Consider the following 230,686-nt stretch of genomic DNA (forward strand, 5'->3'; position numbering starts at 1 on the left):
CTGCGTTTTTCTCTTCGGGTTAAATTGATTGTCATTATTGTTACCTTTTTTTATTGTTGGTTTATCATAACAATGACCTTATAAAATTGGTACTAATTAGTGTAGCCTATCCATTTTAATCCTTATACCGAAAAAGAAGCATTACTACGCATCGATCAGTATGGAAAAGAATTGGTAGAAAAACGTCATGTTAAGCTTGATGGTTATCTATTTGATGATGGTTGGGATAACTTAAAAGGTAACTGGGGATTTGGCAGCAATTTTCCTGACGAATTTAATAAACTAAAAAGTGCTTCAGAAAAATATCATGCTGCATTGGGTATATGGTTGTCACCATGGGGTGGCTATAACAAACCACGAGATACTCGTGTTAAAAATGCATCTGAATTTGGTTATGAAACAATGGATGGCAAATTGGCACTATCAGGGCCTAAATATTATGCTAATTTTCATAAACGTATTATTGAGTTAATTAATCAGCAAAATATCAGTATGTTTAAACTTGATGGCACAGGTAATGCTGATAAGGTTATTGCAGGTAGTGAATTCACCAGTGATTTTGATGCTGCTATACATCTCATTAAAGATATGCGCAGTGCTAATCCTAACTTGTATGTCAATCTAACAACAGGTACACAAGCCACACCATCTTGGTTGTTTTATGCTGATTCCATCTGGCGGGGAGGAGATGATGTTAACTACTATGGTCCAGGTACAAAAGTTCAGCAATGGTTGACTTATCGTGATGCGGAAACCTATCGTTCAATTATTATGAAAGGTCCTTTATTTCCATTAAATTCGTTAATGTTACATGGCATTGTCTATGCTAAACAGGCCAAACATCTACAAAAAGAGAGCGACACTGATTTTGCTGATCAAGTCTGGAGTTATTTTGCAACGGGTACTCAACTGCAAGAAATGTATATAACGCCTGAATTACTTTCAACTACAAATTGGGATACTTTGGCTAAAGCAGCGATCTGGGCGCGTGATAATCAACATGTATTATTTGATACACATTGGATTGGACAAGATCCTACCAAATTAGCTGTTTATGGTTGGGCAGGTTGGTCAAGTGATAAATCAATTATTACGTTACGTAATCCGTCTGATAAACAGCAAGTTTACTATCTTGATTTACAAAATGATTTAGAACTACCTACTAATGCCGTTCAACATTTTCAAATCAATATTGATTATATGAGCCAATCTCATGCAGATAAACCAGCCACAATTGACAAAACTGCAATGATAACATTAGCGCCATTTGAGACAGTGATCATGTCTTTAACGCCTCAGTAATCATAAAACACCTTATCTTACTTTGTTAAGGTAAGGTGTTATCTTTGAGCGATTAAATAGAGTATTAATTAAACTTGAAAAATTAGTAATTAAACAATAATAGATACATTAGATTATCAACAATCGTTAATAACCAATTTATATACATCGACAACCTAGAAAAATCCTACAACAATTTGATTACAGCCAACAAAGAGTGAACAGCCATTTATATTCTATAAAAAGGTTTGGCTAGTAAACAAAGTAAATAAAAATTCACAATTTGCCTATTAAATTAGCAGATTATTCAGTTATCTTTAATCAGACAAGTTAACGTCGGCTTTTCTTCTGGCAAGGTAGATAGCTTTATGATTATCATTAGCCCAAGTAATAAGAGCATTCATGGGTTTTAAAAATGATTGCCCTAAATCGGACAAAGCATATTCAACACGGGGAGGGGCTTCGGCATAGATGGTTCGAATAATATAGCCATCTTTTTCGAGTTTTTTTAATGTTCGCGAAAGCATTTGCCGAGAAATATCATTAATTTCTTTATGCAAGACACTAAAACGTATTGTTCGGTTTTCAAGGGTTTTTAAAATTAATAAGCTCCATTGGTCACCGATTCTATCAAGCACATCACGAATCGGGCAGGGATGATCAAATTGGATCGACGTATCATCAAATAGTTTGGTCATTTTAACTCTATTTTCTAGTAATAATTAGATAAGTCACACCGATGTGACCTAGTTACATTCAGGTTACTTATTGTTTTAGTTCAATTTTATTGTTAACATTTAATAAGTCTACATTATAGACTAATACAAATTGATTGCACAGATTTTTGAGTTTAATTGACTATTTAGGAGTGGATATGAGTATATTAAAAAACAGTATTGTAGCAATATCATTATTATTTATAACAACTGGTGCAATTGCCAATGAAAAACCAACTCGTGATATTGCCCAAGAAGAAAAGAATAAAACATTGGTCGTTAATTTTTATAATGATTTCTTTAATAACCATCAAATTAACGAAGCGTTAAACATTCTTACTGAAGATTATAAACAGCATAATCCATATGTACCGGATGGTCGAGCACCGTTTATTACCTACTTTTCCGCATTTTTTAAAGAACATCCTCAATCCAGTGCGCAAATTGTTCGTACTGCTGTAGATGGAGATCTTGTTTGGCTTCATGTTCACTCTAAAGAAAATGAAAAAGATCTGGGTAAAGCGGTACTGGATATATTTCGAGTCAAAGACGGTAAAATTGTTGAACACTGGGATATCATTCAAAATGTGCCAGCAACTGCTGCAAATTCTAATACCATGTTTTAATGAGTATTCGCCTTTAACCAATATTATTTTAAAAGATAGGATATGGTAATTAATACGGCGTCTTAGCAAATGTCTAATTTAAATAAAAGCACTTAATGAGTGCTTTTATTTATTATTCTTTCAATATTTAATTGTTTCAACTACCTCAATTTTCACTGCTCAACATTTTTAGCGTATACAGATAATACAATTTATTGGCTGGATTTATAAAAACATTATCCCTACTCATGTTGAAATAACAATAGTGAAAGCCTCTATATTTTTCTTTTCATTTTCTACTAAACCCAATATACTTGCCAACCTATTAATTGATAATAATTATCATTATTAATTGCGTGGTTGATATTCAATAATTATCTATCACTTAATATATTGATTAATATTATGGAAGGAATCAGATATGAAACATAAAAAGACAGGCCTATTATTACTCTTTATGAGTTGCTCTCTCCACGCTGAATCATTGATAGGTGAAAACCTCACATCTGATAAGGATGATAAGCAACAAAAAGTCGCCGATAAATCTAACTCACCGAATTCAGTGAAAAATAACGCTCAAAATGATGATATCGATGATGTTATAACCGTTATTGCTCGGTCGGATTCTCAAGATGAACTGAAAAAGATTAACAGTGTTATTGCTGGTCGTTCTACATTATCTTCAAGACTAATTGAACAAAAACAAGCCGACAATGTGGCAGAATTACTCAATACATTACCCGGGGTCAGTTCTGCGGGATCAGTAAGACCAGGCGGGCAAACTTTAAATATATGGGGATTTGGCAAAGTTGAAGATGTCAAAATTATTGTTGATGGTGCGCAAAAAGGCTTTCAAAAGTATCAACAAGGTTCAGTGTTTGTTGAACCTGAATTATTAAAACAAGTGGAAGTTAATAAGGGTCCACACGATGTAAAGTTTGGTAATGGTGGCTTTGGTGGTGTGGTTAAAATGGAAACGAAAGATGCGATAGATTTGCTCGATCCTGACCAATATGTTGGTGCTTTGATGAAATACGGTTTCCATTCTAATAATCATCAAAATATGGTGACGAGTGCCGTTTATGGACGAACGCAAGATGATATGTTTGATGGGCTGGTTTATTACACCAATCGCAATAGTGGTAATTTTAAGCGACCAGACGGCTCCAGATTTGTCTTTTCAGAAGATGATATGGATACTTATATGGCTAAGTTAAATTTTAGACCCAATGAAGAACATACGTTTACTGTTTCAGGTGTTCGTTCTAAACGTGATTCATGGCAACCATGGGCAGCTAAATATGTCGAAAAAATGACGCCCCCAACAGCTGCTCAAATTAAAAAATATGGTTATAAAGCTGCGTGGTTAAGAAAGTTAGTCAAACGCGATCAAACCGATGAATCAGCCCAATTTAAATGGAATTATCAACCAACTTATAACCCATTTATTAATTTTACTTTGCATACCACTTATTCTAAAACCAAACAGCATGATACCCGTCCGAGTAAATATAATCCCGTTTCATCTTTGGGTACTATGGGTAATGAAAGTTGGGTTAGCTATACGGATAAAACCGTTGAACTTGAAAATATCAGTATTTTTTCTACCGGACCGATTGATAATGCTTTAAAAATCGGTGCGCAAGTGCATTTACACGATCGTGATACACTGATGTATTATAAGGCTTATGAAAAGAAACCTAACTATAATAATGGTTATTTTCAACCCGCTTATATGCCATCAGGTAAACAACAGAATTATAGTTTTTATATCCAAAATGAGCTTTCTATTGATACTTTTGTTCTAACACCATCACTTCGTTATGATTATGTTCGTAATCATGGTAAGCAAAATTATGCTTCAGCCTACAATGACCCAGATCCACGTTTTGGTCATGACTATTCTCCCGTGAATTATTCTGGTTGGACACCAAGATTTGGAGCCTATTGGCAGACAACACAAAATATCGGATTTTTTAGTGACATTAGTTACGCGTGGCAAGCACCGACAATAGATGAAACCTATGAAGTGCAATTTACCCCTAAAAATGGTGGTTCAGGTAAAATCAGTGCCACAAGCCGTAATTTAAAAAAAGAGCGTAACTTGTCAATTCGGGCAGGTAATATTCTCGATTTCAGTAATATATTATTAGAAAATGATAAATTACAAATCAGAAATACGTTATTCAGACAGCAAGTTAAAGACGAAATTTTCATTACGCGTGGCTTCAATGGTTCAATTTGTGGACCTGGTAACTCATGTCCGCTTGGTCAATCTAATTATCATAATGTTCCGGGTAAACTTGTGATACAAGGTTTTGAATTAGAAGCTTTCTATGATAGCCGATATTGGTTTGCCAGTGCCACTTACTCTATCCAAAAAGGGGAACGTGATTCAACACCGCAGGCAATATGGATGCATAACAAAACCTATGTGCCAACGATTGCTCCGCGCACGGCAACTTTAACCACTGGTTTTAAAATACCTGAATGGAATGTTCGGGCAGGTTGGAATGCTCAATTTGTGAGAAAACAAGATCGCACAGGCCTTGAAGATAGAAATCATGATGGTATTAAAGATCTGGGTGCTTATGGTTTAGGGCGTTCGTCAGGCTATTCAATTCACAATTTATTTGCAACATGGCAACCAACATTTTTACCGAAAGCGGAAGTTAAGTTAGCTGTTGATAATCTATTTAATAAAGATTATAGACTCTATTTAGGTGAAAATACCTATGGATTAGCGCGTAACTTTAAAGCCAGTTTTTCATATCGATTCTAGTGTGTATATTCAAATTCTGCTAAATAATGGGCAGAATTTGAAAATTGCAATTCATTTTATTGCTATCTCATTATGCTTTTAAAAATTTTGTACTCCTTTAAAAAAGGAATGTTTAATTATGGATACGATTTATTTTAATCTTTGAGATAGCAGAAGTTTGACTTTTTTTGCACTTAAAAAAAGCTGCAATCTGATGACTCATTTTTTTAGTTATCTTGATGTGATCAAAGAAGTATCGAATTAAAACGAAGTTAAGCAATAAAATTGGGTAATTTATTTTTTTATGTCACAATGGGATGAATTGATGCAGTTTATCTTCAAAAATCTTTTTTATAAAATGCATGAAATAAGCCATATAAAAGTGTTTATTCATTAACTATTTTATAAAAACAGGATTTTTATATCGTAAAATCGATTTAACTCAAGTCAAATTATCTGCCAACTAAAAAATATCAAGAGGAAAAAGTAAATGACTCAATCAAGACACACAAAAGGTCTGGAAAATATCGAATCATTATATGGTGAAATGGGAGCCAATGGTTTAAAAAATAACGCAAAATTAGCGCCGAAATTCGAAGAATATATTTGTGATTTTGCTTATGGTGATATTTATAGTCGTCAAAGTTTATCCTTATTACAAAAACAGATTGTCACCATATCTTCGCTTATTACTCAAGGTTGTGTGCCAAAAGAGTTAAAAATGCATATTCATGGTGGCTTAAATGCTGGATTAACGGAGGAACAAATTTTAGATATTTGTGTTCATTGCTCACCTTATGTAGGCTTTCCTCGTGTTACTAATGCATTAGAAATTGCCCACCAAGCTTTTGAAGAAAAAAAAACGAAATAAACCATTCAAAACAGCACACATTAATTTTAATATCACACGTCAATGTGAATGAAATACCATAAAAATTCCATAAAAATAGTTTTTATGGCATCCACAAGGATAATGATTAATAAATAATCCTAACGATTTCCTGATGAGTTAAAGTAAAACATAGCGTTTGGATTGTTTAATCCATATAACTAAAAACAGAGTTCGGCCTAAACTAAATAAAATATAAGAAAACCATAATCCATTATTTCCAAAGACGGGCACGGCAAAGTATTGTGCTATAAACCAAACTAACAACGCCAATAGCATTGAGTCGCGTATAGATGAGGTGTAGCTAATACCTGAAAATACGCCATAATAGATTAATCCTCCAGCTGCAACAATAGGGAATACCATTAACCAAGATTGATACTGAAGCGATAGGGTAATAATTTCAATTTGATTCGTTAATAGGTTTATAATTGCAGTATCAAAGGCTAACCAAATTGCAATCAAAATTATCGGGCAAATAATGCAAGCTTGTAGTGACCATCGTAAAGTTTGATTATAAAGTTGAATATTTTTAGTTCCTTTAGCTCGACCACTAAAGACGCTTGAAGCATTAGCAAAACCGTCAAATAGGTAAGCCATCATGTAATGAATCTGAAATAAAACGGCATTGGCGGCTAATACTTCGGTATTGAATGTTGAACCAATCGAAATAAAGTGGTTAGTTACCGTTAATAAACAGATGGTGCGAATCATTAAATTAGTATTAACTAAAATGACCCCTTTTAATGATTGCCATGACAAAATAGATTTTACATCTATTTTTTGCTTAGTTTTGGGTAAGAACTGGTAGATAAACCAAATACCGACCAAAGTACAACATATTTGAGCAATCAACGTTGCAAAAGCCACTCCTTGAATGTCCCAATGCATCCACCAAACAAAAAGCATCGCCATTATAATATTTAGTAGATTGATAAAGACTTGTAAAAACAGCACGGCTTTTACTTTGCATATCCCCATTAACCAACCAACTAGGACATAATTAATCAGAACAAAAGGAGCCCCCCAAATTAATATCGAAAAATAGAGATCCGCATAATGCTGTACATCTTGATTAGGTTGAATGATGTGCATTGAGGCACTAAAAATTAACTTTTGAAAAATAATAAATATCAAACCTAAAAAGATAGCAATAAATAAAGGTCTGATAAGAGAAGATCTTAATAATAAACAATCATCCAAAGCTTGTGCAGCAAAACCAGTAGTACTGACTCTTAAAAATCCAAATAACCAATAAATGGTATTAAATATTACTGTCCCTATTGCAATACCAGCAATAAAGGCAGGATTAGGCAAATGACCAACTAAAGCCGTATCGACCACACCAAGTAAAGGGGTGGTAATAGTTGAGAGAATAAACGGAATAACTAATTTAAGATAATCTTTAAACTGATAATGATGATTCGTAGTTGATGAATGGGTCATTTTTTAAAAACCTAAAATTGATTCAAGTAACTGTTTAGAATAAGGATTTTTAACTTGACTTAATTGTTCTATTTTATCAATGTATTCAACGATTTCACCTTTATAAAAAAAGGCAATTTTATCACAAAGGTAAGTAATTGTGGTTAGATCATGCGTAATAAAAATACTGGTTAAATTTAGCTGTTTTCGCAAATCAGCAAGTAGTTCTAAAATTTGGGTTTGGACTGAAATGTCTAATGAGCTCACTGCTTCATCAAATAAAATAAATTGAGGAGAGCAGGCTATTGCTCTTGCTATGCAGACGCGTTGCAATTGACCGCCACTCATTTCGTGTGGAAGCCGCTCATAAAAAGAGCTATCTAATCCTACTTGTTCTAATAAAACATTGATACGCTGCTTTCGATCATTTTTAGCTAACTTTTCATAAATATCAAGCGGTTCAGCAATAATCTGTGCAGCAGTAAAATAGGGGTTAACAGACGCATTATAATCTTGAAATACCGCACTGATATTTTTACGCATGGCTGATTTTTTCCATGCGCGTGTACTAATATCTTGTCCATTAAAATAGATTTTGCCACTGTCAGGTTTTTCTAAGCCTAAAATTAGCTTTCCTAATGTACTTTTACCACTACCACTCTCACCAATAATGCCGAGACACTCACCTTGTTTTAAATCGAACGATACCCCTTTAATAACCGCCGTTTTTTTATGGCGAAACAAACCTTGGTTGGGTTGTAGAAAAGATTTTTTAACGTTAGTAACTTGTAATAACGGTGGCATTAATTTGTCTCCAATATTAAATTTGGATGATTGGCATAAGTAACCGCATTAAATTTATTTAATAATTGTTTGCGAGTATCGATTAGATAGCGAGTATATTCATGTTTAGGATGATAAAAAATCTGATCACGACTGCCCGATTCAACAATCTTTCCTTTATTCATCACAATAATCTCATCGGCAATATGATGAATAACACCTAGATCGTGAGAAATAAAAATCATGGTCGTTTTGGCTTTGATCTTTTCAAGCATTTTTAAAATATAAAACTGACTAATTGAATCTAATGCCGTTGTGGGTTCATCGGCAATAATCAGTTCAGGCTCTAGCATTAACGCCATACCGATCATTATGCGCTGTAACATGCCACCACTTAACTGATGCGGGTACTTTTTATAAATCTCTTTGGGTTTTTCGAGCCCTATATTTTCAATCATCGCTATCGTTTTAGCAATAGCATCGTTTTTGTTAATAATGAGATGCGCTTGCAGGGTTTCGACCACTTGCTTACCAATGCAATAAAGTGGATCAAAAGCACTCATTGGGTGTTGTAAAATTATCGAAATGACACTACCACGCATTTGATTCAACGTCTTTTTATTCTGTTTTAATAGATCGAACGCTAAATTAGCATTTTGAGGTTTAAACAGGATTTGCCCAGTCACGCTAAAGTAGGATTCTAATAAGCCGATGATCGCTTTACATGTCAAACTTTTGCCACTGCCACTTTCCCCAACAATGCCTAAGCATTGATGATGATTGACCGTAAACGATATATCATCGAGTAGCTTATTCCCCTTATTAAGGGAAACGGTCAGTTGTTTTACGGTTAACAATGGGCTACTCATGCAGTTTTTTCCTTTGGATCTAAAATATCTCGTAAACAATCACCCAACATATTAAATGCTGCCACAACGATTAAAATGGCTATACCCGGGAAGACCATTTGCATCGGGTGCTGCGTCATTACATTTTTTGCCTCACTTAACATTAATCCCCATTCAGCGGTAGGAGCTTGGACGCCTAATCCTATAAAAGATAAAGCTGAGATATTTAAGATTACCCAACCCGTATCTAACGTTGCTAATACAACCAGTTCTGACAGTATATTAGGCAATAAATGACGACAAATGATAAAGGAATGCGGTGCGCCAATGGCTCGTGAAAAAAGAATATAATTTTTTCGACTGTACTTGATCACTGAACTACGAATCATGCGACTGTACCAAGCCCATTTAACGACAATATTAGCAATAATGACGTTTTCAATACCTACGCCTAATACCCCAACAATCGCCAAAATCATCACTTGGCTTGGAAATGAGAGCATAATGTCGCAAAGACGCATTATACATTCGTCAAGTTTACCTCGCCGATAACCAGAAATAAGGCCGATAACACTACCAACGATTATTGTAATGATCATAGTTAACAGCGATAAGAATAGGGTTGAGCGAATACCGTACAGGAGTCGTGAAAAAATATCACGACCAAGATGATCACATCCAAGCCAATGGTCACTCGATATTGCAGCATATTTACGGACAATGCGAACTTTATTGGGATCAAACGGTGCAATATAAGGGGCTAATATGCCTAAAATAATCATTGTGGTGATGATAAACATGCAAATTAACGCCGTTTTATTGTTAATCAGTTTCTTAGTTAGATTCATATGGCACCACCATTATCACGTAATCGTGGATCTAGCCATTGATGAATAACATCTACAATAAAATTACACACTACAAATAAAATAGCCATAATTAATATATAAGCTTGAATGACCGGATAATCGCGATTCATAATAGCTGCGATACATAAACGACCCAATCCCGGCCAAGAAAATATATATTCAACAACAAAAGAGCCAGCGATTAATTGCGGAATGGTCATGCCTAAGGCGGTGATGGTGGTGTGCAGTGAATTAACAAGCACATGTTTAAGTATAATCGTTTTTTCTTTCAAACCTCGACAGCGAGCATAAAAGACCGAATAATTATGCATGTTTTCTAACATATTATTACGAATAAAACGGATATATGTTGAGATATAAACAAACGATAAAGTTAAGGTTGGTAGAATCAGATTTTGCCATGTTCCATAACCATTGGTGGGCAATAAATCTAAATAATTGGCAAACAGCCAAATAAAGAGTAAACCTAACCAATAACTCGGCATTGCCGTGCCAAGAAAAATAATAATACGAACAATATGATCGAAAGCTGAATTAGCAAAAATTGCACATAATACGCCTAAAATTAGACTGATGATGAGTGTAAATGCAAATGATGACATTGCTAAAATTAAGGTCGGTATTAAGCTGCGAATTATCTCATCCCAAACCAGTCTGTCTCGATGAATAAAAGAACGACCAAAATCAAGATGTAAAACATCATAGAGCCAAATAAAATATCGTTCAAAAAAAGGTTTATTTAATCCAAGTTCTTGACGCATACTTTCAATAGCATCTGGGGTTGGCATGATTTCGTTTAAACGTAATGCAACTTCAGCAGGATCAGAAGGAGCGAGATTGATAAGCAAAAAAGCGATAAAAGAGATACCGAATAATATCGGTATCATCATCGTTAAACGTTTAATAATATAATTTAACATTATTGGTCAATAATATTAGTCTTTTAAAAATACATTTTCTCAAATGGAATATCAAATTGAGAAGGGGCGAACTCAATTCCTTTTAAAGATTTAACCGCAATCGCACGATTACGCTCATAAGTCAGCGGAATATAAACCGCTTCATTATGTAAAGTTTCTAACACATAACGGAATAGATCTTGTCGCTCTTTTTCATCCGTTGAAATTAATGCTTTACTGATACTTGCATCAATTTGTGATTTTTCTTTTAAACCTTGTTGTGCCATGTAATCACCATATACAGGTAATTTCATCCCTGATAAAAATGATTGTGGATCATATGGCGTACCCCATGAGATATCAAACACCATATCAAAATCACCGGCTTTTTGGCGATCACGATAACCTTGTTCTTCTTCACCATGTATATTAAGTTTTAATCCGACTTGCTCAAATTCATCTTGCATATATTGGGCAATCGTTTTTTGAGATGCGGTATTACTGTCGTAATATAAGGTAATTTCAAAAGGTTTACCGTCTTTTTGACGATAATCTTGACCTTTAACTTTCACCCAACCGGCTTTATCAAGTAGAGTTTCGGCTAGTTTAGTGTCATATACATAAGGTTTTAAACCAAGATTTGCATAAGGAATATTAGTTGCCATTAATGTATCAGCAGGCGCTTCACTGTTATTGAAAATACCCTCTGAGATATCTTTTTTACTGATGATATGTTCAATTGCTTGGCGCACATTCACATCGCTAAGTTGGCTTCGGGTCGTATTCATTAGAACAATTCGGCTTGAAACCGGTTTAGACATTAAGGTTTGAAACTTATCCATGGTAGAAAAACGTTCAAACGAATCAGCATCAACCATATTTTTACCATAAATCAGATCGATTTCGCCTTTTTCCAATGCCATTAGTCGGCTTTGATTATCTGCGATAACTTTCATAGTCACTTTTTTTAGGATTGGTTTTGTTCCCCAATAAGTTGGATTTGCGTTAAATACTGCATATTGATCTTTCTTATGATCACCTAAAACATACGGGCCGGTACCAATGTAGGACTTGACACCATTTTTAGTTTCACCGTCGATCATAGAGTTAGGTGAAATAAAACGCATTGGACGCGTTACAGCAATTTCAATCATAAAAGGGTAGTAAGGCTCGGAAAGATTTACTTGTAAGGTATAATCATCTACCGCTTTCACTTCAGTAATTAAGCGCACCATTTCTAACCAAGTGTGACGGACTTTATTTGATAACACTGCATCCCAGTTTAGTTTTGCACTGTGCGCATCAAATTTTGCGCCATCGCTGAATGTAACGTCTTTTCTGAGTTTGAATGTGTATGTTTTACCGTCGTTGGTGATTGTCCAGCTTTCTGCAAGCCAAGGAGAAAAAGTACCATCTTCGTTATAGTGAACTAATGATTCATACAACATATTTTGCGCCCACATTTCACCTGAGTATAAATGCGGATTTAAATCACGGATATCACGAAAATTGGCGAAAGTAATATCATCTTTAGCAAAACAGTTAAGACTAAAGCTGCTTAAAATTAGAATGATGAGTATTTTTTTTAAATGAGGGAAATTAAAAGACATACCTATTCCATGAAATAATTATTGTCAGGGGAGGCGGATGATACAACAAATGAGAATGATAATCAATATCATTTAAGCGGGATGATTTAAAAACAGACAGAATGCGTGTATTTATATTCAATTAACAAATAATACCACATTTTATGGGGTTAATCTTACTAAATATTAACATTTATTAATACTCACGTTGAAAAGGTAAAATAATAAAACAATTATTATCAAATTACTTTATAATGCCTATGATTATTCATCTTTCGTTTATTTTAGGAATCAATACATGTCATTTGACTCTCTTGGCTTAGATGCCGAGATTTTAAAAGCAATCCACGAACAAAACTACACCGAACCCACACCCATTCAACAACAAGCTATCCCCGTTATTTTATCGGGTAAAGATTTAATGGCCAGTGCTCAAACAGGTACAGGCAAGACAGCTGGCTTTGGCTTACCCATTTTGCAGAAGTTAGTTGAACAGCAAGCAAAGGCAAGCAATCAGTCACAACCTCAAAAAGGTAAACGTCGATTATATGCTTTGATCTTAGCCCCAACACGCGAATTGGCTGCTCAAATTGGCGAAAATATTCGTGACTACAGCCGGTATTTACCGATTCGGTCTTTAGTCGTGTTCGGTGGCGTAAGCATTAATCCTCAAATGATGAAACTACGCGGAGGGGTCGATATTTTAATTGCAACTCCGGGTCGTTTACTTGATTTGGTGCATCAAAACGCAGTGGATCTGTCGTCGGTTAAAGTGTTAGTATTGGATGAAGCCGATCGTATGTTAGATATGGGTTTTATTCATGATATTCGGCGTGTGATTGCTAAATTACCTAAAAAACGTCAAAATTTAATGTTTTCGGCGACTTTTTCAGATGAGATAAAAGCGTTAGCGCAAACCATTTTAAACTCACCTGAATCTGTTGCTGTGGCAAAAACGAATAGTGCATCAGAACAAATTACTCAGTATGTGCATCGGGTAGATAAGCGTCGTAAACGTGAGTTGCTCTCTTATTTAATTGGTAAAAACCAATGGCAACAGGTATTGATTTTTACCAGAACCAAATATGGAGCTAACCATCTTGCTGAACAGCTAACCAAAGATGGCATTAAAGCTTCAGCGATTCATGGCAATAAAAGCCAAGGCGCTAGAACTAAAGCTTTAGCGGATTTTAAAAATGGTCAAATTAGAGCGTTGGTGGCAACTGATATTGCGGCTAGAGGTTTAGATATTGAACTATTGCCTTACGTTGTCAATTATGAACTACCACAAGTGGCAGAAGATTATGTGCATCGTATTGGTAGAACAGGGCGAGCACAAAATCAAGGGCAGGCGATATCTTTAGTTTGTATTGATGAACTTGCTCAATTAAAATCAATTGAAAAATTGATTAAAAAATCGATTCCAGAAATTTTTACTCCGGGATTCGAAGTTGATCCTAGAATTAAAGCGGAGCCTGTAAAAAAAGCGACAGCAAAGCGTGCTCCAGCAAAAAGAAGACGTGTTGATAAAACGCGAACTTCTAAAAATAACCAGAATAGTATGAAGCAATCTAGTCATCATACATATTCTAAAACGAACTAAATTATCTACAGTAGAAGGATATTATTATGGCTAAGGTTAATCGCAGTCGTCGTTTAAGAAAAAAATTACATATTGAAGAATTTAAAGAGTTAGGTTTCACGGTAAGTTGGTCATTTGACGAAGGGACCAGTGAAGAAACCATTGATAATGTCGTTGATCAATTTATTATTGAAGCAATACAAGCAAATGGTTTGGCCTATGAAGGAAGTGGTTATTTAAGCTGGAAAGGCATCGTCTGTACTCAAAAATTGGGTAATTGTACTGAAGAAAATCGTGATGTTGTCACTAAATGGCTTGAAAGTCACGGCTTGAAAAATGTCAAAACCAGCGAATTAATTGATATTTGGTGGGATGAATTAGATTTCTAATTTCTAAATATTAAATAAAAATAGCCACCAATGTGGCTATTTTTTTATTAAAGATATCTTTGCGTTACTCAATTCCTTGACTACGCAAGTAATCCTCATAATTACCTGTATAATCAATCACTTTTTCTGGGGTGATTTCGACAATCCGAGTAGCAAGTGAGCTAACAAATTCACGGTCATGTGATACAAAAAATAGCGTTCCTTGATAAAGCTCTAATGCCATATTCAATGATTCAATCGACTCCATATCCAAATGGTTAGTCGGTTCATCCATCACAATAATATTTGGATGTTGCATCATTAATTTACCAAATAGCATACGTCCTTTTTCACCACCAGAGAGGACATTAACTTGTTTTTTAATGTCATCTTGTGAAAATAATAAGCGACCTAAAATACTGCGTACGGCTTGCTCATCATCGGTTGGCTGTTTCCATTGACTCATCCAATCAAACACAGTTAGATTTTGTTCAAATTCATATTCGTGATCTTGGGCATAATAACCAATATTGGCATTTTCAGACCATTTAATATCACCTTGTTCTGGCGTTAGTTCGCCCATTAATGTTTTTAATAATGTTGTTTTACCAATACCGTTAGTTCCTAAAATAGCCACTTTTTCGCCAACTTCGACCATTAAATTTAGATTTTTAAATAGCGGTCCGTTATCAAATCCTTTAGTTAAGTTTTCAACAACTAGAGCATTACGGAATAATTTTTTGTCCTGCTCAAAACGAATAAATGGATTTTGTCGGCTTGATGCTTTAACTTCTTCAAGTTTAATTTTCTCAATTTGTCTTGCCCGAGAAGTCGCTTGTTTGGATTTTGATGCATTCGCACTAAAACGACTGACAAAAGATTGCAACTCACTAATTTGAGCTTTTTTCTTGGCATTATCGGCTAATAAACGTTCTCTGGCTTGTGTGGATGCAGTCATATAGTCATCGTAGTTACCTGGATAGATTCGAAGCTCGCCATAATCCATATCCGCCATATGAGTACAGACCATATTTAAAAAGTGTCTGTCATGCGAAATGATGATCATGGTGCTTTCGCGTTCATTTAAGGTATCTTCCAACCAACGAATGGTATCAATATCCAAGTTATTGGTCGGTTCATCTAATAATAAGATATCCGGATTAGAAAACAGAGCTTGGGCTAAAAGTACTCGCAATTTCCAGCCGGGCGCGATTTCACTCATTAATCCATAATGTTGCTCAATTGGAATACCGACTCCCAGCAATAATTCACCCGCACGCGCTTCAGCACTGTAACCATCCATTTCGGCATATTGAGTTTCTAAATCGGCGACTTTAAAACCATCCTCTTCGCTCATTTCTGGAAGTCCATAAATGCGATCACGTTCTTGCTTGATTTCCCATAATTCAGTATGTCCCATAATCACAGTATCAAGAACAGTATATTCTTCAAAAGCAAATTGGTCTTGGCGTAATTTACCTAATCTCTCATGTGGATCTAATGCAACATTTCCTGATGTTGGTATTAAATCACCACCAAGAATCTTCATAAAAGTTGATTTGCCACTTCCATTGGCGCCAATTAATCCATAACGATTACCATTGCCAAATTTAACAGATATGTTTTCAAATAAAGGTTTACTGCCAAATTGCATCGTGATGTTATTTGTACTTAACACTAAACTTTTCTCTCGCTTTAAATACATTTTGCTTTAAAGATATCTATCTCTTTAAGCAAAATAGTTGAAATGTAATTTGGCGCACATTATGCCATAAAATGCCTTTTTTGAGGATCTTTCATTTTTTAACTGTATCAGTTATCCGTTAGGCGATTATGTTTTAAGGTAGGATTTATTGATATTACAAATTATTAATATCTATATTAAAAAAATAATGAATAAATAGATGGATAGAGTAATTAACCCTTTTAACCATTGTAATCAATTTATATTTCAAAAGGTTTACAACTGATAGATGAATTGTTACGATGCGTGCCTATTTATTACTATTTAACTCATTTTATTATGTTTTATCTTATCTTTGTGACTTTGGTCTGGTCATTCTCGTTTAGTTTTATAGCGGTCTATTTAAGTGGACAGGTTGATACTTGGTTTGCGGTTGTAATGCGTGTTTTACTTGCCTTTATTACTTTTCTGCCTTTTTTACGTTTTAGAAACATTCAACTAAACACGATGTTACTTTTAATGGGCGTTGGGGCTTGTCAATTAGGTATCATGTACTTTTTTTATTATAACTCTTTCCAATATATTTCAGTGCCTGAAGTGTTGCTGTTTACTATTTTTACACCGATTTACGTCACGGTTATTTATGATTTATTGCAACATCATCCGTTACGGTTGAGTTATCTTTTTACTGCCATTATAGCCGTAATCGGAGCGGCTATTATTCGTTATGACCATATTAGTACAAATTTTATCATTGGATTTTTATTAATTCAGGGAGCCAATATCGTTTTTGCTTTAGGGCAGGTTGGTTATAAAAGAATTATGGAAGTTACCTCATTACCACAACATCAAGCTTTTGCATGGGTCTATTTAGGTGCAGTCATTGTCGCAGCAATTGGTTGGCTATTATTCGGTGATGCATCCAAATTACCAACTACTAATGTACAATGGGGTATTATTATTTGGCTTGGCGTAATTGCATCGGGATTATGTTATTTTTTATGGAATTATGGTGCGACTAAAGTCGATTCTGGAACATTAGCAATTATGAATAATGTGGTCATTCCGACTGGCATTATTGTTAATGTAGTGATTTGGCATCAGTCACTTGATTGGGGGCGTTTTATATTAGGTAGTGTAGTCATTATTTTAGCATTAATCCTACACTACAAAATTAAAAATCGTTCTTCTAACTAAGGTAAATGGGTCATGATGGATAATATCAATGGTGTTGTCACAGATGATAATGCCGTTGATATTAGTAAACTTGATGCAATAGGACCTTGCAATACCTCAAATTGTCTTGCCATCATATAACAATTGATGGCAATAGATACCGAACTTAATAATACGACAACTTGTAACTCTAAAGTCGGTAATCCTAACAGTTTGCCAACTATATAGGTTACAATCGGTAAAATCGCTAATTTTAAAATACAGATCGAACCCGTAATTAGAAACTGGTCGCGGATTTTATACTCCGCAAGTCCCATACCTAATACAATAAGTGATAAAGGTGCGGTCATATCACTGACCATTTTCGTTGACTGATTAATAAAATTGGGTATTGGTAAACCGATATAATTGACGGCAATTCCTGTGAAAATACCAATAATAATCGGGTTTTTTGAGACATTTTTTAGTGCCTTTATAAAGCTACGCCCCGAGAGTTTACCCATTTGTACAAACTCAATTGATACGGTTGCTAACGTCCACAATATTAATGCATTAAATATAACAATGATGGCGACAATGGGAATAGCTTGATCGCCGAGTAACATTTTTATAATTGGGATACCAACAAAGACAGTATTGGTGTAGATGCCTCCCATTGCAAATAAAGTGCTTTGAGAACCATTTAATTTGAATATTTTCGATGCAATTAAGCAACCAAAAGCAAATACGATAAACGAACCACCAAAAAATACCAATAACAGTTTGATATCAATTTCTGACTGCTCAGAAAAGTGACTCATTATCTGAAATAGCATTATTGGAAATGCAATATAAAAGGTAAATTTAGTTAAACTATCCGTGACCGTTTTTTGCCATCGACCTAACTTTACAGCTAAAAATCCAAGCAATATTAAAATAAATAAGGGCAGAGTAGATAAAAACTGTGCCCATAATGTTATCAAAAAATTCATAAAGATTATGTTATTGGTGATTACGAATAAAGTACCAATCTAATTCAGTTGACCGTTTCGAGTCAAATTGATAACCAGAAAGATTAAAATCTTTAATATCATTACTCTTATCAATGCCATTTTTTATAATATAACGGCTCATAAGTCCACGCGCTTTTTTGGCGTAAAAGCTAATAACTTTATATTCGCCTTTGCTTTGATCTAAAAAAATGGGCTGAATAATTGTCGCTTTCAACTGTTTAGTTTTAATGGCTTTAAAATATTCATTTGACGCTAAATTGATTAAGGTCGGATGAGTGGATTTGCTGAGTTCTTTATTGAGATGATCGGTTAGATGATCGCCCCAAAATTGATAAAGATTACTGTTATTGCCATTTTTTAAACGTATGCCCATTTCTAAACGGTAAGGTTGTATTAGGTCAAGCGGTCTTAATACACCATACAGTCCAGACAGTATTCGTAAATGTGATTGAGCAAATTGAAGATCATTATCATTAAAATCTTCTACATTAAGCCCCTCATAAACATCCCCTTTAAAAGCTAATATCGCTTGTCTTGCATTATTTAAATTAAAATCAGAATGCCAATTTTGGAAACGTTCATGATTTATCTCAGCTAATTTAGGACTGATGGACATCAGTTTAGCCAAATCATCAACCGTTAATTTTTTACAATCTGTGATGAGTTTTTCTGAATACGAAATAAATTGTGGCAAAGTATGTTTTTTAGTTATTAATGGGCTTTGATAATCAAGCGTTTTAGACGGAGAAATAATCGTTAGCATAAGCGATTGCCTATTGTAATTTGCATAGTTTGGGGTTATTTTACACCTAATCAACCAAAAGAGGAGTGATAAAATGAATCCAACCAAAAAAGATATACATGATATTCGTTCTTGGGCTAGTGTTCGTGAAACTTCTATTGAGATTGCCGAAGCTATTTTTGAATTAGCTAATGATGATGAAAAACTAGCAGAACAGATTTGGGAAGAAGGAAGCGATGAAGTATTAAAACTCGCTTTTGCTAAAACCAAAGCCGATAAGCTCTTTTGGGGTGAGCAAACTATCGAACGTAAAAACGTTTGATTTATGACATAAATCACGATTTTAAATAAATTTTTGTTATTTACAGGATGTTTAAGTTATATGAAAATAATAAAATTAATGATTATATTTATTATTATTACACCATTATCTGTTTTTGCTGATTCAAAATACGCTAATTTAAATCAATATGAATTACGGCTTTATTGCAGTAATAATACTCTTTCAGAAGCAGAACTGACTGAATGTTTAGAAAAAATTTTTTATACCAGTCAAGCTGAGTTAGATAAATCGCAGCAGAATTTTTTTAATGCACTTTCAAATTGGGATGAAGACAAAGAGTATATCGTAATTGCAAAAAATAAACTTAAAAAAGCTAATAAAGAATTTATTAAATATCGTGATTTACAGTGTGACTTTGCTTATTCGTTAGGGGGCGGAGCAATTGGTAATGCTCTAAATATGTATAAATTCTCTTGTCTAGCCGAACTAAATTTTCAACGAGCAAAACAACTTGATCTATATCGGTCTAATTGATGGTAACTGTTATAGAATTTTTTTTACTTATTGTATCTAAATAAAGTTAGGTATTGTTATTCTCAGTATGTAATAAGACATCCAACAACAGATTGATATAGTTATGAAATTAACTTTTTTAGGAACAAGCGCAGGTTTACCAACCGCTGAGCGGAATGTAAGTAGTATTATGCTCGATCTCCGACAAGAGAGAGGGCGATTATGGCTTTTTGATTGTGGTGAGGCAACTCAAATGCAAATGCAGAAAGCAAAATTTAGCTTAGCCAAATTAGAGATAATTTTTATAACACATTTACATGGTGATCATCTGTTTGGTTTACCGGGTGTTTTAACTACACGTTCATTAATCCAAAATCAATCAGAACTAACTTTGGTTGGCCCCAAAGGTATCAAACAATTTATTCAAACTGTGATTGATATTAGTTATTCTTGGCTAACTTATCCTTTAAACATTATTGAACTTGAGCAAGATGGTTTAGTATTTGAAGATACTAAATTTCGGGTTGAAGCCAAATTATTAGCGCATCGAGTACCTTGTTTTGGTTATCGTGTTATGGAAAAGGATTTGCCACCTGTCTTAGATATCGACAAATTACAGCAAGATAATATTAATGCTGGTTCACATTATGCCTATTTAAAAGAAGGCAAAACAGTAACACTAGCCGATGGTCGTGTCATCGATGGTCGTAATTATCTTGGTGATTTTAAACAAGGGAAAAAATTGGCTATTTTAGGCGATACAATACTTTGTGATGCTTCAATTGAATTAGCTAAAGATGTTGATGTACTTGTCCATGAAGCAACGCAAGAAGATGCATTAGAACAAAAAGCAATTGAGCGAGGTCATTCTACTACTGTTCATGCGGCGATGATTGCTAAACAAGCCAATGTTAAAAGATTGATTATGACGCATATAAGCCCTCGATATTCCCTTAATGACAATGCCAAATTAGTTAATGAGGCTAAGAACATTTTTAACCATACTGAAATCGCAACTGATTTTGCCACCTTCCAAATATAGAAAATATGCCGACATTATTGTCTAGTTTGCTGATATTTCAGTCAGCAATAAAATTTTGCAAGAAAAGCTAATTGAGCCTAAAAATTATAGATATTTGTAAAAAATATTCAGGAGTCTATACCGTTTCATTTTTTATTCAGAATAAAATCATCAAATGCCAATTACATTAGAAAAAATTAATAAATATGCCGTATATTTATTAATTTTTTAGTCATAGTAGATTTATTTAGTAATAAGCATGAATGAACTTTAATGACCTATTTTAAATTAGCATTCCTAATTTTTTCATCCAATTCACATAATCATCTGCACTTTTATCGATATCTTTTTGTGTAATTTTATCTGGATAATCTGGCTCATTATTTGCGCCATAAATTGCAAAAATGGGCTGATAATCAGCCTGAACGTAATTTATTGTTAATTCAAAAGGGCTGAGAATTTGCTCAAGTGTATATTTATAATGTCCGGTTTTAGAATAGTCCGCTTTCTTTATACCTGCCGAAACCGCTAAACCTACTTTTTTACTTCTTAATTTATCGCCCATGGCACCAAATGCCCATCCATAGGTGAAAACTTCATCCAACCATTGTTTTAATAATGGTGGACAATTAAACCAATATATCGGAAATTGAATTACTAAATTTTGATGATTTTCAATTAAGTTTTGTTCGAAACTAGAGTCTATTTTAAAAAAGGGATAGTAAGAATATAAATCATGTATGGTTACTTGTTCATAATACTGATTTAATCTATTAATCCAACATCGGTTAACACTTGAAGAGGCTAAGTGAGGATGAGCAACAATCACTAAAGTGCGTTTCATTGTAAAATATTCCTTCTATATTATTATCAATAATTAAGTCATACTAATATTAATACGATTAATTTTAAAGTACGGTAATTACCGTTATGTACTATCTTTATGGAAAGTGTCAACATGGAAAATCATCATTGTGCCGAAGAGCATTTTGAGAATAGTGGATTTAATTACACACTCTCAATGATTCGAGGTAAGTATAAGATTGTGATTCTTTATTGGTTAAACGAGAATCAGCCAACAATGCGATTTAATCAACTTAAACGAAGCATTAATAATATTTCTTTTAAAACACTGAGTAATACCCTAAAAGAGATGGAAAAAGATAAATTAATTTTTAGAAAAGAATATCCGCAAATTCCGCCTAAAGTGGAATATGGGTTATTAGAAAGAGGTAAATCTTTAGTTCCTATTTTAGATATGCTTTGCCAATGGGGAAATAATCATAAAGATGACCCATTATCATAATCTGAAAAAACTTTATTCGCCGACATGGTCGGCGTATTTATATGACTAAAGACAGAAATCTTTAATTAAATTTTCAATAGTTAATTTTGTTGGTTTTATAAAATCCATCGAAATAAATTCGTCAGGTTGATGAGCTTGTTCAATCGATCCTGGTCCTAAAACAATGGTTGGAGCAATTTGATTTAAATAGGGGGCTTCAGTACTGTAATTAACGGTTTGTGCTTGATGACCGACTAATTTTTCTATGTGTTGTAATGCTGGATGATCTTTTTTACACTCATAGCCTGGAATTGGTGAGACTTCATATTCTACTGCTATACGATTAGGGTATTTCTCCATCACAGGTTGCAATGCTTCACATAATGCATTATAGAGCGAATCAACATCATTATCTGGTAATACCCGTATATCAATAATTAATTCACAACAGCCGCATATACGGTTTGCTGCATCGCCTCCATGAATTACACCTAAATTTAGAGTCGGGTAGGGCACACTAAAGCCTTCATTATGATATTGTTCTTTAAATTTTTGTTTAAGGAGTAATAAACGTTCAATGACTAAATGCATAATTTCGATAGCGTTAATACCTTTGTCTGGATCGCTTGAGTGACCAGATTTACCAATAACTTTAATTGAGTTAGATAAAAATCCTTTGTGAGCACGGATAGGGATTAATGAGGTGGGTTCTCCAATGATGGTACAATCGGGTTGTAATTGTGTTTGTCGGGCAAAAAACGATGCGCCCGCCATTGAAGTTTCTTCATCGGCAGTGGCAAGTACATAGATTGGTTTAGTCAGTTTTTTTAGGTCTATATCTCGTAATGCATCTAAAATAAAAGCAAAAAATCCTTTCATATCAGCAGTACCAAGTCCATATAAATTGTTATTTTCTTCGGTTAATTTGAAAGGATCTTTTGTCCATTGTCCTTCATCAAAAGGGACAGTGTCACTATGGCCACTAAGTAATAATCCACCTTGTGTGCTATTTTCATCATTGGTATACGTTGCTAGCATATTGTATTTATCGCGAGTATTCGGAACGGGTTGTATATCGATAGTAAAACCCAAATCCGAAAACCACGATGCTAATTTTTCGATGAGAATTTTATTGGAGTAATCTAATTTTTCATTAGTAACATTGCTAATTGTTGGGGTTGAGATAAGTTCATTATATAGTGTTAAAAAAGATGGAAGAGCCATAGAAATCACCTTAAAAAAATAGTCAATATGTCCTTTTACAAGGTGATAAGAATAGCACTTAGATGATTATTTGCATATCAGGGTATTTAAAATAATAATTTAAATTCAAATTTTTAACATTTCTTGCTGTTAACTATTGTGTTTATTTTATTTATAAAGAACTTTTGTTATTATTTAAACCATATGGATAAAGTTTACAAAAATTTATTATTCATTTAGTCTTTATAAAAATTAATTATATTCAAACAAGGCATTATTCATGAAAAATATTAGCAAGAAATGGATCATTATCGCGTTTATCGTTGTCGTGCTTGGTTTTGTTTTGTGGCAACAATTCAAAACCGATGGTTATGGACCCGATTTCATTAGTGGTAATGGGCGTATAGAAGCAACCGAAATCAACATATCTACCAAACTCGCAGGTAGAATTGAAAAAATTAATGTTGATGAAGGTGAATTTGTCACAGCAGGTCAGCCTCTGGTTATCATGCAAACTGATACTTTGCAAGCTAAGTTAAATGAAGCCCAAGCACAACATCGACAAGCAATGAGTAATGAAGCTACATCAAAAGCTCAAGTTGCCTTAAAAATGAGTGATAAAGTAGCTGCATTAGCAGGCGTTACTCAAAAAGAAAGTGATTTAGATATTGCGAATAAACATTTACAAAGAACGGCTACACTTTATCAAAAAGGTGCCATTTCAGTTCAACAATTTGATGATGATACCGCTAAAGTCAATAGCGCAAAAGCCGCTTTAGATTCCGCTAAATCCCAAGTAGCGGCTGCCGATGCAGCAATTGAAGCTGCGCAAGCAGGAGTTGAAAGTGCTCAATCAGAAATAAACGTTGCTCTAGCAAATATTAGACAAATTCAAGCTGATATCGATGACAGTACTTTGACTGCACCTGTTGATGGACGTATTCAATATCGTATCGCTCAACTTGGTGAAGTCTTACCTTCTGGCGGTAAAGTTTTGAACTTGGTCAATTTATCAGATGTGTATTTAACATTCTTTTTACCTGAAACCATTGTAGGTAAAGTCGCTATTGGTGATGAAGTTCGATTAGTTCTTGATGCTTTACCTGAAAAAGCCATTTCTGCCAAAATTTCATTTGTTTCAAGTGTTGCACAATTTACGCCTAAAACTGTAGAAACAAAAGATGAACGTCAAAAATTGATGTTTAGAGTAAGAGCGCAATTAAGCCCAGAACTTTTAAGATGTTATATTACCTACGTTAAAACAGGTCTTCCCGGTGTTGCTTGGGTAAGACTTGATCCTAATACGGAGTGGCCTTCAGAGTTATCTGATGTTGCAAAATGCCAAACAAAATAATTGGAGATAGCAAATGTCAGAATCGGATAAAAAGGATTTAGCTTTACTTGCTGAAGGTAAAACCCTTGATGATGCTGTAGTAAATGTTAGTAATGTAACCTTAAAATATAAAAAGACTTGTGCACTCAATGATATCAGTATTGCAATCCCACCAAGATGTATGGTGGGATTGATTGGACCTGATGGGGTAGGTAAATCCAGTCTATTATCATTGATTTCAGGGGCACATGTTATTCAAGAAGGATTAGTGTACGTTCTCGATGGTGATATGAAAGATAAATCGCATCGAAAAAACGTTTGTACACGCATTGCTTATATGCCACAAGGATTAGGTAAAAATCTCTATCCTACACTTTCAGTTGAAGAAAATTTACAATTTTTTGCTCGCCTATTTGGTAATGACGCAGCGGAAAGACGACGCCGTATTGATGAATTAACTAAAAGCACGGGTTTATATCCCTTTTTATCCAGACCAGCGGGTCGCCTTTCAGGTGGTATGAAACAAAAGGTCAGCTTATGTTCTGCTCTGATTCATGACCCTGATTTACTTATTCTTGATGAACCGACTACGGGAGTTGATCCTCTTTCTCGCGCGCAATTTTGGCAATTAATCAATAAAATTCGTGAACAACGACCGCAAATGAGTGTGATTGTCGCAACGGCTTATATGGATGAAGCGCAAAACTTTGATTGGTTGGTTGCAATGTATGGCGGTAAAATTCTTGAAACAGGCACTCCACAAGCATTATTAGCCAAAACGGGTAAAAATAATTTAGATGATGCCTTTATTCAGTTAATGCCAGAAGATGCTAGGGAAGGTTATGAAGCCGTCGAAATCCCCCCATTAGCCATAAATCAAGATTTACAAGTTGCAATCGAAGCTAAAGACTTAACCAAACAATTTGGCGATTTTATTGCAGTTGATCATGTTAATTTTTCAATTAAACAAGGTGAGATATTTGGCTTTTTAGGATCAAATGGTTGTGGTAAATCAACAACCATGAAGATGTTAACTGGATTATTACCGATATCATCAGGCGAAGCGTGGTTATTTGGTAAACCTGTCGATGCCAGTGATATCAATGTTAGACGCCATTTAGGTTATATGTCTCAGGCATTTTCGCTTTATAGTGAATTAACTGTTGAACAAAATCTCATTTTACATGCACGCCTATTTGGTATTGAAGAAAGCAAAATACCAGCAAGAGTTAATGAATTACTTAAACGTTTTGGTTTAGAAAATGACGTAAAAAGTTTGCCGGAAAGTCTACCTTTAGGTGTTAAGCAAAGGCTTTCTTTATCGGTTGCGGTGGTTCATAATCCTGAAATTCTTATTCTGGATGAACCTACCTCTGGGGTCGATCCTATTGCTCGTGATGACTTTTGGCGTTTGATTATTGAACTATCCCGAAAGGATAAAGTAACCGTATTTATTACCACTCACTTTATGAATGAAGCTGCTCGTTGCGATAGAATTTCATTAATGCATGCAGGTAAAGTATTAGCCAGTGATACACCTGATAATATTATTCATTCTAAAAATGCGAACACTCTGGAAGAAGCGTTTATCCGTTATTTAGTTGATGCAGGGGCAGATGATACAAATATGGATGAAAAGGAGAGTGAAACATCCAAAACTGTAACGAATGAACCCGTTAAGGTAACCCAAGATACCCATCATCTACAAGGATTTAGCTTGACTCGTATGATTGGTTGTTTGTGGCGTGAAACATTAGAGTTATCACGTGATCCTTTGCGTGCTTTATTAGCCTTTTTAGGTTCAGCAATCTTAATGTTGGTTATGGGATACGGTATCACCATGGATGTACAGGATTTAAGATTTGCGGTGTTAGATCGTGACCAAAGTATTACCAGTCAAAATTACATTCTTAATCTTTCAGGATCTAAGCGCTATTTTATCGAAAAATCGCCAATTCTTGATTATGATGACATGGATCAAAGGATGAAAAGTAATGAAATCTCTTTAGCTATCGAGATACCGCCTAATTTTGGACGAGATATACAACGTGGAGATCCAGTTAATATCGGAATTTGGATTGATGGTGCTATGCCGTCTAGAGCAGATACGGTTAAAGGATATGTGCAAGGTATGCATCTTGCTTGGTTAAGTGAAAAAATAAAAACAACAACTGGAACAGAATCTAGCGCATTAGCAAACATTGAAACTCGATATCGGTATAATCCTGATGTTAAAAGTTTACAGGCAATGGTTCCGGCTGTAATTCCAATTCTATTATTAATGATTCCATCTATGTTAGCAGCGTTATCCGTTGTTCGTGAAAAAGAGATGGGATCAATCATCAATTTATATGTTACTCCTGTTACAAGAACAGAGTTTTTATTAGGTAAGCAAGTTCCTTATATTGTTATTTCGATGCTTAGCTTCTTATTACTCCTGATTATGGCTATCACCATATTTGATGTGCCGATAAAAGGAAGCTTCCTGACTTTATGTTTAGCTGGATTAGCTTATTGTGTTATTGCAACAGGGTTTGGATTGCTTGCCTCGACAGTGACACGCAGTCAAGTTGCAGTTATATTTTTAACCACGGTTGGTACGATGTTACCCGCAATACAATTCTCAGGATTACTTAATCCAGTAGCATCTTTAGAGGGTATTGGGCGATATATTGGTGAGGTGTATCCAACAAGTCATATGCTTGTTATTGCGCGAGGTGTTTTCAATAAAGCATTAGGACTTTTTGACTTACATAACTCAATATTTGTATTACTTATTACCATTCCGATTATACTTGGTGCAAGTATATTTCTCCTCAAGAAACAAGAAGGATAGATATTATGCAAGGTTTTATTAATATTTATCGCTTAGGTATTAAAGAATTATGGGGATTAATTCGTGATCCAATCATGTTATGTTTAATCGCCTACTGTTTTACAATTGATATTTATTCTGCTGCAACAGCAACTTCTGATTCGCTTCATCATGCTTCGATAGCAGTGGTTGATGAAGATGACTCGCCTTTATCAAGGCAAATTATTGCGGCATTTTATCCACCAATGTTTAATAAACCCGTTAAATTACATTCAATGGATGTTGTCGATCGTGGAATGGATACAGACACTTATACCTTTGCATTAAATATACCGCCTAATTTTCAACGCGATGTCTTAAATAATCAAAGCCCTGAAATTCAACTTAATGTTGATGCGACGCGAATGGGGCAGGCGTTTGTTGGAAATGGCTATATTACTCAAATCGTGAATAACGAAATAACAAAATATTTCAATCAAATAGATAAACCAACCAGTTTACCGGTTAACATTGAAGTTCATACAGCATTTAATCCAAATTTAACCCGCTCTTGGTTTGGTTCGGTTGTTGAAATTATTAACATTGTTACTACTTTGTCGATTATTTTGACAGGTGCTGCTTTAATGAAAGAACGTGAACACGGCACTATCGATCACTTACTTTCAATGCCAGTTACACCATTTCAAATTATGATCTCAAAAGTTTGGTCTATGGGTCTTGTCGTTCTGGTTTCAACATGGGGAGCTCTTTTAGTGGTTGTTCAAGGTTGGCTTAATGTACCAATTGAGGGATCGATTACTCTATTTTTGATTGGTGCCGCTCTGCACTTATTCGTGACAACGTCACTTGGTATCTTTATGGCTACCGTCGCTAAATCAACAGCACAGTTTGCGATGTTATTCATTTTAATTCTTCTGCCGTTACAGATGCTTTCTGGTGGCAGTACGCCACGTGAAAGTATGCCTGAAGTGGTTCAAAATATTATGTTGTTTGCACCTACCACTCACTTTGTTGAATTAGGGCAAGCCATTTTATATCGTGGTGCCGGTTTAAGTGTAGTTTGGACTTCCTATGCTTGGCTTCTAGCCATTGGTTGTGTGTTCTTTCTCATTGCCCTTAAACGTTTCCGTAGTTCAATTGTCAATATGGGATCATAAGATCCCATATCTTCATAATATGACAAAATGATTTATTTTGTCTCTTTTTGACTTGTTATTCTTTTTCATCACTATTATTGCAATAGACACATTTTTTTATGCATACAAAAGGTATCTATACAGAATAAGATATTCGGTAATATTAAATCAGTACATCTAATTTATAACCATAATAAGATCTGTCATTGATTTCATAATTAGAAAAAAATTATAATAAATTAATAAGTTATTTCAAAATGACTCAAGTGGTTTACATAACAAAACGTACAATATCTTTAATAAAAAATCTAAATATAATTTTTTAGAACTAGGCAATAGTATTCAATATAAATAGATCATTTGAGTCTATTTCAAAAAACAATGAATCATGATTTTGAATAAAAATGTTACTTATCTGTATAAATTAGAAATAAAAAGGTACAATATTTGTATCCTCTCAAATAGATAGATATGTATATTTTCTTATTAATTATCAATTAGTAAGCATTAAGAAATCGTGCAAATCTCATCATGTCATGCGACTTGTAAATCTCAATCTTAAGGTTATGTAAACAAATTGAAAGATTTTGTTAATAAAATGAATTTAATTGTTATTTTTTTTACAAAATTACTTGTTATAATTTAGCACATATCGCAAATGAGGTTGGGTATTAAATCATACCAACATTGTAGTTTGGGATAGGCTATTTATAGAAATACTGTCATTTTATGGATATTTTGATAGTGTAAAAAAATCAGTATTAATCCTTTTAATTCTAAAAGGAATTAGAACTAAAAGGAATTAGTTATAAAGGGAAATAGTTCTAAGGAAAAAATATCTGATTTAATTGGTATCAAAGTAAAGGTCATTTTGGCTTATTACCCATGGAAGACTGGTATCACTAAAAGCCTTTGCAATTTTGCCATGGAAGGCATTATTGCAAACTCCAACCTAGTTTTTTAACGTTTATTAATTCTTTTTGTGCAAATCCGAACTCCACTGATACTATCTAACTTTGATACTAATTGTTTTTAAGATAAATAATTATAATTCTACATAAATAGGGTAATTTGTTGATAACTGATTTGCAGTAATCTATTTGTGTTTAAAAATTTATCTTAAAAAAATACTGATATTTTAAAATGATAAAAACTTTTACTTGGACTAACTTTATCCAACAAATATTGGATATTAAAAAAAATCCCAATTAAATGAGATTTTTATATTAAAAAACGATTAATTTCGTTTGGTATTTTTTAACTCTTTTGGTGATAATCCAAAATAAGCTCTAAATCGTTGAGAAAATCGAGCGGTAGATGAATAACCAACCATTGTGGCAATGTGTTCTGTTGAAAGACTCGATGTTTGTAATAAGTGAAGCGCACGTCCCATTAACACTTTTTCTTTTATTTTTTGGATATTTTCCCCTTCAAACTTTAATTTGCGATATAACGTCGCTTTACTCATGCAAATTTCTTTACTTACGTCATCTATTGTAATTTTTTTATTGTCGTTTCTTTTAAATATTTCGATAACTTTTAGGGTTGTTTCTTTTTGGCTAGGGAGGTAAGCTAAATTTGGATATCCCGAACTAACTAATAAATTGATGATCTCTTTTCTTCGGTTTTCTATTATATCTTCTGTTGCCCAATCTAAACATTCAATAAGCTGAGATATGCATTTGTATAAAGCGTTATTAGCTTTACCAAATGTGTATGTTTCAGATTTATTAGTATTATTATTTATTATATTATTATCAAAATCAGAAAATTCAAATTCAACGAGTACCGCAAAATAATTGGTATTGGCAGGAATATTTCGCATATTCATTGTTTGTACATCAGTAAAAAAAACAAAATTACCTACATTACATGCGACTTTGGTTTCATTACCAACGATTTTACATCCATTTAATACAACAACCAGCAGTGGTTTTAATATAGGTATATTAGAGAGATCTTGTTGTAGCTTTGATTTATAAGTTGAAACACACTTTTTATGATTCAATGTAGTACTTAACGTTTTGAGTCTTTCTATTTCTAATTCTGTATCTTTCATCCTAATCAATCCGTTTTTATGTTATGGTCAATTATTGAGGATATTCAATATCCATCGCTAGAATCAATGTTACCCTTGAGCTTATTATATATAATAATGATTACTATTTTTAGTTATTTATTTCACTAATGGTAATTCATTCCAATGAGTTGTATAACGTTTGCTTAATAATTGACGTTTTATTTGCCAAGGCGCAGACTTTTGTATTCCTCCTAATTGGATCGTATTTTTACCCATTTTTTGATTAATGCTATCAATTGTTTTCATAAGTTTGTCGTTTTTATGCAGCGATGGATTTGTTAAAGGTGTAGTGAAAAAGTCTGGTTGTGAATGGCTGTTTTTAATTTTTAGGTCCAATAACATTATCCCTGATTTCATAAATAAAACATCTTGCTTATATATTGCCAGCAAACCTTTTTGTGCTGCGTGAATAATTAATCGTGAGTCATCTGTTGGAAAAGAGAGTGGTACTACGATTGATGGGTGATATTGATTTGAATTGTCACAAAAGCGATTCGTTTTTAAAAAGACTAGAATAGCGCTAGCGACAGATTGTTGTTGTCTAAGCTTTTCAGTTGCACGGCTTGCATGCAGACGAATCGCTTCTTGTAAATCAAATAGTGTACTCGTTAAACGACCAAAACTACGTGATATCATGATATTTTTCTTCGGAGTGGATAGGTCATCTAACTCAATACAGTTAATACCTTGTAATTCTAATACGGTTCGTTCTAGCGTTACCGAAAAGTTCTTTCTAATATATTTTAGATTAGCTTGACGCAGATCCCATGCAGTATGAATATTGATTCTATTTAGTTTGTTTGCGATATGTCGACCTACGCCCCAAATATTATTAATTGAAAAAGTTTCTAATATATTTTTTAGTGATTTTTCATCTGTGGGTAAACAATAAACATTTTGATAAATGGCTTGTTTTTTGGCTATATGATTAGCTAACTTTGCCAATGTTCGCGTTGGAGCAATACCGATACTAACAGGAATACCCGTATCTCGTTTTACAACATTTTTTATTTTTAAACAATGTGCTGTTATATCTGTAAATCCATCTAGTTGAATAAAAGCTTCATCAATAGAATAAAGCTCAATACTCGGGGTATGGTTTTGTACAGTATCAAAGACCCGCTGACTCATATCACCATAAAGTTCATAATTTGAACTTAGCAAAATTATTTGTTTACGAATTTTAGATGGGATCTGATAAGCCGGCATCCCCATAGGTACTAATGGTTTTAATTCATTTGAACGTGCAATAACACAGCCATCATTATTGGATAAGATCCCAATTGGTTTTCCTTCTAATTTAGGATTAAAAACGCGTTCACACGAAGCATAGAAATTATTGCAATCAATTAGACCGATCATACATGTGCTCTTTTTCGTAATGAATGGATGGTATGTATAACAATCCCCCAAATATGAACATCTTTCCCCACTAAGGGAATTGGCGGATAAAGAGAATTACCTGACAATAAATGATGCTGGTTATCGAATATTCCAAGACATTTGCATGTTAACTCACCATCAACAGCGGCAACTACAATATCACCGATTTTAGGCTCCAAAGAACGATCAACAACTAACAAATCACCACTAAAAATACCATAATCGATCATAGAATCGCCCACGGCTTTAATATAATAGGTTGCGCTAGGATGCTTTACTAAATGTTCAGTCAAATTAAGTTTCGTTTCCAAATAATCATCTGCAGGGGATGGAAATCCAGCTCTTACTGGCGTATCAATTAAAGTTAAATAATTTTTATCGGCAGTATTAACCATGCCAAGTATAATACAATTATTACGCAAGTACGTTCTCCTTAAAATTAACATATAAATCTACTTCATTGTGTTATGGACATAAAGTTATAGACATATTAAAAAACGAATATGTGTATAAATATACAGTATAAAATAGCTGATACAAAAATTTTTGACTGTAAAAAAATAGAAATTGAGCAAAAAAACGCAATTGATATTAAGCAACAGCTAACATTTTTGGGCTTTCCAATTCTTGTGGAATTAAAAATAGTAGGGCAAAGATAAGCAATTTTTAACTTAAAAATAGTCCAAATGACATTATTGATTTTGTCATGCCATATAAATCGCTTACATTGTATTAATTATTCATTGATAGTTTAAAAACATAATTCACTATCTGTTATGTTAATTATTTATCTTGATAATATAAAGATAAGTAATTACATGTTGTTGTCATTCTTTTATATAAACAAATTAAATCAGTTTTTTAACTATAAAATTAGTAGCTTTTTATTGTTAATAAAGTGTTATAAAAAGCAGCAAAACAAAAGAGTTAATGGTCAAATTAACTTTTACCATAATTTAACACGCGTTTTCTCTGTGATCTTATTTATTGATTTTTATGAAATAAAACTTCGCCATTTAGTGGCGTCAAAGCAAAATTGAATGATTTTTTATTCTTTTTAAGATAGGTTGCAGACCTTGCTTAACACAAGTTAAAAAAGAATAAGTATAATACCGCGCAATTTACAGAATTTTCCATTTGATATAACAAAGGTTGACATATTAACAATGTATTCAGTTAAGCTTACATCATGTAAAACAACATTAAGCAATATAGAATTTCAAAAAACAAACATGCATTTTTACATGTAATAAATACATTCAACTTTGTTATCCGCTTTAGCTCGGTCTAAAAAAAATCTAATCAAAAGTTACCGAACAATTACCGAATTTGTATTTCAAGTAATATTATTTTAGGAGTTTTAAAAAAATGAATCTAATCTGGTCTGCAGTTGGACAAGTTGTAAGTTCTTGTCTTCCGGTTTTTTTACTTATTTTTCTTGGTTGGTTGTGTGTACAGCAAGGAATATTTACGAAAGATTCTAAAAAATTATTATCTGGACTTGTATCTAACTTTGTATTCCCAGCATTACTATTTGTGCATACATCACACGCTAAACCATCGCAAATATTCAATGGTATTTGGATGATTGCCTTTTTCTGCACGATGTCATTTTTATGGATCGTTTGTTTCTTAGTGAATAAATACGTTCTACATAAAGATCTCAAATCAACAGCCATGAGTTCAATGTTATGCTGCTTCCCAAATATGGGTGGAATGGGGGTTCCGTTCTTAACGTTAATGTTAGGCGCCTCATCTACAATTTCTGTTGCAGTCGCTAACTTTGTTGTGGCATTGTCATTAATTCCTATGACTATTTTTCTATTAGAATTATGTGACACCAAAATATCAGGTGGTAAAGTAACGGGTGCAATGGTTTTTAGTGCAGTAAAAAGTTCACTGATGAAACCAATGTTCTTAGGTGTTATTCTTGGTTTAGTGGTGAGTGTGACTGATGGTACGACTTGGATGCCACACTTTATATTTAACACTTTCGATATCATGTCTAATGCTTGTAACTTCATTTCGTTAATTGCGGTAGGTGTGGGTATCTATGGTGTTAAATTAAAAATGTCAAAACCACTTATGATCAACGTAGTTTTGAAAAGCTTCTTTACACCAGTTGTTGCGTTAATTGCTGTACATCTATTTGGTATCACAGGAATGGAAGCAGAAGAGTTAGTTTTCTTACTTGCAATGCCAACGGCATCAACAGCGGTTATTTTAGCTTATAACTGGAATGTTGAACAAGAACATGCATCAAGCATTTTCTTTGCTTCAACCGTTTTATCAATCTTTATTTTACCAACATTATTACTCATCATGGAATATACCATTCCAGGTGTGCAATAAGCATTTATAATCGATCCGAACCGCCTCATTTAGCTCGCCTAAATGGGGCTTTTTCATTAGTTTTATTTTTTATTATCATGTTTTCAATATCAATAAAAATTGCCATTCCTTAGTTTTCTTTGTGTTTTTATTTATGTTTTAACTTATTAATTAAAAATAAAATCCATCTGAAAGTAATCAGAATTTTTTATCTTTTTATAATTAAAACTAAAAGAACAACACCAAATAACAAAACATCAATATCATCATTTTATTATTTAAAATTACGAAATAATTGTCTAACTATAAATGGATGAAGAATAGAAACTGGCATCATATATAATTTTCCCCAAAAGTTATGATTATTAACTGAAGCAATAAGATACATTATATTAGTCTTCTCCGTATTATTAGTAATCCGTAAGCATAGACAAACATCAAGATGCGAGTCTTTTACCTGTAATATGAGTTTATCTTCAGTCTGTTCAATAATCGTAAAAAAATGGAGGGTATTTGAAGTTTCAAGATTGTGACGGGGTGGCTCAGGCTTATTAAATCCATGAACAGGTTTAATTCCAACTAATCTAACTAAAAAATCTCTTATTTTAAATAGAAACTCTAACCATTTAGGCTGATAAGATGTCATTATCTTATAAGCATCAAGCGCCGTAATATTTTTTGCTATGGCTATTGTTTGATAATCTAAATAATCTATTTTTTCGCCAACTAAGGTAATATCGTTAGGCAAAACAGCTAATATTTGTTGAATATGCTTTTTTTTCATTTTTCTATATTGGATACGTTAATTTAAATTTATAGCAAAATAACTCAAGTTAAACAGTAAGTTAATTTAAGAAAAATGCCTAATATGGATTATGTAATATTGTTATTATGGCACTATACCGTTACTTTTACTAGCAATGATAAATATCTTTCATTGAATTACTTCTATCCAAAAAATGCGTTTTTTTCTTAATTTTGTTAATAATAACGTTAAACCGTAAATGAACAAAAAAGACTCGTTTCCACAATTTTCTTAAACTCAGTAGCTATTTATTAACATGATTTATGAGTATAAATTAAATTTTAGGCATTTTATCTAATTAAATGGTATAGACTCCTGAATATTTTTTACAAAATTAATTTTAAATTATTAATATAATTAAATTATTTTGAATAATTTCAACTCGATTATTTAATCACACTAAAATCTTATTTATAGCCTTATCGGTAATTCTAAAAAGCATATTTTTTGGGTAATTGTGCAGTCCATTATTTTGTTTAAAAAGTTTCAGGTCATGGTTATGTTTCAGTAAAAATGATTTTTTAGATATAAATCTTAATAAAATTCAGTGAAAAATTATCCAATAAAAAATGAGCAAAATCCAAATGCTTTTAATCCTCTGTTGATCATGTTTAAGTGACAAATTTTTAATGATATTTTATTTTATTTATTAATAATATCAGTAAGTTATCTATCTAAATTAAATTTATAAAATTTTTTAAAAAATGTTGCAAATTACATAAAACAGTGTATTTTATATCAGTTTTGGATTGTTTTTAACGTAACTTCATAAAAATATTTAACTAATAATGGTAAATCATTAAAATAATCAATTTTTTAGTAAAAAATAATATTAAATAAATATTAATAATAAATAGTTTAATAAAACAAAGTTTTATTTGCAGCGCACATGAAATATATCGAGGATAGCATGGATAGAGGATTAACCAATCTGGTAAATCAATTGGATAATGGTTTAAGTCGTGGTTTAAAGCATGGTTTGGTTAATGGAGCTGGTCACAATCGCTATACGTTAAATATTGATGGTTTGTCTGCTGAGATTTCAATTTTACAGGTTGAAGGCAATGAGCAACTTAACCAGCCTTGGCATTACATGATTACTTTCACCAGCTCGGATAAACAACTTTCTGTTGAGTCATTTCTTAATCAAAATGCCCGTTTGAGTTTTAATCCTGCTAATTCTAGCCGTTTAAGCGACTTTGCAACTCAAGGAGTTAATGCACTTAATTCCTTAACTTCGGCTAATCCTTTAAATGCATTAAAACAGTCTGAGCCATTAAAACAGTTAGATAAGCTTAAACAATCCAATTCACTTAATTCTTTAACCCAGTTTAATCCGCTGAATCCGTTAAATTCACTATTATCTCAGGGTGGCTCACGCACTCTTTATGGTGTGATAACCCAGTTCAGTCAATTATCAGTCAGTAACGATGAAGCTCGTTATCAGGTTGTCTTATCCTCGCAATTAGCGAAACTGGCATTAAGTCATAACTGTGCTATTTTTCAGAATCAAAGTGTTATCAGTGTGGTTGAAGAGGTCTTGCGAGGTCATGGTTATACAGGAATTGATTATCGTTTAGCACTTAAAGAGCAGTACCCTGAACGTGAATTTATCACCCAGTGGCAGGAGAGTGACCTTGAATTTATTCAAAGATTGCTTGCTGATGTGGGGGTCTATTTCCGGTTTGAAACGCATGGTGAACACAATTGTGATGTGATGGTCATCAGTGATTATGAGCAAGGTTATCAGCAGGTGGCTGATATTGTGTACAAACAACCGAGTGGTACACTGGATAATGGCGTTGAAAGTGTCTGGGATATAACCTTACACAGTCAGATGGTGGAAGCTTCGGTACAAGTACAAGATTATAACTACCGCGATGCAGAGGCGAATTTACTCGGTGAAGTTAACAGCCAACAGAAAGATAACACCACTTATGGTACCGATTACCGTTATGATGAGCACTATAAAGGGTTAAATACCAATGGTTACAGCAATAATGGAATTGATAGTGACACCAACAATAATAATGATGACGATAATGATGAAAACAGTGGTGATATCGATACCGACGACGGTAACGGCAATAATAACGATAATAGCAGTGATATTAGCACTCATTCTGGTAATGCGAGTAATGGTGTTGAAAGTGGTGAATGGTATGCTCGCATTCGCCATGAACACGCCATTAGCCGTCAAATTGTTATCCGGGGTAAAAGTAATCAGGCCAATTTAGCTCCGGGTCAACATATCCGCATCAAAGGCAGTACGATTGCCGGAATAGATGAGGGGGTAATGATATTAACGGTGCAAGGTCAGGGAAACCGCAGTGAGGCTTATGAACTGAGTTTTACCGCTATTCCTTACCAGCCATTAAAACCTTACCGCCCGGAGCCGATTCCTTTCCCAACCATTGATGGCACGTTACCGGCACGGGTAACCAGTCCGGATAATGACACCTATGGTTATATTGATATACAAGGGCGTTATCGGGTTAAATTTAACTTTGATTTAAAAGAGTGGCGAAACGGTGAAGAGAGCTTATGGTTAAGACTGGCTAAACCATATGCAGGCAGTACCTATGGTTTTCACTTTCCACTGATTGATGGCACAGAAGTTGCGGTAGCGTTTACTAACGGTAATCCGGACCGACCTTATATCGCGCATGCGATGCATGACAGTCAACACCCTGACCATGTGACCACCATAAACAAACACCGAAATGTAATTCGTACCCCTGCTAACAACAAACTGCGGATGGATGATAAGCGGGGACAAGAGCACATCAAGTTAGCGACCGAATACGGTAAAACCCAGCTTAACATCGGGCATTTAGTTGACCAAAACAAAGAGCAGCGTGGTGAGGGATTTGAACTGCGCACCGATGAGTGGGGAGCGATTGCTGCCAATAAAGGCTTATACCTGACCAGTCAGACCGAGCCTAAGGCACAGGGTAAACAGCTTGATATGCAAGGTGCCATTACTCAGCTTGAAAATGCGTTATCAATTGCTAAAGCACTACAAAATGCAGCAACTGCCTCTGAAGCCCATGGTGCGGATACCGACAGTCAAGAACAACTTAAAGCGACATTAACCCAATTAGCCCAAAGTGGTATTCTTGCTTATGCACAAGAGGGCATCGCTTTAACCAGTCCTGAAAACATCCAATTGTCAACTTCAAATAGCGTTTCAATGACCAGTGAAAACCAAACTGACATTAATGCGTTAAAAAACATAACCGTCTCATCCGGTGAATCCATCGGTCTATTTGCCCATAAATCAGGAATGAAAGTCTTTGCTAACCAAGGTGATGTTAACGTTCAGGCGCAAAATGCCAACCTGAATATGGCCGCCAAGCAAGATATTAAAATAGACAGTGTCGATGGAAAATTAACGGTCACCGCAAGTGAAGATCTGAAGTTAATGTGTGGTGGTTCATACATCAAAATCAGTAGTGCTGGGATTGAATTGGGTACCGCTGATAATGTTTATATAAAAAGTAATGCATTACAGAAAATGGGACCAGCATCACTGTTTTTACCAAATACAGATCTTCCATTAAGCGTTGTTGAAATTGCAAAAGACTTGCCATATCAATTAAATCTTAAAATAGCCGATATTCCTGGTAGTATGGGAATAAATTATCCTAATACCTCATGGAGAATTGTTTCAGCCAACAGTTCAGATGATGCCCTAATGACAGATGATATTCTTTGTGAAGGAAAAACCTCTCAAGCAGGTGAATTATTGTTAACGGCTGAAGAGTCAAAATTATTATTAGTCCAATATAATAAACGCCCGGGATATTTATGGATCGTCAATAACAATATAGCTTATCAATTGCAATTTTCGAATCTAGAGGAAAGTAATAGTTTAAAAGCCAAGATTCAGGCTGCTCGAGCGATGGGTTATCATTTAAACACAATAAAAGAACAAAATCGTTTTTTGAAAGCTGTAGAAAATGATTCATTCATTAAGAAAAATCAGTTGGTTGATTCAATAAAAAAATAGTGGTACATAAATGAAGGAACACAATAAAACACAAGTAATACTTGATAAAAATAAAGAGCAAGAATACACATCAACTGTAACAGATGATATTTGGCTTTATGATATTAATGAGCAAAATAATAGAAACAATTTTGCAGAACCTATACATAACAACAGTGTAAAAAGTTATGTACAATCTTATGACTATTTTCAAGATTTACTCACTGCCATGAGAAGTGCTGAAAAAGAGATCTATATTACTGGTTGGCAAGTGAATTGGGATGCAATGTTAACTCCAGATTTACGACTTGTTGATATATTACTTGAAGTGACGCAAGGTAACGAAAATTTAAAAATTTTTATTTTACCTTGGGACGATTGTTCACCAGTAGAAACATATGATAATGAAGCTAAAATAGTATTGAGAAATTATATTAATGAATATATAGGGCGTGAAGCTATAGCTGTCAGATTACATAGTTCGAGCAATGATGAGCCTGGCTATAGTCTGGCAACTAAAAAATTTTTTTCTCATCATCAAAAATGTGTCATTATCGATAGAAAAATAGCATTTGTTGGAGGTATAGATTTGGCTTATGGTCGTTACAGTCATGGTTATAAATTAGATCCTAATGCTGATGAACGAAAAGTGGCAAATCGTTATAATCCTTGCATAGAGCCGATGGATAAACCCAAAAAAGAAATAACTTTATCTTTTAAAGTTAAAAATAGAAAATCATTAAAAAATAATAAAAAATATCAGAATGAAGTTTTTGTTGAAAAACGTTTGCAACGCCAAGAAAGCTCATTAGCTGATAATCAACCGATTATGCCATGGCAAGATATTCAAGTTAAAATTGAAGGAAAAGCGGTATTTGATCTGGTGACAAATTTTGTTTTACGATGGAATCAAGCTGATTATTCAAATGGTGAAACACGACCAAGATATAAGGACAATTATATAAATGACAGTAATAATGTAGTTAGCTTTGAATGCATTAGTCGTCGTTTATTTTTACCAACACAAGAAGAGTATGATGCTTTAGTAGATAAGGGAAATATAAGTGTTCAAATATTGAGAAGTGCATCTAGTAAAATGCGTGGAAAAGAAAAGAGTAACGTTTTTGCGTCTGATAGAAAAAAACTACAAAAAAATATTAAGGAAAATTTAGAAACTGTATCCGAACCTCAAAGTGATATCTACCGAATTATGCTTAAATTAATCAAGAAAGCAAAACGATTTATTTATATTGAAAACCAATTTTTCGTATCAGATTATGGGAATCCTGAACGAGTTCCCAGTGGTAAACTTTCTAAACCAGCAAATACTGAAAGTGGAATAATACCAAATGTGACAAGAAGTTTTTCAAATACAGGTAAAGATTTACCTGAAAATAAAATAGTAAAAGAATTGAGTGATAAAATAGCAAATGTTATTTTTGCATTAAAACAAGAACCATTTCATATTTATATTACATTACCAGTCCATCCTGAAGGGGTATTAAATGACGGATCTACGATGGCGATGATTCATCAAACAATGCAAACTATTTCATTTGGAAGTGACAGTTTGCTTAATCGAATTCGAAAACATTTATGGGTTTATCAGCAGCTAATTAAAGATGAAGTACCACGTAAAGAGTGGGGTAAAATGCGTTCGGCTTATTACGATAAAATTGGTAATAATTATCAAACTATTCCATTAGAAGAGTGCGATAAATATGTAACCTTGCTTAACTTGCGAAGTTGGACTCAACTAGGCGATCGTACCGTGACCGAGCAAATCTATGTGCATAGTAAACTTACTATAGTTGATGACCTTTATGTTTTAGTAGGGAGTGCCAATATTAATGACCGTAGTTTATTGGGCGGACGAGATTCAGAACTGGCCGCATTAATTGTTGATAATGATACAAAAATTGTAACTTGTTCTGAGCGAGGCATAAAGATACCCGTTAGAGCCTTTGCCTATCAATTACGCAAACAAATTTGGCAGGGTTTATATGGTGAAGGTTTAGAACAAGCTATTGAAGTACCTGAACTGGCTAGTAGCGTAAAAGCCATTCAATCAAGAGCCAAATCAAATACAGCAATTTATGAGTCAGTTTTTCCATTTATCCCAAGAAATTATTTACAAAAGTTTTATAAAGCTGAGGAAGATTTAGATACCTATGCATCGATTTGGCCTGCATTAGATTATGATAAATTGGAAGAGTATAAAAATATAAAATTGAAAGAAGAAAAAAGTGGTAAAGGAAAGCACAATTTATATAGAACGAACAAAGAACGTCATGAAAGTAATAAATATTTTTTAAACGATCAGGCAGAAGATAGAGATATCAAAAAATTATTAGAAAAAGATTATTTTAACGAAGAATTATTAATGCCTTTTAATGAAATTTTTTGGCAAAATTATAATATTAATGAAGAACAAAAATTAAAAGACATTAAAGGGTATATTACATTGGTACCTATACATTGGACTAAAGGAGAAAATAATGCTATTCCTTTTCATATTAGGCTGTTAACTTAGGGGGGGAACTATGAAAAAAATAATTTCTACTTTTATTTTTCTGAATTTTAGTTTTTGTACGCACGCAGTAAGTTTAAATTATAAAACCGAATGCATTGGTTCATATTCTATTGATCTACCCGATAATATCGAGGTTGCATTGTATCCTACCAATGAATATTTTAAACCTAAAACTAGATATCCAATATATTTTTCAGATGGTAAGTGGGCTATTTTATCAACTTTCAATTATAATCATAATAACTTGTCAATTACTGCGAATTGGACTGATACTGAATTTATTAACGTTAAAAAAAAGATGCAGAATTCTATTCAAAAAGTTAAGAAAGAAAACCCTGAAATTTTAGCAGAATTATGGAATAAAAAAGATAATTTTGGCTTTTATGCTACAGTCGCTTCTCGTGTAATTTTTGCTGAAAATAATAAAATTTATTCTTTCTATTCTGATGAACATTATCAAGGTAAAAAAAGAGATTTTGATTTTTATGAACAAAACGCTAAAGCAATTATAAATGGTTTTTCAACACGCAACTTATTTGAAGTACCGCAAATGGCGGGAAAATGCTTTCCTTACAGTTTTGTGGCAGGTGATGATTCAAGTACCCCTATTAATCTTACAGTCTCATTTCGTTTAAATGAACATCCCGATATTGTAATTTCTTTTACAGAAAATACTCGTTCATTTACCAATTCATTGAATAATCATGCCAAAGATGAATTTAATGACTTTTGGAACAATAATTATGATATTAATAATTACAATATAGAAAATATAAAATTATTAGGTTTTCCAAAATATAAAAAAATTAGAATGGATGGTCGGCAAGGCGTAGCAGGATTGGTTGAGATAAAATATCAAGATAAGTCACCATCTGATTATGGATATTATAGTGTGGTTGATGACGATTCAAGAAATACAGAAAGTAGTAAGAAAAATCACCCATGGTTAATATTATCAGTAATCGGTAATCAGAGCGAATCCAAAGGCAAAACTCCGCTGACGAAAGATGAGATATATGAACTAGCAAAAAAAATTGAAGCCTCAATTAAACGAAGAGCAACAGAGCAATGATTGATCATTTAAAAGGATTAGGAAATTTGTCTTCTTCGAAATTGATTAGAAGTGATATAACAAGATTTATACTATTCACAACCTGTATGGTTATCAGCAGTATTACGCAGGCAGCTGATTTAACATTTAAAACAGAATGCATGGGATCTTATACGATTGATCTACCCGATAATATTGAGGTTGCTCTTTATCCGGTTGAGCGTTATTTACAGCCAGGTTCAAAGTTTCCAAATTATTTTTTAGATGGCAAATGGGCTATTCTTTCTATTTTTGAATATAACAACAATAGAATATATATTACCGATGGTCATATTAACAAAAAAGGAATGAAAAAAGCTGTTGACAAATTAATCAATGATGCTGATGGTAGATTGAAAACTAATTTTCAATATAAAATTAATAATATTAACGATAATGATAAATTAATTGGTTATTATAGTGATTATGTTAGCAATCTATCTTTTATAGCCCATGAGCGAATTTATACATTCTATTCAAATGAAAATCATCAAGGAGAGGAAAAAGATTTTGCATTTTACAAACAAAATGCCGAATCGATTATCAATAATTTTAGAACTCGAGAACTGTTTGAAGTGCCTAAAGAAGCCGGGAAATGTATACCCTATGGTTTTGTTGCTGGTAATGATAAAACGATGCCAATTAATATGACGGTCTCTTTCCGTTTAAATGAACATCCCGATATTGTAATTTCATTTTCAGAGAGTACTTGGTCATTTACTAATTCATTGAGTTTTACCAGCAAAGATGAAATCAATCTGTTTTGGAATACGAATTATGATATTAATAATGATAACATTAAAAATATCAAATTATTAGGGTTTCCGTTTAAGTATCGAGATATTAAGATGGATGGACGAAAAGGATTAGCAAGCTTCGTGGAAATACGTTATAAAGATAAAGCTCCGTCTGATTACGGTTACTATAGTATTGTCGAATATGATCCAGTAATTAAACAAAGTTCAAAAAATTACCCATGGTTAATTATGTCAGTAATCGGCAAACAGAGCGAATCCAAAGGTAAAACTCCGCTAACGAAAGATGAGATATATGAACTAGCAAAAAAAATTGAAGCCTCAATTAAACGAAGAGCAACAGAGCAATGATTGATCATTTAAAAGGATTAGGAAATTTGGCTTCTTTGAAATTAATTAGAAGTGATATAACAAAATTTATACTATTCACAACCTGTATGGCTATCAGCAGTATTACGCAGGCTGCTGATTTAACATTTAAAACCGAATGTATTGGATCTTATTCTATTGATCTTCCAGATAATATAGAAATCGCTCTTTTTCCCATTGAGCGTTATTTACAACCTAGATCAGATTATCCAAACTATTTTTTAGATGGTAAATGGGCTATTCTTTCTACGTTTAATTATAATAATAATAATATAGATATTGCTGATGGTAAATTTAACAAAAAAATTCTACAAAACATTGTTAATCAATTAAATAGCGATTATGATGAACGATTGAAATCTAAACGTCAGTATGAAATTAAAAATATAAATAATAACAATAAATTAATTGGTTATTATAGTGATTATGCTAGTAATCTAGCTTTAATAGCCAATGAACGAATTTATACATTCTATTCGAATGAACGTTACCAAGGTGAGGAAAAAGATTTTACATTTTACAAACAAAATGCCGAATCCATTATCAATAATTTTAGAACTCGAGAACTGTTTGAAGTGCCTAAAGGAGCAGGAAAATGTATACCCTATGGTTTTGTTGCTGGTAATGATAAAACGGTGCCAATTAATATGACGGTCTCTTTTCGCTTAAATGAACATCCCGATATTGTAATCTCATTTTCAGAGAGTACTTGGTCATTTACTAATTCATTAAGCTTTAGCAGCAAAGATGAAATCAATCTGTTTTGGAATACAAATTATGATATTAATAATGATAACATTAAAAATATCAAATTATTAGGTTTTCCCTTTAAGTATCGAGATATTAAGATGGATGGACGAAAAGGATTAGCAAGCTTCGTGGAAATACGTTATAAAGATAACGCTCCGTCTGATTACGGTTACTATAGTATTGTCGAATATGATCCAGTAGTTAAACAAAGTTCAAAAAATTACCCATGGTTAATTATGTCAGTCATCGGCAAACAGAGCGAATCCAAAGGCAAAACTCCGCTGACGAAAGATGAGATATATGAACTAGCAAAAAAAATTGAAGCCTCAATTAAACGAAGAGCAACAGAACAATGATTGATCATTTAAAAGGATTAGGAAATTTGGCTTCTTTGAAATTAATTAGAAGTGATATAACAAGATTTATACTATTCACAACCTGTATGGCTATCAGTAGTATTACGCAGGCAGATGATTTGTCGTTTAAAACCGAATGCATTGGTTCATATTCTATTGATCTACCCGATAATATCGAGGTTGCATTATTCCCTACCAATAAGTTTCTGGAACCTAAAACAAGATTTCCAGTCTACTTTTCTGATGGTAAGTGGGCTATTTTATCAACTTTTAATTATAATCATAATAACTTGTCAATTACTGCGAATTGGACTGATACTGAATTAGTTAAAGTAAAAAAAATGATGCAGACTACTAATCAAAAAATAAAAAAAGATAACCCTGAAGATTTAGTAGAATTGTGGAATAAAAAAGATAATTTTGGCTTTTATGCAAAAGCTGCTTCGCGTGTAACTTTTACTGAAAATAATAAAATTTATTCTTTTTATTCAGATGAACACTATCAAGGTAAAAAAAGAGATTTTGATTTTTATAAACAAAACGCTACAGCTATTATAAATGGTTTTTCAACACGTAATTTATTTGAAGTACCGCAAATAGCGGGAAAATGCCTTCCCTACAGTTTTGTTGCAGGTGATGATTCAAGTACCCCCATTAATCTTACAGTCTCATTTCGTTTAAATGAACATCCCGATATAGTAATTTCTTTTACAGAAAATACTCGTTCATTTACCAATTCATTGAATAATGATGCCAAAGATGAATTTAATGACTTTTGGAACAATAATTATGATATTAATAATTACAATATTAAAAATATAAAATTATTAGGGTTTCCAAAGTATAAAAAAATTAGAATGGATGGTCGGCAAGGTATAGCAGGATTGGTTGAGATAAAATATCAGGATAAGTCACCATCTGATTATGGATATTATAGTGTGGTTGATGACGATTCAAGAAATACAGAAAGTAGTAAAAAAAATCACCCATGGTTAATTATGTCAGTCATCGGTAAACAGAGCGAATCCAAAGGCAAAACTCCGCTGACGAAAGATGAGATATATGAACTAGCAAAAAAAATTGAAGCCTCAATTAAACGAAGAGCAACAGAGCAATGATGATTTAGTTAATGTTTAGGTTTATTTGAATTTATAAATAGAGGTTTTTAAAGATTAAGTATTCTTAATAAATAGTATTTCAATTTACAAAAGCTGAATACTTAAAACTATAAATTAGTTAATGCATTATGATTAAAAATAGCTTATAAAGTAGAAGCTAAAATGTAACTACCAATATTAATTAGAATTTTAAATGAAATTTATAAGAAGTTTATATCAAGATTTTAAGTGAAAATTATATATCTAGTAAACTAGTAAAACGATAAATTGAAAGTGTTATAACTTAAAGAATATAAAACGTTTTGAATTATTCAATTAAAAGTGTTCTAACAAAGGAATTTTTCAAAACAGGGATTATTATAATAAAAAAGATAGCACTAATTGTCTTAATGTGAGTAACAATGTTTATAAAAATACCCATTTAACAGCAAATTAAAAAGCTTTATTAATATAAAAGATTTTTTAACCACCTATAGTTTATACAGATTTTTAAAAGAGTAACATAATAATACTTATAAATAGATTAATAATTATCAATGATATTATGTAAAGAGTTTCAAATATTTCTTATTAATAACAAAAATAGCAATGATAGCCATTAAAGCGCTAAAGAATGCGGCAAGATAGTTAAAATATTCTGCTAGTGTCATAGAGAGAAGAACCAATAATTTCAGAAAGTAGCAAAGTACTTTGAAATACGGCGTAATCAGTAGCTGTTTGTTTGCTTTGTTTAGCATAAATCATGGTAAAGGTATAGATACTAACCACGGTAATTAATATCGATAATAAAAACTGCATAGGTAGTAGCTAACTTTAACGATAACCTATTTTATCCAGCCAATAATTTTCCACTAAAGGTGCTCATAGAAACTTAACCATCAATGTATTCTTGCTAGGGGAATTATTGCAATTACAGCCAGTGATATGCCTGCATCAAGCAATAAAATAGGATGAGCATCAAACGCTAAAACAACAGGAATGTCTTGAATAATATAGAGTTTGTAAATTATAAATAGAAAATAAGGTCGGCGATTATTGCTAGTATTTTGGTTATTAATAAAGCATTTCTATAAATCTTTTATTTTTTAATAAATCTATAAAAAAGGGCATTTACTGCTAAAAAAATTATATGAAATAGTAGCTTTATTTTATTGTAAATGCAAATGACATTTGTTATCGTTTATGGATTATGAAGGAGCATATATGCATTCAGATGAAATATTAAGAAATTATAGATCTGAAAATCATATCGATGGTTCTAGCTATATAGAGCTTCAGCCTGGCTTATCTGTGAGTGTGGTAACAGCAGAACATTTAAATGCAGTAGATGTTTGTAAAAAATTTTCTAGCTGTAATAATTATTTATGTTTTAATTGCCAATTACAGGGTAAATTACATATGCAAATTAAAGATCGACACTTTCGCACTCATAAAGGTGACTTGATCTTTGGTTTTACTGGTGGTGAAAGCTTTTGCTTACAGCATTCTGATGATTTTTGTAATGTGGAAGTCATGGTAATGCCAAAATTATTAGAAGTATTGCTAGGCGATATTGATTTTCAATTTTCATGTTTAGATCATAATATGAATTTTTTTTTACACCATCATAAATTAAAAGCTAATAATAATGTGCTATCTTCAGCAAGGCAACTGTACCATTTAATACAAAACACCGATTGTAAAGTTACTAATAGATTATTGTTGTATGCTTATGTTTTAGAATATTTAAATTGGTATTTTCACTCTTTTAATAGTTGTCTTGGAAAACAAGAATTTACCCAAAGAGAATATAAACAAATCAATGTTGCACATGATTATTTGTTAAAAGATTTAAGTAGTCCTCCAACAATTGATTGGTTGGCAAAAAAAGTAGGAATGAATCAAAATAAGTTAAAAAAAGGCTTTAAAAAGGTATTTGGTAAAAGTATTTATGCCTATTTTTTAGCCGAGCGTATGAATAAAGCTAAGCAGTTATTAGTGACTAATAGCGTAACTGAAACAGCGATTATAATGGGTTATAGCAATATTAGCCATTTTAGCTCCGCTTTTCGTAAGCAGTTTGGGGTATTACCAAAAGAAGTACGCCGACAAAATGCTTATACAATTAATAAATGTGAATAGTTCAGCTACTATTGACTTTATTTGATGTTTGTTTATCGATTATTGACTAAATAAACATTGCATTTCAATAGTGCCTGTTAGTAATTTATTTTTTTGTGATGATCGTTGTCAAATGCTCTGCACGAGTTAAACCGACAATTGTTTGTTCAGCCATAGTGACAGAATAGATACTTTCTAACCATCTATTTTTTGATTTATTACTGTTTTCAAACACGGTTACAGTTTTTACTAAAATACTTTTATTAAAAATTAACTCTAAGGTGACAGGGTAACCTTTAGCCAGTAAAATACTTAGTCAATTAATCGCTGATAGTCTAGAACCGCCTACGTAAAAAAAACATCATTTTAAAGTTCTCTATTACCGTCACGACCAATCCAATAAACATATTGAACATCGGTTAAAGAAAATGGTCATTTGTAACTCTATCCATCACAGTGAGTGAACTTGTAATAAAGATAATCTTACTAAAAGTCTTTAATAATAATGTTTACCATTGCTGTAAGGTTGAATATTCTATCAGTTCAGCAAAGGTGATATTATAGCCACAGATTTACGCCATTGACTAACCAAATGCATAATATGTAATGAGTCGAGTCCACTTTCAATGAGGTTATCCGTGTCTTTAATTTCACCTGTTACATGTGGTAATAATTTCTTTATTTGATCATAAATTTCGTCATAACTAATATCCGTTACTGATAGAGACATAATTATGGCTCCATCCCTGCCACTGATTATTATCCTCTAACCACTAAATAGCGTGATATACAACTAAGCTTTTCGATGGTTTCTTCTAGTTCTCGTTCAGGTGATGATTGATCAATAATGCCAGCACCTGCTTGCAACCAAACTTGTCCGTTTTGTTGATAAAGACTTCGTAATACAAGAGCTGCATCTAAACTACCATTGCTATCAACAATCATTACGCTACCACTATAAGCCCCGCGTTTGTTTGCCTCATGATGTCGAATGGCGGCTAAAGCTTCACGTTTGGGTATACCAGATGCAGTTACAGCAGGAAAGAGTGATTTAAAAGCATGCCAAGCAGTTAAATTAGGTTTTAATTTACCTGTAACACGTGACGCTAGATGTTGTACTGTGCCACGTTTGGAAACTGTCATAAATTGTGGAATAACAACGGTGTGTTTTTCGCAAACACGTTCTAATTCTTCAAAAGCAAGTTTTACAGATACGGCATGTTCGGCAATTTCTTTAGTATCATTAATTAACTCGTCATAAAGTTTTGCTGACTGTTCTGGATCATCTTGTTTTAAGGCTCTAGTGCCAGCTAAAGGTTGGGTGCTTACTATGCGTTCTTTATTAACTTCTAATACTGTTTCTGGGCTAAAACCAATTAGTTTTAGATCATTAAAATTAAGTACAAAAGAGCGAGCAGGGGTATTATGTTTGCGACCAAGTTGATAGCTGGCCACAAGATCAATATCAGCCGGAATCGGAACTCTTCGGGATAAAATAATCTTTTGGTATTGACCTGCTTTAATTTCATTAACTGCGATTGCTACTTTTTCTTTATAAAGTTCAGCATTAGTTGAACGAATGATCGCTTCGTTTTCTTTGAACGTATTATTAATTTTTGGAACGGTATGATTAAGTTGATCTAACTTTGTTACAACAGTATGCAGTTGTTGTAAGCCTTCCTCAGTTATACTTCTAAGTAATGCTTGGTTATGAGTAAATCTAACTTCTTGGCTAGGAATAAATAGCTGTAATAATGTTTCATCATTATTACTTATATAATCTGGATCGTGGAAGATATGAGCTAATTCAAATTTACTAGCACCATAAGCACGCCAATCGGCAATGGATAAAGAAGCTAATGCCGCATTAATATTGTCTATAATCTCAGCTTGGTCCCAATACTGTTGTTGTTGGTTATAACAAATGATCGCTTTGTCCGCAGACACAGTAAGTTGTGCAATATTACCTAAACCAACTGACCATTCACCATTATGCTCATAGACCGCATATTGTTCATTTAGTTTATTGTTAATCAAAGCAACAGCAAGATCTAATGGCTGATTATTAATGCTAATTAATTGTTCAAAATAAGTTTGTTGTTGGTTATTTTTCATTTATTGTTCACCTATAATAGATAAGCAGCGTTTGTCAATTTTTCCTACAGAGGTTAATGGCCATTTAGTCTAGTGTTCTAATTGATCAGGCAATTTGTAAAAAACTATACCTTGTTGTTCAAGAAAATTTCTAACATCACTTAAAGTTATTTGTTTATTAGAGGAAATAATGAAAGCACAATTAATCTCTTCTAACCGACTATCTTTAACGGGTACTACGGCATAGTTTTCGATAGAAAGGGGCTCAATAAGCTTTTGTTCTTCTATACTCCAAGTTGCTGTTTCAGAATTTGTCATTGCATTAACCTTTTTTAGTAAGTCATAATTTAATTAAACTTCCATTTGATTATGCTAATTAATATATTTATAAATAAGAATGATTATCATTCATAAGTTAAACGTTTAATTTAAAAACTTCTCCCCTTATCGGTTAAAAATAACCCTATCAGATTTATTTTTTTAGAATTTTTCTAATTTTTATAGTTAACTATTTATTTTTTAACAAATAAAAAATCATGAGATGATTTAATAAATAAGAAATTTTTTTCAACAGGATAATGTTGAAAAGTTATTGCGCTAAACTTTAATTGAGAGTTAAAAAAAATTTATAAAATTTAGGGTGTTTAAATGTCAAAAATAAGTGAATTATGGAATAAAGGACAATTACCAACTAAAGACGGTGTTTATCTTGCAAATGGAGAATCGTTTTCTTTTTTTGCAAACTTCTACCCTAATATTTTTATAAAAAAAGGAGAGTCATTTAATCTTGTTGATTTTTTATATCAAAATCCTGACGATATAACAAATATAGATATTTTTAAGAAAGTTGAAATACAGATAGGAGGAACATGCTTGTTGGGTGAGGGAAGTTTTGGTTCAGAAGGGTTTATTGCCTATATAGCAGCTGATGAAAAGCTAAATTGGGTGAAATATTTTGAAAAATCTAATCCTTTTATAAATGCGATCGAATTATCAGGTCAATTGCTTGAGGTAGAATCTAGCGCTAATTATAAAGTAATCTTAGATTTAGAAAATCCTGTTAATATTAAATCGTCATATAATAATGAGTAAATTACCTATTAAAATATATAAATTTCAATGTATTATTTGAGGCTTAACACTTAACAGTATTATTAACCTTTTCGGGTGAAATATCTAAATAAAGACGGCTTACCCTACCATAATAATTTCTATTACGACCTCTTAATGGTATGCTGAAAAAATTGACGGATGAAGCTTGTAGACTTGTCTAAGTGTACTCATATCTGCTATCGAGTAAACCGATACAGGAAATTGAACCTATCTCGATCCAATAAAATCTGAGGTATTAAAAAAACAATAGTTAGACGGAGAAATAGGGCAGCAATACAATACTTTTAAGTATCATGAACCTGATATAGATCGCTTTACTCAGCCAAATACAATAGGTTTGAATTCTCTAAAAAACATTAAAATGTCTTAAATAAAAAAGCTGGTATACGGAATAATTAAACATGAATAAATTTGATAAAGAAATGCAATTCCTTATAAAAAAAGAAGGTCTAGACGATTTTTCAGTCTTTTTTTCTGATTACGAAACTTTTGAGGAAATTCCATTATTTTCAAGGTTCAAACATATTTCATTTTTATCATCTCTTTCATTTAATGAAAAAAATAAGATTTTGATAAAAAAATGTCTTGAATTAATCAATACATGTAAATTGAAAGTTAAAGATTATATTGACGATAAAAATATAAATAACTATTTTATCTGTGTGAGTTTAACTGATTGGGAAGATTATGAGGAGATAAATTGTTTAACTCCAAATATATACATATCTAGAAAGAAAAATTGGTTATTGTCGCTCTTAAAACTGAAACATTCTCAAACTATAGAAGAAAACCTCATAAGAGAATATCTATTTTCAATTAAAGAATTTGATTATACAGTACTCATTTCAAAAGATTTTGAAGCATATAAAAGAGTGTATATTGTACATAAATCTATTATTAATGAAGATATAGAATTAAATTAGAAATCCAATAAATAAAATCAAATTTGTAATCCAATAATAAAAAGAAATTTTGCATTTGAAGAGTTAGAACAAAATAGAGATATGATTGAAAGCGAAATTGATTATTTAGTTAATTAAAAATAATTTTATGATTTCAACTAAAAATACAGCAACAACTATAATTATATATCTTAATGGAGATGTTAAAACAAGCTGACCTATATTGAACAACTGGGATTAACTGGTTGTAATATAAAACCAGTAAAAAATTTGAAGATGACTTTATTCGATACAAAGGTCTCTTTGAAAATTACTTAGGCGAAAATGACCAAAATAGTAAATAATGCGGAAACTGAACTTTTAAAGGATATTGTCATGTTGCAAAGCGGTCGGAAGATTTAGGTTTATCATGTTTCACTAAGGCATCAGATAAAGCCATGGACAATCTCCTCAAACAACAAAACAGAAAAAAGGAGATTCTAATTATAAGGAGATAGAACTAAAAAACAGTAAAAAATGCAATGTATCGTTGGATGTACCATTTACGAGTGGATTATAATACAACTCAGTACTCTTTAATGGAGTACAAAACAAGGCTTACTGACTGATTTTAAAATAAAAAAAGTCGATAAATATTTGATTATAAAAGACTATGAAACGTGAATTGGAGCGGGAAACGAGGTTCGAACTCGCGACCTCAACCTTGGCAAGGTTGCGCTCTACCAACTGAGCTATTCCCGCAAAAGAAGTGTTTTAAATGGTGCCCGGGGCGAGACTTGAACTCGCACGGCCAAAAAGGCCGAGGGATTTTAAATCCCTTGTGTCTACCGATTTCACCACCCGGGCTCAAAACTAATTATCAAAAAGTAATTCGCTTTGGATGCTGTGCATTTTACCTATCTCAGTTTTTCAGTCAATAGAAATTTTAAATAAATCGATTGATTGCTTAATGTTTAACTTGATAATGGCTTAAAGATATTCTTTTGCTGACTTAAAGTAGATTTGTGTAATTTTATTGAGTCAAAGTTAAACAATAAAATTACACTTTTAAAATTTAGAAGAAGAGGTATTATTCTTCCTCTAAAAGATCCGTATGTGCTATCCATAAATATTGGATCATGGAAAATATGGTTAAAATTGTAGCAAGTAATAAAGTGACTAAGCCTGCATAAATAACAATGTCACAAGGACGCCAAAGTAACCAAGTTAATGCAGTCATTTGAGCAATGGTTTTGATTTTGCCAATGGACGACACGGCAACATTACTACGTTTGCCAATTTCAGCCATCCATTCACGTAAAGCGGAGATTATAATTTCACGTGAGACAATTATTATTGCTGGAACAGAGATCCACCATGCTTGGTAATATTGAGTAATTAATACTAGTGCAATTGTCACCATAATTTTATCAGCAACTGGATCCAAAAAAGCCCCAAACTTAGTAGTTTGTCCTAAACGGCGAGCAAGATAGCCATCAAAAATATCCGTTATTGCTGCGATTAAAAAAATTAACGCTGAAAAAAAACCAGACCATTCGTGGGGTAGAAGATAAAATGCTAACACCAAAAAAGGAATTAGAATAACTCGAAATAGGGTTAAAAATGTTGGTAGGTTGATTTTCATGTGAAATAAGCTCTTTTTTTTATCTTATTAATCAAAGTATTAGTGATAATAAAAAAATAGTGTTCTTTTAACACTTATGTTGCCTGAAATGTGTTATTTTTTCAATGCGTTATTGTTGTAAATTTAGATAAATTTTTTCAGCTAACGGTTTAGAAATACCTTGTACTTGGGCTATTTCATCAATACTGGCATTTTTTAACTCTCTTAATCCACCAAAATGATTTAAAAGTGCTTTTCGTCTTTTTGCGCCCACGCCATCAATATGTTCTAATGCACTATCCGTAAGTTGTTTTGTCCCTTTTTTACGTTGCCCTACAATAGCATGATCATGAGACGCATTACGTATTTGTTGAATAAGCAATAGAGCAGGGGAGCGATCATCAAGATAATGACCTGTCCCATGTGCTTCAAAAAATAGTGTTTCTAGACCTTCTTTTCTTTCTGCACCTTTTGCCACACCGATTAAAATTGGATGATTTTTATTCCAATTTACATCTAATTGTTCAAATACTTGTAATGCTTGGTTAAGTTGCCCTTTACCACCATCAATGAAGATAATATCAGGAACTTTTTCATCAGGTAGATCTTTTTTATTGTAACGACGTGTCAATACTTGATCCATCGCAGCATAATCATCACCTGGAGTTATGCCCGTTATATTATAGCGACGAAATTCAGATTTGACTGGACCATTTTCATCAAATACCACACAAGACGCTATTGTATTTTTACCCATAAAGTGACTGATATCAAAGCATTCCATACGATTAATTTTATCAATCCCTAAAAATGCCTTAAGTGCATCATAGCGTTGTTTTATGGTTGAATTTTCTAATAACTTATTTTTGACTGCTGTTTGTGCATTAACAGTAGCAATATTAAGTAATTTTAGATTATCGCCTTTAGGTTCATCAACTAATTTAACTTGATGCTCTGCAATGATAGATAAAGTTTCTTCCATTGCTTGTTTATCTGATAATGAAAAATTTAATAAAATCTTTTGAGGAATATTTCTATTTTGATTACCTTGCAGATAAAATTGACCTAAAAAGGTTTCAATAACTTCTTCGAGCTCAGTATTTGATGGCACTTTAGGAAAGTAGGAGCGGTGACCAAAAGTTTGCCCATTGCGGATAAACAAAACATAAATACAAGCTAAGCCCGACTCATAATGGAATCCAATGACATCAAGATTATCATTATTATTATATATAGCTTGTTTTTCATTAATATGTTTTATGGCTTGTAACTGATCACGTAATGCTGCGGCTTTTTCAAAGTTAAGCTCGCTACTTGCTTTATGCATATCTTCAGTTATTTTTTGGATAATCTGCTCTGATCGTCCAGACAAAAATAATCTAACATAATTAACTTGTTCATTATAATCTTCATCGCTAACTAATCCTGGTACGCATGGACCTAAACAACGTTTAATTTGGTATTGCAAACATGGACGAGTACGATTGCGATAAGTACTATCCAAACATTGTCTAATCGGAAAGGTTTTTTGTAGTAGGGCTAAAATCTGTTTAACTGCATATCCACTTGGATAAGGACCAAAAAACTCATCTTTTTTTCGATTAATTGCGCCACGATAAAGTGATAACTGTGGATGACGTTCTTTACTAAGCTTTATAAATGGATAGCTCTTATCATCTTTTAATAATACATTATAACGAGGCTGATATTTTTTGATGTAAGTCTGTTCAAGTAGTAAAGCTTCAGTTTCGGTGTTGGTAATAGTAAATTCAACATGATGAATATGGCTGACTAGCCTATCTGTTTTAAGCGTTTTTTTACTACTGTTGAAATAGCTTTTTAATCGGTTATTGAGATCTTTGGCTTTTCCCACATAAATAATGGTCTGTTTATCATTGAACATTTGATAAATACCTGGTTTATGTGGGACTGTTTTTAAAAATGATGCTGAATCGAATTGGCTCATATTAGTTTTCAAAAGTGAGGGCTTTTTTCTCTATTAACCTCATAATGGTGCTTAAAAGCCCATTTATCAAGAGGTAGACTAGCCCTGCAACCACAAAAATTGAAAAATCATAATAATCTCCATTTAATTGATTACTATATCCCATAATATCCATAACAGGAATCATTGAAGCTAAAGCCGTACCTTTTACTACAAAAACCACTTCATTAGAATAAGTCGAAAGTGCTCGTTTTAGTGCATATGGCATGACAATTTTTAATGTTTGTCTTTTATTCATACCTAAAGCCTCACATGCTTGCCATTGACCTTGTGGTACGGATTTTAAAGCGCCATAAAATATTTGCGTAGTATAGGCTGCACTATTAAGTGTTAATGCAAGATAAGCACAGAACCAAGGAGAAGAGATAATCTCATAAAATGTCGGTACTTTGTTTAAAACATCGCCAAATTGTGATGGTCCATAGTAGATTAAAAATAGCTGAACTAATAGCGGTGAACCGGTAAATATAATAATATAAGTGCGTATAATTTTAGTTATCACACTAGAATTTAGCGATAATAAGCAAGATAAAACAACAGCCAATAGACCTGCTGAAATAATGCCTAAAATACCTAAACTTAAGGTATCAGGAAGTCCTTGTAAAATGACTTTAAGATAGTAAATAAAATTATCAAACATAACGTGACCTTACAAACTATTGGCTGATTTTGGTTGTTCAAAATAGGTTGAACGCTTTTCGATTCGTGTAATAACCTTTTGACTTAAAATAGAGATAATTAAATAAATAATCATCGCAATGAAATACCATAGAAAAGGTTGATTAGTTCGAGCAATTATGGTTTTTGTTTGCATCATCAAATCATCAATAGCGATTGCCGAAACTAACGCGGTATCTTTTAATAGTATTAGCCATTGATTACTCAATCCAGGTAAGGCATGACGCCACATTTGTGGCATGATAATTCGAAAGAACGTTCGTGATTTGCTTAATCCAAGTACTTGTGCAGCTTGTTTTTGACCGTTTGAAATTGCTTTAAAAGCACCGCGTAATGTTTGAGATGCATAAACCGCATAAAGTAATGAAAGGGCAGTTACACCACATAAAAATGGATCGGGTTTTGTGTTTGCTATGTCGATTTGCAATGTAAAGGAGGTAAATCCAAGCGAAATTGCTATTCCATCATCTAATGATATCAATAACAAAGGTAGCCCTGTATAAATTGCTACCACAATTAATAATTCGGGTAGGGCGCGGATAGTCAAATTAAATAAGGACATTAACCATGCAACGGGTTTGAAAGGTGCAGATTCTAACAGTGTAAAAATAAAAGCAAATATCATGCCTACAATTAATGATACAAAAGCTAATGATAATGTGATTGACGTTGCTTGCGCTAATGGCAAGATATATCCGTCCATCGAAGATAGAATCCAGTTTGTTCCGTTGGATAGAAAGTCTGACATAAAAAAACCGTATTTAAATTAAAAAAATAAACTCGCCGCAATGTATGCGGCGAGATCATAAATCAAGTTAAGAATTAAATTTTAACGACTAGTTATTAAACCATTTTTTATAAATAGCGTCTAATTCTCCATTTGCTTTTAGCTTATCGATTGCTTGGTTAAATTTTTCACGAAGCTCATCATTACCTTTACGTAAAGCAATACCTAAACCTTCACCAAAAAATTCATGATCAGTGATTTTATCACCTAATGGTACGATTTCGGCATCTTTACCTAACCAGTCACCGGCTACGAATGAGCTTGAAACAATAGCATCAATACGTTTAGCTTTTAAATCAAGAAATGCAAATTGATAACTATCGTAACTAACCGGTTTCACATCCGGAAATTTTTCATTCAAATATTTTAAATAAGTCGTACCTTTTTGAATACCGACGCGTTTACCTTTAAGTTGATCTAAACTTGTTAGGGAGTCTTTTAATGTGATGAATTGAATTGAACTATCATCATAATAAATTTTTGTAAAATCAACTTGTTTTTGTCTTTCAGCTGTTACATCTATACCTGCAATTGCAGCATCGATTCTACGAGTTTTTAAACTGGGAATTAAACCATCAAATGATTGATTAACGATTTTGCAAGAAACTTTCATTTCGTCACAAATTTTGTTAATCATATCAATATCAAAACCGACAATTTCATTTTTATCATTAGTAAATTCAAAAGGCGCGTAAGTTGCTTCGGTACCGATGATAAGGTTTTCTGCTGCTTGTGCAACAAATGCTGTTCCCGCTAATAAAACAGCTAATAATGTTTTCTTCATATTTTCACCCAATTATATTATTTAATGTGATAAATAAGCTTTAAATTCTTTAGTTTTAGGATGAGCAAAGCATTCTAATTGCCCTTGCTCAATAATTTTACCGTGTTCCATATAAATCACTTGCGAAGCAACTTTACGAGCAAAATCAACTTCATGTGTGACAATAATTTGTGTAATCCCTGTTTGTGATAATTCATTAATGATTTCTGCTATTTGCGATGTTATAGCTGGATCTAAAGCCGCTGTTGGCTCATCAAATAATAAAATTTGAGGTTCCATCATTAATGCTCTTGCTATAGCCACACGTTGTTGTTGTCCACCTGAAAGGTGAAGAGGGTAACGGTGTGCCATATCATCTATCCGTAAACGTTTTAAAATTGACATTGCTTTGTCACTGGCTTCTTTTTTAGACATTTTTAATACTTGACAAGGAGCTTCAATTAGATTTTCAAGTACAGTTAAATGTGGCCATAAATTATAATTTTGAAAAACCATACCAACATTTTTTCGAAGCAGTCGAATTGTTGATTCACTGATTTTTTTTGAAAAATCAAAATGTGAGTCAGCAATAGTCATTTCGCCAGACGTTGGAATTTCAAGTAAATTAAATACTTTTAATAAAGAGCTCTTTCCTGCACCACTTTGACCAAGTAAAACAATAGTTTCACCAAGTGGATAACATAATGAAACATCATTTAATGCCTGATGAGAACCATAAAAGCAATTGATATGGTTTAGTTCAATATTCATTCTTCGTTTTCTTAAATTTAAATTGACTAAATATTACTTTTTTTTGCATAAAAATGCAATCTAATTTATTAGACAATCGCTTTCTGTCTATTTTTTTACTGAAACGTACCCATAACCTGAAACTTTTTTACAAAAAATCACTCATTATTAGATATGATTGGAATGACAGGACCAAGATATTTTGGTTCTTTAATAAGGATATAAAGGTCAATAAAGGCACTGACACGAGCGAACATTTCACGGATACGCACTAATTTCATACTTTTAGGCGATGGCACAGCAAAGCATTGTGCTTGGATTCCTTGTGCAATAGCTATAAAAATTGCACGTTCGCAATGAAACTCTTGAGTGATAATTGTGAAATCATTCGCATCAAAAACTTTATTAGCGCGAACAATTGAATCTAACGTTCTGAAACCTGCGTAATCAAGAACTATCGCTTTTCTAGGAATGCCAGCCTTGATTAAATCTTTTTGCATAGTGATTGGTTCATTATAGCTTAATAGAGCATTATCTCCGCTCAGTAAAAGATAATCGACTTTACCTTTCCAATAAAGGTCGATTGCTCCATCAATACGATTTCGATAAAAACCATTTAATCCGCCACCTCGAACATATTTGGATGTGCCAAGTACTACACCAACTGCACGATATGGAAGATTGTTCTCATCGTGATAGATATAAGGTGCTGTTTTATAGCTGATCCAATAGTCAAGAATAAGAATCGCCGATATTGTAATCAAGCACAAACCAATGAAACAAGCTATAAGCTTTTTTAAATTCATGCTAAAACCAATCAAAAATAAATACCATTATTGGAAATAAAAAAGGTGCTGTCAATGATGTCATAATACCACATAAAACAAGCGACAAGGAACTGTAAGCTCCTTCGTTATAATCAACCTCAATGCAACGGGCAGTTCCAACCGCATGTGAAACAGCTCCAATAGAAAGTCCTCTAGCCGAAGCCGATTTTATTTTAACAAGATTTAATATTTGATGCCCAAAAATTCCGCCTAATGTGCCGACTAATATTACACATAATGCAGCTATAGAAGGCACACCACCTTGATCGGCAGCAATGGTTACCGCAATAGCGGTAGTAACTGATTTAGGTAAAACAGATGCTGCAATGGCATTATTGCCACCCAACCAAAAAGCTATGCAAACGCCAGTTATCATTGATGCAATCGAAGCAGTAAAGGTAATAAATATGATTGATTTCCAACGTGCTTTAATTTGAGGAATAAGTTCGTATAAAGGATAGGCAAGGGCTACAACCGAATAAGGCAATAAATCATTAATAATTTGTACATTTGCTACATATTGTGCATAACTGGTTTTAGTTATTAATAAAATTGGAATTAAAACAATAACCGATATGACTAATGGATTAAATAAAGGACTATTTAATTTAAATGAAATTTTACGAATAATGAGAAACACACAAAGTGTGAGTGGTAGCATCCATATCATGGCTGCTTCTCCTGATTTTTTGATAAAATTGTTCTTTTTTGGGGCATTGTTTTTTGGAAATTTTCGGTTAGATAAGCGGTAAAAATTAACACAATGAGCGATCCACCTACACTACTAAAGATAATAGGGATCCAATTTTCTAATAAAAGTGAATAGTTATCCATTATGCCCATAGCAGCAGGAATAAAAAGAACCGTCATATAACGCATAAATAGATTACAGCTATTTTTGATCCAACAAGTTGGGATAAGCTGGAAAGCAAGTAAGAAAAATAGAAGTAACAAACCAATAATACTGCCAGGAATCATTATCGGTATTATTTTTGAGATTATATTTCCCACCCATAAACAGAGAGTTAAAATAATCAATCCTCGACCATAGCTGAACAGCGTATAATATAAAGAATAGAGTCGATGTTTTATCGTTGCATGTTTGGCTAAAAAATGTTTCATAATATTATATTATTAAATATATTAAACTTTATGATGATTATTTATATCTGCGGCTTCAATGATATAAATAAATTTGATCCTATCATACGCCCGTCAAATTCAATTATCCAACTAAATAATGACAATAGTTATAAAGTTGTTTAATTATTGTTAATTTTTCAGGTTGTTGAATATACGTTTCAGCTAATAGTTCTAGATTCAATAAATAATCTTGTATTTTGGGTATATTAAGTTTATCTCGACAATGATTGAACCAAACAGCCTGCTCTCGTTCCGTTAATGCTTGAGGATAGTTTCGAGCTTTATATCTAAAAAATAGGGTAGCTAAACGAGGATCATCAAATGTTAAAGATAGGCTATCTAATAGTTGAGTGGGTGTTGTTCGAATCGTTTCACAGCGCAATTTATCTTGATTATTCAAAAAACCTTGGTAAATTTGAGCATCAACATCTGAATTAATTGGATAATTATTATCAATATTAAACAATTCTTGCATCTTATTTTGCAGCAAATTTTGATTTTCTTGTAGTTTTTGTAGTTTAATTAAACATTGCTCTACATCAAGCCCAAATCGTTTTGCATTTTCAGGTAACAAGGTTTTTAATGGAGCAACTATAGGGCATTTATTGGTATGAATTAATTTTAAAGGAATTCGCGATTCTCCTAACTCTAGATCTTCTGTTTTTGTATACAGTTTCTCTTTGATTTGTTCAACGGACAAATCAATAAGGAGGTCAATATCACCCGCTAAATCACATATAACAGCTGCATTATTTTGTATTGGATGCCAAATTATTGGAGCAACCACTGATAAATTACCTCGATGACTACCTAGCATGCCCGATACATGAACGATAGGTGTCATATTGACAACATCAATAAGTTCAGCAACTTTGTTTTTATTACGTAATAAGAAAAAATAATTAAATAATTTGGGTTGTTTTTCTTTTACTAGTTTAGCCATAGCAATAGTTGCATAAACATCGGACATAGCATCGTGGGCATGTTCATGCTTAATATTATTTGCTTGCGTCAGATGCTCCAAACGAAAACTAGGAAGACCATTATCATTGATGGGCCAATTGATACCATCAGGTCTTAATGCATAACAAGCTCTAACAACATCAAGAAGATCCCACCTAGAATTACCGTACTGCCAACTATAGGAATAGGGATCATAAAAATTACGATATAAAATATTACGAGTGACCTCATCATCAAATCGGATATTGTTATATCCTAAAATACATGTATTAGGTTCACTAAAAGCTTGATAGATTTGTTTAGTAAATTCAGCTTCACAAATGCCGTTTTGATTGGCTTTCTGAGGAGTAATTCCAGTAATAAGTACAGCCTCAGGATTTGGCAAATAATCTTGAGCAATTTGACAATAAATAACTAAAGGATCTTCAATGATGTTAAAATCACCGTCAGTTCGAACTCCTGCAAACTGTGCTGGGCGATCTAAAGCAGGGTTTATACCAAAAGTTTCATAATCATGAAAGTAAAAAGTTGGCTGATTTAAGTCGTTTTTCATTATTCTTTTGGGCTCTTAATTATTATTTTATTTCTTGATTTTTAACTGTTTTATTGTTCATTTATTTATTTGCAATTGTGAACATACAAAATATATAGTTATGCTTTTAATTGTGTACAAAATGTAGAAAATTAAAATGATGTCTAATGATTCAAAGCAAATAGCACTATCAAATAAATCTTATCCTAGTTTTCCAGAAATTACTACTTGATGGTTCAAGTGTAAGGATATCATAAAAAGGGAGTATTGCCTTTTAATTTCGGTATAGAGCAATACTTGAGATTTAATTTTAATCCATGAATGATATTTATCATTAATTGTAATAGCTAACGATGCAATATATTTAAAAATTCTACAAATATCTGCGTTTAATAAAGTTCTCAAAAATGGTAACATCTAATTTTTAAACTTACTTTTTATATTGCGATAGACCTAGTTATGGTTGGGCTATTTCCATTTTTGTGATAGCAAAAAGCAATTATGGTCTTTATGTCGGATTTAAAGTCCAATACGTTATGATATCAAAAGGTAAATTTTATGATATTAGATATAATTAATAAACAGGATATATCATATTGTTATAGCAAATTTTATAATGTTAACATGAGATTTATTTTAACTTTTAAATGCACTACTAATTAACTAAATCTTTAAATCATGGTTTTTCTAGTTCATATACATTAAATGTTATAACTTTTTTTTAAATTAGTAACTTGGCATTAATCAAATAAAGTTTTTTGTGACGTTGTAACTTTAAATTAAAAGTACAATACTATTATAAATAATATTATCTATAATAGTAGTTAATTATAAATCATTAATTTTTATTTAAAAATTAAGATATTTGTTGTCCTCTATCTCTTTTAAAAACGATGTTAAATGATGTTTCCATAAATTGGCGGTCATTGTGGTACTATGCCCACTGGTTTTGATACTAGCTGGTATTAATACATATTTAACATGAGGAATGTTTTTTATCGCTTTTTCCATTAAACCTGTAGTAGGAGGGTTTCTTTCATCATCTTCTGAATTTATTGCTAATATATGAGCTTTTATTTTAATCAAGTCTTTAGTTGGATCGAAGTTTCTTGCTGCATCCCATTGAAATAAAAAATCATTAGTATCCATTGTAATGCGCTCTTTTAATGTACTAGCTAATAATTCTTCTGTTTTTGCAGTATTATAGGCTTTGTTTTGCCAAGCAATATCGCCTCCATTGGTTGCTATATTATAATAATTATAAACGGTTTGGAATTTTTCTGGTTGTTTGTCATAGAATCCATTTTTCCAATCAGGATCGTCTTTAATAGCATTAATAACCATTTTTCTCATTATCCAATTTCGGCTTGACATAGGGGCAGGGGTTGCAGCCATTGGTACTGCAGCAGTCATAAAATCTGGATACATTGTAACCCAATTCCAAGTATTCATCCCTCCCATGGAATTACCTATAATTAACTCTAAATGATCGATGCCTAATCCATTTTTCACTAATTGGTATTGAGCATTAACCATATCGGTATAATCATAATGTGGAAAGTCACCTTTCATACCATCTGACGGTTTCGAAGATTGACCTGTACCAATAGCATCAGGAAGGATAATAAAGTATTTTTCTGCATCTAGTGGCATTCCTTTGTCAAATAAAGCATGACCAAAACTATCATTTAACATTGATGCTCCATTACCAGTAGTACCGTGTAATACTAATACGGGCTTATTTTTCGGATTGCCAAGAGTAATATAGTGTATTGATAGATTTGACATTGTACTCCCATCATTAAATTTGAAGTTATTAACAATGAAATTGGCTTCATTTTTATTATTAAAATCGAGACAATACCCTAAAGAAGGAATTATTAATAAAATAACAATGCATAGTTTTTTCTTAAAGTTGACCATAATTTTTTTACCTATATTCACTATTTATCCCTTTAATTTAACTTTACTAGGTTAAAATCGAAAATAAATACTTTGTTTATTGTGATTTATATCTCAATATTTCATTAAAATTAACATTAAGAATTAATTATCAAATTTTCTAAAAAAAATCATTATTCAAAAGATCATTCTAATAATGAAACAGATAAAAATATGTAATTGATTATCAGGATGTGAATAAGCAAATAGTAATATCTAATTTAAAAACGAATATTTAATTTAAGTAAAAATAAAAAAGGGAATGAATTAATATCATTCCCTTTTTATTTAATTATGAACAATAGACAATTTTTACTCTTTTGGGGCACTCTCAATTAAATCAGCCAACTTTTCAAGAGTGATTCTGAGAGGTTTAGGCATAGTTTCTGATTCAATTGAATCCATTAAGTTTTTAACATATAGACCGAGCTCAGTATCTCCTTCAACAATTAATCGACGTTGAAAAAAGAGTGTATCAGGGTCTTGTCTTCTAGTTGCAATCATTATTAAATCATTAGCATTGCCAATGAAGCTTACATCAGCAATTTCTTCACGACTGACAACTAATTTATTTTCTATTAGGCTAACAAACCATATTAATTGTAGATCTGTAACTTCAATTTTAAGCCAGCGATTTTCTAAAAAATCAAGATCACCATCTTCAAGTGAATGTTTAAATTGTAATTGTAACAATTGTTCAATAACTTGTTTTTTTAAATTAAAAGGAATACAGCGTAAAGTAATTCCCAATACTTGAGGCGCTTTATCAACAAATGTTGAATGTATTTTTCCTAATAAATTATGCTGGCTTTCTATCATTTAAACATCTCCAGAGATCATTTTCTCATAAATATCTAAATCAGTGTTTAGATGCTCAAAAGTTTCTTCACTTACTTCATTACGAATTTTCATTTGTAATAGTGCAGTACGTTCTGCACCAATTGCAACTAAACGCATACGTCTTTCTAGGTTCTCAGCTTCAAGTGCTTTTTGTTCTAAATCTTTGAGACCTGTCCTACGTCTTAATGAACCGATAACACGCGAGCCAACTTCGTGAATTATTTCTTGATCCAAACCTGCTTCAGAAGTTTCTTGTAGTAAGTTGTTCTGCATTTTTTCCAGACTAATAATAGCTTCTTCTGCCATTTGTCCTTTCACTGTTAAAATTTCATTGTCTTGTTTTGAATTATCTAAAATTACACTACCTCGTAATAAAATAGGTAATATAACTACTGCAACAATCAATGAAATTAAGATAATTCCTGTAGCAATAAAGACAAGTTGATACCGGCCTGCAATGGTCATTGGGATAGATAATACACCAGCTAATGTTATTGCTCCTCGGACACCAGCAAAAGTTGAAATTAATAAATCACGATTTGTATATGCTCTAAATGCTAGAGGTCGTTTTGTTCCAAAAGGCATGGTTGGCATGTGTTTCATAGCCCATAGCCAAGCAAATCTTGTTCCCATTAATACGATAAAAACAAATAAAACAATCAAGCATAATTGCCATAGCTCAATTGATGCATCTGTTTGATTTTCAGCGAAAGTATTATTCAAAATGCTAGGTAACTGAATACCCAAAAGAACAAAAACAAATCCGTTGAATACAAAAGTTAACATTGACCATGCACTATCTGATTGTAAACGTGTTGTCAAAGGTGCATTACGCATCATACCTGAATGATTAACGGTCATACCTGCACTTACAGCAGCTAAAATACCTGAACAATGGCATTCTTCAGCAATAATATAAGCGGCAAATGGTAGTAAGAATAATAATACGATTTGAATTGCTGGGTCATTATTAGTAAGTTGATTTATTTTACGTAAAACCCTAGCATATAACCAAGTAAATAAAACGCCAACCGCTAAACCACCGACAGCAACAACAAAGAAAGATATACTGATTTGTAATAAATCAAATTCAAGTAGTCCTGTCGCAATTGCAATTGCAAACTTTAACGAAACAAGACCCGAAGCATCATTCATCAATGCTTCACCTTCAATGATTTCCATCTTTTCCTTTTCTATACGGCCTTTACCAACAATTCCACTCAAGGCAACAGCATCGGTAGGAGATAAGACTGCTGCAAGAGCTAAAGCTGCTGCCAATTGGACATTTGGTAACATCCAGTGAAGAATGTAACCTAAAGCGATAATTGAGATAACCACCAATACAAGCGCCAATCCAACAATTTCTCTGAAATTATATACGAAATCTTTTACAGAGGTTTTTCGTCCATCAGCAAATAGTAAAGGTGGAATAAATAAAACAAGAAATAGTTCTGGATCGAATCTTACATAAACACCAAAAGCGGCCAGTACGCAGCCTAATAATATTTGCATTAGCGGTAATGGTATTTGAATTGGCAGCATTTTAACAACGACACCAGAAAGTGATACAATTAATACGAGAAGTAAAATTATTGAAAAAAGTTCCATAGCTTGTCTTTTATTTATCCTATAATCCTATTGTTATCGTTTGATTATATCGGATTTTTATCTTAATTTCAGGTTAAATTTCATAAAATTACTTAATTTTTATTCACACACTATTATTAAACAAAAAAACAACAATCTAATTAAAGGTTTTGCATGGAAAATTGGCAAAGAGCATTTGTTTTGCACACACGTACTCAAACTGAAAGCAGCTTATTAGTTGATCTATTCATTGAAAGTGGTGGTAAAATAACCGTTTTAGCTAAGGGAGCTCGACGAAAAAATTCTTCTTTGAAAGGGTTATTACAACCTTTTACCCCTTTAATAGTACAATATTCTGGTAAAGGTAATATAAAAATATTACGTCAAGTTGAAGCTATGTCACTCACTTTACCATTAGTTTCAGTTTCATTATATAGCGCTTTTTATTTAAATGAATTATTACATCGGGTATTAATTGCAGATACTGAGATGCCAACACTTTTTGATGATTATTTAAAAAGTTTACAACAATTGGCACAACAAGCTCCTGCTGAGAATGTACTACGTACTTTTGAACTATCATTATTAGAAAATATGGGTTATTACGTTGATTTTTTTCATTGTAGCGCGACAGGAGATAATATTGTTGAATCAATGTATTATCAATATCAATCCGAAAAGGGATTTATCGGTAGTTTATTAAGAAATAGTACCAGTTTCACTGGTGAACAAGTATTGGCTTTAGGAAATCGTGATTTTAGCACTGTTGATACACTAAAAGCAGCTAAACGCTTTACTCGAATGGCTTTAAAACCTTATGTTGGTTCAAAACCTTTTAAAAGTAGGGAGTTATTTTTGAAAATTTAGACATTTTAATCAAATTTTTTGTTAAATAAAGATTATTATTTCGCTCAATATAGTGACAACGTCACATTTAAATAAATGTAATTATTTTATTTGCATTTCTGTTTAACATAATCAAAAGCCAAATCAAGTTCCACTTGAAGCTCGAATGACTAACTCTACAGTACGAATTGGTAATGTTGGGTTATAAACTCATTGAATCAAAGTTTTAACTGCAATTAGGGCGATACTAGCCAAAGATTGCTTATATCTCAAAAGAAATGTTAAAGGATAATAGGCATAATCCGCGTCATCAAAACTGATTGTAAATAATTTTGTTTTGGATTGATTCTTTGATTTAACGAAATTAATTGCATTGCCGTAAAGTGTGTTACCACAAACAACGTGTTTGATATTTAATTTTGACAAATAATTTATAACTTTTTCATCATTTTGTGGAATTTGAATTATCTAATTTTTAGTAATTCCCACATCAAATTAGAGCTACTGACTCGAATAATTGATATTGGCGCTAATGCTGAAATCTATTAAATTATCGATGAGTTTTGTGCAAATGGTATAGCCATTATTATGATAGGATCAACTATTAGAATTATTAATTTAAACTTGTAGTAACAATGGTAGTCATTTAATTACCAAAAGTGAGCAAGATTATCGTCCAGCAGAAAAAATCACAGGGATTGATACTGTTAGTGCTGGCGATTCATTTATGGCAATTAGTAGTGTGTTAGATTTGAAAGGTAAAGCATTACAGGAAATTAATATTAAAGCAAATCGTATCGCTTCTTACGTCTGTACCCCAAATGGTTCAATACCAGTTATACCTGAAACATATTTAGCAGAATTATAATTTTTTATAAGCCTAGCTGATTAGTAAAAAAATTAAAGCTAGGTAATTTAACTTACAATATTATAGTGTTACATAATTCTTGTCTAATATTCATAAATACCATTAATAAATTGATTTTGAGCTTTTTAAGTTCATGAAATCATCATAGATGATTAAATCGATAAAAATCTAATTTTAAATCAAGCTTAATCCTATTTAAAAACCTTGTAATAAGTGATAGTATATTCCGCTTATTTATGTACGCATGTGCGCTTTCGTGTGGCGCACCACTGTTATAAGGATTTATTATGCCAATTATTACTCTTCCTGACGGAAGTCAACGTCAATTTGATAAACCAGTTACTGTTCTAGAAGTTGCTCAAAGTATTGGAGCAGGGCTTGCTAAGGCTTGTATTGCTGGGCGTGTAAATGGTCAACGTAAAGATGCTTGTGATGTAATTGAAGAGGATGCAACATTAGCTATCATTACTGCCAAAGATGAAGATGGTTTAGAAATTATTCGCCATTCTTGTGCTCATTTATTAGGTCATGCTATTAAACAATTATGGCCTGACACGCAAATGGCAATTGGTCCAACTATTGACAATGGTTTCTACTATGATATTGATTTAGAACATTCTTTAACTCAGGAAGATCTTGATGCTTTAGAAAAACGCATGCACGAATTAGCAAAAAAAGATTATGAAGTAAAAAAAGAAGTTGTGAGTTGGGAACGTGCAAGAGAAGTATTTTGGGATCGTCGTGAACCGTATAAAATTGCTATTTTAGACGAAAATATTCCTAAAGATTCAACACCGGCACTCTATCATCATGAAGAATATATTGATATGTGCCGAGGACCACATGTTCCTAATATGCGTTTTTGTCATCATTTCAAATTACAAAAAATTGCAGGTGCTTATTGGCGTGGTAATAGTGATAATAAAATGTTACAACGTATTTATGGCACGGCTTGGGCGGATAAAAAACAGCTTGATAGTTATTTACAATTTTTAGAAGAAGCTGCTAAACGTGATCACCGTAAAATTGGTAAACAACTAGATCTTTATCATATGCAAGAAGAAGCACCCGGTATGGTATTTTGGCATAATGATGGTTGGATTATATTTCGTGAACTAGAAGTTTTTGTTCGTACTAAACTAAAAGAATACAATTATCAAGAAGTAAAAGGTCCATTTATGATGGATCGCGTATTGTGGGAAAAAACAGGTCATTGGGGTAACTATAAAGAGTTAATGTTTGTTACTTCGTCTGAAAATCGTGAATATTGTATTAAACCAATGAACTGCCCGGGTCATGTACAAATTTTTAATCAAGGTCTAAAATCTTATCGTGATTTACCTTTACGTATGGCTGAGTTTGGTAGTTGTCATCGTAACGAACCGTCAGGTTCATTACATGGTTTAATGCGTGTTCGAGGCTTTACCCAAGATGATGCGCATATATTCTGCACTGAAGAGCAAATTCGAGGTGAAGTAAACAGCTGTATTAAAATGGTTTATGATACTTACAGCACATTTGGTTTTAAAGATATTACCGTTAAATTATCCACTCGCCCAGAAAAACGTATTGGTAAAGATGAAACATGGGATTTAGCTGAAAAAGATTTAGCTGAATGTTTAACTGAAAATGGTATTGAATTCGAATATTTACCAGGCGAAGGCGCATTTTATGGACCAAAAATTGAATTTACTTTACATGATTGTTTAGGACGAGCATGGCAATGTGGTACAGTACAACTTGATTTCATGTTACCTGAACGTTTAGATGCGACATATGTAGGTGAAGATAACGAACGCCATACACCAGTTATGATCCATAGAGCAATTTTAGGTTCAATGGAACGCTTTATGGGAATTTTAACCGAAGATTGTGCTGGATTCTTCCCTACATGGCTTGCTCCTTTGCAAGTTGCAGTAATAAATATTACCGATAATCAAGCTGAATATGCCAAACAATTAACCGAGCAATTGCAAAAAGTTGGAATTAGAGCAAAAGCAGACTTGAGAAATGAGAAAATTGGGTTTAAAATTCGAGAGCATACTCTAAAACGTGTTCCGTATATGTTTGTTTGTGGAGACAAAGAAATGCAATCAGGAACAATTTCAGTTCGAACTCGTCAAGGTAAAGATCTTGGTAGCTTTGAAGTGAAACATGTTATAGAATTGTTGCTTAACGAAATTCATAGTCGTTCATTAGAACAAATGAATTAACGATAAATTAATTTGGAGGAATGAGATATTAAAGTCAGTAAACGTATTCAGTCAACACGCGCGCATAAGATCAATGATGAGATTACTGCTCGTGAGGTGAGGTTAACCGGCGTCGATGGTGAACAGCTCGGTATAGTAAGCTTAGAAGAAGCTTTAAAACAAGCGGAAGAAGCAACTTTAGATTTAGTCGAAATAAGCCCTAATGCAGAGCCACCTGTTTGTCGAATTATGGATTATGGCAAGTTCCTCTATGAAAAGAGTAAAGCAACAAAAGAACAGAAGAAGAAGCAAAAGGTTGTTCAGGTTAAGGAAATTAAATTCCGACCTGGTACAGATGAAGGCGACTATCAGGTAAAACTCCGCAGCCTGATTCGCTTTCTAGAAGATGGCGATAAAGCTAAAGTCACGTTGCGTTTTCGTGGACGTGAAATGGCTCACCAACAGTTAGGTACTGAGATGCTTGATCGCATTAAAGAAGACTTAGCTGATTTGGCGGTTATTGAATCTTATCCAACTAAGATTGAAGGTCGTCAAATGATAATGGTGCTAGCGCCGAAGAAGAAGTAATGGTTTTGCAAGTTAATCTTTAGTTTTCTAAAAATTACACCATTATTTTATTTTTATTAACAATGCGAAGTGGAAATTAATAAAATGCCTAAAATTAAAACTGTAAGAGGCGCAGCAAAGCGCTTTAAAAAAACAGCTTCTGGTGGCTTTAAGCATAAACAAGCTAACAAGAGTCATATCCTAACCAAAAAATCAACTAAGCGTAAACGTCATTTACGTGGTTTGACTACTGTGTCAAAAGGCGATTTAGGTTTAGTTACTGCGTGTGTTCCATACGCTTAATTTATTGGTTAATTAATTAGAGGATATAGTTTATGGCTCGTGTTAAACGTGGTGTTATTGCTCGTGCACGTCACAAGAAAATTTTAAAACAAGCAAAAGGTTATTATGGAGCTCGATCACGTGTTTATCGTGTTGCTTTCCAAGCAGTAATCAAAGCTGGACAATATGCTTACCGTGACCGTCGTCAGCGTAAACGTCAATTCCGTCAATTATGGATTGTTCGTATTAATGCTGCTGCTCGTCAATGCGGTCTTTCTTATAGCCGTTTTATCAATGGATTAAAGAAAGCTTCAATTGAAATCGATCGTAAGATCCTTGCTGATATTGCTGTATTTGACAAAAATGCATTTGCTGCATTAGTTGAAAAAGCAAAAGCTGCATTATAATAGCTTTATAAAAGCCGAGTTATCTCGGCTTTTATCATTTTATTGACAATATTATTTAAGAGTAAAGTAATTATGAAATTAGTTGTTTTTCGTTTCTTTTTTAGCTTCATTAAAAATTTTCATTCGTGAGGCAATGGAAAAACGAAAAATAATTATAAAAGCCTCAGGAGAGGCTTTTTTTATGTAATGAACAATAAGCAGGAGAATTTTATGTCTCAATTAGTTGAACTGGTAAGTAATGCCAAATCCGCTATTGAAAATGCTAACGACATTAATGCGATCGAACAGATCAGAGTGGAATATTTTGGTAAGAAAGGCTACTTTACATTGCAGATGGCTTCTTTACGTGATGTTCCTGCCGAAGAACGCCCAGCAGTCGGCCAAAAAATCAATGATGCAAAACAAGAAGTTGTTGAAATATTAAATCAAAAACGCAATCTTTTAGAGCGTCAAGCCCTAGATGCAAAACTTGCAAATGAGATGATTGATATTACCTTACCAGGTAAATCTCTTGAGTTAGGGGGATTACATCCAGTAACAAAAACAATTAATCGCTTAGTTGATTTTTTTGGGGAACTAGGCTTTGTGGTTGAAACTGGACCAGAAATAGAAGATGATTATCATAACTTTGATGCACTAAATATTCCTGCTCATCATCCTGCTCGAGCTGATCATGATACATTCTGGTTTGATGCGAAACGTTTATTGCGTACCCAAACTTCAACAGTTCAAATTCGAACTATGGAAAATCAAAAACCGCCAATCAGAATCATCGCTCCAGGAAGAACTTACCGTAATGACTATGATCAGACTCATACTCCGATGTTCCATCAAATGGAAGGATTATTAGTTGATAAAGACATCAGCTTCAGCCATTTGAAAGGTTTATTACATGATTTTCTTCATTGCTTTTTTGAAGATAATATGGAAATAAGATTTAGACCTGGCTACTTTCCATTTACAGAACCTTCAGCAGAAGTTGACATTAAAGCTAAAAATGGTAAATGGCTAGAAGTATTGGGATGTGGAATGGTTCACCCTAATGTATTACGTAATGTTGGTATTGATCCTGAAATTTATAGCGGTTTTGCCTTTGGTATGGGAATAGAAAGATTGACAATGTTACGTTACGGTGTCACTGATTTACGTTCTTTCTTTGAAAACGACTTACGTTTTTTAAAGCAATTTAATTAATTCTGGAGATGAAAACATGAAATTTAGTGAAAGTTGGCTACGTGAATGGATCAATCCAGAAATTAGTAGCGAAATGCTAGCCGATCAATTAACAATGGCTGGTTTAGAAGTTGATAATGTGGAAAAGGTTGCAGGGGATTTTACTGGTGTTGTGATAGGAAAAGTTGTTGAGTGTAAACAACATCCTAATGCAGACAAACTTCGTGTAACTAAAGTGGACATAGGTAAAGATGAATTACTTGATATTGTGTGTGGTGCACCAAATTGCCGACAAGGTTTAATGGTTGCTTGCGCTACTGTTGGGGCAGTTTTACCTGGTGATTTTAAAATTAAATCAGCAAAACTACGCGGTGAGCCTTCAGAAGGAATGCTATGCTCTTATTCAGAATTAGGTATTACTGATGATCATAATGGTATTATTGAATTACCTGATAATGCGCCTTTGGGAAAAGATATTCGAGAATATTTAAATCTTAACGATGTTATGATTGATATAAGTGTTACACCTAATCGTGCTGATTGTTTTGGTATTGTTGGTGTGGCTAGAGATATATCAGCCGTTAATAATATTCCAATGAAAGAAATTAAAATAGCAAATGTACCAGCAACAATTTCTGATACCTTATCAATCCAAATAGATGCTCCAAAAGCAGCTCCTCGTTACTTAGGAAGAGTGATTAAAAATATCAATATCAATGCGATGACACCATTATGGATGAGAGAAAAGTTGCGCCGAGGAGGCATTCGTTCTGTTGATGCTGTCGTTGATATTACTAACTATGTATTACTTGAACTTGGTCATCCAATGCATGCGTTCGATTTAAACCAAATTGAAAAAGGCATTATTGTTCGTTATGCTCACCAAGACGAAGAAATGACATTACTTAATGGTAATGAAGTTAAATTGAATGATAAAACATTAGTTATTGCTGATCATAATAAAGTTTTAGCAATTGCCGGTATTATGGGCGGTGAAAAATCAAGTGTAACACAATCAACTACAGATATTTTTCTTGAGTCAGCTTTTTTTGCTCCATTAGCAATTACAGGTAAAGCTCGAGAATATGGTCTACATACAGAGGCTTCTCACCGCTATGAGCGTGGTGTCGATCCTGCATTACAGTTTGTTGCAATGGAAAGAGCGACACAATTATTAGTTGATATTTGTGGCGGGGAGGTTGGGCCTGTTATTGAAGTTATAAATCAAAGTGAATTACCCTCACAAGCAACAATAAAGTTACACCGTAACAAAATTGATCGAATTATAGGTTATTTCATTGAAGCACAAAAAATTACGGATATATTGGTTCGACTTGGTTGTGAAGTAGAATATAAAGGCGACATTTGGATCGTTAAATCACCTAGCTGGCGTTTTGACTTACAAATTGAAGAAGATTTGGTTGAAGAAGTTGCCCGCATTTACGGATATAACAATATTCCGAATGCAAATATGAAAATTGAATCGATAATGCAGCCAAAACCAGAAAGTATTATATCATTACGCCGAATAAAAGACTTATTGGTTGATCATGGTTATCAAGAAGCCGTGACATATAGTTTTGTTGATCCTAAAATTCAGCATATTCTTCATCCGAATGAACCTGCAATCACTTTACCAAATCCAATTTCCAGTGAAATGTCTGTAATGCGCTTATCATTGTGGTCAGGATTATTAGATGCGGTGCTCTATAATCAAAATCGACAACAATCCCGTTTACGATTATTTGAAACGGGTTTACGTTTTATACCAGATGAAAAATGTGAGTTTGGTGTTCGTCAAGAATTCATGCTTTCTGGAGTTATTACGGGTAATTTATACGAAGATCATTGGCAATTACCTAAAAAGAGCATTGATTTTTATGATCTAAAAGGGGATCTTGAAGCCATTTTCTCACTGTTAGGTTGTGATGGAAAAGTCCAGTTTAATAGAGCAGAATTATCAGCTTTACATCCAGGACAAAGTGCAGTAATCAATTTAAATGATGAGGTTATCGGTTATTTTGGTGTTTTACATCCAGAAATCGAAAAAAAATTATCTTTAAATAGTAAAACGCTTGTTTTTGAAATAAATTTAGCTAAAATTAACTTTAAAAAGGTGCCTGTTGCTCAAGACCTTTCAAAATATCCGTCAAACAAACGAGATATAGCGATTATTGTTTCAAATACAATTCCAGCAGCAGAAATTATTTCAGTGTGTAAGCAAGCTGGAGGAGAGCAACTTGTTAAAGTTAATCTTTTTGATGTCTATCAAGGAGATAACATTAAAGAAGATCAAAAAAGCCTTGCTATCAGTTTGATTTTACAAGACAAATCACGTACACTTGAAGAAGAAGATATAGCAAACATTGTAAGCAAGTGTGTCACTGCTTTACAAAATCATTTTAAAGCCCTATTAAGAGAATAATAACTATGACATTAACTAAAGCTGATATTGCAGATCGTCTTGCCGAAAAATTTAATATTGATCGTCAAGAAGCTAAAGTCCTTGTTGAACTTTTTTTTGAAGAGATTCGAGTGGCTTTAGAAAAAGGGGAACCGGTAAAATTATCTGGATTTGGTAATTTTGCTATACGTGATAAAAATTCGCGCCCAGGTCGTAATCCAAAAACTGGTGAAAGTGTGGATATCTCCGCTCGTCGAGTTGTTACATTCAGACCAGGTATTAAATTCAGAGAACGAGTAGAAAAGAATTTAGCACTATAATTTACAATGTAGGATTAAATTCTATACTCTTATTACAATCGCCTTTCTTTAAAATTAAGATTAAAGAAAGGTCGATTGGGTAGTATTGGATAAAATAATAATTGAAATAATTTTATAATTAAAGCATAATATAACCTTTCCTATGGAGGCACTATGGGTCCTCTTGCAACATTTTTTTGCTCATCAGGTCAGGTCCGGAAGGAAGCAGCCAAAGTAAAAAATATGTGTGTGAGATGTGGCTGATAGAGTCTCCACCACAAAATACTTTTAGTCTAAGATTATCTGTTTTATAATAAAAATAAGAAAAATAAGAAATGATGTATAAGGAAATTTATTTTGAAACTACCATCCCTTCTTCCCATAACGCTAGTCATGATTTTAAGCGGTTGTTCGGTTTTACCTCATTCTGGACCAAGTTTTTCTTCAATAAAAGATATAAATAAAAATAATCTCAGCCAAGATGCAATCTATAGTAAAGTTAATTTAGTCGATCTCAATAATTCAATTAATTTTACTAAAGATGCTAACTCATCTAAGAGTCCTATAAAATTTATCAATGAAACAACAAATCAAATTCAAAAAGTCGATAAAATTGGGAAAGGGGATAGTCTAAAAATCTCAATTATTGAAACTCCACCAGCAATATTATTTACAGGATCAAGTGATACAGGAGCTCCTAGAACTGGATTAACTGATTTGCCAATAGTGACAGTTAATTCAAAAGGCCTTATTTCTTTACCATTTGTTGGAATTTTAGAAGTTGATAACAAAACCCCTTCGCAAGTACAAAATGAGATAATGGAAAAACTATCTGGTATTGCCAATAGACCCCAAATTATAATTACGGTTTTAGAGAAAAGATCGTCAACAGTAACTGTTATTGGGGACAAGTTTAGTGGAAAATTGACCCTTACCGCTAAGGGTGAGCAATTATTAGATGCTGTTGCCATGTTAGGTGGTAATATGTATGATATTAAAGATACATTAATACAACTCACTCGAAATAAAAAAAATAGCCAAATTCCACTAAGTTTAGTTTTATCAAATCCTCAATTTAATGTTCACCTTCAACAAAATGATGTTATTACTTTAATTAATAAACCAAGTTCTTTTATTTCAATGGGAGCTACAGGGGCAACCAGAGAAGTACGATTTGAAGCTATAGGAATTGATTTATCTCAAGCACTAGGTCGTATTGGAGGTCTAAATGACAATAAAGCAAATGCAAAAGGCGTGTTTGTATTTAGATATCAAGATAACCAATTATCCAATAACAATAAAGAAACTATTCCAACAGTTTATCAAATTGACTTGACTAATCCTAACTCATTTTTCATTATGAAAAATTTCCAAATTCAAAATAATGATATTGTTTATGTTGCATCTGCACCTATTATTGAACTACAGAAATTCTTATATGCGGTGTTTTCACCAGGTGTAGGGATGATTAATCAAGTTAGCCAAATAACAGAATAATTTATTAATCGATAGGCTTGATACTATTATGTCTTTATTCATAAAGTTTAAAAAAAAATGGTTACTGCATTTACTTGTAACATTACCGACTTTATTGTCAATAATATATTTTGGATTGATAGCAGAAAATATTTATACATCCGAAGCAACCTATATTATACGGTCATCTGATACCCAATCATCATTGGGAGGGTTGGGGAGTATTTTTTCAAAAGTTGGTCTTTCTCGTTCTAATGATGATTCATATGTTGTTCTCTCATATATAAAGTCTAGAGATGCATTGTCTTCTATTGAACAATTGTTACCCATTAAACAATGGTATACTCAAAAAGGTGATGTCATAGCTCGTTTTAATGGATTCAACTTTGAATTTATGGATAAAAATGAATATTTTTATCGTTACATGAGTAACATGATAAATGTCAACTTTGATATTTCTACCGGTATTGCTACGATTAAAGTCAATGCATTTGATATGCAAGATGCTTTTGATATTAATGAAAATTTATTAAAAAAAGCTGAAGGATTTGTTAATCAAATAAATTTGCGTGCTAAACAAGACCTTATAACTGCATCTTTAGCTGAGCTAAAAGATGCTGAACTACAAATGAAAAAAGAAGCTCAAGCACTCGCTGACTTCCAAAAAAATAAAAATAAAGATGCTAATCTGGCTGAATATCAACAAATTCTCATAAATAATACTGTTGCAAAACAGCAATTTGAAGCAGCTACATTATCTTTACGTAATGCTCAAGTGGAGATAACGAAGAAACAGCTTTATTTAGAACGTATAGAGCAGCCTAGTGTTTCTGATGTCTCATTTAAACCTTCACGTATCTATAATATTATCGCAACTTTTGTCATATGCCTGATTATATATGGAATATTTAATTTGATGTTAGCGGGGATTAGGGAGCATAAAGATTGATGAATGAATTAATTTCTAGAACTCAATTTTTACGCTCACTTATTATACAAATTAATGTGATAAAAGCTTTAATATTACGTGAGATCATTACTCGCTATGGTCGTAATAATATTGGTTTTTTATGGTTGTTTGTTGAGCCCATGTCATTAACATTATTAATAAGCCTGATATGGTACTTTTTTAAAGTTGACGTTGTTTCTAATCTTAACATCATTGCGTTTGTGCTGACAGGTTATCCAATAGTTATGATGTGGCGTAATAGCTCTTCTCGAGCTAAGGGTGCTGTTAAAGCCAATCAAGCTTTACTATATCACCATAATATACGTATTTTGGACGTTGTGTATGCGCGTATTTTTCTTGAAATGATTGGTGCAAGTGCAGCTCAAATCTTTGTGATGATAATTTTCATTTTTTTGGGATTAATATCCATACCGAACGATCCATTTTATATGCTATGTGCTTGGGGGCTAATGTGTTGGTTTTCTCTAGGACTTGGATTGATCATTTTTGTTTTATCAGCCAAATTTGAATCTTTTGATAAAATATGGGGAACACTAAGTTTTATCATGATCCCTTTTTCTGGTGCATTTTTTTGGGTTGACACTTTTCCTAACGAAATTCAAGGGTTATTACTTTTTCTACCTCCTGTACATGGAACTGAAATGTTCCGTTTTGGATATTTTGGTTCATCTGTCATCACTCATGAAAGTATAAGCTATCTAATTTTATGTAATGTGGTTCTACTTTTCATTGGATTGGCTATGGTTAAAATATACGAAAACAATATAATTGAGGAAGGATAATGATTATAGTCGACAATGTATCCAAAAAATACGCTACACGAAAAGGGTATAAAACTGTTTTAAATAATATTAGTTTTACTTTACATCGAGGTGAAAAACTCGGAATTCTGGGTCGCAATGGGGCAGGTAAATCAACATTAATAAGACTTATAAGTGAAATAGAAAAACCAACATCAGGTACTATCAAACGCAGTATGTCCATTTCTTGGCCATTAGCTTTTACTGGTGCTTTTCAGGGTAGTTTGACTGGTATGGATAATTTACGGTTTATATGTAGAATTTACCAGACTGAAATAAAAAAAACGAAGGAATATGTAGAAGATTTTGCCGAATTAGGAGATTATTTATATGAACCTATTAAAAAATATTCTTCAGGCATGAGGGCTCGTTTAGCTTTTGCATTATCTTTGTCAATAGAATTTGATTGTTATCTAATTGATGAGGTTATCGCTGTAGGTGATTCAAGATTTACTCAAAAATGCAAAAACGAATTATTTGAAAATAAAAAAGATCGTTCTTTAATATTGGTGTCACATAATATGAATGCTATCAAAAGTTATTGTGATAAAGCAATGGTTTTAGAGGAAGGGCTATTACATCAATTTGAAACTATAGACGAAGCTTATCAATATCACAATAAGCAATAACGTTTAACTTAAAAGTCATTCGCTTTCTTATGCAAAAAGTTGCTGTTTTTTCGAAAAAAATCATCAAAATTAAAAACATTAATCATTTTTTTCCTGATTTAATTTTTACAGATAAGAAAAATAAAAAACAAGCTAATGCAATTGCTGGATGGGGACTTCGCCCAACTACAAAAAAAGCAAGAAAATATGCAACACAAAATAAACTGCCGTTTATTTCGCTTGAAGATGGTTTTTTACGTTCTGTGGGTTTGGGATTAGAGGGGTATTCTCCATTATCACTTATAGCTGATAGTACAGGTATTTATTATGATGCTCGTTTTCCCTCAGAATTAGAAAAATTGATAAAAGATAAAAGCCGTCTAGTTCTCCATTTAGATTATGCAATACAAGCAATAAAATTAATAACTGACAATGAATTAACAAAATACAATCACGCGCCAAACTTTACAGGTTTCAGTAATGAACATCATCTTCAAAATGAGAAAGTTTTAGTAATTGATCAAACTGTTGGTGATATGTCTGTCAAATATGGTGATGCAGATCAACAAACTTTTCTTGAAATGTTAGATAGAGCATTACAGGAAAATCCTACCGCAACCATATATGTTAAAACACATACAGATGTTATTAATGGTTATAAAGAAGGTTTTTTAACAAGTAATTTAAATAAAGATTCAATAGTTTTACTCAGCGAGGATATTAATCCTATTTCATTGTTAAAACAAATTGATAAAGTTTATGTAGTCACATCTCATATGGGATTTGAAGCTCTTTTATTAGGTAAAGAAGTTATTACCTTCGGATTACCATGGTATGCTGGATGGGGAGTGACAGACGATCGACATAAAAATATAAAAAGTTTAAAAAATAATGAAAGAAGAACAGAGGCGACTATTACCGAATTATTTGTAGCAAGTTATATCCTATATTGCCAATATATAAATCCATATACAGGTAAAAAAGGAACAATATTCGACGTTATTAATTATCTCACTAAAATTAAAAAATTAAATAATAAACTTCGTGGTTCAGTTAAATTAGTTGGATTTTCATTCTGGAAAAAACACGTATTACTGCCATATTTAAATCTTCCTTCAGTCAAAATTCATTTTTATTCTATTAATAAGTTTAGAAAGATTGAAAATGACAACAAATTAAATCATGATGTCAAATCCCAAAAAATATTAATCTGGGGACAAGGTAAAAAAAGTATTATTCCAATTATTCAGAACGAAAAATTTTGTATTATGCGTATAGAGGATGGCTTTATTCGATCAATAGGATTAGGCTCTAATTTAGTAATGCCATATTCCTTAGTGATAGATGGGTTAGGTATATATTTTAATTCTCAAAAAATTAGCGAATTAGAGTCATTATTAGCGACTAGAGTGGTGACAAAACAAGAGCAAGAAAAAGCTAAATCATTACAAAAATTGATAATTGAAACAAAAATAAGCAAATATAATGTTGGTAATGAAAAGAATATTAAACCTAATCATGAAAAAAGAAAAATAATATTAATACCTGGTCAAGTTGAAGACGATGCGTCGATAATATTTGGATCACCTATAATCAAAACCAATTTGGAACTGGTTCAAATGGTTAGAAAAAAAAATCAAGACGCTTATATTATTTATAAACCTCATCCTGATGTTTTAAGTGGTAATAGAATAGGGGAGATAAATAAAACGGAATTAAAAAAATATGTGAATGATATTATTGAATTTGCTGATATTATTCATTGCATTGAGCAGGTTGATGAAATTCATACAATTACATCATTAGCAGGTTTCGAAGCATTAATCCGTCATAAAAAAGTTGTTTGCTATGGTCAACCATTTTATTCAGGTTGGGGATTAACTACAGATTTATATCCTAATTCTCTTAGGCGTCGAATTTTATCATTAGATGAGTTAATTTATATTGTGATGTATGAATATTCGATATATATTCATCCTAAATCTCTAGATTTCACAGATCCAGAAACATTGGTTAAATATTTAAATAATGAAAAATTAGAAAAGACACGACTAATTAACCAATTTTGGTTAAAAAAGCAACTTCAAAAAATAAAGCACATCCTCCATCTTATTGTTAAAATAAAGTTTAGTAAAAATTGATTAAATAAGTCTGAAAACGTTATGAATGTTATAATATAATTTACTATGTGAAATTTTATCTAATTATTTTAAAAAATAGAGAAATTATTACCATTTACTAACATCTTTTACTCAAACATGCAATTTGCTCAAAAATAATTCTAATAAATTTTACAAAAATTTAATATTAGCTTATCATAATAGTAAATTAATAATAAATATTATTGTGTTTTATTACATTAATTATTATTGAAACTAAACCTTAGAATAAAGTTATATTTATAATCATAAATTAATAAATTATATGCAAGTTTTTGGTTTCATAAATGGATTTATAAAGGAACTAGATTAATAAATTATATACTTGTATTTATAACAAATAATATGTTTTTTTATGCGAAATAATTTATTATGTGAATTATGGAATGAGTCATTATTTATATGAGTTAGTTCAAACGAAAGAAAATATTCTTTTGTTACAAGGACCTGTTGGTCCATTTTTTAAAAATGTTGCAAAATGGTTACAAAATCAAGGATGTAAAGTTTATAAGATTAATTTAAATGGAGGCGATGAGTTTTTCTTTCCGCGGAATAGTATGTCTTTTTATGAACCGATTGCCAAATTTCATCAATTTTTAGTCGATTATATTGAAAAATATAATATTAATGCAATTGTTGTTTTTGGTGATTGTCGAGCTTACCACAAAATAGCTAAATTAGTAGTTAATTCCAACCCAAGTTTATCATTTTGGGTTTTTGAAGAAGGCTATTTAAGACCACATTATATTACGTTTGAAAAAAATGGTGTGAATGGCTTTTCTCTAATTCCTAAAAATTACGATTTTTATCAAAATATTCAAATTACCTCTTTTAAGAAAAACAAAGAAAAATCACATTTTTATACGATGGTTTACTATACTTGTGTTTATTATATTTTAATGTTTTTAAAAAGACGGCAATACCCAAATTATATACATCACAGAAAAAACTCACTAACTTTTTATGCTTTTCATTGGAGCTTAGCATTAATAAGAAAATTTAAGTCAAGACTAATATTGCCAAGATTAACAAAAAAAGTGGTTAATGACGAATATAATCCATTTTATATTTTTCCATTGCAATGTGATCAAGATTTTCAAATACAAGTTCACAGTTACTACCATTCAATGAGATCATATATTTTTAGGGTTATTCGATCCTTCTCTATGTTTGCTGATGATAAAAGTTATCTACTTATTAAGCATCACCCAATGGATGAAGGTTTTAATAACTATAGAAAATTGATTAAAAAATTAGCTGAACGATATGGTGTTAGTAAAAGAATAATATATATGCATGGTATTCCTATGCCTGTTTTGTTAAGGAAAGCCAAAGGATTAGTTACAGTTAACAGTACTTGTGGACTTTCAGCGCTTATCCATGGATTACCAGTTAAGGTATTAGGTAATGCTCATTATGATATAAAAGGACTAACTTTTCAAAAAGGGCTCCATTATTTCTGGAAAGAAGGGCAAAAACCTGATGCTGAATTGTTTGAACGTTATCGAACTTATTTATGTAGTAAATCCCAGATAAAGGGATCAGTTTATTATACTGATTTTGAGTTGAACATTAATTAATTTCTTTCGAAAATATTAGCGAGAAAACTAGAATGGAAAATATAAATATAATTGGTAATTATTCGGACCATAATGGAAATTTGGTTTTCGCGCCTAAAAATTTACATAATGTTACAGTGAATTTTGTTGGCGGAAACAATAAATTAATCATTGCTGATACAAGTAAAATTCGTAATATTAATTTTGATTTTCCATCACATAATGCAGTTATTATGATTGGTGAAAATGGAAACTTATCAGGGCAAATAAGAGCTGGTTATTGTTGTAATATTAACATTGGCGATAATGTAACTTGTACTAATAAAATATATATAACATCAGCAGAAAAAACGAAAATTGTAGTTGGAGATGACTGCATGTTCGCAACAGGTAATCAAATTCGTTCGGATGATGCTCATGCAATTTATGATGTTAATACAGGAGATCGAGTAAATAAATCAAAAGATATCATTATAGGTGAGCATGTATGGTTTGCTTTTAATTCTGTCGTTTTATCTGGTAGTCAAATAGGTGAAGGTTCTGTAATTGGTTTTGCCAGCGTTGTAAAAGGAAGATATCCAAACAATTGTGTAATTGTTGGATCTCCTGCTAGGACCACTAAAAAAGATATTGCTTGGGAACGGCAAAATATCATGTTAACTGAGCCCTGGATTAGAACACATGCTAGTCAAATAAAAGCGCAAAAGCATTATTGGAATAAGACAATTAAAAATAAGCCAATATATGTAGGCCAAGGAGTATTTCATAATATCTATAAACTCTCACCTATAAAAGACTCTATTGATGAAAAAAAATGTCATCATTATGTTGAATTGTATAACATTTTATTAAAAAACAATAAACTCTATTTAACAGGTATCGCTGCTATTATTGGCATCCCTTGCCCTGATTATACTCCTTGTATAAAAAACTTCTTATTATTTAGTAAAGAGAATTCATGTTATCAAAAACAGTTAGCAAAATTTTCAGATCCAAATATTAGTCGGAAATTATTTAATGGAGATTATATTAGTTATGATAAAGCTGGAATGTTTACATTTAAAAATGAAGGTTTATTAATTGATGATATTCCTGATGGTATTTATAAATTAGGGGTGAAGTCAACCTTTAACGAATTGGAATATTACAGTGATCTAAAAATTGAAAATTTGAAAGAGTCAGTTTTTCAAGATTCAGAAATTATTTTAAAGTTATATTGTGTTAAACACTCTGTTTATTTTGAGAAAGTAAGTAAAAAATTAAAATAAGTTTTGTATTATGAGTAAATGTTAATTTGATAGTATGAGTAAATTCAATAAATTTGTAAGAAATCCTGGTATTTTTCTTAGGGACTATTTTATAAATAAATATCCTTTATCATTTGATGAACAAGGTCACAATGTTATTAATGAAAATATATTAATCACGGATGATTTTAGGTTATATAATATTTATGAAAATCAATGTTCAGAAACTATTGATGTGGTTATTACATGGGTTAATAATAATGATCCCAATTGGATTAAAAAGCTAAATTATTATAAAGCTCATAGTAAAAGTGATATTAATCATTTATCCATTGATAATTCAAGATTTGAAAATCATGGTGAACTATACTATGTAATAAAAAGTATTGAATCTCACATACCTTGGGTAAACTCAATATATTTAGTTACAGATGAACAAATTCCAGAATTTCCTTTGTCCAATAAAGTTAAAATAATTGATCACAAGCAAATAATAAATCATAAATATCTTCCCACATTTAACTCTCATGTTATTGAAGCACATTTACATAATATTCCTAGATTGTCTGAAAATTTTATTTACTTTAATGATGATGTGTTTATTGCCAGAAAACTACCTAAAACACATTTTTTAAGTGGCAATAATTTGTCATCTTTGTTTTTAAATAAAAAAAATTTGGATCAAATGATTCAGAAAGGTATTAATACTCCAACTTTATCTGCTAGTTTAAATTGTCGTAATTTACTATTAAAAAAATATAATAAAAAAATAAATAATCCATTAGCTCATACTTATGTTCCATTAAAGAAATCATATTTCGAGTTAGCTTGGACATTGTTTACAAATGAAATTAATGGATTTCTTCCCAATCGATTTAGATATGAAAATGATCTCAATTTAGCGACATTCCTAGTTCCTTGGATGATGTATTTAGAAGGTAAATCCAAATTGTCACGTGATATTTGTTACTATTTCAATGTACGTTCATCAACAGCTAAAACTAATTATACTTTCCTTAGTAATAGATATGAGTCATTGCCTCATTCTTTTTGTGCAAATGATTTTTCAGCAAAAAATATTAATGAAAAAAACTACAAAGATAATTTAATAAAGTTTTTGAGTAGATTTTATATTTAAATAAATAATAACAGATTAAAATTATTTCTTTAATCGGCTAACTTCATGAATTATAGGGTCTTAAAAGATTATGTCAATAATAAAAAAATGGAATAAATTAAAAAAGAATCCTAAGCTTTTTTTCTCAGATATGTATGTAAAAAGGCAAAATTATATTTTAAAGCATGCCCCATCAATAAAATACAAAACAGGACAAGAATTCTCTGTAGTATCAGCAGTTTATGGCGTAGAGAGATATTTAAATGATTATTTTGAAAGTTTAGTCAATCAAACTATTGGATTTGAGGATCATATTCATTTAATTTTAGTCGATGATGATTCTAAAGATAATTCTGCACAGCTCATTAAAAAATGGATAAAAAAATATCCAAATAATATTACTTATATTCATAAAGAAAATGGTGGACAAGCATCTGCACGTAATTTCGGTATGGATTATGTAAAAACTAAATGGGTAAGTTTCATGGATCCTGATGACTTTGTCAGTTTAGATTATTTTGAAGAAATTGCAAAAGTGTTGGATAAAAATCCTGAAGATATAGGAATGGTTAGTTGCAATTTCATTTTTTATAATGAAAATGTTGATCAATACAGTGATACACATCCACTAAAATATCGTTTTGCAAATGGAGTAAAATATAACTCTAATTTTGAGTTTGGAAAAAATATCGTGATGTCCGTTAATTCAGGAGTATTTCTTACACAAGTAATTCTTGAAAACGATTTATTTTTTGACACTAGATTGAAACCTTCATTTGAAGATGCACGTTTTGCTTCAGAATACATATACTATGTTAAAGCACTAAAAGTAGCTTTTTTACCTTCCGCTAAATATTATTATAGAAAAAGAGATGACAATTCTTCAACCTTAGATACATCTTGGAATGATAAACGTAAATTTTTAGATGCTTTAGAACGCGGTCCAATATTTGTTTTGGAATTTTATAAGGAAAGATTAGAACAAATACCAGAATTTATTCAACGACAAGCTTTATATGATTTCGCTTGGATTTGTAAACGTTTAATCAATAATCCAAATCCTTTAAATATCCTCAGTGAAGATGAAAAAATTAGGTTTTATGAAAATGCCAAAAAGGTTTTATCTTATATAGATAAAGAAGTAATTTTGAGTTTTGATTTAGCAGGTATTTGGTTCTTATTCAAAGTAGGAATACTAGGATTTTTTAAAGGTATAACGGATATAAGTCAGATCGCCTATATAGAAAGATATGATCAAGCTAAAAAAGAAATACTAATCTCGTATCATAGTTATAATGATAGTAATATTGCAATACTGTTTGATAATAATGATACAATTCCAAAGTATCAAAAAAAGAAAAAACACACATTTGGTGATAGATATTTTGTAACAACATATAAACTATGGGTTCAGTTACCAGAAAACTTCAATAAATTTGAAATTAAATTTAATGGTGTTCATTCAAAAATTTTCATCAAAGGAACTTTTTTTTATACTGGGGTTTCTTATGAAAAAATGATAGAAAATTTAGCAAAGTTCGTTCAAACAAACAGAAGAGATCATTGGATTTTAATGGACAGAGATTCTGCAGCTGACGATAATGCAGAGCACTTATATCGCTATATAAGATCTGCACATCCAGAGCGAGATATTTACTATGTATTATCTAACAAATCTCATGATTGGAATCGTTTGAAAAAAGATAATTTTAATTTATTAAACTTTGGCTCCTTTGAACATAAAAAATTATTAAGAACGGCATCAAAAGTAGTGAGTAGTCATATTGATAAATATGTTAATGATTATTTTCCTGACGGATCAATGTTAAATCAACAATTTGTATTTTTACAACACGGTGTGATTAAAGACGATTTATCAAATTGGATTAATACCAAGAAAAATGTAAGTATAATGCTTACGAGTACAGAACCGGAGTTCAATTCAATTGCATTTGACGATAAATATTTTTTAACAAATAAAGAAGTAAAATTAACAGGTTTACCAAGGCATGATGCATTATTTTTTCAAAAAGACAAATTTGCATCAGATAAAAAAACGATCTTAATAATGCCTACATGGCGTGATTCTATTTTACCTAAAGCAAAAACAGATCGTTCAGAGCGCGATAAAAATCCTGATTTTATGTTAACTGATTATGCTGTACATTGGAAAAGTTTCATACATAGCGAAGAGTTAAAAAAAATAACGAATGATGGAATAAAAGTTATTTTTGCACTACATAAAAATATAGAACCATACTTGGACGAATTTAATATACCCTCATATATAGAACAATGGCGTTCTGAAAACTGTAGCATTCAAGAATTATTTTTGAAATCAACACTTCTTATCACAGACTATTCATCTATTGCCTTCGAAATGGCATATATTGAAAAACAAATTATATACTATCAATTTGATGAACATGAATTTTTTTCAGGGAAACATACTTTTTCTAAAGGTTATTTTGATTATAGAAAACATGCTTTTGGTCCTGTTGTTACGACAGAAGAAGATTTGACTAATGCTTTAAAAGAAATTGTTAAAAATGATTTTGCTATTCAAGAACCGTATTTTTCAAGAATTAAAAATGTTTACCCTTACAGGGATGGCAAATGCTGTGAAAGGACTTTTCAAGCTATTGAAGATTTAGATAAACCTAATGAAGCGCTTGAGGAAGTAAATTTTACAATACTAGCTGATTTTCTGTTAAGGGCGTATGAAGAACTTAATTGGCCAATAGCTATAGAGCGTGCTAAACGATTATTATCCTTTGATAAAACTCAAGAAGATATAGCACAACTTATTTTAGCAGAAGCATGTTACTATCAGAGAAAACCTTCAATATTTCCTGTTGATATTAATAATATTAAAAATGATAAAGTGAAGGCATTTCTTTTTATGGGATTAGAACAATGGGAGAATGCTTATGTTAGTTGGAGTAAAGTAAAGGAAAATTCAAGCTCTAAATTCTTTTATCAGTTAATTTGTTGTCAGTATTTAACTAATAATGATTATGTTGTTAAAGTTCAAAATGAATTTTTGCAACACTCAAAATATGATAAAGAAACGTCATTATTAATTAATGCATTAATATCAGCATCTAATGAAAATTGGAATGATGCTATAGAACAATTAAATATTCTACTTAAAAGTAATGTAAAAGATAATTTTTTGAAAAGATTTTTTCCTGAATTAATTCTGGCAGATGTATATAGGAAAAATAATGAACCTGATAAATGTCAAACACAGTTAGTTAATTTTGAAAAACACAAAACGGACAATTTTGAATTCGAATTACAGAAAATTAAATTATCTCTAATGAAAGAAGATTATTCTAATGTGCTCTCTCATTTAAAGAAAACATTTAATAATAACTATATGATAATTCCTGTTTCAGCTTTGAATCTTTACATTAAAGCACTAGATATGTCTGCAAATTGGGATGAAATCATAGCTTGCTCTAAAGTTTTATTGAAGAAAGAAGGATATTGGAAAATTCTTGCACAACAAATGTTAGCAGAGGCTGGTTATCGAAAATATCAAATATCTCTGTTTTTTAATAATGTAAAAGTCCGGATTGAAGATATTAAAGATAATAAAACCAAAGCATTTATTTTAATGACTCAAGAAAAATGGGAAGAAGCGTTTCAATATTGGGAAAAAATCAATGATAAAAAAGTGATAGATCTTTTTTATCAATTAACGTGTTGCTACTATATCCCCAATTCGCTCCATACAGCTAAAATTAATTTTGATTTTTTAGAAAAAGGATTATTTGAACAAAATGAATTAGATATATTAAATGGGCTCGTGAAAATGACACAACAAAATTGGGGTGGGGCTATTATGCAGCTTAATCCTTTAATAAATTCTAGTACATCTGTATATTTTTTGAAAAAATATATACCACAATTAATTTTAGCTGATATTTTTCGTAACATAGGGCAATTTGAAAAATCAAATGAGTTATTAGACGATTTCGAAAAACACACTCCTAATAATGTAGAATGCCATATACAAATGGCAAAACTGTCCCTTGCTCAGAAAAATTATCAAAAAGTAGTTAATTTATTAAATAAGATATTTGATAATAAGTACCAGTTGATGCCGCCGTCAGTTTTATCTTGTTACATTAAAGGATTAACAATGTTTGTAAGTAATGAAATGGCAAATTTAGATAAAATTATTAAATTTTCTGAGAAAAAATGATATTTTATTCAATTGACAACCTTTTTATCAATATAGAGGTTGTCAATAAATAACAAGATAACTTATCCGTTAATTAAAGTTTTTTAATGAGTTAACTTTTTCATTAAAGCATCGAACAACATGCATTTCCATTCCTACAAGTTGTTTGACTGTTAATGGTTTTTCCATGCAGAAAATCTCAAATCCCTCTATTTTGGATGCATAATCAAGCCATAAATTTCTATATAAATATATATGACTTCCGTTATTAAAAATAGACCATTTGATTATATTTTTTTCAAGTTTTTTCCAAGGTTTAAATTTTGTAATAAAATGGATATTTTTAGTATCAAACTCAAAATTATCATCACTTTCTCGTGTGGATAGAACTCGATGATTATAAGTTTCTGGAATTTTCTTGAATTTTCCTTTTGTACTTTCAATGACTAATGCAAAAGCAATTTGTTCTAATAATTTTGCATTAGGAGACTCTCTTTTAAGTAATTGGTAAACTTCAGATAGTTTTTCGAAAAAATTTTGTTCAGTATAAATTTTATTATTAAAACCAAGAAATCCTACATTCATGTAATCAATACTTTGTCCTGAAATTATATTTTCATCTATGAGTTTTTTAATGGTTTCTTTTTCAATATTTTCTTTTTCTAAATCTACTTTATTAGACCACCCGGAAAAAAAAACATCACAAGGTTCTATTTCATCTAATATATATTTACCAACACAAAGAATATCATAATCAACTTTATAGGAATAAGTATAACCTAATTCACCAAGATAAATAGGTAATGCATAATTATAAAAAATATCAATAGGCCAATGATTTTCAATCATAGTCGAAAATTTTTCTTCAATACCAAATTTGCTTAATTCCTTAGTATCAACAAAATTTATCGAATATTTATTTAATGTTTGTTGCATAGATGGTGTCAATTTACTACCATCAAAACACATAAACAGATCAAATATACCTTCATTGTGTTCATTAATACTTTCCAAAGCAACGAGCGCGGGAAAATAAATATTCTCATCGCCCGCAATAAATACCGCCTGTTTTTTCATGTTTTTCCCTAAATAATTATTTAAAAATCCCTTAACAAGGAAAAGTCTAAAAATAGAACTACATATTATAGTATAAATTTAATTATATAAAATATTTTCACTATTAAAGTACCATAGGTTAGTATTTTAATTATTGCAATAATTAGGTCAAATTAATCTACATAACTTATATGTTTTAGATTAAATTCTCGTTTCATTTTATATACAAGTATTATCTTTTAATAAATATATTAATATTTAAACGCTTTATTAATGATGTTAGTTAACAGAGTAATGTGGAGTATCGCGAGTAAAAAAGAATTATATTTATCCTGCTGCTAATAATGTTTTCATTATAATTGCCGTTAATAAAGTGCTAGGTAACATAAATATATATAAACAGGATGTTATCTAGATAGTTATACTAAAACAAATGAATAGTATGGGTATAATTTTACTCAAACTATGCTTTCCTGAAAATTCTTGACAAGAATTACTAAATTAATTATAACATTCGATTCTTACTCGTGAGCTAATCATTTTAAGTTGTATTTTTAAAAAGAGTCATTAATGCTACATCAACAAAGCACCAATAATAAATTAGAACTTCTTAGCCCAGCCAAAAATATCGAAATTGCTAAACAAGCCATTTTACATGGTGCAGATGCTGTATATATTGGCGGACCAAATTTTGGCGCTAGACATAATGCCGGTAATTCGGTTGGCGATATTGCACAATTAGTTGAATTTGCTCATCAATATTATGCAAAAATTTTTGTTACATTAAATACTATACTTCATGATAATGAATTGGAATCAGCAAGGAATCTGATTTGGCAATTGTATGATGCTGGTATCGATGCTTTAATTGTCCAAGACATGGGCATATTGAATATGGATATTCCACCAATTGATTTACACGCTAGTACTCAAATGGATATTCGGACACCTGAAAAAGCAAAATTCCTTTCTGATGTTGGTTTTTCTCAAATTGTGTTAGCTCGAGAACTTAATTTAACTGAAATTGCTAATATTAATCAGAATACTGATGCAAACATTGAGTTTTTTATACATGGTGCACTGTGCGTAGCTTTTTCTGGCCAATGTTATATATCTCATGCTCAAACTGGACGAAGTGCTAATCGAGGAGATTGCTCACAAGCGTGTAGATTACCTTATACTTTAAAAGATGATAAAGGTCGAATTGTTGCTTATGAAAAACATTTATTATCTATGAAAGATAATAATCAATCGGACAATCTAATTGGGTTAGTTCAAGCAGGGGTAAGATCATTTAAAATAGAAGGGCGATATAAAGATCTGAGTTATGTCAAAAATATAACAGCATTTTATCGGCAAAAATTGGATAAAATTTTAGATGAATCATCTGATTTAGTTCCTGCTTCTAGCGGTCGAGTTGAACACTTTTTTACACCTGACCCTAATCGAACATTTCATAGAGGAAGTACAGATTATTTTATTCATGGTAGAAAGCCAAATATTGGTGCTTTTGATTCCCCAAAATTTATTGGTTTACAAATTGGCGAAATAACTAAAGTTACATCTAAAACTTTAGATATTAAATCCAAAAGCACATTAAATAATGGTGATGGAATTAATGTATTAATTAAACGTGATATTTTTGGATTTAGAGCGGACAAAGTCGAAAAAATATCACGAGATCATTACCGCATTTACCCTAATGAAATACCTAAACAGCTTTATTCTATTAAATTGCCACATGTTGTTAATCGAAATTTAGATCATGTATGGCAACAAAATTTACTAAAAGATTCGAGTAAACGATGCATTGGTGTTTTATTCGAACTCCGAAATAGTACTGATGGTATTAGCTTAATAGCAATAAGTGAAGAGGGTATTAGTGTTGAATTAGCACTCAAAGGAAATTTTGAACCTGCTACTCAGCCAGATAAGATTCTTAAAAATATTCAAGAAAATATATCTAAACTAGGAAATACAATCTACTATCTTTTAGATCTCAAAATAAATTTATCAGAAGTTTATTTTATTCCTAATAGCCAACTCAATCAGTTAAGACGAGAAGTTATTGATAAACTCACTATAGAAAGATTAACAAATTATAAGCGCAATATACGAAAACCAGAAATAAGCCCAACGCCAATGTATCCAGAAACACAATTGAGTTTTTTAGCTAATGTTTATAATCAAAAAGCTCGAGAATTCTATAGTCTACACGGTGTTGAATTAATTGAAAGTGCTTATGAAGCCCACGAAGTCAAAGATGACGCTCCATTAATGATAACTAAACATTGCTTAAGATTTGCTTTTAATTTATGTCCAAAGCAAGCTAAAGGTATACAAGGTGTTAAAACTAAAGTAACACCCATGAAATTAGTGCAAAATAATAATGAAGAATTATTACTGAAGTTTAATTGCAAAGCTTGTGAAATGCAAATTTGGGGAAAAATAAAAAAACATATATTAAAAATGCCATTACCTGGTAGTGATATTATTTTAATGGTCAAAAGTTAAAATTCTATTATAAAAAGAGAATTTTTAATATAAGGCTCATTATTTAATGAGCCTTATATTATACAGATTATAATTAATAGTGACTTATAAAAGTCAAAAATAACGATTAAGTTCAAAATAAAAGAAGAGAAGAAAAGAGGACTAAATGATATTGGCCGGTACTTAAATACATTGCAATAAGTTATATTTAACATAATATACATTATGCGAACCGATATAAATTTACAAGCAGAGCGCTAAATCACAATGCTAACTGAAAAATTTGTGACATCTTGTACCTGCTCGGGATTGGACAATCAGACACTTTGACTTATCGAATTTCACGAACAGTCTATGAAGAAAAAAATTAAAAGTTAATGTTATTGATAATTAGTTATAAAAATATATCTCAAAAATAAATAAAGCATCTACTTTCGCTTTTTGTTTTGGCTTCGTAACCAGTAATTTAATTTAATAAAATAGAAGTTACGTTATCATACATTTAGCCACTACAAAAATTATTTACCGATAAAAATAAGATCATTTACTAATTTTTCATTATTGTAAGTTATATCATGAAGCCTTTTTTTGTATATTTCACAAAGATCATAAATAAAAATTTCTTTAACTTTTACATTATCAAAATCACTTAATTCTTTGCTTTCACCTTTAGTTATTATCCATACCTGCTAATTGAATAGTTTTAGGTGTAATTCCACCATCAATTTTTTTTGTATTAAAGGTTAAAAAGGTTAATTGAGCTTTTTGGCATAATTTATTAATATAGTTTTCAATTTGCTCTTCTTTAAATGATTCAAAATTTCCTTGTAAAGTGCAGTCATGCATTACAGCTAAATTTTCTATTGTAAAAAAAACCATCAGCCTTGCCTGCTTGATTAATTCGATCAAATTGAAATGTTTTATTAGCTCCAATGGCTTTTAATAAAATAAAGACTGAATCTTCAAATTCTGAAGGATCATTAATTAATTTTATTTTGTTGATTGAATCAATTAGATAAGATTTATATTCTTCAACGCCTATTTTATTTACAATTGCGTTACTGTCATTAATGCTGTCAGCATCTGATGCATAAAGCTAGATTACGCAAAATAGGAATTGATATAGCACAGCGTTTTAATTTATCTAAATTCAGTCCTATGACTGTTCGTGAAATTCGATAAGTCAAAGTGTCTGATTGTCCAATCCCGAGCAGGTACAAGATGTCACAAATTTTTCAGTTAGCATTGTGATTTAGCGCTCTGCTTGTAAATTTATATCGGTTCGCATAATGTATATTATGTTAAATATAACTTATTGCAATGTATTTAAGTACCGGCCAATATCATTTAGTCCTCTTTTCTTCTCTTCTTTTATTTTGAACTTAATTGTTATTCTTGACTTTTATCAATTATTATATAAGATATAAATTATATCGGTTTAGTGTAGTTTTATATGAAATATAAAGTTTTTTTGTATTTCTATAAAGATATTAGATTATTTTTGTAAATAAAAAAATAATGTCTAACTACTCTTTGTTTTTTATTATAGAATACATTGTTCTTGTCAACTAATGGATTAACATTTTCGGAAAGATGCAAACTAAATATAAGTCATTACGATCAAAAAGCTATTCTGTTCCATGTGAATTGTGCAGTACTGGATCACTATGTATCCCAATGTTACTCAATAATACCCTACATACAGTGTTAGATCGTAAAAAGTCTTATATAAAAGATGAGATCTTAATTCACGAAAACACTTCTTTCACAAAATTATTCATCATCCATTCAGGCGCATTAAAAACCTATGTTACTACTTCAAATGGTAATGAACAAATCAATGGTTTTTATCTACCAGGTGATATTGTTGGGTTAGACTCCATTTCAACAAGGGTTTATAACTATACTGTTAAAGCGTTAAATAATGTTTCTATATGCGAACTCCGCTATGATGAATTAATGGAATTAGTTGATACAAATAAAACTACAAGAGATATGATTTTAAAATTATTAAGTAATGATATCTATAATTTTCAAAAGTTAGTTTTATGTTATTCACAAAAAAAGGCTGATGAACGTCTAGCCTATTTTATTTATTCTCTTTATAAACGTTATGAAAAACGTGGTCATACTTCATTGAATATAAAGTTATCTATGAGTAGAACCGATATCGCTAATTATCTAGGATTAACCATTGAAACTGTTAGTCGAATTTTAACTAAATTTCAAGAGCTTGATATTTTATCCGTGAAAGGAAAGTATATTTTCATCAAAAATTTAAACGCTTTAATTGTTTTGGGAAAGTAATTTATTTCATGATAAAATGTTAACTAAGTTAATTCTAAGGTTAATCAAATATGATAAGTTTAAAGAAAACTCTTATTGTAGCGACTATCGCTGCGAGTCCAATTAGCTCATTTGCAGCTCAACAATTAAATGAAGAACAAGCTAAAGACCTTCAATCTTTTAAACAAATTACTGTTCGTGGTGCTTTTTATACCGATAATGATTATGTCATGGCTATGTCAAAAGCAGCTGATAAAGAAGGTGCTTCAGCATTCTATATAACTACTACTAATATCAGTCCATCGAATGATACATTGCGTATCGTTTACGCTAAATTATATAAGTCAGATGCACCAAAGGCTGTTGAAGCAGCTGAGAACTTTCGTAAATTTGAAGGTATATTTGAATATCCAAAATCTAAGGCGATTCGTTTAGAACCTTTTAATATTGTGCGTATACGTGGATACTTTCCTAGTGAAATTGATTTAAATCAAGCTGTTGCAAAAGAAGCTTTAACAAAAGGTGCCTACGCTTTTTATATTGATTCTCGTTCTGAATTAGGCAGCAATATCCAAGTCGCAGCTTACTTGTTTAAAAAAGATGCTCCAGAGCGTAAACTTCAACCTGAAAACGCCATTCCTTATGATTCTGAAGCTGGCCAACTTGCACTTGCACAAGGTGGTGAAGCTGCGATGCAAGTTGAAAAACCTGGTTATTATTCACCATCAGCATTTAATGAAAAATTTTATGCAGACAAATTTAATAATAAAGTAAAAGTAATAGATCAATCTACCACGAGGACAACACAAACAAAAATAACTGAAACTGCTTCAACTGATGTTGCTCCTGCAGTTGCAACCGAACCACAACGCTTAACACGTTACACTGTAACGCTTCCTGACGGAAGAAAAATTCAAGAATTGAATGATGCTACAGCCGCAAAAATGGTTGCTTTTGATACTATTAAATTCCGAGGATATTATGTAACTGATCATGAAATTTCTTATCAAGCAGGTAAAAGAGCGATTGAAAATGGAGCTAAATATTATCATATTGCTCGAGTAGCTCATGATACCAAAGGACCTAATATCACTGTATTTGTAGATCTTTATAAGTAGCATTTTTGAAGATGGGCGTATTCCACGCCCTACTTCCTCTTTTATTTTCTTCTTATTATTTCATATTCTAATTTTCAAATCTAAAATGATCATCCTAATATTTATAATTCAGATTTTACAAGTTCGATCTGCTGTTTAACTCGTTTAGGTGAAATTGGATAAGGGGTTCCTAATTGCTGAGCAAATAGATTGACTCTTAACTCTTGAATCATCCAACGTATATTAATGACACTATCTTTAGATCTAACAATTTGTGGCAAGCTATTAACCCATTTTTCATATTGATTTTCAACTTCCTCAATAATATTCATCGATTGTCTATCTTTCGTTACATTACCCATAAGTTTTTCAATTCTTTTTTCAATTGCTAGTAAATAACGATAAACATCAGCAAGTCGTTTATAACCTGAATCAGCAACAAAACCTTTATAAACTAAATTACTAAGTTGCTTTTTTATGTCTGATAGCGCAAAAGCTAATGATAGATCAACTCGACCTTTTAATTTTTTGTTAATGTTATAATGTAAAGTCAAAATACTTTCTACCTGTTTAGCAATATCTATAACCGTTTCATTGATATTTGTTTTGGTATAATCAAGTAATTTTTGATATTGATCTTGATTTTGAATATTTTGATTATATTTATCTATTAATTCATCAACTGCACAAGCAATACAATCATCAATCAACATTAATACAGTACCAAAAGAATTAAAATAAAGTCCTAATTTGGATTTATTCGGTAATTTTTCATGTAAATATTTGATAGGTGAAGGAATATTCAGCATCAATAAACGTCTAAGCCCCAATTTATTTAATTTTTGTTGTTCCTCTTGATTATCAACTAATTCAATACTGACTGAATTTTGATGATCGATGAGTGCAGGATAAGCTTTAACTGTATAATTTTTCTGTTTTTCTTCATAAGTTGTAGGTAATGTACCAAAATTCCAATCAGTTATATTACTTTGCTCAATGGATACTACTTTTTTTGTAGTTAAAGTGGATAAAGCTTTTTGAACTTCATTTTTTAACTGTTCTTTCAATAAGACTAAATCTTTGCCTGATGCAATTTCTTCATTATTACTATTAATAATGCTAAATGTCATTTTTAAATAATCGGGAACCTGATCTAGTTGCCAATCTTCAGATGTGATTTTTACTCCAGTCATTTTGCGAAATTCATTTTCTAAACTTTCAAGAATTGGTTGGTCTGTTGTTCTTATTCTCTCTAAAAATGCTTCTGCATAATTCGGTGCAGGAACAAGATTACGACGTAATGACTTTGGTAATGATTTAATTAAGGCAATAATTAAATCTTTCCTGAATCCAGGAACTTGCCAATCAAATCCTCTATTTTTTATTTGATTTAACAAATCAATAGGGATTTTAATTGTGACGCCGTCACGATTATGACCAATATCAAATTGATACTCTAATGCTAATTTAAAATTATCTTGATACCAAAAATCAGGGAAGTCACTTAGATTAACCAGCTGTGCTGATTGTTTGATCAGCATATCCTTTTTAATATTAAGATAATCAGGTTGAGATTTTTGCTTTTGTTTCCACCAATTATCAAAATGTTTTGTAGAAATAACTGAATCGTCAATACGTTTATCATAGAATTCGTAAAGCTCATCGTCGTCAATTAAAATATCTTGGCGACGAGATTTATGTTCAAGATCTTCAACTTCCTTGATTAATTTTTGATTTTGTTTATAAAATTTGTGATTAGTTAACCAATCACCTTCAACTAATGCGTGCCTGATAAATAAAGAACGACTTAAAACTGGATCAATTTTACTGTAATTAACTATACGACTAGCAACAATTGGTAAACCAAATAATGTTACTTTTTCGTTGGCTATTGTGGTGCCCTGCTTTTTAGACCATCTTGGCTCACTATAACTGTATTTAATCAAATGTTGGGCTATAGGCTCGATCCATTCTGATTCAATTTTAGCTGCAGTTCTCCCCCATAATCGACTTGTTTCGACCAGTTCGCTAACAATACACCATTTCGGCTGACTTTTAAAAAGTGCTGAATTTGGAAAAATTGCAAACTTAATATTTCGAGCACCGATATATTCACGTTTTTCAATTTCTTTCATACCTATATGAGATAACAATCCACTCAATAAAGAAGTATGTAAGGAAATATAATCTGCAGCTTTACTGTTTATTGGAAAAGCTAATTGTTTGATGGTCTGTCTAATTTGCGTATAGACATCTTGCCATTCCCTGATACGAAGATAATTTAAAAATTCTTTTTGACATAATCGTCTAAATTGATTTCCTGATAAAAGATCTTGCTGTTCTTGGATGTAATTCCACAAATTAATTAAAGATAAAAAGTCTGATTCTTTATCAGCAAAACGGCGATGTTTTTCATCAGAAGCTTGTTGTTTATCAAATGGCCTTTCTCTTGGGTCTTGGATAGACAAGGCTGCTGTAATTATCATTATTTCTTTTGTACAACCTGATCGCCTTGCTTCTACTAACATTCTGGCCAATCTTGGATCAATAGGCAATTGAGCTAAAATTTTACCTGTTGCAGTTAAATGATACTGATGATGCTTAATGTATATTGCACCAAGCTCTTCTAATAATCGAATACCATCACGAATATATCGGGAATCTGGAGCTTCGACAAATGGAAAAGCAGCGATATTACCTAATCCTAATGAAGTCATTTGTAAAATTACCGAAGCTAAATTAGTTCGTAATATTTCGGGATCAGTAAATTCTGGTCGTGATAAAAAATCATTTTCATCATATAAACGAATACATATACCATCCGAGGTACGACCACAACGACCTTTTCGTTGATTAGCCGAAGCTTGAGAGATCGGTTCAATTGGTAATCGCTGGACTTTTGTTCGATAGCTATAACGACTAATTCTGGCTAAACCAGGATCGATTACATATTTAATTCCTGGTACAGTTAATGATGTTTCTGCGACATTAGTTGCAAGAATAATTCGACGTTTGGAATGGGATTGGAATATGCGATTTTGTTCTGTTACAGATAATCTAGCATATAATGGTAAAATATCGGTATGGCGTAATTCTAATTTATTAAGTATATCGGCTACATCACGAATTTCCCGTTCACCAGTTAAAAATATTAATATGTCACCAAAGCTTTCTGCTGATAGTTCCTCAATAGCATCAAGAATAGGTTGAAAATCGTTATTTGTATCATCTTCTTCATTGAAAATGGGTGGACGGTATCTCACTTCAACAGGATAAGTTCGTCCAGAAACTTCAATTATTGGCGCTTGATTAAAGTGATTAGAAAATCGTTCCACATCAATGGTTGCTGATGTAATTATTACTTTCAAATCTGGACGTTTAGGTAATAATTGCTTTAGATAACCTAAAATAAAGTCAATATTTAAACTACGTTCATGAGCTTCATCAATAATAATAGTGTCATATTGTAGCAACAATTTATCTTTTTGGATTTCAGCAAGTAATATACCATCAGTCATTAATTTTATTAATGTTGTTTCACTCACATGATCTGAAAATCTAACTTTATAACCAACTAACTGCCCTATTTCTGTTTTTAATTCTTCCGCAATACGATTTGCAACAGAACGAGCTGCTAATCGTCTTGGTTGCGTATGACCAATATATCCTTTAATCCCTAAACCTAGCTCTAAACAAATCTTCGGAATTTGTGTCGTTTTACCAGACCCCGTTTCACCTGCAATAATGACAACTTGATGGTTTTTTATAGCATCATAAATCGCCTGTTTTTTTTCAGATACAGGTAAATTGTCAGGATAATGAATTTTATTTGGTAACGACAATACTCGGGCTTGGTAATGCTGGTTAGCTGCTTGTATAGCCAAATTAATATCATTCTCAAGATGATTTTTTTTAGCCAGTTTTATTATTTTATGTTTATCTAAGAAAGTCGTTGATTTTAAATCTTTTAGTTGCTGTTGAGATAACATAGAGAGTAAAATGCTCTGTTAATAATCTAAATTGTGCTCAATTATAGCAAATTAAACTTTTTATTAGGAGTTTAAATGAAAAAAACGATTTTTATTTTACCTTTAATTGCTACAGCTTTCACCATTTCTGGTTGTAATAAATCAAACAATGTCAAAGATACCGATCTTATGCATCACCACTTTGTGCTAGTAAAGGCTAATGGACAAAAAATCGCATCTGATAAGTATGCTGAATTAGAATTCGGTGAAAATATGACAATAACAGGAAAAATGTGCAATTTATTTTCTGGAAAAGTTGCATTAAACGATAATGTTATTAAAGGAGCAGGTTTAGCTATGACCAAAATGGCTTGTCCTGATAGAGAACTGGGTGAATTAGATGCAGTTATTGAAGACTTAATTGTTAAAGGTGCAAAGATTGAATTAACAAAGGATCAATTAATTCTAAAGAATGAAGATAACGAACTTACTTATAAACTTAAAGAGTTAATGTGATTGAAACGTATGCATTTCCTCAAACATTTTGACAAATATTTATATTATTAAAATGTTTTTTAGTGGCTAATTGAGACAATTTCATTACAAAAAGCTTTATTTTAAATGTAGTTAAGAATATAATGGCTCCAGTTTTGTAGATGTCCAAGCTTTAATGAAAATGACTAATTCTTCAAATATTTTATTTAAGTTATGTAACTATTTTGTAGTTACTCATCTCTCTATATACCAATCTAATCAATCATCAGACATTGATTTTTTTTGCGAAAAAAGATTATTTGAATTTTAAACATTAACTTTAACAACTAGTAGAAAATATTATGAAAAAGACAAAAATAGTTTGTACCATAGGTCCTAAATCTGAATCAAAAGAGATGCTAGCCAAATTATTAAACGCAGGAATGAACGTTATGCGTTTAAATTTTTCTCATGGTGATTATGAAGAGCATGGTAATCGAATAAAGAATTTACGAGAAGTAATGCAAGAAACTGGCTTAAAAGCTGCAATCATGCTAGATACCAAAGGTCCTGAAATTCGTACTATTAAGTTAGAAGGCGGAAGTGACGTTTCATTGGTAGCTGGTCAAACTTTCACGTTCACCACTGATAAGAATGTCGTTGGTAATTCTGAGCGAGTTGCTGTTACCTATGATGGTTTTGCGCATGATCTAAAACCAGGCAATCGCGTGCTAGTTGATGATGGCTTAATTGCCATGGATGTTAAAGAAATTAAAGGTAATGAAGTTATCTGTACAGTTTTAAATAATGGTGATTTGGGAGAAAATAAAGGTATTAACTTACCAGGTGTTTCAATTAAATTACCAGCTCTAGCTGAAAAAGATAAAAATGATCTTATCTTTGGTTGTGAACAAGGCGTTGACTTTATTGCGGCTTCATTTATTCGTAAACGTTCAGATGTTGAAGATATCCGCGCTCACTTAAAAACTCATGGTGGTGAAGATATCAAAATTATTTCTAAAATTGAAAACCAAGAAGGTTTAGATAATTTTGACGAAATATTAGAAGCATCAGATGGTATTATGGTTGCTCGTGGTGATTTAGGTGTTGAAATTGCGGTTGAAGAAGTTATCTTTGCTCAAAAAATGATGATTAAAAAATGTAATCGAGCATCAAAACCAGTTATTACTGCAACACAAATGCTTGATTCAATGATAAAAAATCCTCGCCCTACTCGTGCTGAAGCGGGTGATGTAGCTAACGCAATCATTGATGGAACTGATGCAGTGATGTTATCAGGCGAAAGTGCTAAAGGTAAATACCCACTTGAAACGGTGAATGTAATGGCTACTATTTGTAAACGTACAGATAGCACTATTCCTGCTTCATTGGAACTTACCGCTAAAGAAGAAAAATTACGAATTACAGCAGCAGTTTGTTGTGGTGCAGTTGAAATTGCAGAACGACTCAATGTTCCATTGATTGTTGTTGCAACTCGCAGTGGCAAATCTGCACGTGAAGTACGTCATTATTTCCCTAAAGCGCGTATTTTAGCACTATCATCATGTCAAAAAACTGTTAACCAATTAGCTTTATCTAAAGGTGTTGAGCCTATTTTAATTGATGCAATTAACTCTACTGATGATTTTTACCGTTTAGGTAAAGAAATGGCAGTTAAACATTGCGGTTTAAATCAAGGTGATACAATTGTGATGGTATCTGGAGCATTAGTTCCAAGTGGAACCACCAACACAACTTCAGTTCATAGAATTTAATTAATTCTAATATCGTTAATTAAATATAAAAAGCTAGCTATGTGCTAGCTTTTTTTTTTACTTAAGTTATCCTGTAAATATACAGTATTAATAAATTGTAAGAGATAAAAATGCTATCAGAAAAAGTATACTTTCCAAAAGAACTAAGTTGGTTGTCTTTTAATCAGCGCGTTCTACAAGAAGCCGCTGATAAAAGTAATCCGCTTATTGAGCGTATTCGATTTTTAGGAATATACTCCAGTAATCTTGATGAATTTTATAAAGTACAATTTGCTAATTTAAAAAAATATGTTTTGATTGAACAAGAACAATCTCAAGGTTCATCAAATTCAAAACAACTTTTACGCCAAGTTAATCAAAAAGTTATTCAATTAGAACTTCAGTTTGATCAGCTTTATAATGAATTATTACTTGAAATGGCCAGAAATCAGATTTTTTTGATTAATGAAAGGCAGTTATCTTCTTATCAAGAAAATTGGATAAAAAATTATTACAAAAATAATCTAAGACAGTATATTACCCCTATCCTACTTGATAGTCATACGGAATTGATTCAATTTTTAAAAGACGATCATGCCTATTTGGCTGTTGAAATAATTTGTGAAACGAGCATCAGTTATGCACTACTCGAACTACCAACCGACAATGTTTCACGATTCGTTTTACTTCCTTCTGAAGTGTCGACAAAAAATAAATCAATTATATTTCTAGATAATATTTTACGTTATTGTCTCCCTGAAATATTCAAAGTTTTTTTTGATGCATTAGAGCTAAATGCTTATTCAATCAATATAAATCGCGATGCTGAATATGAATTAAATACCGAATTAGATAGTTTGCTTGAACTGATGTCTCAAGGATTAAAACAACGATTAACAGCTCAACCAGTTCGATTTACCTATCAAAAGGATATGCCAAGAGCATTATTTGAATTGCTTATTAACAAATTAAGATTAACTGAACAAGATGCCATGCCTGGAGGAAGATATCCTAATTTTAAAGATTTGGTTAAATTTCCAGATCTAGGTATTAAAAATTTGATGAATAAACATGTGCCTAATCTTGTTTATAATAGATTCAAACAATTCAGAAATTCTTTTGCAGCAATCAAAGATCGTGATGTCCTACTATATTATCCTTATTATTCATTTGGTCATGTATTAGAAATTATGCGACAGGCCTCTTTCGATCCTGCCGTGACCCACATAAGAATGAATATTTATCGTGTCGCAAAAGATTCTCGCTTTATTCATGCCGCTATAAATGCAGCCAATAATGGAAAAAAAGTAACGGTTGTAGTTGAATTACAAGCTCGTTTTGATGAAGAAGCAAATATAAAATGGGCCAAAAGATTGATCAGTAGTGGTATTAAAGTTATCTATTCACAACCAAAATTAAAAATCCATGCCAAGTTATTTTTAATTGACCGCAAGGAAAATGATGAAATTGTCCGTTATGCTCATATTGGTTCAGGTAATTTTAATGAAAGAACTGCCCGAATTTATACCGATTTTTCATTATTAACAGCAGATCCCGCTATAACTGATGAAGTAAAAAAAGTTTTCAATTTTATTGAAAATCCATTTAAACCAGTATCTTTCAATTATTTGCTGGTTTCTCCTCAAAACACACGATTACGATTTCATGAGTTTATTGAACGAGAAATAGCAAATGCTAAAGTAGGAAAATCTGCAGGTATTTATCTAAAACTCAATGCGATAACCGATAAAGAAATGATTGATGCACTTTATCGGGCATCATGTGCAGGAGTGAAAATTAGAATGATTGTTCGAGGGACTTGCGTATTAGTTCCTCAAATACCTCATTTAAGTGAAAATATCTTTGTGACCAGTATTGTTGATCAATATTTAGAACATGCTCGTGTTTATATTTTTGAAAATGATGGAAAAAAAGATACCTATATTTCTTCAGCAGATTGGATGCCTAGAAATCTTGATAATCGTATTGAAGTTGGCGTTAAAATTTTTGACCCTATTTTAAGATCGACGATTCATGATATTTTTAATATCCAATGTAATGACAATGTTAAAGCCAGAATTATTGATAAAGATAATACTAATAATTATGTATTAAGAGGTAATAAGAAGAAAATTAGAGCACAACATGCTATCTATGATTATTTAAAACAATTAGAAACAATTGTATAAGGAATTAGGAAATGACTAAATTAAATGAATATGCTGTGATTGATCTTGGGTCAAATAGTTTTCATATGGTCATTGCTCGTTGTATAAATGGTACTTCACAAATTATTTATAAAAATAAAAAACATATTCATTTAGCTACTGGATTAAATGAAAATAATGAGTTAAGTGAATCAAGTATCAAACGTGGCGTAGAATGCCTTGCTTTGTTTGCTGAGCGATTAAAAGATTTTCCCATTGAAAATGTAAGGATTGTCGCAACACACACATTACGTATTGCCAAAAACAAACAGATATTTTTGACTCAAGCGGCTAAAGTAATACCTTATCCTATTGAAATTATTTCTGGGCAAGAGGAAGCTCGCTTAATTTATCTGGGAACGATGACAACCGAATCGACCAATATAACTAATACAAATTTTGTTATAGATATAGGTGGAGGATCGACTGAGATAGCAATAGGTAAAGGGAATAATCTTAAACCGTACATCGTTGCGAGTAGACCAATGGGATGTGTCACTTATACAAAGCAGTTTTTTTCCCAAAAAAAGATCGATAAAATATCTTTCCAACGAGCTAAACTTGCCGCGGCACAACAAATAGAAAGCATTATTAATACCATAAAAAAACAGAATATTAGTATTGCTTTTGGTACATCAGGTACAATCAAATCCATTTACAAAATACTGTTGGATTTGGGCGTCAGTGATGGAATCATAACTCAAAAACGGTTAGATGATCTAATCAATTATATTCTAGAATTTCACTCTTTCTATGATATTCAATACCCATCCCTTTCCGATGAAAGAAAAGATGTTTTTGTCAGTGGTCTTGCTATATTTAGTGGTGTTTTTGATGCATTAGATTTACAAGCTTTACGATATTGTCCTGGTGCCCTACGTGAAGGCGTATTATATGAGCTCATTGATGGTCCCAATTATCGAGATATTAGAGAAACGACAGCTGAGTCCCTTTCTCAACATTATAATATAGACGAACGGCATGCAAAACAGGTTGTTAAAACAACCAAATATTTATATTCACAGTGGAAGAGACAGTCTCCTATAACTATTCCGATGCATTTGGAGTCAATATTATACTGGGCAGCACAATTACACGAAGTAGGATTAAAAATCAATTTTTCTTCTATACATAAACATTCAAGTTATATTTTACAAAACAGTAATCTTCCAGGATTTAATGAAGAACAACAACTTCTTTTATCTTCTCTTGTTCGTTATCATAGAAAATCAATAAATATTGATAATTTGCCATATTTTAGTCTTTTTGAATATAAGCATATCATATCATTATTACAGATATTAAGATTATCAATATTAATCAATAATCAGCGTAATAATGATCTGAATTTAAATGCTTTTCGTTTGAAATTAATTGATGACAAATTAACAAATATTACTTTAGAGATAGATGCAACATTCATCGAAAATAATAAACTTATTCTACTTGATTTAGAGCAAGAGCAAAAATATTGGAAAACAGTAGATGATTGGAAGTTATCAATTGTAATATATTGAATAAATTTTATTAATATGTTTTTACCGCTAGTTAAACTAGCCGTAAAAACATTTCTTGAGTAAAAAAATTACTTTATCGACCTAACCCTATCATTTTCCACCATAATAACCCAATGGTGAAAACAATAATTAAATTCACAACACTACATACAAAACCAACTTTCCACCATGTTTTTACCGGTACAAATCCTTCAGCGAATAATAGTGGGTTCCTAGCGTTGGCAAATTGTGTAATTGAACCAAAATAATTTGTACAAATGACTAATGCAAAAATAGCTATCATTTGCGGTACACCGAGTGCGATTGCTACAGATAAAAATACAGGGAACAAAGCTGCAATATGAGCATTACCGCTGGCAAAAAAGTAGTGTAAATAAACGTAAACGGTACACAATATAATAATAACAAGCATCCAACTACTCTCACCTAAATGCCCTTCTATTGCATTACCTATAGTATTACCTAACCACTTAGTTACACCAAGTTTGTTTACTTGTCCTGCCATCATAAGTAAGGCTGCAAACCAAATTAAAGTATCCCAAGCAGCTTTTTCTCCTTTAATATCATCCCAACTCAATACGCCTGTTAAAATTAATAAAGTTAAGCCAATAAAAGCTGTAGTAGTTGAGTCAATATCCAATTTATTACCAAAAATCCAAAATACCAAAAGTAGTATCACTGTACTTCCCATTATAATTTCTTTACCAGTAACGGGCCCCATTTTTTTAAGTTCTTCTGTCGCTAATTTTGGTGCTTCAGGTGTTTTTTTAAGTTCTGGATTGGTCAAAAAATAGATAACTAACGGAATGATAATGAAAGAAGCTAAACAAGGAGCAATAGCAGCAATAAACCATTGACCCCAACCTAATGTTATGCCAAGCGAAGATGTTACTAATTTAGCCGCCAGTAGATTTCCAGTGAATGCCGTTAAAAACATTGCCGATGTAATATCATTGATATGACTGATCGTTAGCATCAAAAAAGTTCCAATGCGGTTTCGTGAATCATCTTTAGGATTTGAATTAAAATTAATGGCTAAAGCTTCAGCAATTGGGTAAATTACGCCTCCCGCTCGAGCTGTGGTACTTGGAATTGCAGGTGCTAAAGCAATATCAGTTACTGATAATCCATAGGCTAAACCTAATGTATTTCGTCCGAGAATTTTCACAAGATAATAAGCGATACGTTTACTTAATCCTGTTTTAATAAAACCACGAGCGATCATAAAAGCGATAACAATAAGCCATATCAATGTACTATTTAATTCGCTTAATGCGATTTTAATTGATTCGGTTGCAGAAGTAGCTCCAGATGGTCTTAACACCGCAAAAATGGTAATCGCCAAAAAACCAATTGCGCCAATAGGCATAATTTCTGCAACAATACAAGCAATAGTAGCCACAAAAATAATACTTGTCCGCCATCCTTCTATACTGATTCCATCAGGAGGTAATACAAATAGCCATAAAATGGCTGAAATAGCAGCGATAATAATAAATGGTAGCCATTTAACCGGTGGCTTTTTTATTGTATCCATTGCATTTTCCTTCTTGTTTTAAAAAGATTTAATTTAGTTTAAAAAAATTACTTTTTAGATAATTATTTAATTTTGTTAATCGTTAATTATTTGGCAAGTGAAACTATAGGTGTTTATTAATTTTATTATTTTATTTTTCAATGAATTTATCGAAAAACATTTACTTTATATATTTGCTACTTTATAGATCATGATATGATCTTATTCATTGTGCAATACATACTCCTTTAAGAAAATTTAGGAATAATTTAATAATAACATTAGATTAATTTTGACTAGATGTTTATCATTACTTAAATTCACGGAGATCACCTCTATTAGGTGAAACTTAATAACAAATTAGTTATCAAGTTTCTGATAATATAAATATTCCACCTAAACAACGGCTTTTCCAGTCTAATCAAACTTCAATAAACCGTTGATTTTAATAAAATCGAATATATTCAAACTACTAATTTAATATTGATGAATATAATCTGTAGCTTTTTTGCCTGCCTGTAAGCCAAAGATAATGATATCTGCAACAGCATTTCCACCAATACGATTGGCACCATGTACGCCTCCAACCACCTCACCAGCGGCAAAGACACCTTCAATAACATGATGTTGAGTATCTAATACTTGTGTTTCCGGATTGATAGTTACTCCTCCCATAGTATGATGTATTCCTGGTGCAATTTTTATCGCATAAAATGGACCTTTATTAATAGGATGACGCATCCCTGTTGTTCGACCAAAATCTTCATCATGTTTATTCAAAATAAAATTATCATAACGTTTTATTGTTTCAGTCAATGTATTTGCATTAATGGATAACTGTTTAGCTAATTCATCAATAGTATTGGCTTGAGTCACTAAATTACGTGAAACATACTCCTCTACCGATTTATTTTCATCACGAACTTGTTGATCAAATAAAATATAAGCATAATGTTCTGGTAAATTATTGATACTATTAGAAACTTTATCACGTGTATCTAATTCATTAACAAAGCGTTTTCCATCTTGTGATATTAATATTGCACCTCCACCACGAATTGATTCAGAAATGAGATAAGCGGTTGTTTGTTCTACAGTAGGATGAATTTGAATTTCTTTCATATCCACCGTACCTGCACCAAGCTTTTCTAGGATGGTAATTCCCGATCCTGTTGCTCCTTTATGATTAGTTGTCACAAAACCTTTGAGATCTGGGCGATATTTTTCAACCATTTCTCTATTTGCGCCAAATCCACCGGTAGCAATGATTACTGCTTTTGTTTTAATGGTATGAATTGAACCATCTTCTTGGGTAACTTCCACCCCTGTTACTTTATGATTTTCAGTTAAAATTTTAGTGACGTTGGTATCAAGCATAACTTCAATACCACGATTATTGATATTTTTTACCAATCCACTTATTAAAAAACCACCTACCGCAGCCCCACTTTCTGGTCGATGAGTTCGATCGATACTCATGCCTCCAGTTGTGGTAATACCACTTAACGTAATGCCATTTTTATCTAACCAATCAATAGCATCTGGAGCATTGTCAACAAAATAACGTAACAAATCAGGATTATTTTTGTTTTTTCCTCCAATCATTGTTTCTTTATAGAAAAGATCTTTGCTATCGATGATTCCTTTCAGTTTTTGAAATTTAGTTTCTGCAGCATTCATACCGGCCGATGCTTTATTGGTATTTCCCCCAATGACTGACATTTTTTCAATAATGACTACATTGGCACCTAAATCATGTGCACGAATTGCCGCTGCTAATCCCGCGCCTCCGCTTCCAACAATAACAATATCAAAAGATTTATCATCTGGATCACCACCTTCGGCCAAAATGGCATCTTTATTGGATTTAACCATGGCCTTAGTTACCGCTTTTTTAAATGCTTCACATTGAGTTGTAGCACCAGAAATAGTGTCAACATGAGGACTATTTGAACTAATAATTCTATCTTTTATTTCATTAAAATTACTTAATACATTATCATCAAAATTATTTGCATTAACTAATTGCATATCTTTAATATAGTCTTTTGCTAATTCAACATTGATCGTAAATTCATAGGATTCATCATTGACTTTCTCTTGATAATTACCTGGTTTAAATTTTTTGTTATTTAAATTTACATCTCGAATTAAACTTTCAACTAATGGAAAATGCCATAATGGCACTGGGATTTTGAGTTCTTCTCGCTTATCGCTATTGATAAACAATTCAAGCTTTTCACCATTTTTGATTCGACTTGTCCAATCTGGATAGGCTATGCAGGCACGACCAACAGCAACTAAATCATAACCATTTTCTAAGGCAGTTTCTAAATCGGTTTGATTAATTACATTACCAACCCCGACAACTGGAATTTTAGCTAATGTGTCAGAGCGCATTGCAACATATTTTTTAATCAATGGTGTTGGATCTTCAATATTGACAATCGAGGATCTTAATATCGTTCCCATTGAAAAATGAACATAATCTAAACCCTTTTCAGCTAATTTCTCAAGTAAATACATAGTATCATCAAAACGAATACCTGGTATTTCTAGCTCTTCTGGTGAAAAACGATAGCCAATAATAAAATCAGAGTTCCCAAACTTCTTAACAATATTGTGAGTTATATCCAAAACGGCTAAGGGGAATCTTGTTCGATTATCCCGACTCCCACCCCATTTGTCATTGCGTTGATTTGAATTTGGTGAATAAAATTGCTGAATTAAATAGGTATTAGCACCGTGGATTTCTATACCATCAAAACCTGCTTGGATAGCTCGTCTAACTGCTTCTCCAAATTTTTCGATCATTTGATCTACTTCATTTGCCGTTAGTTCTATTGGAGTAGCTGCTTCAGGTCTAGGGGCAGCAATCGCACTAGGGCCTACAGGGGAAAGTCCACCAATAAGCTTGGGCTCCACCATTCTACCTCCATGATAAACCTGAATGATTGCTTTTGAACCTTTTTCTTTAATTGCATGAGCTATTTTTGCTAAACCCTCAATTTTGTCATCACTATCTAGTCCAATAGCTCCAGGAAAAGCTAACCCTTTTTGATCGACAAAACCACATTCGACAATAATAGTTCCAATTTCTCCAGATCTGGCATTGTAATATTCAATTAGATCGGATGTTACAGAACCTTCATAAAATCCAGAACAAGTAGTCATTGGTGCCATAATTATGCGATTCTTTAATTCAACACCATTGGGTAATGTTAATGGTTCAAAAGCATTTTTCTTTGTCATTTTAGGTACCTAATAATTACTTAAATTAATTTATAATTGGTAATAATAACATTACTAATAATCATCCTCTACCGACAATAGCTTCATTAGCAAGGTTAGTATCATTTTTTCGACAGAAATTTTTTTAAATTTATTAAAAAATTATAAAATAATTTACTTTTTCAATATTTAAATATTGCTTATTTTGTATCATTTTTTCCATTTCTGATTAATAAAAATGGATTTTTAGTCTAAAAAAAAACACTATAACTATTTCATTTACTTGCAAATTTTTTAATAGTTTATTCTTGAACTTTAATTCTAATCAGTTAGAATGCTTAATAATTTATATAAAAAGGAATGGTAGATGATTGTGGCACATACACACAAACTGAAAGAATCATTAAAACATCATTCTTTTTCTATTTTAATTAATGATCCTCCATTATGGAGGATTTTTTATTTTAAGCCTATCTTTTTTTATTTTCATCTCAGATTATCAATCAAATTCAATATAAGTACACCAAAACAGGAGCAAGCATGAAACCTTTGATCCCTTTTTATAATCCAAGTATTAGTTATGAAGATAATTATGCTCAAGGGCCTTTTGGACTTTTCAGTCAATTAGATAAGGCAGAACAAGTAACAACTCTGCCTACTAAATTTTTAAATGTTGATGTGAATTTACCGTTTGGAATGCCTGCAGGTCCATTATTAAATGCAAATTATATCAAAGCAGCTTTTGTATATGGATTTGATTTATGTGTGTACAAAACAGTTAGAACAAAAATGCATAAATGTCATCCTTTACCAAATGTTTTGTCCGTACATCCTAAAGGTAAACTAAGCAGTAACCTTGATACAGTTTTAGCCGACACCAATTATAATCAACCATTATCAATTACTAACTCCTTTGGCGTTCCTTCTTTTGCACCTGACGTTTGGCAACCAGATATGGCTGAGGCAGTTAAAGCAGCGGGTCATGGTCAATGTGTAATTGGTAGCTTTCAAGGAACTCAAGGCAATGGAGCAATTGAAAAAGACTATGCTTTAGCAGCAAAATTAGTTAGAGAAACTGATGCCCCCATTCTAGAAGCCAATCTGAGTTGTCCTAACGAAGGTGCAAGTAAACTACTTTGTTTTGATACCGATAAAGTGGAGCGTATTGTTAATGAAATAAAAACAGCCGTGCCTGATCGCCCTCTTATTTTAAAATTAGCTTATTTTCCTGATGATGAAAGAATTGTGTCGTTATTAAAACGAGTTGGCTCAATTATTGATGGTTTAAGTACTATTAATACCCTTTCGGCTAAACCTGTAGATGCAAATGGCCATCCAGCATTAGGAGAAAATAGAAAAGAAGGTGGAGTCTGTGGTGATGCTATTCGTTGGGCAGGTTTGGATATGGTGACTCGTCTAGCTAAATATCGTCAACAAATGGAATTAAACTTTGCAATTATTGGCGTTGGCGGCGTAAGCTCAAGTGAACATTATCAGGAATTTATAAAAGCTGGCGCTAACGCAGTAATGAGTGCGACGGGCGCTATGTGGAATCCTTTGCTTGCAATAGAAATCAAAAAGAGTTTAAAACAACAATAAATGGATACTCTAAAAAGTTACAGGGTAACTTGTATGCCCTTTAACTTTTTAACTTAACTTAACTTAATTTTATTCATAACAATATTATTTTTATTTATTTTTATTGAAATAAATATAACCGAATATAAGATGTGCAAAAAAAAACAATAACAAGAATAATTCTAACATGTAATGAATTAAAGATAATAAAAGGTATGAGTAATACAATAAATACCATCAAAAGCATTTTAAATAAACTTGCTTTTGAAGCTTTTTTCTCAATCAACATTTTTTGAATGTAAATTTGATAATATTTACTTTTAGTAAAATAAGAATAAAGGCGATCAGAACTATTCAGCCAAAGATAAGCTGTTAATAAATAAAAAGGCACAGTAGGTAAAACTGGCACAAAAATACCAACGGTTCCTAATATAAAAGAAACACATCCCAATAATATAAATAAACTTTTTTTTAACATTAAAAAATTTAGCTCTAAGTAAATTTACTGTTTAATTAACATCAATTTAATATAACACAGCTGATGTTTTTTTGAAAAATGCTTTTGTTAGCCACATCATCCCTATTCTGCTGACTATGAACATCAGTATTATAATTAAGTTTCTGTTCATGTTCTGTAATGAAAGAGTAATTAAAGTACTTTATATTTCATTAATTTTAATATGATCTATGGATAGTTCGAATATATTCATATTTTATTAATATATAGAGAAGTCAATTCTATTATCATTTTCTCCTATTTTAGAACTAGGATATTACCGCAATAATTAAGTAATATGCTTATTAATGATTTTAAGACATAGACCAAATTTATTCACACTATAAAACATAAACTATAGTGTTTATATATTGAAAGTCGATATAGATTTATATTATTACGACCAAAAGTATTATCATAAAATATATAAAACATAGAATCGAGAAACCCATCGTTATTTTCAACTTTTAATTCACCATTTTTGAACTCTTATAATTAATAGGTGTTTTTTCTGGGATTATTTCTTACCATTAATAAACAACAGCAGAACTGACTATTATAGTGTCAATTTTTTGGATATTTATAATAATCAAGTAAAGTTTTTAAGTATGTGTTTTGTTACTTAATTTCAGTTTTCTTTAATACACAATATTAGATATCTTAAGTCAATAAAAGAAGATGATTAAAATATTAACTTAGATAAATTGTTGCAATTTCTTAATGGAATCGGATACAACAATACCTGACGTTAGAAATTTATGTAAGTTATCTATAGCGTTAGAATTCAAAACAGATTAAGCCTAGGCATTTTATGAATAGAATTCACCCACGCCCGTTGTAGGGCTTAGATATTTAAAGAAAAACTGATACTGTTAGACATTATGCTTATTTGTCATCATGGCTTTGATTAGTGATGGTCGAAAATAGATTATCTGAAAATGACAGCAATTTGACACTAAGAATTTTACAATAAAAAAAGCGCTTTCGTGGAGCGCTCTAATTGAATGAACTTCTATAATAATTGGCGGAACGGACGGGGCTCGAACCCGCGACCCCCTGCGTGACAGGCAGGTATTCTAACCAACTGAACTACCGCTCCGCTTTTTAGATTCCTTTAACGAACAACATTAAAGTAGGCGTGATATTAAAGATTATTTTCTTGTTCGTCAATCATATTTTTAAAATCATTGTTCAATTGAATATAAAAACATCATTAATGTAATTTCCACATGGCTTCACCACTTTTCTTTTCAATTTTTTTTAGGATTGATTCATGTTCGGAAAGCTCGTGTTCCGTTGCCTTTATAATCTTTAACGGATTACCTGTACGTTCTATTCTTTTTATAACACTTCCCTCTGTTGAAGTTGAAAGATGTTCATCTGAACTGAAAGCTAGAGTTGTTTGCCCACCAGTCATAGCTAAATAAACTTCAGCTAAAATCTCGGCATCAAGTAAAGCTCCATGAAGAGTTCGATGAGAATTATCTATCTGATAGCGTTCACAAAGAACATCTAAATTATTACGTTTACCGGGAAACATTCGTCTGGCCATAGCTAAAGTATCGGTTACGATACAATGCTCAGATGTTTTAAAATCTAGACCACAAAGCCGGAATTCATAATCCATAAATCCGACGTCAAATGAAGCGTTATGAATTACTAGCTCTGCGCCATCAATGAATTTAATAAAATCATGAGCAATATTTTTGAAAATCGGTTTATCTTTAACGAATTCATCACTTATGCCATGAACTCTAAAAGCCTCTTCATCAATTAGGCGTTCAGGATTAATATAGACATGAAAATGGTTACCAGTTAATCGACGGTTAACCACTTCAACAGCACCAATTTCAATAATCTTATGACCTTCATAATGATTATTGCCCTCTTGATTCATACCAGTGGTTTCTGTATCTAATACGATTTGGCGAGTACAATTAGTTATCACAGTATTCTCTTTTTATGTATTAATAAATGTTGGGAAAAACAAAATAATGGTATAGTCTAGCACTAAAACTCTTTGATGTTGATATCTGCGAAAATTGAAGTAAATAATTTAATCAAATCAGTACAAATATTTTACTATTTTATATCAAACTCACATTCAAAATGTTATTTGATTTTTAAAAAAGATTAATAAAATGTTAAAACAAATTGAAATATACACAGATGGTTCTTGCCTTGGTAATCCTGGCCCTGGAGGATATGCCGCAATATTAAAATATAAGCAAAACGAAAAAATCTTATCTCAAGGTTATTTTAAAACAACAAACAATCGCATGGAATTATTAGCCGCTATTGTTGCCTTAGAGCAATTAAAACAAACTTGCAAGATAAAACTCTATTCAGATAGTCAATATGTACGCAATGGGATTACCAATTGGATACATGGATGGAAAAGAAATGGCTGGAAAACATCCAATAAAAAACCTGTTAAAAATGTAGATTTATGGATGCGTTTAGACAAATTAGTTCAAACGCATGAAATTGAATGGATTTGGGTAAAAGGTCATGCTGGACATATTGAAAATGAACGTTGTGATGTAATTGCAAAATCCATGGCTCAAGCACCAAGCTTATCCGATGTTGTATTTGAACAATCATTATCTGAAAATGCAAATAATGACGATAGTGAACTGAATTTATTTTGATAGAGTATCGATAATAAGTGTAAATTTTTAATAAATTGCAATAAGTAACATTAACGGAGTCAATAATAAATGTTTCACTTACATGTTATTCCCGCATTAAAAGATAACTATATATGGTTATTAGAAAATTCACATAATCAGGTCATCATAGTCGATCCTGGTGATGCACAAGTGGTCATTAATTATCTTAATCAACATAAACTATTACCACTTGCAATTTTACTTACACATCACCATATAGACCACGTTGGAGGTGTTAGCGGGCTAAAAACCAAATATCCTGATGTAATCATTTATGGTCCAAGTGAGATTAATTTACCAATTACCTATCTAACTAATCAACATGAAGTGAGTATTGGTGATTTCAATTTTGAGGTGTTCCATTTACCTGGGCATACTTTGGGACATTTAGCTTATTATTGTCATCCTTATCTGTTTTCTGGTGATACATTGTTTTCTGCTGGATGTGGAAGAATTTTTGAAGGAACTTATCAACAAATGTTAAGTTCGCTTAACAAATTAAAACAGTTGCCTGATGATACTCTTGTTTGTGCTGGACACGAATACACTTTAGCAAATTTAAATTTTGCTAAAAATATGGTTCCAGATGACAAAGAAATAAACAAATATTTTGATAGTATCCATAATAAATCAGTGACTTTACCTTCTATTTTAAATGAAGAAAAACAAATTAATTTATTTTTACGATGCGAAGAAAAATCTTTACAAGATAAATTCAATTTTAGCGATGAATTAGAGCTGTTTGCTTTTTTTAGGAGCCTAAAAGATAATTTTTAGGTATAATAGTAATCTTAAACAATATAGAACTTAGTCTGTCTAATGAAAAAATTATTAATATTTACAGTGTTATGCTCTTTTTTAGGTGCATGTCAGCAGTATAGTGGGCCGCGCCATAATGCAGTTGTTAGAATAAAGTACTCAAAAAATACCGTAGTTAGTAATAGACAAACTGTCAGTAATAGTAATTATGTATCTATCACGCAAAATCCATGGCAGTATATAAACAATCAGATTAATGCTAATGTTCCCGATAATAGTCGCATTAAAGCTGAAAGAGAAATATTATTACGTGATCCCCAAGGTTTTGAAACAATCGCATTACGTTCGGAGCCTTATGTTTATTATATAGTTAATCAATTACGTAAAAATAATTTACCTGTTGAGTTAGCTTTAGTTCCTTTAATTGAAAGTGCTTATGATCCATTAGCAACATCATCTGCTCAAGCGGCAGGTTTATGGCAATTTGTACCTATAACAGCAAAAGAGTATGGATTAAAACAGAGTAATTATTTTGATGCTCGCCGTGATTTAATTGCATCAACAAATTCAGCCATCACATTATTACAAAATTTAAACGAACGCTTTAATGGTGATTGGTTATTAACGCTTGCTGCTTATAATGCTGGTGAAGGGCGCGTTAGAAGAGCAATGGAGAAAAACCATGCTAAAGGTTTATCCACTGACTATTGGTCTTTAGAATTACCTAATGAAACAATGCATTATGTTCCTAAAATTTTGGCAATAGTGGATATTGTAAAAAATAATACTCGATATGGTATTAAATTGCCTGATTGTAATTATGAAAATTCATTGGTCAGAATTGATATAACTAAAAACATTTCATTGGCTAAAATTGCTCAATATACAGGATTGTCACTCAATGAGTTAACGACCTATAATGCGGGGTATGTACAGCAAACCGTAAATGGTCCTTTCCATTTGCTTATTCCACATGCTCATGCCAAAAGTTTATTCCAAAAATTACAAGCAGAAAATCTTGTAGCAAATGAAATAACTGAGCTTTTGCAGGATGTACCACATGCTCCGATGCCATTTGAAGTTAAATCATCAGCAGTACAACATAATGATCTAAATCATCAAAAGATCAGTTCAATTGTGGAGAATAATAGTAACAATACCCAAATCACTTATCAAGTGAAAGCGGGTGATAATCTCTATAGTATTGCACAAAATTATCGAGTAAAAATTACCGACCTGTTGTTATGGAATAACTTAAAAAATCAGAGAATTAAAGAGGGTGATGTTCTAACAATTAACCTTGTGAATGCAAATCCAATTTGAAACTTACATAAAGAGGATTATGATCTGATGCAGTTGTACTAATTATTTGCGCTGCATCAAGCTGTAATCCTCGATAAAAAACAAAGTCTAAAGGTCTTCCCATAAATGTTTTTCGAATATCAACGCTGAAATTTACGGGTTTAAGTCCAATTGAACTCACTAAATAAAATAATAAATCTAAGCGCTGTTTACTCCATGCATTAAAATCCCCCGCTAATATTACCGGACCATGATGTTCTTTAATACGTTTTAATAAAATATGGATTTGTTGGCGATAAACCTTAATTCCAATACTAAAATTAACAGCATGAATGTTTGCTACCAATAATTGTTGTAATGAATTTTTAATAGGATAGATAGTTATTAACGCTGATTTGGGAACCCGAATTAGTGGCTCTATTTCTCTAAAAGACAAAAGATCTGTTGGTAAACTATCGGTTATAGTCATAACACCGGCATAAATATCTTTCAAACAATATGCTGGAACATGATCTGCAATTTTATTGTGTCGTGAAATAAAATTTAATAATTGAGGTGTAGTTTGGGCTTCTTGTAATAAAATTAGTTTAGCTTTATCCGCATAAAGCTCTAAAATATTGATACATTCCGCCCTCTTTTGCTTAAAAATATTCCAAACTAAAATTGAAAAATATTCTTGATCAATGAGTGGTTGCTTTACCACTATATGATGGTTAGGTAATATCAATTCTACATCGCTATTTTTCTTATATCTTAATGTATAATTGCGTTTTCTGAACATTTTAAATATTGGTTTTTTGTTTTACATACTCATCAAAGGATAAGGTATCACTTTGCTCTTTTTTCTTTTGTTTTTCAATAGACAAAATACGTTGTTGAACAAAATCGCTATCAGTCAATATTGCTAAAGGTTCTGCTAAGAGTTGTTTTTTATATTGAGATGCAAGTACTAAACCAAATTTAGAAGTGCCTAAATCACTAATAGCTTCAAGCGTTCTAGCAGATAAAGTTAATTCAGGTTGGTCAAACATCACGTCTAACTTTTCACAAACCTTTCGATATTGTCGATGCTCGTCATTATGATCCAAAACATCGGCGACTCTAAGCAAATCTTTAAACAAATTATGCCCAACTTTAGATAATGGTTCCCGATAACTATCACAGCCCATGCCTATTTCCAAACCAGGCTTACGCCCTTCCATGATTACTCGATTCCAATTTACTTTAGAACACTCAAGTTCTTCACTACTCATTTCTGGTGCAGGAGCTAATGCACACCAAATTAAGAAAAGATCAATAAAACGAATTTGTTCTTCGGTAATACCAATAGGTGAAAAAGGATTGATATCCAACGCTCGAACTTCAATATACTCAATACCGCCACGCATAAGTGCATCAGATGGCGATTCCCCAGATCTTGGTACCCGTTTAGGGCGAATCGGTGCATAAAACTCATTTTCAATCTGTAATACATTATCATTCAATTGACGATAATGGCCATTTACTTTGACACCCAATTTACTAAATTGTGGTGACTTGGTATGTGTGGCTCGTTTAAGACCTTCAACATAAGTATCTAAATGATTAAATGTTATACCTAACTGCTTTTGTGCATCATTTGTGTAACCAATATCACTTAGTCTTAATGACGTTGCATAAGGTAAATAACAATTTCCGTTTGTTTGTTCAATAAAAGCTTTCGCTTTTTCTGGGTTTTGAATAAATGAAGAACATATAGATGGAGAGGCACCGAATAAATAAGGAATAACCCATCCAAAGCGATAATAGTTACGGATTAAAGTAAAATAGCCTTCAGAAATAACGGCTCTACCTTCTTCAGTATTTTTTACACCATCTCTAGCTTGCCAAAATGCCATTGGCAATGAAAAATTATAATGAACCCCTGAAATAGTTTGCATCATTGCGCCATAACGGTTTTTTAAACCTTCACGATACACCGTTTTGAAACGCCCTTCATTTGATGATCCATATTGTGCCAAAATAATGTCATCTTCGTTTGCGACAAAACATGGCATACTCAAAGGCCACATCAATTCATCGCCAATATTAACACTAGCATAATGATGCAAGTCACGTAAAAATGTTAACATATAATCAATATTGGTATTAACTGGCGTAATGAATTCAAGTAGTGATTCAGCAAAATCGGTTGTGATCCAAGGGTGAGTGAGCGCCGAGCCTATATTAGCTGGAAAAGGTGTTTTTGATAAGGAACCATCAGGTAAAATACGCAAAGTTTCTCGCTCAACACCGCGTTGAATGCCTTGTAAAATTGTATAATGTTTTTCTAACCAGCTAAGTGCTTTAGAAACATCAGGTATCATAATTTTGCGTTTCCATAATTAAGATTGATTTTTGCCATATTAACATAAATTACAGCCTATCATGGGCTATTTTTATAATATACAATCAATAAATTAATATTTGTTCATCTTTAAAGATAAACTTCACTATTATATTCATAATAGAGCTGTTAATTAAAAATTATCAGATAAACATTATTTTATATTTAAATAGAAACATAATAATCTGTAGAGGGCAATCTTTTCGAGAATAATAAGAGTCAATAGAGTTGATAATTAACCTACTCTATTGATTTAAAATTTAATTATAGTTTAACTTTCACTTTGCTTTTTTTGGTTAGCAACATAATCTTCATCGACAGGTGTGACGATTTTATTTTTGTGATCAATAAGATAGGTTTTACCAAAACCAATAACAATGCGTCCTGATGTTGGTGCAATTTTAAATAAGTTAAAATCATTCATCTCACAAAGCATATAAACCATCTTGCTCACCCGTTTAGCAAGCTGATCGATTACTTTCTCAAAAATTGGTGAATTTTTATCAACAATTTCAGCTGTTGCTTGAGAACTTAAACGTCTACGTGCATAAATATTTTTTGTCTTAGATTCATCATCAATAATAATAAAAGAAATTTGAGGATTGATTTTCATATTTTGACTATGTGGTGCTAAATCAGAAATAAGAACATAATAATCACTTCCATCAAAGAAATAAGGTGAATAACTGGTTTCAACTCCTCCATCTTTATTTATAGTTGATAGTATGACTGTTAACACGGTTTCATGTAAGCTATCTAATGTATCTTGAACGTTATTAGTTTTGGATTCTGCCATAAAAACTCCTTATTTAATTTAACTTTTATTTTTTTACTTAATCTGTTATCTCTTTTTTTATAATATTAATTGATTGCATTGTTTGAAATAAGACGATATATCCGAATGAGAAATTATAATAAAACTACTATTTGTTAAGTTAGTTTGTAACAATTTTAGTAATTGATGTTCTGAATGTTTATCTAATGCATTTGTCGTCTCATCCATAAATATCCAATCAGGTTTATGCAATAAAATCCGCGCTATTACTAAACGCTGTTTTTCACCTCCAGATAGTCTATTCAAATCGTAATCTAGTAATTTTTTTTCAATATCTTGAGCTAAGAAACCTACCTCTGCTAAAATTTGCTTAATACTGTCTAAATCCTTTTCTAATAAAGGGTTAGGATAAGCCATTGCATGAGCTAATCCTCCCATAGGAAAATAAGGATTTTGTGATAAAAAGAGTTTATTAGCTTTTGGTAACTCAATATAACCTTCATAGTAGGGATAAATTCCTGATAATAATTTAAACAAGGTCGATTTACCTATTCCTGACATTCCTGACAAGATGATAGATTCCCCTTTATTTAATCGCAGTTCGGGTACTTTAAGCAAAACCTTACCACTTGGATTTTTTATAATTAGATTATTTATTAATAAAGTATCCGTATCTTTTTCAAATTGTCTTTGTTGGTTATGCATATCAGCTATCAATCTTGCACGATTAATAAACTGACATAAACGGTGGCTAAAGGCAGTCAGCTCAGCTAAATTATTATAATTGAAAATAAACCACGATAAATTAACCACCACATTACTAAATGTCTTACTAATTTGCATTAATGATCCAAGGCTAACTTTGCCAATTAGGTAAATAGGTAAAGCAAAAAAAGTGGGTATTTGTAAAACAGTAAGATTATAAGGTCGAGTAAAACAACCTAAAAATAACTGTCGTTTAATTAACTGATACCAATTTGTCATGATGTCACTAAAATGCTGATCGAGTATCTCTCTTTCAACTTTTTCTCCATTTAATAAGGCTATCGGTTCTTTTGATTCTCTAAATCGAGTTAAAGCAAAACGGTAATCCGCTTCTTTATGTTGTTGTTGAATTAATAAAGATTTCAAAGGATTACCAAGCCAATGGGTCAGGTAAGAACAGATAATGACATATATTGGTGCTAACCAAACCATATAGTGTGAAAGACTAATATCAAAACCCAATAGATTAAACGATAAAAAGAAGTTATCTGTAATTTGCCATAGCAATATAAAATACGTAACCAGACCGATGAGTTGAGTGATAAAAGAAAACCCCTCATTGGTTAATTTATCAACAAACAACTGACAATCTTCAGCAATGCGTTGTTCAGGATTATCTATTTCATCTTGTTTATTATTCAAAAACCAATAGGTTTTATTATTTATCCAATGATCTAAGATCGTATCATTAAGTACTTTACGCCATATAATAACGGTCATTTTTCTTAAATAATCTGACATTAAAAAAGTAATGGCACCTAGGATTGTTAATAACATAAAAACGCCAATTTGACTCACTACTTCTTGTAAATTATATTTTTCCAGTGCATTGTAGAAATTTTTATTCCAACCAATCATCTCCAAACTAATTTTGATTAAAACAATTTTTAAACTTATCACAATGAAAGCGTAACAAAATCCCCATTTACCTTGCTTAGTTTTGGTGCAGAGTTTTATAAGCAAAAAAATATTTCTTAATGTTTGCAAAACTTTTACTCTCAATAAATAACTATTGTTAAAAACCTCCTACTCTGCTTTTTAATCAGAAACGGTGGCCTTGTTATATTCAGACGATCTTTTAAAAATTTACTACCACATCAACAGTGAAAGTTCTTCCCGGTGCTGTTTGTAGCTCAATCGGATTGGTTACTTTTACATTATCTTGTGGATTTTTATAATATGTACTAAACATTGGCCACTTAAAGTAACGTCGATCGAAAATATTTAAGACTGATGCCCTAAAAGTAATATTTTTACTAGGATGCCAATTAAGATACGCATCATAAATAGCATATCCTTTAGGTTTGAATACTCCATCGTTAGATGAACTATCTTTTGACACACGTGTCACAGCTTTAGAGAACGTTCCAACTATTTCAGTATCAAAATTGTATTCTGGATGATGCCATTTAAGACCAACAGTACCTTGTAAAGGCATTGCTTCATTAAAATATGACTTCTTTTCACCAGGTGTTTCCTGTTTTTTACCATGTTGATAAGATGCGGAAGTATTTAAAGTCCAGTTATTTGAAAACCGCCACTCAGCCGATGATTCCAATCCCCAAAGATTTACTCTTGATAAATTTTTATATGTATAATCTTTAGGGCCAACACGAATAAAGTTTTTAATATAATTACTATAGTCAGCTTTAAAGGCACCAAAGCTAAACCAACCATTGGTATAATCGCCCCTTAATCCTGCTTCGTAGGATTTAACTTTTTCTGGTTTTAAATTAGGATTAGGGATCAAATTCATCGATACCGATGGCAAAGAAGTATATAACTGTTGAGCTGTTGGCATTTTAAAGCCTTCAGCATAACGGGTATAAATTGAATATTGATCGGTAAGGTTGAATAAAGTTCCTAATTGAGGAATCAAGCGATGAGAAGTTAATTTACGAGGTTCTTTTCCTTTAATAACAGCATAATAACTATCAATATCAGGTTTAATTTTATAAGTAGCATAACGTAAACCAGGTTTAACTTTTAAACGTTCCGTAAATATATGAAACTCATCTTGCAAATAAATATCTGCTCGCTGAGTTTTAGAATTAGCAAAATTGAATCCACCTCCAATGGTAGTTATACCATTTTTTGTACTTTTATTACGGTAATCGCTGTGGGTAATATCACCTTGAAATCCATACACTAAATCATGATCAACATTCAAAAAATCCAAGTTTGAATTGAATTGTAAATCAACTTGCCAAAATTTCTCTTTATAATCATTCGTGGTATAGGTATGGATTGGATTACGCTTTCTATCGATTTGTTCACGACGAGATTTTAGATAACGTTCTTGAGGAGAATAAGAGATCATTGTTTTGATTTGATCGATAAAAGGCAAAGCGGGTGACCAAGAGTCTTCTATGGCATAACGCTTTCTTGACTGTATCTGTGTTCTTTTGTAATCACCATTAAAAGTACCAGAAGATTGTAGACCATAATCGTATAACTGTTTAACAAAAGAGTTGGAGCGGAAATTTTCAAAAGTTAATTTTGTCTCACGATTATCATTATGATAAACCAGTTTTGACAACATATTTTCAGTTTTTGCATCTAACGGATTGAGTTTATTACATCTAATTGCATTTTCACCGCGTGGACATCCCCATATTCCACCATTGGCTTTAGCTTTTTTTAGCTTCGTTTCTTGATAGTCACGTCGACTAAAACTGATAAGTGCTTCTAAATTGGGCATTAATTCTAATGCCAGCATACCTGTTTTTGTATTCTGCTTATTTAAGCTATCATAAGCACCCTTAATTTGTACTGCATAAGGTTTACCTTTCAGTAAATCATTAGGATCTAATGTTTTGAATGCAACAACTCCACCTAATGCATCCGCTCCCCATAAAACTGAACCCGGGCCCCGCACGATTTCAACAGTTTTAATTGTCGATAAATCGATAAAATTACGATTACCGTCTTGCAAACTTTCGATTACTCTTGCACCATCAACCTGTAATTGCACCCGATTCCCAGCCATCCCTCTAATTCTGATTCCCCCCAAATTACCATAAGGATCGGTCCCTGATGTTTGTCTATTTACCGAAATACCGGGAAGATAACGGACTAAATCTTCCATTGTTGTCATTTGATGATCATCAATGGTCTTTTTACTTATGATATCGACAGTTTCTGGAATGGTTAATTTAGCTTTTTTTTGCCGACTTGCTGTCACAGTTATTGTTTCTAATTCATCATTATCCGCCAATACCGGCAAAGAGATTGAAGCAATTACAAAAGTTAAAAAGATATTATTTACTCTCATCCATACACCATAAAACATATTAAAACTTATAAAGTATTGCTCCAATATTTGATGTTTATCATATTTATTGCGCTAATCTAACAAATTTACTTAAAGCGATCAATGATAATAATTATTACTAACATTTAATAATGATTATCATTACTGTTTATATTGAACATTTTTAATATTAAATGAGATAACGAGATTTAGATTTATTATCGAGGGACAGCTAAGTAAAATTGAGTTATCAAAATGAGATTGTTATTACTAAAAAATTTATAACAAATCACAAATAGAAAATTGATTAGCCATTATCGACTAATCAAAATAGAATTAATTATTTTTTCGCTAATAAAACTAAAATTTCCATATGTGATGTATGAGGGAACATATCAAATAGTTGAACCTTTACTATTTGATAATTGGATAAAAAGGTTAGATCCTCGGTTAACGAAGTCAAATTACAACTGGAATATAAAACATAGTTTGGTTTAACATTTTCTAAATATTGCATCAAATCTTTACCTGCTCCACGACGAGGAGGATTAAGTAAAACTAAATCAGGTATATCTTGCGTTGCAATGGCGTACTGTGTTGCATCCAGTGATTTGAATGTCAAATGTTTAAAATCTAAAATATTTGCTGTTTTTGATGCGCACTCAATAGCATCAGAATTAATTTCGATACCTGTTAATTTAATACCATTAGATGCGGCATTATTGACACAACTCAAACCAAACCCGCCTACACCACAAAAGAGATCCCAAATAGAGTTAATTTGCAGAGTTGCAACCCACTCGCTTGCTGTTTTATAAAGATTTTCCGCAATATAAGTATTCGTTTGAAAAAAACTTTTGGACTTAATATACAGTGGAATATGATTTAATGTCATAGGTAAAAAAGCATTATGAGTTAGAACAATTTCTTGTTCACCTTCTAAAATTGCTGCATGCTTAGGTTGAATATTAATTGACACAACAAGTAAATTTTGAATCTTCTCTTGCAACTGTTTATAGGTATCTCTAATTTTTTGAACGAATTTATCTGATTTTACTACGAACCTTAACATATATTTATGTTCGCCAGCACTGACGCTCTCGTTGATAATTACAAATTTCAATTCACCTTTTCGCTTATTGATATTATATGGAACTAAACCCTGTTTCCGAATGTAACTACGAACTATTTTAAGGATGCTTTGCATACTGTGGGTATAAAGAGGACAATCACACAAATCAACAGTTTCATCACCATTTTGAATACCTAATACTGGTTTTTCAACGGTCCCAAGCACAGCCATTTTAGCTTTATTACGGAAAGCTGCCTCGCGACTCGCAAAAGGAGATTTAACGTCTAATGGTTTAAAAGGAATTAATTGTTCTAAAATTTTATTTTGTTTAATTTCAAGTTGAGTTGGATAAGAATAGTCAATCCACTGACAAGATGAACATTTATTTTGTTGATAATAACTACATTGCATCACTATATAACCTTTTTTTATAATCAATAATTATATACTTAAACTATGCTAATAAATATTAGTTTTCAATTTTATACTAAAACGTACCCTTAACCTGAAACTTCTTTACAAAAAAATTATGTATTTAATTTACACAACTAATTTATTAATCGCGATGATTTGACGAAACAACGGTATATGATAGGATATTGCCATGAAAATTACAGGAACACTCTAATGTCTATTAAATTAAAAACCCCCGCTGAAATTGAAAAAATGCGTGTAGCAGGAAAACTTGCTGCTGAAGTATTAGAAATGATTGAACCCTATGTAAAACCAGGTATTAGTACTGGTGAGCTAGATAAAATCTGTTACGATTATATTGTTAATGTTCAAAAAGCTATACCTGCCAATATTGGTTATAGTGGTTATCAACATACTACTTGTATTTCGATCAATGATGTCGTTTGTCATGGTATTCCAAGTTTTGATAAGAAATTAAAAGATGGCGATATTTTAAATATTGATGTAACTGTTATTAAAGATGGTTATCATGGTGATACGTCTCGAATGTACATAGCCGGTAAACCTACTGTTGCTGGAGAAAAACTTTGCCAAGTTACCCAACAAAGCTTATATGAGGCAATAAAAATTATCAAACCTGGTATTCGTTTAAAAGAAATTGGTAAAACAATCCAAAAATATGTTGATAAATTTGGTTTTTCATCAGTCCGTGAATATTGTGGTCATGGTATTGGCGAAGTGTATCACGATGAACCGCAAGTTCTACATTACGATGCAGATGATGGCGGTGTGATTTTGAAGTCAGGAATGACCTTTACCATTGAACCAATGGTGAATACTGGTGATTGGCGAACACGTACAATGAAAGACGGTTGGACAGTGAAAACTAAAGACCATGGTCTTTCTGCCCAATATGAACACACTCTTTTAGTGACGGATAATGGTGTTGAAATTTTAACATTGCGTAGCAATGAAGACTTTCCACGAATTATTGAACATTAAATAGAGAAAGATTCAACAATTTTATTATTGTTGAATCTCCTCATTTCTCAAAATTTATCCAATACTCTTAGATTCGAGTTTTTTTCCTCTAATTTCTTGTTTAATTCATCAACTTTACTTTTATATATTTTTTCTTTCAAAATTTTAATATAAGGTTGCCATAGTTGATGAGAATAACAATCAAGGCTCAATATAGAAAGTAACCACATTAACATGCGTAGCCAAAATCGTTTATACTTTGGTTTCATAAAAATTAATATAAAAGTATATAAAGTTTACGTCGATAAGCACTTGCTAAAGGATTACTTGTTCCAAGAGCAGCAAGCAGATCTAGTAATGTTTTTTTCACCTGTCCATCCCCAGCATTTAGATCATGGGTTAATGGTTTAAATAACAATTCTAGTGCTTCTTCATGTCGCCCTACTTGCATTAATTGTGATGATAATTGAATCATAAGTTCTACATTATCAGGTTGTTTGGCAAGTTCAGCTTGTAATTGTTGAAGTTCAGGCGAATTGGCTGCTTGCTCAAGCAATTCAATTTCAGCTTGCAATCCATGAAAATCAGAGTCTTGATCTTGCAGAGGAATTGTTGCTAATACCTCTTTAGCTTCACTAAGCTGTTTTTGTTCTATTTGAGCTTTAACTAACATTAAGGCGATATCTGTTCTTGGTTTACCTAAATGATCGGTTAATGTTTTCCATGCTTGTCTTAATAATGGTAAAGCTTGTTCATATTTGGCTTCATTAAACAAATTTTGTGCTTCAATCCATTTAAGTTCATCTTCATTTGGTAGAACTTTCTCTAAAAACGCTCTAATCGTTTCTTCTGGTTGGGGACCTTGAAAACCATCAACAGGTTGTCCATTTTGAAATAAATAAACAGTTGGGATAGCGCGTAAACCAAATTGTGCAGCTAACATCTGCTGCTCATCACAATTTACACTGGCTAATACAAACTGCCCAGGATATTCATTTGCTAAATTAGTTAATGTTTGTGTCATTGCTTCATAATTTGGGCTTCTAGGAGACCAAAAATAAAACAACACTGGATATTTAGAAGAGATTTCTATAACCTCTTGAATATTTTGCTCATTAACATCAAAAATGAATTGGTTTTGCATAATATGTCCTAGTAATATGATGAGTTATTATTTGTTCTTTAAAATTTTATCCATTAATCTATCTGGAAGCAAACGTTTAGCAATGGCTGCAATTTTAGTTACTTTTGTTACCCTGTAACGTATTTTGGGTTTCGGATTTTCTAACGCATGAAACAAATAGGGCAAAACAGCTTCAGGAGGCAGAGTAAAACGTTTTGCAATCGGCGGATTTTTAACAATATTTTCTTTTTCTGTTTGATTAACATTATTAGAGAAATAAGTTTTTAATGGCCCCGGCTCAATTAGACAAACTTTAATACCTGTGTTACTCAATTCTAATCGTAATACATCAGACCAAGCTTCTAAAGCATATTTACTTGCACTGTATGCGCCTCGACCTGGTGTAGCTATAATACCAACAATTGAACTTGTTTGAATAATTCGACCTGCATTTTGTGATAACATGGCCGGCAATAGTAGCTGAGTCAACTGATGCACACCAAAAAAATTGGTAGAAAATTGTGATTCTAACTGCTCACGATTTATCGTATTTAATCGCCCATAAACACCAAAACCAGCGTTATTAAATAATGCGTATAACCTACCCTCTGTTAATGCTAATACTTCTTGTGCTGCATGAGTAACTGACTCAGGATTATCTAAATCAAGCAGAACACATTCAAATCCTTGCTCCATGAGTTTTTTTTGATCAGCTTCTTTACGGCATGAGGTAATGACACGATATCCACGTTTTTTAAGGGCAATCGCTGAAATTAAGCCAATCCCACTAGAACAACCCGTAATAAAAATCGTTTGCAACTTTGTTTGCTCCGTTATATTCAAATATTGTCAAGTTTGTTTATAGCAATTATGATAGCACAACTAAATTCAAGTTACTTATTGTAAACCAAGAGGATCAAATGAAAATTGCCATTATTGCCGCAATGGAAGAAGAAGTTGCTATACTTAAAAGCAAAATAACCCATTACCATGTAGAACGCCATTTAGAATTCGACTTTCATCTTGGCCAAATCGCAAATTGTGAAATTGTTTTACTGCAATCTGGTATTGGTAAAGTAGCTGCGGCATCTGGTACTACTTTATTATTAAATAATTATAAAGTTGATGCTGTAATCAATACGGGATCAGCAGGAGGACTCTCTTCTGAACTCAATATTGGCGATATTATTGTGTCAAAAGAGGTATTTTACCATGATGTTGACTTAACCGCTTTTGGTTATAAGCCTGGACAAATGTCCGGTTGTCCTGTTGCTTTTGAAGCCGATTCAAAGTATCAGTTATTAGCCAAAACTTGCATTAAAAAACATGGTGTTAATGCAGTTGAAGGATCAATTGGTAGTGGTGATGCTTTTATAAATGGTAAATCTAATTTAGAAAGAATAAGGCAAACTTTCCCTGACGCAATTGCGGTTGAAATGGAGGCTGCGGCAATCGGTCATGTTTGTTGGTTATATAAGACGCCATTTGTGGTAGTTCGTGCAATTTCGGATAATGGGGATAGTGAATCTGCTGTTGATTTCCAATCTTTTTTGAAAGTAGCTGCAGCTCAATCATCATTGATTGTTGAATCAATGTTAAGTGAGCTTGCTTAAAACGCCCATTACCAATATTTATAAAAGTTATAAGCCATATGGTCTAAATAAAGGCTCTCTCCAACCAGATAACAGTTCTGGTTGGCTTCCATTTTTATCTGCTTGCCATTTTACATATTGATTAATTAATCGCCGTGAAAGTAATAAATCTTGATTCAATCCAGTATGAGAACATATATCTTGGGCGATAAGTTTTAATTCATCACTAATTTTTTTGTAATTAGGGTAACACGTCACCCTACAAATCGGCGATAATTCCGGAATAGGTTCTGACAAAATATTTAATATTTTCTGTCCATATAAACGAATTTCTTTCCCTTTCAAGCCTAAATTACCCAATTGTGCTAATGAAGTTGGCGAGTATCGGGCAATATTCCATAATGTCTTTTCATGTACCACAAAATTCAATGCTAAATCTTGTTCTTTCGCTAATTTATAACGCCAACTGGCTAATTTATATAATTGTCCTAAACTTCGCCCTTTTAATTGCCAACTGTTTTTGATATTCAAATAAGCATCATTTGGATCTATTGTTTCACATTTACGGGCGACAACCATTTGGCTCTCTTGATAGGCTGCTTCTAAATATCCTTTTGAGGTTAATTGTGCTTTTAAAATATTGACTAAAGGATACAAATACAATACATCATTAATCGCATATTCACATTGTTTATCCGTCAATGGTCTCTTTAGCCAGTCAGTTCTCGTTTCACTTTTATCGAGTTCCACCTGTAAATATTTATTAACTAAGTTTGCATAACCACTACTTAGTGGATTATCCAAAAATGAAGCCAAGATTTGGCTATCAATGATAGGTGTTGGAATAGAGCCGAACTTATGAAAAAAAACTTCAAGATCTTCGCTACAGGAATGAAAATACTTTTCAATGTTAGGATTACTTAAAATGCTTAAAAAAGCATGCCAATCAGTAATATTAATCGGATCAATGAGCGCTGCGTGCTCACCATTAAAAACTTGTAAAAGTCCTAAATGAGGATAGAACGTTCGTGTACGAACAAATTCAGTATCCAAGGCCAAAGCAGTACTGTTTCCGATTTTTGAACAATAATCAATTAATTGCTCATTATTAACTATATATTGATAAGACAAAGTTTAAATTCCTACATAGAAAAATTAAAGAACTCAGTGGGTTTTTCATCAAATGTTACGTCAATGACGACTATTTCAGAACGTGTCATTAAGCGAATTGGAGGTCCCCAAAAACCAAATCCACTACTTACAATACTGGTAAAATGCTGTTTTGTATTTTTATATATTCCATAATTATTTTTATAGATTAATTTTTCAATAAGGTTAATGGGAAATACTTGCCCAGCATGGGTATGCCCAGAAATCATTAAATCGACACCTAAATTTGCAGGTTCATTGAGATCATGTGGTTGATGATCTAACAAGATAATCGGTTCGTCGGTATTAGAAAACATGATTAAATCTGACAATGATGCTCGTTTAATATCATAATTCGATGAAGAAAAATCATCCCGACCGATGAAAGTAATACCTACGTTATCAAGATAAACGACATCATCCTTTAAAACTTTCATATCAGCGTGTTTAAAAGCATTGATAATATCTTGTTCATGATTATTTTCTTCTTTAATATTCAAATATTCATGATTACCAAAAATAATATAGGTTCCATATTTTGACTTAAACTGCTGAAATTGTTTATCAAAACCTTTTTCAGTAAAAGGTTGTAACCGTCTATCCAACGTGTCGCCTGTGATAACAATAAAATCTGCATTGAGTTGATTTACTTTATCAACCATGTCTTGAATTCTATCAGAAGAAGTCATGTCATTAATATGAATATCACTCAATTGCACAATACGCAGTTTATTGACCTTTGCCCTTTTATCAATTTTAACTTGATAGTTAACTACGCTAGGCTCTATCGCCATTTCATGACCGTAATAAAATAATGAAAAAACACCAAGAATATACACAACTTTAGTTGCTAATTGAGGTTTTAATCTTTTTTTACTGATCCAACGCCCAATATCAAAAATTAATGACATAAAAACACTGCAAATCATTATTGCACAAACATTATTTAAGATTAGTGGAAGCCAATATGTTGAAATGTTTTCAGATAACCTTGATAAGACAATTGATAACCCAGCCATAATAACAACTGTCCAATAAACAATTTGGTAATAACTTGTTAAAGAAAAGTTAAACCAAAACTGCCATCGTTTTCCCAAATAGACAGCCATTAAGCCACTAATGATAATAGCTATAGAAATGGCTATGAAAGCTGCAATAGTCATAATTATCCAAACAATATAAGTCAAAAAATGTTATGATAACAGAATTTATTTTAATAGCACCAATATGTTTTATGAATATTAAAAAAGATCATTTATTTTCAACTCCGATTGATAAATTAGGCGATTGGACATTCGATGAAAAAGTCGCTGAAGTATTTCCTGATATGGTTCAACGTTCCGTACCGGGGTATTCAAATATTATTTCCATGATTGGTATGCTCGCAGAAAGATTTGTTCAACCCAATTCAACAATTTATGATTTAGGTTGTTCATTAGGAGCAGCTACGCTATCCATTCGTCGGAATGTCAATGAAAAAAACTGCCGTATTATTGCTGTTGATAATTCACAGCCAATGGTCGAACGTTGTAAAAGACATATTGAATCTTATAAAGCCAATACCCCAGTCGAAGTGATTTGTGACGATATTTGCAATATTGATATGCAAAACGCCTCAATGGTGGTACTGAATTTTACTTTACAATTTTTAACACCTGAAAATCGCCAACAAGTTTTAAATAAAATTTATCAGGCATTAAAACCTAATGGGATCTTGGTTCTATCTGAAAAATTTAGTTTTAATGATTCAACCGTTGATGAACTGCTGTTTAATATGCATCATGACTTTAAACGTGCAAATGGTTATAGCGAACTTGAAATTAGTCAAAAACGAAACATGCTAGAAAACGTCATGCTTACTGATACCATTGAAACTCATAAAAAACGTCTATCTGATGCGGGTTTTAAACATATTGATACTTGGTTTCAATGTTTTAATTTTGGCTCAATCATTGCTATTAAATAACGCATTAATTTACTTTATTAAAAGGAAAAAAGAATGATTGATTTTGGTGATTTTTACCAGATTATCGCAAAAAATAAACTGAGCAAATGGCTTGAAGTATTACCTGCACAACTTGCCAATTGGCAAAAAAGCAATATTGATAACCGCTTTAATCAATGGCTCAACAGTATTAAACATCTACCTACGATTAAACCTTATCAAATTGATCTATTAAATAGTGTAACAGCCGAAAGTGAACAACCGATTTCAATCGGTGACCAACAACGTATTACTCAATTGCTTAAAAATATGATGCCTTGGCGTAAAGGCCCTTTTCATCTTTATGGGATTTATATCGATACTGAGTGGCGTTCAGATTGGAAATGGGAACGATTGATTCCTCATATTAATAATCTTGCAGGAAAAACAGTTTTGGATGTGGGGTGTAATAGTGGTTATCATTTATGGCGAATGGTTGGAGCAGGCGCTAAGCTAGCGGTTGGTATTGATCCTATGGCGCTTTACCTTTGTCAATTCGAAGCGATTCGCAAATTGTTGGGTAACGATCAACGTGCTCATTTATTACCACTTGGCATAGAAGAACTGCCTAAACTCAATGCGTTTGATACCGTATTTTCTATGGGCGTGTTATATCACAGACGTTCTCCTTTGGATCATCTATTTCAATTAAAAGATCAATTGGTTGATGGTGGGCAACTAGTACTTGAAACTTTAGTTATTGATGGTGAGCTACATCAAGCGTTAATGCCAGGCGAACGTTATGCGCAAATGCGCAATGTCTATTTTATTCCATCGGTTCCAACGATGATTAATTGGTTACATAAATGCGGATTTTCTGATGTTAAGATGGTTGATAAATCAGTAACGAGTTTGGACGAACAACGTAAAACCGAATGGATGACATCAGATTCATTAGCTGATTTCTTAGATCCAAATGATTCAAGTAAAACCATTGAAGGCTACCCTGCACCAATGCGGGCAGTATTTATAGCTAAGAAATAAGATTAAGCAACCAACCTCTCATTCTGTTGAAAAGCCCATTTTCAAAGGATGAGCGGTTAACTGATTAAATCAAATATCATTAACTTTTAGCCCTGATAAAAAACTAAAATTAATTGTAAAAGTACTCTTTAAAACTTTCTGATTTTTATTTTTTTAATCACTTTTATAGAATGATTTAAAATGCAAAAATTAGGGTTAACAATCAATAATATTTACCATTTTTATCTAGAGTACTTCAAAAAATAATGAAAATTGTAAAAAAGTTTGAGGAAAACTATACGTTTCAGTATAAAACCTATTTATTGATCATTAACCAATACTTTTCGCTATCATCTATATAAGTTAATCTGCACACAATATTTACAGTTAATTATTTGAAACTAGCTCATTTTATGAACAAATCTCATTCATTGAAAGTATTGCGGGTACAATTCGATGATCAGTATATTCAAAACGAAATAGAAAACGAATATCATAATGATTTAGTACATTAATCAAATTTTCGTTATGACAAAATTCATGATTAAATCTTATCCGCAGATCTTCCGCAAGGTATTGCGCAAGTATGGTTTGGCTATCGGATGGGATTTTAAATTCAAATAAAATATTGTTGCTATTATAGCTAATATTAGTAATTTCGGTGCCATCTGCTGTTTTGAAAGGAAATTTGCCCTTTTTACCTAATAGGGAACTTTTTGCACTCTCAACAATCGCTGAACTTACTTTATCAACCGAAAGTATATCATCATCGCTATAAACGGGAGAAAACACCATAATTCCAGAAAGCAATACCATTAATTTAACCAAATTTCTCATTATTTTATCCTTTAATCCTGCTTTATCACTCTTTTTAGTAAAATGAAGTTTATTCTGATATACCTATATCAATAGATAATAAGAGTAATATTTTATCTTTTTTAATTATTTTTAATAATTATTATTTAAATAAATGAAATTTGTTAATTATCATACACAAAATTTTAGAAAAAAAGAGTATCTAATAAATTTATATTTGTCATTTTAGTTAATATTGCTAGTCAATCATTTTTGCGTTGAACATCATAAATAGAATGAAATCAGATAAAAGATAAACTTTTATTTATACCATCACGTGACATTGTCACATTTATAAATACTTGGTCATCTCTGTTTTGATGCGTTTAACTATACTTGTTAATCATTTTATCTATTAAAGTAGGCATAGATAATGATCAAGCAACAAAGCGTTAAATACCAAAGAGATCATTGGTGTAATAATAAATATTAAAGTGTGATTATATTGATTGAATAAAGGACATAAAAAGGTAACACAATGGTTACCTTAAGATATAACAAAAAGATTATTTCTTATTTGGATGAGGATCTTTAACTGAATCACCTTGACCAGACATAATATACCAGCCATTTTTACTATGAGGTTTTTTATTATGATCTGGGCAAGGAGGTAACGATTTTTTACTCTGGTTTGAATATACATAGCCACAATCAGCACATTTAAAAGTGCCAGCTGAAGCATCACTACCGTATGCAGCAAATTTTTGTACCATTATAAGCTCCTCCAGTAAATTAATATGAATGATAAGTCCATACTTATCACTCTTATATATAAACGCTGTTCTAGCAATAAATCAAGCTAAGAAATGGTTTTATTTTGACCATTTTCATTATTTAAGCATTATTAAAATAGTTAATTTACAAAAAAATTAATTTGAGCAACTTATCACGGATTTATATAAGTTAATTGATGCTGGTCATCAAAACTTATCATAATTTGACCATTAGGATGAGTAACAATTTTTACGGACGAAAAATCAGTAATTGTGAATTGTGCACCAACACTTAATAAGTTCTCTCCCCCAATGCCAACACAATATGTATCTGCTGCTACAGCAGATTTTACGCCACTTGAGGAATCTTCAAATACAATTGTATGATTGACTGGAATATTTAATCGCTTAATTGCCAAAAGATAAGGATCTGGATAAGGTTTACCTTTAGTGCCATTGTCACGTTCTACAATTACTGAAATACATTGATAATTTATAAAAAATCTTATGCAATTTAAATAAGTTTTAATTGTTTATCTTCTCGAAAAAAAATACCAAACAATACAAATTGCTCCGACCATAATAAAAGTTTTAACTAAACGATTTTTTATATTATTACTTACCTTTTTTATCTCAACTGCATCGATGAATTGATCGAATGATTGAATAAAATCATCAAATGAATTGGAAATATGAGATATCCCCTGTTCTTCATTCGACCATAGATAAATAGTTCCATAGTCGTCCTCTTTTAATGAAATTAAATAACTATTAAGGTTATGATCGTAAGCAAAAGGTAACATGAATTGCAATTCTGGATTTTCAATCAATAGTTCATTATATATTCGTGTTATGGTCGAATGGCCATATTTGATGCTATAAAAACCACTCAAATATTCACAATTAAGATCATTTACTTTAGGAAAATCCCCACCATTAAATTCATGGAAAAAATCAAGAAAAGAAGAAGGAATTTTCGCATCAAATAATCGGTTGAAATCAATAATATCTTCGTAGGTTAATTTTTGTTGACTATTCTCAAGTATCAATGCCATTTTGTATTTCCTTTTTAATATTAACTATTTTTTCCTATAGTAATCACCCCATGACATATACAATTCTGATATTAATAGTTCAATGATGTATCGTTTATATACCTAGAAAATCATTATAAATCATGCAAATAACCATATCCATTTTTAGAATTAAAGATGATAATTAAAAAATAAAAATAGCATTGCGAGCGTCTATTAGATCTTATTTCATAATAATAATCAGATGGAGAATGTTTTTGCCGTTCTATGTGATTAACTGAACTGATTGTAACAGAAAACTTGAACAAATTTTTGTCGATTTTGTCCTTTTTGATTTTATTAAGAAGATAAATACAAAGTAGTCTTATAACTTTGAGAATTTACATAAAAATTGGGATGTTGTTCACAATTGAACATTTAAATAAAAAGTATTATTTTGCTTATAACAATTAATTACTGATTTTCCAGTATTTGTTTTGGCGTTTCCATAATCAAGAAAGCTATCACAATCCAAATTAAAAATTGGATCTATGCCTATCTTCCTTGTTCTGATTTACAATAAAATGGCATTGTATCTACCAATTAAATGATTTTATATTATTTAATATGTTAACAATTTCAAAAAATTTATTATTTTAAATGTTAGTCGTTTTTTAAGTCATCTCAATTCCAACATTCGATGATTCTTAAAATAATATTGTTTTGATTTTCCATTATTATTTACATAATAACGTAAAACCAACAACTAACTTCACTAAAAAGTTTGAGGTCACGCCTGTATTTTAGTATAAAATATCAAAATAACTTTATATCTAATGTTAGATATAACTATCATTATTGGATAATTGATTGGTTTAAGTCTTATCATATTTAGATATATATTCTCACAGTGATATATCCTTAAAATTATTCTAGTTATATTAATACACCTCTCGCTTGTGTACTTGCTCACCAAATCATACATTATGATTTAACATTAAACTGAAATAATTGGAGATTTTATTTAAAGTTAAAAACCTTAGGCTAATATGTTCTGATTGTTGATATTATTAGCCAAATGACTATAAAATCATTAAATGTTAGCCATCTATTTTTATTTGGTAATGGATTTAAGTGCGATTTGCAATAGGAATAATTTATTGAAAATTCGATGAATTTAATCATCATATTGTAAAAAAGCATCATTTTCAAAAAAGAAAACAAAAGAATTAAATAAATCATCTAATGTTGGATTATCTAATTGATCGTTAGCTACATCAATAATACTTTCAATATCGGCTTTTTCTAATGTTGGTATCCAATTTGCTTCAATAGCTTGCTTAGGTAAATTAATCTGGTAATCATTGTCAATATCCTCATCTTCACAAAAGAATCCTATTGTATCAAGTGTCCAAGATTTTGAATCAGGAGGCAGATAAAACCAATCATTTGACATGTTTTCAATATTAATTAAGGCATCTTGTATAGATATTAAAGGCATTTTTACTCCTTAATATTTATGAATAATCCTATTTGTCTTGTTTTCTATTTTCTTTTACTAATGTATTGGGATAGATTTGAAAATAGCGCTTAAACGAAACAGGACATGTCACCAAAGGGGAATATTTTAAAACCCATGGTAAACTTTTAATCGGCTTGCTAAACAGCTTAATTATCCAACCATCGCTACCGTTTGGGAACATAAATTTAAAACTTATGGAATTGTCATTTAGAATTTTAATATCGCCAACTTTGAAAATACTGGGTGTTAACCAACCATGCTGACCACCAATAATAACATGATCAACAATTTTTTTACTCTGAGAATCAAGTAAATATATGTACAACTCTTCGTCATAAAGTCCCATATCAATATCGATGACAAACAATAAGAGATAACGATTGTTATAAAGATAAGCTGCTTTTAAATCACAAACTTCCAGTTTGTCATGAAAACAAACACCATCGACTTCAACCTGCGCACCTATTACGCCCTTTTTATTGCGAGGTAACGCTTTTAAAATAATATTGGATAGTGGTTCTATCATGATCATTTCCTAATAAAAATGCTTAACTCTTATACAATAATATTAACAAAGAACTTTATCAATATAAAAGTAGAGATATTCATTATTAGAATAATCAAAATAGTAAATTAGATCTTCTTATAAATAACATAGGTTACAAAAATAAATTTACTTAATACTATATGAACATTTTGCGATTAATAGTAACAATACTTCTTTTTTTAAATGTAGTGTACTGAAAAATAAAATTATTATTCAATATATGTTAACAGAATATTCTCATCTCTAATGCTTTTGTCAGTACTGACAATATTTTTTTAAAAATAAGTTAGAAAGGATGTTAATGATTATAATCTATGTTATCAACAAGACAATAATATTCAAGCAAGATTACTTTTTCAAAAACTATATGGCAAATCACATCATAATTTAGGTTTAAAAATTATTTTAATATTTCAATTGGCAATACTGTAATTGAGATATCAGAACTAAAATTTTGATATTAAAAAAAATATGCCTTTTTAAAGTAGTAATAATATGACAATTTCATTGGATCGACCGACCACTCAAATTACTACTCCTCTAAAAAATAAGCCAAAATAAAATAAAAGAAATCCTTCCTTTTAAAATAATTACCTGAAGTTAACGAACCAATCATACTAACAATTAATTCAAAAGTTACAACAATCATCTTTCAATTAAATCTAATATCTCAATATCACAATATCATCCGAACGTAACTCTATAGGATCATTAGTTTCTTTAACATAAATGGCAAATTATGTCAGTTAATAAATTTCATATTTATTGCACCTATTTTTTTAAAATACTTTTCTTATTTTTTGTGATATTGGACATTCCAATTTTTAATTGCTGACAATATAGATAAAAATCGTATTAAAAAAGCAAAATAAAAACTAATAGGACTTGAACCAGTGACCAATCGATTATGAGTTTTTTGGATAGAGGTTTTAAATCAAAAACTTAGTTATTAATCAATTAGTTAATTATGCATATAAAAACATATTAAGCACTATAAAATCATTTTCGATCGCCAATTTACCGCCATTTTTTATTTAATTTAGTTTATTATTATTGAAATAATAATGACTCAATCTCTCTTTAATTAATCATGGTCTAACGGATTTAATTTCACGGCATCTTCGAAGTGATCTGGGGCAAAATGAGCGTAGCGCATGGTCATTTTTATATCGGTATGGCCTAAGATTTTTTGCAGGACTAATATATTGCCACCATTCATCATAAAGTGGCTCGCAAAAGTGTGGCGTAATACATGTGTTAATTGTCGATCAGGTAGCTCAATACCAGTTCTATCTAATGCCGAGCGAAAGGCCGAATAACAAGCAGTGAAAAGCTGGCCATTTTTATTGGGAATTTGTTGAAATAACTCATCACTAATCGGAATTGTGCGGTTACGTTTACCTTTAGTATTAATGTAGGTAATCTTTCTGTTCTTAACTTGAGCGCTTTTTAAGCTTTCAGCTTCACTCCATCTGGCCCCTGTTGCCAAACAAATTTTAACTATAATGGTTAAATCGGTTGCACTACTTTGCTGACAAGAATTGAGTAATGATTGAATTTGTTCTTTGGATAAATAAGCCATCTCTTGTTCATCGGTTTTAAATGAACGAACGAGTTCCAAAGGATTTTTATGCTGCCACTCCCCTAGCCGAATTAACTCATTAAACATGGCTTTAAAATAAGTTAATTCAAGGTTCATCGTTCTAGGAGCAACCGTTTTAATGCGATCAGTTCGATATATCTCACCATCAATCCGCTTTTGGCGATAAGTTGTAAATTGTTTTGCAGTGAAATTTGTTGCTAATGGATTGTCCATACAATCACTGGCAAAAAGCATTGCTTTTAATCGAGTTTGGCCATCTTTTAAGGTTTGACCATGTAGTGAATACCAGCTTTGGATTAATTCAGATAAACGACGCTTATCAATTTTTTCATTAATCCATGGTTTTTGATTTGCTTGTTCTTCAAGATAATTTTCATATGCTAATGCTTCTCCTTTGGTGGCGAAGTTTTTACGGATCCGACGACCACCAGGAAGATATTTTTCAAATAACCATTTACCATTAGGTTGTTTTCTTACTGACATAAGTACAATTAGTCCTTTGCTAATCTAAATCAATTGTCCTTTTAATTCGCTAAACTCTTGTTCAGTAATGGCTCCCTTATCTTTTAAGCTTGCCAACCGCTCAAGTTTAACTAAAGTTTCATCGGAAATAACCGCTTCTTTAGATTGCTCAGCTGGTTTAAATTGTCCTTCACCAGTCGCTAACCATTGTAATGATGCACCAGTTTCATCCATACATTTGACAACAAGATCAGAAGGAAAGAGATCTCGTCGATAACGAATTGATAAACTTGCTGCTGATGTCCCTAAATAATTGCTATATTCGGCTTTGGATTTAAACCCATAAGCCTCAATAATTCTATCTAATACTTTAGCACCACCAGAATTAAAATTAATACTCATCTTGAATTAAGCCTAAGTTAATTTAAAAATAAAAATATGATTGACATTAAGCTTTGCTTAATGATAAATTATATTTAGTTTAATTTTACATATAAATACACATAATTACACATAAGCATATTTATGTTAGGAATAATGCACTATGATGACAACAATTTCAATCACTATTTCTGCTCCTTACGTCACTGTTGATGAATTTGCTCGAGTTTCGGGCATGAATCCTCGTACTGTTAAAAAATATGTACATGAAGGATTGCTACCAACGCGAAAAAAAAGAATCACAGGCAAACATGACCGCTCAACAACATTAATTAATATGACCGCCCTTACGCTTGAAGGGGCGAAAGCATTTAATCCTGAACTAAATTTGATGGAGCGATAATATGAGTCAGGCCATCTATTTAAGTGAAAAATCGACTACCCAACCGTTAGTCATTTTTATTCAAACCAATAAGCATAATCCAAATGGTTGGATTGAAAAAAGTAATGGTAAAACGATTAAATTAAAGCAAATAAAGCATCTCCAAAACTAATTCAAACCATTTGATAAAGCCTTTGCCTTTTTCGAAAGACATAACTCTTTTTTGATGATTCAAACTACATTTATATAAGGAAGAGCGATGAATAATATTGAACAATCTCGTCAACTTGAACATATAAGACATCTATATCAATTAATTCATGGACATCGCAGTTTAGTACGCAGCAATTTTAATCGGTTAAAGCCTGGACAAAAAAGACTGTTATTAGCAGCCTCAGGTATAACATCATTAAACACAAGATTGTCGTATTCAGAACATAATCTAAACTTTGATCTGCTCAACGATAATGAAGTAGATAATTTAGAGATAGGACTTCGCCGTTTACAAGCCATTGTGGATGTTTTTACCCACTGTGAAGCACAAGATTTTACCAAACAATAATGAATATTAAGATAAGGAAAAAACATATGAACTCAAGCAATATCACTCAATCTAAATTACAGCATATATCGTTAAAAATTAAACAAGAAACCGAACAACGACTTTGTGATCTTTATATAAATCGCTTAATGCAAATAAGTGGTCATATTTTAGATCAGAATTTAACCGCTAGCGAAGTAAATGAATTGCTTTATCAAGAAGCAGAAAAACTTCGCCATCAAAGCTATGAGACTAATGCCTAATGAAAGATATTATAGACCAAGCAAATGATTTGGCTCAACTTGAACTCGATAATCTAATTGCTAATCGCCAAACCTTTACCGGCGAATCAGCAATAGATTGTATTGAATGTGACGAGCCAATCCCTGAAAAACGTAGACAATTGATAAAAGGTTGTCAACTTTGTATTGATTGTCAAAGTCTAAAAGAACTGCGTACCAAACGATAACAGCTACCGAGAATTTATGACCAGTCAATCTTTCTCTTTACCTTTTATTACAGCTAAAAATAAGCATTCTCTATTATTAGCTATGCGTGATTATTATGAAAATACAGGGCAATATTTACCTAATAAAAAATTAGCAAGAACGCCAATAGCCCAGCTTGATTATAGAAAAAAAATGCCACAATCTATCAGCTATAATGAAATTAAATTGTGGCAAGTTGATCAAGAAGACCACCCATTCCGAGCTCAATTCTTTAGTGATTTACCTGATTTTTTAGCTGGTTATTTTGCTGATAAATATATCAATCTTTTTCAAGCTGAAGGAAGAAAACAAGCCAACCGTTTTTTACGACAAACTTTAGGTGGCAATATTCAGGCAAGATTATCGCAAGTCAAAGCTCGTTACCAAGTAGACAAACCCAGTGCCTTATCAATAAATTTTACCGAGGAATTTGCCCAATTAGCCACATTATGTACAAAAAAGCTAGCAAAATTAAGTGTTGACATAGCCAATTATCTGAATAAACACATCCAGACCCGTCTTGCAGATCAGGCCTTTTGTTTGAAAGCGAATTATATTGAAAGCAATAGTTTGGAGCAAAATCTCTATCGTAGTGTTTTAAAAGAACTAATTGGTATTAACATTATTCCACCCTATTTTAATGATTTTAAAAATCACAAATTAACCAATGATAATTGTATTAAAGCATTAGCTAAAATAACCAATCATGAGTGGTGGCAGCGTAAATTAAAAACTCGCCGAGATTTTGAACATGAACATTTAGCAATTGCCGTAGGTCAAGTGCAAAAAAAGGCATCACCTTATGCTAGTCGTAGCTGTCAAATGAAATGGCAAGAGCAAAAACGTCGCAATCAAAAATATCTGGAAAAGATGGCGATAGAAAATCCAGAAACGGGTGAACAAATATCATTAGATTTACAAGTTTATAAATCAATTGCTAACCCAGCAATAAAGCGTGTGGAGCTTATGACACGCATGCGGGGCTTTGAAGATTTAGCAGATCAACTTGGTTATCAAGGTGCTTTTATAACCTTGACTGCACCAGCTAAATATCACAGTGCGCATGCTAAAGGTGGCTTTGTTGAAAACTGGCAAGGCAACACTCCACGAGAAACACAAGCCTACTTATGCAAAATTTGGTCACGAATTCGGGCTAAATTAAATCGTGAAAATATTCAATTTTTTGGTTTTCGGGTTGCCGAACCTCATCATGACGGTACACCTCACTGGCATATTTTAATCTTTATGCGTCCAAAAGATATTCAAAAAGCTTTTTATAGTATGTGGATATATGCTATGGATGAAGATGGGGATGAAAAAGGTGCTGCCATCAATCGTTTTGAATTTAAAGATATTGATAAACAAAAAGGATCTGCAACTGGCTACATCGCCAAATATATTGCCAAAAATATTGATGGATATGCACTAGAAAACGAAATTGATACGCAAACAGGCGAAAACTTAAAGCTATCATCTAAAGCGATTACCGCTTGGGCCAGCCGCTGGAAGATTCGCCAATTTCAACAATTAGGGGGAGCACCAGTCAGTGTATGGCGAGAACTGCGTCGTTTAAAAAATAAAAAAGTAGACAATAATATTATCGATCCAGTATTAGCATCGGCCGATATTGGTGATTGGGCCGCTTATACTGCTCATCAAGGTGGACCATTAGTCAAACGCAAGGATATTAAAGTCCGGCTTGCTTATGAGGATAAAGTTAATCAATATGAAGAAATTATCAAAAAAATTAAAGGGGTCTATGCACCGATTCATGGTTTTTCATCTTTTATTTGCACCCGATTAATTAAATGGAAGCTAGTTCCCAAAAATAACAGTAATGGCGTAAAAACTAATGATACATTTTTATTGCGGGCGGAACGCACGCCTTGGAGTTCTGTCAATAACTGTACTCACACAGTTAATTTTGAACAACAACGACAGGCCATTAAACAACAACTGAAAATTATTGGTTTGCCAGATAATGATTTAAATGTGAATCATCTCTATTTAAGGCGAAGTATCAGGCTAAATGCACATCAGAGTCTAATATTAACTGACTACCTAAAAGGACTTCATTTAATAGTAAACAATCATTATATTGAGCTAAAAAAAAGGCCACCTAAAAACCATATCAATGACATTTTTAACTAAAGCAAAAAATACATTATTAATATTTCTTATTTAGTGAATCGTGTAACATTTAGACAATAAAATAGATAATTATCAATATACTAAATATTATTGACTACTTTGTTCTAAGTTTTTAAAAAATGACTTGATCGAAAAGATAATTATTATATACTGTATGTAGATACAGTATTTAAGGGTAACTAGAAATGAATGAGTTGGAAAAAATAAAAACAATAGAGCGCGTCGAATTACTTTCACGAATCATTACTGAACATATTCATTTACAGGAAAATGATAAAGACATAATAATGTTTTGGTTTCGTGATTTACTTGAGCCATTAAAAAAACAAATGACGACTAAACATCTTGATAACCCAAATAATTAATAATCACTTTAGGATAGTTGAAAATAGTGTAGACCACTTAACAACAATCATCAACTATCCTCCTATACCATACAAACCAATAATAAAAAACTACAATTTGAGAAAGCTTTATTTTGTATACTCAGATACCGCAATATTATTAAATATTTGCCGATTGTTATTAATAAAATTCATATTAGCAATGACTATTTATATGAATTAAACCTTAATACTTAGATTTTTAATTAACATCGGCAACCGCCAAATACTAATTTATTTTAGTCAAAATAAATGATTTTAATTGTTTAAACAGTTACTACAAAATCCAGTCCGCAAAAACTCTCAATTATTTGATTAATAACAATTTTAAAAAGCTTATTTTTAATTAAATACTCATTATAAATTAGGAGAAAAGAGTGAAAAACTGTATAATTAAACAGTGTAAGAAATTACTTAAATTATCCTTTGATTCTTGATAACTGATATCAGGATTGGAATATACTTATTAAAAAAGGATAGTAAAAAATGATAACAAATTTCGCATTACAACATTAATTGCTTAAATGTATATTTTCGGCTTTTGCTAGAGCATTAGTCATTTTAGCGTTTAGCTGTTTTAATTGGCAATTTGAACTTACCTCCGGCATAACTATGACCAAGGTTATTGGTTCGGAGTCAACTTAATTTAAATTCGAAATAAAAATTAGTTAAATATATCAAAGGAGATGAAGAGTCATGAAATTAACCGAGCACTTCACATTAGAAGAATTTACTCGCTCAACAACAGCAACTCGACTAAAAATAGATAATCGTGTGCCAGATAACTTAATGGCAAATATTTATCTGACAGCTAACAAATTAGAATTAGTTAGAAAAGCTTTAGCTTATCCAATCATTATCTCATCTGGATACCGCAGCCTTGCTTTGAATTACCAAGTGGGTGGGTCGCAAACCAGTGCTCATACCAAAGGTTTAGCCGTTGATTTCAATTGTGCCTATGGCAATCCAAAACAAATTTGCCAACATTTAATCACTTCGGGGGTCGAATTTGACAAAATCATCCAAGAATATAATCAATGGGTTCATATTGAATTTAGTCACGTCAACCAACGCAGGTGTGTTCTTACAGCAGTAAAACAAAACGGCAAAACTATTTATTTACCAGGATTAGTATGAACAAAACCAACGTCACTATTGCTTTTGCCTTTATATTATTGTTTTTTATTATTAGCGATTTACTGCATGCTAAACGATTAGCAAACAATGAAGCCAGCCAATTGGCTCAAAAAGTAGTCCAATTGCAACAAACAATTATAAAAAATAATCAGATTATCTTTGACTATGAAAAAAACAAGCAGTATTTAGAACAACAATCGTTACAAAATCAGGAACAAATAAATGGTCAACTCAAAGAGAATTTTTGTGCTAACCAGCTGGTGCCTATGCCTATTTCTGGTAGCTTGTACAACCGAGCGAAAAATCTTCGTCAATCAACCAATACCCGCGAATTTACTCATTAGTTGTCAACCAAATTTGCCTCCTAATCCAATGACTTTTGGTGATAGCCTTACATACAACGAACATTTATTGCATATTATTGAAAAATGTAATGCTGATAAACAGGCTATTCGTGAGATTAATGAAACTGACAGCAACTAATTTTTTATTAACTGATCAACAATACTTTATCGTATTGTATGTCAATTTATTACAATTTTGATTAATTGCTTAAAAATGATTTAGCAACGACCATATTATTAAATAATCATTTATAACGAGTGACCCTCACACCTCGGCGGAGCAATGGTTTTAATAGAGCAATCCCCCTTGTTTTCCGCCGAGCCCTATTTATTGAAACACCATCAATGTCGCTGTTAAAAAAATCTAAATTAACTATGGAGTAATTGAAGAATGATAGTTTATACCATGCAAAATGAAACTATTGATGCATTAGCTTATCGTGTTTTTGGTAAAACAACGGGGATTGTGGAAATAATTTATCAAAACAACCCTAAGCTATGTGAATTACCAGCGATATTGCCTATGGGTATAGAAGTAAACGTACCGGAATCAGTACCTGAAAAAAACTCTAATTCTATTAATTTATGGGACTAATTTAATGACAGAGCCCACCAGTCTAACTTTTACTGCAATTATCAGTGCTTTTTCATTATCGATGATTTATCCTAACATTGAAAATGGTATTATTTTAGGTGCTCTTTGTGGTTCGATTTTATTAGTAATTAGTGAACAATGCATTTCCCGTTTGCGTCGTATCATCTTATTTTTTATTTCATTTGCTATGGGTTTGCTCTTAGCTGAAATGACACTGTATTTACTCATTCCGTTTTTTCCAATCAATATTCAAACTAAAATACCACCAGGCTTAGGTGCATTAGTTGCATCAGCTATTAGCGTTAAATTATTACTATGGTTAATTAAAAAATTTGATGATCCAACTGACATTATCAATAACTTTAGGGGCAAAAAATCATGATAACGACACTTAATGCTATTTTTTGTTTAATGATTGCTGTGCGATTATTTACTTTTGATCGCAACAATTGTCGCTACAAAGTTAGATACAGTTGGTTAGCTTGGTTGATGATAATATCAAGTGCTACTATCAGCTTATTTTCATTTTTCAATCTACCCCATCGTGCTTACCTAGCCCAAGTAGTGATGAACATAACATTATTACTCTGTTTATTAAAAAGCAAAGGCAATATAAGCACCTTTTGTCGTTCATCAAAATCGGTTAAGAACACCAATTAACAATGATAATAATAATTTAAAATAACCGATTAAGAAAATGAATAGCTATATTAGATATTTGGACTAATGCTATTAAATTGAGAATGGAGAATTGACAATTATTTTATTCCTCCTCATCTATCTTTCACTAAATTAGTGGGTTTTACAGTAACCAAAATTATTTATAAATATTAAAAGGATCTGTATGAAAAAAATTAATCATTTAAAAAAATATCTGTTTGAGAAAAATCTGCTGAACGATAATTCAACAACTAAAAATCAATTTACCATCAAAGATGGTATTGTTGAGCCTTTCTCTGTGGATAATTCAGGATTTAAATACCATTTTACATTAACTATATATTTAACTGGCTATTGCTACCCTTTTGAAGATTTAATCGCCAGTATAGTCAGCTGGATGCAAGCTAATCAGCCAGATGCCTTGATTAGCACACAATCACGTCAACGAGCAATTAAGTTTAATGTTACAAATATCTCTGGCAATCAGTGTGATTTAACAATTGAATTAGCATTGTCAGAACGGATTAAACCAATACAAAAGCAAGATAAATTGGAATTTAACTCATTAACTGATCGAATAATTTTGCAAGAATCATTAGAAAAGTATGGCTATTAATAACTGTTGCAAATAAAATGCTGACATTACTATAGACATTTCAAATTTGATGACAAATAGATGCTTTTAGGGGCTTTAAAAAAGCCCCTATCTCCGACTTTTTTGATGTTAAAGGCTCTTTTTTAATATTCATTTAACATTGTGTTTTATTATTTTATTTAAAACAAAAAATGATTAGTCAAGAAGTTACTGATTAAATCATTTCAAATAAACCATAAATCTTAGTTAACTCACTGAAAATTTGTAACCCCTATCACTACAACCAAGCTTGCTTTATTTTTACTTGATAAAATTTCATCATAGTCGTTATGAAAAATTATCATCCCGCCGACTTAGTCGACATTCTACGAAAAATTGAAAACCTGATTCGCCCTGGTGTTATTTATCAAACCAATGGCGATCGGGTTAAAGTCCGTACTGGTGAATTAATTACAACATGGTTACCTTGGTTTAGTCATCGTGCGGGAAAAAGTCGCACATGGTGGCGCCCATCGGTAGGTGAACAAGTATTTATTTTAAGCCCTAATGGTAATCTTTCGTTAGGTTGCGTATTACCTAGCATTTATTGTGATACAAATCCTGCTCCAGCTAAATCTGATGATGGTTATATTGTGACATTCCCTGATGGTGCATCATTTGAATATGAACCTGAAACTAGTCAACTAACTATCAAAGGTATCAAAACCGCTGTGATTGAGGCCAGTGAACAAATAACCGCTAAAGCAGGTAGCAAAATTCAACTTGATACTCCATTAGTGGAGTGCAGTGATCATGTAACATTCAAATCATTTAGTGCTAGTGGTGGTGGAGCTAAAGGAAATACAGGCACATTAACTGGAAACGTCATTCATCAACAAGGTCAATTATCATCAAACGGTATTGTATTAGATTCTCACATCCACATTGGCGTTAAAGCTGGTGGTGATTCAACAGGAAAACCGCAATGAGTTACATAGGTATGAACAGCAAAACAGGGCGAACGATTAACGATATGGATCATATCAACCAATCGATTAAAGACATTCTTACGACACCGATTGGTTCCAGAATTGAGCGTCGTAGTTATGGTTCTTTACTGTTTTTACTTTTAGATAATCCAAATACAGAAGCAACAAAATTACGAGTGATTTCGGCAACGGTATTGGCACTTGCTCAATGGGAACCGAGAATAAAACTTGATGCTGTCGACGTATTTCCTGATAAAGAAAAATTAACCTTACAAATAACTGGTTCCCGAATAGACAAACCAAACCAAACATTTACTAGCGAAATCGAGGTAGCAACATGGCCACATTAACTGATCTTTCAAAATTACCCTCCCCAAATGTGATTGAATCATTAGATTTTGAGGAGATTTTTAATCGTCGCAAAGCTAAATTTCTTTCACTTTATAGTGCTCAAGATCAGGAAGAAGTTGCTAAAACATTACAATTTGAAAGTGAGCCGATTGTAAAGTTATTACAAGAAAGCAGCTATTACGAACTGCTTTTACGGCAACGAATAAACGAAGCATCACAAGCTCTTATGATTGCTCACGCTAAAGATCAGGATTTAGATAATTTAGGAGCAAATTTTAATGTTCATCGTTTAACCATTCAAGCTGAAGATAATAGTGTCGTTCCAGCTATTAAAGAGATCAAAGAAGCTGATAGTGATTTTAGAGTGCGAATTCAATCTGCATTTGAAGGCTTATCAGTCGCTGGCCCTCGAGCTGCTTATGAATTTTTTGCTCGAAGTGCTGATGGACGAGTATTAGATGCCGCAGCTGAAAGTCCATCACCAGCTTGTGTTACATTAGCAATATTATCACGCGATAATAATGGTGTTGCCTCAGATGAACTGATTGAAATCGTTAAAAAAGCAGTTAATCAAGACGATCGCCGTCCTATTGCTGATAGGGTAACCGTTAAATCGGTAGAATTAATTAACTATCAAATCAAAGCTAAACTTTACTTATATCCAGGACCAGAATCAGAGCCGATTAAAAAAACGGCCATGAATAATTTACAAGCTTATATTAGCGAAAAACATCGAATTGGACGAAGAATCAGTCGCAGTGCAATTATTTCAGCATTACATGTTGTTGGTGTACAGCGTGTTGAACTTCAAGAGCCTGCACAAGATATTATCATCAGCCGTGAGCAAGCTAGCTATTGTTCAAACTATCAGATTGAGGTAGCAGGTTATGGCGAATAAAACGCTACTCCCCCCTACTGCTACCAAACTTGAAAAAAATCTTTCACAAGCGATTGCTTGTGAGCCACCAATTCCACTACGTTCACTTTGGGATCCACAAACTTGTCCATATGAATTACTGCCTTATTTAGCATGGCAATATAGCGTAGACCGTTGGGATGAAGAATGGTCTGAGCAGATCAAACGAAAAGTCATTGCTGAAGCATTTGAAATTCATAAACTCAAAGGTACTAAAGAAGCAATTCGCCGTGCTGTCGAGCCATTTGGTTTTTTAATCAAAATTAGTGAATGGTGGCAAAACAATCAAACTCCAGGTTCTTTTACACTGGAAATTGGCGTATCAGATACTGGCATAACCGAAGAATATTATAACGAACTTAGTCGTATAATTGATGATGTGAAACCCGTATCTCGTCAATTATCAAATTTGGCGATTCAATTAGTCTCTAAAGGCTCCCTAACCATCGGTGTCAGTGGTTATGATGGTAATACATTAGCTATCTATCCTTATATCGCTGAAAAAGTAATAACGCAATCTGAAAGCCATTTTGGTGCAACTATTCATTTAATCGATACAATGAGCATAATACCATGAATCAAATCTACTATACAATCTTAACTAAACGAGGGGCGGCATTGTTAGCCAATGCTACCGCACTGGGCGTACCACTTAAAATAACTCAAATGGCAGTTGGAGATGGCAACGGTAAAATACCAAAACCGGATGAAAGCCAAACCAAATTAGTGCACGAAGTTAGACGTGCAGCTATCAACACACTATTTGTCGATAAAGAAAACCCCAATCAAATTATTGCAGAGCAAGTTATACCCGAGTCTGATGGCGGCTGGTTTATTCATGAAATTGGTTTGTTTGATGATAAAGGTAATCTAATCGCCGTAGGTAACTGCCCTGCTACCTATAAACCTAAATTAGCTGAAGGCAGTGGCCGAACACAAGTGATTAGAATGGTTATTATTGTAGACAATACCCAATCTATTCAATTAAAAATCGATCCGGCAGTGGTATTAGCTACCCGAGAATACGTTGATGATTTAATTACCGCAAAGATGACGATTCATGAAAAATCAATCAATCACCCAAATGCCACCACTAAATCTAAAGGTTTTGTACAATTAAATTCGGCAATTAATTCTAATATTGAAAACCAAGCCGCAACACCATTAGCTGTTAAAAAAGCCTATGATTTAGCAAACGGGGCGTTAAAAAAATCCGGCGACACAATGAGCGGTCAATTAATTTTGTCAGAACTCGGAATAAAACATAGATATAGTGACAGTGAAAATGTGATGGTATCGAGAACGAGCGGCGATGATTACGCACATGTATTCTATGATGCAAATAAAAAACAATGGAAGAGCAAATTAGTATATAACTCGACAAAAAACTCGTGGAGTTTTCAATCTATTGATGATGTCGTAATTAATGGTAAGTCAGTGCTAAAAACTGGAGATTACGGAATCGGCTCATTAACTGGCGCTCCAACTAGTAATCCAAATGATCGGTTACCAAGCGGTTGGTATGCAACTCAAACGTCTGATTTTCCAGATTTGTCCAGAAATGATTCAGCCACATTAGCTGTTTACGGTAGTTCACATAAAAACTTTTACGTTGAACAATTATTCGTTGTTGCATCAAAAACACCTAAAATATTTAACCGCTGCGCAACAATAGATGGTAAACAACAATGGTATGAAACTATCACAACATCCAACATTAACAACTATATCCCCGTTGGAATTCCTCAACCGTGGCCTAGTAACAATCTACCTTCTGGCTGGCTGGAGTGCAATGGTTCGGCTTTCGATAAAAATCAATTTCCAAAACTAGCAGTTGCATATCCTAATGGCTTCCTACCAGATTTACGCGGTTTATTTATTCGCGGTAAAGATAACGGACGTGGATTAGATCCCGATAGAGATATTTTAAGTTATCAGGACGATGCAATTCGGAACATTTGGGGTTCAGTGTATGGTTCGAATAATCCCGATCATGGTTTTCTAGGTGATTTAGTTAATGCTAATGGGACATTTAGATTAAATGGAGTAGGTAAAAAGAAAGGATTACCAAATGAGGGCGTCACTGCTTGGGGTTGTGAAGAGCTGATATTTGATCCGTCGATATCCTCCCCTGTAGCTCATGAAAACCGACCGCGTAATATCGCATTTACATATATAGTAAAAGCTGAATAATTAGGAGAAAAATAATGAAATATCAATTAAAACCAGAATCAGCAGTATTGGACAATAATGGTTTAACTCAATCAGCAGGCTGGGCAATTATTTATAATGTTGACGCTAAAGGTGAATTTTTACAAGCAACCTATCAATATTTACCAATTGGTGTTGGCTTACCGGCTAATGCTTATTTAGAATCGCCAAAAAGTGTTAAAGACAATCAAGCAATCATTCACGATGGACAACAATGGACCTATCCTACAGATTTACGTGGCACTAAGATTTATTCAATTGAAACAGGTGCAGAAACCACCCTTCAAGAGTTAGGTGAAATTCCTGATGGTTATACTGATTTAAAACCAGCAAGTGAATTTGATAGCTGGGATGGGGAAAAATGGCAATTTGATAAAAATAAACAGCATCAATGTGAAGTCAATCAAGCTTCAACCAAGAAAAATCAACTTCTCGCTGAAGCAACTACGCAAATCAGTTATTTACAAGATGCCGTTGATTCACAAATTGCCAGTGAACAAGAAGCGCAATTACTCGTTGAATGGAAAAAATATCGAGTGTTAGTAAATCGCATTGATATCGAACAAGCACCTAATATCGAATGGCCAAAACAACCTAAATAACTTTGATAGATAAACAAAAAACCTTAGTAATTTTGAAGTGACCCCATAAAGTTGGACACTTCAATTTTGACTAAGGTTTTTTATTCACATCTTATATTTCTAGCGATTGGTTGTTTTAGCTGTTTGTAATGATTTTTTTTACAAATCCTTCCATTAACTAATTTTTTTAGACTGTGTCACTATCTTTAGCAAGCCATTTTATAAAATGCAAATCCAATGAACTTTATAAAGTATTCATAAACTAGATATTTAAAACAAACACAATCAGCTCATTCGATCGTCTTATTAGCGATTCGAATTTTTATTTATAGGATAAAAATATGGGTCAAAAATTTTATACGTTACTTACTCAACAAGGGGCAGCATTACTAGCAAATGCTACTGCTTTAGGTATTCCACTCAAATTAAGTAAGATGGCTGTTGGTGATGCAAATGGTAATCCGACAACACCAGATGCTAGTCAAACCAAATTAGTTCACGAAGTGTATCAAGCACCACTTAATTCATTAAACACTGATGAAAAAAATCCTAATCAAATTATCGCTGAATTAGTTATTCCTGAAAATCAAGGCGGTTGGTTTATTAATGAAATCGGCTTATATGATAAAGATGATAATTTAGTTGCTGTCGGTAATTGCCCTGCCACCTATAAACCAAAATTATCTGAAGGCAGTGGTCGCACACAAGTCATACGAATGATTATTGTGGTTGATAATGTTAATGCTGTTGCTCTTAAAATTGATCCATCGGTGGTATTAGCCACCCGTCAATATGTGGACGATTTAATTACCAGCAAAATAGTAAATCATGAAAAATCAACTAATCACCCAAATGCGACTACTACATCAAAAGGTTTTGTGCAATTAAATTCAGCTACTGATTCAACAATTGAAAATCAAGCTGCAACTCCCAAAGCAGTTCGAGATACTTATGAATATGCAAGATTTTCCGACATAAAAGCTCAGTCTGCATATGATCATGCAAGCGCAGCACATAAACGAATTGATCCAATTGCAGATAAATTTCATTGCGACCTATATGAATCTCGCATCTATTCAGAAGATAAACGATTTTGCTTACTTATACGTAATGATGGTTTAGCTGCTGGATATAATGTCAATGAAAATAAAGTAATGTGGTACTTTCAAAAAGATGGGGCTTTAAATGCAAAAATATCAGTGAGTAATATTTTTGATTTAGAAAACTTTATTGGTGATAAAACAATCCCTGTTGGAATCCCTCAACCATGGCCTAGTAACAACCTACCTTCTGGCTGGCTAGAGTGCAATGGTTCGGCTTTCGATAAAAATCAATTTCCAAAACTGGCTGCCGCATACTCTCAAGGTTTTTTGCCTGACTTACGAGGTGAATTTATTAGAGGATGGGATAACTTTAGAGGTGTCGATCCAGAACGTGAATTGCTGAGTTGGGAAACCGATGCCATCAGGAATATATATGGAGAGTTTAAAACAGCTGCTAATCCTGAATATGCTAGTGGGGTTTTTAATACAATTCCAGCAAATACTCGTCATATAAGAAGTAGTTTAGATCCTAACAATGCAACAATTGTTTTTAATGCTTCAAGTGTTGTACCTGTTGCACATGAAAACCGACCACGCAATATCGCATTTATGTATATAGTTAAAGCAGAATAAATAGGAGAAAAATAATGAAATATCAATTAAAACCAGAATCAGCAGTATTAGATAATAATGGTTTAACTCAATCAGCAGGCTGGGCAATTATTTATAATGTTGACGCTAAAGGTGAATTTTTACAAGCAACCTATCAATATTTACCAATTGGTGTTGGCTTACCGGCTAATGCTTATTTAGAATCGCCAAAAAGTGTTAAAGACAATCAAGCAATCATTCACGATGGACAACAATGGACCTATCCTACAGATTTACGTGGCACTAAGATTTATTCAATTGAAACAGGTGCAGAAACCACCCTTCAAGAGTTAGGTGAAATTCCTGATGGTTATACTGATTTAAAACCTGCAAGTGAATTTGATAGCTGGGATGGGGAAAAATGGCAATTTGATAAAAATAAACAGCTTCAATATGAAATCAATCAAGCTTCAACCAAGAAAAATCAACTTCTCGCTGAAGCAACTACGCAAATCAGTTATTTACAAGATGCTGTTGATTCACAAATTGCCAGTGAACAAGAAGCGCAATTACTCGTTGAATGGAAAAAATATCGAGTGTTAGTAAATCGCATTGATATCAAACAAGCACCTAATATCGAATGGCCAGAAAATCCAAATAACTAATTTTGATATCAATCACTGTCATTTACTAATACGATTTAGCATAGTAAATGGCAGTTTTTATGTCTGATATATACATCTTATAAAGTAAATATTTTCACTATAAATTGTAGTAATTTCCACTACAAATCCAATCACTAACTCCTTTGTATTAAATATGTAAATATTGATAAGTACATTAACTTTATGATATGTAAACCACAACGGAGAACTTATGGCTAACGACTATCATCACGGCGTCCGAGTCATCGAAATCAATGAAGGTTCACGCTCTATCAGAACAGTATCAACTGCTGTTATTGGTATTGTTTGTACTGGCGATGATGCCGATGCGACGCATTTTCCACTTAACACTCCTGTCTTAATTACAAATGTCAATACCGCAATCGGTAAAGCTGGCTCGACGGGAACACTTAAATCAACACTAGAAGCAATTGCAGATCAATGTTCGCCTGTTATTGTTGCAGTTCGTGTTGAAAAAGGTGCAACTATTGAAGAAACTGAAGCAAATATCATTGGTACCACGACTGAAGATGGCAAATATACCGGTATGAAAGCACTGCTTTCAGCACAAACTCAGTTAAAAGTAAAACCACGTATATTAGGTGTGCCTGGTTATGACTCATTACCTGTTGCTACCGCACTAATCTCATTAGCACAAAAATTACGTGCCTTTTGTTATGTTTCAGCTCATGGTGCTAAAACTAAAGAGCAAGCCGTACTTTATCGCGATAAATTAGGTGCTCGTGAAGCTATGGTAATTTGGCCAGATTTTGTCGGCTTTGACACCACACAAAAACAAAATGTCACTTTAGCTGCAACGGCTAGAGCTTTAGGACTACGTGCCCAAATTGACCAAAAAGTTGGTTGGCATAAAACATTATCAAATGTTCCTGTCAATGGTGTCACAGGTATTTCTAACGATGTCTTTTGGGATTTGCAAGAAGAAAGCTCTGACTCAAATTACTTAAACGAACACGATGTAACTACCCTAATTTGCAATCAAGGCTATCGCTTCTGGGGATCTCGTACTTGTTCTGCTGATACATTATTTGCGTTTGAAAACTACACTCGTACAGCACAAGTATTAGCTGACACTATTGCTGAAGCACAATTCCAATTAGTTGACGCACCAATGCATGCCTCTTTAATTAAAGACTTAGTTGAATCAATTAATAATAAATTCCGTGAACTAAAATCTAACGGCTACATTATTGATGGTAAAGCATGGTTTGATCCTGAAGCTAATACAGCAGACATTCTAAAAGCTGGCAAATTATATATTGATTATGATTATACACCAGTCCCACCACTTGAAAATCTTATGTTACGCCAACGCATTACCGATAAATATTTGGTTGAGCTGGCTAATTCTGTCGCCACTAACTAAGGAGAACAATTAAATGGCTCTACCTAAAAAACTCAAATACTTCAATGTCTATGTCAACGGGACATCTTTTGCTGGTGAAGTTGAATCATTCACACCACCCAAATTAACCAGAAAATTTGAAAACTATCGTGGTGCAGGTATGCCTGGTAGCGTGCCAATCGACATGGGATATGAAGATGACGCATTAAATGTTGAATGGACAATCGGTGGGTTAGCTCACGAAGTGCTTAAACAGCATGGAGGCTTACTCAATGGTGTTACATTACGTTTTGCTGGTGCTTACCAAAAAGATGATAGTGAAGATTTTGTTAAAGTCGAAATCATCGTTAATGGGCGCCACAAAGAACAAGATCGTGGTGAACTAAAACAAGGTGAAAGCAACTCGACTAAAATCACTACACAATGTACATACTATAAAGAGATCATCAACAACGAAGAAATTACTGAAATCGACCTTATCAACATGATCGACAAAGTAAACGGTGAAGATCGTCTATCCAAAGCACGCAGTGCCATTGGACTATAACCATTAATTTAAAACTAATCATTTAAATTAAAAAGCCCGCGAGGGCTTCTTACGAGAGAAAACAAATGACTAACAGCAAAAAAATTACGTTAAAAACTGGACTAAAATCAGGTAAAACAACCATAAACGAAATTACTGTCCGCAAACCTTTAACCGGTGATTTACGTGGCGTTAAATTAATCGAATTTATTGATTTAGATATCGACTCTTTAGCAAAAGTACTACCACGCATTACCACTCCATCAATTGCTGAACATGAAGTATTTAATTTAGATTTAATTGACTTATCAGAGATCACTAAAGAGGTAATTAATTTTTTGTCCCAGAACTCGAACGATGCCAACAAGGAATCCCCAACCGAGTAGAGGAGGCAATGGCAGATATTGCGCTAATCTTTCACTGGCAACCATCTGCCATGGATGAATTAAACTTATCTGAACTTATGGAATGGCGAGAGCATGCTCGCGTCAGAAACGGTACCAATAATTCTGAATAATCATTAAGAAAATTATCAAAAATAAAAGGTACCGTTTGACAGCATTGATTTTTTGAATAATTTAAAAAAACGAATCAATACACAATTAATGCACTCAACATAAACATCATTAATCAAAATCAGAGAAACAGAGTTAATTAATTATGTCCAAAAAATCCAAGAAAAAACCAAATCAAAAAAATAAAATATCTGGAGCTAACAATACGAATAAGCCTAGATCAAATACAAAGTCTTCTGAAACTAGTCAGTCAAAAAAAGTTAATACACAGGCTAATACGGAAACTACTGACAAAAATTCAGATGACAAAGAAAAAAAAAGCTCGCCAAGTAAAAAGATAAAAGAAATTGGCACAAATCTTGGCAAACCAATATTGTATCAAGTTGAGTCCTTTATTGAACTTGATCAAGCCATGAATAAAATTGCAAGGCAATTTAAAGGGCTTTATGACCTAGAAGGCAAACCGACTGAATTATTTGGCAGTATGAAAGAGCAAATTCAATCACTAAGTCAACAAATACCGACAGCTAGAGGAGCATTAGATATTGCTGAACAAGTAGAATCTAATGCCAAATTAGGTATAACCAAACAAAGCGATCCAATAAGTGAACAACAAAAAAAACTGCTAAACTTTACCAAAATCACGGCAATGTCAGCCAACGCGTTTGGTTTACCAGCTAAAGAATTAGCAACAGATATGAGTGAAATTGCCAAACTATTTAATATTCCGATAGAAAATATTGAAAACTTAGCCGACACAATTAATTATCTAAGTGACAACACCGATGTTAATGCAGCTAATATCATTAGTTCGTTAAAAGGTATGGATGATATTGCTGATAAACTCGATTTCAAACAAGTTATGGCATTAAATTCAACGTTCTTAAACCTGAATATAAAACCAGATGGTGCGATTGCTGCCACCAATGCTATCGTCAATAGTTTATCAAAAGCCACAACGCAATCAGAGCAATTCCAACAAACATTACAGTCAATTGGATTCGATGCCAGTAAAATAGAACAAGACATGTCAATTGAAGCCATTGACACAATACAAAAAGTACTGACAACTATTAAACAACAGAATACTACCCAACAAACAGAAATTCTTAGTAAGTTATTTGGTAGTGAACAAGCCCAAAATACGGGCAAACTTACCAATAATTTGCCTTTACTTACTCAACAACAATCAGTAATTAATGATCCAAATGCAATGGGTTCTTTACAAATAAAAGCAGATATTGACAGTAAAAGTTTTGCGTCACAATTTCAATTATTAAAAGCCACATTTAATAACCTCTTAAGTTCGATGGGCGGTTCCATGCAAGGAGTAATAGTTGGAGCAATGCCATGGTTAACAGATCTCATGGCAAATACTCAGCAATGGGTAAATAACCACCCTACTTTTGTCGCGACCTTTATGGAAATAATTTCAATCACCTCTATGGCAAGTACAGCATTAGGCGCATTAGGAGAAATTCCGATTAAAACTTTAACGAGTGCATTTAAAGGTTTAGGCACTGTTATCTCGACAGTTGGTCGAGCATTTTTACTCAATCCTATTGGGATTGTCGTTATGGCAATTGCCGCTGCTGCTCTTGTAATAAGAAAATATTGGGAACCAATTAGTGCCTTTTTCAGTGGTTTTTGGGAAGGATTGACTAATGAAATAAAGCCAATCATTGATACTTTTTCATTCTTAGGTCCGGTATTTAGCGCTATAGGTGATGCAATAGGCGGAGTGATTAATTGGTTTAGTCAATTATTATCGCCAATCAAATTAACTAATGAAGAGTTTGAAAGTTGTAAATCGGCAGGAGTATCTTTTGGTTCAATTGTTGGTAGCATCATTATGGCACCAATCAAACTATTTGAAACACTCTTTGAAGTAGTGAGTAATGTTTGGGATCTTATTATGTCATTACCTGACAAAATAAAAGAACTACCTGACAAAATAGGACAAATTTTTACTGGTGAAAATGGATTATTCAATAAGTTTTTAAAAATTGGCGGCGATATTATAGACGGCCTAACAAATGGTATCAAAAATGCATGGAACGGGTTAAAAGATAGCATATCAGATGTTGCTAGTAATATATGTAGTTGGTTCAAATCAAAACTAGGAATTAATTCACCATCAAAAGTCTTTAAAGAGTTTGGTATTAACACTATTGAAGGCTATCAACTTGGGATCGATGGAACACAAGACGTTGCGCTAGACTCAATGAGTAAGTTTGCTAACAAAGTCACAACAAATGCGCCACACATGCCATTAAATACCATGAATAATAGAACAGATCCTATTGCCAATTCGGGGATTAGTAATATTCAAGGAGGAACATCACAATACTATATCACCATCAATGCAGCTCCTGGCATGAATGAACAAGAGTTAGTTAGAGCTATCACTCAAGAACTGGATCGTCGAGAGCAACAACAACTATTTCAAATTAAAAGCAGCTTAAGGGATATCTACTAAAATGATGATGTGTTACGGATTTTTTGTTTTCAGCTTAAAAACATTACCCTACAAAAGTATGAAAGTAAACAAAAGTTGGAGCTGGGCTAGTAATAATAGAGTTAATAAACGCTCAGCATTACAGTTTACAGGACCTAATAACGAAACAATAAACCTATCTGGTTCAGTATATAGTGAAATAACTCATGGTAGAGTCAGCCTTGAAGTTCTAGAACGTATGGCTTATTTATCAGTACCAATGCCACTAATTGAAGGGGATGGTGTACCACTTGGTTTCTTTGTTTTAAATAGTGTAGAAAAAACTTACACCGAACTAGATCGCCACGGTTCTCCAAGAAAAATCGATTTCACAATAAACCTAACTAAAGTTGATATTCCAGACTTCTTTGGTGAAGGCGCCATCAAAGATATTATTGATATTATTATATAGGTACAACATGGCAAGCCCTTTCTTTAAAATTTTATTATTAGATGATAATAATAAACAAGACATTACTAAAAAGTTTGATAATCGTCTAATATCAATGACATTTGTCGATAATAATGGATTTCAAGCAGATACAATAACTTTAGTTATTGATGATTCCGATCAAAAAGTTAATTTACCCAAAAAAGGGGTTAAATTAGAAATTACGCTTGGATGGAGTGCTGATAACAAAAGAACTACGATGGACAACCAAGAAGAGGTAATCTTTGAAGCAAATATAAAAAATGTTTTTACCATTACTCAAGTCACGCATTCTGGAACACCTGATATCATCACTATTCAAGGTACTAGTGCCAATCTATCGGGAGAAATAATAAGTGTTAATCGTGAAGAATCTTATGATAGTATTACTTTAGGTAATTTAATCGCTACTATTGCTAAACGCAATAATTTAACTTATCGCTATGATAAAGAAATAGGTTCAAAATATATTCCACATATTGACCAGACCCGAGAATCAGACAGTTCTTTTCTTACACGGTTAATTGATGAGTATGGTGGTGGGATCACCGTTAAAAATGATATCTTGATCGTCTTCAATAAAGGGCTAGGAATAACCGTAAATGGCAAGACAATTCCTCCTGCGAAAATTAAAAGAGAATCAGGAAACTCACACTCTTATACAATTAGTAATCGTAATCAATATGCTGGTGTGCAAACATTCTGGTATAATTACAAAAACCCAACTAAAGAACCACAAAAAATTATCTATAAAGAACAATTAGATAAGAGTTCTGTTTATTATGAAGGTTCTAAAGATAAAATCAAAGTTTTAAGAAATATCTTTGCAAATAAAGAAAGCGCTATAGAAGCTGCTAAAAGTGAAATGAAAAAAATTCAACGTGGTACAGCATTTTTTAAACTTAAACTTGCCTTAGGTCGTCCGGATTTATTTACTGAAATGCCTGTTGAAGTTACTGGTTTCAAACCAGAAATAAACTCAACCCAATGGACCATTGCTAAATGTACACATTCATTAAGTAAACAATCAGGATTTACAACTGAAGTTGAATTGGAAATAAAACCCCAAGAACAAAGTTACGAAAATATACTCCCAACCAAAAAGCCTAAAGGCACAGTAAAATAACCTTAACAAGATTGGGTGAATAATTTTAAACCTATGTAAATGATGGCTCATCACAAAGAGTCATCAACTTAATCAAAAAACTCATTAAAAATGATAGCTAATCAAGCTATAGTTCATCTAAACTTTACGGCCATTTAATCAAAAGCAATGTAAAATTAAATAAAAAGTAAAATAAAAAAACACTAGACTTAAGTTTAAATTAATGTAAAATTAATTTAGGCTTAATAAAAGAGGTTTGTCACATGAAATGTCCACATTGTCGAAATAAAACATTTATAAGATCGAGTGAAGAAATTAGTAACTTAACCCGCAAACAGTATTACCAATGCTCCAACATATTTTGCGGACATACTTTCACTGCAATGCAATCCATATCTGAAACTATTGTACCAAGCGCAATCCCAGATCCAAAAGTTAACATACCAATATCGCCATACAGCCGACACGCCAAAAAAGCCTAAAACATTACCAGGTTGAATCATAAATCAATCTGGTCCCCTATTCCTAGCACAACTATCTACTATCTACTATTATACAAGATAAAAAGATTAAATTAGAAAAATATCAACCGCCATTTTATCGCCAAAGTCCAAAATCACACGATTAACTAAATATTATAAAAGGAAGTAACTAATTGAATTTAAATATCTTTAATGGTGGCCCCTACTGGACTTGAACCAGTGACCAATCGATTATGAGTCGCTTTTATGGCTTTATTGAATTAAATTTAAATTATTAAAAAACAAACAATTAAAGAGGTTAGCCGCCCTTATTGCTGTATATTTGTTCACTATTTTTTACAGATTTTTACAGATTTTACGGCACAAATGTGTCACACGCCTAATACTACCCCACTATACACTACCCCCCAAAACCCACTCTAACAATTCACTCATTTATTACCTCAAATTTAATTAAATAAAAATAGCACAAAATGTTAAAAATAACGCTTTACACGACCAATGGTCGGGTGGTATTATTTACACATACCACACGGAGGAAATAAAATGGCAAAATACGAATTAAGAAAATTACACTATAATACCTACCTAAGTAAAGATGAATATTATGGAGAACATCTAGACTTCAACACGTTTGCAGAACTAAAGGATTTCATAATTAAAAATAAAAATTCTGAAATGGTTTGGTTCGGTCATGTCTATAAAAATGACGAATATCTATTTAGCCCGGAGTCAATTTTTGACTATATAGAGGATGCAAAATACTGGCAGAGCCAATACGTACGAACTAAACCACTAGGGCTAAAATCATTATTAGAATATACTGAAAATCAATTCAGTATAAAATATAGGAATAATTCATTATGATAGATAATAAATTATTAATGGATTTTGAAAAAATCCTTCCACGTCGGCACATACACACAGCGACCTCACTGGAGGAGGTCTTAATCGACCAAGACACATTAAATTTTTTTAATAAGCACAATCTAACGTTCGATGCACCTATAGACGTACTAAAAGCGGGATGTATATTGGGATTATTTAAGGAGTGCTTAAAATTAGAAATTCACCTGATCGAGGGTGAAACTATTTCTAGTGCGCTCGGTATAATTAGTGACCAGCACGATACTAAATTCGCACGATATGAGAATTGGATTGAATCCGAAACGTTACACGATTTTTACAAAAACGCATTGCCAATACTAAAAACGATAAAATTACATAAATTAAAAATTAACGCATTCACAATAGTGAATGATGTTGCCATGAAACAATCACAACTAGACGGTGAGGATCACAATAAAAGACCTCTCGACCGTTTCAAGGTTCGCGAGGGTATGCTATTCATTCAGGAGCACCCATTTTCGGAAAAAAAAATAACACCTAAAATGGTAATAGAGGCAAGAAAAACTGCAAACCTAACCCAAAAACAGAGCGCAGAATTAGTATGCGTGGACGAACGCACATGGCAGCGGTGGGAGTCGGGGGATCGAGCGATGAGTAAAGCGGTTTACAAATTATATTTAATTGAGACAAAACAAATTTAATAAATATAAATGGAGAGAAATAAAATGACTAACAATAACACCATAATAGATAATAATTTGCTGATTGAATTTATTGAAAATTGCTCTATAAAAGGCAATTTTACCAATCTAGAAAAGGCACTGTGTAATAAGGATGTTATACTATTTTTGGAAAAAAATAGATTTATTTCAACTAAAAACGGACTCGAACACACAGAAAACGCATTAGAAATGGCATGTATACTCGGTTTAATTAAAAACTGTGTAAAATTAAAAATTCACTCAATTGACGGAAAAAATATCACTGACACGCTACCTATAGACCAACAACAGGCGAGTGTAGGATTTGGAAAATTTGAGCGGTGGAATAAATCGGAATCATTAGAACAATTCTACGAGAATACAATACCGCTACTAGAATTAATTAAATCACACAATTTAAAAATAAACGCGTTAACAATAGTTGACGATGTAGCCAAACAGTTAAAAAAATTGAATTAGTTAATATATTAGTTTATTATGATAAGCGTTCCCTGTGCAAACAGGGTTAAACCAATAGCAAGGAATAATTAACTAAAGTTCCCTGTGTAAACAGGGATTGTCCATCCTATAATCTCGTCAATATAGCGAGGTTTAGTAATCAAAAATGATTGCACACCGATTCAATCCATCACTAGATAGTTATTAATTGAATCGGTAGTGCGTTGTTATTTAGTTATCAGTATAAAAAACCTCAAATTTACTAATTTCCACCAGCATATCCGCAGATTTATTCGCTGGCTGGAATCGGTGTATATTGCCTACCACACCTGCTAGCGGTGGAATATGATCCACACCGTCCCACGAGATTGATTTTGCCAATTTGTCAGCGTGGTAAATATCGATAACTGGAGATCCATTTTTGTTAAAATAGGATTTGATCATCACTCGATAAACGCCATCATCATCGGATTTAACTGCTGCGCTCTCTCCCTGTTGCTCAAAATTAACCTCACCTGTCGCTGTGTTATATCGGTGTTTGTAGATTGACAACGAACCTGAAAAACCGTACAGCATGATACCTGCAACCTCGTCCTTTTTCCGTCCGTTTCCCTGAACCAAAAAAATACCTGTGCCCGCAGAGAATTTGCCCTCTAAACAAATATTTGTGGTTTTATCCGTATTAAATAACTGCACCACATTTTGACCGTATGGGTCGTACACGTCTGGCGAGAACGTTAATGAGACGGATTTTGCGGACTCGGTAGCAGGAGCAGTCACCGTTTTGTGATCTCGAAACGTACCCGTTTTTTGTAGTAAATTTTTACAAACAGTTTTGCCCTGATAATTTGCTACAAAATCAAAATGACCACACAAAAACGCCGACGATTGATCACTATCTCCAATTAATTGAATTCGATTTAGACCGTATTGCAATTGTCCAACATAGAACGGAGCGTCGCACACACTGTAATCATTGAATTTTTTGCCTTTAAACCCTGCTGTTTTGGTATAGTTATCACCAGTCAACATATCCGTGATTTTAATAGTCGCGTTACCTGCGTCACTCAATAATCTACGATAGACAATTGACGCGTCTAGATGCTCACACCAAACCCAAATATCGAGAATAGGTTTATTCCGACAGTCAACCCGATCTTTGGACGCAACATAAATATTAATGCCTGGTCGAGTATTGCTGCTGACAGAAACGTCTTTATTTGTGACTATGGAGTTAGCTCGCGGGTCTTGGAAAAATGCCATTTCATACGGGTTATTTTTGTTAATTTTCACTATACGGTTATAGAATACGCTGGCTATCCAACACGCCTGAAACGCGTGCCCTAAATCGCCCCAGTGAGTCAAATCTGGTTGTAATTTAGTGTAATTATACCCGTTTGTATTTTGCGCCACCCACTGTTTAACCGCTGTATTTAAATCCAGATATTGTATGTTTCGGGTTTTTGCAATATATTGTTTGACTCCATTAATTTGATGCAAAAGTTGCAGTTTGTCCCTACCTGATTCTGTGCCGTTTGCTCGAACCACGTTACAGGATAGCAGAATAGGCAACGCACCAAACTCGATTATTGTATCGATTAATCGATTTGTTTCCCGCAACGTGTCCCCTAAAATATCGTTTTTGTTATAGGTCGAATCATTAATACCAAACCCAATCAATACAATATCTGGAACGCCGTAGAATTTGTTATCTATAACACACGTTTTATAGTTGTTGGCCGCCCAGCCGTTATCGATCCGCTGACCAGAAAATCCAGCATTATGAACATGGATTTTGTTATTGTTAAACATTTCACGCAATATTCGCTGAGCCTGAGCTGGCCATGCGTTAGGGGCGTTTAGATTATGATTTGTGCCTGCAACGTTACGTTGCCAACTTGAGGTCGTGTTTCCGTCTGTGGTTGAATCACCGTAACCAACAATATGAACTTCAACCCCAGCTGCCATTTTTGCCACTAAATCGTTTAGCCTGCCGTCGTTGTCCAGTTCTGCCCGTAAATTACTCCCGTGATGCCCAATGAGCGCACTGCCGTTAGTGTTAGATAGCTCGTCTAGTTTAGACGTGTCAACTGTTGCTGCAGATTCGCGAGCCTCTTCTGCAGATTTTTTTGCCTCATCACGAGCTTCTAAAACCTGTTTCAAAAATTCGGGCATTGAATCACTGCCAGACGGATTAATTAAATAATCGTTTAACGTTCCGTCGGGCGAATCATTGTATACAGTGATACTGTTTAGATGGTTTTTAGGATAACCCTCTACTGTCAACACAACGTCGTATTCGCACGGTTGTAAATCTAATGAATAATTCCCGTCTATGACACCAATTTTAATATACGTGTCTCCGATTACATTAGCGGTAGTGCGTTTAGCGCGCAGTGTTAGTGTACCGTTAATAGGATTGCCTAGTGCGTCCTGTAAAACGCCTGAAATAATGGTCATGTGTTACCTCATGTGGATTTTAGACATAAAAAAACCGCCACTAGGGCGGTTGTTAGTTTTTTGGTTGTTATTTTTTTACTACCATGATTGTTATAAAATCTGGTATACCGTGTGTCAGGTTATTTCTCGGGGTGCTGGTACTGATATAAAATCTCTCTCCTGCTGGAATATCTCCGTGATAACTCCGTGTGACGGTTAAATTTTGTCTAGACGTTTCAATCGTATACCGACGACTAAAATTCCCGTGCTCATTTCGAATAAAAATTTCTAACAATCCCAAATCCCAGCGGATAATTTCCAGGGAACTATCCATGGCATAAAATGCAACCGCTGATAATGTGATTGGCTGAATGTGGAATTCCCTATCGAATGGCGCTGGATGAATTGTGATTGACCCGTTTTTTGGGCACGGGTACATTTTTACAATGTCGCCCTCTATCTGCATGGCGCTCAGTGTCCCGTTTATATGACAATTTTTATCGATAATTACGTTATTTAATCGTCCAGAATCAGCATAAATACTACCCGATATATTAGCTCGTCTAGCGTATAACTTGCCGTCCTGTTGCAATTCAAATGCTGGTGGATTCCCTGAACTGATGAGGCTTCCCGCCACCATTTGACCTCCTGTGATTAAAGGGGCTTTAATCTCAGTGCCGGCAATCAACCTGTCACCCCTCATTGTTCCTGTTGCGATTAAATCGCCATCCAGAAACATTGCAGGCTCTACCCATTGCGCCCCGTTGTACATTTTAGGCTCAGAATGCGAAATTTTACCGTCAGCACCTACCGAATAGATAATCAGTATTGTATCGCGAGCAGGATAAAATCCTAATTCACGATAAAATAGCTGTGTGGCTGTGTCATTGTCTGGGAATTTACCGTCAGCCGTTTGGATTCTAAATATACTGCCTGCGCCATTTTCTGCAATTAACGTTCGAGTGTTTGCGATATACATCTCAGAACGTCCGACAACATTAACAGCATTAACACCGTACCAATATTCGGTATCAGGCGTACAATCCACGTCAACCATTGACATGGCACGACCTAGATAATTAGTTTGCGCCTCGACCTCAGCCCTTGTCGCTCCTTTGTAAAACTCGAATTGAGTACCCAAACTTGATACAGCAGTCATTACAGGGCGAATTGAGATATTAACCGCGCTCGGTGTAATTACTAATCCTGACGGTTTAGCGGGCGGCAATATTGAAAATGAGATAGTTGTCTCATCGCCTAGTCGCCCGTCCTCACCTCCAACACCGCGAACAACTGCATTAAATTTACCCTGCTGTAGGTCTGATATGTAGTACTCAGTATCGCCAACAACCTCGCGACTAACCAATTTATCATCACGATAAATTTTAACCTCAAATTTTAGGTTTTGAATTGTGCGAGGTGTTGACCACGATAGCCGTGCCTGATACACGTCAGATTCTGGCGTTACCTCTACCTGTAATTGCTCAACTGGAGGAATGGCCCAATTAAATATTGTCGGGCTGTCTGCGTCAAATTTAGCGCCTTGGTCAACAATTGCCTCTTTATTCGGATTATGTTGTAGCGCGGTAATGGCGTACGTTCCTTCGTCGTTCTCCGCAATGGAGAGGGCCTTAAATAGTCGTGGTTTGATTTTGTTGTCGTACAGACTCCAAACCGAATACTCATCAGCATCAACCGACTCAGTTAATACAATTTGATTAGGTTTAGGTTGCGCCTGTATCTGGATTTTACGCAAATCACTATTGGTATCAGTAATACTCAAATACGCGTTTTTGATATTTTTTATTTCAATATCTCTATCTAAAGTAATTGTACTACCGTCTACCGAAATCACACGACCGCCAATAGTTGTCCCCGTATAATCGTTATCAGCAATACCAATAATATCGCCGGGCAAATGCCTGATGCCCTCACGACCAACCGAAAATGTGACCGTTTGCGTCTCTAATTTCTCAGTTTGAATTAACCATTTCCCGACTCTATGAGCCTGACCTCTGGATGTACATCCGAATGCGTCAATATTCGCGACATTTAGCTCAAACCGTTTGATTAAATCATCATCCGCAACGTATTCAGTCGCTGTTTCCCAATTATTGTTTGGGTCAATATATCGCACATATGCGGCTGTATGGCGCTGTTTTCGTGGTGCTGAGGTATACGCAAATTGTCCGTCAACAACATTCGCATTTGAGTAAACCGCGACCATATCACTAGGTCGATCAATTACCACTGAATATTGTGTACCAGTCCAAATGCCCATGCCTCGAAATACTGAACACAAATCATTGATGACCTCATGCGCTGGTCGCTGTTCAGTTATATTACAGTTACAGGTAAAACGCGGCTCACGTCCGCCAAATCCATCATCGACGAGCTGGTCACAGTATTGAGCAACGGTATACAACATGAATTTATCAACACCAAATTTGCCTAGTCGCTCGCCTAATCCGTATCGTTCGTTTGTTATTAGGTTGTACAATATCCATGCAGGATTATCCGTCCACGCCTGTTTAAAATTACCCGACCAAAAACCGCTATATTCCCTAGTTTCTGGATTGTAATTGTCAGGCACATCAATAATCAAACCATCTATCAAATAGTTGCGTCTAGGTACACCACTGAATTGTTCTGAGTCGAATTTTAAACCAATTAATGCGGTATTCGGGTATGAGAATTTGGTATCATAGATTTCAGTGTATGAACTCCATAATGTATCGTTTAGTAGCGTTTGAGATTTACTATCAGGTGTATTTCTGACAACACGGATATTAAACGGAGTTTTTGGTAACTCGTCTAAAATAACAGAGGTCAGATATTGGGAATTGGTTTTTTTATCAATCAAATTGATATTTTTAACTGTTTTCCATGCACTGCCTCGACCAATTTGTACAGACATGGATACATCTGTGCGATTCGTGTTTCCCTTGCTATCTATAGATTTCAGCGCTGATACACCAACTGTAACCCGAACCCGATCAACGTTTGGGTCAGTGATTGTTCGAGTAATGGGTGTGGTTGTTTTTACCTGTAGATTAACTGGTTTTTCGTTGCCAGTATATGAGAATCCCTCCAGAGGTAATTGTGTTTGTGTCCCCGTTACCCATTCGGCATAAATTCCCTTAAAATTAAACGAACCATCAGGCGCTTGAACGGGAGTGTCATTTAAAAATACGCCCTGCCAACCATTAACGGGCCCTTTAATCTGACCCTCACCCAACATGTCAACAATCCGCAAGCATTGGTTGGATTTGAGATTGTCGGGTGCTTCGTGTGGCGTCTTCGCTTTTTTTGAGCCTTTACCCATTTTTACGCTCCTTTACTGGATAGAGGATAGGCTTGTCGCCAACATTCGACTCCACCTCATCCAATGTTTCTAATTCTTGCGAGAGGACTTTTGAACCCACTTTCATGCGTCCAAAAATTAGCGAAACAACGCCACCCTGAGCCATTGTGTTGTCCAGATTTGAAAAATAGGTATTTCTATTGCTATCGGTTGATTTTTTCTCGGTTTTCGGTAGCTGGGTGAGCATTTGAGCGACACCGCCGAGCATCAACCCTACGCCAGCTGCAACCAGCCCAAAACCCCACCCTGTTGAAACGCCAGCTATCAGCCCGCCAACAACGAGAGCCGCGCCTGCGATAAATCCGAATATTCCCCCACTTTTTGCACCTGCCACATGAGGGACAATATGAATCACCGCATTTTCGGGTAATCTGCTGTGTAGCCCTACCGCTAAATTTTCATCAGTAATCTCAACGCCATTGATACGAACGTGAAACCAACCGTCTATAATCCGTTGACGTAGCCCAGCTATTTGACAATACAGCCCATTCAGTCCCTCTGCTGCTGTCTCAATGTTCATATCGAATTTATCGCCAAATTGTTTGAGATAGCCGTATAGCCTGATTTTCGCCATTGGTTGTGCCTCCAAATTGAATGTGTGTAATTTCGCCAAAAACCACCATATAAATCTCGTTTGGATAATCGTTCTGGACAATGATGTAAAATGTATTGATTGCCAATATAGACTGCGGCATGGTTGGGTGTTTCCGAACCGAGACAAACGAGAATAACGTCTCCCTCCTGCAGGTCCTCTGCGTCCACTCGCTCAAACCCGTTTTGAGGCAGCAAATCTAAATATAGGTTTTGCCCGTTATGCCACCAGTCGTCCTCACGCTCATAGTCTGGTAGGTCTATACCAGCCAGCATATAGGCGTCACGAACTATTGATAGACAATCGGTTTTACCGTGTTCAAATTCACGACCTAATAGCGGTTTTATGTGCCTAAATTTATGAATTTGGTTATCACAGACGAGCCACCAATCGACGGCAGTTTGTTGTTGGTGAATTTGGTCAGCCTCACTGAGGATCGGTAATCCATTAGGATGAGAGTGTACAATTGCTGTAATCTCGCCGAGTGTTTCAGCCTGAATCCAATCATCAGGCGAGATTTCAAACGCCTCTGTTGGTGTGGGTGAGATGTTTTTGCATGGCATGTACGTGTTATTATCAATAACAAAACCACAGCATTCAGCCTCACCGCATTTTTTAGCATGATTAAGTATTTTATTTTTCATTGTATAACCTGATTTTTAGGGTGGTTATGTAGATGTGTTATTTAATTTTCGCAGCGGTAGGAAACCCGCCGAATGGTAGTGTTTCGTATTGACCAAACCTGAGCTTGCACCCAGTGACGCACCGACTGCATTTATCGAGGGTAATATCGTTAGTAGGCTGATCGAACTCATCAGCAACCGCACCGCCTGTATAACCACAATTAGCACTGCGATAAATCCAACTGCAGGTATCGGCTATAATTATTCGTGCAGGTATTCGTGCGCCGTCAGTTTCACAGGGTAGCGCTAATTCCAAAGTAACAAATTGAGACGTTTGTTGTTTAACCTGTTCAATGACATAATTAGACACAAATTCACAGTACGGGTCAGCGTATTTATTGCCATTCTCAAAATTGACCGCATCCAGATATTTAACGAGCACCTCATGCCTAGTTACAACAGCACCAATCATACCCTCGTAACTCGCAATTAAACCGTTTAAAATGCCTCCCGTATTACTGGCTGTTAGTGTCGGTCGATTACTCGCGCCCTGCCCGCTGCGCTCAAATCCCTGCGCTTTAATAGGGTATGGCTCATACACGTTACCCTGCCACGTGATAGGTCGGCGTAGTTCGTTTACGCCATTGTGAAAACGTATTACTGTTTTGTTGCCAACGATTTTACTTAAATCGAGGTCATATAAATTGACTATTGCGCCCTGCTCGATTTTTGTAATATCTAACAGCATTTTTTTTGAGGCCATATTTTCTCCAGACATAAAAAATAGCTCTAGGCAATTTGTATATTATTCAGCATATCCACCATCGATAATTGATTTAGCGTAATCAAACGCGTTTTTATAAACGTCACCTATCCCGGTGTTTGAATTTAAATCCTCGGAATATTCGAGGTAAAATTCGGCGTCTGGCATCAATTTTATAAAACCAGTAATAACAATATTAATTTTAATGATTGGTATGAACTCATAGCCAGCTGGTGAATCGAGACTGACTCGGTTGTCGCTTCTAAAACTGACTAATGTTATTTCCATCGATTTATACTGAGTTTTATTGACTAAATTAATGGGATGGTTTTTCGTTGTTTCTTGCATTAGATTTACTCCTGATTTATGCCACAACCTCGTCAAATGTAGCTGTAATTGTTTTAGCGGCTCCATTAGACGTTGAACTCCACGAGCGACATACAACCGTAATAGTTTTATGAGTATTTGGTTCGCGCCATTTGAATGCGCGCACCGCCCCTTGCCGAGTCAGAAACTCATCTATTAGAGTAATATCATCAAATAACCCAATAAACGTGACATTATAACTACGCAGATCATTATTAATACCGTCCTGTATTCGTTGCTCGTAACCGTCCCCGAATTTAATAACCCTAACCCTCGGCGATATTGACGCTGTTGAACTTTTTTGAGGTATCCAATTAAATGTTTCCATATTTTCTCCAGACATAAAAAAACCCTCGTTAGAGGGTTAAAATAATTTTAAAGTCGATAGACGACTATTTTATTCTTGTACAAGTTGCCTCATTTTTGAGTTTTTCATTAAGCGAATTGTATTTCTCATCTTTAACAAAGATTTCACTTTCATAGGTTGTGATAAATTTATTATTAGATATTTTTTTCAGTGATTTAGTTATTTTCTCAATAAAAAAATCATCTTCTTCTTGTGTGGTTTTATTATTATATTCCTCAACTAAACTCCCAGCGTTCCAGTCTTCTTTTTCTGAATCCTTTAAATATAAGCTGTTATTTTCATACTTGAACGACAATAACTTTATTTGTTTCTCAGTAGTCGGTTTAAATTCACCAAAACTACTTTTATCCCACGTAGATTTATAGTCAATAACTTCGCATTTCCAATCACCTGCAAACATTTCATCTGAAATAACCTTATCATCTCCACAACCAGACAACGCGAAACAAACCAATCCCAGTAATGCAATTCTTTTCATACCATTTCCTTGACAATTAAGTTTCGGTAATGGTATGAAATTTTAATAATTAAATCAATTACTCCAATTTTAAATTCAATTTGATTGTATTATAATCAAATTACACAAGAAAATATTTTCATTCGAGAGCTCAAAAGTGAACAAAGAAAAAAACGGACTTATAATTAAAAACACGCCAGATTACTATATTGCTAGAGAACAAGTTAATGGCGAAATAATATCTAAACCAATTAGAAAAAAAATAAGAGAAATCGTTTATGAAGTTAGAGAATATATAAAGGATAATGAAACTCAACAAGCAAGTATTGTAAAACTGAATGATGCAAATGATATTATTTTCGAGTTTTTTAAGAACGAATCAGATGATGTGTTTGCTGAAATTATAAACACATACACCGAAGAATTTACCGCAGTTACTAATGATGAAACCAATAAAATAATTCATAAAACCGAAAAAATTTTGGAGCAAGAAGTGGAGCATCAACAATCGGCATTATATATTACTTCTATTGCTGCAATGATTTTTTTTAGTATTGTTTTATTTTTAATCATCAAATAAAAACAAGCTACTAAATCAACGACGATTTAGTAGTCCGCCAGGACGCTGTTCCTGCATTATTTGAGCACGTATTACCTGTTCAAGGTTTTTAGCTAATTGTTGACCATCCTGCTCCGATATTCCACCACTATCGCCTACATTTACAGGCATATTGATTGTTAGGTTGATGCTTGAGCCATTCTTACCTGATGTGATTTGACGGTTGCTTAATACCCGCCCGTTCTCACCTGGAATCAGGTACTGTTTACCGCCCTGCATTAGTATCTCTGGTTTACCTCCCTCACCGACTCGATACGCATTATTAGCCAAAACAGAACCACCATTTTTACGAGCGCCGGCAATCGATGCCGCTTTCATCGTACCAAGAGCAGTTATATAAGAAGATGATCCAACTGTCGCCGCTGCGCCTTGTGTTGCAATTGAAGCATACATGGCGGCGGGTTGATAGGCTGCTGCTAATGCCGCCGCTTCTGTGATTTGAGTTGCTGTAGTTGCCGCTGATGCTGATTGGGCTACAATCGAGTTTTTGACGTACTGCATGCCCATTTGAACGAGTGAGCCTATTGCCTCATTCAAAATCACATTAGCAAAATTTTGCATGGCTTGAGTGGCTGTCATAGTGCCTGACATCAGACCTGAAATAGTGCTTGTGGCGCTACTTGCTAAGCCTTCCAGTGATGAAGCTAGAAACTCGTTAGCGTCACTTTGATTTCGCCATATTTCCCATTGAGCATTGATGCGGTTTTGTTCGAATTGATGATTTGCAGCCTCGCGGAGTGCAATGGCATTTTGTTCGGACATCCATTTTTGAGTTTCGAACTCTTGAATTAGCGCTAGTTTTCGTTTGTGCTCATTCTCTAGGGCGAGCACTGGGTCAACCTGAGCCACAGCATTATCAATATCAGATACTACTGCGTCAGACTTAATCTTAGCCATGTTTATCTGATGTTGTCGCTCAAGTTGTTCAAGCTTAGCGTTGTATTCCTCTTGAGTTTTTATTTCTCCCTCTTTCCGTAATACATCTAATGATTTTTTAGATTGTTTAAATGAATCTTCTTCGGCTTCAATTGGACTTTTCAAAGCACCTAACGCTTTATAAGCTTGCGATGCCTCGATTAATTTTTTCAGTTCCGCTGTTTGCTGAGCTGTAACTTTGCTACCCATTTTTTGGGTGATCGCTAACAGCTCGGCTTCGACTGTAAGTCCTTTCGCTTCGAGTTTAGCAACTTCTAATCTATCTTTCAGTTCTTTAACTCCGTCAGCATATGATTTTGTAGCGCCTCGTCCTTTTTTATTGCTTGCGCTTAGCCGTTCGTTTGCATCAAAAGTTTTACCTAGCGCCGTGAATAACGGTTCTAATATTTTTCTAACATTTTCCGACACTTTAGACCATTCAATTGTCCCTGTTATTAATCCCCTTAACGTTGTTTTATACTCTTCTCCTGCGTCACCAAGTTCATTAAGTGCATTTTCATAAATATAAGCCGCTTTTTTTGAGCCTTCCATCTTCATCTCTGCAATTTCAAGCTGCGTCGATAAAGATTTCACTTTATCGTCAATCTTATTTTCACCAACACTTTTCAAAGCATCATCAAGCGATTTTGTTTTTTGAGTTGTGTTATCAGTAGCGTTGGCAGCTTCAAGATTTTTTACTTTAACCTCATCCCAAAAATCAACAGCCTTATTAAATCCCTCAACCATAACAGCCATGAGCTGTTCTTCGGCTTTAATTTGCTTATTAAGATTTGCTATTCGTTCTTGCTCGTTTTTGCCTTTTCCGTATCCTACTTTAATTTTATTTTTTAGATTGGTAATTTTCTTTGCTTGGTTTTCAATTGCTTCATTCTGCGCTAAAATTTTTTCCTTGAGCTCAACTTCAAATGCTTCCTTTTGAACTTTAGAAAGCCCCTTATATTTTTCTGCTAATGCCGCTATTTCATCAGTTAGTTCTAGCGCCTTTTGTTTTGCCTCAGACGCTTTACTTGACCATGTCATTAACGCCCCAGCGGTCAGCAAAATTATACCTGCTGGTCCGCCTAGCATCGCCATAGCTGCGCGTAAGCCATTGGCAGCAAAACTGGTTGCCTTAATTGCTGTATTCAACCGTCCTTGTGCTGCTGTTTCGGCGTTAGTGGCAGCAGTTAGAGCCAACGTGTTCGCTTTGAGCTGAGCTCTAATTGCATTTCTTGTTTTTTCAGTTTGAGCTAGTTTTAATTGTGCTGATAAAGATTGTTGTGCGGCTCTTACGTTAGCAAGTTCGGCTTGAGCCTGCTGTAATGCCGCTTGTGCTGCCAATTTTTCCGCTTGCGCTTGGCGCATATCAGCAATCGTTTTTTCAACACTCTGCTTAGTCGCACTTGCTAATGATGTAATATATTTACCTGCATAAACCGCTGCTAATGCGCCAACTCCTGTCATTAAAATATCAACGTGCTGTGACATTAGAATCAATGAATCAACGAGCAATTTAGTTGCACCAGTTGAATTATTTAGCTCTCCTAAATATTTTTTTAGGTTATTTGTTACACGATTAATGCCGTCCTGTACTGTGTTACGCATATTATCAGCTAGCGCCGCCGTTTCTTCTTGAGCTGCAATCATGGCTTCAGTGAATTGCGACATTGATAATTTGCCGTCAGTAGCCATTTTTCTAACTTCTGTTTCAGTTTTATTTAGCTGTTTACCTAGAGTTTTAAGTATGCTTGGCATTGCATTAAATACTGACATTGCCTCTAAACCAGCCAGCTTCCCTTTCATTTGGGCTTTAGTAAGAGCATTAATTGCAGATTCAGCGCCTAATGAGCTGGTTTTATTAATAGTTAATAAATTCGACAGAGTGTCAATATAAGACAGCGTGCTCTGCGTGCTATATCCCAATTCGCCCATAGAGTTAGAAAGGCGAATATATAACTCTGATGACTCTTCAATTGTGCGACCGTTTCGGTCAGAAGTAGCTAGGAGCTGGTCTAAAATGTCTTTAGTTTGTGATGCGGTTGCACCAGTGTTTTGTATTCGGTCTTCTAATTCGTTCCAGCTCTGCGCATACGCAAACACAGTGTTTGATATTAACGCGGCAGATACCGCTTTAGCAATGGAGGTAAACTTACCTAATGACCCCCCTGCGCTTTTAACAGATGCATCAAGCTGATTCATGCCTCTTGATGCTGTTATGCCGCCAGTGTTTAAGTTTTTTAATTCTTGAATAACTTTTTTAGATTCGTCTAATAACTGCTGTACTTCCAGTGAAACGGTATATGTGATATTTCCGTCTGTATGTTCCGCCATAATTCACCCGTAAAAATGGCTATTGAGCCGCTATTGTTTTTGCTTTTGTTTTTGCTTTAGTCTTAGCTTTTGCTAATCTTTTTTTCCGCAGTTCCTGATAATCAGAAACCACTTTGTCGTATTCATCTCTGGTCATTCCATCGTTATCGGGGAATTTATTAGCCATTAGAAGAATATATTCTGTCATTGTTAATTTTTTTGCCTCATCTAATGACAGACCTAGATGTACTCTGGCATTATTAATGTAATCGGTGATTTTAAATTCTGATGAATAAGAGGTGTTTTCATTACGTTGTGAAATTCTAACTTTAGCCCGCCCTGCAACGCCGTAATCGAGTAGGGTTTTAGCTAGTAAAAAAATATTTTGTTCGGGCATTAAGCCTCTTTTTTTGTTTGTTCCACCTATTAAATCGGTTATGTCAACATCACAACAGCACCTCAATACTCGTTTTGCTGTTTGTAATTTTAAACGCCTTTTTTCATTGATGTATTTAATTAGATAACTGTATGGCTCCCTAAAACGAGTCATTGCCTCATACTCAGAATTAGATAGAAGAACAGTATAAGCGTTTATTATCTCGGCAGGTTCACCTAATTTAGATAAGTTTTCAAATGAGGGAATAAAAACATAATTATTTATTTTGCAACGTAATGCACCATTTTTTTTAACCGAAACAACGATTTCGCCTATATCTGTTCTAATCATTTTATTTCCTATTGTTTTGATGCTGGAATTATGGCGCCTGAATAATTTGGATTGTTTTAGATGATGCGGTTTTAAACTCTAATGACGCTTTTACGAGTTCGTTTGTCCCACCGCTCCAACTAAACGAGGTAATGTTCATATAACCAATAAAAATATTTTCGCCATGCATTAAACGAACCCAGATGGATGGTTGACTTTTATTTGCAATTGCTGTAGCAAAATTACGCTCGAATTTATAGAAGCCATACTCATCAAGCTTATCATTAACCCTAACCTCCCCCTCGAACGGGAGCGAGATATCAGCGTTAGTTACAATAGATTCAACAAATCCCCCCTGATCATCAGCATCACTGGTAACGGTGTTAGGGCTGAAATCCAAGCCCTTTGACGTTCCAGCCATTAATGATTTCCAATCAGCCTCGCTGGGTGGTGTTTTTTCGCAACCGTCTGCGACCTCCAGCACTACAGCTCCTCCAAATAATTTATTATTTTGTTGTGTACAGTCAGACATTTATTTTCCCCCATAAAAAAACCGCCGAAGCGGGTTGTAAAATTGTTTTTAACTAATTTGAAACTAACCGAATTTGCACGAAACCAGAAGCCGATAAACTAGCCGATCTTCCTCTGTTGTAACAGGGGCAGGAATTGCACCAACAATTTGGATTAATCCCGTCTCATTGGTGTAAGGATTGTTTTTGATGTAATCAACAATCGTTGACACATCATTATCGATTGTTTCAATGTCGTTTACTGCACCGATAAAATCAATGAGCGTGCAATATTCATTACACAAATTAGTTTGAATTATTGATCCACCATTAGGTCTAAAAACAATAAATTTATTATTTTTAGTTTTGGTGTCACGCCATTTGAGATACTGAACAGTAAACCCATTCGTAAGCCCTGTTTTTTTTAAATATTCAGCTACACGCTGATACATTTTCATAATCTCAACTCCTGACGAATAACCTGATTAATGGTTTCTCGCTCGTCTCGGAAACCCTGATACAGAAATTCTTTTCTAGCTGTGGAACGTCTGAATCTCATTGGATGGTTAGGATCATGAACATATGCGGCATAATTAGCGGAATAACCAACGCGTCCAGTTAATCTAGTGCCATTAACAAACATTTCTCGATATTGGCTATTGATGAGCATTGATGTGTCAATAGGCGTATAAAGAGCCGCACGAGTTCCACCGATTAACAAGGCGGATTGTATAGCTCTTACTGCTTTTCTACCTTGAACATCACCAATAATACTATTTAATTGATTAATACACTCTCTAGCCCCACGTACCCTAATCGCCATACTAAACTCCTGTCATGAGAACATAATCATCGGCTAGTCGTTCGAATGTGTCTGCATATCGTGTGATATGTTTGATTTCAGAAGCACCAGCCTTAATTGGGTCTAACTCGGATGATTCGCCAATGAGAATAAAATCACCCTCATTGGCTTTATCGTACTCAGTCCAAAATGTATTAGAGCGTGAAAATTCAGAACCAATACCACTGACACCAATGGATAGTAATCCTGCAATTTTAGTATCTAGTCCATAATCACAACTAATCACGTCTGGAGGATGAAATGTTTTAGTACCAAATTCGTTCTCACCAATGACACGCCAAATGGTGGCTTTAGCTGTATATGTCCAACGGGCAACACTACTCATAATGACCTCCGACAACCGCAAAAAATCCCGCTTTCTTACCACTTAATGGCAAATCAGATAAACAGTTATTTTTATCCCAAACGCGAATTTGAGTTAGTAGGTGATCTGTACCACTACTATCGTAGTTAAATGATCGACTACCACTCTGCGAACCTTGGGACGCTATTTTTCTGGCTCCTGACAGTGACGCTAACCGAGCAACCGAATATATTGCCAATAATTTTGCGGTTGCCTCACCGTACTGTAGTAAACACGTTTCATGCTGGCTCACTTGCTGTATTAATAGCTCTAACACCGAGTCAGGAATAGAAAAACCCAGCTCGTCTATAAATAATTTAACTTCACTTTTATTGATTAGCTGGGTCATAGGTTATTTCCCTGTGCCGCTTAATTTGGCTTCAAACTCTTCTTTGAGTCGTTTGGCAAAATTAGGAACCGTTTCTTTAGATTGTTGAGGTGTTAACTCATGCTGTGCTGCGAACTCAGCAAGTTCTTTACCGCTTTTATTCGCTAAGTTAACTTCTTCGCCGTTTACTATAACGATGAGAGGGTCAGGGATCGTCTTAGGGTCTTTTGGCGGAGTGTTAGGCTCTACCCCTTGCTCTAAAACAATAACCCGATCAACAAATGCAGGGGGCATATCTTTAGCTGTGAATTCATGACCAATAGGAAGCTCTGCAATCTCACCATCTATGCGTCCATAACAGCCGCGTTTCGTCACTCTTAATTTCATTATCAGTTACCCCTTAGCGTTAAATACTTTGCTCTTACCGTTAAAATCTCGTTTAATTTGCAAGCCGAATGCTGACCAAATGAGAGTTTGGTAATTATCATGCGGATTAATGCGTTGTTTCATAAATGAACCGATTGGAGCGGCAATACGGGTTTTAATGTACTGAGCATTACGAACGTAACCGATAAAGTGGTTGAGTTTTAACTCATATGTTTTGGTGAAAGAGCCGATATGTGTTGCATATTTAAGAATATAGTCTTTTACTGTACCCTCTTTAAATCCATTTGAATTTGAATAAGGTGCATTTAAACGTCTGTCAATTTCTGGTGAAATGAAGAGTTTTACTGGTTCCGCTACGAGGTTATCATCCAAAACTTTTGCAAAATCTTGTACAAAAAATTTGATGATGTCATCGTTACTGGTAGAATCTGATGTTAAATCGATATTACAACCTGATGAGCCCAAATCAATTTGATTAGTGTTCTCATGGTTTGTAATACCTCTACCTTGATAGTTCTGAACCTTGATTTTATCATCACCCATTAAAATGTATTGCGCCATGTTTCGACGGATAGCGGCAGTGGCTGCTTCTTGATCGTCTGACATTGCATCAATATTTTCAGTTTGCAAACCTAACCATTCACGCCATTCACGAGCATAACCAGTTTTAAAGATTGGAATAGGATCGCCATAATGATCATAAACAACTTTATCTAGTGTTTCTGGCTCTTGACCTGACATTGAACGATTAACATGACCAGCATCGCTTGATACACGATATAACGCAGCGGTTTTACCGATTGAGATAGGAGAACCTAACGATAATAAATCGTCTAATAGCGGCGCGCCTTCATCGTCACGAATAACACGAGTAGTGATATTATCAACCTCGCGCCAATAATCTTGTGTTAGAACTGCAGCTTGGTTAGCCTGTATTGCGCCACCATGCATTGCACTTAATTGGTTTTGACCGTTATTAAAAATCTGACGGTTAGCATTTAATTGTTGCCATGCGATTGCTACTTGCGTGCTATTGGTAATTAATTTTTTATTAAAAATAATCTTTTCGTTCTTCATTATTGCTCCTTAAGCTTTTCGAACTCGAACTTGTTCGGCTGTTGCGCCTACGGTGTAATTTTCAAAAGCATAAAAAATGACAGCTTCGCTATCACTTGCTTTTTTTAGTGTCCCGTCACCGTTTGATGTTAATTTGTCACCAACAGTTAACGCTTCACCCGCTTTTACTAAAACATGGTAGGTAACATCGTCTTCACAAATAAATGCAATACCTGATGTATCAGCAGGCACATCATGGCGAATATCATGACCACCCAAATAATCATTTGTAATAATTAATGCTTGCGTTTGCTCACCTGCTGACGAATGTTTCATTAATTTATTACCAACTACCTCAACCAAAGAGCAGGGAGTGATGGCTTCACCTGTTAAAAGGTCAATTGTTTGTGGGTCATTTTTACGTGCTGGACCACCAATCACGGTTTTAAATCTAATCATTATTCTGGAGCCTCCATATTTAATAATGAGTTGTCTTTATTAAATTGATTTACAGCGCTATTTAGCCCTACTGACGTTTGACACTGTGCATAAAGTTCTTTTAGCGGCTCACCTGACAAAGCATTAACCGCCGTATCTGACATGCCGAATTTAGTTTTTACAGCCGCGCGCATCGCTTGCTCTTCGTTGTTAATATTTGCATTAACTACCTGTTCCACTGCTTCAAAGCGTTTACTGAAATCTTTAAACCATGCTGGTGCTTGCTCTTGATTTTGTGCGTTTTCTTTCTCTTTTGCTTTCTTAGCCTTTTCTTCATCTTCGGCTTTCTTTTTGTCGATAGCATCTTTTGCCGCTTGCTCATTGAAAGCTGTTAATAGCTGCTCATCGTTTAAACCGTCAGTTTTAATGCCTTTAGCATTTAATGCCGCTAAAATTTTTTCTTTCATTGGATCTGGTTCCTCTTGTTTATTAAATTTGAGTTTTTGTAATGCATTATGAACAGCACTAGAAATTACGTTTTGAATTGATTGTGTTGAGCTTTCATTAAGTGAGGCGAACTCTATTTGATATTCGCCCTCAGAATTAACGAACATGCCAACGCCCTCATTAGGTGTTGCTGCTCCCTGTTCGTCTAATAAAATCGCGACATGGTCAAACTGCATATTGGTAGCGACCCAATCATAAGGTTTGCCTTTTGACCTGCCAGCCTTGTAGACTTTATTCAGGATTAAACCTGTAGATACATGGATAGGGTTAACGTCCTCACCATTAAACATGGCGACCAAACGCTCTAAAAGCTGCTTGCCCTTTTCGTGATTTCGTGCGAATTCAATATCCACATAACAATCGAGTAAAACCTTATCTTGGTCTTTATGGACATTTTCAGCCCATGCGCCACCATAATAGTCATTAATGGCTTTTGCGTTGCTGGCTGATACAAACTGACCATTAACTTTAGGGTGACCAATTGGCATTAGGTTTCCATTAATGGACTTATAGCTTTTGTCGATTTCATCTTTAGGGTATAAACCATTGTTCATCACCACATCATCAACAACAGGCACGACATCACGAATAACGTAATGCTCTTTGTTATTAATCATTTTTTTGGTAATTTTTGATGATTTATTAATTATCGACAGTATATTGACTGTAATTTTATTCATTTAGCCACACTTCCCTCTCTTTGGTTAGTTGTTCTATGACGAATTTGTTATACGGCTCGCCATTTTCATTTAGTAAAATAGGTATCTGTGCACAATGGCAGTTATACCTATTGCCATTCTCCTCATACCAATTCTCTACCTCCTCAACCGTCCTGATGCGACCATCCCAATAAACGTGAGTTGCTCTACTGGTAGCTAATTTTGCAGACATATGTAGGAGCGCAGTTCTAAGCCCCAATCGTTCGGATGACCATTTAGTTTCATTCCACTGCGCCTGTCTCATAGCTCCAAGCTGTTCTGTTTGAGCTAATGCCCTCGCTTTCGTCATTGATACATCAAGTCGTTTGCTGATGATTTGGGCGGTTTCTCTTGGATTAATGCCCCGCGATATTGAACTAGCTAGAACATGGGATAAATCGGATTTTGCCGTCTGAGTTAAACTTTTCCAGTCATTAAACGTTAGCGTGAACGCTTGCTTAATTTGGTTTTGATATGCTGGCTTGGATAACAACTCCATAAATGTTGTTTGCTCTGCATAATAAGCAGATTGATGGCTCAAATTAATATAGGCTGAGTGAGTGCCTCGCCTATATTCATTCTCGATTGTTGATAATATCCAGAAATTTTCACGCCCTCCCTCAAGTAGATATTCATCCAGAATCCCCTGCATCAACTCAAGCAACGTATCCAGCTCACTAGCTGACAGGTCATAGATGTAATTGGAATTCGCTTGATAGATAGTTCCCTGACTAAATATAAAGCTTTGATTCGCTTCTCGATTCGCTTCTCGCTCAACACCATGTAAATACTGGCTAAACAGCTCTTTTAACCTTAATTTAATGTTTTTGTAACGATTTTCGATATTGCGATAGGTTTTATTCAGGTATTTAAATGATTGGGTGGGGTCTTTCTTATTCTTTGGTATTATCGGACTTTTTATCCTGTTTATCATCAAGCGGATTGCCCTCTACTTTATCGATCATATCGTCTTCGAATTCTGGTAATGTTGGCAGTTCTGCGGCAGCTCTAATCTCGTTCGCTTTAATGACTGGTACACCTAATGCATTAGTGGTTTTAGTTGCCACATCAGCAAGTTTATTAGCATTGTCCAGTTTTTCAGCATAACTCGGAGCGAGTAAATCAGACCATGAGACGGTTATCACTTCGCCTTTTGGAGGCTCAATAATGCCAATTCTCCAAAGCCGCTCAATTAATGATTCAATGACGGAGGTTAAAAATCCATTTCTTCGGCTCATTCTTGTTTTAGCCCAGTCCTTATTGTCCTCAGTAGATGCCCGTTCACCTGTTATTTGACCAATTAAGACCTTAACAGGGATAGGTATTGAGGATGCAAACTTGCTTAATGATGTATTAAATGACGAAGATGGATCGGCTGGCGCAACAGATAATACGCTAACATTACCGTCCTGCATAATAACTGATGAATCGGTGCTTTGATTGAGTTTTTTTACCTGTTCATCCATGGCGTTGGCTAACTGGTCAATTTCAACATTATAGAGTTTGGCAATATCACTTAAATCAACTTCTTTGCTGAAATTAAAATTAAGTTGCCGACTTGCATTTTTAAGAAATCCCTCAGCAGCTCCACCGCTTACTTTTTCAAGGTCTAAGGCATCGTTATAACCTTTTTTAAGCATTGAATAGCCATTTGTTAAAAGCCCATCTGCTGCACGTTCACATAATACAATAACTCTATCAGGGTGCACCTTAATCTCTCGCGCTGGTGCGTTTGTGGCTTTCCCCACAGGTAGACTTATGTAGCGATACATTTTAGGATAGCCATAATCTTCGCTATTAATGTCTGTTTCCCAATCACTGACATCAAGTTGAGCCTCCCAAACAGGAATAAATCTAACTAACCCTTTTTCTTTTGAGCGTTTTAGCGCATTGCCGTCTATAGGCTCGTGCCAATCTTTACTATCTCTAACTTGGAGCAATATAGCTGAGTAACTACCTATAACACCTCGTTTGTCAGCCTCTTTAATAACTGGAAACCATTTTTTGAGAATTTTGGCGATTGTTTTATCCCACTGCGTAACACCCTCAGCGTCTTTTTGTTCGTCACCTTCAAATACTTCTGGGTAATCCTCCCAGCATCCATCAATTAACCTATCAACACTAGCGGAGGCTATGGCATTTCGCTCATACATGTTATAAAAATGACTAAAATTTAACTCTTTTGGGTAACCAAATTCTTCATAAATTCGGTCACGTTTAGTATTACCTGATAGGTTAGGCATACCTCCATAAGCCAGCCGTTGACGGCTTAGAGACTGATTGACAGCTAACGCATGGTTAACCGCTAATTGTAATTGTGAATTCATTTGTGTTCTCTTTTAACCAGTATGCCCATTACATTACTTTGTTTGATATAACCATCTAAACCATACCGAATAGCATCCCAGCAGTGATTATTTTTATCCTCAATGATTGGTAGAACTTCTTCGGTTACTCTGTCAGTCTTATAGCAATACAGTCTTGCCTCTTCTGCAGTATGTTTACAGCGAGGATGGATAATAATTTGCTTGAATCCTTTAAGGTGTGAAATGCCATCTTCAACGCTACCCTGCCATTTTTTAGCAGCGGAAATTTTAAATCCTTCACGTCTTATGTAGCTAATCGTTTCAGGTCTTGAGCCATCGCCCTTAATTGACCATTTGCGAGACTCAGGGACTGAATCATAAAACTGCGGCATTTCGTCAAGTTCAACATGGACGCCATACGCCTCATATTCGATATATAAACAGCCATCAAGTATAAAAAATCGAATTAATGTATTAGGGTCATTAGCAAAACCAAAGTCGCCGCCAAATAGCAATCTCTCGGCTTTTTTATACAGGTCGTCATCAAATCCTTGAATAACATACTTGCCGTTTAACACTTGTTTATCAGAGTTTTCAAGGTATGCACCATCCCAGATCCAAGCATAAGAAGCATAATCCAGTCTAGCTAAGTCGTTTAACCGCTCTTGCTCTAAAACGTCAGGGAAAAAGGGGTTATCTTGATAATTTAATTCGACAATAACTGAGTTTTTAGGAGGGTTTTGCCTAAATCTTAAATCAGTAGGGCTCCCTTTGGTTTCTGGGTTCCACGTTACCCATATTTCAGAATTAGTTTCGCGAACAGTTGGCGTTAATTTACGCCATGCCATTTCAGAAACCTTTTCTGCTTCATCCACCCAACACAGTAATATGCGAGCTTTTGATTTTATACTATCTAGATTATGCCTAAGACCGCAAAATATATAATTAATTAACCCGTTTCGCGTTCTAATGTAATGTTGCCCAATCTCGAAATAGTCATTTAACCAATCAACGGACTGTATAGCCTGTTTGATTTCTTCCATGCTTGAATCAGCCAATGAGTTCATGAACTCACGAGCACATAGAATGGCACCGCTAACCCCTGCCTCTGCTAGTTGATAAGCTTTGACTGCTGTCATTAATGCAAATGTACGGGTTTTAGCGCTACCTCGTCCACCATACGCGCCTCGATACCTGACATTTTCAGCAACAAATACAGGTATTAATTTGGGCGGTATTTGTATCTGTGCTGTAGTCATGTTAAATACTCGTTAGGTTTGTGGTGCGACTAGTTCTATCCTAATTGGTGCGGTTGTAGTTGGGGCGTCAGACTTGCTCAACTTATCCAGTTCAAGTTTTTTACGCTCCAAATCTAATGGCATTTGAACAAGCGAAGCCCTTCTTGTTTCCAGTGATTCAATTCTTGCTATCAACCTGTCAATGATGGTTCCATAGTCTCGACGTCTAAATTGTTTAGTTTGGATAAGTTCATCATTATCAGGTAAACCGCCAATAAGCGATGGTGCTTCATTCAAAGCCTCAAGTTCCAATTTATTGAATTCATCAACCTGTGCTTGTTGTTCAGCTTCAGCTTTTAATGCCCTCATTAGTCGGATTTTACAAAGCTTAAGCTCTTCATCTAATGAGCCTAACTCCATTTCAGCAGAGATAATTTGCTCTTCATCTGTTAGAAATTGGGAATAGATACCACCAGCCTTTAAATTATTTTTATTGCCCTTTGGTGCGCCAGTTGATTTACCGCCATGCATTCGACATCTGCCGTTTGCCATAGCTTTTGATTGACAAGGGCTACCGCTACGAGTTTTAGCCCCGCATAAATTAGCCATTATCGACCTCTAAGAAATTGATTGCATGGGGTTGAATTTAAAAAGCCCATTAAAGAGCTGTTAAGAACCTGATACTCTAGCCTCTGATATAGGTTGTGAACGCCTACTGTACCTACTGGTTTTTTGCCCTGATGACATTAAAGTGCGCGGGATGGAAACAAAATAATCTTTAGATTTTGGTACAGTAAAGCCTTTAGCTCTATAAACTACACTCCCCATTACTAAGACCCTGACAATCTAGCTTTGGCGGATTTAGTAGCTCTTCGACTTACCTTGTCATCATAATCATAAAAACCACGCATATTTATTACCTCCTAATAACGAAAAACCACCAATTAAGGCGGTTATGATTGATTAAATTAACTTATGCTACAAATTTAGCAAAGTCTTTGTCCACTTTACCATCAGGCAAATAGTTAACATTTGCTTCAGGTATATTTATACCTAATTGTTTAGCAACTTCTACACCATCAAGGTACTTATCACCAATCAAGAATAAATTCATTGCTTTTAAGAAAGCTTCTTTCTGCTCTCTGGTTTGAAAACACATAGCGAACCAGTATTCACTATCTGTAGTATTTTTGAAACGATTGTTTTCTGTTTTAATTCTTTCACGGAAGCTTTTCTGCACCTCATCTAAATCAGCTTTGGCATCTTTTTCTGGATTTCCCGTTTGCCTTGGTACGTTATACAGTACGGGGTTTTTTAACTTCTTGCGAGCAGCTTCTCTTTTAGCTTCTGCTAACTTGATCTTAGCATCTTCTTTTATTTTTGCTTTTTCTTCTGGTGTTAGTTTAGCCATTCAATGATCTCTCATAACGGAATATTTCTAATTCAGCAAGTGGAAACCACTCAAGAATCTTTTTATAATCATTTGGTAGATGTTTTTTCAGTGGCATCAAGAATCTTAAATCAAGCCCATCGAATGACCTACCAAAAATCTTATAATCAATTGGTAATTTAATGTTGTGCTTGTTAAAGCAATCAATTAAATCTTTCTTTTTCCAGTCCCAAATTGGGTGATACTTTAACTGGTTGTAACTGATTGAACCATGTGTTGATATCGCCACCCTACGCATTGGGCTATCAGCCGCCCTAACACCATCGGCTACTAAAATATCTTTCTGTAAGTTCCTGCTTTTAACAATAGCTTTCTGGATATGAACATAATCAAAATTAGGTAGTTTAGCCTGTTCTATGCACAAGCAGTTTTGCGGAGCTTGGAAAATAAAATTATTTAGCCACCTGTGTAGCGATGGATGAGGTAATCGAATTATTTTAGTCCCAAAGAATTTCTCATAATAAGTTAGCGATTCCTCGACAAATTCCAAATCTGGGATTAAATATAAATAATACGGGATAACTTCATCAAAATGCTCACGAATAGCTAACCAAGCTGCAATCGCATCTTTACCTGTAGAGAAAGCAAGCAAGGTTTTATCCTGTCTCTCCCTAACCTTTTGAATTGTTTTAATGCCGCTTAAAGGGTTTGCCATTATTATTCCTCTATAGTAAAATAAGAATAAACAACCACAATATATAGAAATAAATTCTATTATGCAAGAAGATAATAAACTTTTTTTAAACAATTTATTAAAAAACGCTCAACTATCTAGAGCCGAGCTATCACGAATTACAGGCATATCAACAAGGCAGATAAGTAATTGGAACACTGCAGAAATACCTAAGTGGGCTATTGCCTATTTGGAGTTACGAGCGAAATATTTACGGTTGTTAGATAAGATTTAATCTTTTTGGGTCGAATTCACCTTAATAACAGTGACCAGCAACGTTAAAAATGCATACGCAATAGCGTATACAATGGCTGTAATTATCCAGCCCATTGCGGCCATTAAAATCGTATTCGCTACCTGTATTAATACTAATAGTGATTGATGAATTTTTTCCTGCTTGATTGGGGTGTTGGCGAACCTTGATGTTAAATTCATAGTATACACAACAAAAACCAAAATAGACATGACAACAAAAAGAACAATTTTAAACCACGCCATAAATATAGCGACGTTTGTCAGATAGGGGTTTTGTGTAATTATGTTGGCCAATAAAATAGCCAATAAAATTAATGGTAATACGAATGGTTTCATTTTGTTGCCCGTCTGTAATAAAAATTAAGAACCCTAAAACTCATTTCTAATTGAGATTTTCTAAAATTGAATGTTTATGAATTTTAGGCATAAAAAAACCGCCATTTAGGCGGTTATTGTTTGTTAATTCGATTGCTATTTTTTCTTGTTATTGAAAGGATGTGAAACTCTTTCTATCCAACTTATGGAAAATAGATAGGTAATTAGAAAAAATGCGGCTGATACCCTAATGAAATCATTGTCTACACTGCGAAAATAATTTTCCCTAAAACAAATACTAATTTGTATTCCTAAAAACAAATACGCCCAAATTATCAGAATACGCCGAGTCCATTTTAATGGTTTGTTATATTTATAATCCTGTTCTGTAAAACGAGAACGGCGAAAATAATAGCAAGCGCACAGAGTAGCTATCGATAAAAAATAATAAATAAAAATAATGAACATTTTTAATCCTTTATATCATTCAATTTTATATTGTTCACCGTTAGGGCGCGTACATAAATAATAGTGCGGAGGCACTTCATCAGCAAATGTCATAACTATAACTATTTGACAGCTATCCGCTAAATCCCGCACATTTGTGATTTTTTCTGGCTCAGGAACAACTAGCGCGGGCTCATCAGTTTCTTTATTATAAAAGAAAACGTTTTCGACGTCTTTAAAAATACTAATCAATGAGGCTATGTCAACCCCAATCTCTCCAAGTAACGCAGCCTCTTTCATTTGCGTATAATGTCGGACCAGATCCTGGCGCCCATAATGCCACAATTTTTTGACAGGCATCCCTAACTCGTTTATTTTAGGCACTAGTTCGAGTTTACCGTGTACAGATAATCCTATATCAACCAAATCATAAACCAGCGTTCCTACTGACTCGGACAGACCTAATTCCCGAGCAGCTGCCTGATAGGTGGATTTCAAAAAACCGTCCTGACCAGTTATGCCCTCCTGTATACTATTCACACCATGAGCGCCAACATATGCACCAATTACACAACCGATCCCAGTTGTGCACATAGCAGCACCAGTTGTAATCATAGCTAAACCGCCAAAAATATAAAGGCCTTTTTTTAGCCATGTAAGCGATTGCTCCAAAAGGTCATCTTCTTCCGCCTTGATTTTTTCCGCGCCTTGCTCATACGCCATTGCACCACTATCTACCCGTTCAACAATATCATTAGCAAACGATTCAATGTCCTGTTTGAACGCCTGTTTAATATCATCATGATATAGATGTTTTTCGCATAATTCATCAGCGCATTGTAATAGACGACGTGCATCAATTCTAATTAAATTGTTTTCGTCATTATTCTCTGAGTTAAATTGTTTTTGATTACCTGCAAACGAATTCGATTGAACAGAACCACCACCAACCCCAATCCCAACATACATAGTACTGTTTAACGCTAAGATTCGATGTCCACCGACTGGCGTGCATTTACACGCAACAATACAGCCATCATAGGCAACGGGTTTGCCATCGATAATAAAGTTGTCTGCTCCCTCTATTATTCTACCAGTACTGCTGCATCTGGGACAGGAAACTAAATCACCTAATAGAGCAATTTGAGCACCATCACTATACCCTTGACCCGACGCCGTGATAATCCTACCGCCATAATTGGTCATATCTCCTAAAATAGCCACCTGTTTGCTCATAGCACATCCTCACATTGTCGTTATATCCATTGTGAATATGTATGTAGTTTATACAATATAGTTGTGTTAGTCTGATTTTTTGTGTTAAATAGTGTTAAACAATGTAAAAATTCGTTTTATGATTAATTATGCAGTTTTTAAAATTACAGCCAGGATAATTTTTATACTTTATGCAGTAAAAATGAATAGTTATTTATACAGGTAGTTAATTGATAAGCTATTAATGAGAAGTATCTAAGTTAGTAGTTTTAAGGGGATATGGTTTCTAAGTTTGGCGACCGCGAACCACCCCCCTAGTACGAAGAAATTAAACATGATACAGATAGAAATGTAACAAATTGTTTAATAACAATAATAGAATAACTCACACACAAAATACCGTCAAGTATTATTCACCACTAATTCCCCGATCGCTCGTTTATCTTTGTTGCACATTTCAATAACATTTAATAGGTGTTCGTTGTATTTAAGACTATCACCGAACGTCATTGGTTTAGGCGGTAAACGAGGTACACACTCATTTAGTAAGTTTGCGGGTATCGGTTGATTGACGTAAATTTTTCGCTCGGTTGTACAGGCTGTCAGAAACAGAAACAGGCACAAACTGATTAGCGCAGTCGATATCTTTGAGTTGCTCATTAATCTGCTCCTGCCGTTCTGTTGATTGATTTTCTAATTCGCGTTTTGATTGCTCGTTGTCTGCGATGATTTGATTGTTTTTAGCAATAGTTTGCTGCAGTTGTTCTATTTGGCTGGTTAACTCGAATTTCTCGCGTTTTAGACGCTCATTTTCGCGATAGTTGTTGTAACCAATATAAATAATTAGAACAAAAATAACGATAATTAATATTTTTGATTTATACATTAGTGAATATCCAAAAATAATGAAAAAATTAAAAACCAGCCCCAACCACGAACACCACCGATAGCCATAATTGCGGCTATGGCAAAACATGCGAACGACATAATTTTTTTTCCTGTTCTCGACGTTTAACTAGCCCATTCAAAACAACTCCACCTGATTTATTCCAACGCGGGAACTCGTTACATGCGGCTCGATAATTTCCGTTATTCAGGTGTTTAAACATTGTAGATGTCCGCATTTTGGTACATCCTACGTTGAACGTGATTGAGGTTGCTGCATCAAATACTGGTTGAGGTAAATGAAACCCATTCGCGTGTCGATTAACACATTGTTCCGCCGTTTTGATATCATCAACCCAGCGTCTGGCGATTTCCTCGTCTGTATAGCGTTTTTGCTCTACATTACCAGTTGAGCCAATACCAACAGTTAACACACCCGCTGGACAATTATATGGCTCTCTAATACAGGATTCAGCATTGCCGATTAGCTCCAGTCCTGCTCTACTGGTTCTAATTTCATCTGAGTAATTTGTTAGAACAATACCGATAATAGCCGAAACACTACAAATCGCAGTCGCGGTGATTTTTTTCATATTTCGCATAGTATTGCTCTCTCAAATTTTTTTTATGATTAAAATCTCTGCGTTTGTAAATCCAATTAATGATAAATGTGGCTATTGATATAATAATACCGATAATAATAGCGATATCGTTTAGGCTCAGAAATCCAAACATAGAGCATGTGACTCCCCAAAAATAGGATACTGGTGACGTGTATTTGTCCATATGAATTTACGATTGTTAGTTAATAGAAATGACAGCGTACTAGCTCTGGGTCTGTGTAGTGTGTGTGTCTAGCATTGCTGTCGATACTGTGAAACCTCAGGACTGAGGATTTAAATAAAAATAGCAATCAGCGGAATAACTATATGTAGTTCATCAAAATAAATGCTGATTGCCAAAAACAGGCATAAAAAAACCGACTTTCGTCGGCTTGATTAATTACATTTTTCGGTAATAAACTTATTGTCATTACCCTGAATTCGTTCTATTTGTCGATTCCTATCGCATTCCCATTCGTTAGGTGGATACATGTTATCCCATGCGGTCATTAGTTTGCTCTGCGCGTCAGATAAATTGATATTATATTTATCCTGCATGTAGAAATATGTGCGGGCAATTACGCCTCTAATTTCCTCACGAGGTTGAAATTGGCGCTGTTTAAAATCCACCGACGATTGGCATTGACCGTATTGGTTGGGTGTTTTAGTAAATTGAGAATAACGGAAATTGGAACGGTCGCCATTTACCTCACCGATAGACGGCTGGAGATTATGCAAATCGCCCTCCATTGTGTTGAAAACGGCATCTTTCTTACACTCTTTACGCCCGCCATTGCGCCAGCATTTTAAATGCCGTCCAAAATTCTCGGCTGGCATAACATGCTCCCATTCTATACGAGCTGCTCGCACCTGATTTTTTCGAGGCGTATAACCACACTTATTAAAATCTACAGAGCCTTTTTTACCATTGAACGAGAATCCACAACCGCAATAAAATGTTGTTTGTTCAGGGTGCGATGAGTAAATATGAACTAGTTGAGTTTTAGCGTTGTTAAAATTTTGAACTGAATTAGCAACAAAAGAGGTTAATAAAAGGGGCAGAAAAAATGGGAACTTCATAGTAAATCTGGGTATATCCTAAAACAAAAAGCCCCCAATCGAGAGCTTTACATAAAAATCCTATCATGAACAGTTTAGTGTACTTTTTGTCCCACGTCAACCTTATTAATAATAAATATCGTCTCTTTTTGATAATTTACTAACAATGTAGCTTTCGAATGCTCGTAATCGTCTATCAACTGTATTTTTTGATATATTTTTTAATTCGGCAATATCCCGTAATGTTAATTTTTCGCTCCAATCAGTACCATCAACAACAATATCAATGCCCTTATAGTACAGCTCGGCTATGTCATGCTGTTCTTTAATTGATTCATCCCGTGAGTTTTTAGCCTCCCTCATGCATTCATCTATAAATTCTAGTTCATTTTCTATATATACAAAATTTTTTCTAGGATATAATTCAGAAAACATAGCGCTAACATTTTTATAACCGCATTTACTGGAATACGCGTTACAAATTCCCCACATTTTTAATAGTTCAATAGATTTAGATAATAAATTACCCTCATTGTTTTTTTGAATAAAAATATTTTGGTTATTTAAATAATTTTCAAATTGTTGTGGTGTAAAATCATTTTCAATGCGTTTATATTCAGACACTATTTACCCCTTTAAAATTCTTCAATTTCCCAACCGCCACCGTGTTTTTTAGCGCGCTTTTTAATTGCCACGAACTTAAACGGGTACATATCGGCAGCGACTTTTATTTTTACGCGGGCATCGTCCATCCAATGCCCTTTTACCTCGTGTAATTCAATTAATCTATCCTTGTTCATTACGACAAAATCAGGCGTGTATGTTGTGTTATCAGCTAATTTGAATTTTAATCCCTCAAATTTAAACCACAGTATTTCATTTGCTCGCTCTAATGTTTTTAAATACTGATAATATTCAGATTCAGTTTTGTTCATCTGACCTGATTTTAATCTACCTAGCGCTAACATTGGTCTCATAGTTTTATAGCATCCTCTTTAACTAATATATCTATCGTTCTCATGACGCCCTCAGCGTGAGCTAATCGGACAAATTCGGGTTCAAATAATCGTGTTCTGCGGTCTATTTCGTCATGGCACGCTGAACATGCCCACGCGCCCTGTAAATCATTTGGTTTCATACCTATACCGCATGTGCCAGCTAATCGATAATGAGCTAATACAGTGGTTTCAGCGCTGTAATTACAGCATGGTAACCGTACCTGACACTCTCTACCTCTCGCCAATTTAGTTAGTTTGCTCATGAGTGTTTTTTACCTATAACTCGTTGATAAAAATTTCGACACTACAACATTTGAATCGTGAACATTTGAATCATTTTTATTTAAATTATTTCGATTAATTATTTCTCTGCGCTGTTCGTTTAAATAAATTAATAGACGTTCAGCCTCTGCAATTCGTTCATCTATTGTTTCTAATTGTTCTAAATCGTTCATTACGCCACCCTTGATAATTGATCTTTGTACTGTTCTGCTAGTCGTATAGCCTCTAATGCATCATTACTAAATTTAACGCCATTTTCAGCACCAAATTGTTCGGCACATGTCACCACGTCAGCGAATTCTTTTTTATTCATTTTCCGAGTTGATAGCCCCATAAACACTAGTCCGCCATCGATCCCCTTGAGGCATTTTTGTCCATGTAAATTAGCAGTAATTAAATGTTTCCATTCTTCAGCAGTTAGTTGCTCTCCGTTCCATTTGACCTGTTTTGCTATATCATTTAAAACAGCCCACATCATGCGATTCTGAGCCAATGAGCGTTTATCTTCATCAATCACAATTCTTAGAGGATGTTTATTATCAATAGGTAATTGACCAATAATATTTATAGCAAATTCGCGAGCGGATTCATGTGTTAATCTTATTTCCCGTATCATTTAATATTTGTCCAAACTAGCATCGTCCATAAAACCAATACCGCTATAAATGTTAATGTTTGATTATTCATTACTATCTCCGTTTACAATTTCCGCACGAACCAGCCACGCAGTTAGCGCCCGAGTTATATACTCAGAGTTTTGCTCCAACAGTTTTGATATAAATTCATTATTTTTATAATCATCAATCCCAATTGGTCTGGGAGTTATTAAATATTTTTTGAAATTTTCCAACTCAATATCCAGCTCTGCAGGCGTTAGTTTCCGTTTGCCAACGGTTTTAATTTTTGTTGTAAAACTCCCATTAATGTGACCTCGAAATATTCGCCTAAAAAAATTAATAAAATATTGCATTATCAATCCTCACGCACTCAAATTATCAACAAGTGAATCTGTTGTAATTGCATCCAATTTGTTCTTAAGCTCCGCAATTTCTCTTTGAAGAACAATCACTTTTTCGCTATCAACTTCATGTTTTAATTTGTTATAGTATTTTTTAATATAATTTTTTGTTGCTTGGTTGTAGTCACCTATCTCTTTCCCTAGTACATGTTTTTTATCAGTGATACAGTAGATAATGCTTCTTTTAATTTTTGGGTTGTGCACAAGGCTTTTTACAGCACCTAAGAATTCAATTTCTAAACCATTTTTTTTGATAACCGAAAAAGCGCATAGCAATTCTTGATAATATTGTTCTCTATCAAAAATGAGCTCTGATAACTCCATATTTAAACCAGTGTTTTTATCGAATACTTTTGCTTCCACTACTTTTTTAACTCTTGCCATTTTTGTATTAACTCCCTCAATTTTTCTTTATCTTTGTCAGTAAATTTCTTTACTCTTTCTGCTAACTCATGTTTAATTTTTGATTTGTTAGCGCCTCGTGTTTTAATTTTAGTTACATAGTCATACGCTATTTTGTCCAACATGTGATGCTGTCCTAGTGGGCAGTGGTTAACTCGATGTAACATGACCAAAACCAAATTTTTGTTTTATTTTGTACAGCTTTGATAATTGTTCCTCACGAGATAACGGTTTGCCTTGAACGGTTTTAGGTAACGACTTATTCGGTGTTGGGATTACCCATCCTGTCATTATTTTTTTTGCCATTTCGCTAATCATTTTTTCCGCTCTGATTAACAATTTTTCTTTTCCCAAATTTTCATCCAGCATTAATCGGTGAAGATCGTTTATTAGCCAATAATTAGCATCACCGCCATAGTCATATTCGCAAAAATCATCAAACCCCTTGTGTTTACCGAATTCAATAACGGCCTTAGTTAAATTTTCTGCGGTTGGTAGCCCGTATTGTTCAGCTAGCCCCCGTTCACACCATCCAATAAATTGCCCTACCGATGGCATAAACGGGTTATTCTGCTGTCTGGCTATACGCATACCCGCATTAATCATTGCTGGATTGATTCCGTTCTCGATAAAACCTACTATCCATTGCCGTTTAATTGCGTTCTCGTCGTTATGATTTAGAGTGTGAAACATTGCAGGACACGCGGCTCTCAGCTGACTGAATAATTTATTTACAACCACTGCAACTTGTTCCTGCTGCTGTTGTTTTTTTGAGTTGTCAACGGCGTTAACGATGTTGATTTGCGGGACTAATTCAGCAATATTTTTCATCAGAACATTTCTCCATTAAGATTATTTATCCAAGACGTGTCGTTTGAGTTGCTAACAGCAGCGTTATTCTTGAGAGGAAACAGCCCCTGCCAACCATTCATGATCGATTGGTTAATTATCAATTCAGGATTTGCTTGTGCCTCCAGCATTTGAGATTGTTTTAACCACGATTGTGGTTGTAGTTTTTTACCTAACGAATTTCTGTAATCAATCCAGTTTTTCCAAACGTCAATACTCACGTTTTTTGGTTTGACAGTCATAGGGTCAAAATCATTGTTTCTTTTTTTTGTAATATTGTTTTTTATAGTGTCTTTTGTAGAGTGACATTTTTTGTTACTGGTGGTAGGTACATTTTTTGTCACTGGTTCAATGCATTTTTTGTCACTGGTAGCATTTTTTGTACCTGCATTTTTTGTCACTGGTTCGGACGGTTCTAAAACTAGTGAATATTCAGTTATTCCACCATTATTTTTAATAGCATTAATTAACCCTAAATTAGCTAATTCAGTTAGCGCCGTGTAAATAGTTCGCTTGTCCTTGATTCCCAAATAATCCATAAACTGTGACGCGCTGATTTTGTCGCTATTTTTACCCCAGCCAGTAGTTTTACGAGTTATTAGGAGATAACAGCGCAATGCATTGGCTGACATTTTCGCCATTAACTCATCAACGACAGCATTAGGAACCTGAAACGAATTAGCTATAAACTGGCTCATTACTCACCTCTCATCGAATATTCAGCGTACTGAACACCATGCTCATTGACTAAACGGCTATCAATATCAAAACCAGCCTGTTTTAGGTCGTAAATGCGGGCGCTTAATCTCAAACAGCCGTACAAATTCAACGCCTGTAACGGATTAATTGTTTTACCACTCTGCAAATGAGTTAATATTCGTTCGCATTGGCTCAGTGTTTTTTTGGTTTTTAGAGTTGACATCACAGCTACCCTTAGATCATCTCATCTATTTCAAGATATTTTTTAGCTAGCGTTTTAATTGATTTGAGCTCAGCTTGTGACACTTCCAACGAGTCATCAGGGACGACTTTCAATCCAAGACATCTCAACAAATTTGCAATTTCTGGTAGATCATCATTTTTCATCCTAGATAACTTGGATTCACTAATGCCCATTTCTATGGCTACTGATGTTTGAGTTTTATCTGCAAGACGTTGCAAGATTATGGTCTCGATCTTTCTCGACCTTTCATGTTCCTTATTAGATAATTTTTCCATTGATTAATGCTCTTTTGTTTTTCGATATATAGCACTATCAACTTTTAATTCACCGTTCGTGATCTCTTGTAATCGATAGGCGTTTTTTTCTGGGATTACTTCTCCCCATTGAGAAACAGCAGCAGGACTGATCATTAGAGCGTCAGCTATTTTTTTGGGGTATTTATAGTACTTGAGTACAGTTTTTTTAAACATGTGTTTTCGCTCCTTAAATTTTAGTTTTCTTGAATATTACAATGTTAGATATCTTAAGTCAATAAGAGTTAAGATAACTTAAATATTAAATGAGGTGTCAAATGACTACAGAAACAATTGGTCAACGAATACGCAGAACTAGAAAAGCCCTGAATCTAACGCAGAAAGATTTGGCAAAAGCCTTAACGGAGGCTACACACGGTTCAATTTCTCAATGGGAATCGGATACAACCACTCCTAGCGCTAAAAATTTATATGATTTATCAATAGCGTTAGAATGCGATTTCGTATGGCTTTTAAATGGCGGCAAAAGGTCAAATGTAGCACCAGCATCATTAAAATCGTTTAAAGTTCCATTAATTAATTGTAATCAGGTTGTTTTGTTAAATCAGCCTGAAAAACTTGATGATTTACCTAATATTGAATATTTAATGACATCTTTAAACGTATCAAAAGGATCTTTTGCAATACAAATAGATGAGGACTCAATGGAACCTGAATTTAAACAGGGCGATATAGTTATTATAGACCCCGCCATCAAACCGACGCCAGGCGAGTTTGTTGTGGCTGTAAAAAATAAAAATGAAGCAGCAATTTTCAAAAAATATCGTGAATTAGCCGATGAGCAATTTGAGTTGATCCCATTAAATCCCGACTATAGAACTGTCAGCACCGTAGATAAAAAAATTCAGATTGTTGGCACAATGGTTGAACACCGAATATTTAGAAGAAAAAGATAGGTGAGAATCACCCACAAATAATCGCGTTCGAGGTTTTTAATAAATTCAAACCGATAACTGAAATGGCGTATATTTTGGGTGCAGGTAAATTGATGATGTTAAGGAAACATGGCTAGGCAGGATTGCGAATAGATAACTGTCTCAGCGATTTTAGGAACCAAATATAAGGAACAAGTGAAAGAATGAATGATAATCTAATAACTCTTAGATATGACGGTCTTGATGCGGACTTTCATAAAATTGAATTATCAAGTTTAGCTGAATCGCTGAAAGGAGCATCAAAAGTTATTTCATCGGTTGGCAACTTCACTGCAACGCAAAAATTTATAAGGAAACAGACTAATCAAGAAATTGCAGTTTATGCCACTGGAGCTAAAGCAAATTGTTTTAGTGTTGAATTGATAATGGACTTTGTGGGTCAACATCAGATATTATCTGGTAGTTTTGGTGCGACTTTTAGTGTAATATTAATGTACGTTTTAAACAGAAACTCAGCTAAAAAAGATGAAATGAGACACTTGAAAGATGCTTTAGATAAAGCAATACAAGAGCTTGGGAATAAGGATAAAAACACTATCGAAAGACTCTTGAATACTATTGATAAAATGGCTGACTCGTTAAAACCATCTGTAGGGCAAATGGTTGAACCTATTGGTAATTCTTGCAAAACTTTAAATGTTTCAAACAATAAAGTGGAGTTAAAAAATTTTGAGCAAGCAGATAAAGATTTTATTAACAATTTAGGTGACGACGAGATTATTGGGTTAAAAGAATATTCTGTTTATATCACCGAACTTGATACAATCAATAGAACTGCGAAAATTTACTTTGCAAGCGATACAGAAAAAAATAGAATTATCGCTGAAATTTCCGACCCAACCCTATCTCCTTACATCAAGGCGTTATCATTGTATTCTCATAACCATGATAGCCCAGAAGCAGAAATAAAAGTGATTGCAAAAGCTACAGTAAAACAAAATAAAATATCTAAATTATTTATCGCTGATATATCATAATTAAGATATATTGATCCTAATCAAACCCGCTAAGCGGGTTTTTTTATGCCTAAAATTCATTAAATCCTACTTTTAATCATATTTTTTAATAAAAAAAGTAACTAATTCCATAAATATTTTAATAATTTAATTTTAGTATTCTTAAATAATTTAAGAATGCTAAAATAATATTTGACAATTAATTTTAGATATCTTAAATTATTAAGCATCAAAACAAATCAACCTACCAATCAATTAGCAATACTACGAGTTACTAATTAGGTAGCAAGATTCAAGTAGCTAGCAGGGGCATATGAACATACTGCGGTTTTGGAAAAATAAATCACATAGTGAAGCTCTTTAAAAATTAGGAAAGTCGAACTTAGTTAACTGGTAATAGTGTTAGCGGCACTGTTATTACTGTTTAGACCCTAGCATACAAAATTGCCCGAACTTATCGAGAAGACCTTTTGATAACTTACGGAAAAAGGCAACACTGGCGAAAGGTTAACTAAGGCGCAAAAACTCTGCTCTAGAGATAACTGAGCATTCAAATCAAAGCCCATTCAATGAGTGGGCTTGAGTTTGATAAAAACTGAGGTAAAAAATGGCTAAAAAAATAGAAGTTAAATTGATAGTAAACATTCAGGATTATGAAAATTTAACAGCGCGCATAGCTGTCGATTATGATAAAAAACAAATAAAAACAATCAGGGAGGTATGCTTTATTAAATATCTCAAGGATATGATGGATCAACACGCTCAACCGATTGTGTATGCCGCCAACGCTTTAGCTGAATTAAACGAAAAAACAATCGAACATGAAGGTTGTTGTGATGAATCCTGACAGCTGGAAAGACAGCAACTACTACATCCGCTTGCCCCAGAAATGGGGCTTTTTTAAGGGATTATTCAAATGGATAAAAAAATTAAAGAAGCTAATGATTTAACTAACAAATTAATCTCTGATGCTGTTAAAAATATTCAATCAAATGATGACGATTATATCATAGATTATTTTGCTGAATTAATATCATCAATCAAAATTAAACTGGGTTCTACTCAATTCAAGGATTTAAAAAACTCATTAAAGTCAGAAATTAGTATTCGACCAGATTTCATGAGCGTTCTAGATAGCGCAATAGTTTTTGCTAGAAGAATAATATATCTAAATTTAATGCTAAAACCAATCACAGATTGGCGCTTGCCATAAAAGCGCTATTCATTATCAACATCCTTTTGCCCTCTCATGAGGGCTTTTTTACAGGACTAAAACAATGAATTACACAGAATGGAAACAGGAATATTTAGAGTGTTTGATTCAGTTAATAAAACAGCATGAATATTCAAAAAATTACAGCAATGATTCTATCAATGAGCTGGCAATTGAATTACTTGAACGTGGTGGATTTGATGAAGATTTTGGGCACTGGGAGGTAACCCCTCCAGAACAGGCAGTGCAGGAAAGTTTCCTGTTATGGTTAACAGATTATTTTGAGGAAGAAAACAATGACTAATAAAGAAGTTATAGCGCGATTGAAGCAAAAGAATTGGTATGTTAAGTGTCAGAATAAACAGGACTCCGGGTTGGTATTACAGGCATGTGACGAAGCAGGAATAACATGGGTAGGAGGAGAAAAAACAACGGAATGGTGTCCATTTGAAACATACCCGTTTGATATCTGTTTTTTCAATAATTCTTACGGCATATCGGCTGATAACTCGAACATTTGTGAAATGTGCGGACTAGAAAACATCACCGACTGGTTCTTCAATGCAATAAAAAATAACGACGGTAATTTAATACCAAAACTCACACCACAGAACGCAGAACAAGAGCATTTGGTGCAAATTCTGTTAGCTATGAAGCAAAGCCTCTATGTTGAGGTTGATTATGGTTCTGGATGGGTAAATGCGGTAACTTTATTTCATAACGGGGATTTTAAATATCGAATAAACCCAAACCCAAACCCAACACCAATACCTGTTTCTCGTAAAATATGGAAAAAAATCAATAAAGAATTTCGATTCATAGTTATGGATAAAAATGAGCGCTTTTATCATTGCAAGAAAGCACCTAAAAGAGTTGATGGAGAGTGGCTTCTATCTGAAGTTGAACATATAAAAAGCCCTCTTGTTTTCAACTCTGACGGCATCGACTGGAGGACCTCATTAACCGAACGACCAGAGGGGGTATAAATGAACAACATACCGACTGATTATGTCGGTTGTAATACACGCGTTACAAACCGACAAGAGAAATTGACTAAGGGCGACAGGGTGTACGCCTTTTTTTCTGCCCTGAGTTTATTTTTTATAGGGCTATTTATATTGTTTAGCTGGATGTTAGATGTGGCGTCGAGGTGATTATATGAAATGGGAAGAAGTTTATCAATCGCTGTCGATTCAAGAAAGAATGATCGTTGATGTGGCTGAAGCGTACAGGGTTGATTTAACAAAATTAGCTAATTTACAAGTCCAAAAACAAGAGAATGATACGCACATGATGGAGGAATTATATGGTAGAGATTAGAAAGGCAGTTAGGAAAAAAGCGAAATTAAGATTAGGTATAGCTGCGCCAAGTGGCGCAGGTAAAACATATTCATCTTTGCTGTTGGCGTTTGGTTTGGGTCAAAAAATTGGTTTAATCGACACCGAGCACGGTAGCGGTGATTTATATGCTGATTTAGGTGATTACGACATTATACAGATTGAAGCGCCCTACACTATCGATAAATACCTACAATCCATCAAAGCGTTTGAGCAAGCAAATTATGACGTAATCATAATAGATAGCCTATCCCATGCGTGGGCAGGAGATGGTGGGCTTCTCGATAAGCAAGGCAAAATCGCCGAAAGCGGTAAAAACAACAGTTATTCTGCATGGCGATTTGTTACGCCTGAACATAATTCGTTAGTAAACGCTATGCTAGCAAGCCCGTGTCATATCATTGCTACAATGAGAAGCAAGCAGGATTACATTTTGCAAAGTGACGGTAATGGTAAACAAGCACCCAAAAAGATCGGTCTAGCTCCAGTTCAACGTGACGGAATGGAATACGAGTTTACGGTAATGTTTGATATTGATATTAATCACAATGCTACCGCAACAAAGGACAGAACGCGCCTATTTGATGGGAATATATTCAAAATAACGTCTCAAACTGGCGAGCAATTGCTTGAATGGTTAAATGATGGTGTGCCCAAAGAAATGGCGGAGCTAAATGACTTCAAAGAAAAAGCAAACAATGCGCAAAATATTAATGAGCTAAAAATCGCATTTCAAACGGCGTATAAAAATTTGATGGGTTTTCCTGAGCAAGAAGAAGCAAAATGCATTTATGACAAATTAAAAGAAAAGTTTACGGAGGAAGAAAATAATGAAACGGTTTAACATTTATTTTGATATCGAAACTATACCAACCCAATCTGAACATATAAAAAATCACATACAAACAAATTTAACACCTCCAGCAAGTTACAAAAAACAAGAAACGATTGATGCATGGATAGAAGAAAACAAAGAAACGGCTTACCGAAAAACCGCCTTAAATGGTGGTTTTGGTCAAATAGTTTGTATTGGCTACGCGATTAATGACAATGATGTTAGAACAATTTATTTTGATGATTGGGCAACATCTGAACGCGAAATTTTAAAAACATTTTTTAACGAATTAATCGAATGTTATAGCCCTAGTGCAGATATTACACCTCATTTTATTGGTCACAATATCGAAAATTTCGACCTGAGATTCATTTATCAGCGCGCTATAGTTCTGGGAATAAAACCTCCATCATTTTTACCGCTAAATAGTAAATCATATAACAATATGTATATATTTGACACCATGACGGAATGGGCTGGAAAACGCAATTACGTATCGCTCAACGAGGTGTGCCTGTCTCTGGGTATTCCACCTAAAGGTGACGAAATTGACGGTTCAAAAGTTTGGGATTTTGTGCAATTAGGGAAACTGAAACAGGTTGCTGAATATTGCGCGGATGATGTTGAAAAAGTCAGAGAAATTCATAAACGGATAGCGTTTCAAGATGTCGCATAAACATCTGTACTAGGATTTAATTATGGAAGAATTTTTAGAGTTTTTAGCTGTTGAGGCCTGTGAGTATGAAATTAAGGATGGGACGGTTATAGTCTTAGATACATTATCTCCAGTTGAAGCACATTTTGAAAATGTTGTTATTCCCGAAAATACAGATTTTACGGAAGGGTTGGATTTGAAATATTATGAGGGCGAGATTCAACTGCCTGAAAATTTAAAAGTGGGATTTGGTCTGGATTTGAGTAATACAAGCATAAAACGACTACCGTCTAATCTGACAATTTATGATAATTGTTCTGTTTATTTAAATGCGCATAAAATCGAAAATGTTTCATACAGAGAGAATTGCGGTTTTGGTAGGCGAACAATATTTGCATTTTGGGCAAATAATGAATTTTTAATTGCGGCAGGATGTTTCGCTGGGACATATTCAGATTTTGAAGAGCAGGTTAACGAGGAATATCGACTTTATAATACTTTAGCCACAAAATACAAGCGCTCAGCCCGAGACTGTATCAGTGAACTAGCCGAAAAATTGGGCAAACCCGACCCGTTCAAGAAAGCAACCGCCTAATGGCGGTTTTTTATTAACTCAATAAACAGAATTATAAGGAGAGCAAATGCTAATTTTAACTAGGAGAGTAGGTGAAACACTAATTATTGGTGATGATGTTTTTATTACTGTTCTTGGTGTGAAAGGTAATCAAGTCAGAATTGGTATTAATGCACCTAAAAATGTGCCTGTACACAGAGAGGAAATTAAAAACAAAATTGACGCGCAAAAATGATTAATCCCGTCTGGTATATGCGGTGATAATCAGTGTTAGCAGTGACCCTGCTCATTTCAGGATAGCCCGCTGATTTGAAATATACAAGCCTGTATCCAATTTCGTCGGTAGTCACGCCGATGGCGACAGAGTGACAATAATTACCTTATTAAGGAGATGCTAACAGCGTTCTAGGGTTTATTAGCATTCAACTAGTGCCAGAAACTGATTTAACGGAGGTGAGTAATGACTAAATTAAATTGGCGTAAATTTCCAGATGAAGCACCAAAAAAGATAGATGGCTTTTGTCAAAAGCTGTGTATCGTACGTATTAGGTTTTTAAATAATTATGGTGAATTATGCGAGTCAACAACATACGACTGGTACGACGAACACGCAGAACTTGATGAGCAGATAGATGATTATGTTGGTAAATGGTCTGAGTGTGATAACGATGAGATAACTCATTGGATTTATGCAGATGAGCTACCGCTACCTGAGGAGTAATTATGTCAGAAAAAATGAAAATAAAACTTACAGCGATATTATCGAATGGTCAAACTTATTCAACAACAGTTCAGATTGATAAAAGCGAATATGACGAGGCGGACGACAAGGAACTATTTTTACAACAAATTCATGATGAATTCATGCCTGAAATAGTTACCACTGGTTATGAAATTTTGGAGGATTAATAATTATGGGTGATGTCGGAGAGGCGTTTAACGAATATAGAAAAATCGTAAAAAAACGAAAAAATGAGCGAGCAAATAAAAATATGAAAATTATTCAGCAGTGCGAATTTAAATATAGTACTGATATGAGTGGTACTGTTTTATTTAAAACACCTCAAGGCACAGTTTGTTTTTATCCAACTGTAAATAAATTCATGTTTAAGAAACGGCTGTGCAGAGGCGACGCTAACAACGTGTTAAATTTTATTAGAAATATGGCGAAACAATTTGAGGATTAAAGATGGCAAACCGAGGAATAAATAAAGTCATTTTAGTTGGTCACTTAGGACAAGATCCTGAAGTCCGTTACATGCCAAATGGAAATGCTGTAGCTAATTTTAGTGTAGCAACCTCAGAATCATGGAAAGATAAACAAACTGGTGAAACCCGTGATCGCACTGAATGGCATCGAGTTGTCGTTTTTGGTAAATTAGCCGAAATTGCTGGTGAATACATTAAAAAAGGTACTCAAGTTTATCTTGAAGGGCAGCTACAAACTCGAAAATGGCAAGATCAATCAGGGCAAGATCGTTACACGACAGAGGTAGTTATTAATCCGCTCGGTGGAACTTTACAAATGCTAGGCTCACGAGAAAACGGTGCGGATGATAGGGAACACAGTACCCAAAATACAGCATTGCGCCAACAAAATAAAAACGTGCCTACACCGCAATCTAAAGCCCCAGAACCACCAATGGACTTCGATGACGATATTCCATGGTAGGTAATAAATATATTCATTATATTTAACCGCTCCTGTAGCGGTTTTTAATATCTATTTTTCCTCTACCATCAAGTTTATTAACATCGGGATATTATATGAAAAATATTGCCAGTTTCAGCGGCGGTCGTTCGTCTGCATATATGGTTTATCAACTAATGCATTCACACCCTGATACAGATTTTATATTCCTGGACACAGGAGCTGAACACCCGAAAACCTATGAATTCATCAAAAATATAGTTAAACACTGGGGTATAAAATTAACGTGTTTGCGAGTTGTGGTCAATCCAGAACTCGGGCAGGCAAATTCCTACCGTGAAATAACGTTAGACGAGCTAACACAGGATTTACAGCCGTTTCGCGATGTTTGTTATAAATATGGGTTGCCCTATTTGGGAGGCGCATTTTGCACTCGAACAATGAAGCTGGAGCCGTTTACACGATATTGTAATGATAAATATGGTAAAAATAATTATCAAACGTGGCTGGGTATACGTGCTGACGAGCCTAAACGGTTAAAACCCAAGGCGGGTTATAAGTATTTAGCCGAGATTTCTGACTTTGATAAAAGAGACATAATCAACTGGTGGAAAAGTCAGCCCTTTGATTTAGAGATACCCGAACATTTAGGTAATTGTGTTTTTTGTATAAAAAAATCAATTAGCAAAATCGCGTTAGCCACTAGGGATGAACATAAAATGGCAGAGAATTTTATTAATCTGATTGACGACCCCAACATCCGAGTTGTAGAACGCGAACAACAGGCTAATAAAATAATGTACCGTGGTAATCACTCGTTGGCTTCAATCATAGCTATGTATCAAAACCATTCACGAGATGACATATTAGCCACAATACGTGGCAGCGGTGGTTATGATTCAGGTTCATGCTCTGAATCATGCGAGCTATTTTCATGTCAGTTAGATTTAGATTTAAATCATTAAATTAATTATTAGATACAACCCGCTCCTAGAGCGGTTTTTATATACGATGTTAAATAAGGAGAACACAGATGAATGTAGATAGTAGCGTTTACGATGTAAACATAGAGTTTGGCAAATTAAATTGCGGTGATTCATTTATCTATATGAATCATCTCTACATAAAATCTAAAGTGTTACGTTCTGAACCAACAGAATATTGTGCAGTAAGACTATGTGATGGTGAGTCTAGATACGTGGCTGAAGCTGAGAGTGTTAAATTAGTCAAAACAAAAGCCGAGCGGGACAATGGCTAACCCACCCTAACCTATCCAAATCAAGGAAAAATTATGACACAACCAACACTTGAACAATTTTTAGATAACGTTAAAAACCACGAATTAACTATTCATCAAAATAATGACGTAGACCGACATTTAATATTTAAGAATCCAGCCACTAACGATAGGCATTTTAACATTACTACATTTCAGGGGTATCTAATAATTACTGGAGAAATGGGCTCATTAGTTTTTTCACAACAAAATGACATGTTTAATCTTTTCCGTTCTGATGATTTATCAATCGACCCATCGTATTGGGGTGAAAGAATTCAATCAACATCATGTGAGGCAAAATACGCTAGTTTTTTAGAGTTTGACATAGATAAGGTTAAGGCCTGCGCGCAAAAAGATTTAGACGATTTTATCAGGGATAACGAGCTATCAGAAGACGACGAATCTGTCCTCCGTCTCAAATTAGAGACTAGTGTTTTGAGTGCGGAGCATGAACACGAAATAATCGATAGAATTACAAATTTCGGCTGTTATGGATTTGATTTTGACGAGTTCTGGGAAAAGGATTACAGGACGTGTAGATATAATTACATCTGGCTCTGTTACGCTATCGTATGGGGTATAAAAAAATTTGATGATTTAAATAAGGAGTAACTATGAAAGACAAAACTTTAAATGAACTTTTAACCGAGAGTATTGACCGTTTTTCGCAAAGTGATGAACCTCAAAAAATTACCGACCTAGCAGTAAAATCATTGTTTACAGAATTGATTCAAAGCGCTTTTTCCCCTTACGGGTCTTTCGGCAGACAAATAGCCGAATTGATAAAAAATGCATTACCTCAGAATTTTGAAGAGATTGCTGCACTACCTAAGTACAATAAATTGATTATTGACTCATTAAGAAACGCGTGGAATTCATCAGACATTGAAAAACAATTCATAGATCAAACAACTGAAGCAATGCAAAAAATTATTAACGAGGATAAAGTGCCTAGCGTTATTTTCCTGTCTGAATTATTAAATGCATTTATGGAAGAAAATGAAGAGCAGGCCGAGGAGGAGGGATGGGGAAAACCGTCATTGATTATTGACGAATACGAGGCTCATTTCCCCTCTTCTTCTAAAACTTGCCATATATATTTTGAGGAACAACCGCCAAATCCTGATTCAATATCAAGTTCTAAATATCAGTTTAAAAATAACCTCTCTGGACATTTAACAGAGGAAACAATTGTACAGAATGGAGCTCTTCATCCAATTTACAAAATTTATTCGGCTAGGTTTGAAGGAATTCAGATGAATAAATTATTAAAACACAATTGCACTAAATTTGAATCAATGATGATCGCGTTGTATTTCGGAACATCAAAATTAGCGCTTGATTGTCAAGCAGATGATATTTATTACCCAAACGATTACGATTAATTATTAAATAATAACTTAGTGCAGAAAGTTAAATAAGGAATAACCATGAAATTTAAGTTTACACCGCCGAAACAATTAAAGGCCTCGATGCTGGATTTAAAAGCAGGGACAACATTTGTGTTTGACCTGGCTGATGGCTGCTCAGTTTTTATGATCCTAAATAAGGAGAGCATTTCAGACGAATTGGAGCTTCCATATGAAAACGACAAATCAGTATGTTTTTCAAATATAGAAACTGGCGAATTTTACTATAGGGTATTCACAGACAGTGAAGATGACTGCGTTTATATTGTTAAACCGACAATAATCCCTGAGTTCAGAACTATTGATGCGCTGGATTACGAACAAGGCGCGAATTAATTTAACGTTCATAGGGGGTGGGAAATCCTACCTATTCCCACCACTAAAAATATCAAACTGGTATAAAAAATATGAAAAATGTTAAACCACACAATATTGAAAACAAAGAGCATAAATTAAAAATCAAATCTGAGCATTATATTAATGTTATCAATGGCACTAAAACTGCGGAAATCAGATACAACGATCGTAATTATCAGGTAGGCGACATTCTAATCCTAAATGAAATTGACGAGAATGGTGTTTTTACTGGTAAAAATTGCGCAGTTATTGTTACACACGTTTTAGATGATAACCAGTATTTACAGACAGGTTACGTGATGCTGAGTTTTCGCATGTTTTATTCAGGTGATTTAAATAAAGATATTAACGAAATCAAGGCACAGGGTATACGGGAGGCTGTAAACAGCACCGTTAATATGGTGCTCCAACATAGAACTATGGCGGAACGTGACCTAACATGGCAATCGTATAGAGATGAAATATTATCGTATGCTAGCTCTCTAAAAAAATAATTTACGATCACTATGACAAACCCTTGTACGATAAGGGTTTGAAGCGATTTTTTGTCATTTTGGATCAGGGTCAGTTGAGGAGTAAATATTAATGGTTAGTTTAAATCAATCTAACACGCCAAAATCAGAAAAGGATTATTGGCGAACACCTAAAAATTTAATAGGTGACGCTCAAATGCTGTTAAATGTACCTCAATTTAGTGTTGATGTTTGCGCGAAAGATGCGGATACATCGATAGGTCTAGCAATTGCATATATTGATGAGAGTATTGACGCATTGAGTCCGCTAGTTGAATGGGATAAAAATAACATTGTTAGAAATGAGCGTTACCACTGTAAACATTTACCAATGTTTTGCAACCCGCCATTTTCGAAAAAATGGGAGTTTTTCCAACGAGCTATCGAGCAATCTAAATCATCGGGACACGAGATTTTAATGGTCATGCCATACACTCCCGCAACCCGTGCATGGCATGAAAATGTTATCAATCAGGACTGTATTATCTATGTTCCTGATGGTAGATATCAATTTCTGTTACCCAACGGTGAACGTTCACAGAATAGTTGCAGTTTTGAAACCTGCCTAATTTTGATTGTTCCGTTCAAATGTGGGAACGTGATAGTTAATTATCAGCGAGGGTAATTATGCGTGTAACAATGATATTCAGTTATAGGTTAAATATATGGAAATCATCACATTAAAAGACGCCGCAAGAATAACCAAATTATCATATACATATATGTTTGAAAATAAAAGTAAATACGGTTTTACTCGTCAAGGCGGTAAAGGCCGATGGTTGGTCGATAAAAAAATATTTGAAGAAAAATTCAATTCAAATAATAATAACGATCGGCTAACCTCTGATCAAGGAGGTAAAAAATGTCGATTAAAAAGCGTGGCGACATCTGGCATATTGATATCCAAGCACCAGATGGATCAAGAGTTAGGCGCTCTACTGGTACGACAGACAAAAGAAAGGCGTTAGAGTATCACGATAAATTAAAAGCTGAATTGTGGGAAATAACAAAATTGAATAAAAAACCGCAACGTCTATTTGAAGAGGCGGTTATTTTATTTTTGAAAGATAGCGAACACCAAGCGCGATTCGACTATAAACAAGCTCACGCAGAATATTTTTTAAAGATCTTTTCAGGCAGAACTTTATCAAGTATTACTGGCGAAGAATTAACAAATAGTATACCAGAATTACATTTAAAAACTAAGAAACCAATAGCTAATGGAACGAAAAATCGATATAGATCAACGATCCTCAGGGTTTTTAGTTTATCCCATAAAATGGGCTGGATTGATGCTGTGCCGTATATTCCTCGTTGTGGTGAGCCTAAAGTCAGAGTTAAATGGATTACAAAGGAAAAAGCAAGCATATTAATTCAAAATCTAAAATTAAATTGGATGAAAGACGTTTGTTTTTTTGCTCTATCCACAGGTGCGCGTATGAGCGAGATATTTACATTGACGTGGCACAATGTTGATTTTGTTAATCGAATAGCAACAGTAACTAACGAAAATGCAAAATCAGGTAAAGCAAGAGCATTATTATTAAATAATGATGCTATCGAATTATTGAGGAAATTAAGATTTAAAAATAATTGCGAATATGTTTTTACTCGTTCAACAAATAAGCGAATTTACGATATTGATAGAAGAGATTTTAAACGTGCATGTACATTATCAGGAATAGAAAATTTTCATTTCCATGATTTAAGGCACACGTGGGCAAGTTGGCATGTTCAAGCGGGTACACCTCTCTATACACTCAAAAATCTTGGCGGATGGGAGACGTTAGAGATGGTGAATAAATACGCCCATTTAAACGCGGATCATATGCTCGGTTTTGCCAATAATGTCACATTTACGGCACAAAAGCCATTTAATGGCACATTATCGAAAGCAAGTAACAGTTAAAAATTTATTTATATCAAGCTGTTAATGGTGGCCCCTACTGGACTTGAACCAGTGACCAATCGATTATGAGTCGACTGCTCTGACCAACTGAGCTAAGGGGCCATTTAGATGTGCTACTGACTTAGTAGGGTTGCGATTATAATAGAGTTAAATGGAATTTGCTATAGTTAAATTAATAAAAAAGGTTGATTTGCTTATTTATTAAGCTTTATTTTATTGGATTTTGGTCAGTTATAAGATCTGATATTATTTGTTTAATTATCCTGATACAATAATTTGGTTTATTTTCGTGCTTTATTGGTTGAGGGAATATTATGTCTATAAAAAAATTATTACTTATTAGTGCAGCCATTTCAACATCATTGTTTTTAAATGCTTGTAGTGGTTCTAACTATCAACCTACGGCTGCTGGTAGTCAAGTTCAGTTTATTGATACTAAGCCTGCTGCTAACTGTCAATATTTAGGTAAAGCAGAAGGTCGTCGTAGTACTTTCTTTTCTGGTTTAAAAACTCACAGTGAGCTTATTCGTGATGCAGCATCGGAACTTAGAAATAATGCCGCGGCGATGGGTGGAAATATGATTTATAATGCGCAAGATGCCTCACAACAATATATTTCTGATATTGCACCAACAGATGTAGTCATGGTTGGTGAAGTTTATAATTGTAAATAACATTATTATTTAATAAAAAAGGGAGATTTTATTCTCCCTTTTTTTAATTTAAACTTGGTTTAACCATTCTGTTTTTCAAATTGCTGCATAAAATCAATTAAGTAATTTACTCCATCAATATCCATTGCATTGTAGATTGATGCCCGCATACCGCCAGCAATTCGATGACCTTTAATACCAATGATGTTCGCCTTAGTTGCTTCGCTAACAAATTTTTTATCGAGTTCTTCATTCGGTGATAAGAAAGTAACATTCATTATCGACCTATTAGCTGTAGCAACAGTATTGCGATAAAAATCAGATTGATCAATAAATTGATAAAGTAATTGCGCTTTAGCTTGATTACGCTTTTGCATTGCATTCAATCCCCCAAGACTTTTAATCCATTTAAAGACTAATCCAGACATATACCAAGCAAATGTTGGAGGGGTGTTAAACATTGAATCATGATCTTGCAAAGTTTTATAATCTAATACTGACGGTAGGATTTTATGAGCATAACCAATAAGATCCTCACGTACAATAACAATTGTAATACCTGATGGACCAATATTTTTTTGTGCGCCCGCATAGACTATGCCATATTTACTTACATCAATGGGTTGCGATAATATACAAGATGAAAAATCGGCAACAACTGTTTTATCACCAAAACTAGGCTCTTCAAAAATTTCAATACCGTCAATAGTTTCATTTGGACAATAGTGTACATAAGCCGAATCATCGCTTAATTTCCATTCAGACATAGGTTTAACCGAGGTTAGACCGTTTTCTTTTACAACAACATTTTGTTCCTTTATTTGACAATATTTGCTGGCTTCTTTAGCAGCACATTGGCTCCAATATCCGCTATTTATATAATCGGCAGTAGTTTTATTACCTAAAATATTCAATGGTACAGCGGCAAATTGTGCTCGAGCACCACCTTGGCAAAACAAAATTTTATAATTTTTCGGTACGTTTAATATCTCACGCAGATCGTCTGTTGCTTCAATAGCACATGCATCAAAATCTTTGCCTCTATGGCTTAATTCCATAACAGAAGCATCAGTATTATGCCAATTTAACAGTTCATTTTGTACTTGCTTTAATACATCAACAGGTAATTTGGCTGGGCCAGCACTAAAGTTATAACTTCTACTCATTACAGTTCACTTCAATCCATTTAAAAAAGAGCTCTATTTTTACACTCTCTTAAAAGATATACAATCACATTATTAGTAAAAATATTTGTTAAATCGCTAGATTTGCATAAAAATGCCGACTGGTTGTCGGCAAGGTATCAGATAATTAAAAAAATAATTCGGATAATTAGGATAACTGCTTTTTAGCGTTTTCAATAGCAATTTTAACTTGTAGTGGCGATACACCACCTTTAGCTGAACGTTTGGCTAAACAAGATTCTAACGATAGTACTTCGTAAACATCTTCATCTATAACTGTGCTAAACAACTTTAATTCTTCTAATGAGAGTTCTTCTAATGCTTTTTGTTTTGCGATTGCACCAACAACAGCTTCACCAACAATATGATGAGCTTCTCGGAAAGGGATGCCTTTTAAGACTAAATAATCAGCAAGTTCAGTTGCATTTGAGTAACCTTGTTTTGCTGCTTCTTGGCAATTTTTATAATTGATTTTGATATCTTCTAAAACTAAAGCTGACATATCTAAACATTCTTGCCATGTGTCGATAGCATCAAATAAATGTTCTTTATCTTCTTGAAGATCTTTGTTGTAAGCCAAAGGCAGGCCTTTAAGTGTCATCATAGCGCCAGCCAATGCTCCAGCCACTCGCCCAACTTTACCGCGAATAAGTTCTAATGCATCAGGATTTTTCTTTTGAGGCATAAGTGACGAACCAGAAGTTACTCTATCGGATAATTCAACAAAATTTGCTTCACCACTATTGAAAATAATAAGGTCTTCAGCAAAACGCGATAAATGAACCATCCCAATGGAAGCATTGTTAAGTAATTCTAGAATATGATCACGATCGGATACGGAATCTAAACTATTATTAGTTGCTTTTGCAAAACCGAGCCAGTGAGCCAATTCATCGCGATCCATTGGATAAGCTGTGCCGGCTAATGCTCCAGAGCCTAAAGGGCTGACATCTAAGCGTTTTAATGTATCTTGTAATCGGCTAATATCTCGGGTTAACATTTCAAAATAGGCTAAGCACCAGTGTGCAAAAGTAATCGGTTGAGCGCGTTGTAAATGAGTGTAACCAGGCATCACAGCATATTGATGTAGTTCTGCCGTTGTAACTAGCGCTTGGCGTAAACGATTTATCGCATTAATTAATTGTGATATTTCAACCTTGCACCATAATTTAAGATCGGTGGTTGACTGATCATTTCGGCTTCGACCTGTATGTAGTTTTTTACCTAAATCACCAATTTTTTCAATTAATTTTTGCTCCACCCAACTATGAATATCTTCCGCATCACTTTGTAAAATTTGCTGCGGGTCTTGTTGAACCGAATTAAGTAATTCATTTAAAGCTTTTTCTAATTTTTTCTGTTCATCATAAGATAAGACATTAACAGTAACCAATGCTTTAGACCAAGCAATTGACCCAATGATGTCTTGCTCTGCAAGACGATAATCAAAACGCAATGAATCATTAAATTGTTTAAATCGTTGATCTACCGCTTGGCTAAAACGCCCACCCCATAATGCCATAATTACCTCAATACTATCTTTCTTTAATTATTTGTACTACGATTTTTATTTATCGTTGTTAACTGGTTATAGTTTTATAATAAATTTAAATTTAATCAACAGTAAAAGCAATATATACAGGACATTGCCTGTATATATTGGTTACTTTATTTAATTTAACTGCAAATCAGAAATTACTTTTTCGCTTTGGATTTAGTTTTGGCTTTAGCTGTCGCTTTTTCCTTATCTTCTGCTTTGGTTGCAGTTTTTTTAGTCTTTTTGGCTGGTTGTTTTTGCTTTTCTTCATTTAAAGCACGAATGCGTGACGATAATGAGAATAGACGAATAAATCCACCGGCATGGCTGTGATCATAAACTTCATCTTCTCCAAATGTAGCAAATTCTTCATTATATAAGCTATTTGGAGATTTCTTTTGTACAGCAGTTGCACTGCCTTTATAAAGTTTTATCACAACTTCACCCGTCATATCTTCGGCTAGAACATCTGCCGCCGCTTGGATTGAACGACGATATGGAGCAAACCAGCGACCATCATAAACAACATAAGCCATTTCTAAACCTAATTGTTCACGCCATTTAAAACTATCACGATCTAAAATTAATTGCTCTAAACCTCTTAAAGCGGTCATCATGATGGTTCCACCCGGAGTTTCATAACAACCTCGAGACTTGATACCTACTAAACGATTTTCAATGATATCGACACGACCTACACCGTGTTTTGCACCAATTTTATTTAATGTTGCCACGCAGTTATATGGAGATAATTTTTTTCCATTAACTGAAACAACTTCACCTTTTTCAATACCAATGGTGACAAGTTCTGGTTTATTAGGTGCATCTTCTGGTGAGACAGTCCAAGCCCAGCAATCAGCATTAGATTGATTCCACGTGCTCTCAAGAACGCCACCTTCTGTAGAAATATGCCATGCATTTTCATCACGACTGTAAATTTTTTCAACTGTTGCTGTGGTAGGAATTTTACGAACTTTTAAATAATCAATTAGAGCTTCGCGCGAACGTAAATCCCATTCACGCCAAGGAGCGATTACTTTAAGTTGTGGAGCTAGCGCCGTATAGGTTGTTTCAAAACGAACTTGGTCATTACCTTTACCTGTTGCTCCATGACAAAGTGTATCTGCTCCAACTTCTAAAGCGTATTCCACTTGAGCTTTAGCAATAATTGGTCGAGCCATTGAGGTCCCTAGATAATAAGTGCCTTCATATAAAGCACCTGTTTTTAATACTGGATAAACATAATCTTTAACAAATTCTTCTCGTAAATCGACAACTTTACAAGCTACCGCACCTGATGCTTTAGCCTTTTTTTCGACATCTTTTAATTCTTTCGGATCTTGACCAACATTAGCCACAAAAGCATAAACTTCACATCCGCCATAATTCTCTTTTAGCCAAGGAATAATCGCTGATGTATCCAAACCACCTGAATAAGCCAATACAACCTTTTTTATTTTACTTTTTTTCATGCTATACCCTTTATAAATTAACTTACGATAAGTAAATGAGCTAATGTTTATATGTTTTCAATATTTTAAATATTGGTAACTAGTCTAATATACTGTTTGTATTTTATTTAAGCAATAATTCTTGTGCCTGTTATATCTGATTTTCCGTTAAATAGTTCAATTAATTTATCTGATTGTTTCCAACTTGCAATATCAATAGGTCGTCCTAATGATGTTGCCGCTTCGAAAGCTGAATTAACTTTGACAACCATGCCATCGGTAATTACGCCATTTGCAATAAGCAGATCTGCTTGCGCTCGCGTTAAAGATTGAATGAGCTGTTTATTCTTATCCAGAACGCCCACCACATCAGAAAGCAAAATCAAATCCGCATTTAAAGTTTTGGCTAAAGCTACCGCAGCATGATCCGCATTGACATTCATCATTTGTCCATCTTCAGTAATACCGATTGAACTGACAATAGGCAAATAGCCTGCATTTATCAATAAATTGATTAAAGTGGGATCGCCGGCTCTAGCTTCACCTACATAACCTAAATCTTCCGAAATTTGTTTAACTTCAACACTATCACCATCAGCTAAACAGAGTCCAACAACTGCTATTTGTAGTTTTTTGGCTTCTGACAATAATCGGGTATTCGCACTACCAGCAAGACTACCAACAATAACATCAATCTGGTCTGCAGGCGTAACACGTAAACCATTACGACGAACAACTGGCATTGATAAGCGATCCATTAATGAATCAACAACGCTACCGCCTCCATGAACAATAATTAATGGTCGACGGAAATTCTTTTTATATTCATGAATAATAACAAATAGATTACTTAAAGCATCTTTATTATCAAGTAATACACCGCCAAGTTTAATAATTAATGGTTTCATTTCTGCTTCCTATGTAGTTTTAATTTTGGTTAATTATCCAAAATCAGATTTATTTAGACTTTAAAATAGTAATTAAAAATAATGTGTCTATTATAATAGTGAAGTCGTTTGCTCATAACCAAAACGAATATTCATACATTGCACAGCCTGAGCGGCTGCACCTTTTAATAAATTATCCTCAACCGAAATCAGAATCAAATGACGATCTTTTAAGGCAAAACCAATATCACAATAAGGCAGACCTACCACTGCTTTTAAAGCAGGCCAATCTTTTTCATAAACTCGAACTAATGGTTTATCTTTGTAGTATTTATTTAATGCATTAAGGATATCTTGAGAAGTTACCCCTTCTTTAACTCGACAAGTAATGGTTGCATGAATACCCTGTTTAAAACAACCTAAATGTGGTGTAAAGATAACCTGCTGCCCTAAATGTATTGCAATTTCGGGTTGATGGCGATGAGTAAACAGACCATATGCATGCAAACTTACCTCACAAAAACTATTGTTATGCGTTGATTTTCGACCCGCACCACTTACACCACTGACTGCATTAATGACTGGCCATTGAGTATTATCTAATAAATCTTCTTCAATTAGAGGTTTAAGCGGTAATTGTGCAGCTGTAGGGTAACAACCGGGGACAGCAATCAATTGCGCTTGTTTTATCTTATCATCATTCCATTCAGCTAAACCATAAACAGCTTTATTTAGCCATTTTTGATGCCGATGGGTAAAACCGTAATAATCGGTATAAAAATCTGGAGAATTAACACGATAAGCACCAGATAAATCAAAAACTGTGCAACCTTTTTCTAAAAAGTAAGGGGCAATTTCATGACTAACAGAATGCTCTGTAGCTAAAAAGACAATATCAACTTCATTGATATAACAAGAATAATCAGATGTGGCAATAAGTGGTAGGTCAATTATTCCTTTTAATTGCGGATGTAGATTATTATCAGAAATAAGTTTACCGCCGTCTTGACTGTTTTCCGATACCGTTAAAGCGATTAATTCAATATGTGGATGCTTACTTAAATAATAAGCTAATTTTGCACCTGCATAACCACTCGCTCCAATAATAATTGCCTTTAACATGTCTATCCTAATTTATTTAAGTGCAACAATGTTATATATAGTAGGTTATTTATAAAGTTAACACAAGTAAAAAATGAATTTTTATTCACTTTTTATGAATTTATTTTCAATAAAAGCTGTTTATATTAATGCAAATACAAAGTAAAAAATTAAAATAAAAAACTAAGTTAACTATGCCTGCTCTTAAATATTAGCAGGCATATAAAATGAATAGTTTATTTCAATTGAGTCGCGGATTTTAATATCGCTATAAGTAATTCCCAATATCGAATAACACTTTGAATATTCACTCTTTCATCTGGAGAATGAGGTGATACAATTGTTGGACCGATTGATATCATATCCATATTTGGATAAGCTTGCTTAAACAATCCACATTCAAGTCCTGCATGAATGACCATAATCTTAGCTTTTTGTGAGAATATTTCGTAATATTTATCTTTAGCTAATTGTAAAAGACTTGAATTCAAGTTTGGCTCCCAACCTGAATATCCTCCACTGATTTCGTAATTGGCGTTGGTTAATTGACTAAGCGATATCAGAGTTGAAACAACTGCATCTTTTGCGCTATCAACTTGTGAACGAATTAGATAATGCGTATTTAATTGATTCTCTACAATATTAACAATACCTAAGTTAAGTGACGTTTCGACAACACCATGCAACTGATCGCTCATACGAACAACCCCATTAGGTGCAGTATGCAAATAGTTAATTATTTTATTTTGATGTTCAATAGTTAATACACGTTTAACTTCATCAGAAGTTACTTCAGCTAAACTTATCTGTATAGAAGGTTCAACATGCCCTAATTCATCATTTAAAATTGTTTGATATTGCTTAATAATAGATTCCAGTTGAGGTAAATCTTGTTTACTTAATGTCATTTCAACAAAAGCTTCTCTAGGGATGGCATTACGCAACGAACCACCTTTTATATCAGCTAATCTAAACGAAACATCTTGCGCATATTCAGCTAGAAAACGGACCATTAATTTAATTGCATTACCACGACCTAAATGAATATCGCAACCAGAATGTCCTCCTTTAAGGCCTTTAAGCGAAATACTTATATAACAATCATGCTTTTCTGGAATAACTGCGTATGCAACTGCAAAAGTGGAAGTAAAATCGACTCCACCAGCACAACCTGTAAATATTTCCCCTTCATCCTCTGAATCGGTATTGATTAGATAATGACTTTTTAACCAATTAGGTTGAAGACCAAAGGCGCCATGCATACCTGTTTCTTCTGACGTAGTAACTAAAACTTCAATAGGGCCATGTTCAATGGTAGGATCAATTAAAACCGCTAATGCTGAAGCCAATCCTATACCATTATCCGCACCTAAAGTTGTACCTCTAGCTTTTACCCATTCACCATCAACATAAGCTTGAATTGGATCAGTAGTAAAATCGTGAACGGTTCCTTCATTTTTTTGTGGCACCATATCCATATGTGCTTGTAGGGCAATAGATGGACAATTCTCCATGCCTTTACTGGCTGGTTTCGTTAATAAGATATTACCAACTTTATCAAGTTCACAATGAATGTGATGGGTATTTGCAAAATCGACGATGTATTTAGTAATCATTTGTTCATGATGAGATGGATGTGGAATTTTACAAATATCGTTAAAAATCTGCCAAATAGATTTTGGCTTTAAAGTAGAAAGCATAATTTAACCTCAATATTGTGTCAGTAATAAATTAATGAGTAGTTTTTTTCGTGTAATCGCTTTATAATAAGGTGCAATTTTACATCTATTTTTAGTCCATTAATATTAATTTATTATATTTGTATATTCGATTAAAATTGCAGGTTACTCATGTCAATAGAACAAACTTTAACAGAAGAAGAAATCAAAGCCCAAAAACAGCATAAAGCAGAACTTATCGCTGAAAAAGAAAAATTTAATGTCACTTGGGAAATGTTACAATCTTACGGGCGCCAACTATCCAAACGTTTGTTACCTGCAAACCAATGGAAAGGTATCATTGCTGTCAGCCGTGGCGGTCTAGTTCCTGCTGCTATCCTAGCTCGTGAATTAAGTATTCGTTACGTAGATACAGTCTGTATTTCAAGTTATGATCATGATCATCAACGTGAAAAGTTAATCTTAAAACAAGCAAATGGTGATGGTGAAGGCTTTATTGTTGTGGATGATTTAGTCGACACAGGCAACACCGCACATACTATTCGTGAAATGTATCCAAAAGCTCGATTTGTTACCATTTTTGCTAAACCAGCAGGTAAACCACTTGTTGATGATTATATTGTTGACATTGCGCAAGATACTTGGATTGAACAACCTTGGGATACAGGGGTAATGTTTGTTAAACCTATTAGCGATAATCAATAAGGATATTAAACACAATTATGACTACTACCGAAAATTTATCTGCTCAGATATTTAAACCACAATACGAATATCCTGAAACATCAGCGCTTATTAATCGTATAGACAGTAGCGACGGTAGTAGCATAAGTCCTTTGGATGGTGAAATTGATTCAAGATGGTATCGGATCATTAACCCTTTTTTATGGATTTGGCGAGGATTACCTAAATTAGAGGTTGAAGAACTTTTATCCAAAATTGCTGCTTCAACAAAACGTCATACAAATGAAAAATGGTTAGATACTGTTATTGGTTATCAATCAGGTAATTGGGTTTATGAATTTTTAAATCAAGCTGCATTGTGGCAATCTAAAGCTGATTCAATCGATCAAGAAAACCCGAGTGAAGAAGATAAAATTAATTTACACAATTATTTTCTTATCGCGAGTGAATATTCAAGCATTGCTAGTTATCCACATTTCAAAAATGATGAACTAGCTATGTATGCACAAACTTGTGCTTATCAATCTTATATGAAAGCACTCAATTATTCTCCCTTTACAGTCAAAGAGCTGGAATTTAAAGTCGAGAATCGTAGTGTTAAAACGTTTTTGCACTTACCAAAAACGGACAGCACTTGCCCTGTTGTATTAATATGTAATGCTTTGGGCAATTTACAAATTGATTATTATCGTTATTTTAAAGAATATTTAGCTCCTCGCGGATTCGCTATGTTAACAGTTGATCTACCAACGGTGGGATACAGCCGTAATTTTGCTTTAACTCAAAATAGTAGCCAGATTCATCAAGCAATATTGGAACAACTGTCATCCGTTCCATGGGTTGATAATAGTCGAGTTATTTTAGCAGGATTTCGATTCGGATCTCATCTTGCAACACGGTTAGCTTATTTGATGCCTAATAAGGTTAAAGGTTTATTCAATTTTACGCCCTTTGTTCATCAAATATTTGTAGATAAAGATTTGCAAAAAAACCTACCAAATAGCTACAAAGACATGTTGGCTAGTCGCCTTGGATTACCTTCTATATCTAATTTGCAATTAGCAGCAGAATTAAATTATTTTTCACTTAAGAATCAAGGATTATTAACTCATGCATGCCCTGTACCAGTCATGAATATTATTTTTGAAGAAGATGTATTAAGTAATTTAAATGAAGCAAAATTGATTCGTTCAATTAAACAAAGTAAATTAGTAACCATACCTAAAACACCATTACAAAAAAGCTTGCATGATGCGTTAACTCAGTCCGTAAAATGGATGGAGTCGGTTTTGTAAGATCTGATTTAAAATAAGAGTATGTTATGACCATTAAAAAACAACAAACTGTCGTTGTTAAATTAGGTACCAGTGTATTGACCGGTGGCACAAAACAGTTAGATCGTGCACAAATGGTCGAACTAATTAGGCAATGTGCTAGTTTACATCAAGATGGGCATAAAATTATTATTGTTACCTCTGGAGCGATTGCCGCTGGTCGAGAATATCTTAACTACCCTACTCTTCCCAATACTGTTGCATCAAAACAACTACTTGCATCGGTTGGTCAAAGTAAACTAATACAACTTTGGGAACAACTCTTTTCAATCTACAAAATTTATATTGGCCAAATGTTGTTAACACGTGCCGATCTTGAAGATCGCGAAAGATTTTTAAATGCGCAAGATGTTTTAAAAGCCATGTTGGACAATCACATTATTCCCATTATTAACGAAAACGACGCAGTAGCAACCGCTGAAATTAAAGTTGGTGATAATGATAATTTATCCGCCCTAGCAGCTATTTTAGCTGAAGCCGACAAATTAATTTTATTAACAGATATTGCGGGTTTATATACCGCCGATCCAAGATCAAATAAAAATGCTAAATTAATTCATGAAATCGACAATATTGACGATAATTTACGTAGTATAGCTGGAGACAGTGTTTCTGGGCTTGGTACTGGTGGAATGGGTACTAAAGTACAAGCGGCCGAAGTAGCAGGAAGTGCCGGGATTGAAGTTATTATCGCGGCAGGTAATAAACCGAATGTTATTATTGATACTGTAAATAACCAATCAGTTGGCACACGCTTTATCCCGCCTAAGACCCCCTTAGAGCATCGTAAACATTGGTTATTCGGTGCGCCCAAAGCGGGCAAAGTTTTATTAGATGATGGCGCAGTAAATGCCATTTTAAATAATGGCAGTTCACTTTTACCCAAAGGTATTTTACAGGTTGAACAAAACTTTTCTCGTGGCGAAGTCATAGATATTTGTGATAAAACAGGTAAAAGTATAGCTCGTGGGGTAAGCCGTTATAATAGTGATGCATTAAAACAAATTGCCGGACATCACTCACAAGAAATTAGCCAAATTATTGGCTATGAGTACGGCTCTGTCGCCGTACATCGAAATGATATGATTATTAAATAACAAACAATAAGGAAATAAAAAATGGGACTAGCTATAGGTGGTGTAATAGCCAACTGGTTTGGTGTATTAATCATTTACATGAATTCACTCCAAGATAAACTTTATGGAACCATGTTACCAATTGCATTCATATTTGCTTTAATAAGTACGGTAGGAATATTATTTGCAGGAAAAAATAAAAAATTAGCAGGTACTTTAATTATTATTGGCAGCATATTATTTGTTCCTTTGGGGTTAATTGGGGTTTTTGGTGCTAAAAAAATAATTAGTCTTGCTAATGAAGCAACATTAGAAGAAAGACGCAATTCATAGAAATATCATGGATATTACTTTGTTAAGGATAATAAATGGAATCTCAAAATCAAAATATAGAACAATTTCAAGCCCGACGTAACGTAATTTTTTTGATGATAGTATGTATCATAGTATTTTTCATGCTGTTAATACTTCCTATAGGTAAAAATGTAAGTCTAGCAGTACCTTTAATCTTACTTTTTCGTGCTATTTGGCAATTTAATATGATTTATATCTCAATTGGAGATGATTATATTACTTATAGACCTACTGCACCTTTAAAAGGTTCAGTGAGTATGCTTTTTGAAGAAATCTCATCAATTGATTATCAAAAAAATAAAGTAATTATTAATTACAAAAACAAAATTAGTAATAAAGAGGAAACTGTAAAAATACCTTTATCAGTCATGGAAGATGAGGCAAAAGAAAAACTTCTAACTACTTTACATACTGTATTAAAAGATAAGGAACAATAAGATAAAAAATGATGATTTAGAGCAAAGATTAAGGCATCTTTGCTCTTAACTTTTTAATAAATTGATAACTCCACATTAGAAGAGTGATGCTTTTCTAGTACAAATTGCGAGACATCATTCACAAGAAAGAAGCAAAATTATCGGCTATGAATACAGATCTCGCCGTAAATTTAGAAAATATTATTATAAAATAATGAATTATTAACATAAGGATAAATAATGGAATCACAAAATCAAACAGTAAAAGAATATTATGCTCGCCGTTTTTTATTACCAACAATAGTGATAGGAGTCATTGGAATCATTCTCCTGTTAGCATTACCCGTTAAAAGTGTGTCATCTATTATCATGATTACATGCTCTCTATTAATGTTTGTTTTTCAATATATGTCGGTTTATATTACTATTGGTGAAGATTTTATAACTTTGCGACCAACTCCAATGAAAGAGGAGAACAAAGTATTTTTTAAAAATATAAAATCCATACAATATGAAAAAAAATATATATCTATTGCTTATTACAACGAAACGAGTAAGACTGAAGAAAATTTGAAAATTCCTTTTAATCGTTTGGATGATAATACTAAAACTGAACTTTTAAATAATTTACATACTTGTCTAAAAGATAAAGAAACATTAACCAATTAATACTAGAGCAAAAGCAAAATCATGAGCATTAATCTTTTAGTTTTGTCTGATAATTAAAAAGTATTTACAGATATATTTTTTTAATATGAAGTCATCACCATAGCTAAAAATAGGATATCGTTGTATAAAAGTAATGATATTTACTCTAATACATGTTGTAATATTCAATTAAGAAATCTTTTTAGGAAAGTCCAATTTATTCTAAGATATTCGTGAATCAAATTAATAAAGGTCTAAAATGATAGTTCAAATGGGAAAAGAGGCAAAATTTGCTTCTTATCAGTTAGCGCAATGCCCTACTACAACTAAAAATAAAGTTTTAGCGGTTATCGCTGATTTATTGGAAAAACACAGCACAACAATTCTTGCCACTAATGAAAAAGATATCCAAGCAGCCAAAGAACAAGGATTAAATGAAGCGATTTTAGATCGTTTATTATTAACACCTGAACGATTATTATCAATTGCCAATGATGTGCGAAAAGTAATTTCATTAATCGATCCTGTTGGTCAAATTATGGATGGAGCCACTTTAGAAAACACTTTAAAGTTACAGCGTCACAGAGTACCATTAGGTGTGATAGGCGTAATATATGAAGCTCGTCCTAATGTGACGATTGATATTGCTGCACTTTGCCTTAAAACGGGTAATGCAGCTATATTAAGAGGGGGTAAAGAAACCATCCATACCAATCGCGCAACCGTAGCCATCATTCAACAAGCACTCGAGCAAGTTGGTTTACCTAAAACAGCAATACAATTTATTGATAATCCCGATCGAAAATACATCAATGAACTACTTAAACTTGATAAATATGTTGATATGATTATTCCTCGCGGGGGTGCCTCGTTGCACAAACTTTGTCGTGAACATTCAACCATACCAGTTATTACAGGTGGAATTGGTGTTTGCCATACTTTTGTCGATGAAAGTGCCGATTTTGATAAAGTGTACCCTATAATTTTAAATGCTAAAACTCAAAGACCAAGTACATGTAATACTCTAGAAACATTGCTTGTACATACAAAAATCGCTAGAACATTTTTACCTAAACTGAGTCAAATTATGGCGGGTCATCAGGTTATATTACATGCCGATGCAGAGGCATTCAAAATTTTAGAAACAGGTGTTGCCAACGTGTTTCCTGTTGAAGATGAAGAATTACGTCAAGAGTGGCTATCCAAAGATTTAAATATAGTTATTGTTGATTCACTTGAATTGGCGGTTGAACATATTCGCGAATACGGCAGTGGTCATTCAGAAGCAATATTAACACGTGATTTAACCAATGCTGAAAAGTTTGTCAATTTAGTCGATGCAGCGGCTGTCTATGTCAATGCATCTACTCGCTTTACCGATGGTGGACAATTTGGTTTAGGTGCTGAAGTCGCTGTTAGCACACAAAAGCTACATGCACGTGGACCGATGGGACTTGAAGCATTAACAACGTATAAATGGATTGGTTATGGTGATGATTTGATTCGTCAATAATAACAATTAAAGTAACTGTTCGGTGAAGCCGAACAGTTTTAATTAATTTCTAGACTAATCGAAGTTCCTCATCAATAAGGCATAATTCAAATCAATCTCTTCAGGAATTGGAATATAAACAATATGCCCATCCCCGAGTCCAGCTGGCACAGGTTGTCCTTTCTTATTTTCCATACGTTCAATAATAAAAGTCGTATTACCTTTAGGTGTCATCATCTCTACACTGTCACCTACTGAAAACTTGTTTTTAACAATAATTTCAGCCAAACCATTTAAACGTTTTCCACTAAACTCACCAACAAACTGCTGTCTGTCTGATACTGAATGGCTATGCACATAATTTTGCATATCTTCATGTTTGTGACGACGTAAAAATCCTTCGGTATAACCACGGTGAGCTAAAGATTCAAGCTCAGTTAACAAACGAGGATCAAAAGGCTTACCCTCACTTGCTGCATCGATTGCTTGACGATAAACTTGAGCAGTTCGAGCACAATAATAAAAAGATTTAGTACGACCTTCTATTTTTAATGAATGTACACCAATTTTAGTTAAATCGCCGACCAATTCAACTGCTCTTAAATCTTTGGAGTTCATTATATATGTGCCATGCTCATCTTCAAAAGCCTGCATATATTCGCCAGGACGTCCTGATTCTTCTAACATGAACACTTTATCCGTAGTGGAACCTATACCTAAAGTTGGCTCCACTTGCTGAACGGGAATCGGTTCACACTTGTGTACAATTTGCCCTACTTCGTCTTCTTTGCCTTCCGCAATTTTATATTCCCAACGGCAAGCATTAGTACATGTACCTTGGTTTGAATCACGTTTATTGATATAACCTGAAAGTAAACAACGTCCAGAATATGCCATGCAAAGCGCACCGTGAATAAAGACTTCTAGCTCCATTTCTGGTACTTTTTCTCGAATTTCAGCAATTTCATCCAATGACAATTCACGCGACAAGACCACTCGAGTTAATCCGATTTTGTGCCAAAATTTTACAGTAGCCCAGTTAACGGCATTCGATTGCACAGATAAGTGAATTTCCATTTCTGGAAAATGTTCACGGACTAACATAATTAAACCAGGATCGGACATGATAAAGGCGTCTGGTTTCATGTTGACAATAGGCTCTAAATCTCGAATAAAGGTCTTTAATTTAGAATTATGTGGCGCAATATTAACAACAACATAAAACTTTTTACCTTGCGCATGGGCTTCGTTAATGCCAATAGCTAAATTTTCATGATTAAATTCGTTATTACGAACACGTAAGCTATATCGAGGTTGTCCAGCATAAACTGCATCCGCACCATAAGCAAACGCATAGCGCATATTTTTAAGGGAACCAGCAGGAGAAAGTAACTCTGGTTTTGCATATAAAAGTGTCATTAAAAAATGCCTCTGATTTCAAGTCAGTATTACAGTATTGTAATAGGTTAAGCAAAAATAGGCTGGCATTTTACGCTTAAGCCTAGCAATTGGCAAATTTATTGTATCAACGGTGAGTCACACAAAGCTTAATCGCATTAATTAGAAGTTAATGTCACATAATATATTTAAATTATTATCGGTTTGAAGTAACGCGTGATTATAAAATTTTTTTAATTGCCAATTTATATAATCTAATTACTCAAAAATCATTTAGAAACGAATTTAATTGTTATGATAAAAACAAGATAAATTGAAATTCTTGACTGTATTGTTTACTTAATTAACATTGCACAATTTTAAAAACATCACTCTTCTTTACCCCTATTAAGTAATGGCAAATATTCTTGCCAACGATATTCTCGGATCGGCATAGGCTTTGCCTCATCAAAATAAAGGACTAATGCTGGTTTTATACCATTCCAATTATCTACAAACTCATACCCAACCAAATGACCATCGTTAATTAACCTTTTTGCTTTCGCATGATAATTAAAATAACTCATAATAGGCCTTAATAAAAAAGTTTAACAATTAAATAAAATGTATTTATAAATAGCTCAATACTTGCAATTTTTCGTTCTCACTTATAAAAACTCAGCAATTATTATCCCCAAAACCCTTGAATAAACTTGTGGATAAAAATGGTAACATATTAAAAAAAATAACTTTATTACACAGATCAATCTCTAGCCAGCTTTCATTGATAGTAGTTTTCTTCATCATGGCGTTTGTAGACTTATAAAGAACTACAATAAAGTTCATTCTAAAACTCAAATCAATTGTTAAAAAAATTGCATAATTTATAATATATAACTTATAAGTTCGCACTCATAGAGAGTGGACATACCAGAGTTTATATTAATTAGATCATGTTTATTATGGATTAAATAATAAATCTTATTTTAAAATCTGTTTTATCGTTGTTTACATAAGGATAGATTGAGATGTTCATAATAATAATCAAACGATTATCAACATAATAGTTGATTGATAATAAAACTTTCCATTTTCTTCTTAAGTCAGATTAGCATGAAGTAATCAAAGAATTTTATTCATTATAAAATCTTTTAACTCACTACAAATGACCTATTATCGCAGCCACACAATTTAATTAAATAGTAATCAGCAAAATTTGCATTTTTGTTCGTAAATTAAGTGCGATAAGAGTCATCAAACTGTTAACAAGAAACAATCTATATAGATCTTATATTTTATAAAATCTATGCTCGTTGAATTAAAACACTCAATAAATTCTGTTTGTAGAATTTTGCTAACATTTTGACAAAAATTAGCATATTAACAATCCCATTAAACTAAAATTTCAAGTATTTTTGTAAAAAATATTCAGGAGTCTATACCGTTTCATAATAATCAAAACGATATAAATAAAAGCTATCATTAATCAATAAAATCAGAAAGTTTATCTGTGAAGATTTTTAAAATATCCATATTTTTTTGGATTAAATAATCAGTATTTATTTAGGATCAGTTTCCGTAATCAACCTATTTTCCTGTTTTTTTGATCCCAAACGCACCATTCTAATCGGCTTTCTAAGATGTCTTTTTGCACGAAAAATGGATAG

Annotated in this window: 228 protein-coding genes, 4 tRNA genes, 1 other RNA gene and 4 pseudogenes; 124 read left to right on the forward strand and 113 right to left on the reverse strand. The window is 33.5% G+C overall.

The genetic code is table 11. The annotated features are described in order from the left end of the window. Nucleotides 1-114: 114 nt before the first annotated feature. Nucleotides 115-1,302, forward strand: a pseudogene (locus H3S73_RS04405) (enterotoxin); the annotation flags it as partial. Nucleotides 1,303-1,598: 296 nt separating this feature from the next. On the opposite strand, the gene H3S73_RS04410 reads toward H3S73_RS04405, so the two are convergent. Further along, complete coding sequence (locus H3S73_RS04410; protein WP_198235936.1) at nt 1,599-1,979, reverse strand: helix-turn-helix domain-containing protein; 381 nt, start codon at nt 1,977-1,979, stop codon at nt 1,599-1,601. Between the two features lie 176 nt (nt 1,980-2,155). Between H3S73_RS04410 and H3S73_RS04415 the strand changes: the two genes are divergently transcribed. The 3 genes from H3S73_RS04415 (at nt 2,156) to H3S73_RS04425 (ending at nt 6,234) form a co-directional block, all read left to right on the forward strand. Further along, on the forward strand, nt 2,156-2,623 hold the full coding sequence (locus H3S73_RS04415; RefSeq protein ID WP_186279213.1) for a nuclear transport factor 2 family protein: 468 nt from the start codon (nt 2,156-2,158) through the stop codon (nt 2,621-2,623). A 400-nt stretch (nt 2,624-3,023) separates the two neighbouring features. Next, nucleotides 3,024-5,384 (forward strand): TonB-dependent hemoglobin/transferrin/lactoferrin family receptor, encoded by a 2,361-nt coding sequence (locus H3S73_RS04420; RefSeq protein ID WP_198235937.1) that lies wholly within the window; start codon nt 3,024-3,026, stop codon nt 5,382-5,384. Nucleotides 5,385-5,853: 469 nt separating this feature from the next. Then, a complete protein-coding gene (locus tag H3S73_RS04425) occupies nt 5,854-6,234 on the forward strand; it encodes a carboxymuconolactone decarboxylase family protein (RefSeq protein ID WP_198235938.1) in 381 nt (126 codons plus the stop codon). Between the two features lie 138 nt (nt 6,235-6,372). On the opposite strand, the gene H3S73_RS04430 is transcribed toward H3S73_RS04425, so the two are convergent. From H3S73_RS04430 to nikA, 6 genes are read right to left on the reverse strand one after another with little or no spacing between them, the layout of a single operon-like run. Continuing rightward, nucleotides 6,373-7,698 carry an MATE family efflux transporter gene (locus tag H3S73_RS04430; protein WP_198235939.1) on the reverse strand — a complete coding sequence of 442 codons (1,326 nt, stop codon included), beginning with the start codon at nt 7,696-7,698 and terminating at the stop codon, nt 6,373-6,375. A gap of 3 nt (nt 7,699-7,701) precedes the next feature. Beyond that, the gene (locus H3S73_RS04435; protein WP_198235940.1) at nt 7,702-8,481 is read right to left on the reverse strand and encodes an ABC transporter ATP-binding protein; all 780 of its coding nucleotides are present in this window, start codon (nt 8,479-8,481) and stop codon (nt 7,702-7,704) included. Then, entirely contained in the window at nt 8,481-9,329 is an 849-nt protein-coding gene (locus tag H3S73_RS04440; protein ID WP_198235941.1) for an ABC transporter ATP-binding protein, read from the reverse strand. Before H3S73_RS04440 ends, H3S73_RS04435 begins: the two co-directional genes overlap by 1 nt. Next, nucleotides 9,326-10,156: a nickel/cobalt ABC transporter permease gene (opp1C, locus tag H3S73_RS04445; RefSeq protein ID WP_198235942.1), complete on the reverse strand. Its 831-nt coding sequence runs from the start codon at nt 10,154-10,156 to the stop codon at nt 9,326-9,328. The genes H3S73_RS04440 and opp1C overlap by 4 nt, the downstream gene beginning before the upstream one ends. Beyond that, nucleotides 10,153-11,097 carry a nickel/cobalt ABC transporter permease gene (gene opp1B / locus H3S73_RS04450; RefSeq protein ID WP_198235943.1) on the reverse strand — a complete coding sequence of 315 codons (945 nt, stop codon included), beginning with the start codon at nt 11,095-11,097 and terminating at the stop codon, nt 10,153-10,155. The genes opp1C and opp1B overlap by 4 nt, the downstream gene beginning before the upstream one ends. A 23-nt stretch (nt 11,098-11,120) precedes the next feature. Next, nucleotides 11,121-12,686 carry a nickel ABC transporter substrate-binding protein gene (nikA, locus tag H3S73_RS04455; protein ID WP_198235944.1) on the reverse strand — a complete coding sequence of 522 codons (1,566 nt, stop codon included), beginning with the start codon at nt 12,684-12,686 and terminating at the stop codon, nt 11,121-11,123. Nucleotides 12,687-12,963: 277 nt separating this feature from the next. Here nikA and rhlE point away from each other — a divergent pair, with 277 nt between their 5' ends. Together rhlE and H3S73_RS04465 are read left to right on the forward strand one after the other, a co-directional pair. Beyond that, nucleotides 12,964-14,268 (forward strand): ATP-dependent RNA helicase RhlE, encoded by a 1,305-nt coding sequence (rhlE, locus tag H3S73_RS04460; protein WP_198235945.1) that lies wholly within the window; start codon nt 12,964-12,966, stop codon nt 14,266-14,268. A 26-nt stretch (nt 14,269-14,294) separates the two neighbouring features. Then, nucleotides 14,295-14,636 carry a YggL family protein gene (locus H3S73_RS04465; RefSeq protein ID WP_198235946.1) on the forward strand — a complete coding sequence of 114 codons (342 nt, stop codon included), beginning with the start codon at nt 14,295-14,297 and terminating at the stop codon, nt 14,634-14,636. 64 nt (nt 14,637-14,700) lie between these two features. Here H3S73_RS04465 and H3S73_RS04470 read toward each other — a convergent pair whose 3' ends face one another. Beyond that, nucleotides 14,701-16,320, reverse strand: a complete 1,620-nt coding sequence (locus H3S73_RS04470) for an ABC-F family ATPase (RefSeq protein ID WP_370528784.1) — start codon at nt 16,318-16,320, stop codon at nt 14,701-14,703. Between the two features lie 318 nt (nt 16,321-16,638). On the opposite strand from H3S73_RS04470, the gene H3S73_RS04475 reads away from it, so the two are divergent. Beyond that, the gene (locus H3S73_RS04475) at nt 16,639-17,496 is read left to right on the forward strand and encodes a carboxylate/amino acid/amine transporter (protein WP_198236094.1); all 858 of its coding nucleotides are present in this window, start codon (nt 16,639-16,641) and stop codon (nt 17,494-17,496) included. Here H3S73_RS04475 and H3S73_RS04480 read toward each other — a convergent pair. After that, on the reverse strand, nt 17,493-18,437 hold the full coding sequence (locus H3S73_RS04480; protein WP_186279214.1) for an AEC family transporter: 945 nt from the start codon (nt 18,435-18,437) through the stop codon (nt 17,493-17,495). The genes H3S73_RS04475 and H3S73_RS04480 overlap by 4 nt on opposite strands. A 19-nt stretch (nt 18,438-18,456) precedes the next feature. Next, nucleotides 18,457-19,230: a peroxide stress protein YaaA gene (gene yaaA / locus H3S73_RS04485; protein WP_198235948.1), complete on the reverse strand. Its 774-nt coding sequence runs from the start codon at nt 19,228-19,230 to the stop codon at nt 18,457-18,459. Nucleotides 19,231-19,303: 73 nt separating this feature from the next. On the opposite strand from yaaA, the gene H3S73_RS04490 reads away from it, so the two are divergent. The 3 genes from H3S73_RS04490 to rnz all read left to right on the forward strand — a co-directional run bounded on the left by H3S73_RS04490 (nt 19,304) and on the right by rnz (nt 21,047). Then, the gene (locus H3S73_RS04490; RefSeq protein ID WP_025315495.1) at nt 19,304-19,531 is read left to right on the forward strand and encodes a YccJ family protein; all 228 of its coding nucleotides are present in this window, start codon (nt 19,304-19,306) and stop codon (nt 19,529-19,531) included. Between the two features lie 60 nt (nt 19,532-19,591). Then, entirely contained in the window at nt 19,592-20,026 is a 435-nt protein-coding gene (locus tag H3S73_RS04495; RefSeq protein WP_198235949.1) for a lysozyme inhibitor LprI family protein, read from the forward strand. A 103-nt stretch (nt 20,027-20,129) separates the two neighbouring features. Continuing rightward, a complete protein-coding gene (gene rnz, locus H3S73_RS04500) occupies nt 20,130-21,047 on the forward strand; it encodes a ribonuclease Z (RefSeq protein WP_198235950.1) in 918 nt (305 codons plus the stop codon). A 262-nt stretch (nt 21,048-21,309) separates the two neighbouring features. Here the strand turns inward: rnz and H3S73_RS04505 are convergent, their stop codons facing one another. Then, nucleotides 21,310-21,870 (reverse strand): NAD(P)H-dependent oxidoreductase, encoded by a 561-nt coding sequence (locus H3S73_RS04505; RefSeq protein ID WP_198235951.1) that lies wholly within the window; start codon nt 21,868-21,870, stop codon nt 21,310-21,312. Nucleotides 21,871-21,984: 114 nt separating this feature from the next. Here H3S73_RS04505 and H3S73_RS04510 point away from each other — a divergent pair, with 114 nt between their 5' ends. Then, nucleotides 21,985-22,332, forward strand: a complete 348-nt coding sequence (locus tag H3S73_RS04510) for a helix-turn-helix domain-containing protein (protein WP_198228325.1) — start codon at nt 21,985-21,987, stop codon at nt 22,330-22,332. Nucleotides 22,333-22,377: 45 nt separating this feature from the next. Here H3S73_RS04510 and argE read toward each other — a convergent pair whose 3' ends face one another. After that, entirely contained in the window at nt 22,378-23,541 is a 1,164-nt protein-coding gene (argE, locus tag H3S73_RS04515) for an acetylornithine deacetylase (RefSeq protein WP_198236095.1), read from the reverse strand. Between the two features lie 253 nt (nt 23,542-23,794). Between argE and H3S73_RS04520 the strand changes: the two genes are divergently transcribed. Genes H3S73_RS04520 through H3S73_RS04530 form a run of 3 tightly spaced genes read left to right on the forward strand, consistent with a single transcriptional unit; the run spans nt 23,795 to nt 28,819 of the window. Further along, entirely contained in the window at nt 23,795-24,868 is a 1,074-nt protein-coding gene (locus tag H3S73_RS04520; protein ID WP_198235952.1) for an HlyD family secretion protein, read from the forward strand. A 13-nt stretch (nt 24,869-24,881) separates the two neighbouring features. Beyond that, nucleotides 24,882-27,683 (forward strand): ribosome-associated ATPase/putative transporter RbbA, encoded by a 2,802-nt coding sequence (rbbA, locus tag H3S73_RS04525; RefSeq protein ID WP_198228321.1) that lies wholly within the window; start codon nt 24,882-24,884, stop codon nt 27,681-27,683. A 5-nt stretch (nt 27,684-27,688) separates the two neighbouring features. After that, nucleotides 27,689-28,819, forward strand: a complete 1,131-nt coding sequence (locus tag H3S73_RS04530; protein ID WP_198228319.1) for an ABC transporter permease — start codon at nt 27,689-27,691, stop codon at nt 28,817-28,819. Between the two features lie 1,216 nt (nt 28,820-30,035). On the opposite strand, the gene H3S73_RS04535 is transcribed toward H3S73_RS04530, so the two are convergent. The 3 genes from H3S73_RS04535 to H3S73_RS04545 form a co-directional block, all read right to left on the reverse strand. Further along, complete coding sequence (locus tag H3S73_RS04535) at nt 30,036-30,857, reverse strand: helix-turn-helix transcriptional regulator (RefSeq protein WP_198228317.1); 822 nt, start codon at nt 30,855-30,857, stop codon at nt 30,036-30,038. A 117-nt stretch (nt 30,858-30,974) separates the two neighbouring features. Then, nucleotides 30,975-32,240, reverse strand: a complete 1,266-nt coding sequence (locus H3S73_RS04540; RefSeq protein WP_144091477.1) for a Y-family DNA polymerase — start codon at nt 32,238-32,240, stop codon at nt 30,975-30,977. Beyond that, nucleotides 32,237-32,683: a LexA family transcriptional regulator gene (locus H3S73_RS04545; protein WP_198235953.1), complete on the reverse strand. Its 447-nt coding sequence runs from the start codon at nt 32,681-32,683 to the stop codon at nt 32,237-32,239. Before H3S73_RS04545 ends, H3S73_RS04540 begins: the two co-directional genes overlap by 4 nt. A gap of 946 nt (nt 32,684-33,629) precedes the next feature. Between H3S73_RS04545 and H3S73_RS04550 the strand changes: the two genes are divergently transcribed. Further along, nucleotides 33,630-34,613 carry an AEC family transporter gene (locus tag H3S73_RS04550; protein WP_025315506.1) on the forward strand — a complete coding sequence of 328 codons (984 nt, stop codon included), beginning with the start codon at nt 33,630-33,632 and terminating at the stop codon, nt 34,611-34,613. 253 nt (nt 34,614-34,866) lie between these two features. On the opposite strand, the gene H3S73_RS04555 is transcribed toward H3S73_RS04550, so the two are convergent. Next, nucleotides 34,867-35,376: a DUF2867 domain-containing protein gene (locus H3S73_RS04555; RefSeq protein WP_198235954.1), complete on the reverse strand. Its 510-nt coding sequence runs from the start codon at nt 35,374-35,376 to the stop codon at nt 34,867-34,869. Nucleotides 35,377-36,286: 910 nt separating this feature from the next. Between H3S73_RS04555 and H3S73_RS04560 the strand changes: the two genes are divergently transcribed. The 7 genes from H3S73_RS04560 (at nt 36,287) to H3S73_RS04590 (ending at nt 48,480) form a co-directional block, all read left to right on the forward strand. Further along, nucleotides 36,287-39,409 carry a type VI secretion system Vgr family protein gene (locus H3S73_RS04560; protein WP_198235955.1) on the forward strand — a complete coding sequence of 1,041 codons (3,123 nt, stop codon included), beginning with the start codon at nt 36,287-36,289 and terminating at the stop codon, nt 39,407-39,409. Between the two features lie 10 nt (nt 39,410-39,419). Further along, nucleotides 39,420-41,921 (forward strand): hypothetical protein, encoded by a 2,502-nt coding sequence (locus H3S73_RS04565; protein ID WP_198235956.1) that lies wholly within the window; start codon nt 39,420-39,422, stop codon nt 41,919-41,921. A gap of 10 nt (nt 41,922-41,931) precedes the next feature. Next, complete coding sequence (locus H3S73_RS04570) at nt 41,932-42,993, forward strand: T6SS immunity protein Tli4 family protein (RefSeq protein ID WP_198235957.1); 1,062 nt, start codon at nt 41,932-41,934, stop codon at nt 42,991-42,993. Continuing rightward, a complete protein-coding gene (locus H3S73_RS04575) occupies nt 42,990-44,117 on the forward strand; it encodes a T6SS immunity protein Tli4 family protein (RefSeq protein ID WP_198235958.1) in 1,128 nt (375 codons plus the stop codon). Before H3S73_RS04570 ends, H3S73_RS04575 begins: the two co-directional genes overlap by 4 nt. After that, nucleotides 44,114-45,241, forward strand: coding sequence for a T6SS immunity protein Tli4 family protein (locus tag H3S73_RS04580; RefSeq protein WP_198235959.1), 1,128 nt, complete (start codon nt 44,114-44,116; stop codon nt 45,239-45,241). Before H3S73_RS04575 ends, H3S73_RS04580 begins: the two co-directional genes overlap by 4 nt. After that, nucleotides 45,238-46,359: a T6SS immunity protein Tli4 family protein gene (locus H3S73_RS04585; protein ID WP_198235960.1), complete on the forward strand. Its 1,122-nt coding sequence runs from the start codon at nt 45,238-45,240 to the stop codon at nt 46,357-46,359. Before H3S73_RS04580 ends, H3S73_RS04585 begins: the two co-directional genes overlap by 4 nt. 1,203 nt (nt 46,360-47,562) lie before the next feature. Beyond that, a complete protein-coding gene (locus tag H3S73_RS04590) occupies nt 47,563-48,480 on the forward strand; it encodes a helix-turn-helix transcriptional regulator (protein ID WP_198235961.1) in 918 nt (305 codons plus the stop codon). 517 nt (nt 48,481-48,997) lie between these two features. Here H3S73_RS04590 and H3S73_RS04595 read toward each other — a convergent pair. The 3 genes from H3S73_RS04595 to H3S73_RS04605 all read right to left on the reverse strand — a co-directional run bounded on the left by H3S73_RS04595 (nt 48,998) and on the right by H3S73_RS04605 (nt 50,871). Next, nucleotides 48,998-49,189: a phosphopantetheine-binding protein gene (locus tag H3S73_RS04595; RefSeq protein WP_198235962.1), complete on the reverse strand. Its 192-nt coding sequence runs from the start codon at nt 49,187-49,189 to the stop codon at nt 48,998-49,000. Between the two features lie 29 nt (nt 49,190-49,218). Further along, on the reverse strand, nt 49,219-50,574 hold the full coding sequence (locus tag H3S73_RS04600; protein ID WP_198235963.1) for a salicylate synthase: 1,356 nt from the start codon (nt 50,572-50,574) through the stop codon (nt 49,219-49,221). Nucleotides 50,575-50,643: 69 nt separating this feature from the next. Beyond that, nucleotides 50,644-50,871: a hypothetical protein gene (locus H3S73_RS04605; RefSeq protein WP_198235964.1), complete on the reverse strand. Its 228-nt coding sequence runs from the start codon at nt 50,869-50,871 to the stop codon at nt 50,644-50,646. A gap of 330 nt (nt 50,872-51,201) precedes the next feature. Here H3S73_RS04605 and H3S73_RS04610 point away from each other — a divergent pair, with 330 nt between their 5' ends. Together H3S73_RS04610 and H3S73_RS04615 are read left to right on the forward strand one after the other, a co-directional pair. Beyond that, complete coding sequence (locus H3S73_RS04610; protein ID WP_198235965.1) at nt 51,202-51,645, forward strand: hypothetical protein; 444 nt, start codon at nt 51,202-51,204, stop codon at nt 51,643-51,645. Nucleotides 51,646-52,067: 422 nt separating this feature from the next. Next, entirely contained in the window at nt 52,068-52,589 is a 522-nt protein-coding gene (locus H3S73_RS04615) for an Imm15 family immunity protein (RefSeq protein WP_198227983.1), read from the forward strand. Nucleotides 52,590-53,233: 644 nt separating this feature from the next. On the opposite strand, the gene H3S73_RS04620 is transcribed toward H3S73_RS04615, so the two are convergent. The 15 genes and pseudogenes from H3S73_RS04620 to H3S73_RS04690 form a co-directional block, all read right to left on the reverse strand. Further along, a tRNA-Gly gene (locus H3S73_RS04620) sits at nt 53,234-53,309 on the reverse strand. A gap of 17 nt (nt 53,310-53,326) precedes the next feature. Beyond that, a tRNA-Leu gene (locus tag H3S73_RS04625) sits at nt 53,327-53,414 on the reverse strand. 223 nt (nt 53,415-53,637) lie between these two features. Further along, nucleotides 53,638-54,192 (reverse strand): CDP-diacylglycerol--glycerol-3-phosphate 3-phosphatidyltransferase, encoded by a 555-nt coding sequence (gene pgsA / locus H3S73_RS04630; protein WP_039126723.1) that lies wholly within the window; start codon nt 54,190-54,192, stop codon nt 53,638-53,640. A gap of 109 nt (nt 54,193-54,301) precedes the next feature. Beyond that, nucleotides 54,302-56,137, reverse strand: a complete 1,836-nt coding sequence (uvrC, locus tag H3S73_RS04635) for an excinuclease ABC subunit UvrC (RefSeq protein WP_198227966.1) — start codon at nt 56,135-56,137, stop codon at nt 54,302-54,304. A gap of 1 nt (nt 56,138) precedes the next feature. After that, nucleotides 56,139-56,816, reverse strand: a complete 678-nt coding sequence (gene artM, locus H3S73_RS04640; RefSeq protein WP_198235966.1) for an arginine ABC transporter permease ArtM — start codon at nt 56,814-56,816, stop codon at nt 56,139-56,141. 9 nt (nt 56,817-56,825) lie between these two features. Then, nucleotides 56,826-57,557, reverse strand: coding sequence for an arginine ABC transporter permease ArtQ (artQ, locus tag H3S73_RS04645; protein ID WP_198228132.1), 732 nt, complete (start codon nt 57,555-57,557; stop codon nt 56,826-56,828). A 133-nt stretch (nt 57,558-57,690) separates the two neighbouring features. Then, nucleotides 57,691-58,425 carry a transporter substrate-binding domain-containing protein gene (locus H3S73_RS04650; RefSeq protein ID WP_198235967.1) on the reverse strand — a complete coding sequence of 245 codons (735 nt, stop codon included), beginning with the start codon at nt 58,423-58,425 and terminating at the stop codon, nt 57,691-57,693. A gap of 21 nt (nt 58,426-58,446) precedes the next feature. Beyond that, nucleotides 58,447-59,175 carry an arginine ABC transporter ATP-binding protein ArtP gene (artP, locus tag H3S73_RS04655; RefSeq protein WP_065737096.1) on the reverse strand — a complete coding sequence of 243 codons (729 nt, stop codon included), beginning with the start codon at nt 59,173-59,175 and terminating at the stop codon, nt 58,447-58,449. Nucleotides 59,176-59,330: 155 nt separating this feature from the next. Beyond that, nucleotides 59,331-59,960, reverse strand: a pseudogene (locus H3S73_RS04660) (ElyC/SanA/YdcF family protein); the annotation flags it as partial. A 1-nt stretch (nt 59,961) separates the two neighbouring features. Beyond that, nucleotides 59,962-60,651 (reverse strand): CidB/LrgB family autolysis modulator, encoded by a 690-nt coding sequence (locus H3S73_RS04665; RefSeq protein WP_039126739.1) that lies wholly within the window; start codon nt 60,649-60,651, stop codon nt 59,962-59,964. Further along, the gene (locus tag H3S73_RS04670; RefSeq protein WP_086327554.1) at nt 60,648-61,103 is read right to left on the reverse strand and encodes a CidA/LrgA family protein; all 456 of its coding nucleotides are present in this window, start codon (nt 61,101-61,103) and stop codon (nt 60,648-60,650) included. Before H3S73_RS04670 ends, H3S73_RS04665 begins: the two co-directional genes overlap by 4 nt. A 103-nt stretch (nt 61,104-61,206) precedes the next feature. After that, complete coding sequence (gene sbcB, locus H3S73_RS04675; RefSeq protein WP_198235969.1) at nt 61,207-62,640, reverse strand: exodeoxyribonuclease I; 1,434 nt, start codon at nt 62,638-62,640, stop codon at nt 61,207-61,209. A gap of 828 nt (nt 62,641-63,468) precedes the next feature. Continuing rightward, nucleotides 63,469-64,542, reverse strand: a complete 1,074-nt coding sequence (locus tag H3S73_RS04680; RefSeq protein ID WP_232352942.1) for an alpha/beta fold hydrolase — start codon at nt 64,540-64,542, stop codon at nt 63,469-63,471. A gap of 330 nt (nt 64,543-64,872) precedes the next feature. Continuing rightward, nucleotides 64,873-65,379, reverse strand: a complete 507-nt coding sequence (locus tag H3S73_RS04685) for an SCP2 domain-containing protein (RefSeq protein ID WP_198227954.1) — start codon at nt 65,377-65,379, stop codon at nt 64,873-64,875. Further along, nucleotides 65,380-67,008 (reverse strand): Na+/H+ antiporter, encoded by a 1,629-nt coding sequence (locus H3S73_RS04690; protein WP_198227952.1) that lies wholly within the window; start codon nt 67,006-67,008, stop codon nt 65,380-65,382. 153 nt (nt 67,009-67,161) lie between these two features. Between H3S73_RS04690 and recO the strand changes: the two genes are divergently transcribed. The 19 genes and pseudogenes from recO (at nt 67,162) to H3S73_RS04785 (ending at nt 90,174) form a co-directional block, all read left to right on the forward strand. Then, nucleotides 67,162-67,854 (forward strand): DNA repair protein RecO, encoded by a 693-nt coding sequence (recO, locus tag H3S73_RS04695; RefSeq protein ID WP_198235971.1) that lies wholly within the window; start codon nt 67,162-67,164, stop codon nt 67,852-67,854. 613 nt (nt 67,855-68,467) lie between these two features. Next, nucleotides 68,468-68,701, forward strand: a pseudogene (locus tag H3S73_RS04700) (carbohydrate kinase); the annotation flags it as partial. Nucleotides 68,702-68,988: 287 nt separating this feature from the next. Beyond that, entirely contained in the window at nt 68,989-70,914 is a 1,926-nt protein-coding gene (gene thrS, locus H3S73_RS04705; RefSeq protein WP_198235972.1) for a threonine--tRNA ligase, read from the forward strand. A 27-nt stretch (nt 70,915-70,941) separates the two neighbouring features. Further along, the gene (gene infC / locus H3S73_RS04710; protein ID WP_025315574.1) at nt 70,942-71,481 is read left to right on the forward strand and encodes a translation initiation factor IF-3; all 540 of its coding nucleotides are present in this window, start codon (nt 70,942-70,944) and stop codon (nt 71,479-71,481) included. 84 nt (nt 71,482-71,565) lie between these two features. Beyond that, nucleotides 71,566-71,763, forward strand: a complete 198-nt coding sequence (rpmI, locus tag H3S73_RS04715) for a 50S ribosomal protein L35 (protein ID WP_025315575.1) — start codon at nt 71,566-71,568, stop codon at nt 71,761-71,763. Nucleotides 71,764-71,795: 32 nt separating this feature from the next. Further along, nucleotides 71,796-72,149 (forward strand): 50S ribosomal protein L20, encoded by a 354-nt coding sequence (gene rplT / locus H3S73_RS04720; protein WP_024496189.1) that lies wholly within the window; start codon nt 71,796-71,798, stop codon nt 72,147-72,149. A gap of 210 nt (nt 72,150-72,359) precedes the next feature. Continuing rightward, nucleotides 72,360-73,343 (forward strand): phenylalanine--tRNA ligase subunit alpha, encoded by a 984-nt coding sequence (pheS, locus tag H3S73_RS04725; protein ID WP_198235973.1) that lies wholly within the window; start codon nt 72,360-72,362, stop codon nt 73,341-73,343. Between the two features lie 16 nt (nt 73,344-73,359). Further along, complete coding sequence (gene pheT, locus H3S73_RS04730) at nt 73,360-75,747, forward strand: phenylalanine--tRNA ligase subunit beta (protein WP_198227944.1); 2,388 nt, start codon at nt 73,360-73,362, stop codon at nt 75,745-75,747. 5 nt (nt 75,748-75,752) lie between these two features. After that, on the forward strand, nt 75,753-76,046 hold the full coding sequence (locus H3S73_RS04735; protein ID WP_039126771.1) for an integration host factor subunit alpha: 294 nt from the start codon (nt 75,753-75,755) through the stop codon (nt 76,044-76,046). A 152-nt stretch (nt 76,047-76,198) separates the two neighbouring features. Then, an RNA gene (ffs, locus tag H3S73_RS04740) (signal recognition particle sRNA small type) lies at nt 76,199-76,294 on the forward strand. A gap of 88 nt (nt 76,295-76,382) precedes the next feature. Then, the gene (locus H3S73_RS04745) at nt 76,383-77,522 is read left to right on the forward strand and encodes a polysaccharide biosynthesis/export family protein (protein WP_198235974.1); all 1,140 of its coding nucleotides are present in this window, start codon (nt 76,383-76,385) and stop codon (nt 77,520-77,522) included. A gap of 28 nt (nt 77,523-77,550) precedes the next feature. Next, a complete protein-coding gene (locus H3S73_RS04750; protein ID WP_198227940.1) occupies nt 77,551-78,450 on the forward strand; it encodes a hypothetical protein in 900 nt (299 codons plus the stop codon). Continuing rightward, nucleotides 78,450-79,253: an ABC transporter permease gene (locus H3S73_RS04755; RefSeq protein WP_198227938.1), complete on the forward strand. Its 804-nt coding sequence runs from the start codon at nt 78,450-78,452 to the stop codon at nt 79,251-79,253. Before H3S73_RS04750 ends, H3S73_RS04755 begins: the two co-directional genes overlap by 1 nt. After that, on the forward strand, nt 79,253-79,900 hold the full coding sequence (locus H3S73_RS04760) for an ABC transporter ATP-binding protein (protein ID WP_198227936.1): 648 nt from the start codon (nt 79,253-79,255) through the stop codon (nt 79,898-79,900). The genes H3S73_RS04755 and H3S73_RS04760 overlap by 1 nt, the downstream gene beginning before the upstream one ends. A 29-nt stretch (nt 79,901-79,929) precedes the next feature. Continuing rightward, on the forward strand, nt 79,930-82,020 hold the full coding sequence (locus tag H3S73_RS04765; RefSeq protein ID WP_198235975.1) for a capsular polysaccharide biosynthesis protein: 2,091 nt from the start codon (nt 79,930-79,932) through the stop codon (nt 82,018-82,020). A gap of 404 nt (nt 82,021-82,424) precedes the next feature. Next, on the forward strand, nt 82,425-83,618 hold the full coding sequence (locus H3S73_RS04770) for a capsule biosynthesis protein (protein ID WP_198227932.1): 1,194 nt from the start codon (nt 82,425-82,427) through the stop codon (nt 83,616-83,618). A gap of 32 nt (nt 83,619-83,650) precedes the next feature. Continuing rightward, entirely contained in the window at nt 83,651-84,865 is a 1,215-nt protein-coding gene (locus H3S73_RS04775; protein WP_198227930.1) for an acyltransferase, read from the forward strand. 34 nt (nt 84,866-84,899) lie between these two features. After that, a complete protein-coding gene (locus H3S73_RS04780) occupies nt 84,900-85,982 on the forward strand; it encodes a stealth family protein (protein ID WP_198227928.1) in 1,083 nt (360 codons plus the stop codon). A 70-nt stretch (nt 85,983-86,052) separates the two neighbouring features. Next, nucleotides 86,053-90,174, forward strand: a complete 4,122-nt coding sequence (locus H3S73_RS04785; protein WP_198235976.1) for a CDP-glycerol glycerophosphotransferase family protein — start codon at nt 86,053-86,055, stop codon at nt 90,172-90,174. 69 nt (nt 90,175-90,243) lie between these two features. Here the strand turns inward: H3S73_RS04785 and H3S73_RS04790 are convergent, their stop codons facing one another. Further along, entirely contained in the window at nt 90,244-91,230 is a 987-nt protein-coding gene (locus tag H3S73_RS04790) for a glycosyltransferase (RefSeq protein WP_198227924.1), read from the reverse strand. 549 nt (nt 91,231-91,779) lie between these two features. On the opposite strand from H3S73_RS04790, the gene H3S73_RS04795 reads away from it, so the two are divergent. Then, entirely contained in the window at nt 91,780-93,723 is a 1,944-nt protein-coding gene (locus H3S73_RS04795) for a U32 family peptidase (RefSeq protein ID WP_198235977.1), read from the forward strand. 648 nt (nt 93,724-94,371) lie between these two features. Here the strand turns inward: H3S73_RS04795 and H3S73_RS04800 are convergent. Next, nucleotides 94,372-94,581: a hypothetical protein gene (locus tag H3S73_RS04800; protein ID WP_198229219.1), complete on the reverse strand. Its 210-nt coding sequence runs from the start codon at nt 94,579-94,581 to the stop codon at nt 94,372-94,374. A 207-nt stretch (nt 94,582-94,788) separates the two neighbouring features. Between H3S73_RS04800 and H3S73_RS13975 the strand changes: the two genes are divergently transcribed. The 3 genes from H3S73_RS13975 (at nt 94,789) to H3S73_RS04815 (ending at nt 97,106) form a co-directional block, all read left to right on the forward strand. Beyond that, nucleotides 94,789-94,884 carry a phage/plasmid replication protein gene (locus H3S73_RS13975; RefSeq protein ID WP_198231961.1) on the forward strand — a complete coding sequence of 32 codons (96 nt, stop codon included), beginning with the start codon at nt 94,789-94,791 and terminating at the stop codon, nt 94,882-94,884. A gap of 411 nt (nt 94,885-95,295) precedes the next feature. After that, nucleotides 95,296-96,009 (forward strand): cyclic nucleotide-binding domain-containing protein, encoded by a 714-nt coding sequence (locus H3S73_RS04810; RefSeq protein WP_086351307.1) that lies wholly within the window; start codon nt 95,296-95,298, stop codon nt 96,007-96,009. Nucleotides 96,010-96,059: 50 nt separating this feature from the next. Then, complete coding sequence (locus H3S73_RS04815; protein WP_198235978.1) at nt 96,060-97,106, forward strand: YdgH/BhsA/McbA-like domain containing protein; 1,047 nt, start codon at nt 96,060-96,062, stop codon at nt 97,104-97,106. A 101-nt stretch (nt 97,107-97,207) separates the two neighbouring features. Here the strand turns inward: H3S73_RS04815 and hrpA are convergent, their stop codons facing one another. After that, entirely contained in the window at nt 97,208-101,074 is a 3,867-nt protein-coding gene (gene hrpA, locus H3S73_RS04820) for an ATP-dependent RNA helicase HrpA (protein WP_198235979.1), read from the reverse strand. A 75-nt stretch (nt 101,075-101,149) separates the two neighbouring features. Here hrpA and H3S73_RS04825 point away from each other — a divergent pair, with 75 nt between their 5' ends. From H3S73_RS04825 to H3S73_RS04840, 4 genes are all read left to right on the forward strand, one after another. Further along, on the forward strand, nt 101,150-101,569 hold the full coding sequence (locus H3S73_RS04825) for an META domain-containing protein (protein WP_198228909.1): 420 nt from the start codon (nt 101,150-101,152) through the stop codon (nt 101,567-101,569). Between the two features lie 320 nt (nt 101,570-101,889). Then, a complete protein-coding gene (gene pykF, locus H3S73_RS04830) occupies nt 101,890-103,302 on the forward strand; it encodes a pyruvate kinase PykF (RefSeq protein WP_198235980.1) in 1,413 nt (470 codons plus the stop codon). Nucleotides 103,303-103,412: 110 nt separating this feature from the next. After that, nucleotides 103,413-105,470 (forward strand): polyphosphate kinase 1, encoded by a 2,058-nt coding sequence (gene ppk1, locus H3S73_RS04835; RefSeq protein ID WP_198235981.1) that lies wholly within the window; start codon nt 103,413-103,415, stop codon nt 105,468-105,470. An 11-nt stretch (nt 105,471-105,481) separates the two neighbouring features. Further along, on the forward strand, nt 105,482-107,005 hold the full coding sequence (locus H3S73_RS04840; RefSeq protein WP_198235982.1) for an exopolyphosphatase: 1,524 nt from the start codon (nt 105,482-105,484) through the stop codon (nt 107,003-107,005). A gap of 73 nt (nt 107,006-107,078) precedes the next feature. Here the strand turns inward: H3S73_RS04840 and H3S73_RS04845 are convergent, their stop codons facing one another. Beyond that, the gene (locus H3S73_RS04845) at nt 107,079-108,542 is read right to left on the reverse strand and encodes a DASS family sodium-coupled anion symporter (RefSeq protein ID WP_198235983.1); all 1,464 of its coding nucleotides are present in this window, start codon (nt 108,540-108,542) and stop codon (nt 107,079-107,081) included. A gap of 456 nt (nt 108,543-108,998) precedes the next feature. After that, complete coding sequence (locus tag H3S73_RS04850) at nt 108,999-111,773, reverse strand: flavocytochrome c (RefSeq protein WP_198235984.1); 2,775 nt, start codon at nt 111,771-111,773, stop codon at nt 108,999-109,001. Nucleotides 111,774-112,292: 519 nt separating this feature from the next. On the opposite strand from H3S73_RS04850, the gene H3S73_RS04855 reads away from it, so the two are divergent. Continuing rightward, nucleotides 112,293-113,351: a hypothetical protein gene (locus H3S73_RS04855; RefSeq protein ID WP_198235985.1), complete on the forward strand. Its 1,059-nt coding sequence runs from the start codon at nt 112,293-112,295 to the stop codon at nt 113,349-113,351. A gap of 100 nt (nt 113,352-113,451) precedes the next feature. Here the strand turns inward: H3S73_RS04855 and H3S73_RS13980 are convergent, their stop codons facing one another. From H3S73_RS13980 to dnaQ, 3 genes are all read right to left on the reverse strand, one after another. Then, a complete protein-coding gene (locus H3S73_RS13980) occupies nt 113,452-113,808 on the reverse strand; it encodes a YbaN family protein (protein ID WP_198235986.1) in 357 nt (118 codons plus the stop codon). Between the two features lie 1,040 nt (nt 113,809-114,848). Next, nucleotides 114,849-114,925 (reverse strand) — tRNA-Asp (locus tag H3S73_RS04865). A 114-nt stretch (nt 114,926-115,039) separates the two neighbouring features. Continuing rightward, nucleotides 115,040-115,774, reverse strand: a complete 735-nt coding sequence (dnaQ, locus tag H3S73_RS04870; RefSeq protein ID WP_086327035.1) for a DNA polymerase III subunit epsilon — start codon at nt 115,772-115,774, stop codon at nt 115,040-115,042. A 193-nt stretch (nt 115,775-115,967) separates the two neighbouring features. Here dnaQ and rnhA point away from each other — a divergent pair, with 193 nt between their 5' ends. The 3 genes from rnhA to H3S73_RS04885 all read left to right on the forward strand — a co-directional run bounded on the left by rnhA (nt 115,968) and on the right by H3S73_RS04885 (nt 118,580). Beyond that, nucleotides 115,968-116,477 carry a ribonuclease HI gene (rnhA, locus tag H3S73_RS04875; protein WP_198228915.1) on the forward strand — a complete coding sequence of 170 codons (510 nt, stop codon included), beginning with the start codon at nt 115,968-115,970 and terminating at the stop codon, nt 116,475-116,477. A gap of 69 nt (nt 116,478-116,546) precedes the next feature. After that, entirely contained in the window at nt 116,547-117,275 is a 729-nt protein-coding gene (gloB, locus tag H3S73_RS04880; RefSeq protein ID WP_198235987.1) for a hydroxyacylglutathione hydrolase, read from the forward strand. A 42-nt stretch (nt 117,276-117,317) separates the two neighbouring features. Further along, nucleotides 117,318-118,580 carry a transglycosylase SLT domain-containing protein gene (locus tag H3S73_RS04885; RefSeq protein WP_198235988.1) on the forward strand — a complete coding sequence of 421 codons (1,263 nt, stop codon included), beginning with the start codon at nt 117,318-117,320 and terminating at the stop codon, nt 118,578-118,580. Here H3S73_RS04885 and H3S73_RS04890 read toward each other — a convergent pair. The 6 genes from H3S73_RS04890 to rlmC form a co-directional block, all read right to left on the reverse strand. Then, nucleotides 118,552-119,340, reverse strand: a complete 789-nt coding sequence (locus H3S73_RS04890; protein ID WP_144092941.1) for an endonuclease/exonuclease/phosphatase family protein — start codon at nt 119,338-119,340, stop codon at nt 118,552-118,554. The two genes, H3S73_RS04885 and H3S73_RS04890, sit on opposite strands and share 29 nt — an antisense overlap. Before the next feature lies 1 nt (nt 119,341). Continuing rightward, entirely contained in the window at nt 119,342-120,904 is a 1,563-nt protein-coding gene (gene gshA, locus H3S73_RS04895; RefSeq protein WP_144092943.1) for a glutamate--cysteine ligase, read from the reverse strand. A gap of 291 nt (nt 120,905-121,195) precedes the next feature. Further along, complete coding sequence (locus tag H3S73_RS04900) at nt 121,196-121,720, reverse strand: HugZ family protein (protein ID WP_086328891.1); 525 nt, start codon at nt 121,718-121,720, stop codon at nt 121,196-121,198. 57 nt (nt 121,721-121,777) lie between these two features. Next, nucleotides 121,778-123,427: an ABC transporter ATP-binding protein/permease gene (locus H3S73_RS04905; RefSeq protein ID WP_198235989.1), complete on the reverse strand. Its 1,650-nt coding sequence runs from the start codon at nt 123,425-123,427 to the stop codon at nt 121,778-121,780. 115 nt (nt 123,428-123,542) lie between these two features. Beyond that, entirely contained in the window at nt 123,543-125,738 is a 2,196-nt protein-coding gene (locus H3S73_RS04910; RefSeq protein ID WP_198235990.1) for a TonB-dependent hemoglobin/transferrin/lactoferrin family receptor, read from the reverse strand. Nucleotides 125,739-126,057: 319 nt separating this feature from the next. After that, nucleotides 126,058-127,200, reverse strand: coding sequence for a 23S rRNA (uracil(747)-C(5))-methyltransferase RlmC (gene rlmC, locus H3S73_RS04915; RefSeq protein ID WP_198235991.1), 1,143 nt, complete (start codon nt 127,198-127,200; stop codon nt 126,058-126,060). 216 nt (nt 127,201-127,416) lie between these two features. On the opposite strand from rlmC, the gene map reads away from it, so the two are divergent. Then, entirely contained in the window at nt 127,417-128,205 is a 789-nt protein-coding gene (gene map, locus H3S73_RS04920) for a type I methionyl aminopeptidase (protein ID WP_065737055.1), read from the forward strand. Nucleotides 128,206-128,458: 253 nt separating this feature from the next. Here map and H3S73_RS04925 read toward each other — a convergent pair whose 3' ends face one another. Beyond that, nucleotides 128,459-129,328 (reverse strand): co-chaperone YbbN, encoded by an 870-nt coding sequence (locus tag H3S73_RS04925; protein ID WP_198235992.1) that lies wholly within the window; start codon nt 129,326-129,328, stop codon nt 128,459-128,461. A gap of 27 nt (nt 129,329-129,355) precedes the next feature. Continuing rightward, on the reverse strand, nt 129,356-130,126 hold the full coding sequence (locus H3S73_RS04930; protein WP_232352936.1) for an SDR family oxidoreductase: 771 nt from the start codon (nt 130,124-130,126) through the stop codon (nt 129,356-129,358). Between the two features lie 101 nt (nt 130,127-130,227). Between H3S73_RS04930 and H3S73_RS04935 the strand changes: the two genes are divergently transcribed. Beyond that, complete coding sequence (locus tag H3S73_RS04935) at nt 130,228-130,920, forward strand: 5'-methylthioadenosine/adenosylhomocysteine nucleosidase (protein WP_198235994.1); 693 nt, start codon at nt 130,228-130,230, stop codon at nt 130,918-130,920. Nucleotides 130,921-130,947: 27 nt separating this feature from the next. On the opposite strand, the gene rnd is transcribed toward H3S73_RS04935, so the two are convergent. Further along, the gene (gene rnd / locus H3S73_RS04940) at nt 130,948-132,030 is read right to left on the reverse strand and encodes a ribonuclease D (RefSeq protein ID WP_198235995.1); all 1,083 of its coding nucleotides are present in this window, start codon (nt 132,028-132,030) and stop codon (nt 130,948-130,950) included. Nucleotides 132,031-132,041: 11 nt separating this feature from the next. Then, nucleotides 132,042-133,211: a metallophosphoesterase gene (locus H3S73_RS04945; RefSeq protein ID WP_198235996.1), complete on the reverse strand. Its 1,170-nt coding sequence runs from the start codon at nt 133,209-133,211 to the stop codon at nt 132,042-132,044. Nucleotides 133,212-133,282: 71 nt separating this feature from the next. Between H3S73_RS04945 and cmoA the strand changes: the two genes are divergently transcribed. Both cmoA and cmoB read left to right on the forward strand, forming a co-directional pair. Then, on the forward strand, nt 133,283-134,014 hold the full coding sequence (cmoA, locus tag H3S73_RS04950; protein ID WP_198235997.1) for a carboxy-S-adenosyl-L-methionine synthase CmoA: 732 nt from the start codon (nt 133,283-133,285) through the stop codon (nt 134,012-134,014). A 33-nt stretch (nt 134,015-134,047) separates the two neighbouring features. Beyond that, the gene (gene cmoB / locus H3S73_RS04955; protein WP_039128812.1) at nt 134,048-135,016 is read left to right on the forward strand and encodes a tRNA 5-methoxyuridine(34)/uridine 5-oxyacetic acid(34) synthase CmoB; all 969 of its coding nucleotides are present in this window, start codon (nt 134,048-134,050) and stop codon (nt 135,014-135,016) included. Nucleotides 135,017-135,406: 390 nt separating this feature from the next. On the opposite strand, the gene H3S73_RS04960 is transcribed toward cmoB, so the two are convergent. The 8 genes from H3S73_RS04960 to H3S73_RS04995 all read right to left on the reverse strand — a co-directional run bounded on the left by H3S73_RS04960 (nt 135,407) and on the right by H3S73_RS04995 (nt 142,112). After that, a complete protein-coding gene (locus H3S73_RS04960; RefSeq protein WP_198228931.1) occupies nt 135,407-135,832 on the reverse strand; it encodes a hypothetical protein in 426 nt (141 codons plus the stop codon). Nucleotides 135,833-136,356: 524 nt separating this feature from the next. Continuing rightward, on the reverse strand, nt 136,357-136,563 hold the full coding sequence (locus tag H3S73_RS04965) for a hypothetical protein (protein WP_025315619.1): 207 nt from the start codon (nt 136,561-136,563) through the stop codon (nt 136,357-136,359). A gap of 173 nt (nt 136,564-136,736) precedes the next feature. After that, the gene (locus H3S73_RS04970) at nt 136,737-137,093 is read right to left on the reverse strand and encodes an HAD family hydrolase (RefSeq protein WP_198236096.1); all 357 of its coding nucleotides are present in this window, start codon (nt 137,091-137,093) and stop codon (nt 136,737-136,739) included. Nucleotides 137,094-137,096: 3 nt separating this feature from the next. Then, complete coding sequence (locus tag H3S73_RS04975; protein WP_198228935.1) at nt 137,097-137,618, reverse strand: SMI1/KNR4 family protein; 522 nt, start codon at nt 137,616-137,618, stop codon at nt 137,097-137,099. A gap of 1,135 nt (nt 137,619-138,753) precedes the next feature. Next, on the reverse strand, nt 138,754-139,077 hold the full coding sequence (locus tag H3S73_RS04980; RefSeq protein ID WP_198228936.1) for a hypothetical protein: 324 nt from the start codon (nt 139,075-139,077) through the stop codon (nt 138,754-138,756). 28 nt (nt 139,078-139,105) lie between these two features. Further along, complete coding sequence (locus H3S73_RS04985) at nt 139,106-139,624, reverse strand: hypothetical protein (protein ID WP_198228937.1); 519 nt, start codon at nt 139,622-139,624, stop codon at nt 139,106-139,108. A gap of 1,105 nt (nt 139,625-140,729) precedes the next feature. After that, complete coding sequence (locus H3S73_RS04990; RefSeq protein ID WP_198228938.1) at nt 140,730-141,731, reverse strand: tyrosine-type recombinase/integrase; 1,002 nt, start codon at nt 141,729-141,731, stop codon at nt 140,730-140,732. 24 nt (nt 141,732-141,755) lie between these two features. Beyond that, nucleotides 141,756-142,112, reverse strand: coding sequence for a helix-turn-helix domain-containing protein (locus H3S73_RS04995; protein WP_198228939.1), 357 nt, complete (start codon nt 142,110-142,112; stop codon nt 141,756-141,758). Nucleotides 142,113-142,254: 142 nt separating this feature from the next. On the opposite strand from H3S73_RS04995, the gene H3S73_RS05000 reads away from it, so the two are divergent. The 32 genes from H3S73_RS05000 (at nt 142,255) to H3S73_RS05155 (ending at nt 165,644) form a co-directional block, all read left to right on the forward strand. Next, nucleotides 142,255-142,494, forward strand: coding sequence for a MerR family transcriptional regulator (locus H3S73_RS05000; RefSeq protein ID WP_198235998.1), 240 nt, complete (start codon nt 142,255-142,257; stop codon nt 142,492-142,494). Between the two features lies 1 nt (nt 142,495). Next, the gene (locus H3S73_RS05005; RefSeq protein WP_198228940.1) at nt 142,496-142,645 is read left to right on the forward strand and encodes a hypothetical protein; all 150 of its coding nucleotides are present in this window, start codon (nt 142,496-142,498) and stop codon (nt 142,643-142,645) included. Nucleotides 142,646-142,732: 87 nt separating this feature from the next. After that, the gene (locus H3S73_RS05010) at nt 142,733-143,035 is read left to right on the forward strand and encodes a hypothetical protein (RefSeq protein ID WP_198228941.1); all 303 of its coding nucleotides are present in this window, start codon (nt 142,733-142,735) and stop codon (nt 143,033-143,035) included. Between the two features lie 26 nt (nt 143,036-143,061). Continuing rightward, the gene (locus H3S73_RS05015) at nt 143,062-143,277 is read left to right on the forward strand and encodes a DUF2732 family protein (RefSeq protein ID WP_198228942.1); all 216 of its coding nucleotides are present in this window, start codon (nt 143,062-143,064) and stop codon (nt 143,275-143,277) included. Next, nucleotides 143,277-143,483: a TraR/DksA family transcriptional regulator gene (locus H3S73_RS05020; RefSeq protein WP_198228943.1), complete on the forward strand. Its 207-nt coding sequence runs from the start codon at nt 143,277-143,279 to the stop codon at nt 143,481-143,483. The genes H3S73_RS05015 and H3S73_RS05020 overlap by 1 nt, the downstream gene beginning before the upstream one ends. A 16-nt stretch (nt 143,484-143,499) precedes the next feature. Then, nucleotides 143,500-145,653 (forward strand): replication endonuclease, encoded by a 2,154-nt coding sequence (locus H3S73_RS05025; protein WP_198235999.1) that lies wholly within the window; start codon nt 143,500-143,502, stop codon nt 145,651-145,653. Between the two features lie 185 nt (nt 145,654-145,838). Next, a complete protein-coding gene (locus tag H3S73_RS05030; protein ID WP_198228945.1) occupies nt 145,839-146,018 on the forward strand; it encodes a hypothetical protein in 180 nt (59 codons plus the stop codon). Between the two features lie 714 nt (nt 146,019-146,732). Further along, the gene (locus tag H3S73_RS05035; RefSeq protein ID WP_198228946.1) at nt 146,733-147,173 is read left to right on the forward strand and encodes a D-Ala-D-Ala carboxypeptidase family metallohydrolase; all 441 of its coding nucleotides are present in this window, start codon (nt 146,733-146,735) and stop codon (nt 147,171-147,173) included. Beyond that, nucleotides 147,170-147,517, forward strand: coding sequence for a hypothetical protein (locus H3S73_RS05040; protein WP_198228947.1), 348 nt, complete (start codon nt 147,170-147,172; stop codon nt 147,515-147,517). Before H3S73_RS05035 ends, H3S73_RS05040 begins: the two co-directional genes overlap by 4 nt. Before the next feature lie 391 nt (nt 147,518-147,908). Further along, entirely contained in the window at nt 147,909-148,112 is a 204-nt protein-coding gene (locus tag H3S73_RS05045; protein ID WP_198228948.1) for a tail protein X, read from the forward strand. Nucleotides 148,113-148,116: 4 nt separating this feature from the next. Further along, on the forward strand, nt 148,117-148,494 hold the full coding sequence (locus H3S73_RS05050) for a putative holin (RefSeq protein ID WP_198228949.1): 378 nt from the start codon (nt 148,117-148,119) through the stop codon (nt 148,492-148,494). Next, nucleotides 148,491-148,772, forward strand: a complete 282-nt coding sequence (locus H3S73_RS05055; RefSeq protein ID WP_198228950.1) for a phage holin family protein — start codon at nt 148,491-148,493, stop codon at nt 148,770-148,772. Before H3S73_RS05050 ends, H3S73_RS05055 begins: the two co-directional genes overlap by 4 nt. Nucleotides 148,773-148,956: 184 nt before the next feature. Continuing rightward, entirely contained in the window at nt 148,957-149,388 is a 432-nt protein-coding gene (locus H3S73_RS05060) for a phage tail protein (protein WP_198228951.1), read from the forward strand. A gap of 308 nt (nt 149,389-149,696) precedes the next feature. Further along, entirely contained in the window at nt 149,697-150,335 is a 639-nt protein-coding gene (locus H3S73_RS05065) for a phage baseplate assembly protein V (protein ID WP_198229057.1), read from the forward strand. Continuing rightward, nucleotides 150,332-150,685, forward strand: coding sequence for a GPW/gp25 family protein (locus tag H3S73_RS05070; RefSeq protein ID WP_086359666.1), 354 nt, complete (start codon nt 150,332-150,334; stop codon nt 150,683-150,685). The genes H3S73_RS05065 and H3S73_RS05070 overlap by 4 nt, the downstream gene beginning before the upstream one ends. After that, nucleotides 150,673-151,584 (forward strand): baseplate J/gp47 family protein, encoded by a 912-nt coding sequence (locus H3S73_RS05075; RefSeq protein ID WP_198229058.1) that lies wholly within the window; start codon nt 150,673-150,675, stop codon nt 151,582-151,584. The genes H3S73_RS05070 and H3S73_RS05075 overlap by 13 nt, the downstream gene beginning before the upstream one ends. Then, nucleotides 151,574-152,179, forward strand: coding sequence for a phage tail protein I (locus H3S73_RS05080; protein ID WP_144092996.1), 606 nt, complete (start codon nt 151,574-151,576; stop codon nt 152,177-152,179). The genes H3S73_RS05075 and H3S73_RS05080 overlap by 11 nt, the downstream gene beginning before the upstream one ends. Further along, a complete protein-coding gene (locus H3S73_RS05085; RefSeq protein WP_198229060.1) occupies nt 152,176-153,795 on the forward strand; it encodes a phage tail protein in 1,620 nt (539 codons plus the stop codon). Before H3S73_RS05080 ends, H3S73_RS05085 begins: the two co-directional genes overlap by 4 nt. Nucleotides 153,796-153,809: 14 nt before the next feature. Beyond that, entirely contained in the window at nt 153,810-154,415 is a 606-nt protein-coding gene (locus H3S73_RS05090; protein WP_198229061.1) for a tail fiber assembly protein, read from the forward strand. A 320-nt stretch (nt 154,416-154,735) separates the two neighbouring features. Continuing rightward, nucleotides 154,736-156,070 (forward strand): phage tail protein, encoded by a 1,335-nt coding sequence (locus tag H3S73_RS05095; protein WP_198236000.1) that lies wholly within the window; start codon nt 154,736-154,738, stop codon nt 156,068-156,070. A 14-nt stretch (nt 156,071-156,084) separates the two neighbouring features. Next, entirely contained in the window at nt 156,085-156,693 is a 609-nt protein-coding gene (locus H3S73_RS05100) for a tail fiber assembly protein (RefSeq protein WP_198236001.1), read from the forward strand. Between the two features lie 211 nt (nt 156,694-156,904). Further along, the gene (locus H3S73_RS05105; RefSeq protein WP_198236002.1) at nt 156,905-158,080 is read left to right on the forward strand and encodes a phage tail sheath protein; all 1,176 of its coding nucleotides are present in this window, start codon (nt 156,905-156,907) and stop codon (nt 158,078-158,080) included. Nucleotides 158,081-158,093: 13 nt separating this feature from the next. Then, nucleotides 158,094-158,606, forward strand: a complete 513-nt coding sequence (locus tag H3S73_RS05110) for a phage major tail tube protein (protein WP_086326490.1) — start codon at nt 158,094-158,096, stop codon at nt 158,604-158,606. Between the two features lie 65 nt (nt 158,607-158,671). Beyond that, nucleotides 158,672-158,971 carry a phage tail assembly protein gene (locus tag H3S73_RS05115; protein ID WP_144093005.1) on the forward strand — a complete coding sequence of 100 codons (300 nt, stop codon included), beginning with the start codon at nt 158,672-158,674 and terminating at the stop codon, nt 158,969-158,971. An 8-nt stretch (nt 158,972-158,979) separates the two neighbouring features. After that, complete coding sequence (locus tag H3S73_RS05120) at nt 158,980-159,102, forward strand: GpE family phage tail protein (RefSeq protein ID WP_086326492.1); 123 nt, start codon at nt 158,980-158,982, stop codon at nt 159,100-159,102. A gap of 143 nt (nt 159,103-159,245) precedes the next feature. After that, complete coding sequence (locus H3S73_RS05125) at nt 159,246-161,579, forward strand: phage tail tape measure protein (protein WP_198236003.1); 2,334 nt, start codon at nt 159,246-159,248, stop codon at nt 161,577-161,579. Nucleotide 161,580: 1 nt separating this feature from the next. Beyond that, complete coding sequence (locus H3S73_RS05130) at nt 161,581-162,009, forward strand: phage tail protein (protein ID WP_198236004.1); 429 nt, start codon at nt 161,581-161,583, stop codon at nt 162,007-162,009. 7 nt (nt 162,010-162,016) lie between these two features. After that, complete coding sequence (locus tag H3S73_RS05135) at nt 162,017-163,153, forward strand: contractile injection system protein, VgrG/Pvc8 family (protein ID WP_198236005.1); 1,137 nt, start codon at nt 162,017-162,019, stop codon at nt 163,151-163,153. A gap of 242 nt (nt 163,154-163,395) precedes the next feature. Then, complete coding sequence (locus H3S73_RS13985) at nt 163,396-163,614, forward strand: ogr/Delta-like zinc finger family protein (RefSeq protein ID WP_080692454.1); 219 nt, start codon at nt 163,396-163,398, stop codon at nt 163,612-163,614. A 546-nt stretch (nt 163,615-164,160) separates the two neighbouring features. Continuing rightward, on the forward strand, nt 164,161-164,481 hold the full coding sequence (locus tag H3S73_RS05145; protein WP_198236006.1) for a hypothetical protein: 321 nt from the start codon (nt 164,161-164,163) through the stop codon (nt 164,479-164,481). Beyond that, nucleotides 164,478-165,164: a hypothetical protein gene (locus tag H3S73_RS05150; RefSeq protein WP_198236007.1), complete on the forward strand. Its 687-nt coding sequence runs from the start codon at nt 164,478-164,480 to the stop codon at nt 165,162-165,164. Before H3S73_RS05145 ends, H3S73_RS05150 begins: the two co-directional genes overlap by 4 nt. Nucleotides 165,165-165,188: 24 nt before the next feature. Then, the gene (locus tag H3S73_RS05155) at nt 165,189-165,644 is read left to right on the forward strand and encodes a hypothetical protein (protein WP_198236008.1); all 456 of its coding nucleotides are present in this window, start codon (nt 165,189-165,191) and stop codon (nt 165,642-165,644) included. A gap of 210 nt (nt 165,645-165,854) precedes the next feature. Here H3S73_RS05155 and H3S73_RS05160 read toward each other — a convergent pair whose 3' ends face one another. The 8 genes from H3S73_RS05160 to H3S73_RS05195 form a co-directional block, all read right to left on the reverse strand. Next, complete coding sequence (locus H3S73_RS05160) at nt 165,855-168,083, reverse strand: prophage tail fiber N-terminal domain-containing protein (RefSeq protein ID WP_198236009.1); 2,229 nt, start codon at nt 168,081-168,083, stop codon at nt 165,855-165,857. 67 nt (nt 168,084-168,150) lie between these two features. Further along, nucleotides 168,151-171,303, reverse strand: coding sequence for a phage tail protein (locus H3S73_RS05165; protein WP_198236010.1), 3,153 nt, complete (start codon nt 171,301-171,303; stop codon nt 168,151-168,153). Between the two features lie 76 nt (nt 171,304-171,379). Beyond that, complete coding sequence (locus H3S73_RS05170; protein ID WP_198236011.1) at nt 171,380-172,000, reverse strand: tail assembly protein; 621 nt, start codon at nt 171,998-172,000, stop codon at nt 171,380-171,382. Continuing rightward, the gene (locus H3S73_RS05175) at nt 171,943-172,662 is read right to left on the reverse strand and encodes a C40 family peptidase (RefSeq protein WP_198236012.1); all 720 of its coding nucleotides are present in this window, start codon (nt 172,660-172,662) and stop codon (nt 171,943-171,945) included. The genes H3S73_RS05170 and H3S73_RS05175 overlap by 58 nt, the downstream gene beginning before the upstream one ends. A gap of 37 nt (nt 172,663-172,699) precedes the next feature. After that, nucleotides 172,700-173,419, reverse strand: coding sequence for a phage minor tail protein L (locus H3S73_RS05180; protein ID WP_198236013.1), 720 nt, complete (start codon nt 173,417-173,419; stop codon nt 172,700-172,702). 27 nt (nt 173,420-173,446) lie between these two features. Next, nucleotides 173,447-173,752 carry a hypothetical protein gene (locus H3S73_RS05185; protein WP_198236014.1) on the reverse strand — a complete coding sequence of 102 codons (306 nt, stop codon included), beginning with the start codon at nt 173,750-173,752 and terminating at the stop codon, nt 173,447-173,449. Between the two features lie 16 nt (nt 173,753-173,768). After that, nucleotides 173,769-174,113, reverse strand: a complete 345-nt coding sequence (locus H3S73_RS05190) for a phage tail protein (RefSeq protein WP_198236015.1) — start codon at nt 174,111-174,113, stop codon at nt 173,769-173,771. A gap of 49 nt (nt 174,114-174,162) precedes the next feature. Further along, a complete protein-coding gene (locus H3S73_RS05195) occupies nt 174,163-174,615 on the reverse strand; it encodes a hypothetical protein (protein WP_198236016.1) in 453 nt (150 codons plus the stop codon). Between the two features lie 136 nt (nt 174,616-174,751). On the opposite strand from H3S73_RS05195, the gene H3S73_RS05200 reads away from it, so the two are divergent. Continuing rightward, nucleotides 174,752-175,174 (forward strand): hypothetical protein, encoded by a 423-nt coding sequence (locus H3S73_RS05200; RefSeq protein WP_198236017.1) that lies wholly within the window; start codon nt 174,752-174,754, stop codon nt 175,172-175,174. A 15-nt stretch (nt 175,175-175,189) separates the two neighbouring features. Here H3S73_RS05200 and H3S73_RS05205 read toward each other — a convergent pair whose 3' ends face one another. The 17 genes from H3S73_RS05205 to H3S73_RS05285 all read right to left on the reverse strand — a co-directional run bounded on the left by H3S73_RS05205 (nt 175,190) and on the right by H3S73_RS05285 (nt 189,921). After that, nucleotides 175,190-178,459: a tape measure protein gene (locus H3S73_RS05205; protein WP_198236018.1), complete on the reverse strand. Its 3,270-nt coding sequence runs from the start codon at nt 178,457-178,459 to the stop codon at nt 175,190-175,192. 19 nt (nt 178,460-178,478) lie between these two features. Beyond that, on the reverse strand, nt 178,479-179,165 hold the full coding sequence (locus tag H3S73_RS05210; RefSeq protein ID WP_198236019.1) for a DUF6246 family protein: 687 nt from the start codon (nt 179,163-179,165) through the stop codon (nt 178,479-178,481). A 28-nt stretch (nt 179,166-179,193) separates the two neighbouring features. After that, on the reverse strand, nt 179,194-179,565 hold the full coding sequence (locus tag H3S73_RS05215; protein ID WP_198248892.1) for a hypothetical protein: 372 nt from the start codon (nt 179,563-179,565) through the stop codon (nt 179,194-179,196). Nucleotides 179,566-179,739: 174 nt separating this feature from the next. Continuing rightward, entirely contained in the window at nt 179,740-180,111 is a 372-nt protein-coding gene (locus H3S73_RS05220; protein WP_198236021.1) for a hypothetical protein, read from the reverse strand. Then, nucleotides 180,108-180,476, reverse strand: a complete 369-nt coding sequence (locus H3S73_RS05225) for a hypothetical protein (RefSeq protein ID WP_198236022.1) — start codon at nt 180,474-180,476, stop codon at nt 180,108-180,110. The genes H3S73_RS05220 and H3S73_RS05225 overlap by 4 nt, the downstream gene beginning before the upstream one ends. A gap of 1 nt (nt 180,477) precedes the next feature. Continuing rightward, nucleotides 180,478-180,840, reverse strand: coding sequence for a hypothetical protein (locus H3S73_RS05230; RefSeq protein WP_198236023.1), 363 nt, complete (start codon nt 180,838-180,840; stop codon nt 180,478-180,480). After that, complete coding sequence (locus H3S73_RS05235) at nt 180,833-181,207, reverse strand: hypothetical protein (RefSeq protein WP_198236024.1); 375 nt, start codon at nt 181,205-181,207, stop codon at nt 180,833-180,835. The genes H3S73_RS05230 and H3S73_RS05235 overlap by 8 nt, the downstream gene beginning before the upstream one ends. Nucleotides 181,208-181,210: 3 nt before the next feature. Further along, entirely contained in the window at nt 181,211-181,561 is a 351-nt protein-coding gene (locus H3S73_RS05240; protein ID WP_198236025.1) for a hypothetical protein, read from the reverse strand. Between the two features lie 18 nt (nt 181,562-181,579). After that, nucleotides 181,580-182,650, reverse strand: a complete 1,071-nt coding sequence (locus H3S73_RS05245) for a major capsid protein (protein WP_198236026.1) — start codon at nt 182,648-182,650, stop codon at nt 181,580-181,582. A 9-nt stretch (nt 182,651-182,659) separates the two neighbouring features. Further along, complete coding sequence (locus H3S73_RS05250) at nt 182,660-183,088, reverse strand: hypothetical protein (protein ID WP_198236027.1); 429 nt, start codon at nt 183,086-183,088, stop codon at nt 182,660-182,662. Continuing rightward, nucleotides 183,088-184,254: a hypothetical protein gene (locus H3S73_RS05255; RefSeq protein WP_198236028.1), complete on the reverse strand. Its 1,167-nt coding sequence runs from the start codon at nt 184,252-184,254 to the stop codon at nt 183,088-183,090. The genes H3S73_RS05250 and H3S73_RS05255 overlap by 1 nt, the downstream gene beginning before the upstream one ends. Then, entirely contained in the window at nt 184,247-185,206 is a 960-nt protein-coding gene (locus tag H3S73_RS05260; RefSeq protein ID WP_370528785.1) for a phage minor head protein, read from the reverse strand. Before H3S73_RS05260 ends, H3S73_RS05255 begins: the two co-directional genes overlap by 8 nt. After that, nucleotides 185,166-186,599, reverse strand: coding sequence for an anti-CBASS protein Acb1 family protein (locus H3S73_RS05265; protein ID WP_198236030.1), 1,434 nt, complete (start codon nt 186,597-186,599; stop codon nt 185,166-185,168). The genes H3S73_RS05260 and H3S73_RS05265 overlap by 41 nt, the downstream gene beginning before the upstream one ends. Further along, entirely contained in the window at nt 186,596-187,837 is a 1,242-nt protein-coding gene (locus tag H3S73_RS05270; RefSeq protein WP_198236031.1) for a PBSX family phage terminase large subunit, read from the reverse strand. The genes H3S73_RS05265 and H3S73_RS05270 overlap by 4 nt, the downstream gene beginning before the upstream one ends. Before the next feature lie 12 nt (nt 187,838-187,849). Beyond that, on the reverse strand, nt 187,850-188,425 hold the full coding sequence (locus tag H3S73_RS05275; RefSeq protein ID WP_198236032.1) for an HGGxSTG domain-containing protein: 576 nt from the start codon (nt 188,423-188,425) through the stop codon (nt 187,850-187,852). Nucleotides 188,426-188,789: 364 nt separating this feature from the next. Beyond that, nucleotides 188,790-189,227, reverse strand: a complete 438-nt coding sequence (locus tag H3S73_RS05280) for a hypothetical protein (protein ID WP_198236033.1) — start codon at nt 189,225-189,227, stop codon at nt 188,790-188,792. After that, the gene (locus H3S73_RS05285) at nt 189,220-189,921 is read right to left on the reverse strand and encodes a phosphoadenosine phosphosulfate reductase family protein (protein ID WP_198236034.1); all 702 of its coding nucleotides are present in this window, start codon (nt 189,919-189,921) and stop codon (nt 189,220-189,222) included. The genes H3S73_RS05280 and H3S73_RS05285 overlap by 8 nt, the downstream gene beginning before the upstream one ends. A gap of 61 nt (nt 189,922-189,982) precedes the next feature. Between H3S73_RS05285 and H3S73_RS13990 the strand changes: the two genes are divergently transcribed. Further along, entirely contained in the window at nt 189,983-190,174 is a 192-nt protein-coding gene (locus tag H3S73_RS13990) for a helix-turn-helix domain-containing protein (protein WP_370528786.1), read from the forward strand. Here the strand turns inward: H3S73_RS13990 and H3S73_RS05290 are convergent. The 19 genes from H3S73_RS05290 to H3S73_RS05380 all read right to left on the reverse strand — a co-directional run bounded on the left by H3S73_RS05290 (nt 190,171) and on the right by H3S73_RS05380 (nt 199,679). After that, nucleotides 190,171-190,530: a hypothetical protein gene (locus tag H3S73_RS05290; RefSeq protein ID WP_198236035.1), complete on the reverse strand. Its 360-nt coding sequence runs from the start codon at nt 190,528-190,530 to the stop codon at nt 190,171-190,173. The two genes, H3S73_RS13990 and H3S73_RS05290, sit on opposite strands and share 4 nt — an antisense overlap. 462 nt (nt 190,531-190,992) lie before the next feature. After that, nucleotides 190,993-192,192: a PAAR domain-containing protein gene (locus tag H3S73_RS05295; RefSeq protein WP_198236036.1), complete on the reverse strand. Its 1,200-nt coding sequence runs from the start codon at nt 192,190-192,192 to the stop codon at nt 190,993-190,995. 517 nt (nt 192,193-192,709) lie between these two features. Further along, entirely contained in the window at nt 192,710-193,057 is a 348-nt protein-coding gene (locus tag H3S73_RS05300; RefSeq protein ID WP_198236037.1) for a hypothetical protein, read from the reverse strand. A gap of 76 nt (nt 193,058-193,133) precedes the next feature. Next, on the reverse strand, nt 193,134-193,658 hold the full coding sequence (locus H3S73_RS05305) for a lysozyme (protein ID WP_198248893.1): 525 nt from the start codon (nt 193,656-193,658) through the stop codon (nt 193,134-193,136). Then, on the reverse strand, nt 193,618-193,842 hold the full coding sequence (locus H3S73_RS13915) for a holin (protein WP_198236039.1): 225 nt from the start codon (nt 193,840-193,842) through the stop codon (nt 193,618-193,620). The genes H3S73_RS05305 and H3S73_RS13915 overlap by 41 nt, the downstream gene beginning before the upstream one ends. A gap of 212 nt (nt 193,843-194,054) precedes the next feature. Beyond that, on the reverse strand, nt 194,055-194,738 hold the full coding sequence (locus tag H3S73_RS05315) for an endonuclease (protein ID WP_198236040.1): 684 nt from the start codon (nt 194,736-194,738) through the stop codon (nt 194,055-194,057). Between the two features lie 105 nt (nt 194,739-194,843). Further along, complete coding sequence (locus tag H3S73_RS05320) at nt 194,844-195,341, reverse strand: hypothetical protein (RefSeq protein ID WP_198236041.1); 498 nt, start codon at nt 195,339-195,341, stop codon at nt 194,844-194,846. A gap of 11 nt (nt 195,342-195,352) precedes the next feature. Next, complete coding sequence (locus H3S73_RS05325) at nt 195,353-195,694, reverse strand: DUF1064 domain-containing protein (RefSeq protein ID WP_198236042.1); 342 nt, start codon at nt 195,692-195,694, stop codon at nt 195,353-195,355. Then, a complete protein-coding gene (locus H3S73_RS05330) occupies nt 195,691-195,978 on the reverse strand; it encodes a DUF1364 domain-containing protein (RefSeq protein WP_198236043.1) in 288 nt (95 codons plus the stop codon). Before H3S73_RS05330 ends, H3S73_RS05325 begins: the two co-directional genes overlap by 4 nt. 9 nt (nt 195,979-195,987) lie before the next feature. Next, on the reverse strand, nt 195,988-196,170 hold the full coding sequence (locus H3S73_RS05335) for a hypothetical protein (RefSeq protein WP_198236044.1): 183 nt from the start codon (nt 196,168-196,170) through the stop codon (nt 195,988-195,990). Further along, nucleotides 196,170-196,613: a recombination protein NinB gene (locus H3S73_RS05340; protein WP_198236045.1), complete on the reverse strand. Its 444-nt coding sequence runs from the start codon at nt 196,611-196,613 to the stop codon at nt 196,170-196,172. Before H3S73_RS05340 ends, H3S73_RS05335 begins: the two co-directional genes overlap by 1 nt. A gap of 63 nt (nt 196,614-196,676) precedes the next feature. Next, nucleotides 196,677-196,967 carry a hypothetical protein gene (locus H3S73_RS05345; RefSeq protein WP_198236046.1) on the reverse strand — a complete coding sequence of 97 codons (291 nt, stop codon included), beginning with the start codon at nt 196,965-196,967 and terminating at the stop codon, nt 196,677-196,679. Nucleotides 196,968-196,976: 9 nt separating this feature from the next. After that, nucleotides 196,977-197,399: a hypothetical protein gene (locus H3S73_RS05350; RefSeq protein ID WP_198236047.1), complete on the reverse strand. Its 423-nt coding sequence runs from the start codon at nt 197,397-197,399 to the stop codon at nt 196,977-196,979. Beyond that, complete coding sequence (locus tag H3S73_RS05355) at nt 197,378-197,584, reverse strand: hypothetical protein (protein WP_198236048.1); 207 nt, start codon at nt 197,582-197,584, stop codon at nt 197,378-197,380. The genes H3S73_RS05350 and H3S73_RS05355 overlap by 22 nt, the downstream gene beginning before the upstream one ends. Then, on the reverse strand, nt 197,568-198,248 hold the full coding sequence (locus H3S73_RS05360; RefSeq protein WP_198236049.1) for a replication protein P: 681 nt from the start codon (nt 198,246-198,248) through the stop codon (nt 197,568-197,570). The genes H3S73_RS05355 and H3S73_RS05360 overlap by 17 nt, the downstream gene beginning before the upstream one ends. Further along, the gene (locus tag H3S73_RS05365; RefSeq protein WP_198236050.1) at nt 198,248-198,964 is read right to left on the reverse strand and encodes a replication protein; all 717 of its coding nucleotides are present in this window, start codon (nt 198,962-198,964) and stop codon (nt 198,248-198,250) included. The genes H3S73_RS05360 and H3S73_RS05365 overlap by 1 nt, the downstream gene beginning before the upstream one ends. Continuing rightward, the gene (locus tag H3S73_RS05370) at nt 198,964-199,188 is read right to left on the reverse strand and encodes a helix-turn-helix domain-containing protein (RefSeq protein WP_232352943.1); all 225 of its coding nucleotides are present in this window, start codon (nt 199,186-199,188) and stop codon (nt 198,964-198,966) included. The genes H3S73_RS05365 and H3S73_RS05370 overlap by 1 nt, the downstream gene beginning before the upstream one ends. Before the next feature lie 11 nt (nt 199,189-199,199). Continuing rightward, nucleotides 199,200-199,484, reverse strand: a complete 285-nt coding sequence (locus tag H3S73_RS05375) for a CII family transcriptional regulator (protein WP_086318410.1) — start codon at nt 199,482-199,484, stop codon at nt 199,200-199,202. Nucleotides 199,485-199,487: 3 nt separating this feature from the next. Next, on the reverse strand, nt 199,488-199,679 hold the full coding sequence (locus H3S73_RS05380; protein WP_198236053.1) for a Cro/CI family transcriptional regulator: 192 nt from the start codon (nt 199,677-199,679) through the stop codon (nt 199,488-199,490). Nucleotides 199,680-199,780: 101 nt separating this feature from the next. On the opposite strand from H3S73_RS05380, the gene H3S73_RS05385 reads away from it, so the two are divergent. From H3S73_RS05385 to H3S73_RS05495, 23 genes are all read left to right on the forward strand, one after another. Continuing rightward, a complete protein-coding gene (locus H3S73_RS05385; protein ID WP_198236054.1) occupies nt 199,781-200,419 on the forward strand; it encodes a S24 family peptidase in 639 nt (212 codons plus the stop codon). 182 nt (nt 200,420-200,601) lie between these two features. Continuing rightward, nucleotides 200,602-201,435, forward strand: coding sequence for a hypothetical protein (locus H3S73_RS05390; protein WP_198236055.1), 834 nt, complete (start codon nt 200,602-200,604; stop codon nt 201,433-201,435). A gap of 586 nt (nt 201,436-202,021) precedes the next feature. Continuing rightward, a complete protein-coding gene (locus tag H3S73_RS05395) occupies nt 202,022-202,261 on the forward strand; it encodes a hypothetical protein (protein WP_198236056.1) in 240 nt (79 codons plus the stop codon). A gap of 69 nt (nt 202,262-202,330) precedes the next feature. Then, nucleotides 202,331-202,627 carry a hypothetical protein gene (locus tag H3S73_RS05400; protein ID WP_198236057.1) on the forward strand — a complete coding sequence of 99 codons (297 nt, stop codon included), beginning with the start codon at nt 202,331-202,333 and terminating at the stop codon, nt 202,625-202,627. A 64-nt stretch (nt 202,628-202,691) separates the two neighbouring features. Beyond that, nucleotides 202,692-202,931: a hypothetical protein gene (locus H3S73_RS05405; protein WP_198236058.1), complete on the forward strand. Its 240-nt coding sequence runs from the start codon at nt 202,692-202,694 to the stop codon at nt 202,929-202,931. A gap of 70 nt (nt 202,932-203,001) precedes the next feature. Further along, a complete protein-coding gene (locus H3S73_RS05410) occupies nt 203,002-203,613 on the forward strand; it encodes a hypothetical protein (protein WP_198236059.1) in 612 nt (203 codons plus the stop codon). Between the two features lie 151 nt (nt 203,614-203,764). Further along, nucleotides 203,765-203,947: a hypothetical protein gene (locus H3S73_RS05415; protein WP_198236060.1), complete on the forward strand. Its 183-nt coding sequence runs from the start codon at nt 203,765-203,767 to the stop codon at nt 203,945-203,947. Then, nucleotides 203,934-204,809 carry an ATP-binding protein gene (locus H3S73_RS05420; RefSeq protein WP_198236061.1) on the forward strand — a complete coding sequence of 292 codons (876 nt, stop codon included), beginning with the start codon at nt 203,934-203,936 and terminating at the stop codon, nt 204,807-204,809. Before H3S73_RS05415 ends, H3S73_RS05420 begins: the two co-directional genes overlap by 14 nt. Further along, entirely contained in the window at nt 204,796-205,476 is a 681-nt protein-coding gene (locus H3S73_RS05425) for a ribonuclease H-like domain-containing protein (RefSeq protein ID WP_198236062.1), read from the forward strand. The genes H3S73_RS05420 and H3S73_RS05425 overlap by 14 nt, the downstream gene beginning before the upstream one ends. A gap of 22 nt (nt 205,477-205,498) precedes the next feature. Further along, nucleotides 205,499-206,050 carry a hypothetical protein gene (locus tag H3S73_RS05430; RefSeq protein ID WP_198236063.1) on the forward strand — a complete coding sequence of 184 codons (552 nt, stop codon included), beginning with the start codon at nt 205,499-205,501 and terminating at the stop codon, nt 206,048-206,050. A gap of 46 nt (nt 206,051-206,096) precedes the next feature. Continuing rightward, on the forward strand, nt 206,097-206,264 hold the full coding sequence (gene csrA, locus H3S73_RS05435) for a carbon storage regulator CsrA (protein WP_198236064.1): 168 nt from the start codon (nt 206,097-206,099) through the stop codon (nt 206,262-206,264). A gap of 225 nt (nt 206,265-206,489) precedes the next feature. Continuing rightward, nucleotides 206,490-206,750, forward strand: coding sequence for a hypothetical protein (locus H3S73_RS05440; RefSeq protein WP_198236065.1), 261 nt, complete (start codon nt 206,490-206,492; stop codon nt 206,748-206,750). Between the two features lie 2 nt (nt 206,751-206,752). Then, nucleotides 206,753-206,938 (forward strand): hypothetical protein, encoded by a 186-nt coding sequence (locus H3S73_RS05445; protein WP_198236066.1) that lies wholly within the window; start codon nt 206,753-206,755, stop codon nt 206,936-206,938. 5 nt (nt 206,939-206,943) lie between these two features. Then, on the forward strand, nt 206,944-207,216 hold the full coding sequence (locus H3S73_RS05450) for a hypothetical protein (RefSeq protein WP_198236067.1): 273 nt from the start codon (nt 206,944-206,946) through the stop codon (nt 207,214-207,216). A 71-nt stretch (nt 207,217-207,287) separates the two neighbouring features. Continuing rightward, nucleotides 207,288-207,701 (forward strand): single-stranded DNA-binding protein, encoded by a 414-nt coding sequence (gene ssb / locus H3S73_RS05455; RefSeq protein ID WP_370528787.1) that lies wholly within the window; start codon nt 207,288-207,290, stop codon nt 207,699-207,701. 95 nt (nt 207,702-207,796) lie between these two features. Beyond that, nucleotides 207,797-208,645, forward strand: a complete 849-nt coding sequence (locus H3S73_RS05460) for a phosphoadenosine phosphosulfate reductase family protein (RefSeq protein WP_198236069.1) — start codon at nt 207,797-207,799, stop codon at nt 208,643-208,645. A gap of 143 nt (nt 208,646-208,788) precedes the next feature. Continuing rightward, nucleotides 208,789-208,938, forward strand: a complete 150-nt coding sequence (locus H3S73_RS05465) for a hypothetical protein (protein ID WP_198236070.1) — start codon at nt 208,789-208,791, stop codon at nt 208,936-208,938. Nucleotides 208,939-208,971: 33 nt separating this feature from the next. Next, nucleotides 208,972-209,571, forward strand: a complete 600-nt coding sequence (locus H3S73_RS05470) for a hypothetical protein (RefSeq protein ID WP_198236071.1) — start codon at nt 208,972-208,974, stop codon at nt 209,569-209,571. 2 nt (nt 209,572-209,573) lie between these two features. Continuing rightward, nucleotides 209,574-210,344, forward strand: coding sequence for a hypothetical protein (locus H3S73_RS05475; RefSeq protein WP_198236072.1), 771 nt, complete (start codon nt 209,574-209,576; stop codon nt 210,342-210,344). A gap of 45 nt (nt 210,345-210,389) precedes the next feature. Further along, a complete protein-coding gene (locus H3S73_RS05480; protein WP_198236073.1) occupies nt 210,390-210,704 on the forward strand; it encodes a hypothetical protein in 315 nt (104 codons plus the stop codon). A gap of 71 nt (nt 210,705-210,775) precedes the next feature. Then, entirely contained in the window at nt 210,776-211,219 is a 444-nt protein-coding gene (locus tag H3S73_RS05485; protein ID WP_198236074.1) for a DUF3850 domain-containing protein, read from the forward strand. A 91-nt stretch (nt 211,220-211,310) separates the two neighbouring features. Next, nucleotides 211,311-211,862 (forward strand): DNA N-6-adenine-methyltransferase, encoded by a 552-nt coding sequence (locus H3S73_RS05490; RefSeq protein WP_198236075.1) that lies wholly within the window; start codon nt 211,311-211,313, stop codon nt 211,860-211,862. Nucleotides 211,863-212,099: 237 nt separating this feature from the next. Then, the gene (locus H3S73_RS05495) at nt 212,100-213,146 is read left to right on the forward strand and encodes a site-specific integrase (protein WP_198236076.1); all 1,047 of its coding nucleotides are present in this window, start codon (nt 212,100-212,102) and stop codon (nt 213,144-213,146) included. Between the two features lie 25 nt (nt 213,147-213,171). On the opposite strand, the gene H3S73_RS05500 is transcribed toward H3S73_RS05495, so the two are convergent. Next, a tRNA-Ile gene (locus H3S73_RS05500) sits at nt 213,172-213,248 on the reverse strand. 212 nt (nt 213,249-213,460) lie between these two features. On the opposite strand from H3S73_RS05500, the gene H3S73_RS05505 reads away from it, so the two are divergent. Further along, entirely contained in the window at nt 213,461-213,820 is a 360-nt protein-coding gene (locus tag H3S73_RS05505; protein ID WP_198229068.1) for a DUF4156 domain-containing protein, read from the forward strand. A gap of 59 nt (nt 213,821-213,879) precedes the next feature. On the opposite strand, the gene serC is transcribed toward H3S73_RS05505, so the two are convergent. The 6 genes and pseudogenes from serC to H3S73_RS05535 all read right to left on the reverse strand — a co-directional run bounded on the left by serC (nt 213,880) and on the right by H3S73_RS05535 (nt 221,659). After that, the gene (gene serC, locus H3S73_RS05510; protein WP_198236077.1) at nt 213,880-214,965 is read right to left on the reverse strand and encodes a 3-phosphoserine/phosphohydroxythreonine transaminase; all 1,086 of its coding nucleotides are present in this window, start codon (nt 214,963-214,965) and stop codon (nt 213,880-213,882) included. A 166-nt stretch (nt 214,966-215,131) separates the two neighbouring features. Continuing rightward, nucleotides 215,132-216,505 carry an argininosuccinate lyase gene (gene argH / locus H3S73_RS05515; protein WP_198236078.1) on the reverse strand — a complete coding sequence of 458 codons (1,374 nt, stop codon included), beginning with the start codon at nt 216,503-216,505 and terminating at the stop codon, nt 215,132-215,134. A 269-nt stretch (nt 216,506-216,774) separates the two neighbouring features. Continuing rightward, nucleotides 216,775-217,992: pseudogene (locus H3S73_RS05520) on the reverse strand (argininosuccinate synthase); the annotation flags it as partial. Between the two features lie 107 nt (nt 217,993-218,099). After that, the gene (argB, locus tag H3S73_RS05525; RefSeq protein ID WP_198236080.1) at nt 218,100-218,879 is read right to left on the reverse strand and encodes an acetylglutamate kinase; all 780 of its coding nucleotides are present in this window, start codon (nt 218,877-218,879) and stop codon (nt 218,100-218,102) included. A gap of 90 nt (nt 218,880-218,969) precedes the next feature. After that, the gene (gene argC, locus H3S73_RS05530; protein WP_198236081.1) at nt 218,970-219,980 is read right to left on the reverse strand and encodes an N-acetyl-gamma-glutamyl-phosphate reductase; all 1,011 of its coding nucleotides are present in this window, start codon (nt 219,978-219,980) and stop codon (nt 218,970-218,972) included. A gap of 215 nt (nt 219,981-220,195) precedes the next feature. Then, entirely contained in the window at nt 220,196-221,659 is a 1,464-nt protein-coding gene (locus H3S73_RS05535) for an aminoacyl-histidine dipeptidase (protein ID WP_198236082.1), read from the reverse strand. Between the two features lie 150 nt (nt 221,660-221,809). Between H3S73_RS05535 and gpt the strand changes: the two genes are divergently transcribed. The 7 genes from gpt (at nt 221,810) to proA (ending at nt 227,663) form a co-directional block, all read left to right on the forward strand. Then, the gene (gpt, locus tag H3S73_RS05540; RefSeq protein ID WP_081301606.1) at nt 221,810-222,343 is read left to right on the forward strand and encodes a xanthine phosphoribosyltransferase; all 534 of its coding nucleotides are present in this window, start codon (nt 221,810-221,812) and stop codon (nt 222,341-222,343) included. A gap of 17 nt (nt 222,344-222,360) precedes the next feature. Beyond that, entirely contained in the window at nt 222,361-223,617 is a 1,257-nt protein-coding gene (frsA, locus tag H3S73_RS05545; protein ID WP_198236083.1) for an esterase FrsA, read from the forward strand. Nucleotides 223,618-223,643: 26 nt separating this feature from the next. Next, the gene (gene proB, locus H3S73_RS05550) at nt 223,644-224,753 is read left to right on the forward strand and encodes a glutamate 5-kinase (RefSeq protein ID WP_232352939.1); all 1,110 of its coding nucleotides are present in this window, start codon (nt 223,644-223,646) and stop codon (nt 224,751-224,753) included. Nucleotides 224,754-224,774: 21 nt separating this feature from the next. Next, nucleotides 224,775-225,065 carry a hypothetical protein gene (locus H3S73_RS05555; RefSeq protein WP_039127453.1) on the forward strand — a complete coding sequence of 97 codons (291 nt, stop codon included), beginning with the start codon at nt 224,775-224,777 and terminating at the stop codon, nt 225,063-225,065. Between the two features lie 35 nt (nt 225,066-225,100). Beyond that, nucleotides 225,101-225,523: a hypothetical protein gene (locus H3S73_RS05560; RefSeq protein ID WP_039127450.1), complete on the forward strand. Its 423-nt coding sequence runs from the start codon at nt 225,101-225,103 to the stop codon at nt 225,521-225,523. 219 nt (nt 225,524-225,742) lie between these two features. Further along, nucleotides 225,743-226,171, forward strand: a complete 429-nt coding sequence (locus H3S73_RS05565; RefSeq protein ID WP_198236084.1) for a hypothetical protein — start codon at nt 225,743-225,745, stop codon at nt 226,169-226,171. Nucleotides 226,172-226,409: 238 nt separating this feature from the next. Then, nucleotides 226,410-227,663 (forward strand): glutamate-5-semialdehyde dehydrogenase, encoded by a 1,254-nt coding sequence (gene proA, locus H3S73_RS05570; RefSeq protein ID WP_198236085.1) that lies wholly within the window; start codon nt 226,410-226,412, stop codon nt 227,661-227,663. A 54-nt stretch (nt 227,664-227,717) separates the two neighbouring features. On the opposite strand, the gene yegQ is transcribed toward proA, so the two are convergent. Beyond that, nucleotides 227,718-229,061 (reverse strand): tRNA 5-hydroxyuridine modification protein YegQ, encoded by a 1,344-nt coding sequence (gene yegQ / locus H3S73_RS05575; RefSeq protein ID WP_086327448.1) that lies wholly within the window; start codon nt 229,059-229,061, stop codon nt 227,718-227,720. A 347-nt stretch (nt 229,062-229,408) separates the two neighbouring features. Further along, complete coding sequence (locus H3S73_RS05580) at nt 229,409-229,606, reverse strand: hypothetical protein (protein ID WP_039127439.1); 198 nt, start codon at nt 229,604-229,606, stop codon at nt 229,409-229,411. Nucleotides 229,607-230,686: the final 1,080 nt, after the last annotated feature.

It is taken from the genome of Gilliamella sp. B14384G12, from assembly GCF_016101825.1.
Taxonomy (GTDB): Bacteria; Pseudomonadota; Gammaproteobacteria; order Enterobacterales; family Orbaceae; genus Gilliamella; species Gilliamella apicola_N.

Excerpts from the sequence above, each read along its gene's own strand:
- H3S73_RS04410 (WP_198235936.1), bottom strand. The coding sequence starts at position 1,979 with ATGACCAAACTATTTGATGATACGTCGATCCAATTTGATCATCCCTGC.
- H3S73_RS04415 (WP_186279213.1), top strand. The coding sequence starts at position 2,156 with ATGAGTATATTAAAAAACAGTATTGTAGCAATATCATTATTATTTATA.
- H3S73_RS04420 (WP_198235937.1), top strand. The coding sequence starts at position 3,024 with ATGAAACATAAAAAGACAGGCCTATTATTACTCTTTATGAGTTGCTCT.
- H3S73_RS04425 (WP_198235938.1), top strand. The coding sequence starts at position 5,854 with ATGACTCAATCAAGACACACAAAAGGTCTGGAAAATATCGAATCATTA.
- H3S73_RS04430 (WP_198235939.1), bottom strand. The coding sequence starts at position 7,698 with ATGACCCATTCATCAACTACGAATCATCATTATCAGTTTAAAGATTAT.
- H3S73_RS04435 (WP_198235940.1), bottom strand. The coding sequence starts at position 8,481 with ATGCCACCGTTATTACAAGTTACTAACGTTAAAAAATCTTTTCTACAA.
- H3S73_RS04440 (WP_198235941.1), bottom strand. The coding sequence starts at position 9,329 with ATGAGTAGCCCATTGTTAACCGTAAAACAACTGACCGTTTCCCTTAAT.
- opp1C (WP_198235942.1), bottom strand. The coding sequence starts at position 10,156 with ATGAATCTAACTAAGAAACTGATTAACAATAAAACGGCGTTAATTTGC.
- opp1B (WP_198235943.1), bottom strand. The coding sequence starts at position 11,097 with ATGTTAAATTATATTATTAAACGTTTAACGATGATGATACCGATATTA.
- nikA (WP_198235944.1), bottom strand. The coding sequence starts at position 12,686 with ATGTCTTTTAATTTCCCTCATTTAAAAAAAATACTCATCATTCTAATT.
- rhlE (WP_198235945.1), top strand. The coding sequence starts at position 12,964 with ATGTCATTTGACTCTCTTGGCTTAGATGCCGAGATTTTAAAAGCAATC.
- H3S73_RS04465 (WP_198235946.1), top strand. The coding sequence starts at position 14,295 with ATGGCTAAGGTTAATCGCAGTCGTCGTTTAAGAAAAAAATTACATATT.
- H3S73_RS04470 (WP_370528784.1), bottom strand. The coding sequence starts at position 16,320 with ATGTATTTAAAGCGAGAGAAAAGTTTAGTGTTAAGTACAAATAACATC.
- H3S73_RS04475 (WP_198236094.1), top strand. The coding sequence starts at position 16,639 with ATGTTTTATCTTATCTTTGTGACTTTGGTCTGGTCATTCTCGTTTAGT.
- yaaA (WP_198235948.1), bottom strand. The coding sequence starts at position 19,230 with ATGCTAACGATTATTTCTCCGTCTAAAACGCTTGATTATCAAAGCCCA.
- H3S73_RS04490 (WP_025315495.1), top strand. The coding sequence starts at position 19,304 with ATGAATCCAACCAAAAAAGATATACATGATATTCGTTCTTGGGCTAGT.
- H3S73_RS04495 (WP_198235949.1), top strand. The coding sequence starts at position 19,592 with ATGAAAATAATAAAATTAATGATTATATTTATTATTATTACACCATTA.
- rnz (WP_198235950.1), top strand. The coding sequence starts at position 20,130 with ATGAAATTAACTTTTTTAGGAACAAGCGCAGGTTTACCAACCGCTGAG.
- H3S73_RS04505 (WP_198235951.1), bottom strand. The coding sequence starts at position 21,870 with ATGAAACGCACTTTAGTGATTGTTGCTCATCCTCACTTAGCCTCTTCA.
- H3S73_RS04510 (WP_198228325.1), top strand. The coding sequence starts at position 21,985 with ATGGAAAATCATCATTGTGCCGAAGAGCATTTTGAGAATAGTGGATTT.
- H3S73_RS04520 (WP_198235952.1), top strand. The coding sequence starts at position 23,795 with ATGAAAAATATTAGCAAGAAATGGATCATTATCGCGTTTATCGTTGTC.
- rbbA (WP_198228321.1), top strand. The coding sequence starts at position 24,882 with ATGTCAGAATCGGATAAAAAGGATTTAGCTTTACTTGCTGAAGGTAAA.
- H3S73_RS04530 (WP_198228319.1), top strand. The coding sequence starts at position 27,689 with ATGCAAGGTTTTATTAATATTTATCGCTTAGGTATTAAAGAATTATGG.
- H3S73_RS04535 (WP_198228317.1), bottom strand. The coding sequence starts at position 30,857 with ATGAAAGATACAGAATTAGAAATAGAAAGACTCAAAACGTTAAGTACT.
- H3S73_RS04540 (WP_144091477.1), bottom strand. The coding sequence starts at position 32,240 with ATGATCGGTCTAATTGATTGCAATAATTTCTATGCTTCGTGTGAACGC.
- H3S73_RS04550 (WP_025315506.1), top strand. The coding sequence starts at position 33,630 with ATGAATCTAATCTGGTCTGCAGTTGGACAAGTTGTAAGTTCTTGTCTT.
- H3S73_RS04555 (WP_198235954.1), bottom strand. The coding sequence starts at position 35,376 with ATGAAAAAAAAGCATATTCAACAAATATTAGCTGTTTTGCCTAACGAT.
- H3S73_RS04560 (WP_198235955.1), top strand. The coding sequence starts at position 36,287 with ATGAAATATATCGAGGATAGCATGGATAGAGGATTAACCAATCTGGTA.
- H3S73_RS04565 (WP_198235956.1), top strand. The coding sequence starts at position 39,420 with ATGAAGGAACACAATAAAACACAAGTAATACTTGATAAAAATAAAGAG.
- H3S73_RS04570 (WP_198235957.1), top strand. The coding sequence starts at position 41,932 with ATGAAAAAAATAATTTCTACTTTTATTTTTCTGAATTTTAGTTTTTGT.
- H3S73_RS04575 (WP_198235958.1), top strand. The coding sequence starts at position 42,990 with ATGATTGATCATTTAAAAGGATTAGGAAATTTGTCTTCTTCGAAATTG.
- H3S73_RS04580 (WP_198235959.1), top strand. The coding sequence starts at position 44,114 with ATGATTGATCATTTAAAAGGATTAGGAAATTTGGCTTCTTTGAAATTA.
- H3S73_RS04585 (WP_198235960.1), top strand. The coding sequence starts at position 45,238 with ATGATTGATCATTTAAAAGGATTAGGAAATTTGGCTTCTTTGAAATTA.
- H3S73_RS04590 (WP_198235961.1), top strand. The coding sequence starts at position 47,563 with ATGCATTCAGATGAAATATTAAGAAATTATAGATCTGAAAATCATATC.
- H3S73_RS04595 (WP_198235962.1), bottom strand. The coding sequence starts at position 49,189 with ATGTCTCTATCAGTAACGGATATTAGTTATGACGAAATTTATGATCAA.
- H3S73_RS04600 (WP_198235963.1), bottom strand. The coding sequence starts at position 50,574 with ATGAAAAATAACCAACAACAAACTTATTTTGAACAATTAATTAGCATT.
- H3S73_RS04605 (WP_198235964.1), bottom strand. The coding sequence starts at position 50,871 with ATGACAAATTCTGAAACAGCAACTTGGAGTATAGAAGAACAAAAGCTT.
- H3S73_RS04610 (WP_198235965.1), top strand. The coding sequence starts at position 51,202 with ATGTCAAAAATAAGTGAATTATGGAATAAAGGACAATTACCAACTAAA.
- H3S73_RS04615 (WP_198227983.1), top strand. The coding sequence starts at position 52,068 with ATGAATAAATTTGATAAAGAAATGCAATTCCTTATAAAAAAAGAAGGT.
- pgsA (WP_039126723.1), bottom strand. The coding sequence starts at position 54,192 with ATGAAAATCAACCTACCAACATTTTTAACCCTATTTCGAGTTATTCTA.
- uvrC (WP_198227966.1), bottom strand. The coding sequence starts at position 56,137 with ATGAGCCAATTCGATTCAGCATCATTTTTAAAAACAGTCCCACATAAA.
- artM (WP_198235966.1), bottom strand. The coding sequence starts at position 56,816 with ATGTTTGATAATTTTATTTACTATCTTAAAGTCATTTTACAAGGACTT.
- artQ (WP_198228132.1), bottom strand. The coding sequence starts at position 57,557 with ATGGACGGATATATCTTGCCATTAGCGCAAGCAACGTCAATCACATTA.
- H3S73_RS04650 (WP_198235967.1), bottom strand. The coding sequence starts at position 58,425 with ATGAAGAAAACATTATTAGCTGTTTTATTAGCGGGAACAGCATTTGTT.
- artP (WP_065737096.1), bottom strand. The coding sequence starts at position 59,175 with ATGAATATTGAACTAAACCATATCAATTGCTTTTATGGTTCTCATCAG.
- H3S73_RS04665 (WP_039126739.1), bottom strand. The coding sequence starts at position 60,651 with ATGATATGGATGCTACCACTCACACTTTGTGTGTTTCTCATTATTCGT.
- H3S73_RS04670 (WP_086327554.1), bottom strand. The coding sequence starts at position 61,103 with ATGAAACATTTTTTAGCCAAACATGCAACGATAAAACATCGACTCTAT.
- sbcB (WP_198235969.1), bottom strand. The coding sequence starts at position 62,640 with ATGAAAAACGACTTAAATCAGCCAACTTTTTACTTTCATGATTATGAA.
- H3S73_RS04680 (WP_232352942.1), bottom strand. The coding sequence starts at position 64,542 with ATGGTCAACTTTAAGAAAAAACTATGCATTGTTATTTTATTAATAATT.
- H3S73_RS04685 (WP_198227954.1), bottom strand. The coding sequence starts at position 65,379 with ATGATAGAAAGCCAGCATAATTTATTAGGAAAAATACATTCAACATTT.
- H3S73_RS04690 (WP_198227952.1), bottom strand. The coding sequence starts at position 67,008 with ATGGAACTTTTTTCAATAATTTTACTTCTCGTATTAATTGTATCACTT.
- recO (WP_198235971.1), top strand. The coding sequence starts at position 67,162 with ATGGAAAATTGGCAAAGAGCATTTGTTTTGCACACACGTACTCAAACT.
- thrS (WP_198235972.1), top strand. The coding sequence starts at position 68,989 with ATGCCAATTATTACTCTTCCTGACGGAAGTCAACGTCAATTTGATAAA.
- rpmI (WP_025315575.1), top strand. The coding sequence starts at position 71,566 with ATGCCTAAAATTAAAACTGTAAGAGGCGCAGCAAAGCGCTTTAAAAAA.
- rplT (WP_024496189.1), top strand. The coding sequence starts at position 71,796 with ATGGCTCGTGTTAAACGTGGTGTTATTGCTCGTGCACGTCACAAGAAA.
- pheS (WP_198235973.1), top strand. The coding sequence starts at position 72,360 with ATGTCTCAATTAGTTGAACTGGTAAGTAATGCCAAATCCGCTATTGAA.
- pheT (WP_198227944.1), top strand. The coding sequence starts at position 73,360 with ATGAAATTTAGTGAAAGTTGGCTACGTGAATGGATCAATCCAGAAATT.
- H3S73_RS04735 (WP_039126771.1), top strand. The coding sequence starts at position 75,753 with ATGACATTAACTAAAGCTGATATTGCAGATCGTCTTGCCGAAAAATTT.
- H3S73_RS04750 (WP_198227940.1), top strand. The coding sequence starts at position 77,551 with ATGTCTTTATTCATAAAGTTTAAAAAAAAATGGTTACTGCATTTACTT.
- H3S73_RS04755 (WP_198227938.1), top strand. The coding sequence starts at position 78,450 with ATGAATGAATTAATTTCTAGAACTCAATTTTTACGCTCACTTATTATA.
- H3S73_RS04760 (WP_198227936.1), top strand. The coding sequence starts at position 79,253 with ATGATTATAGTCGACAATGTATCCAAAAAATACGCTACACGAAAAGGG.
- H3S73_RS04765 (WP_198235975.1), top strand. The coding sequence starts at position 79,930 with ATGCAAAAAGTTGCTGTTTTTTCGAAAAAAATCATCAAAATTAAAAAC.
- H3S73_RS04770 (WP_198227932.1), top strand. The coding sequence starts at position 82,425 with ATGAGTCATTATTTATATGAGTTAGTTCAAACGAAAGAAAATATTCTT.
- H3S73_RS04775 (WP_198227930.1), top strand. The coding sequence starts at position 83,651 with ATGGAAAATATAAATATAATTGGTAATTATTCGGACCATAATGGAAAT.
- H3S73_RS04780 (WP_198227928.1), top strand. The coding sequence starts at position 84,900 with ATGAGTAAATTCAATAAATTTGTAAGAAATCCTGGTATTTTTCTTAGG.
- H3S73_RS04785 (WP_198235976.1), top strand. The coding sequence starts at position 86,053 with ATGTCAATAATAAAAAAATGGAATAAATTAAAAAAGAATCCTAAGCTT.
- H3S73_RS04790 (WP_198227924.1), bottom strand. The coding sequence starts at position 91,230 with ATGAAAAAACAGGCGGTATTTATTGCGGGCGATGAGAATATTTATTTT.
- H3S73_RS04795 (WP_198235977.1), top strand. The coding sequence starts at position 91,780 with ATGCTACATCAACAAAGCACCAATAATAAATTAGAACTTCTTAGCCCA.
- H3S73_RS04800 (WP_198229219.1), bottom strand. The coding sequence starts at position 94,581 with ATGGTTTTTTTTACAATAGAAAATTTAGCTGTAATGCATGACTGCACT.
- H3S73_RS13975 (WP_198231961.1), top strand. The coding sequence starts at position 94,789 with ATGCATAAAGCTAGATTACGCAAAATAGGAATTGATATAGCACAGCGT.
- H3S73_RS04810 (WP_086351307.1), top strand. The coding sequence starts at position 95,296 with ATGCAAACTAAATATAAGTCATTACGATCAAAAAGCTATTCTGTTCCA.
- H3S73_RS04815 (WP_198235978.1), top strand. The coding sequence starts at position 96,060 with ATGATAAGTTTAAAGAAAACTCTTATTGTAGCGACTATCGCTGCGAGT.
- hrpA (WP_198235979.1), bottom strand. The coding sequence starts at position 101,074 with ATGTTATCTCAACAGCAACTAAAAGATTTAAAATCAACGACTTTCTTA.
- H3S73_RS04825 (WP_198228909.1), top strand. The coding sequence starts at position 101,150 with ATGAAAAAAACGATTTTTATTTTACCTTTAATTGCTACAGCTTTCACC.
- pykF (WP_198235980.1), top strand. The coding sequence starts at position 101,890 with ATGAAAAAGACAAAAATAGTTTGTACCATAGGTCCTAAATCTGAATCA.
- ppk1 (WP_198235981.1), top strand. The coding sequence starts at position 103,413 with ATGCTATCAGAAAAAGTATACTTTCCAAAAGAACTAAGTTGGTTGTCT.
- H3S73_RS04840 (WP_198235982.1), top strand. The coding sequence starts at position 105,482 with ATGACTAAATTAAATGAATATGCTGTGATTGATCTTGGGTCAAATAGT.
- H3S73_RS04845 (WP_198235983.1), bottom strand. The coding sequence starts at position 108,542 with ATGGATACAATAAAAAAGCCACCGGTTAAATGGCTACCATTTATTATT.
- H3S73_RS04850 (WP_198235984.1), bottom strand. The coding sequence starts at position 111,773 with ATGACAAAGAAAAATGCTTTTGAACCATTAACATTACCCAATGGTGTT.
- H3S73_RS04855 (WP_198235985.1), top strand. The coding sequence starts at position 112,293 with ATGAAACCTTTGATCCCTTTTTATAATCCAAGTATTAGTTATGAAGAT.
- H3S73_RS13980 (WP_198235986.1), bottom strand. The coding sequence starts at position 113,808 with ATGTTAAAAAAAAGTTTATTTATATTATTGGGATGTGTTTCTTTTATA.
- rnhA (WP_198228915.1), top strand. The coding sequence starts at position 115,968 with ATGTTAAAACAAATTGAAATATACACAGATGGTTCTTGCCTTGGTAAT.
- gloB (WP_198235987.1), top strand. The coding sequence starts at position 116,547 with ATGTTTCACTTACATGTTATTCCCGCATTAAAAGATAACTATATATGG.
- H3S73_RS04885 (WP_198235988.1), top strand. The coding sequence starts at position 117,318 with ATGAAAAAATTATTAATATTTACAGTGTTATGCTCTTTTTTAGGTGCA.
- H3S73_RS04890 (WP_144092941.1), bottom strand. The coding sequence starts at position 119,340 with ATGTTCAGAAAACGCAATTATACATTAAGATATAAGAAAAATAGCGAT.
- gshA (WP_144092943.1), bottom strand. The coding sequence starts at position 120,904 with ATGATACCTGATGTTTCTAAAGCACTTAGCTGGTTAGAAAAACATTAT.
- H3S73_RS04900 (WP_086328891.1), bottom strand. The coding sequence starts at position 121,720 with ATGGCAGAATCCAAAACTAATAACGTTCAAGATACATTAGATAGCTTA.
- H3S73_RS04910 (WP_198235990.1), bottom strand. The coding sequence starts at position 125,738 with ATGAGAGTAAATAATATCTTTTTAACTTTTGTAATTGCTTCAATCTCT.
- rlmC (WP_198235991.1), bottom strand. The coding sequence starts at position 127,200 with ATGCAATGTAGTTATTATCAACAAAATAAATGTTCATCTTGTCAGTGG.
- map (WP_065737055.1), top strand. The coding sequence starts at position 127,417 with ATGTCTATTAAATTAAAAACCCCCGCTGAAATTGAAAAAATGCGTGTA.
- H3S73_RS04925 (WP_198235992.1), bottom strand. The coding sequence starts at position 129,328 with ATGCAAAACCAATTCATTTTTGATGTTAATGAGCAAAATATTCAAGAG.
- H3S73_RS04935 (WP_198235994.1), top strand. The coding sequence starts at position 130,228 with ATGAAAATTGCCATTATTGCCGCAATGGAAGAAGAAGTTGCTATACTT.
- H3S73_RS04945 (WP_198235996.1), bottom strand. The coding sequence starts at position 133,211 with ATGACTATTGCAGCTTTCATAGCCATTTCTATAGCTATTATCATTAGT.
- cmoA (WP_198235997.1), top strand. The coding sequence starts at position 133,283 with ATGAATATTAAAAAAGATCATTTATTTTCAACTCCGATTGATAAATTA.
- cmoB (WP_039128812.1), top strand. The coding sequence starts at position 134,048 with ATGATTGATTTTGGTGATTTTTACCAGATTATCGCAAAAAATAAACTG.
- H3S73_RS04960 (WP_198228931.1), bottom strand. The coding sequence starts at position 135,832 with ATGAGAAATTTGGTTAAATTAATGGTATTGCTTTCTGGAATTATGGTG.
- H3S73_RS04965 (WP_025315619.1), bottom strand. The coding sequence starts at position 136,563 with ATGGTACAAAAATTTGCTGCATACGGTAGTGATGCTTCAGCTGGCACT.
- H3S73_RS04975 (WP_198228935.1), bottom strand. The coding sequence starts at position 137,618 with ATGGCATTGATACTTGAGAATAGTCAACAAAAATTAACCTACGAAGAT.
- H3S73_RS04980 (WP_198228936.1), bottom strand. The coding sequence starts at position 139,077 with ATGCCTTTAATATCTATACAAGATGCCTTAATTAATATTGAAAACATG.
- H3S73_RS04985 (WP_198228937.1), bottom strand. The coding sequence starts at position 139,624 with ATGATAGAACCACTATCCAATATTATTTTAAAAGCGTTACCTCGCAAT.
- H3S73_RS04990 (WP_198228938.1), bottom strand. The coding sequence starts at position 141,731 with ATGTCAGTAAGAAAACAACCTAATGGTAAATGGTTATTTGAAAAATAT.
- H3S73_RS04995 (WP_198228939.1), bottom strand. The coding sequence starts at position 142,112 with ATGAGTATTAATTTTAATTCTGGTGGTGCTAAAGTATTAGATAGAATT.
- H3S73_RS05000 (WP_198235998.1), top strand. The coding sequence starts at position 142,255 with ATGATGACAACAATTTCAATCACTATTTCTGCTCCTTACGTCACTGTT.
- H3S73_RS05005 (WP_198228940.1), top strand. The coding sequence starts at position 142,496 with ATGAGTCAGGCCATCTATTTAAGTGAAAAATCGACTACCCAACCGTTA.
- H3S73_RS05010 (WP_198228941.1), top strand. The coding sequence starts at position 142,733 with ATGAATAATATTGAACAATCTCGTCAACTTGAACATATAAGACATCTA.
- H3S73_RS05015 (WP_198228942.1), top strand. The coding sequence starts at position 143,062 with ATGAACTCAAGCAATATCACTCAATCTAAATTACAGCATATATCGTTA.
- H3S73_RS05020 (WP_198228943.1), top strand. The coding sequence starts at position 143,277 with ATGAAAGATATTATAGACCAAGCAAATGATTTGGCTCAACTTGAACTC.
- H3S73_RS05025 (WP_198235999.1), top strand. The coding sequence starts at position 143,500 with ATGACCAGTCAATCTTTCTCTTTACCTTTTATTACAGCTAAAAATAAG.
- H3S73_RS05030 (WP_198228945.1), top strand. The coding sequence starts at position 145,839 with ATGAATGAGTTGGAAAAAATAAAAACAATAGAGCGCGTCGAATTACTT.
- H3S73_RS05035 (WP_198228946.1), top strand. The coding sequence starts at position 146,733 with ATGAAATTAACCGAGCACTTCACATTAGAAGAATTTACTCGCTCAACA.
- H3S73_RS05040 (WP_198228947.1), top strand. The coding sequence starts at position 147,170 with ATGAACAAAACCAACGTCACTATTGCTTTTGCCTTTATATTATTGTTT.
- H3S73_RS05045 (WP_198228948.1), top strand. The coding sequence starts at position 147,909 with ATGATAGTTTATACCATGCAAAATGAAACTATTGATGCATTAGCTTAT.
- H3S73_RS05050 (WP_198228949.1), top strand. The coding sequence starts at position 148,117 with ATGACAGAGCCCACCAGTCTAACTTTTACTGCAATTATCAGTGCTTTT.
- H3S73_RS05055 (WP_198228950.1), top strand. The coding sequence starts at position 148,491 with ATGATAACGACACTTAATGCTATTTTTTGTTTAATGATTGCTGTGCGA.
- H3S73_RS05060 (WP_198228951.1), top strand. The coding sequence starts at position 148,957 with ATGAAAAAAATTAATCATTTAAAAAAATATCTGTTTGAGAAAAATCTG.
- H3S73_RS05065 (WP_198229057.1), top strand. The coding sequence starts at position 149,697 with ATGAAAAATTATCATCCCGCCGACTTAGTCGACATTCTACGAAAAATT.
- H3S73_RS05070 (WP_086359666.1), top strand. The coding sequence starts at position 150,332 with ATGAGTTACATAGGTATGAACAGCAAAACAGGGCGAACGATTAACGAT.
- H3S73_RS05075 (WP_198229058.1), top strand. The coding sequence starts at position 150,673 with ATGGCCACATTAACTGATCTTTCAAAATTACCCTCCCCAAATGTGATT.
- H3S73_RS05080 (WP_144092996.1), top strand. The coding sequence starts at position 151,574 with ATGGCGAATAAAACGCTACTCCCCCCTACTGCTACCAAACTTGAAAAA.
- H3S73_RS05085 (WP_198229060.1), top strand. The coding sequence starts at position 152,176 with ATGAATCAAATCTACTATACAATCTTAACTAAACGAGGGGCGGCATTG.
- H3S73_RS05090 (WP_198229061.1), top strand. The coding sequence starts at position 153,810 with ATGAAATATCAATTAAAACCAGAATCAGCAGTATTGGACAATAATGGT.
- H3S73_RS05095 (WP_198236000.1), top strand. The coding sequence starts at position 154,736 with ATGGGTCAAAAATTTTATACGTTACTTACTCAACAAGGGGCAGCATTA.
- H3S73_RS05100 (WP_198236001.1), top strand. The coding sequence starts at position 156,085 with ATGAAATATCAATTAAAACCAGAATCAGCAGTATTAGATAATAATGGT.
- H3S73_RS05105 (WP_198236002.1), top strand. The coding sequence starts at position 156,905 with ATGGCTAACGACTATCATCACGGCGTCCGAGTCATCGAAATCAATGAA.
- H3S73_RS05110 (WP_086326490.1), top strand. The coding sequence starts at position 158,094 with ATGGCTCTACCTAAAAAACTCAAATACTTCAATGTCTATGTCAACGGG.
- H3S73_RS05115 (WP_144093005.1), top strand. The coding sequence starts at position 158,672 with ATGACTAACAGCAAAAAAATTACGTTAAAAACTGGACTAAAATCAGGT.
- H3S73_RS05120 (WP_086326492.1), top strand. The coding sequence starts at position 158,980 with ATGGCAGATATTGCGCTAATCTTTCACTGGCAACCATCTGCCATGGAT.
- H3S73_RS05125 (WP_198236003.1), top strand. The coding sequence starts at position 159,246 with ATGTCCAAAAAATCCAAGAAAAAACCAAATCAAAAAAATAAAATATCT.
- H3S73_RS05130 (WP_198236004.1), top strand. The coding sequence starts at position 161,581 with ATGATGATGTGTTACGGATTTTTTGTTTTCAGCTTAAAAACATTACCC.
- H3S73_RS05135 (WP_198236005.1), top strand. The coding sequence starts at position 162,017 with ATGGCAAGCCCTTTCTTTAAAATTTTATTATTAGATGATAATAATAAA.
- H3S73_RS13985 (WP_080692454.1), top strand. The coding sequence starts at position 163,396 with ATGAAATGTCCACATTGTCGAAATAAAACATTTATAAGATCGAGTGAA.
- H3S73_RS05145 (WP_198236006.1), top strand. The coding sequence starts at position 164,161 with ATGGCAAAATACGAATTAAGAAAATTACACTATAATACCTACCTAAGT.
- H3S73_RS05150 (WP_198236007.1), top strand. The coding sequence starts at position 164,478 with ATGATAGATAATAAATTATTAATGGATTTTGAAAAAATCCTTCCACGT.
- H3S73_RS05155 (WP_198236008.1), top strand. The coding sequence starts at position 165,189 with ATGACTAACAATAACACCATAATAGATAATAATTTGCTGATTGAATTT.
- H3S73_RS05160 (WP_198236009.1), bottom strand. The coding sequence starts at position 168,083 with ATGACCATTATTTCAGGCGTTTTACAGGACGCACTAGGCAATCCTATT.
- H3S73_RS05165 (WP_198236010.1), bottom strand. The coding sequence starts at position 171,303 with ATGTTGGGTGAGGGTCAGATTAAAGGGCCCGTTAATGGTTGGCAGGGC.
- H3S73_RS05170 (WP_198236011.1), bottom strand. The coding sequence starts at position 172,000 with ATGGCGAAAATCAGGCTATACGGCTATCTCAAACAATTTGGCGATAAA.
- H3S73_RS05175 (WP_198236012.1), bottom strand. The coding sequence starts at position 172,662 with ATGAAAAATAAAATACTTAATCATGCTAAAAAATGCGGTGAGGCTGAA.
- H3S73_RS05180 (WP_198236013.1), bottom strand. The coding sequence starts at position 173,419 with ATGTCTGGAGAAAATATGGCCTCAAAAAAAATGCTGTTAGATATTACA.
- H3S73_RS05185 (WP_198236014.1), bottom strand. The coding sequence starts at position 173,752 with ATGCAAGAAACAACGAAAAACCATCCCATTAATTTAGTCAATAAAACT.
- H3S73_RS05190 (WP_198236015.1), bottom strand. The coding sequence starts at position 174,113 with ATGTCTGGAGAAAATATGGAAACATTTAATTGGATACCTCAAAAAAGT.
- H3S73_RS05195 (WP_198236016.1), bottom strand. The coding sequence starts at position 174,615 with ATGAAAAGAATTGCATTACTGGGATTGGTTTGTTTCGCGTTGTCTGGT.
- H3S73_RS05205 (WP_198236018.1), bottom strand. The coding sequence starts at position 178,459 with ATGGCGGAACATACAGACGGAAATATCACATATACCGTTTCACTGGAA.
- H3S73_RS05210 (WP_198236019.1), bottom strand. The coding sequence starts at position 179,165 with ATGATTAGAACAGATATAGGCGAAATCGTTGTTTCGGTTAAAAAAAAT.
- H3S73_RS05215 (WP_198248892.1), bottom strand. The coding sequence starts at position 179,565 with ATGGCTGGAACGTCAAAGGGCTTGGATTTCAGCCCTAACACCGTTACC.
- H3S73_RS05220 (WP_198236021.1), bottom strand. The coding sequence starts at position 180,111 with ATGAAAATGTATCAGCGTGTAGCTGAATATTTAAAAAAAACAGGGCTT.
- H3S73_RS05225 (WP_198236022.1), bottom strand. The coding sequence starts at position 180,476 with ATGGCGATTAGGGTACGTGGGGCTAGAGAGTGTATTAATCAATTAAAT.
- H3S73_RS05230 (WP_198236023.1), bottom strand. The coding sequence starts at position 180,840 with ATGAGTAGTGTTGCCCGTTGGACATATACAGCTAAAGCCACCATTTGG.
- H3S73_RS05235 (WP_198236024.1), bottom strand. The coding sequence starts at position 181,207 with ATGACCCAGCTAATCAATAAAAGTGAAGTTAAATTATTTATAGACGAG.
- H3S73_RS05245 (WP_198236026.1), bottom strand. The coding sequence starts at position 182,650 with ATGAAGAACGAAAAGATTATTTTTAATAAAAAATTAATTACCAATAGC.
- H3S73_RS05250 (WP_198236027.1), bottom strand. The coding sequence starts at position 183,088 with ATGATTAGATTTAAAACCGTGATTGGTGGTCCAGCACGTAAAAATGAC.
- H3S73_RS05255 (WP_198236028.1), bottom strand. The coding sequence starts at position 184,254 with ATGAATAAAATTACAGTCAATATACTGTCGATAATTAATAAATCATCA.
- H3S73_RS05260 (WP_370528785.1), bottom strand. The coding sequence starts at position 185,206 with ATGATAAACAGGATAAAAAGTCCGATAATACCAAAGAATAAGAAAGAC.
- H3S73_RS05265 (WP_198236030.1), bottom strand. The coding sequence starts at position 186,599 with ATGAATTCACAATTACAATTAGCGGTTAACCATGCGTTAGCTGTCAAT.
- H3S73_RS05270 (WP_198236031.1), bottom strand. The coding sequence starts at position 187,837 with ATGACTACAGCACAGATACAAATACCGCCCAAATTAATACCTGTATTT.
- H3S73_RS05275 (WP_198236032.1), bottom strand. The coding sequence starts at position 188,425 with ATGGCTAATTTATGCGGGGCTAAAACTCGTAGCGGTAGCCCTTGTCAA.
- H3S73_RS05280 (WP_198236033.1), bottom strand. The coding sequence starts at position 189,227 with ATGGCTAAACTAACACCAGAAGAAAAAGCAAAAATAAAAGAAGATGCT.
- H3S73_RS05285 (WP_198236034.1), bottom strand. The coding sequence starts at position 189,921 with ATGGCAAACCCTTTAAGCGGCATTAAAACAATTCAAAAGGTTAGGGAG.
- H3S73_RS13990 (WP_370528786.1), top strand. The coding sequence starts at position 189,983 with ATGCAAGAAGATAATAAACTTTTTTTAAACAATTTATTAAAAAACGCT.
- H3S73_RS05290 (WP_198236035.1), bottom strand. The coding sequence starts at position 190,530 with ATGAAACCATTCGTATTACCATTAATTTTATTGGCTATTTTATTGGCC.
- H3S73_RS05295 (WP_198236036.1), bottom strand. The coding sequence starts at position 192,192 with ATGAGCAAACAGGTGGCTATTTTAGGAGATATGACCAATTATGGCGGT.
- H3S73_RS05300 (WP_198236037.1), bottom strand. The coding sequence starts at position 193,057 with ATGTATAAATCAAAAATATTAATTATCGTTATTTTTGTTCTAATTATT.
- H3S73_RS05305 (WP_198248893.1), bottom strand. The coding sequence starts at position 193,658 with ATGCGAAATATGAAAAAAATCACCGCGACTGCGATTTGTAGTGTTTCG.
- H3S73_RS13915 (WP_198236039.1), bottom strand. The coding sequence starts at position 193,842 with ATGGACAAATACACGTCACCAGTATCCTATTTTTGGGGAGTCACATGC.
- H3S73_RS05315 (WP_198236040.1), bottom strand. The coding sequence starts at position 194,738 with ATGAAGTTCCCATTTTTTCTGCCCCTTTTATTAACCTCTTTTGTTGCT.
- H3S73_RS05325 (WP_198236042.1), bottom strand. The coding sequence starts at position 195,694 with ATGAGACCAATGTTAGCGCTAGGTAGATTAAAATCAGGTCAGATGAAC.
- H3S73_RS05330 (WP_198236043.1), bottom strand. The coding sequence starts at position 195,978 with ATGAGCAAACTAACTAAATTGGCGAGAGGTAGAGAGTGTCAGGTACGG.
- H3S73_RS05335 (WP_198236044.1), bottom strand. The coding sequence starts at position 196,170 with ATGAACGATTTAGAACAATTAGAAACAATAGATGAACGAATTGCAGAG.
- H3S73_RS05340 (WP_198236045.1), bottom strand. The coding sequence starts at position 196,613 with ATGATACGGGAAATAAGATTAACACATGAATCCGCTCGCGAATTTGCT.
- H3S73_RS05345 (WP_198236046.1), bottom strand. The coding sequence starts at position 196,967 with ATGCAATATTTTATTAATTTTTTTAGGCGAATATTTCGAGGTCACATT.
- H3S73_RS05350 (WP_198236047.1), bottom strand. The coding sequence starts at position 197,399 with ATGGCAAGAGTTAAAAAAGTAGTGGAAGCAAAAGTATTCGATAAAAAC.
- H3S73_RS05355 (WP_198236048.1), bottom strand. The coding sequence starts at position 197,584 with ATGTTACATCGAGTTAACCACTGCCCACTAGGACAGCATCACATGTTG.
- H3S73_RS05360 (WP_198236049.1), bottom strand. The coding sequence starts at position 198,248 with ATGAAAAATATTGCTGAATTAGTCCCGCAAATCAACATCGTTAACGCC.
- H3S73_RS05365 (WP_198236050.1), bottom strand. The coding sequence starts at position 198,964 with ATGAGCCAGTTTATAGCTAATTCGTTTCAGGTTCCTAATGCTGTCGTT.
- H3S73_RS05370 (WP_232352943.1), bottom strand. The coding sequence starts at position 199,188 with ATGTCAACTCTAAAAACCAAAAAAACACTGAGCCAATGCGAACGAATA.
- H3S73_RS05375 (WP_086318410.1), bottom strand. The coding sequence starts at position 199,484 with ATGGAAAAATTATCTAATAAGGAACATGAAAGGTCGAGAAAGATCGAG.
- H3S73_RS05380 (WP_198236053.1), bottom strand. The coding sequence starts at position 199,679 with ATGTTTAAAAAAACTGTACTCAAGTACTATAAATACCCCAAAAAAATA.
- H3S73_RS05385 (WP_198236054.1), top strand. The coding sequence starts at position 199,781 with ATGACTACAGAAACAATTGGTCAACGAATACGCAGAACTAGAAAAGCC.
- H3S73_RS05390 (WP_198236055.1), top strand. The coding sequence starts at position 200,602 with ATGAATGATAATCTAATAACTCTTAGATATGACGGTCTTGATGCGGAC.
- H3S73_RS05395 (WP_198236056.1), top strand. The coding sequence starts at position 202,022 with ATGGCTAAAAAAATAGAAGTTAAATTGATAGTAAACATTCAGGATTAT.
- H3S73_RS05400 (WP_198236057.1), top strand. The coding sequence starts at position 202,331 with ATGGATAAAAAAATTAAAGAAGCTAATGATTTAACTAACAAATTAATC.
- H3S73_RS05405 (WP_198236058.1), top strand. The coding sequence starts at position 202,692 with ATGAATTACACAGAATGGAAACAGGAATATTTAGAGTGTTTGATTCAG.
- H3S73_RS05415 (WP_198236060.1), top strand. The coding sequence starts at position 203,765 with ATGTGGCGTCGAGGTGATTATATGAAATGGGAAGAAGTTTATCAATCG.
- H3S73_RS05420 (WP_198236061.1), top strand. The coding sequence starts at position 203,934 with ATGGTAGAGATTAGAAAGGCAGTTAGGAAAAAAGCGAAATTAAGATTA.
- H3S73_RS05425 (WP_198236062.1), top strand. The coding sequence starts at position 204,796 with ATGAAACGGTTTAACATTTATTTTGATATCGAAACTATACCAACCCAA.
- H3S73_RS05430 (WP_198236063.1), top strand. The coding sequence starts at position 205,499 with ATGGAAGAATTTTTAGAGTTTTTAGCTGTTGAGGCCTGTGAGTATGAA.
- csrA (WP_198236064.1), top strand. The coding sequence starts at position 206,097 with ATGCTAATTTTAACTAGGAGAGTAGGTGAAACACTAATTATTGGTGAT.
- H3S73_RS05440 (WP_198236065.1), top strand. The coding sequence starts at position 206,490 with ATGACTAAATTAAATTGGCGTAAATTTCCAGATGAAGCACCAAAAAAG.
- H3S73_RS05445 (WP_198236066.1), top strand. The coding sequence starts at position 206,753 with ATGTCAGAAAAAATGAAAATAAAACTTACAGCGATATTATCGAATGGT.
- H3S73_RS05450 (WP_198236067.1), top strand. The coding sequence starts at position 206,944 with ATGGGTGATGTCGGAGAGGCGTTTAACGAATATAGAAAAATCGTAAAA.
- ssb (WP_370528787.1), top strand. The coding sequence starts at position 207,288 with ATGCCAAATGGAAATGCTGTAGCTAATTTTAGTGTAGCAACCTCAGAA.
- H3S73_RS05460 (WP_198236069.1), top strand. The coding sequence starts at position 207,797 with ATGAAAAATATTGCCAGTTTCAGCGGCGGTCGTTCGTCTGCATATATG.
- H3S73_RS05465 (WP_198236070.1), top strand. The coding sequence starts at position 208,789 with ATGAATCATCTCTACATAAAATCTAAAGTGTTACGTTCTGAACCAACA.
- H3S73_RS05470 (WP_198236071.1), top strand. The coding sequence starts at position 208,972 with ATGACACAACCAACACTTGAACAATTTTTAGATAACGTTAAAAACCAC.
- H3S73_RS05475 (WP_198236072.1), top strand. The coding sequence starts at position 209,574 with ATGAAAGACAAAACTTTAAATGAACTTTTAACCGAGAGTATTGACCGT.
- H3S73_RS05480 (WP_198236073.1), top strand. The coding sequence starts at position 210,390 with ATGAAATTTAAGTTTACACCGCCGAAACAATTAAAGGCCTCGATGCTG.
- H3S73_RS05485 (WP_198236074.1), top strand. The coding sequence starts at position 210,776 with ATGAAAAATGTTAAACCACACAATATTGAAAACAAAGAGCATAAATTA.
- H3S73_RS05490 (WP_198236075.1), top strand. The coding sequence starts at position 211,311 with ATGGTTAGTTTAAATCAATCTAACACGCCAAAATCAGAAAAGGATTAT.
- H3S73_RS05495 (WP_198236076.1), top strand. The coding sequence starts at position 212,100 with ATGTCGATTAAAAAGCGTGGCGACATCTGGCATATTGATATCCAAGCA.
- H3S73_RS05505 (WP_198229068.1), top strand. The coding sequence starts at position 213,461 with ATGTCTATAAAAAAATTATTACTTATTAGTGCAGCCATTTCAACATCA.
- serC (WP_198236077.1), bottom strand. The coding sequence starts at position 214,965 with ATGAGTAGAAGTTATAACTTTAGTGCTGGCCCAGCCAAATTACCTGTT.
- argH (WP_198236078.1), bottom strand. The coding sequence starts at position 216,505 with ATGGCATTATGGGGTGGGCGTTTTAGCCAAGCGGTAGATCAACGATTT.
- argB (WP_198236080.1), bottom strand. The coding sequence starts at position 218,879 with ATGAAACCATTAATTATTAAACTTGGCGGTGTATTACTTGATAATAAA.
- argC (WP_198236081.1), bottom strand. The coding sequence starts at position 219,980 with ATGTTAAAGGCAATTATTATTGGAGCGAGTGGTTATGCAGGTGCAAAA.
- H3S73_RS05535 (WP_198236082.1), bottom strand. The coding sequence starts at position 221,659 with ATGCTTTCTACTTTAAAGCCAAAATCTATTTGGCAGATTTTTAACGAT.
- gpt (WP_081301606.1), top strand. The coding sequence starts at position 221,810 with ATGTCAATAGAACAAACTTTAACAGAAGAAGAAATCAAAGCCCAAAAA.
- frsA (WP_198236083.1), top strand. The coding sequence starts at position 222,361 with ATGACTACTACCGAAAATTTATCTGCTCAGATATTTAAACCACAATAC.
- proB (WP_232352939.1), top strand. The coding sequence starts at position 223,644 with ATGACCATTAAAAAACAACAAACTGTCGTTGTTAAATTAGGTACCAGT.
- H3S73_RS05555 (WP_039127453.1), top strand. The coding sequence starts at position 224,775 with ATGGGACTAGCTATAGGTGGTGTAATAGCCAACTGGTTTGGTGTATTA.
- H3S73_RS05560 (WP_039127450.1), top strand. The coding sequence starts at position 225,101 with ATGGAATCTCAAAATCAAAATATAGAACAATTTCAAGCCCGACGTAAC.
- H3S73_RS05565 (WP_198236084.1), top strand. The coding sequence starts at position 225,743 with ATGGAATCACAAAATCAAACAGTAAAAGAATATTATGCTCGCCGTTTT.
- proA (WP_198236085.1), top strand. The coding sequence starts at position 226,410 with ATGATAGTTCAAATGGGAAAAGAGGCAAAATTTGCTTCTTATCAGTTA.
- yegQ (WP_086327448.1), bottom strand. The coding sequence starts at position 229,061 with ATGACACTTTTATATGCAAAACCAGAGTTACTTTCTCCTGCTGGTTCC.
- H3S73_RS05580 (WP_039127439.1), bottom strand. The coding sequence starts at position 229,606 with ATGAGTTATTTTAATTATCATGCGAAAGCAAAAAGGTTAATTAACGAT.